The following is a 230,686-nucleotide window of genomic DNA, read 5'->3' on the forward strand; positions in this document are numbered from 1 at the left end:
ATGATTGCTTCTTGGACAAAGGGCAGTTCCGAGATCTGTGGATTAGCGGTGATCACGATGACTTTGGCTTTGGTTCGATCGAAGAAATCTTTCCGTGGTGTTCCATTTCGAATTTGCTGTTTCGTTAGGTAGTCACCGGAGTTGGTAAAAATGATAAACAGCGATTCTTCATCAGCGGTCTTGATGATTTCTTCCTGTACGAGATCGTCTTGGAAGGTCCGAATGAACTTGCCGTTGTATGCTAGTTTGATCTGGAAATCAATAGCAGCCGATTCTGAGAATAAAATTCCAAAAGCAAAGACATTTTTATGCGTCACAATGGCTTTTGCGACCCGTTCGATGGCTGGCAGATCAAGATGATGACGCAGATAATCGATGTCTTGTACAACTGCGTCAAAATAGGAGTCTACGCCCTCTTGCTCTAAGGCAGACAAAATATTCGAACGATAATTCAGGGGATTGTTGAAGCGGTTTTCGATAAAGGCAGCGTTGTCTTTTAGATCGCCATAATCATCAAAGCCCAAGGTGCGAGCGAATTTTGAAACGGTTGACTTTGACACATGGCAAAGAGCAGCGAATTCACCAATGCTTAGAGTTTGGATCTGATCATAATGGTTGATCATGGTCAAACCGATATAGTAGTTGGTGGAATCAGTGGGTGCATTATTTAAAAGATTCAATAAACGAATGATTAAGAGGCCCATTTTCTTTCCTTTCTTGTAAGCAGTTTCCAAATTGCGAACTTTCGCAGGTGAGAGAAAAAAATCTGCTATAGTAACGCCATAAAGCGCTTTATAAATCAAACACGGGAGTGAGTCATTTGGCAAAAGATTATTCAAAACTTGCTAGTGAAATTATAGCACAGGTCGGTGGGGAACAAAATATCGTTAGCCTGTATCATTGCATCACTAGATTGCGTTTTAAGTTGAAAGATGTCGAGTTGGCACGAAAAAATAAGGATAAGATTCAGCAGCTTGATGGGGTATTGTCTGTCATTGAAGGAAATGGCCAGTTTCAAGTCGTGATCGGTAATCATGTAGCGGATGTTTTTCAAACGATCATGAGTAAGTATTCGATCCAAAATGCTTTGGAAAGTGATGGGGATGCCGAAGAATCAACAGAAAAACAAGGCAATGTATTTATCCGATTCTTCAATGTATTGTCTGCGATCTTTAATCCAATCATTGTTGCTCTTGCAGGGGCAGGGATGTTAAAAGCTTTGCTAGTTGTTTTTACAACCTATCATTTGATGGATGCGGAAGGAAGCACCTATAAAATATTAGCTGCTGCTGGCAATAGTGTCTTTTATTTCTTGCCTTTATTTTTAGCGATCAGTGCAGCGCGGATTTTCAAAGTCAATATGTTTATTGCTTTAGCAATCGTTGGGGCGTTGCTGGAGCCGAATTTTACAGCAATGGTGACGGAAAATGGTGTGACGGTCGATTTCTTTGGCATCCCAGCTGTGTTGATGGGGTATTCGGGTACCGTGATTCCAGCGATCGTTTCGATCTATATCTACTCGCACTTGGAACGACTACTCAAACGGATCATTCCTAAGAGTATCGAGATTTTTGCTCTATCACTAGTAGCTCTTTTGATCATGGTGCCTTTGACCGTTTTGATCATTGGACCGGTCGGTGTAATGCTTGGGGACGGTTTAGGCAATGCCATGAACTTTATCAGCGACAAGAGCGGGCTGTTGGCTGGCTTGTTGATCGGTGGCGGTTGGACATTCTTAGTAATGATCGGGATCCATTGGGGAGTTGTACCGATTATGGTCAATAACCTAGCGGTATATGGCTATGATACGCTGCGCCCGATGATCGCAGCAGCAACATTTGCGAGTGCTGGGGTTGCTTTAGGTGTGTTTTTACGCTCTCGCAGAAAAGAAACCAAAGGCTTGGCGCTATCTTCTTTGCTTCCAGCATTGCTTGGAGGAATTACAGAGCCAATCGTCTATGGACTTTCGGTAAAATTTAAAAAGCCGTTGATTGCTCAAACCATCGTTGGTGCTCTTGCTGGTGCGTTTATGGGAATGATGCAAACCAAGGCCATCGTCTATGTTTTCCCAGCATTGACGACATTGCCAGCTTTCTTTGGGGACACCTTTGTGTACTATTTGATCGGCATTGCCTTTGCGTTCTTCGGTACTGCTATTTTGACCTATGTATTAGGATTTGAAGAAACGGTAGAACCTGTTTTAGAAGAAGGTGCAGGGCTGCAAGTGATGACACCAGTTGCTGGTGAAGCGATCACGCTTGATGATGTCAAAGATGAAGTATTTTCTTCTCGAGCAATGGGGGATGGATTAGCCGTTTATCCATCAGCCGGCGATATTTATGCGCCACTTACTGGTACGGTTGTGACAGTTTTTCCAACTGGACATGCTTTTGGGATCCAATCAGCTGCTGGGACGGAAGTGTTGGTTCATATCGGCTTAGAAACGGTTGATTTAGCAAAAGGCGTGTTTGAGATTTCGGTGAAACAAGGGGATCAAGTCGTGAAGGGGCAAAAAATTGGCACCTTTGACTTAGCAAAAATTATTGAAAAAGGATATGATCCGACAACCATGTTGGTCTTTACCAGTGTGATCAAAGAAGATGCATTGACAGTTGTGGATCAAGCGAAAAAAGACGTTACCGCTTTGGTAGCAAATGATTTATTAAAAGGAGCGATTTCATGAGTGTATTTCCAAAAAATTTCCTATGGGGCGGCGCGATCGCCGCAAATCAAGCCGAAGGAGCTTATTTGGAAGGAGGAAAAGGATTAAGTGTAGCAGATATTTTACCAGTTGGTGAAAAACGTATTGAGCAAGTTTCACTGCAGCTTGAAGAGGATAACTTTTATCCGAGCCATGAAGCCATCGACTTTTATCATCGGTACCCAGAAGACATTGAACTGTTTGCGGAAATGGGCTTGAAGTGTTTGCGTACCTCAATTGCTTGGAGTCGCATTTTTCCGAATGGGGATGAGACGGAACCCAATGAAGCAGGTTTACAATTTTATGATGATTTATTTGATGCCTTGAATGAAAAAGGGATCCAACCAGTTGTTACATTAGCTCATTTTGAGACGCCACTGCATTTGGTGACGAAATATGGTGGTTGGCAAAATCGTGCACTGATCGATTTTTTTGATCGGTATACAAAAGTGGTTTTTGCACGCTACAAAGGGAAAGTGAAATATTGGATGACTTTCAATGAAATCAACCATACCCATACGATCCCGTTACTCGCAGCAGGTATCGATGTGTTTTCTTTCGAGACTGAAGAAGAAAAATTACAGGCACTTTATCAAGCAAGTCATAATATGTTTGTTGCAAGTGCCAAAGCAGTTCTGAATGGGAAGGCAGTAGATGAAAACAATCAGATTGGCTGTATGCTGTCACTGAGTCCGATTTACCCTGCAACGTGCAACCCGCAAGATGTTTTTGAATCGTATCAACTGCGCCGTCGTTCCTTGTTCTATAGTGATGTGCAATTGCGAGGAGCATATCCGGAATACTTCGACCGCATCGTGAAGGATAATCATCTGTTGCTGGACATTACAGAAGAAGATCTAGCGATCATTAAAGCGGGGACCTGCGATTATTTAGGCTTTAGTTTTTACCGCAGCTCATTGCATGAAGCAGGCATGAAAATTTTAGGCAATACTGGCGGATTACTAGGGAAAAAGAATCCTTACCTAAAAGAAACTGCTTGGGGATGGCCGATCGATCCGCTGGCATTACGCTATGTTTGCAGCGAATTGACTGATCGCTATCAAAAACCATTATTTATCGTTGAAAATGGAATTGGTTTAAAGGATGTTGTCAATGAAGATGGATCGATCGTCGATGAAGAACGGATGGCCTATTTGAAAGACCATGTAGAAGCAATGGCGGAATCGATCAAAGATGGCGCAACGATTCTAGGCTATACATGGTGGGGACCGATCGATATCGTTTCTGCGGGGACAGGAGAGATGGAAAAACGATACGGCTTTATCTATGTCGATAAGCAAAATGATGGTAGCGGAGATCTTTCCCGCCAGAAAAAAGCTAGTTTTGCGTATTATAAGCAAGTGATCGCCACGAATGGGGAAGCGTTGGCGTACGAATCATTTTTGAAAGGCGGCAAGTAAAATGAAAAGTTATTTTCCAAAAGATTTCCTCTGGGGGGGAGCAACAGCTGCCAACCAAGTTGAAGGAGGTTCTGGAATCGATGGAAAAGGCTTGTCGGTTTCTGATGTCTATCTATTCGATTCCTCAATGCCGAAAGAACGATGGACGGACCAATGGCATATGATGACTCATCAGCAAGTTGCAGAAGCACAGGATCCAAACAGCACGAAATACTATCCGAAAAGACAGGGAATCGATTTTTATCATCACTTTAAAGAAGATATTCGTTTATTTGCTGAGATGGGTTTCAAAGCCTATCGGATGTCAATTGCCTGGACACGGATCTTTCCAAAGGGGGATGAGGTAGAGCCAAACGAAGCTGGATTGGCATTTTACGACGCAGTCTTTGATGAGTGTTTGAAGTATGGGATCGAACCAGTGGTATCACTATCCCATTATGAGATGCCTTTGTATTTAGTGACTGAGTATGGAGGATGGCCAAACCGGCAAGTGATCGACTTTTATGTCCGTTTTGCCAAGACGGTGATTGAGCGATACCAAAAGAAAGTCAAATACTGGGTAACTTTTAATGAAATCAACTGTGTTAAACACCATCCATATGTTAGTGTCGGGATCATTGAAGAAGGTCATCCTAATATTGAACAAGACAAGTACCAAGGGGCGCACCATCAATTTGTCGCCAGCGCAATCGTGACTGACTATTGCCATCGATTGATTCCCGATGCCAAGGTCGGCTGCATGATCAGCTATCAATTATTAACGCCGTACAGCTGTGATCCAGACGATGTCCAAAAAACAGTTGAAAGTCAACGAACCTCACTCTTTTTCAGTGATGTGCAGGCAAGAGGCTATTATCCAGCATATGCCAACCGCATGTTTGAAGAAAAAGGAGTGGAATTGGTGATCGAACCAGGAGACTTAGAAATCATCCGAGAAAATCCTGTTGATTTTGTTTCCTTTAGTTACTATATGTCCAGTGCAGTCAGCGCACATCCAGAACGCTTGGAAAGTGCTGTCGGGAATCTGATCACTGGTGGGATTAAAAATCCTTATTTGCCAAGCAGTAAATGGGGCTGGCAGATCGATCCCAAAGGGCTGCGAACAGCATTGAATCAACTCTATGACCGCTACCAAAAACCTTTGTTTATTGCCGAAAACGGTTTGGGAGCAGAAGATGTCGTAAACGAAGATGGTACCATCGATGATTTTTATCGAATCGACTATCTGCGTCAGCATATTGAACAAATCAATGAAGCGTTGCATGATGGCGTCGAGGTCTTTGGCTATACGGCATGGGGCTGTATCGATATCATTAGTGCCTCAACCTCACAAATGTCGAAACGTTATGGCTTTATCTATGTTGACCAAGACGATGAAGGCAATGGCACAAAGAAACGCATCAAGAAAGCGTCATTTGATTGGTACAAAAAAGTAATTGCTTCAAACGGCGCAATTCTTTGATTTTTGATTCTTCCGGATAAAGCAATTGCTAGGCTTAATCATAAGGTTTCTTAACAATTTACCTTTTTATCAAGAAAAAAAGCCAACTTTATTTGCTATTTTATTTTAACCATGCTATGATGAATAGGTAAAGTTCTGATATGTTAATACTTGTTTATCTTTTCTATTGATACACACTTCAATTACACATCATTTTCTATTACAAACAAATAAACACAGTCGATGTGTAATATGGAGGTATACGTTTATGAATAACGGTACAGTAAAATGGTTTAATGCAGATAAAGGTTTTGGATTTATTACAGGTGAAGACGGCAATGATGTATTTGCTCACTTCTCAGCTATCCAAGGCGACGGCTTCAAAACTTTAGAAGAAGGTCAAGCAGTGACTTTCGACGTTGAAGAAGGCCAACGTGGCTTACAAGCAACAAACATCGTTAAAGGTTAATTGACGTTAACAAGCGAGAATCCATTGGGTTCTCGCTTTTTTTGTTTTATTTTATATAAATATTGAAATGGATCGGGTGTTGATGATCTGCTACAAGAGAATAGTTGCAGGTTTTGAGGACCTGACATGGTAAATAGTACATCTTTGATTTCACTATTCAACTAGCCCTAAGCGTCGCGGTTTACTTACCCATGATTTCTCATTCGATGATAAGCGTATAAAAAGAGGAAAACAGAAAGAGGGGTTGTATACCTTATTCAATAAATTAATAAAGTGGTTGAATAGGCTTAGTAGCGTTGCTACCATTAAAAGCAATGATTACTAGTGATTCAAATGGCATGACTCACGTGAATGGAATAAAGAAACAGGTAAAGCGGAACATGCCACGATTCAGGTACCCCGTACATATACAAGAGTAATCGATGTGAAAGATCGATATTTCTTATTCGTTTCATCGATATTGTCTTGAATGAATTGTAAAAGTAGAATATATTGGTACAAATTAGCTACTTTTTTTATTGCGATTGGAACACAGATGATTACATTTCGAGGGGGATTTATATGAAGCCAAAAGAAATACTTTGCCAATGGGTTGATGCGTTTAATCAGGCAGATGTTGAAATTATTTCAGAATTATATGATGAGAATGCAATAAACCACCAGGTTGCCAATGAGCCAGTTGTTGGGAAACAAGCGATCAAGCAGATGTTTGAGCAAGATTTTTCTAACGCAAAAATGGTTTGTATCGTTGAGAACATTTTCGAAGATGGACAATGGGCAATTTTAGAGTGGCGTGACCCCTTAGGTTTGAGAGGTTGCGGTTTTTTTCAAATAGTAAATGATAAAATTTTATTTCAAAGAGGCTACTGGGATAAATTATCTTTCTTAAAACAGCACGACTTGCCTATTGAATAAAAGGAATTCCCTTATAGGAATGGTTAGCAGATATGCATGACAGGAAGGTTGATCGCTTCACGTAGAATTCTTAAAGGAGCAACACTGTTTGAAAACAATACCTTTTGTTTAAGTAATGATTAAGAATGAGTTAGTTTACTTCCGTCGGCGCCTAGTTGCGTGGTATAGTTATTGATAAGCGACAAATATTTTTGTACCACACGTTACTTGTTTTGAAGAAATTTATTCAAACCTGGCGTAACTTCAGAGTTACAAGGATACAATAGAGGTTAGGGATTGTATCGTTTAAATGAGAAATAAATAATAGTAGTAATAGTATGCTGCACTTTCAAAGAATAAATATTGACTCGTCAGATAGCCTTCTCGTTTACCCAAACGAGAGGGCTATCGTTCATTAGAAAAGAAAAAGTGTCTTTTTCCTAAAAGAAAGGAAGAAGACACTTTTTGGCTTTATTCTACTGTGAGGGGGATCGTCAGCTTGCGATCATCGGTTTGATCGTCCAGCATTGAATCGACATATTGCTTCAAAAAGTAAGAATAGGTCGCTAACCACTGATACTCCTCGGAGTCTTTGATAGCAGCTTTTTCTTCGGCTGAGTAAGTATCATTGCCAGTAAAAAGGGCAGTGTTCAGCCTCGTGACAAACGTGCAAAGTTTTGTCATCTGGGCATCTGACAGTTCAGACACTGCGGACAATTGGTCACGGACCAGTTGGTCGGTGTCTTTTTCAAAAATACTTTTCTGGTAGTTTTGATAGTTCAGCAACTGTTCATTAGTTTGCTTCGTTTCAGCCGCCCAAGCATCGAGATCAATCTGGCGAGCTTCATAGTTGATTTCCTTGTCAGAAAGAGAAAGGACGCCGTAGCCTAGTTCTGCTGTTGAATAAGACCCAGTGACTGCTTCATAAAGCGAATCATTCCCTTCGTTAATGTCTTGAATGTGGATATGACCAGAGAAAACGGCTGGCACGTTGAAGCGTTCCAACAAAGCGACAGTCTCAGAGGCGTTGTCGAGAACATAACCGTCTTGTAAGAGTTCATTATGACCAAACAAGTTATGGTGCAAAAAGACCAGTGGTACTTGCTCCGCTTCTTTCGTCAGGGTTAATTGCTCCTCCAACCAAGTTAGAGTAGCCGGTTTTAACTCACCATTCGTAGTAGGATCATCCCAATTAACCTCAGAATCGTAGATACATGAATCGAGCAAAAAGAGACGATACTTGTCGTTTAACTGAATGCTGTAGCTAAGGGAAGACTTGTCGATACTGTTGGCTTTTTCGTAACCTTCAGCAAAAATCGTTTGAAAATCCTCAGGACTGATTTGATCTGCGTAGTATTCCTTTTCACCTTTAAATGCTCGCGCCCAACCATTGTAAATCTCGTGGTTGCCAGGTAATGCTAAAACCATAATGTCAGCTTCTTGCAATGGTTCAAGCAATCTTGCCAACTCTTGAGCACTTGCTTTCTCGCCATTGAGCGTCATATCACCGGTCAAAATAATTCCCGTGGGTTTCTCTTTTAAGGCTTGAGCGGTGAAGGCCTCGATCGATTGTTCTTGATACGTCATCTCTTTGCCAGCAGCTCCCTTTGTGAAGGTCTGAAAGGCTGCGCCGTTATCATGGAGCGTGGAGGAAAGAAAATGAATATCACTTAAGAGCCAAAACTCACTGTTGCTCGCCTGTTGCAATGGAGTATCGGCTTCATGCACCTTACGAAATTGAAAGAATAACAGGAAACAGGTGACAAAAAGTGTAAGTAGTGCCAATGGCCAAAACCATTTTTTGTGTGTACGAATCGCGATTCCCTCCTCGCTTGTTTTATTTATTATAGAAAGGAATAGGGATCTTGTCACATAAATGGTCTTTTTTTGAATGATTTCTTGTTTTCATAGTTTTTCTTATTAAAAAAAGTGTGATCAAGCTTTAAACCCTGACGAATTAGCTTTACTTTCGATAAAGATAACATGAATTGATTTTAGTTTTGATGATGAAAATGAAAAGAAAACGCGGTAATTTATTCAGAAACGTTGATTTAACGGTCTTTAATTGTCCTGTTATTTATCGTTGAGATAAAGGGAGTGTTAGATTGAAACATTTTTGTAACATTTCCTTTATCTGTGTGTCATATCATTATGGTAGAATTCATTTGTCGTTAAATCGAACATTAAACTTTCTTAGACAAAATTAAGTTTTTATAAAGGCAGTTCATCTGTCAAATCAACCAGCTAGTCGGAGGAAAAACGAGTGAAGAATAGTTTGTTATCAGCATTAATGGTGTGTTCACTAACATTAACAGCAGTTGCAGCACCTGCATTAGCATTTGCAGATTCCATTGATGATCAAATCGAGCAGCAAGACCAAAAAATCAATTCTCTTAAAGGTCAGCAAGCTGACGCCCAATCACAAATCGATTCTCTAGAAGCAGAAATTGAAACAGTGAGTGCAAAAGTTGCTTCATTAGAAGCGAAACAAGTTGAGTTAGGTCAAGAAGCTGAGAAATTGCAAGACAAAATCGCAACATTGAAATTGCGTATTGCCAAACGTGAAGAAGCAATCCAAAAGCAAGCCCGTGATGTGCAAGTTAACGGTCAAAGCACCAATTTCATTGATGCTGTTTTAGAAGCAGATTCTTTAACGGATGTTATCGGTCGCGTACAAGCGATGACAACGATCGTCAATGCAAACAATGATTTAGTTGAACAACAAAAACAAGACAAACAAGATGTTGAAGACAAAGTCAAAGAAAACGAAAGCAAAATCCAAGAAGTTGCTGCGAACCAAGCAGAACTTAGCCAACAAAGAGATGCCATTGCAGCAAAACAAGCTGATTTAAATGTCTTGAAAGCAAACTTAGCAGCAGAACAAGCGACTGCTGAAAAAGACAAAGATGCATTGAATAAGAAAAAACAAGAAGCGGAAGCTGAAAAAGCCCGTATCTTGAAAGAACAACAAGAAGCTGCTGCTGCTCAAAAAGCAGAAGAAGAAAGACAAGCTGCTGCTTTGAAAGAAGCACAACAAGAAGCTGCTGCTCAATCAACTGAAAGCACGACAGAGAATACAACAGCTTCTACTGAAACAGCAACAAGTAGTTCTTCAAGCAACACAAGTTCAAGCAATACCAGCAGTTCTAACAGCTCAAGTTCATCGAACGCAGGCTCTTCAAACACTGGTTCAAGCAATTCAAGCTCAAGTAACTCAGACTCAAACTCTTCATCAAACAATAATTCTACCGGAAGTATTTCTACTGGCGGCGGAAAAGATCATTCAAGCTCAGGTAACATGTATGCTTGGGGTCAATGTACTTGGTATGTGAAAAGTGTTGCACCATGGGTAGGTACTTACTGGGGTAACGGAGCACAATGGGGTGCGTCAGCTGCAGCTGATGGGTACACTGTCAATGGTACACCAGCAGCCGGTGCCGTTGTAGTCTTTGCCGCTGGTCAATCAGTTGGTGGCGAATGGACTGCTGATCCAGTTTATGGACACGTTGCTTATGTTGAATCATACAACCCATCAAACAATACCATCACAATCTCTCAAGGCGGAATGGGCTTTGACAGTCCTGGTGGACCAAATAGAGCTACGATGAACGCATCTGGATATACTTACATCCATCGTTAATCAATTCAAAAGCAAAGCATCAACGCAATCGCGTTGATGCTTTTTTATTTGATCGATAGCTTTCTAAATCAGTCAGATAAGAGAACTACTCAGAGAGGCAAGACAGGGTTCTCTCAAATCTCATCAAGATTCTATAGAAAATAGGAGGTTTCTCGATCTACTAGCAAGGAGGGAGAAACGGCGAAAAGGTTCCTTTGGAAGTTACCACCAGTTCTTCCATTGCACGAGAAATCGCCGTGTAGAGAATCCGCCGGTCTTGATCGGTATGATAATTTTCTTCCGAGACATCATATAAGAGGACCTGCTTAAATTCCAATCCTTTGGCAAGATGAATCGGTAAAACCGTTCCATGAAATGACACGGCCTGTTTATCGAAGAACTGTTTGAGCTCCTCACTGGATCGACTATCTTTGGTGATGATCGTTACTGGTTGCTTAAGTTCCTTTACTATGTCTACTAACGCAACGTCAGGCAGATTGGCATAAAACTGTGGCAACTTTCCTTCTGGTCGAACGGCAGAGATGTTTAAATTGGTTTCTTTTGGTAGCATTTGGGCAAATAACCGCGTGATTGCACCGCTAGAACGATAACTCGTAGTCAGCTGATACGTTTCGAGGAATTTCGCCTGTTGTTGAAATAACGTTTGGATTTCTGATACGGTGATGGCACTTGTAAAGATCGCCTGTTGCTGATCCCCCACGAGGGTAAAAGCGGTCATAGGAAAAAGACATAATAGAAACTGAATTTGTGCTGGCGTATAATCTTGGACTTCATCGATAAACAGATAGCGTAACGCAGGGACAGGTTGTTTTTCGGCGAGCAAATGACGAATCAGCAATAGACAAACGGTATAATCCAAACTATCTGTTGTTTGCGTCAAAGTGATCTGTCCGTGAGTAAAATAGTCGGCACTGTCTGCTAACAATCGTTTCGTATCAAACCAAGTAAGGTCTTTGATTTGTTTGGAAACCGTTGCGTATTTTTTCTTCAGGAGGCGAATGGCTGCTTTCTGAATTGTTTTTTCTGAATCATCCTTTAAAACTGTCCCTAATAGGGAGCGCTGTTCGTCTTCAGTCAAAGAACGAACTTGGTCGTGAACATTTGTTGCTAAGGCATTTTTTTGCAGTCGATCCTCCCAAGCGTAAGCCAATTTCTTTTTGACTGCTTGGATGCGATCGCGCAAGGATGCCTGTTTCGGTGTCTCTTGGAAGAAAGTATCGATCGTTTCTTCAGAAAAAGGACGACGTTTTTTCTTTTGATTGCTTTAAACTGAAGCACAAGTTCTTCTGGCAGCTGTTTGCTCAAGGATTGAAGAAAGCGACTAAAGTCAGCACTGCGCAAAAGGTCGATTGCTTCACTGGGTGTTTGCTGGATGCGGTCAAAATACGCCTCTTCCGATTCTAAGTCAACACTAGGAAATGCTTGGCAAAACTGCCGCATGGTCAGCGTCAATGGATTTTTTTCACCGAGGGAAGGCAGCACTTGCGAAATATAATCAATAAACCGAGAGTTCGGGGAGAGGATCAAGACATTCTCAGCGGTCATCTCTTCACGAAAATGGTACAGCAAAAAGGCGATTCGCTGCATGACAGCAGACGTTTTTCCGCTTCCAGCAACACCGTTGACCAGTAGGTTTTTATGCGCTAAGTCACGGATGATGACGTTTTGTTCGTGTTGGATCGAAGCAGTGATATCTTGCATTTTTTGACTATTATTGGCTTCAAGGGCTGCCAGTAACACTTCATCTTGAATCGCGACTGAGGTATCAAAGGCTTGCTTCAAGTGATCTTTTTCGATAATAAATTGTCGGCGATGTTCAAGAGCGGCAGAAATCGTCTGATTGTTCACTTGATAAGAGACCGGGCCCAAGCGTTTTGCATAGAACAATTCGGCAATTGGGGAGCGCCAATCATAGATCAGCCCTTCCTTATTTTCATTAACAAAACCATTGATCCCAATGTAAAAATCTTCTATCATTTCCTCATCTTCAAACTGTAGGGAGATTTTACCAAAGTAGGTACTATCCAGTAGACGGTCGATGGCAGCTAATTCACGTTCAGCAGATTGAAGAGCGGCGTTCATTTGGTCGATCTCACGGTTCTTACTTTCGATGGCAGCAAAAGTATCTAAACGGTCAGCAAAATTATCAAAGTTTAAGCGAATCTCTTCGCCGATGCTTTGCATCGCAAGGCGATCTTTTTTTCTGCCTTCAGTCAATAAACTGTTCAGCACTGTCTTTCGCGTCAGCAATTGCTGGTACGTGTCTGCGAGATGCTTCTTTTCAGCCTTTAGGTCGTTCATTCAGACTCACATCCATTCTCCAAAGTATCTCAATTATACGAGCATCCACCAAAAATACTAGTCTATTTTTTTGACTCTGGATGCGGTATAATAATAGTGGAAAGAGGCAGCTGATTGTTCCAATGTCATGGGAGCAAGCAGAATGCGTCTATTTTTTTGTTTTAAAAATGAGAAAAAGGGTCATTGCTTGTGTTTTTGAAGGGGCTGTTTATACTGAATATAGAGAAAAATACAAAGCGAAGAATCGTTGAGGGAGTGTCAGCATGTCCAAATTATTGTCACCAGTGAAGCTAGCGAATTTAGCATTGGCCAACCGCGTCGTTATGTCGCCGATGTGTATGTATGAAGTAAAAAAAGAAGACGGTGTTGCGGAACCCTTTCATTTTGTTCACTACGGGGCACGAGCATTAAGCAAAGTCGGCTTGATCATTATTGAAGCGACTGCCGTTGAACCAGACGGACGAATCACAAACAATGATCTAGGGTTATGGAATGAAGAGCAGCAAACAGAGCTGACGAAATTGGTGGAACTGCTGCATGGGTTCGATGCGCAAGTAGGCATCCAACTAAGCCATGCAGGACGAAAAGCAGTTGATGCCACCAATCCTTTGGCACCAAGTACCGTTGCCTTTAACGAACGCTACCCGTTACCGTCAGAAATGACCCTGTCGGAAATCAAACGGGTGCAAGATAGTTTTGTTCAGGCTGCCCAACGAGCAGCCAAAGCGGGTGTCACGATGATCGAACTTCATGGGGCTCATGGCTACTTGATGGATCAATTTCTTTCGCCTCTCGTCAATCAACGAACCGACCTGTATGGTGGTTCCTTAGAGAATCGGTATCGCTTTGTAAAAGAAACGGTACAAGCAGTTCGAGCAGTCTTTTCTGGGTCCTTGTGGATGCGCTTGTCACTGACAGACTATGAAGAACCAGGACGCCAAAATTCGTTGGAAGATTGGCAGCAAGTGGCCCAATGGCTTCAAGCAGATGGCATTGATTGTCTTGACTGTTCCACAGGCGGTGTGGTGGATAAAAAGCCTAATATTCCGATCTATGATGGCTACCAAGTGCCCTTTGCTGCAGCTATCAAGCAAGTGGTCGATATTCCCGTAGCAGCAGTCGGTTTATTGGATAATCCTGATCTTTGCGAATATCTTTTGCAAACCAATCAAGTGGATTTGGTTTTACAAGGCCGCGCATTGATCAGAAATGTCAACTGGTTGGCAGATGCAGCGGCGAAACTTCACGATAAGTCCTTTCAAGCGTACAATGATTCCTATCAACGCGGGGTGAAGCGTTGATTCATGTTTTATTACATGAGCGTTGATTCGAAAGAATGACTTATAAGTGTAGATATCGGAAATGGAAGAAAAGTAGAGATTTACTTACGGTTCTTCTTTTAAAAAATTTTTTAGTATAGGTTAGGTATTAATCGAAATAAGAGAGCAATGGACGATGATTTGTCGTTCTTTGTTCTTTTTTTTGACTTTTATAGATCATTTTTATGAACTTATCCCACTTTTTTTCGTCTATTTGCATTAAATAGCTCATAGCATTGAACTGTTTAGTTCACGATGGTATAGTTTAGGCAAGTTTTCGAAAACGATTACAAAAAATGGAGGTGTTGAAATTGGATATCGGTCAACTGATTGATGAACGATTCATTTTATTTGATGAACAAATTCGGACAAAAGAAGAATTGTTTACTCAAGCATCTGTTTTATTCGAGTCCTCAGGAGTTATCAGTAATATAAAGAAGTACAAAAACGATTTATTTCGTCGCGAGAAACAAACCTCTACTGGGATTGAGGATCATTTTGGTATTCCTCATGCAAAAAGTAAGGCAGTGCTAAGACCCGCAATCGCCTTCGTAAAGTCGAGTCCAATTACTGATTATCAAGCAATTGACGGAACGGCAGTCACCTATTCTTTTGTCATCGCAGTACCTGAAAAGAGTACTGACGATCATTTAATCATCTTAAGCAATCTCGCACGATTGTTGATGCACGAAGGATTTCGAAATGCAGTAAAAAAGGCAGAAGACGCCTCAGATATTATTAACAATATTCAATCAAATCAATCAGAAAAGAGGGAACATGTATGAAAATTGTCGGTATTTCTGCTTGTCCGACTGGAATTGCGCATACGTATATGGCTGCTGAAAAACTGAAAAAAACGGCAAAATCATTGGGATATACAATCAAAATCGAGACACAAGGTGTAAAAGTCGAAAACATTTTGAGTACAGAAGAAATTCAACAGGCAGAGGTTGTCATTTTAGCGGTTGACAAAGAAGTACAGACCGACCGATTTGCTGGAAAAAAAGTTAAAAGAGTGTCAACCGCAAGAGCAATCAGAGAACCAGAAAAAGTAATTCAAGAGGCAATAGATGGGGTAGAAGTGACCACGATTGCCCAAGCCGAGCATGCTTCAAACGAATCTGGAAAGAAAGCTGGCATTTATAATCATTTCATGAATGGCGTTAATTACATGTTGCCTTTGGTTATTGCCGGTGGAATTTTAATTGCGTTTAGTTTTGCTTTTGGGATCAATGCAGCTGATCCTAGCGATCCTTCATACAATCAAATTGCCGAAGTTTTAAGCACGATTGGTGGGAATACGGCTTTTGCATTGATGGTTCCTGCACTTGCAGCAGGAATTGCCACTTCCGTTGCAGGTAGACCGGGCTTTGCCGCTGGTTTGGTTGCGGGAACGATGGCGGCAAGTGGAGGATCTGGTTTTTTAGGTGGGATGGTTGGTGGTTTACTCGCTGGGTATGCTACGGATTATTTAGCGAATAAAGTAACAGTAGCAAAATCATTTGCCGCACTCTATCAGTTGATTATTGTTCCTTTGATCTCAGTTGCTGTGACTGGCTTTGCCATGTTTTATTTCATTGATAAACCAATCTCTTATGTATTGGATGCTTTGACGAATTGGCTTAATGGACTTGGTTCTACGAGTGGTGTGGTATTTGGCTTAATGATAGGCATTATGATGGCAGCTGATATGGGCGGTCCCATCAATAAATCGATTTCAACCTTTAGTATTGGATTGATGTCGGCAGGAGTTAATGCACCAATTGCGGCTTGTATGGCTGCCGGGATGACACCGCCTCTAGGCATTGCCTTAGCTTCTATCTTGTTTAAGCAAAAATTTACTCAAGAAGAACGAACTTCCGCTCAGTCTTGCTGGGTTTTGGGATTATCTTATATTACTGAAGGAGCGATTCCATTCGCTGTCGCTGACCCATTACGAGTAATACCTAGTTTGATGGCAGGTTCAGCAACCGCTGCTGCAATATCAATGGGCGCCGGCGTAACTTCATTAGCTCCACATGGGGGTATCTGGATCTTACCGATTCCCAATGTATTGAACAATCCGTTGATGTATGTCGTGGCAATCGTTTCTGGAACGGTGGTTACAGCATTGATGTTAGGATTTCTGAAAAAATCTAGAACTGAAATGGAACGCCAACCAACCGATGAAGGAAAACTGATTTAGAAACTATTTAAAGGTTGAAGCGAAACGAATCAAAAGAAAAGAGGAATGTCACAATGTTAATGACAATGAAAGAATTACTTGCTGTAGCAAAAGAACATAAATTTGCTGTTCCAGCATTTAATATTTGCAGTTTTGATATGTTAAAAGCAATCATGGAAGAAGTTGAGGCACAGGATGCACCAGTCATTTTAGAAATTCATCCTGATGAGATCGAATACTTAGGAGATTTTTTCATAGCGACAGTGCGGGAGTACGCATTAAAAAGTAAGGTACCAGTCGTTATTCATTTGGATCACGGGGGATCAATCTACGATGTCATGCGTGCGATCCGTAATGGCTATACCTCGGTGATGATCGATGCATCATTAGCCGATTACGAAGAAAATAAAAAAATCACGAAAGAAGTTGTTGAACTGGCACATACGGTTGGTGTCAGCGTTGAAGCAGAAATTGGTACGATTGGGAACAACGGCTCCGCAGAAGGGGGAGCTGCAGAAATTATTTACACAGATGTCGACCAAGCCGAAGACTTTGTACGCGCTACCGGCATTGACACCCTTGCCATTGCGATCGGAACGGCTCATGGGTTGTATCCAAAAAATATCACCCCTAAACTGAACATCGATTTGTTGAAAAAGTTGAACGATCGTATTGCTTTACCATTTGTATTGCATGGTGGGTCAGGAAACCCAGATCATGAAGTGCGAGAGTCTGTAAAATATGGCGTATGCAAAGTAAATCTTAGTTCTGATTTGAAATCCGTATTTTTTGATTCAGTCAGAAAAGTATTGACGGAAACCCCTGCTATGTATGAACCAAATCAAGTATATGTACAACCAATAGAAGATGTGAAAACTGTTGTACGCCATAAATTGACACTGCTGAATACGGTTGACAAAGCAAGTTTTTATCAGAGATAATATAGGAAATGATTGATTGGCACAGGATTAAATTGGTGGGAATTTCTTTTTTAAAAGGAGTTTATGTATGGGGAAAGCAAAAGATGAGCGTAAGCAGAAAATCATGATGTATTTAAATGAAACGAAATTTGCTTCTCTGGGGGAATTAGTTGAATTCTTACATTATAGTGATGCTACGGTCAAACGCGATCTGATTGAACTGGAAAACGAAGAACAAATCAGACGTACCCGAGGTGGTGCTATGCTGATCGATTCAGAGAAGGTCGATGCGGCTTATCTGACAAAAGTGGGGAATTATGTCAATGATGAAGAAAAACGTAGAATTGCAGAACGTGCAGTGACGTATATTGAGGACGATATGACCATTTTCGTAGACAGTTCTAGCACAGCTTTGCACCTGATCCCTTACCTGAAAAAAATTCATGGGTTACGAGTGGTAACCAATAGTGTGCTAACTGCCGCACTACTATCGGAACATACTGCTGCTGAGGTGACAATCGTTGGCGGGACGGTAACGAACAAAAAGTTTACCGTTAATTCAGTTACAGCAGTCAACCAGCTCAGGACCTATCATTTTGATCTTGCGCTTCTCTCTTGTAGGGGATACGATGAAGAAAAAGGAGCCACTGAGAATACTGAAGGGGAAGCAGTATTTAAACAGGTATTGAAAGACTGCACCGAAAAAATTATTCTAATGGTTTTAGAATCAAAGCGGAATAAAGTATATTTTTACAAGAGCCTCTTACCCGAGGATATCGATATTGTCATCTAGAAAAAAAGCATCGAGTTTGTCAAAAACGGTCTTATTTAAAAGGCCGTTTTTATTTTCACTACTAGTATGCTTTACAAACTAGTGACAAACACGTATACTAGGTACAACACTAGTTTGTATAACAAACTAGATAAAGGGAACCAAAGGAGGGAAATCGTGAAAGAGACGCAATTGCTAAAAGGGGTTTTGGAAGGGTGTGTTTTGCAAGTGATTGCTCAAAAAGAGATTTATGGTTATGAACTGGTACAGGAACTGAAGCAAAGAGGCTTTGAAACGATCGTTGGCGGCACGATCTATCCTTTGCTGCAGAAGTTGGAAAAACAAGAACTTATTACCTCTGAGATGAAAAAATCACCTGAAGGACCTGATCGCAAGTATTTCTCGATCACCCCAAAAGGCATAGACTATTTGGCACAATTTAGAGAACAATGGACGAACCTAATGAAGAAAGTCGAAGGATTATTTAAGGAGTGAGGAAACATGGCAGATAAACAAGAGACGACCTATTGGCGAGAGCAAACCAATCTGATCGAGCAACAATTCAATGAGAAAAATCGCCAATTTTTTGATGATTTTCGAAGTTACCTCTTACTTTCCAGCCTTTTTTACGATGAGCATAAAGTAACAGAGCAGGTATACGCGATTGCAATGGATTTATTAGAAGCACAAACTCATGGAGAAGAGGCGCAACACTATTTTGGCAATGATCCGAAAGGGGTGGCAGATGAACTGTTGGCAAACACGCCAAAGAGCAATCTCAAAGAGCGTCTCAAATTGGCATATCTAGCGGTTGGTATCAGTTGGGGGATCAAGTTTATAGCTGATTTTACAAATCAAGGACCACTGGTTCTTAACCTGCTGGATTATCTTTTAACAGGATTGGTAACTGTGGTAGCGGTCATCGGGATTTTTGCGATCATCAGCAAAACCATCTATCAAAAGAAGGGCACAAGCAAGGTGATTCGTTTCGGCTCCCTTTGGCTCGTTGTGAGTGGCTGGATTGGTCTTTCACTGTTGATCAATCTGCTGACCCCAAACTGGTGGCTCCTGACGATCGCATTTCCTTTTGATGTAGTATTGGTTGGCAGTTTGCTGGTAGCGGCGATCGTTTTTGTTGTATCACGCAAAGAAAAAGCTTTTTATCCGATCGTTTTTCTACTGGGGGTATTTGTGTTGCTTGGTTGCCTGCAAAAAGCCATGGCATTTTATCACATTGGGGATCCATCGTGGATGACCGGCGGACTTTTGACACTGCTCGTTGTAGGGTTTCTTATTTTTCTCTGGTGGACCCGTCGAGTGATGAAAAAGCAATAAGCAAAGCCAGAAACAAGTGTGTTGCTTGTTTCTGGCTTTTTTACATGGACAAAAGCATTATCCTGAGGAATCTTTCTGCTTCATGCTACACTTAAAAAAGAAACGGAGGGAAATCAAGATGTTGACAACAGATCGGTTCTTTCACGGCCACAATAAGCAGACCGCTTTTTTTGAAGGCTGGTACCATAAGCACCAAATTGGTGAAGAAGTCTATGCTTTTATTCCTGGTCTTTCGATTCAAGAAGACGGTACCAAAGAAGTGTTCATTCAAGTGATCAATCATGAGGGCGCGCATTACTTCTCCTTTCCAGAAACTGATTTTCAGGTTTCAGAAGAGGAGCGAAAAGTAACGATTGGTGACAATATCTTTAGTGAAGCAGGCATTCAAGTCTCTTTAAAAAATAACGATCTCCAAGTACAAGGAGCAGTAAAATATAACGACCACAAACCGATTCAGCGGACACGTTATGCGCCGAGTATCATGGGGCCTTTTTCGTATCTGTCATTTATGGAGTGCTACCACGGTGTCTTGAGCATGAGTCATACCTTAGAAGGTACGCTGTACTGGAACGAAGAACCAATCGATTTTACGAACGGGATCGGTTATTTGGAAAAAGACTGGGGTACCTCCTTTCCAGCAGCTTATATTTGGGTTCAGTGCAATAGCTTTGATGCGCCAGATGTTCGGTTCTTTTTCTCCGCAGCCGACATTCCCTTTGCTGGTTTTGCTTTTTTGGGAACGATTTGTGTTCTGCAAGTCGGAAGCCAAGAATATCGTTTTGCTACTTATCATGGTGCAAAGATTCATGATGTCAAACGTACGGAAGACCGTTTAGTGATCCAGCTCAAACAAAAACAGTGGCTGCTGACGATCGAAGTGTTGACGAAAGAAGGCCATTCGTTGTTAGCACCTTCTATTGGGCAAATGAATCGGATCATTCGCGAAAGCGCCAGTACGGAAATTGCCTTGACCCTTTTAGAAAATGGGCAGGAGATCTTGCGGCAGACAGGGACGTCAGCTGGTTTTGAAGAAGTAGCGAATCTGCGAGGATTTCACTATTAAAAAAAGGCGGGAAAAAAGCAGAAAAATTCGTTTCTTTTGATATACTAGTAGATAGTTACTGCGAAAACACGTATCTTTGGAGGGAAACGGATGGAAAAAATAACGAATGAGACACTGTTTGAACTGAAAACGATTGCGCAGCCTGCAGTGGGGCAAAATCAGGTTTTTTACTTGGAAACGGCAGTCAACCAAGAGACTAATACGTATGATTCAGCGATTTATAGTATTGACTCAAAGACCAACGAACGGCGTGAGTGGGGCACCGAAGCGACGACCCACAACAACCTAAAGGTCTCGCCAGATGAGCAATGGCTCAGTTTTGTGACGACCGATCCAAAGAAAGGTGAAAGTACGTTATGGACGATGCCAGTGTCCGGAGGCAAGCTCCAAGCACTTGTCACTGAGAAGGGTCTGGGGGACTATTTTTGGAAGCAAGACGCAACGGCGGTCTATTATAAGCTGGCACAAGAAGAGCCGGTCTCAGAGAATCAAGACGACACAGAAAAGACGGACAAGCAAAAGGAATTTCCAGAAGTAAAAGCTACTACGAAAGTCAATTATTTGGCGGATGGCGTCGGATTTTTAAAAGAAAAAAAACATTCGATCGTCAAAAAAACGATCGCGACACAAGAAACGGAACTGATTTTTGAGAATGATTCTCCCTTTGTTTTTTCTGGCATCGCGGATGATCAGAAGACGTTGTTCCTCACCTTTGACAAAGAGGAAGAAGATGAATGGGACTATGGCTCGAAGGTTTGTCTCCTTGATAGCCAGACGAAAAAGACAGAAAGTTTAGAAAACATCCTGCCAGAAGGAACCTACACTTTTGCTGCTGCGCGCAATGATCAGCTGTTACTATTAGGCAATGATCTCTCTTACGGATTTGTGACCTTGGATGATTTGTTTTTGATCGACTTAAAAACGAAAGCAGTCAAAAATCTTTCCAAGGAGTTAGATGTTGCCTTTGGCAATGCGATCATCAGTGATTTTCAACAAAAAAATCGTGGCGTAGCTATCACCTGGTTGACGGATGACACATTCCTTGTACCCGTAACAGAACATGGCAAGCTACAATTGTACCGTGCCACGACCCAAGGAGAATGGACCAAACTACTTGATGAAAAAATGGATATCCTCGATGCGGCGATCTATTCAGAAGCCAAACTTGCTGTTGCTTATGCGACGCCAACGATCCCTAGTCGCTTAGCGTTGATTGACTTAACAAGTGGCGAAGTAACCGATCTCTATGATCCTAACCAAGCAGTTATGTCACAATTAACGATCAGTAAACCTGAAGCGTTTTGGTACGAAGGAGCAGATGGCTGGCAAATTCAAGGCTGGTATTTGCCTCCGACCGAAACAAAGGAGAATCATCCAGCGATTTTGTACATTCATGGCGGTCCGCAGGTCTGTTATGGGGAAACATTTTTCCATGAGATGCAAGTCCATGCCGCTAATGGCTATGGGGTCATCTTGTTGAACCCTCGTGGCGGGCAAGGATACGGTCAAACATTTGTCAAATCGATTTTAGGTGATTATGGCAATAAAGATTATCAAGACTTGCTGTTAGGGATGGATGCCGTGGTGGCAAACCATCCAGAAATCGATACGAACACCATCCATGTGGCTGGCGGCAGTTATGGTGGCTTTATGACCAACTGGATCGTTGGCCATACCGATCGTTTTTGTGCGGCCGTTACGCAACGCTCAATCTCAAATTGGATCAGCTTTTATGGGACGAGTGACATTGGACCTGCCTTTGTCAAATTCCAATTGTTGCGGGAACTTGATGAGACCGAAGGACTTTGGAAGATGTCGCCTTTGGCCTATGCCAGCCAAGTCAAGACACCCACGCTAGTCCTCCATGGGGAAAATGATTTGCGATGTCCGCAAGAACAAGGACAGCAGTTTTACATGGCATTGCAACGTCAAGGCGTCGATACGAAGCTGATGCTGTTTCCTCAATCCTCTCATGGTTTGTCGCGCAATGGCTTGCCGAACTTGCGGATAGAACGCTTGCAGGCGATTAGTGAATGGCTTGCGTCACATGAGAACCAATCAGTAAATTAACCGAATGAAATCACCTGACAAAGAATCACGACTTGGGCTGCTTGAAAAGCCCAACCAGTGATTTCTTAAAGATCAGGTGATTTTTTTGCGCGATCAAAAGCTATAGGTTCCTGATATCTTGCCGCCAATGACAGCGACGGTTGAAAACAAATTCATATGACGTTTTCTTCACGTGTTAAATAACAAAAAGAAGAAATAGTTTTGCTTGCTTCCTGTGTTTTAGTGTGATATGATACAAAACGTAATCGTTACACTTTGAGTGTTCTTTTGGTGTGACGCAAGAGAAAGGAGCTGGTTATTATGAGAAACAATATTATTTTGGCATGTGTGGAGACAGGGGAAAGACTTTATTTGACCAATAAGAACCAGCGCAATACGCCGGAACGTTTAGAATTAAAAAAATATTCACCAAAGTTGCGGCGCAGAGCGATTTTTCGTGAAATCAAGAAATAGGAAGGAAAATAACTGAATGGCAAAAAAATCAAAAATTGCAAAATACAACAAACAAGTACAACTGATCGAACAATACCGAGCAGTACGTCAAGAACTAAAAGCACAAGGAGATACCCAAGCATTGGCCAAACTACCGAAGGATTCGAATCCGACGCGTTTGAAGAAACGGGATATGATCGATGGTCGTCCACGCGGCTACATGAATAAATTCGGCATGTCACGGATCAATTTCCGTAAGCATGCACATCTCGGAGAAATTCCCGGCGTTACAAAAGCAAGCTGGTAACAGAAAGGAGTCAATATGGAAAAAACGGACTTGTCTAGTGCGTATCGACGTTTAAAGAGCCCGAACATCAAAACAAGGAAACGCGCATTAAAGATCATTCATGAATTTAAGCGAAATAAACGAAAAAATGCATTGCAGCTGCGTGCATAATGAGAAAGTGAAAGAAAGTTGGAAATGACATGGCAGTACCTGCAAGAAAAACATCCAAAGCAAAAAAGAATAAGCGCCGGACCCACTATGGCGTCAAAGCACCAGCGATTTCGTTTGATGGGACAACAGGAACCTTCAAGCGCAGCCACCATGTATCTTTAGCAGAATATAAAGCGCAGCACCCGATCGAAAAGAATTAACGGCGTCATATGACGCCGTCCAGAAAGCAGGGGGAAAATGGAGATCATCTATCCGTCATTGATTGAAGAAGCCTATCGTCACAGTAAAAAATTTCATCCAGAGATCACCAAAGAGGCAATCTATCGCCATTTTTACGAAGCGGGCTTGATCAAAGAAAACGGCGATCCGACGGAAAAAGCCTTGTCAGAAGGGGTCGTTAAAGATTATACTGAGGACTGGGATCTTACCTTTGAAGAATTTTTGATGATCTACCCCGTGTTTCGTTCCTTTGACTCAAAGCATTTCAAGAAGATCGAGCATTTTTGGGAAATGGATTTGACTTTGCAAGAACAAATCCTTGCCCAATGGGAGCAAGAAACCTTCACAGAGGAAGAGATCATCGACCTAACTGCTTTTTTTGAAGAGCGATTACCTTCTAAAAAGCAACAGTGAATGAACCGTGAAAGGCGTACATGTGATGAAAAAGACGATCCAGCCATTTTTAAAACTTTTAAAGCCCTATGATTATCTGCTGTTTGTTCTGTTAGTTGTCGGCTCTTTTTTACCGCTTTTTCTATTTGAAGCACAAGCTCAAAGTGATACCGGCGATCGGTATGCAATCGTGCGGATCAATGGAGAAGAGGTTGACCGTTTTAACTTAGAAGAAATCGATGCGATGGAAAAAACCTACTATCCAGCAGAAGGTCAGTACAATATCGTCGAGATCAAAGATGGCGCGATCCGAGTTCGTGAAGACAATAGTCCCGACCAGATTGCTGTCAAAACCAGCTGGATCTATCGCAATGGGCAGACGAGCATTTGCCTGCCTCATAAGCTGGTGATCGAGATCAAGCAAGCCGGTGCCTCTGACTATTTAATTTATTAACAGAAAAAGGAAGCCAGCTGAACAATTCCTGTTCAGCTGGCTTTTTTATGAGGATGAGCAGAAGAAGCTGTCAAAAACGCCAATCGACCAACGTGTAAGTCAGCCAGAAACAGCGTTTTTGATACAAGAAAAGCGCAGAATTCCAACCGTCAGAAGAAATGAGAACTATGGGTGGAAATAGCAATCTCTGTCCAATCGTTCACAAAAAATTCTGCCCAATCTTCTAAAATAGTTGGGGAACTGCGGCTCTATTTGGTATACTTAGGCAAGTCAGTTCCTTTGAAGCTTCTTTTTCTAAGGACTATGAACGAGCGATGATACGAATATGACCAATTTTCGGAAGTGATAACTTTACTAGATGGGGGCTTAACGAAGATGGGAAATGAAACAATTTGGGAAAACACAGACAATTTTTATCTGTTATGTCAACCAATCATGCAGGTAGAATCGCTAAGTCAGCAAGAGGTGAACGGCTATGAGGTCTTGCTGCGCAGCGAGAAAAACAACCGCTTTCCGCAACAAGAATTCAGCGCAATGATTCAATCTGAAAGTGGCAACCAGCAGTTGATGGAGTGGTATGCCCAGGAGCTGCGACGGTTGTGCCAAAAAAAGCCGAAAACCCGCTTTAGTGTCAATATTCATCCACAACAGCTGCTGTGGCAGTCAACGTGGACCTTTTTTGAGGGGATGACTGCCCACAAAGAGCAGTTGCAGATCGAATTAACAGAGCATCCTGTAAAAGGTCAGCATGATTCTTTTGATTTGTCTACTGCCCTTGCAAAAATCAAAGCCTATGGCTATGTGATCGCTGTCGATGACATCGGCTGTGGCCAAAATACCCTGTCATTGGTCTTTGCCAATCTTGAAAATGTGGATTGTTTGAAATTTTCACTACTGCCGTTTATTCAGCTCGATGAGGAGATCGGGTTTAGTTTCTTGACCTGTTGGTTGAAGGTCGCCAAAAAGTATCAGCTTGAGTTGATCGTTGAAGGCATCGAGACCCGCGATAAGATGACGCAGCTGCTTGAGATGGGGGTTCATTTACAACAAGGATATTTATGGTCTAAAGGAGAGCGATTGTGATGGAATGTTAGAACGAGGCGTGCTCTTGGCGTTTGGTTTGCCGCTGATGATTGCCAGTTTACTGGTGACCGCAGATGTTTTTGTACGAAGTGTGCAAAAAATATCGGTTTCTCGTCCATTTAAGTATTTTATTATTGGTATTCTGACGTTTACGCATTTGTATTTTATTCTTTCTTTCTCAATGAATTCAGTTGGGTTTATCTGTTATCAATACACAACTGCTTTTATTGCGAGTCATTTTTTCTATGGTGATCGTGGCAAGATCTTGATTTTGATAACGCCGTGTATGGTCGTGTTCTATTTACTGTTTGTCGGTTTTTCTGACATTGGCAAAGCCTTTTATTTACCACTATTAGGTGTCGGCGTCTTTGTCCTTGATTTTCTCTTATCAAAAATCAAGCCGCTGCGTCCGCAACAGCAATTTTATTTGATGTATTTTTTGACCTGTCTGCTCTCACCGCGTTTTTCGATGTTGGTCCATCATACGACGACCTATGACTGGGAAGCGATGTTGGCAGTACTTGTTGGTTCTTTTGTGCTGTTGGGCGGCTTTATGTGGCTGCATCGGTTGATTGAAGGCGAAGAGTACCAAGTACTGGCAGAGTTGGCGAATAGTAAGATCGATGCGTTGACCGGCTGCTTCAACTATGGGACCTATAACCACGATCTGCTTCAAGCCGTTTCACAGAAAAAGACTGTGACGATCGCCATGATCGATCTTGATCACTTCAAAAAGGTCAACGATCGTTATGGTCATATCGCTGGAAATGAGCTGTTGAGAACCTTTGCCACACGGACGACTACTTTTTTAGAGGCGCATTTTGCTGAGACCTTTTCCTTTTATCGTTATGGCGGCGAAGAGTTCTGTGTCGTGATCGAAGGGGATGTCAAAGAAAAGACCGTAGCTGCGATGACGACACTGTGTCAAACTATTTCCAGCAGTATGTTTCCTGTCGCCAATTTTGAAAAAGGGACGATGTCTTTGTCTTGCGGCGTTGAAGCGAGCACCGTTTGTCATGGCGATATCTTGGCAGCCGTCGAAAGAGCCAATCAAGCACTCTATCTCGCAAAACAAAGTGGTCGAAATCGGGTGTGCACCTTACCTGAGACGTAAAAAAATAATGAAAAAATGATTTGCACAAATTCACAAAGAATTAAATCTTTATGCACAAATTGTTAGTAATAATAAAGAAATAATGTTATTTATTTAAAAAATATACATTTTGCTTTTTTTATTTATCTTGAGAATCTTCGTATATCAACAAAAAGATTGAAACTATGTATAATTTCTGGTAAATTATTCTAAATCAAGAGTGATAAAAACTGTCAATAATAAATAGTGATTCTTACTTGATGCTTTGTCCGCTTTTCCAATGAAATGTTTCTGGAATTGTCCCGTCGAATCAGCAAGTAAGGGTTCTTTTTTTTAGAAAGGAAGCACAGGAAATGGCAAATACGCTGGTTGTCAATACACTCGCAAATTTAGGCGCAATTATCATCAATATTTATTTGTTATTCAAAATCAGTGACGGATTCGTTGGCCAAGGGACGTTCAAAGTGAAACAGATCGCAGCTGCGATTGCTTGTGAAACCGTGGTGGGGATGCTGATGATGAATTTCTCTTACGTCGTATACGAAACGCGATTTGACCTGCGCTTTTTGCTTTACGCTTTTTCCATGAAATATCTGGGGTGGAAGGTGACCGTACCGACGATGGTCAATCTAGCGTTAGGGCGTTTCTTGTTTGAAGTATCAAAATCGTCTTGGTTGAACTTATATCTTACGTTTTTTTTGATAGTGACACTGACATTTCTGCATGCTTGGGCCAAACGGCGATTTACTGACAAACAAGAGTTATTCCTATCAATTACCTACTTGATCGCTATCTCCTTTCTTTTTGGTTTTTATCTGACGGGTGATATTCAAAAAACGACCCTAATTTATATAGTTTATGGCATTCTCGCCTATACGTTGGCGTTTTTCCTTTACTCGATAGTAAATGATATGCAGCGCATTTTGGCATTGGTCAAAATCGATGATCTTACGCAGTTGAACAACTTCCGTAAATTTCAAGATGACCGCCAACGCCTAGACACGACCGAGGTGGACTTATCGATCGCTTTGATCGATATCGATCATTTCAAAAATTACAATGACCGTTACGGACACCGTGCTGGGGATGTGATTTTGCAAGAAATCGCTCGTATTTTTTCGACCTACTGTACGGCGAGCAACCCGGTCTATCGCATCGGTGGGGAAGAGTTTGCGATCTTGATCCAAGGAGACGCACAGGCTGCTGCTTATCTCCTCGAAAAAATCCAAAAGCGCATCCGTTACCAAGAGATCATCTTGGATGCAGGCGATTCGGTCAGCATCACGTTGTCGATTGGGATCGCACAACGGCAAAAGGGCGAGTTGCTACAGCAAACACAAGAACGAGCCGATCAAGCATTGTATCGAGCCAAGCGCAGCGGTCGCGACCAACTCTGTCTTTACTGACGGGGTTGGCTTCTTTTCTTTTTTATTTTCAAAAATACTACCTTAAATGAGGAGCGCATATGGAAAATAGTTTAATCATGATTCCTTCGCTAGAACCTGACCACAAACTGCTGGCTCTGGTGGAGAAAATTCGTTTGCATAACCAGCACCTGCCGATTTTGGTCGTGGATGATGGCAGTGGGGTAGCTTATCAGCCTGTCTTTTCGGCATTGGCACAGCAGTTTGGTTGTCAGGTTTTGACCCATCCAAAGAATCTTGGAAAAGGCGCAGCCATCAAAACCGCTCTCACTGAAGTGCTGACAAACCAGCCAGCTGTTGAATTTATGGTGACCATTGATTCGGATGGGCAGCATGAGTATACCGATATGATGGCTTGCTTAGCAAAGGCCCAAGCCCATCCCGACAGTATTATTTTAGGGACCCGATCCTTTGGCAAAGAAGTGCCCTTGCGGAGTAAGTTCGGCAACATTTTGACCCGAAATATCCTACGTTTAGCGACTGGTCTTGCCATCGAGGATTCGCAGACGGGCTTAAGGGTTTTCCCTCGGAAATTCATGACAGATTTGTTGGCGATCTCAGGTGAGCGCTTTGAATATGAAACGCGGATGCTGATCGAAGCCCAGAAACGGGGGTGGCCGATTCTCTCGCAACCGATCGCCACCATCTATATTGAAGAAAATGCCTCTTCCCATTTTCGGGTCTTGGCAGATTCCGTCGCTATCTATAGCGTCTTTTTGAAGTATTTGTTTTCATCTGTGGTCTCCTTTTTTGTCGATGTGATCGCCTATGCGTTATTGATCCATTTCTTGTCTGTCATCGATCTGTCCTCCATCGTGATCGCTTCGTTGGGTGCCCGCTTGATTTCGGCGATCGTCAATTACTACATCAATCGCGAGCTTGTTTTTGGTCAACGGACAAAGAACAGTATGCTGCAGTATTTTTTATTAGTGATCGTACAGATTTTGCTGTCCTCTTTCCTCGTCTACCTGATCTATTTGATCCTGCCGATCGGGGATTCTGTGTTGTTAAAAATAGGCGTCGATTGCCTGCTCTTTTTCTTTAGTTACCATGTGCAAAAAAATGTCATCTTTAAGGAGTGATTGAGGTGGAACAAAAACGTTTGCCTTGGGCGAAAAAAGTCGTTTACTTTCTGGCGTTTGTCTTTTCGCTGATCTATTTATCATGGCGGGGGCTGTATACATTGCCATGGCACGAGTCTTGGTTTGCCCTGCTGTTTGGTTTGCTGCTTTGGGGTAGTGAGATCGTATCGAACTTTACGGGCTTGCTGTTGATTTGGAACAAAAACAAAGCAAAGCCTTTTGAAAAACCGATCGTGCCAGAAGCCGACTATCCAGCGATCGATGTGTTGATTGCTACCCATAATGAAGAAGTGCCGCTTTTATTAAAAACAGTCAATGCGGCAGTTCATATGAAATACCCCGATCCCAAAAAAGTTCACATCTACTTGTCAGATGACACCAACCGTCCAGAGGTCAAAGCACTGGCAGATAAATTTGGCATCGGCTATATCGGATTGACAGGCAATCAGCATGCCAAGTCAGGCAATCTCAATCATGCATTGTCAAAAACCAATTCGCCGCTAGTGGCGACCTTTGATGCAGATATGATCCCTTACTCAGATTTTTTGCTGGAAACAGTACCATATTTTGTGGCAAATCAGCAGGAACGGCGCAAAGATCAGACCATCAAACCGTTGGGCTTTGTCCAAACACCGCAAAGCTTTTACAATGCGGATCTTTTTCAGTACAATCTTTTTTCAGAAGCGGCGATCCCTAACGAGCAGGACTTCTTTTCCAGAGAAGTCAATGTTTTGAACAACGCCCATGATACAGCTATTTATACAGGTTCCAATACGGTGATTGCACGAGAAGCGATCGAAGCCGCTGGCGGATTTCCGACAGACACGATCACGGAGGATTTTGAATTAGGCGCCTTGATCAATTGCCAAGGTTACCGCAGCTTATCAACACTGCAGCCCATGGCCAGCGGTCTGTCTCCCATTGATATCCCAAGTGCCTTAAAGCAGCGGATTCGCTGGGGAAGAGGAGTGGTCCAAAGTGTCCACAATCTCCATCTTTTTAAGAACAAGACGTTGTCTTTGGCGCAAAAAATGGTTTTCTTAAACAGTTATTTGTATTGGTGGTCGTTTTTACGTCGGTTGCTGTTTATTTTCGCGCCGATTTTGTACACCGTCTTTAATGTAAGGGTCGTAGAGACCAACTTTTGGGTCTTGCTGCTGTTTTGGCTACCAAGCTATACGTTCTTGCATTTGGCGATGCAGGATTTGAGCAGTGATATTCGAACGCAGCGCTGGGGCGAGATCCAGGAAACGATTTTTGCACCTTACCTAGTGATTCCTGTCTTTTTACAAGCCATTGGCATCAAAGAGACCCGTTTCAAAGTGACCAATAAAGCAGCAACTCAGTCTAAAAAAGACTTGTTGTTTGTGGTGCCGCATTTGTTGCTGTTGATTTTGACGATTATCGGCTTAGTGAAGTTTAATTACGGCAAATTCGGCTCAGAGATTTTCTATGGCAGCGTGTTGACTTTCTGGTTGCTGACCCATTTCTTTAACTTAACCTTTGCGGTCTTATTTTATCTCGGTCGCCCGATTTACCGAACGACGGAACGGTTCAGAGCCCATTATCCTGTTGAAGTTTCCGACCAAGACGCCAGCTATTCTTTGATGACAGAAAATATCTCAGAAAACGGCTTGTCCTTTGTTTCTGACGTTCCTCTTTATTTTCCGCCAGATGCGCAGCTGACGTTTAAAATCACCCGTAATGGCTACCAAGCAGAGATGACGGGAAACGTCGTCCGCGTTTATTCAGGCAAGGATCGCTGGGTCTATGGGGTTGCTTTACACCAATTATCAGAAAAAGACTACTTAGCTTATTTGCAGATCATTTATGATGGCTTCAATCAAAGCCTGCCAGTTCTGCGTGACCCGTGGATGACCTTCTTTGACAGTCTTTTTGAAAATCTCGGTAAGCATCTGCTGCAAGCCAAAGAAAAGCCATTGCCGCCTCAGCGAGTGCCTGTCCTGTCGGTTGATCAAGAATGGGTCTTTGAAGAAGGAGCCTATACGGTCACAACGTTTGGTTTTGACCAGCTCACGTTGGTAAAAACAGAAGAAGTCGAGATGCCTGCCCGTCTAACCTTGCCGATCAGTAATCTTGTGCTTCACGCTGAAAAAGCAACGCTTCAACCAACAGAAAATCAAGTGATTTATCAAGTAAGCAATCTTTCCGAGCTGCGTTTTACAGCAGCCTTTCAAGAATGGGTAGACAGCTTGCTGAGAAAGGAGGAAGATGATGATCGAGATCCTGCTGCGATTTAGTCTTTTTGGTTTATCATTAGCTGGCTATGCCTATCTTTTTGTACGAGTTTGCCATTTTCCCAAACACATCAGCTGGATCGCTGCTTGCTGTTTGCCGATCCTCGTTCTTTCCTTTGTCGCATATGGTCCAAAAGGATGGTTGATCCGGGGGGCATGGGTTTTATTTGGTCTTGGTTTACTATTATGCGTTTGGCGTTTTTGGCAGGAGCGCCATCAGGTACGTTGGGGCTTGCAAGAGCCCATCCTGCTGTGGTTTTACGGCTATTTTGCTTTGTTCGTTTTAACCTTGCTTCACAGTCATTTGACCCACTATGACAACTTCTCCCATTGGGCGACGATCGTTAAATTCCTTTATACGCAGGGACAATTGCCAACGGCAGCCGATGCCATCATCAGTTTTACTTCCTATCCTTTAGGCAGCTCGCTGTTTGTTACTTATACAGCGATCATTGTTGGCTATCATGAGAATGTCTTGCTGATTGGTCAATTGATTTTGATTTTCTGTAGTCTGTATAGTTTCTTTGCGATTATTCGTGATCCGAAAAGAAAGCTGGCTTTTGCCCTGATCTTCACCAGTATGGCGGTTTTCAATTATTTTAATATTGCGATTCGAATGAATAATTTGTTAGTGGACTTCATCCTGCCAGTGTTGACTTTAGCTGGCATCGCTGGCTTATTCGCTTTAAAAGGCAACTTACTACCGTCGATCAGTTTCTTTCTTTTGATTGGCGCCTCTCTTGATTTGGTCAAAAATAGCGCCGTCTTTTTTCTGCTGATTTTAGGCGGCTATTTACTAGTCTGCTTATGGCAGGCATCAGTTCGTTGGCGGCAACGGCTGGGCATGATGATTGTAGGATTAGCTGCCATTGGGCTATCTGTCCTGCCAGCGATTCTTTGGAACCTGCATGTCAAAGCGAATTTTCCTAAATCGAAGCATGAAGTCAGCGTGACCGCTTATAAACAGATTTTTGGCGAAAAGGATTCTCAGATACTGCAGCAGATTACGGATGTTTTTGTCAAAACCATCACGGATGTTGCGACGATCTCCACGCAAGGGATTCTCTTGATCCAGGTCATTCTTTTGGGCAGTTGGCTATTTGTCCGATTTATCATGAAAAAACGCAATCCATTTTTCAAAGAACTGCTGTTGATCGATGGTATCATTGGGGGGTATTATTTAGGAATCTATGCCATGTTCTTGTTCTCGATGCCCACTGATGAAGCATTGTCTTTGGCAGGGTTCGATCGCTATGCCTCAAGTATCGTGATTTTAGCACTTGGATTAATGACCTTTTTCATGGTCCGAGGCATTGATCATTTGTATCATGAACAAGCGATCGATCGGCGAAACTACCGTAGTTTTGCCAGCTTGACCACGAAAAAAATCTATCAATACAGTACCTTGATTCTGCTATTTTTTGCGACATTGCTGATCCTTTCAGAGAATAATGGCATGCGTTATACCAATCGTGAATATGCTGCTTCGATTCCAGCACAAGTTTCAGCCGTTACTGGCGATCACTTTGACCTAAACGAGAAAAAATATTTGGTGGTCAGTACTAACAAAGAAGCAGTAGATAGCTACTTAGTTGGCTATGTCGGAAAATATTACTTGTTTTCACCTAATGTCGATGGCCGAGAGAATTTCCTCTTATCCGATGCTGAATTTCGCACGCTATTAAAGCAATACGATGAAGTCGTCGTCTTAGAAGAGCACTATACCTTTAATGCCATGACGAAGAAGCTAACAGGCAAGACCTTTGCCCCAGGCGTTTATTCGGTGGCGGAGGTGTTGGGGCGTTAAATGAAGATTATACACAAAAAAGCCGATCCTACTCTAGAGAGGATCGGCTTTTGTGGTGTCTGAAGGTTGATTTATACGGAATGCACATCAATAAAAGGAACGGCTGACATACAAAACGTTTCTTATAGCGAACAATAAATCTCATAACTGAAGGCATCAGCATTAACGACTTCTGAAAAAAGTTCCGTTTGGAACAGGACGCGAGGTTTTGATGTACGCAAAAGGTCTGAAAAGACGGTACTTGCTTTTTGAATGTTTTGTTCCTTTGTTGTTAGGGTGACATAGGTCGCTGCTGGTAAATGAAGGATTTGTTCCATTTCTTCAAGCACACTTGATTTTGCTAATTCGATAAAGAGATAGGTCTCGAACTTATTCTGATCCACAAAGCTGATCAAGCCACACTCATAGGTAGGCGTTAGCTGATGTGAAACGATGGTATCATAAGCAGCTGCCATTTTTTTATGGTAAGCAATATCACCAATTTTTCCTTCATAAGGAACCAGCCAAAAATGAGCTTCAGGAATTTCCAATGTGTGGACAACTTCACGCTTTTTGATTTCTTCCGAACGTTGGATCTCCGTTTTTATTTCGGTTAATAAGGTAACTATTTCTTTCATTTCCGCTATTTTCTCTATTGCCGCTTTCGTGGCAAAATCGATCAAATTTGTTCGTTCGACTTGGACGCCGTCTCTAGAAACGAATTCTTTCAGTGTTTTTAATGGAAGCTGAAGATCTGTCTATAGTCGAATGACTTCAATTAGAAAAGCATTGTAACTGACGGATATCGTGCCTTAAGAAACCCTAAATTGAATCAGTCGGAGGATCTGGCGATCATTATTGAAACGAATCAATAAACATGCCAACTTTTCAAATAAGTAAAACAGCAAGTGCAGTCATTTTTGTTCATGGCTTCACCTGCTGTTTTTTTTAGTTATGAAAAAGCTTTGCCGGTTGTCTTTTCAATAAGCATTAGGAGAAATACTGCCTTTTCCTTGATAATACCCCAAAGTTCGCTCGACTTTCCTTAAAAAAACGTATCTGGAAAACTATGGCGCTGATTTCTTGCTAAAGCAGGTCCTGAATTTGTTGAAGAGGAACACGGGGTGAAAGTTTCTGTCCGTCTTGCTATTGAGCAGTGAAGAATGACAAAGCGAATTGATTCTTTGACTGGCTGATTGATCAAAGGCCGATCATAACGAGAAAAATGATACAGGGGAGAGAGGAGAGCAAATACCAGATTAAGTTTTACATGATAGGTATAAAGGATGCAAAAAGACGAATGTAGAAAATACAAGTAAAGACAAGAAAATGGTCAAACGGGAAAAATAGGCATTAACCTTCAACAAAATAAGATTCATACCTTCTTTATGATTATTTTAATCAAAAAATAAAATTATTTTTAGCTAATTTGCACAAACGTATAAAAATATTTGTGTTTCCTGTTAAATGTAAGGAAACGATTCGCACATTACAATATGAATAACGCATGAAAACGCTTTTATAGCGATCTTCTATACGGATTCGCTTGATTGATCATCTCTGAATCATTCGCGATAGCTATCAGCATTTTGTTTGTGAAAATGATCGATCGAGACAAATAAAGACAAGGAGGAGGAATAGTGGAAAATAAAGATTACCAAGTTTCAGAAGAGGAAGCCGCACGATACCGGGAAAGAGGGTACAACGAAGATATGCTTCCTAAAACACGTGAGAAAAGAAATATGGGAACAAAAAACTATTTTACACTTTGGATGGGATCGGTACATAACATCCCCAACTATACGGCTGTCGGCGGTTTCTTGTTCCTAGGTTTGTCTCCCATTAATGTGATGTTAGCCCTTATACTCAGCGCATTTGTCGTTGCGCTATTCATGACCATGAATGGGAGAGCTGGTTCGAAATATGGCATTCCCTTTGCTATCCATCTTCGGTCGGTCTATGGGGATGTCGGAGCAAAATTGCCAGGATTTTTACGAGGGTGTGTGGCTGCGATTGCTTGGTTTGGCTTGCAGAACTATACCGGATCTTTAGCACTTTTAGTATTGATCGGTAAAATTTGGCCCGAATTTTTGACGCTTGGCGGCTCTGCCGATTTTTTCGGTATCAGTATTCCTGGACTCATTGCATTTACACTTTTTTGGCTGATCAATATGCTGATTGGACTTGGTGGTGGAAACATTCTTAATAAATTTACAGCGATCTTAAGTCCGTTAATCTATCTGGTATTCGGAGGAATGGCGGTGTGGGCTATTCAAGCCGCTGGAGGGATAGGTGAAATCTTAGCTTTTGATACAAGCGGTGCAGCGCAAAGTGTCAACCCGATTTTTGCCTATTTTATGATTATTAATTCTGTCTTAGCAGTTTGGGCTGCGCCGGGAGCAAGTGTCTCTGACTTTACGCAAAATGCCAAGTCCACTAGAGACCAAACGATTGGACAGATGGCAAGTCTACTGGTTGCTTATATTATTTTTGCATTCTCCAGTGCAGCGATCTTAATCGGCGGGTCCATTCATTATGGCATTCAAGAGTGGAATGTGTTGAATATTGTGGAACGCTGGGATAGTTTTCCTGCAGTTGTGATTGCAATGACGGTTTTCTTACTTACCACAATCTCAACGAATGCTACCGGTAATATTATTCCTGCAGCGTATCAGTTGTCTGCGTTGTTTCCAACAAAGGTCAATTACAAGAAAGGGGTTATCATTGCAAGCTTGATAAGTTTCATGATTATGCCGTGGAAGTTAATGGAAAATGCGGACAGTATCTTTATTTTCTTGAATTCAATTGGCGCTGTATTGGGGCCGGTTGCCGGTGTGATGATTGCGCATTATTTTTTTATCGGGAAGCAAACCATTTGTTTAGACGATTTGTATATTGATCGCAAAAAGGACAATACCAAAAATAGCTATCGCGGGCTGAATCGACAAGCCTACACCGCAACCATCCTTGCGCTGCTGATTTCATTTAGCGGACAATTTATTCCAGTGTTGCAAGCGGTTTCTAATGTCTCATGGTTAGTTGGATTTTCCTGTGCATTCATTATCTACGTTGGTTTAAAGAAATTAGGCTCTGAAGATAATACTGAAGAAGCCGTTAATTAAAAAGGAGGAAGTAGAATGAGTCATGATTTGGTTATAAAGAATGGTTTAGTAATTTTGGAAAATGGAGAGGTAGAAACGGATGTTGCAGTCAAGGACGGGATAATATCGGCGATCGGAAAAGATCTGACTGGCGCTCAAACAATTGATGCCTCAGGACTGGTAGTAAGTCCCGGTATGCTAGATGCTCATGTTCATATTACTGATCCTGGCGGAGGTTATCGTGATCATTGGGAAGGATACGAAACTGGAACCGCATCGTGCGCCAAAGGCGGCGTTACTTCATTTATGGAAATGCCGTTAAACCAAGTTCCTGCAACAACCGATGCAGAGAGTTTGGCTATCAAGTACCAAGCAGGAAAAAATAAACTGCGGGTAGATGTTGCCTCATTCGGCGGGCTTACTCCGTTAAACTTAGACGGTGGTATTCAAGAACTGGATGAAGGCGGCGTCACTGCATATAAATGTTTTATGGGGACTTGCGGCGATCGGACAATTGACGGCGATTTCATGAATGTCGACGATTATTCATTATATGAAGGAATGAAGCAAATAGCTAAAACTGGAAAAGTGTTGGCGATTCATGCGGAAAACGCCCCTATCACTGATAAGTTAGGTGAAATTGCATATAAAAATGGAGAGACCACACTTGAAGCGTATGTCAACACGCGTCCTGTCTTTACGGAAGTGGAACCTATTCGCCGTGCCATTCTTCTTGCAAAAGAAACTGGCTGCCGCATCCATATTGTCCATGTTGCTTGTCCAGAAGGTGTAGATGAAATCACGAAAGCTCGCGCTGAAGGTGTGGATGTAACATGCGAAACGTGTACGCATTATTTATACTTTCATACAGCGGAGCTCGACTCGATTGGCCCTGTAGTGAAATGTTCACCGCCAATTCGTGATTTATCTGCTCGTGAAGCATTATGGGAAAAGGTTTTAGCCGGTGAAATCTCTTTTATAACCTCCGATCATTCTCCTTGTACGCCAGATTTGAAAGACAAAGAAAATGCTTTTGAAGCATGGGGAGGAATTTCTGGGGTTCAAAACAATGTCGACGTTCTCTTTGACGAAGGTGTCCAAAAGTGAGGGATGAGCTTGAAAATGTTTGCCGATATAATAGCAAAAAATCCTGCTGATCGTTATAATCTGCACTCAAAAGGACGCATCAGTATCGGAAAAGATGCCGACTTTGTTCTTATTAAACCGAACGCGCCTTATATACTAAAAGCAGAGGACTTAGAGTATCGCAACAAAATCAGCCCATATATTGGTCGTGAGATTGGCGCGCAAGTCGTACAAACGATTTTACGCGGAGAAACGATTTATAGTCAAGAAACTGGAGTAACAGAAGCATTCTCTGGGAAATTTTTCTAACTGAAACGATTCATTCGATGAACTGCGGATTTTTCCGCGGTTCATCGTAATTTTAAATTCAGGGAGGACGTGTGAAATGAGAGAAAAAACAGAACGTGAGCGAGCTCCCTACTGGAAGCAGATCGTTTTTGTCTTAACAGCCGGTTGGATTGTTATTTGGATCTATCGAACGATCTTAACACCCATTTATCCAATCATCAGCAGTTTTTTTGGCGGAGCAAGCGATGCAAGTCTGGGAAATATTTCCAGCTTTTATTTTTTAGGATATGTATGTATGCAGATTCCTTCTGGTATATTGGTTGATCGTCTTGGAAAAAAGAAAATTTTAATCCCTGGGTTTCTGCTATTAGGCATAGGTACTTTGGTAGTTGCGCTCTCTCAGAGAATTTCGACAGTTTTTATTGGAAGTATCCTTGCTGGAGTGGGTTGCGGAACCTACTATGGTGCAGCCTATTCATTAACGACTGAACATGTTCCGTTAAACAAAAAAAGTTTGGCAACTGCTATCGTAAATAGCGGAACTGCGGTTGGAAGCGGTCTTGGTCTGATTTCCTCTAGTTTTTTCGTTGGAGAAGGGATTTTACCCTGGCAGTCTTTACTATACATAACAGCTATTTTAGTTTTAATCATGATTGTCATTTTCCAGAAATTTATTCGCGAAGAACTGCCTGCATCGAAGAAAGAAAACGCGCCTGTTAAAAAAAGTAGAAGGTCTTTAAAAGGTTTATTTAAGCTTCCAATGATTTCAGCCTATATTCTCTATTTTTCAACATTGTATGCGTATTATTTAATTGACACATGGCTGCCAAACTTTTTAGAAACTGAAAGAGGTTTTCAAGGAACCGCAATCGGGGTGACTTCTTCTTTAGTTTTTTTCGCTGCAATCCCTGGTGCCTTGGTTTTTAGCCGAATTGCAGACAGAATTCCAAGTAAGAAAGTGACGATTATTATTTTTCTGGAAATCGCAGCTGCCTTTGTGCTGTTTATCACAGTCACGACATCAAATCCATCCTTGCTGATTTTTGGGATTATAGCGTATGGATTTTTAGGGAAATTAGCAGTTGAACCGATTATCATTTCTTGGCTAGGACAATATGCCCCCAGAAAAAGTATTGCAACTACTTATGGTGTCTTTAATTTCTTTGGAATGTCCGCCTCTGTGCTAGTTCCTTCAATAACAGGTATGATCTCAGATGCGACAGGAACAAAAGTTTATGCTTTTTATTTAGCAATTGGTATTCTTTGTGCGGGCACACTGCTGTTCTATTTAATTAACAGATTTTATGAGAAAAGTAAGAAAGAGTTTGAGGAAAAACACAGCAGTTGATACAGTGTTTCTGCAATTGTTTCAGCGGTTAGATTATCGAGACGCCAGCTGCTGACTGGCGATGCGAATTTTAAAAAGCATTTTATGAGATAGTATAGACATTCATTTCTCAAAAATGTCTTTATTTTTTTAGACGCAGCAATGAATAGTCACCAGAAAAGCTGCTCTTTTGTTATCGTTTCTAAACAGTCCTTGCCAGCAGTGCCTATCGAAAAGGTGCCGGCAAGGGCTGTTTTTTGTAAAGAAAAATAGTTACCGTCCATTCTCCGTCTGGCGATAATCACTAGGTGAAATGCCGACTTTTTTCTTGAATAAACGGCTGAAATAGGCGGTGTTTTCGATGCCGATCGCCAATGAGATCTCTTTGATGGAAAGCCGAGAATAGCGCAAAAGGTCTTTCGAATAAGAGATGCGTTTGCTAATCTGGTACTCGATGGGGGGCAAGCCCATATATTTGGAAAACTCCTTGACGATTTGATACTTATTGATATGATACCTTTCCTCCAAAGATTCCAAGGTGATCCCTTGACGGAAATCTTCTTCTAGCTGGTCACGAATCTGCAAAATATAAGGCGGGATTTCACTATCCGAAAAGTCGAGATGATATTTTTGCAGGAGCAGTTCATTGAGCAGCTGATGGATCAAAACAGAGCTTTGGAAGGCAGTTTTCGCATTTGGTTCTGGCTGTAACATCAATAAATCTTGTAAGACCAAATGGATCGGATTTTGACGACTGCTGGCAGGATTGGTGTGAAAAACTGGACTGCCATTTTTGAGGAATTCCTCATAAAACGCTGCGACGTTGGCGCCATATAGATGGATCCAGTCCATTTCCCAGGGCTCTTGACTAACGGTGCGGTAATACTGATAGTCTAGACAGTCGATAAAAAACACATCACCTGCTTTCAATTGATAGCTTTTTCCTTTGTAGCGCAATTCACCGCAGCCGGACAATGTATACTTGATCAAATAAGAAGGCAGGTTTTCTCGTTCTGTAAAGTAAGGTTTGCTGGCTTTGAAATAGCCGATTTCTTGAATGTAATAGAAAAGTTCACGCTGCTTTTGGGTTGAAGTATTGATGTAACGCAGTGAATCGGTTGACCATGAGTGGTTGGCTTTTTCCCAGTAATCCATCGGATCCTCCTTTTTACCAAGATTGTGCAAGTCTTTATCAAAATTGTGTGATGAAACTCGTTGATTGTCAAGCTAAAATTGAGTCAACAAGAATGAATCAGTGAATTGTAATCGGTTTATTTTTAAACAAGATAATGAAAGGTGGAGACCAGTGAACACATTTATCGCAATCGATATCGGTGCATCAAGCGGTCGTCTGATGCTGAGCCGTTGGGAAAATGAGCAGATCACTTTAGAAGAGATCCATCGCTTTAAAAACGGCTTTCGTCCTCATGAAGGCTTTGACCGTTGGGCGATCGATTATTTGATCCAAGAGATTTTAGTAGGACTGCAAAAAGTGAAACAAGCAGGTATCAATGACTGCTTCGTCGGAATCGACACCTGGGCAGTGGATTACTGTTTGATCGATCAAGCAGGCGAACGTTTAGGCGACCCAGTCGCTTATCGAGATAGTCGCACCAATGATGCGATCGCAGCTTTTGGTCAGCGCTATTCTTTGCAAAAACTGTATGAGAAAACAGGCATTCAGCTGCAGCCCTTCAACACGATTTTTCAGTTAGCCGCAGAAGAAGCGCAACTGCTGCAAAAAGCCGACAAGCTGCTGCTGATTCCAGACTACTTGGGCTACGTTTTTACTGGCAAGATGGTCACGGAAAAAACCAATGCTTCGACGATGCAGCTTCTAAATGCCAACACCCAAACATGGGATGCAGAATTGTTAGCTGAGATCGGCGTAACAGAAGGCCTATTCCCACCATTGGTTGATGCTGGAACGGTTTTAGGCGCACTGCAAACACAGAAGTTTCCAGCCTATGATTTGCCACAAGCGACCTTTGTCACTGTCGCTAGTCATGATACGGCATCAGCGATCATCGGTACACCTGGAGAGGGGGCAGATTGGGGCTACATCAGCAGCGGGACTTGGTCATTGCTGGGGATCGAAACCAAAGTACCCAATGTTTCCCTTGCCGCCTTTGATGAAAATTATACGAACGAATGGGGTGCCCACAACACGATTCGCTTTTTAAAAAACATCATGGGCATGTGGCTGATCCAAGAAGTGGCTCGGCAGCAAGACTATCAGTATTCCTATGCAGAATTGGCGGAATTGGCGCAAGCAACGCCTGCTTTTCAACAGTTTGTCGATGTCAATGATCCTCGTTTTTTGAATCCAGAAAACATGATTACTGAACTGCAAGCGTATTGTCGAGAAACCCAGCAGAAAGTTCCAGAAACCGCAGGGGAACTGGCTCGCTGTGTGTATGATAACTTAGCGCTTTGCTATGCCAGTGAATTACAAAAGCTGGAACAGCTGACAGGTACGACGAGCAAGCTGCAAAAACTGCATATCGTGGGGGGCGGTTCCAACAATCGCTTTTTAAATCAACTGACGGCTGATGCTGCGCAGCTGACGATCGAAGCTGGCCCAAGTGAAGCAACGGCGATCGGTAATCTTTTAATGCAGATGATGAGTGCTGGCATCTTCACGTCGCTGGCTGAAGCACGCCGCGCGGTCAAACACTCATTTCCTTGCAGTGTTCATGAACCACAGCCTTTTGATCACAAGATTTTAAGCAACTATCAACGTTTTATAGAAGGAGTAGGAAAAAAATGACAACGATTCAACAGCGTTATGAAGAAGCTAAGACAGCATATGCCAAATTAGGTGTCGACACGGATGCGGTTTTGAAAAAATTAGCCGATGTGAAAATCTCGATGCATGTTTGGCAAGGGGACGATGTCCAAGGATTTTTGAGTGATGAAGCATTATCTGGTGGGATCTCTGTAACGGGGAATTATCCTGGTGCTGCCCATACCCCAGAGGAGTTGCGCCAAGATTTAGAAAAAGCCTACTCTTTGATTCCTGGAAAACACAAATTGAACCTTCACGCCATCTATTTAGACACCGAGGAAGCAGTGGATCTAAATGAATTGGAGCCGAAGCATTTTGAAAAATGGGTCGCTTGGGCGAAAGAACAAGGCTTAGGTTTAGACTTCAATCCAACCTTTTTCTCACATCCCATGTTCAAAGATGGCTTTACCCTTGCTTCACCAGATGAAGAAGTTCGTCAGTTCTGGATCGAACACGGCAAACGTTCTCGTCAAATCGCTGCTTATATGGGGAAAGAAACTGGGCAAGTCTGTGTCAATAATTTCTGGGTGCCAGATGGCTACAAAGACAACCCGATCGATCGTTTTACACCACGGGAACGCTTGATGACAGCATTAGATGAGATTTTTGCTGAAGAATTGCCAGCGGAATACACGGTAGATGCCGTGGAAAGCAAGTTGTTTGGTCTTGGTGCCGAAGCCTACACCGTCGGCTCTCATGAATTTTATATGGGCTATGGCTTGACACGCGATAAATTGATTTGTTTGGATGCTGGACATTTCCATCCAACCGAAGTGATCTCCAATAAACTGTCTTCATTGGCACTATTTAGCAAAGGCATTTTGCTGCATGTCAGCCGTCCTGTACGCTGGGATAGTGATCATGTCGTGATCATGGACGATGAATTGCAAGAGATTGGTCGCGAATTGGTTCGCAATGACTTATTGCCAAAAACCAACATTGGGTTAGATTTCTTTGATGCGACGATCAATCGGGTCGCTGCGTGGGTGATCGGGACGCGCAATACTCAAAAAGCGTTGCTAAAAGCGATGCTAGAACCGATCGAAGAACTAAAAGCAATCGAATTGTCAGGTGATTTCACCACTCGTTTAGCCATGACGGAAGAATTAAAAGACTATCCGTATGCAGATGTTTGGAATTACTTCTGTGAAAGCCAAGGGGTACCAGCAGGTCTGGATTGGCTATCAGAAGTGAAAGCCTATGAAGAAACCGTCTTAAAAGCCAGAAAGTAGGAGAACGATGAAAAAGATTGATATTTTACAAGCGAATTTTGTACAAGAAATGATGGAAACGACAGCAAATCTTTACCGTTTAGGGTGGGATGAGCGCAACGGCGGCAATATTTCTTACTTATTAACAGAAGAAGAGATCTTGCCTTTCATCGATCCGCAAAGCGTCTTCCGGGAAATTCCCATGATTTTTGATGCCACGGCACTAGCTGGCAAGTACTTTATCGTGACAGGTTCAGGAAAATACTTTAAAAATGTAGCGGCACATCCAGCGGAAAACCTTGGTGTGATCCGAGTCAAAGAAGATGGGCAAACATTGGAATTGCTTTGGGGCTTGGAAAATGGTGCGGTGCCAACGAGTGAACTGCCAAGTCATTTCATGAGTCATATCGCACGCTTGTCGGTCGATCCAGAAAACCGAATCATCATGCATAACCACGCATCTCATCTTTTAGCCATGAGTTTTACCCATGAGTTGGATGAACGCAGTTTCACGCGGACCTTGTGGCAAATGTGTACGGAGTGCTTGGTGGTCTTCCCAGAAGGCGTCTCCATCATTCCTTGGATGGTCCCAGGAACGAATGAGATCGGCGAAGCAACGGCTGCTAAAATGAAAGAGACCCGTTTGGTTCTTTGGCCGCAACATGGGATCTACGGTGCTGGCAAAGATATGGACGAAGTCTTTGGCTTGATTGAAACGGCAGAGAAAGCTGCGGAAGTGTACACCTATGTCAAAGCACAAGGCCCAATTTTACAAACCATTACAGATGAAAATCTGAAAAAACTGGCTGACGCTTTCAAAGTTACTCCCCGAGCAGGCTATCTTGAGGTATAATCAATGGTAGAAGAATAGAAAAGGCTTTCAGTCTTTTCTATTTAAAATATATTGTGAATAAACAAACAAATGGAGGTAGGAAGAATGGCAAATAGAATGATTTTGAATGAAACATCGTATTTTGGAAAAGGAGCGATCGAGAACGTACCAACCGAATTCAAGGCACGAGGGTTTAAAAAAGCGGCAGTGATCACCGACAAAGATTTGGTGAAATTTGAAGTTGCGACCAAAGTGACGAAATTATTGGATGAAGCAGGTGTCGATTATGCGTTATATGATGGGATCGTGCCGAACCCAACAATCCAAAATGTCAAAGACGGCTTAGCGTTTGTCAAAGAAGCCCAAGCCGATTGTATCATTGCGATTGGCGGTGGTTCACCGATCGATACGGCAAAAGCGATCGCGATCATTGCTACGAATCCTGAATTTTCCGATGTGATTAGTTTGGAAGGCGTGGCAGACACGAAACATCCATGCTTGCCGATTTTAGCGGTACCGACAACTTCTGGGACTGCAGCCGAAGTAACGATCAACTATGTGATTACAGATGAAGACAATCATCGGAAATTTGTTTGTGTAGATCCTCACGATATTCCTCTGGTAGCCTTTGTGGACAGCGATATGATGATGGGGATGCCTAAGAGCTTGGCAGCCGCAACGGGAATGGATGCCATGACCCACGCCATCGAAGGCTTCATCACCAAAGGCGCTTGGGAAATGACTGATATGCTGCACATCAAAGCAATCGAGATCATCGGACGCTCATTGCGAGATTCCGTGAATGGCGATCAAGCAGGACGAGAAGCGATGGCGTTAGGACAATACATTGCCGGTATGGGCTTTTCAAACGTCGGCTTGGGCTTAGTCCACGGCATGGCCCATCCATTGTCCGCTTGGTACAACATTCCTCACGGAGTAGCGTGCGCGTCCTTGTTGCCAACCATCATGAAATACAACAAAGACTTTACGGGTGAAAAATACCGTGAGATCGCGATCGTTTTAGGCATTGAAGGGGCAGAAACGATGTCACTTGAAGACGTCCGCGATGCTGCTTGCCAAGCAATCGATCAGTTAAGCAAAGATGTGGGCATTCCAGCGACCATTTCTGAATTAGGCGTCAAAGAAGAAGATATCCCAGCCATCGCTAAAGATGCCTTGAACGATGTCTGCACACCAGGCAACCCGCGGGATACGACTTTAGAAGAAATTATTGAGCTTTATCGTTCGTTGATGTAAAAAGCTCAAATCATTCCTTTCAATGAGAGTGGTTATTTCGCTTGCTGCACAAGCCGTTTAAACCTAGATTGTTTTTTAACGGGGGTTGAAGGGTTTCGATAAACGGCGTTTTCCTTCTCGTTTTATTGGAACTAGCAGCTTTTCTTTTCTTATTCCAACAGTTGAATAAGGAACATTGATGATAACACAGATTTTGTTACAGCCATTTTGAAAAATGGCTGTTTTTTTTGTCCTTAACGTTGTATTGTAATTCTTATTATCGATCGTCTTTGTCCCTTGAAGGGGACAAAGAATGATAGAACGTTTACATTTCCTGGTGCTATGATAAGTGTGTAGAAAGGAGAACGGTTACATGACTGTTATGGAACAACGAAAGAGAAAAATCATCCATATTCTTTCCAATACGAGAGAATTTGTCACAGCCGATGAACTATCCGCAGCGCTTCGACTTTCTACAAAGTCGATTTATCGCATCGTAAAAGCGATCAATGAGGATGCCACGATTGACTATGTGATTCTCTCAGAAAAAGGGAAAGGCTACCGCTTAAGTTTCCATCATCAAGAAAAGCCCCAGAGTCAGAAAGCAGAAATGCCGAATGCACTGACACCAGTGGAACGCCGTAACAAGGTGATGGAGGAGCTATTGCTTATTTCCCCCAAAAGAAAGAATATTTTTTCCCTATATCAGCCTTTTTATGTGAGTGAAACGGTCATCAACAGTGATGAGAAATTAATTTCTGAAGCTTTGCAGCGTTTTGAGCTGACGGTTTCCCGCAAAAATAAAATGATCGGGGTGAACGGTGCAGAAAAAAATATCCGTCGTGCATTGCAGGAGTATATCCAGCAAACCCGCAATATCCGCTTGGATGATCTGCATGTGACGAATGAGGCGTTCAACCGTTATGATGCGGAGTTTGTTTTGCGACAGCTGAATTTGATTGAAAATCACCTAGGCTTAGTAATTCCTCACCCATACAACATCAATCTTTTTTCTCACCTGTATATCTTATTGCGGCGGTTTCGCAAAGTAGGGAATTCGTTTAACGAGGATATTTTAGATGAGAAAGAGAAACAGCAAATGCAAGAAAACCCAGAGTTAGCCACCATCGCCAAAGAGATCATTGGCAATAGCGAACAGTACTTGCATACGAAATTACCAGAAAACGAAAGCTATTATATGTATCAGTACCTCGTCTCCTCACGGATGCAAAAGGCCACGGATGAATTAGAGGATCTGTCAGAACAAGTAAAACTGATTTCCAATGCATTTATAGAAAAAATGAGCACCCAGCTGCAGCGCTCATTTGAAGACGAGGAGTTATTCGGTAAATTGGCTCGCCATATCAAACCAATGATCAATCGATTGCGACATGGGATTGAAGTCAAAAACAATCTTTTGGAGCAAATCAAATTAGAATACACAGATTTGTTTTTTGCTACCGAAGAGACTGCAAGAGAAATCTGTCAAGTGTACGATTTGCCAGCACTCACAGAAGATGAAATCGGCTTTGTCACCCTTTACTTTGCTCAAGCGATCGAAGAACATCCTCAACAACTCAAGGTTATGATCGTCTGTACTACGGGAATCGGGACCTCCGAATTATTAAAAGTAAAAGTGCATAAGAAATTTCGTGAGTTGGCAATCACCGCTGTCCTACCTTCTCGTGATGTGGAAGCGGCTTTAAAGCAACACCCGGATACGGAGATGATCATCTCAACCGTTCAATTAACGATCGATAGTCCGATTCCGGTCGTGATCGTGAGCGCCATGCTGACGATGGAAGACCAAAAACGCCTTGAAGCGATGATTGGGAGGGTGAGAAATGACTAAATTCCCTTTGTCCCTTACGTTAGTTTCAACAGAAGCAGGAGAGACGAAAGTCGATGTTTTAAGGAAGATTGCAGCTGTTAGTCAAACAATCGGGCTGACGGAGAGCAAAACCCTGCTATTTGAAGCACTGCAAGCCCGAGAAGCGAGCGGCAATACGATGATTGCTGAAGATTTTGCGCTACCACACATTGAAAGTGATGTGGTGAAAAAAAGCGGAATCGTTCTAGTCAGAGGTGAAAAAGTCCTTTGGCAGGGAACGCTGCAAGCAAAAACGATTTTTGCGATCCTGATGAAGACTGACGAAACAACCGCGGTGAAACAAGCAGTCATCCGCTTAATGAAATGTTTCGCCTATGAAGAAAATCTGCAATTCATTGCAGAAAAATCAAAAGAAGAAATCGAAGCCTTCCTTCTCAACCAATGCGGCTGATAGGAATGAATGATCAATTCAGTAAGGCAAGAGGTACTCAACTAGAGGAGGAAAACGAATGGATATTTCAACAGTAATTGATCCAAAAATAATCAAAACCAACATGGAGGCAGCTTCTAAAGAAGAAGCCCTGCAGCAATTGAGTCAGCTTTTATATACCAATGAGTACTTGACGGATCAGGCAGCATTTTTAAAAGATGTCTATGAGCGGGAAGCAGTTGGTCAAACAGGGATTGGTAATTACATTGCCATTCCTCATGGAAAAAGTGCTCATGTGAAGGAGATCGGCGTAGCAATCGGGGTTTTAAAAGAAGAGATCCCTTGGGAAACGTTGGATGGCAAGGGAGTGAAAGGAATTATCTTATTCGCCGTCGGTGATGACACGGAAGGGGCGCAAAAGCATTTGAAATTGCTCTCTTTGTTCGCTCGGAAATTAGGAAATGACGAGGTGACGGCTGCCTTGTTGAAAGCAAAAGAGCCGCAGCAAGTGATTGAAGCATTTCAAGGATAACAGAAAATTTAAGGAGGAATTAGTTATGAAAATCGTCGGCGTATGTGCATGTACAGTAGGGATCGCTCACACTTATATTGCTCAAGAAAAGTTAGAAAATGCGGCTAAAAAGGCAGGTTACGAGATCCATGTGGAAACACAAGGAACGATCGGTCGTGAAAATGAATTGTCACCTGAAGCGATTGCGGCTGCAGATGTCGTGATTTTAGCAGTTGACGTCAAAGTAGCAGGACGTGAACGATTTGAAGGGAAACGGATCATTCAAGTGCCGACCGAAGTTGCCATCAAGTCCCCAAGTAAATTGTTGGAAAAAGCCAAAGAGGTCGTCCAACAGCAGGCGGTCTAAGAAAACCGAAGGAGGAAGGAAACTATGGAAAAAATCAAAGCATTGAATTTAAAAGGACACTTGTTGACAGCCATCTCCTATTTGATTCCGATTGTCTGCGGTGCCGGATTCTTGATTGCCATTGGCATGGCTTTCGGCGGCACCAGCCAGGGACAACTAGTGCCAGGTGAATTTACGATTTGGGATGCTTTAGCTACGATGGGAGGCGCAGGACTCGGGTTGCTTCCAGTGGTCATTGCGACAGGAATTTCTTATGCGATTGCCGAAAAACCGGGGATCGCGCCAGGGTTTATTATTGGTTTGACAGCCAATGCCATTGGTGCAGGTTTTATTGGGGGAATTTTGGGCGGCTACTTAGCTGGATATCTAGTAATTGCTATTTTACGATTTATTAAAGTACCAAATTGGGCGAAAGGCTTGATGCCGACATTGATCATTCCCTTTTTGACCTCTTTGATCGGTGGTCTGATCATGGTCTATATTATCGGTACACCGATCACTGCCTTTACGAACTTACTGACGAACGCATTAAATAGCTTAGGCTCCTCTTCATTATTGGTTTTTGGTGCCGTCATCGGCTTGTTGAGCGGCGTTGATTATGGTGGACCAATCAATAAAACGGTCTTTGCTTTTGTTCTGACGATGCAAGCAGAAGGGATCAATGGACCGATCACTGCACTGCAATTAGTCAATACTGCAACACCGATCGGCTTTGGTTTAGCATTCTTTATTGCAAAACTGTTCGGCAAAAACATCTATACGCCTGTAGAAGTGGAAACGTTAAAATCTGCCGTACCAATGGGTGTGATCAATATCGTTGAAGGGGTGATCCCAATCGTTATGAACGATATCGTCCGAGGGCTGATCGCAACAGCTATTGGCGGCGCTGCAGGCGGGGCTGTTTCAATGGTCTTAGGGGCAGATGCAACTGTACCGTTTGGTGGTGTGCTGATGCTGCCGACCATGACTCGTCCGTGGGCTGGGGCAGTAGCTTTGCTGGTAAATATAGTAGTGACTGGGATCACCTTGGCTTTGATTAAGAAAAATGTCACTGAAGAACAAGTAGCCGCACAAGCAGAAGTGGAAGAAGAAGAAATCGATTTAGATGATATTCAAATTTTCTAAAAAAGCGATTCAATTGAAAGAAGAGTCGTTCCTCTCAGTACAAGACTGATTGAGGAGAAAGGATAAGTCTATGAACAAAGTTGAATTTTCACCGTCATTGATGACGATGGATCTAGATAAATTTAAAGAACAAATCACTTTTTTGAATGACCAAGTTGACTCCTATCATATTGATATTATGGATGGTCATTACGTACCCAATATTTCCCTATCCCCATGGTTTATTCAAGAGGTCCGCAAAATCAGTACTTTGCCTCTGTCCGCTCATTTGATGGTCACTGAACCTGCTTTTTGGGTGCAGCAGCTGATCGATATCAACTGTGAATGGATCTGTATGCACGCTGAGGTTTTAGATGGATTAGCATTTCGTCTGATCGATCAAATCCATGATGCTGGATTAAAAGCCGGGATCGTTTTAAATCCTGAAACGCCAGTATCGGTCATTTTGCCTTATATCGATCTTTTGGATAAAGTCACGATCATGACAGTTGATCCAGGGTTTGCTGGCCAACGCTTTATTGAAGGGGCGTTAGATAAAATTGTTGAACTACGGGAATTACGGGAAGAATACGACTATCACTATGTCATTGAAATGGACGGTTCCTCCAACCGGAAATCCTTCAAACGGATCGATGAAGCCAATCCAGACATCTATATTGTCGGACGCAGTGGATTGTTTGGTTTAGATGACGACATTGCCAAAGCATGGTCGATCATGGTCGCAGATTATCAAGAAATGACTGGAAAAGTTTTGAGCAGCTAAGCAAAGCCAAAAGCAAAAGAATCGGACGACCAAAGTTAGGACTGTTAAAAAGAGGAGCATTCGTTGCCTATTAGCCAGTAAACTTTGGACGTCCGGTTCTTTTCTATTGTGAAAAGGCAGTGAATAGAAACATGCTGGCTGAAGAAAGTGAAGGAGGCAATTTAATTGAAAAAACTATTTGATAAAATCGATCAATTAGGAGTGAATACCCTTCGTACATTAAGTATCGAAGCCGTACAAAAAGCCAATTCAGGACATCCAGGATTACCGATGGGGGCAGCACCCATGGCCTATGCCTTGTGGACGAAACACTTGAAAGTCAATCCAACGACTTCTCGCAACTGGGTGGATCGTGACCGTTTTGTTTTGTCTGCTGGACACGGTTCGGCGTTATTGTACAGCTTGTTGCACGTGTCTGGCTACGATGTGACCATTGAGGATCTAAAAAACTTCCGTCAATGGGATAGCCGCACGCCAGGGCATCCAGAAGTCGATCACACAGACGGCGTGGAAGCAACCACTGGACCTTTAGGACAAGGGATCGCCATGGCAGTCGGTATGGCGATGGCCGAAGCCCACTTGGCTGCAACCTACAATCGCGACAAGTATCAAGTCATTGATCACTATACCTACGCTTTATGTGGCGATGGCGACTTGATGGAAGGTGTTTCGCAAGAAGCTGCATCCATGGCTGGTCACATGAAATTAGACAAACTGATCGTCTTGTACGATTCAAATGACATCTCCCTAGATGGCCCAACTTCAAAAGCCTTTACAGAAAATGTCGGTGCGCGTTTTGAAGCGTATGGCTGGCAACACATTCTCGTTGAAGACGGCAATGATTTAGAAGCGATCTCGAAAGCGATCGACGAAGCAAAAGCTGAAAGCGACAAACCAACCTTGATCGAAATCAAGACTGTGATCGGATACGGTGCGCCAAATCAAGGCACCTCTGCCGTTCATGGTGCGCCGATCGGTGCCGAAGGCATTTCTGCAGCCAAAGCGATTTATGGTTGGGAATACCCAGAATTTACCGTACCTGAAGAAGTTGCCGCGCGCTTCAAAGAAACCATGATCGATGAAGGGCAAAAAGCTGAAGCAGCTTGGAACGAAACCTTCCGTGCCTATGAGGCAGCCTACCCAGAACTTGCTGTGCAATTCAAACAAGCCTTTGCGGGTGAATTGCCAGCAGATTGGGATGCAGCATTACCAAGCTACGAAGTTGGCAGCTCACAAGCTAGTCGAGTATCTAGCAAAGAGATGATCCAAGCCTTATCCAAAGCCGTCCCTAGTCTCTGGGGTGGATCGGCTGACCTTTCTGGATCCAACAACACGATGGTGGCAGCAGAAAAAGACTTTGAACCTGGCCAATACGAAGGCCGCAACATTTGGTTTGGCGTCCGAGAATTTGCGATGGCGGCAGCGATGAACGGCATCCAATTGCATGGCGGTACGCGAATCTATGGCGGAACCTTCTTCGTCTTCGTTGATTACTTGCGTCCAGCGGTGCGCTTGTCTGCGATCCAGCATGCACCTGTGATCTATGTCTTGACGCATGACTCCGTGGCGGTTGGAGAAGATGGACCGACGCATGAGCCAATCGAGCAATTAGCCAGCGTCCGTTGCATGCCGAATGTCCAAGTGATTCGTCCAGCAGACGGCAATGAAACCCGTGCTGCCTGGAAATTGGCCATGACGACAACGGATAAACCAACGGTCTTAGTCTTAAGCCGACAAAATCTACCAGTGATCGAAGGCACGCAAACCGGTGCGGATGAAAATGTCGCAAAAGGTGGCTACGTGATTTCAAAACAAGCTGGTGAAACACCAGCGGGGATTTTGATCGCCACAGGTTCTGAAGTGAATCTTGCGGTCCAAGCACAAGCTAAATTGGCAGAAGAAGGCATCGATGTATCGGTGGTCTCCTTACCAAGCTTTGATCTGTTTGAAGCACAAAGCTCAGAATACAAAGAAAGCGTCTTGCCAAAAGCAGTGAAGAAACGGGTAGCGATCGAAGCGGCTTCCCCATTTGGTTGGGAACGTTACACCGGTTGCCATGGAAAAGTGATCGCGATCGATCATTTCGGTGCATCCGCACCTGGTGACAAAGTCTTAGCGGAATTCGGCTTCAGTGTTGAGAATGTCGTGAATACTTTCAACTCACTATAATCAAAAAACAGGCGATCTTTAGAGGGAACACTCCTTTGAAGATCGCCTGTTTTTGTTTACTAAAGAAGCATGGCTAATTCTGCGCTTAATTTTTCTCTATTGTTAAAAGGAGCCATGAAATCATCTCTCGATAGCACTCATCAGCGCTCGCATTTGGTGTCCGATCAAAGTCATGCTGATCTAAGTCGAGCCAAAGTGTTTTGGCATGGGGGACTTGTGCAGCGAAAGCTTCGGATGCGCTGAAGGGAACATCTGGATCTTTTTTGCAATGAACGACAAAGCACGGAGGAAAGTCTTGGTAAGCGGCAGCAGGAATCGCCAAGGTTGCTAGCTGTTCCCGATTCCCTAAATAACGCTGCCAGTTGCCATATTGACGGGCGGAAAGGTACAAAGGGAATCGTTTTTCTAACGTGCCGTGGGTGATGGGTTGGCTTTCGATCATGGCTTCAGCGACGAATGGTGGGACTTTCGGAAATTGTGTGTAAAAGCGTGCCGGCTGCAAAAATTCTTTACAAAACAACTCTTGGTAACCGTAAAATCGGATCAAACCCTTTTGCTCCGAGTGCTTTGTGCGTGCGGTCAGTAAGGTCGCTAAAAAACCGCCGGCGGAGCGACCGAATAGAACATACTCATTTGTACCAACGCCGCTGAACTGCCAGCCTTCATCCAAAAACCACTCCACTGCCTTTTTTGCATGAAGGTAGATATCGTGTAGCGCTACTTCGGGAGCCAGTGGATAATCGAACAGGTAAAGGCTAACACCGGCAGCCAGCAATTGGTGGACATAATCCTGTGGAAGGTCTTCCCGCTGACCATAGAGGAAGCCACCACCATGAAAATACAAAAGGCTGATCCGAGGCTGCGCTGCTTTTAGGATCGTCACTTCTAACGGCAAAGTGCCGTAGGTGTCAAATTGGATTTTTTCTGTTTGCGCAAAGGCATTTTTAGGATAAACCATTGTTTTCTTCCTTTCTCTTCTTCGATAGTATAAGGAAGAGTATAGGAGAAGGAAGCGGTTTAAAAAACAGCGTTATGACTAAAAATAGAAACGGTTTTGTCGAAATTGAACAATGATGTCCTTCAGTAACACGCTTACAATAACCGTATAAATCAAAGGAGGCAGAACAATGGAGTTGAAAAAAGAAGTAGCGGCAATGATCGATGCACTATCTCAGATTGGGAGTGATCCCACTGGAGGAATGACTAGACTGCTTTATACCGATTCATGGAAAGAAGCGCAATCATTTGTAGAAAAACAATTAAAAGAAACTGGCTTAACGACGTCCTATGATGCAGTCGGCAATCTCTTCGGCAGAATGGAAGGCAGCCAGTATCCAGAAGAAACGATTCTTTCAGGGTCACATATCGATACCGTCGTTAACGGTGGCACATTAGACGGTCAATACGGGGTCGTTGCTGCTGCTTTAGCGATCAAGTATTTAAAAGAGACCTATGGGCAACCTTTACGCTCCTTGGAAGTCATCTCAATGGCAGAAGAAGAAGGCAGTCGTTTTCCAACCGTTTTTTGGGGAAGTAAAAACTTTGTCGGAGAGGCCAAAAAAGCCGATGTTGAAGCGATCGCAGATTTTGAAGGCAATCGCTTCGTGGCAGAGATGCAACGCCAAGGCTTTGATTTTCGCGACCCACAAGAACCGGTTCGATCAGACATCAAAGCCTTCGTGGAAATCCATATCGAACAAGGCAGTGTTTTAGAAAAAGAAAATTTGCAGATCGGTGTCGTCAATAGTATCGCTGGTCAAAAGCGCTACACCTTTGTTTTAAAAGGACAAGCCAATCATGCAGGAACCACACCGATGGGCTATCGCCAAGATGCTGTGTATGGGTTTGCCAAAATGTGTGCCGCAGTGATCGACCGTGGCTTAGAGCTTGGGGATCCATTAGTAGTGACATTCGGTAAAGTTGAGCCAAAACCGAATACGGTCAACGTGGTTCCTGGTGAAGTGTTGTTTACGATGGATTGTCGCCATACCGATGGGCAGCTATTGGATGCCTTTACTGCTGAAGCAGAACAGATCATTCAAGCGATCGCCAAAGAGCACGACCTGACAGTGGAGATGGATCTATGGATGGATGAACGCCCTGTGCCGATGGACGAGACGATCGTTGCCACGGTGGAACAAGCGGTGAAGCAAACCGGCAAACGTTACAAAGTCATGCATAGTGGGGCGGGGCATGATTCCCAAATCATTGCACCACATTTTCCAACTGCGATGCTGTTTGTACCAAGTATTGATGGGATTAGCCACAACCCAGCCGAAGCAACGACTATCGAAGATTTAGTAGCTGGGGTTGAAGTTTTAGCAGCTTCCCTTTACGAGCTAGCATACAAAGAATAGAAAGCAGGGACACACATGGGATATAAAAATAATAATACGGGCTATTTAGATGGATTGCTGCAATCACGAGCAGTCATTAGAAAAAATAATTTTGCGATCTTGCCGCATGATGGGCTAGTGAATAATGTCATTCCAGGCTTCGAAAACTGTGAATGTTCGATACTCGGCACACCAAAATTAGGGGCGTCTTTTGTCGATTACATCATTTCATTCAAAAAAGATGGCGCCAACCAATTGGGCTTCGGCGGTCCAGAGATCGAGAGTTTCTTGTATGTCATCTCGGGCAAACTGGAAGTAAGTGATGGCAAAGAAACCCATACATTGACGAACGGAGGCTATATCTATCTGCCTGCTGGAGAAAAACTGTATATGAAAAATCTCCAAGAAGAAGCGACAGAAGTGTTCTTGTATAAGAAACGTTACCAACCACTTGAAAATCACCAAGCCTACAAAGTAGTGGGGAATCTTTCAGAGTTGACGCCGATCCAATACGAAGGGATGGCAGACGTCCTACTTTGGGATTTCTTACCGAAAGAGTTGGGCTTTGACATGAATATCCATATCCTTTCCTTTGAACCAGGGGCAAGTCATGGCTACATTGAGACCCACTACCAAGAACATGGAGCGTACTTACTGTCAGGTAAAGGGATGTATAACTTAGATAATGAGTGGTTCCCAGTGGAAAAAGGCGACTACATTTTCATGAGTGCCTATGTTCAGCAAGCGGCCTATGGTGTTGGTCGTGACGAACCATTGACCTATATTTATTCCAAAGATTGCAACCGCGATCCGGAAATTTAAAGGAGTTTAGAAGATGGAAGAAACGGTTATTGTACAGTCACAAGAGTTACAGCAATTGATCCAAAACAAATTAGCGGCTGCTGGTTTGTCTGAAGAGCACGCAGCCATCGTTGCAGAGCATTTGGTCTTTGCCGATGCCAGCGGGATCCACTCTCACGGGGCTGTGCGGGTAGACTATTACGCAGAGCGGATCGCTAAAGGTGGGATGAATCGCACCCCGCAGATCACGTTTGAAGAGACTGGACCGAGCAGCGGGATCGTTCACGGTCAAAATGGCGCAGGGCAGGTCGTCGTATTAGAAGCGACAAAGCATGCCATTGAGATGGCCAAACGTTCTGGGATCGCGGCGGTTGGTGTGCGGAAAACGAGTCATAGTGGGGCACTATCCTATTATGTCAAAAAAGCCGCAGAAGCTGACTTGATTGCATTATCTATGTGCCAATCGGATTCAATGGTGGTTCCTTTTGGCGGCAAAGAAAATTATTTTGGTACCAATCCGATTGCCTTTGCGGCACCGCGAAAGCATGGTGCGCCGGTGGTCTTTGATATGGCAACGACAGTCCAAGCGTGGGGCAAAATTTTAGATGCTCGTTCCAAAGATAAAGAGATTCCAGCAACATGGGCCGTTGATGCCCATGGCAAGCCAACGACGAATCCTCATCATGTTCATGGGTTATTGCCAATCTCAGGACCAAAAGGCTTTGGGTTGATGATGATGGTGGATATCTTGTCTGGAATGCTCCTTGGGCTGCCTTTTGGCAAGCATGTTTCCTCTATGTACAACGATCTGACGAAAGGTCGCGACTTAGGGCAGTTTATTTTGCTGATCGATCCTCAACGCTTCACTGACTTAGACACATTTAAAGAGTCAGTCGAAACGATGATCGAAGAGCTACACGCCATACCGGCTGCTGAACAGTTCCAGCAAGTCTATTATCCAGGCGAGATCAATCAACTAACCTACGAAAAATATATGGCAGAAGGCATTCCTATCGAAAAGAACATTTATCGCTATCTCATTAGCGACACGGTTCATTTTGACCAGTATTCTGGGTCAGATGCCTTTGCACAGACAGGAACAGGAAAGTGAGGAGACCCATGTTACACACTATTATTCAAAAAAACAATTACCAAGATTCCATTGTTTTAATGCTTTTGACCAATCGTTTACTGACGATCGAAGGGATCAACAACGCTTCGGTCATGATGGGTACACCTGCCAATAAGGATATCTTCAAGACGGGTGGTCTTTATACCGAGGAGATGAGCAATGCGACATCCAACGATATGGTGCTCGTGTTAGACATTGAAGAGGAAGAAATCATCGAAACAGTCCTGTCAGAAATCGATGCCTTCTTATCGGACCAAAGCAATAGCGCAGGAGAAGAAACCCAAAGCGTCAAAACTTGGGAAAAAGCCTTAGATCTTGGAAAAGATGCGAAGGTCGCTGTCTTATCGATTCCTGGTACTATGGCAGCACCAGAAATTGAAACCGCATTAGCAGCAGGCAAACATGTTTTTTGTTTCAGTGATAATGTTTCGTTGGAAGAGGAAGTTCGACTAAAGAAAATGGCTCATGAACAAGGACTTCTTTTAATGGGACCAGATTGTGGCACAGGGATTCTCAATGGGATACCAGTAGCCTTCACGAATGCCGTTCGTAAAGGGAAAATCGGTGTTGTCGGCGCTTCGGGTACGGGCATCCAAGAAGTCACCACCATCATTCATAAATTGGGTGCCGGTGTGACACAAGCCATCGGAACCGGTGGACGAGATCTCAAAGAAGAAGTCGGTGGGATCACCATGAAAGACAGCATTCTTGCCTTGGAACACGATCCTGATACGGAGGTGATCGTGGTGATCTCCAAGCCACCTGCACCACGTGTCCGCGATGAAGTGTTGGCATTATTAAGAAGAGGAACAAAACCTGCAGTCACGATTTTTCTTGGGGAAGAACCAACGGATCACGAAGAAAATCTTTACCGAGCCTACACGCTGGAAGAAGCGGCACAATTAGCCGTGCAGCTGCTACGTCAAGAACAGATTGGATTAGAGCCAGTAAAAGAGGAAACGGCAGCTGCCGCTTTTGGACCTGAACAGCAAAAAATCAAAGCTTATTATTCTGGCGGAACATTGGCGTACGAAGCAGCGATGCTGGTCAAAGCAGGATTAAATCTAGAACAAGAAGATGCCCATCAAGAAGGGTACATCTTAAAAGCAGCTGGCCATGAGATCATCGATTTAGGTGATGACATCTATACGCAAGGCAAGCCCCATCCGATGATCGACCCAACAAAGCGGATCGAACTGTTGAAACAAGCGGGAGAAGATCCTGAGACGGCAGTGATTTTGTTAGATATCGTTTTAGGGTACGGCTCTCATCAAGATATGGCGAGTGAATTGGCACCGACCATCAAATCGTTGAAGGAAGCAGCGCAAGCAGCTGGCCGGGAGTTAGCGGTGATCGCTACGATCGTCGGAACTGATTTAGACCCCCAAGACAGCAACGAGCAAGCAGAGATTTTAACCGCAGCTGGCGTGATTTTGTGTCAAAGCAATGCCCAAGCAGTCAAACAAGCTTTAGCAATGCTAGGTCACCCGTTTTCCCCAATTAGTCGTAAGCTGTTGCCAAAAGCAGTGACAACTGCCGATGCGTTGCCAGAGTCATCTGAAAAGAGCCGCGAATTGTTGGCGAATGACGCGTTTATCAATGTAGGGTTGCGTAGCTTTGTGGAAGCGATCCAGGAACATCACGGTCAAGTCGTTCAATATGACTGGCAGCCAATTGCTGGTGGAAACGTAACGTTACAAAAAGCCTTACGTTTCTTAGCACAAGTGTCACTATCAGAGTAGGAGGAAGTTATCGTGTACAAAACTATTGAAGAAGCAAACCAAGCCGTTATTGCCAAAATCGTTGCGGGTTCGCCTTTTTTGCTGGATGTCGTTCCAGCAGTCAGTGTCATTCCAGAATTAGGTGAAGGAAAAGTCCTATTGCATGCAGGACCACCGATCCGCTACGATCAGATGATCGATCCGATTCAAGGTGCTTGTGTTGGTGCGGGGCTTTTTGAAGGCTGGGGCGAAACGGAAGAAGTGGTACGTCATTTATTAGCATCTGGGGAAGTTCAACTGATTCCTTGTCACCACGTGCAAGCGGTTGGCCCAATGGGGGGCATCACCTCTGCCAATATGCCAGTGCTCGTAGTGGAAAACAAAACCGATGGCAACCGAGCGTATTGTACGATGAACGAAGGGATCGGGGCAGTTTTACGTTTTGGCGCCTATTCTCAAGAAGTCATTGATCGCTTGCATTGGATGAAAAATACGTTAGCACCAGTTTTAAGTGCTGCACTACAAACAAAACCCGATGGCTTGAACATCAATGTCTTAGTCGCAAAAGCTATCGCCATGGGGGATGAGTTCCATCAACGGAATATCGCTGCTTCGTTGGCGTTCTTAAAAGAAGTAGCACCAGCGATCGTTACCCTGGAAGGATTTGAAAAAGAAAAACCAGAAGTCATTCAGTTTCTTGCAGACACGGATCAGTTCTTCTTGAATATCATGATGGCTTCTTCCAAAGCGGTGCTTGATGGCGCCCGGACGATTGAAGAAGGCACGGTTGTGACCGCAATGTGTCGCAACGGGCATGAATTCGGTATCCGTATTTCTGGCATGGGAGACGAGTGGTTTACTGGTCCTGTCAATACACCAAAAGGGCTGTATTTCTCAGGATTCAGTGAAGAAGATGCCTCTCCAGATATGGGCGACAGTGCCATTACGGAAACCTTTGGTGTTGGGGGAATGGCAATGATTGCTGCCCCAGCTGTGACACGCTTCGTTGGTTCTGGTGGATTTCACGATGCGTTGAAAACCAGCAATGAGATGTTAGAGATCTCCATTGATACCAATCCGAATTTTCCCGTTCCTACATGGGACTTCAAAGGGATCTGTTTAGGGATCGATGCTCGTAAAGTCGTGGAAACAGGGATCTTACCGGTGATCAATACAGGGATCGCCAACAAACAAGCTGGACGAGGACAAATTGGTGCCGGGACAGTGACACCACCAATGGATTGCTTTGAAAAAGCTGTCTTGGCTTATGCAAAAAAATTAGGATTTGAAGAATAAATCAGGGACTGAAAACGTGAAAAAGGAGCAACCTAACGATGATACAGGCAAAATGGATCGACCAAGCTTTATTTGAACCCGCATTTATCAATGGCAACTGGCTCGTTCACAGTGTGTTTCAGCATAGTTTCAATCTGCAAGATCCTCGTCAGGATCAGCTGATCTGTGTCTCCAAACAAGCGGCTCGCGTGCCCAAAGGGATGATTTTAGCTGCCGACGATTATGCAGCGTTGGCGACAGGCTTAGTTGCTGGTACCACTCTTTTGGTTCAGCAACGGGTGATCCATTTTCCGCATCATCGTCTGTCTTTTCAAAAGGCAGCCAAATTTACAACGACCGTTCCAACTGGCACAGTCCCATTCGATCGAGAACTGTTTTGGTCAACCCTTCAAAACGTCACGGAAAAGACGGGGATTCAAGAAGCTGTTTCAGAAACCATCCGCAGCAATTATCCGTTTTATGACGCAATCGATCAGCTATGCACGCCTTCATTTAAGGAACAACGGCAAGCAGTCGCTTATTTAGTCGGACGGGGTGTCGGATTAACCCCCACAGGCGATGATATGCTAGTTGGTCATTTACTGGCTCGCCGAGTGATGGGGCAAGAAGATACCCGCTTGGTGGCTTATCTACAAAGAAGGCTGTTGACAGTCAATGATTTAACGACTGACGTCAGTAAACACTATCTTCTGCATGCGTTGACAGGCGCATTCAATCAATCGGCATTATCCTTGACCAGGTGTACCGATTCAGCGGCTTTTTCCCAAGTAATCAAAGAGATACTAGCGATCGGTCATACCTCGGGGGCCGACTTTTTGGCAGGGTTTGCTCGCAGTATCGATCAATTTCAAAACAATAGAAATGAGGAATTCATATGGCAAAACGAGTGGTCATCGCTCTAGGGGGCAATGCAATTTTAAAACCGAATCAACCAGCGACCGTTGAGACACAGCTTGCAAATATCCAGTTAAGTGCAGAACAGATCGCTAAAATCGAGAAGCTTGACCATCAAATCGTCGTGACGCACGGCAATGGTCCGCAAGTCGGCAATATTTTACGACAAAATGAAGAAGCCAAAGAAGTCGTGCCGCCTTTTCCACTGGATGTCTGCAATGCAGAGTCACAAGGCTTTATCGGTTATTTAATGGAGCAAAGCATCAAAAATAAAATCGAGCAAGAAGAACTGACCAGCAATGTCGTGACCTTATTGACCCAAGTGGAAGTGGCAGCGGATGATCCCGCGTTTGAAAAGCCAACGAAGCCAATCGGCTTGTTCTACTCAGAAGAAGAAGCAAAAACAATGGCTGAAGAAAAACATTGGGTGATGGAAGAAGATGCTGGACGTGGGTACCGTCGCGTCGTGCCATCTCCACAACCTGTGACGATCCACGGCGTGGAATCAATGGTTCATTTATTGAATCAAAATACCATCGTGATCGCTGGTGGCGGCGGTGGGATTCCAGTCGTAAAACAAGCGGAAGGCTTGAAAGGGATCGAAGCAGTCATCGATAAAGATCGAACTGGGAAAAAACTGGCAGAACAAGTGGATGCCGATGTATTTATGATGCTGACCGACGTCAACAACGTTTATATCAATTATGGAACACCGAAACAAGAAAAATTAACGGGCTTATCCGTAAGTGAAGCGCAAGCATATTTTGATGCGGGGCATTTTGCAGAAGGTAGTATGGGACCGAAAATGGAAGCGGCGATTGCGTTTGCCAAACAAGGAAAGACAGCAATCATCTGCTCATTGGAAGAAGCGGACTTAGCATTGTTAGGTGAAGCAGGCACAAGGATCGCTGGGTAACACCAGCGATCCAACTGCTTGATTCGCCTATTAGTCGCCTTCTTCCGACAGCTCAAGGGCTAAACGCAGATCCAGGCTGATGCTAGGATCATGCACGTTTTTTCCTAGCAGCTTTTGACACTGTTCGATGCGGTATTTGATCGTGTTGCGATGAACGAACAAGGCTTTGGCGGTGCGGGTGATCTCACATTGATAATCCAAGTAAGCCCGCAAGGTTTTGCGCAATTCGATGGTGGCATCTTCTTGCGGAAACGCCAATTCTTTAAGAATCGTACGGCAGAAATAATGGATATCTTCAGGACTCATTTTTTCAAATAGACTCCGCATTCCCCGTTGATGGTAGAAAGAGACGATGGACGAATCATGTTGGCCTCTTCGTTCTTCATAAGCAGTCTTTGCTTCGATGTAGGAGCTGGCTAAATCATTGATACTTTCACAGACACTCCCTACCCCAAAGGCCATTCGAAATGGCAACCGATTGGTCAAAGCATTGGCGGTCTCGATCAAATGGTCTTCTAAGACATCACACTTGTGCTGCACGAAAATCGCAAAGTGATTGCTGCCCTTTAAGCGAAAGAGACAAACATCTTTGATGCGATAAGGCAGTTGTTCACTAAACCACTGATAGACCAGGTCACTTTCTTCTTTTAGGTATTTGTCTTTGCCTTTGGTTTCTTTGGTTGGTTCACAGGCACCATAGATGACACGATAATGGCGGGCTTTGACCAAACCGTAAGTCTTTCCGAGATCTAACCAATCCTTTTGTTCTTGCTTGGTGGATTGCTGGTATTCGATCATCCGTGTTAAAAAGTCACTTTTTAAATCTTCAAAAGATTCTTGCACTTTTTGGTTCTTGAAGAGCATAAACGACAAGACCAAGGCTGCTTGTTCCAGCGCAAAATCCGAGACAGGATAAGGAATCGCCTCAGGATTCAAAATGACTAAATAATGGGGGAAATAAGTGGAGGTTTCAATGGCATAATAAGAAATTTGTGACGTTTTTTCATGAAGATCTTTGATAGGGATCGCCCCGCTTTTTTCACCAGTAAAAACCCCTTTCGTTTGTCCTAATTGATGGATGTAATACTCCGCGGGTTTTGACATGCGGGTGAAATGCTTGGAGTGGGCAATCACTTGTTTAAAAGGATTCAACAAAATGATCGGTGTATTGACCATTTGGCCAAAATCAGCGATAAAGCGAGCGATGCTGACATCCTTCATCAAGGAAGCAGAGAACCGTTTTTGAATGTCTAAGGCATAGCTCAGCTGCTCGGTTTTGGTGTTCCACAATAAATTCAAAAGCTGGTGCATCAAACGACCCAGCGGCATCGTGGCAGGTACTTCTACGATGGGGAAACCCAAGCTATCGGCGTAGGTGATCACTTCAGGATCGATGACATCTAAAAAACGACCGATCTTGATGCCTAATCCAGCGGCATTTTTGGCTACGAGAGAATCGATCAGCTCCAGAAGCGCTCCTTGATTATCTTTATAAACCATCGCCGTGCTTAAGATAAAGGTATGCTCAGGAATATAGTGGGCGATATCGGGGGTCTCGGTGATTTCGATACTGTCGACGGGAATTTCCGCAGTCAGGGGATCTGTCAATAAACGCAAATTGGAAAAGCGTGGTATAGCAAGCAATTCAGCAACTAACTTCATAGAGAAACTCCTTTTGGAATTGAACAAAATAAACAAAAACATGTCCTTTTTTAGCTTTATTGTACAACAAACTTGGAAACGTTGACAAGGCGTTGGACAGTGAAATCAAAAAGAGAAATGAGGGAAAAAGATGTATAAAGAGTTAACGATCGCACAACGTACGATCATGACACCTGGGCCTGTAGAAGCCCATCCTGCTGTTCTACAAGCAATGACCAATCGCATTTTGGGGCAGTTTGATCCGAATTTTTTGGCGATCATGGATGAGGTCAAAGAAATGATCAAACAACCGTTTGGAACCAAAAACAAAGAGGCATTTGCCATTGACGGGACTTCCCGAGCTGGTTTAGAAGCGGCGCTGATCGCTTTGATCGAACCAGGGGACAAAGTCTTGATCCCAGCCTATGGGCGCTTTGCTTTCTTACTGGGAGAAATCTGTGAACGTGCTCAAGCACAAGTCAAATATGTAGAAAAAGAGTGGACGGCTCCTTTTGCACCCGTAGAGGTCATCAAAGAAATCGACGCATTTCAACCCAAGATCGTGGCGATGGTCCACGGGGAAACCGCCAACGGGCAAATGCAGCCGTTAGCAGAAATCGGGCAGTATTGTCGCGCAAAAGATATTTTCTTTGTCGTTGACATGGTGGCGACTTATGGTGGCGTGGCCCTGTCAGTCGATGATTGGTGTGTCGATTTAGCGATTGCCGGTACACAGAAGTGTTTAAGTGTGCCGTCTGGTCTTTCATTAGTGACCTACAACGATCGCGTCGAAGCCGTCCTTAATGCCCGTTACCAAAAAGAATTAGGCTTGAGTAAAACGGATCGAAACAAGCGGCACATTATGAGCAATTACCTGGATTTGAGTCAACTGCAACGCTACTGGAACACTGAACGAATCAACCATCACACAGAAGCGACGAGTATGATCTATGCGCTTCATGAAGGATTACGGATGCTGCTAAACGAAGGCCTTGATGCAGCCTATCAACGTCATTTGACGAATGAAGGCGCGTTGGTCGCTGGACTGGAGGCAATGGGGCTGTCGATTTATGGCGAAAAAGCAACCAAAATGCCGACAGTTACCCCCATCTTTATTCCAGAAGGGGTTGATGGCGAAGCTGTCCGAGAAGAGATGCTTCACTCCTTTGGTGTAGAGATCGCTAGTTCATTTGGTGATCTAAAAGGAAAAATCTGGCGGATTGGAAATATGGGCTACAGCAGCCGCAAAGAAAATATTTTACATGTCCTAGCCGCGTTAGAAGGGGCACTATTGTACCAGCAAGCACCAATTTCTGCTGGCAAAGCGCTCATCGCTGCGTTAAATTACTACCAAAAAACGACTTAAATTTTTAGCACAAATGCACAGCAACTGAAAGCGCTTTGTGAAAAATGACAAATGCAATCGTCGGCAAAAAAACGTACACTAAGACTATCTTAAAGCGCTTTCGTTGGCGTGCTTCACAAACTTTACTTGTGTAACTGATGGAGGGAAAAAAATGGAAATCAATAAAGAACGTGGTGGGCTTGCCTACTGGAAACAAATTATTATCTTAATGTGTTCAGGCTGGGTCACTATCTGGATTTATCGCGCTGCATTATCGCCAGTCTATCCGCAAATCAATGAGTCACTTGGCGGCAATATTTCTGATACAGCATTAGGATCGATTGCCAGCTTTTACTTTTTCGGCTATGTAATCATGCAGATTCCTGCCGGCTTTTTGGTGGATAAGATTGGGAAGAAAACAGTTCTGCTTCCAGGATTCGTGGTATTTGCACTGGCAGCTTTACTGATTTCACAAGCCTCTTCAATCTCCATGATCTATACCGGTAGCTTTTTAGCAGGGATCGGCTGTGGGTCATTTTACGGCTCAGCGTATTCTTTGACCTCACAGAACATTCCGAAAGAAAAGAAGAGCTTCTCAACAGCGATCGTCAATAGTGGTTCTGCCGTTGGTTCAGGGTTTGGGATGATCTTATCAAGCTTTATCGTTATTCAGATGAACATGCCTTGGCAAACAATGATGTATTTATCCGCTTTCTTGATCGTTTGTATGACGATCGCTTTTGCATTGGTGATCCGCAGCAACAAAGAAGACGTGGCTTTCTTGGAGAGCCAAGCAGCAGCTGAAGAAGAAACAACGGATCAGCCGAAAGAAAAAGTTTCCCTTTCGACCTTGTTCTCACTGCGGATGCTCTTTACTTATGTGTTATATTTTGCGACGTGTTATGCCTACTATATGACGGTTACTTGGCTACCAAACTTCTTAGGAACAGAACGAGGCTTCCAAGGAGTCGCGATCGGTTTCTCTTCTTCATTGGTAGCATTTGCTTCCATTCCTGGGGCATTGTTCTTTAGCCGCTTGGCAGACAAATATATGCACAAAAAAGTAACTTTTATCGTTATTTTAGAAGTGTTGGCGGCGTTGATGTTATTAGTAACGGTGCAAGCGACAAATTCGACCTTCTTAATGATCGCGTTGATCTTGTACGGGTTCCTTGGGAAATTAGCGGTTGAACCAATCATCATTTCTTGGCTAGGGGAAAATGCACCCAAAGTTGGGGTCGGTACGACATTAGGGGTCTTCAACTTTTTCGGCATGATGTCTTCCGTTATCGCACCAACATTGACCGGATCGATCTCGGATGCAACAGGGTCAAAAGTAATGGGCTTTTATATCGCAATTATTTTGTTGATCGGTGGTACATTCTTATTCTTGACTGTAAACTCTAAGAAAACAGCCAAGTAGAAAAGTGAGGCACAACAGATGAAAAAACGATCCTTAAAAATCAGTTTGACCAACCAAATCATGATTGCAACGGTATTGGGGATTTTTTGGGGCGTTTCCTTTCCCGGGTTAGGTGATCAAATGCAGCTAGTCGGGGACTTCTTCTTGCGACTGATTCAAATGTCTGTGGTCGTGCTGGTCATGGGCTCGGTGATTGAAGCGGTGGGGGGACTTGATCCAAAAGAATTAGGTGGGATCGGCGGGAAAGTCTTCCTTTGGTTTACTGGATCGACCCTCGTCGCCGCTATTTTCGGTCTCTTGTTCGCCTTGATCCTCAAGCCTGGCGCCGGCCTTGATCAGTCCCTGCTGCAAAGTACAGAAACCGCATTAAGTACCAGCAGCATGGAAGAAGTCATCTTAAACTTTGTTCCACTGAACATTATTCAAGCCATGGTGGAGCAGAATATGATCCAAGTGATTATTTTTTCGCTCTTCTTTGGCCTTGCCTTGAGCTTGATCAAGCATGAAAAAAAGAATCAGCTGTTTCTAGATATGATCAGCAGTTTTAATAATATTTTGATAAAAATGGTCAGCATGATCATGAAGTTGGCGCCGATCGGGATTTTCGGCCTTGTTGCTTCCTTAGTAGAAGATACCGGTATTCGTGTGTTGGGAATGTTAGCCAGTTTTTTATTGACGTTAGCAGCAGCATCTTTGCTCTTTTTGTTTCTTTGGTTTCTCTTGACGTCGCTCTATTGCAAAGTTTCCTTGTTTCGTTTGATAAAGAACATGTGGCGCCTCTCGGTGGTTTCCTTTACGACCACCTCCTCTGCTGTTTCATTGCCGTTTCAAATCGAAGATGGCAAAGAGCGATTTGGGATCAGTGATCGAATCAATAAGCTCGTGATGCCTCTGGGCATGACCTTAAATAGCAATGGGCTCTCCTTATTTTTAGCCCTGGCAATCGTAACCGTTGCTCAGGCGTACCAGATCCAATTGAGCTGGGGGGATCTTTTGCAAGTGGTCTTGTTGTCCTCGTTGGCATGCTTGGGAACGATCGTCGTTCCAGGCGGCGGATTAGTCACACTGGCTACGGTTTTACCTATGTTAGGACTGCCTAATGAAAGCATCGCCTTACTGGCTGGGATCGATTGGTTTTCTGGGATGTTTCGGACCCTCTTGAATGTTGACCCTGACGTCACAGTGGCGTTGATCGTTGCTCATGATGAAGGAGAACTGGATCATGCAGTCTTCAATGGTGAAAAAGCCTCGGTCAAATTAGCAGAAAAAATCACCGATGGCGTATAAGACCAATCATTCTTGTGATGAAACTTTACTCTTTTTTGAAAACGTGCTACGATTGATTCGTTGATAGACGAAAGAAGCTTCCTGAAATACCGTGAACGGTAACCAGTAGCGGCTGATTTTCCGCTCGTCATTCAACAGACAACTACGACAAAAAGAGGAGGAAAAAACATGACAGCATCGATGAAATTGTGGATTGACCTTTTGAATAGCTAATTTAAATCTATTTCAAAAGTCTAGGCAATCGTGATTTCAAGGGATGAGTGTCCTCTTTTTTCCAATTTCTTATTAAAATCAGGGTATAGCGGTAGGCTATGCCCTTTTTTTGTGCTTGCGTTTTCCTAGACGGGAAGGACAGACTGATGGAACAATTAAGTGTAAAAATAAACAATCTAATCAAAAATTATGGGTCCAAAGAAGTACTGAACATTGAAGAACTGAGCACCTATCAAACGGATCGTATCGGGATCGTGGGCGCAAACGGGCAAGGCAAGTCTACCTTGCTGAAATTGATTGCGGGAGTCGTCGATCCTGATTCAGGAACGATCCAAAAAGAAAATTCGTTTCACTATTTCCCGCAAATCGCTGAGGTGACTGAAAAGACGGATGCCCTTGACTGGGCGCTGTTCGGTCGTTTTTCGATCCCAACAAATGAATTGGCGACACTAAGCGGCGGGGAGGAGACCAAATACCGGTTGGCACAAACGTTATCTTCCTATCAGTTAGGACTTTTGCTCGATGAGCCAACAACCCATTTGGACCAGCAAGGAATTCAAGTCTTGATTGAGGAATTGCAGTATTATTATGGCACCCTGATCGTGGTCAGTCATGATCGGTATCTATTGAATCAGCTGGCAACGAAAATCTGGGAAGTCGATCAAGGAAAAGTCACCGAGTATGCTGGCAATTATGACAGTTACCGACAGCAAAAAGAGCAAGCGGCACAGCGTATTGCCTGGGAGGCTGCGCAGTATCAGCAACAAAAACAGCAGTTGACCCAAGCAATCCAAAAGAAAAAAGAACAAGCGATCAAGAGTAGTCGCATTTCTGAAAAAAAGCGACAGCAGAACATCCGACCAGACCGTTTGTCGTCATCAAAACAAAAAGACACGGTGCAAAAGTCATTGCAAAAAACAGTCAAAGCCATGGAAAGCCGCTTGGATCAGTTGGAAGAAGTGAAGGGCGTCGCCCGGCAGCAGGTGATTCGTTTTCCAGTAGTCCCTGCAGTGGAGCTGCATAATAAACGACCGATTCGTGGGGAGCAAGTAACCATTCAAAGAGGGGCGAAACGTTTGCTAGACAGCAGCAGTTTCCAGTTTGCTGCCGGGAAGAAAATCGCTATCGTGGGTCCGAACGGTTCGGGAAAGTCGACTTTACTAAAAGAAATCATCGCAGGCGGAGAGGGAATCTATGTATCACCGAAAATCGTCTTTGCGGTCTACGAGCAAATGGGCTATCGAAAAAACAGCACCACACCGCTTTTGACGGAATTGATGGCTCAAACAGACTATCAGGAACCACTGGTCCGCAGTATTTTACACAATCTGGGATTTAGCCAGATTGACGTGATGAAGCCAGTCAATGTGCTAAGCGGCGGAGAAGCGACACGGGTCGAGCTCGCACGCATCTTTACTCAACCTGCCAATGTTTTGATACTTGATGAACCGACGAACTTTATTGATCTGCCGACAATCACCGTCTTGGAACAATTGATTCGCAGCTATCGAGGCATGGTTTTGTTCACATCTCACGATCAAGCGTTTATCGATGCCGTCGCGGATGATGTGTATCAAATCGATCATGGAAAATTAACATTGGTTTCCAGTAACTAGCAGCATTGTCGCTTTTATAACTGTATAAAGAAAAACAGCGCGGGAAAGGAAGCGACCGCCCAACGTTCGATCAACAATCGGCCGTTGAGCGGTCACTACAAAACCCGTGCTGTTTTTTTCGCAATCATCGGTATCGCCTAGCTGTTGCTACACGCTTAATAAATCTTTTTCGTAAAGTATTTTAAGATCAGGGGAGAGATCAAGGTACTCAACAAGACAACGATCACCAAAGGGGAATACAATGCGGACGAAATCAATTGGTTTTGTTGACCAATCTGCAAAATGATCAATGCCATTTCACCTCGGGAAATCATTCCAGCTCCCACCATCCAAGCACTGTTGTTCGAGAATTTCGCGATTTTCGCCCCGACATAGCCGCCGACCAGTTTGGTCAAGATCGCGACCACGGTAAAGGCAAGAATAAAGAATAATTGCTCATTTAAGCGGGAAAAATCAACTTCTAAGCCAACGCTGACAAAGAACACCGGAATGAAGACGGCGTAACCTAATGCTTCGACACTGTGTTCCACTTCCTCACGAACCTTCGTTTGACTGACAGCGATCCCTGCGAAGAAGGCACCAATGACCGAGCTTAACCCAACGAGGTCAGCAAGATACGCCATTCCTAAGCAGATGATCAGTGACATGATGATCACCGCGGAATTTGCAAATAGCTTTTCTGCAAGTGCCATTAAGAACGGAGCGATCCATTTCACCAATAGAAAAATCAACACAAAATAAATCAATTCTACCAATAAGGTGACCGGCAGTGGTGTTGCTTGGCTGCTTTCGCCGCCTAAAAAGGAAAGGCTAAGACTCAAAACCAACACGACCAAAATATCATCCACGACGGAAGCACCAAGAATCGTCGATCCTTCTTTCGTATTCACCACATTCAACTCTTTCAATACTTCGACAGAAATACTGACTGAGGTGGCAGCTAATACGATCCCGAAAAAGAACGCTTCTGTGGGACTGCTTTGAAAACCGACCCCTGTGGCATACCCGAAGAGCATTGGGAACACGATCCCCAAAAGGGCAACGAGCATCCCAGGACGAAAATAGCGTTTCAATAAAGAAATATCACTTTCCAGTCCCGCTAAAAACATCAGCAAAATAACACCAATCTCTGAAAAATCATGAACCAGAATATCTGGATGGACCCAATTGAGTCCTGCGCCTCCTAATAAAACCCCTGCTAACAACTGCCCGATAACAGCAGGAACGCCCATCCGTCTCGCCAGATGCGAGAAGAGGGTCGTCGTGATTAGGATCAAACACAAAATCCCGACAAAATGCATAAAACCTCATCCTTCTTTCCTATAACATACTCCCCTTTAGTATAGCATTCTCTCTTGAATTGAGCCTGTATCAAGCCTTTTTTATTAAAAGAGTTTCATTAAACCGCACGTTTTTTGAGATAAGGAGGAAGCGAAGGCAATCAGAGTTTTTCTGTGCACTCGTCGAAATAAAAAAACATTATTTTCACTTTACTTGTATCAAATTATTGTTTGAGCCAACGGGCGAGCTGCTGAAACACCATTTGGACTTGCGGCTCCTCGACGTTTTTCAAAAAGTCGTGGGGCAAATCATAGACAGGGACAAATTTGCTTTTAGGCACTTTCTTCAAACCTTTGCTGTAGCGAAAAGGAACTTCCTCATCGGTACTGCTGGCACTGCTGAAAATTGGAGGAAATTGAGCAAGCAGCTCAGGATCAATGGCATAGTCAGAAAGAGCTTCAGCTGTTAGACCATAGATCGTGGTGAGTTCTTGCTGTTGAACCCAATAAACATAAGGCAAATAGCGCTGAAACTGCGGATCATCCCAAACGATCTCGGTTTGATCCAAAGAAGGGACTTGCTCTTTGCTTAAGAGCGGCTGCTGCAAGACTCGTTTGTTTTCAATAAAAGAAAGATCGGTATACCCATAAAAGTTGACCAGTTTTTCAGGCAATCTCTGTTGTTCCTTCAGTAATTGCTGGGTCAGCGCCAGCATCAAATAACCGCCAGCTGAGCGTCCGCAGAAACAAAACGGGTTATCTTTAAGCACAGTTGCTTGTAATTCTTGAAAATTTTGCCAGTTCAGCGCCAAAATCTCCGCTAACGAGGAATTGGGCGCCAGTAAATAATCGACTGTGAGGACGCTGTATTGCTGCTCTTGAAATAGTGCGATCAGTGATGCGGGAATGTCTTGACGGGTTCCATAAACAAAACCGCCGCCGTGAAAGTAAATCACGTATTTCTCCGAAGCAGGATAAAGGGACACCGAAGCACCGGTGGTCAATTGCCATTCTTTTTTCATTTTGCTTGACTCCTTTTCTGAAGCTCTAATAAATAGGTGCCGATCTCGTAATTGACTAATTGGATCGGACTTGTCAGATCGATCTCTAGTAGCTGTTCGATTTTGCTTAGCCGATAACGAATCGTTTTGGCATGAAGAAACAAGGTTTCAGCCGTATTTTTGTAATTGCGATTCGTGATAAAAAAGGTATACAGCGTTTTGAATAGCTCTTCATTTTCTTCCGAGAGTTGATACAGCTTCGGGGGAATGCTTTGCTGCAGCTTTTCCAGTTGGTTCTCCTTGATAAAGGAACTAAAGATACCTAAGTCGCTATAGGCAATGATCGGCGCCAAATAAAACTGCCGATTGAAGCGGATCGCATCCAAACACTCTGGCAGGATCTCTTTGATCTGTTCCTTGCGCAAGACTTCGCTGACCACCAAGCAGCCATGTTCATCGGCTAACAGGGCATCATCAAAATGTGTCTGCAGCATCTGTTTCGTCACCTGATGGGCGATCGATTGGAAATTATAGAGGATCACCAAATAATTGTGGTGTTCAAAAAAGACATGAGGTGTTTTCAACGCCCGCAGCTTGTGCAAAACGACGGACTTACGCTCCTTATCTTTAAAGCTGTTGGAAGCAAAGGCGATGCCTTGGTAGAAATCGTAGCGATCCAGTTGCGCTTCTTCTAACAAAAGATCCAGCTCAGCCAAATTACTAGGAGTGTTTTGTAAGATCGCATCGGCCAGATTGTTCATGCGATTGTAGCGTTCTTTCTTCAACAAATACTCCATTTGGAGGCGTTCATAAATGACGTCGATCACATTTTCAATGATCATGACTTTTGCCTCAGGAATCTGCGAATCTTTCTGATAAACGATCAAGGTACACAGATCATTGTAAGGATTGATGATCTCTACTTTTATGGCGGTCACATATTGATTGTTCTCATGAGAAAATAATTCCAAATATTCGTAGTGGTTCTTGGTAAACTCGATGGTTTTCATGGGTTCTTGTTTGGTCACCACGAAATTCTTAAAGGATTGACCGACGGACACATGCACATCTAAATGAGGAATGCGCAACGAACAAGGCTTTTCGATCAATTGATAGAACTCCTGCATGATCTGATCGAAAGAAGAGTGGTTGCGCTCAACTTTCATGAAGCGCTGGCGAACTTCGTAATAGGTACGCAGCAGCTGGGTTTGGTGATTTAGCAATGGTTCGTAAACCGCTAGCATGATGGCTTCATAGCTGACTTCTTGCTGCACTTTGATCAAAGGGATCTGATAAGCAAAGCTAAGTTCGATCACCCAATCTGGGATCATAGGGATCAAGCGATCCACTTTGATCACTAAACCGCTGACACCGATTTGCTGCATTTTTTCAAAAAAAACACGCAGTTCCTCAGGGGATTGGTCTTTGAAGGCATAAAAAGAAGTCAAAATTAATTGATGGGCTTTGCTCCACTTCTCAATGTCCATCGCTTCCAGCACCATGACGGAACCAACGGAATTTGTTAAACCAATGGAGCCAGTCAGGACTTTACTTTTTTCAAAAAGCGGCAGTTCAACCAATTCTTTTAATTTCATAAAACGCTCCTTTTTTCTCTTTTGGATAAAAAGTATAGCATTTTTTTAGAACTTTATCCAATGAAAACGCAAACAAGGCTCGTTAGAATGAGAGTATAAGAAAAGGAGGAGAACAAATGCTGCACACAGTAATCTTAAAGAATAACTACCAAGATTCCATTAACTTAATGCTGCTGACGAATACGATCAATGATCTAGGCGATGTCGAAATGAGTCAAATCATGATGGGGACGGATGCAAACAAAGACATATTAAATAACACTGGCTTGCTTTCTGAAGAGGCTGAAGGTGCTTCACCCAACGATATGATGATCGTAGTCGATAGCCAAAACGAACAGATCATGGATCAAGTAATGCCAGCGATCGATTCATTTTTAGCTGATCTTTCAGCAAAAGATCAAGGCAAAGAAACGCCAGCGGCGGCTTCATGGCAAGAAGCCTTGAGCGCAATGCCAGATGCCAATGTTGCACTATTTAGTATTCCTGGGGAATATGGCGCAGCCGAGATGGAAAAAGCCTTGAAAAATGACTTGCATGTTTTCTCGTTTACGGACAATGTCGCTATCGAAGATGAAGTGCGTTTGAAAAAGCTGGCTCATGAAAAAGGCTTATTGATGATGGGGCCAGACTGTGGGACCGGTATTATTTCCAGCATTCCGATTGCCTTCACGAATGTCGTGGCACCAGGAAACATCGGCGTCGTTGGTGCCTCTGGTACGGGGATTCAAGAAGTGACGACGATCATTGACCGATTAGGCGGTGGTGTCGTTCATGCCATTGGGACCGGCGGACGTGACTTAAGCGACAAAGTTGGGGCGATCACTGTCAAAGATGCCATCGTTGCTTTAGAAAATCATGAACCGACAGATGTGATTTGCGTGATCTCGAAACCACCTGCAAAAGAAGTGCGGGATGAAGTCGTTCAATTGCTGCAAAGTATCAGCAAACCAGTGGTAGCGATTTTCTTAGGAGAAAAACCAGAAGCCCATGAAGGAAAAGTCTATTTGGCACATACTCTGGAAGAAACAGCGCGCATCGCTGTTGATCTTGCCAATGAAGAACCCGTCAAAGCGAACTATTTTGAACGCGTGGCAACCCCAGATGTGCCCAAACTCGCTGAAGACAAAGTGGTCAAAGGTCTTTATTCTGGCGGTACATTAGCTGCCGAAGCAGGAATGCTGATCTCCGAAGCCTTGAATCTAGAAGGCCTTGTAAAACAAGAAGGCTATATCTTGCATTCCCACGGCTATGATGTGATCGACCTTGGTGATGATATCTATACCCAAGGCAAACCGCACCCAATGATCGATCCTGAAGTGCGCATTAAAAAAATCGAAGACTATGCGCAAGATGAGCAAACCGGGGTCATTTTATTTGATGTGGTGTTAGGTTACGGCGCACATGCAGATATGGTAGGTGCACTGTTACCAGCCATCGAAGCTGCACAGCAAACAGCCCAAGCAGCTGATCGCGCGCTGTACTTTGTTGCTACCGTCTGCGGAACTGAAAAAGATCCGCAAAACTATCAAGAAGCAGTCAACCGTTTGAAAGCAGCTGGCGTCTATGTGGCACCAAGCAATGCTCAAGCAGTGCAATTAGCCCTCGCCTTAAAAGGGGCGACTCTTTCTGAAGCAGACAAAGCGGTCAATGACTATACTGGTAGCAAAGTTGAGGTGCCGACAGTTAGCGAGAAAGTGATGGAGCTGTTGACCACCAAACCACGGATCATCAATGTTGGCTTGCAAAGCTTCAATGAATCGATCCTGCAATATGGCGGGAAAACAGAACAATTTAACTGGCGTCCTCGTGCCAACGGCAACAAGAAAATGATCCGCATTTTAGACGCGTTAGAAGAATTTGACGAAAAAATCACAGCTGAAAACCAAGCAGTGACGGATAAAATCAAAAATGCCCAACCATTCTTGATTGATGTCGTTCCAGCTAAATCAGTGATCGCTGAATTAAACGAAAGCCAGAAAACCTTGCTGCATGCAGGACCGCCGATCCAATGGTCGGAAATGACGGGACCGATGCAAGGGTCTTGTATCGGCGCTGCCTTGTTTGAACGCTGGGCGAAGGATGAAGACGAAGCCCGCCGCTTACTCGAAAGTGGGGAAGTCCGCTTTATGCCATGTCACCATGTCCAGGCAGTTGGACCAATGGGGGGAATCACTTCTGGGAATATGCCTGTCTTTGTGGTTGAAAACCGCCTTGTCGGCAACAAAGCCTACTGTATTTTGAACGAAGGGATCGGTAAAGTCTTACGATTTGGTGCCTATTCACAAGAAGTCATCGATCGTTTGGATTGGATCAAAGACGTCTTAGGACCAACCATTGCCAGGGCATTGCAATTAACAGAAGAAGGCATCAACTTGAATGTATTGATTGCCCGGTCGATCACAATGGGGGATGAATTCCATCAACGAAATATTGCAGCATCATTGAACTTTTTGAAAGAAATCGCGCCGTTGATCATCCAAACAGAGATCGATGAAAAGCAAAAATATGAAGTGATCAAGTTCTTAGCAGATACCGATCAGTTCTTCTTGAATATCATGATGGCAACCGGGAAAGCCATCGTTGACGGTGCCCGTGTCGATGCCAAAGGAACGATCGTGACCACCATGACGAGAAACGGTGTTAACTTTGGGGTTCGTGTCGCCCAAACAGAAGACCAATGGCATACTGCACCAGTTAATACGCCGAAAGGTTTGTACTTTACTGGGTTTACCGAAGCAGATGGCAATCCTGATATTGGGGACAGTGCCATTACTGAAACCGTCGGCGTCGGAGCAATGGCGATGGTAGCCGCACCAGGGGTAACACGCTTTGTCGGCGCTGGGGGCTTTGAGGATGCGCTGGAAACTTCCAACGAAATGGCAAAAATCTGTTTCGGTCATAATCCGACCTTCTCGATCCCAACATGGGACTTCCAAGGGACTTGTTTGGGGATCGACATCCGTAAAGTCGTTGAAACAGGCATCACCCCAATCATCAATACTGGGATTGCCCATAAAGAAGCAGGTGTCGGTCAAGTTGGCGCAGGCACGGTGCGTGCACCGTTAGGCTGTTTTGAAAATGCCTTGACGGCTTATGCGAAGGATCTGGGGATCGATGTTGACTGAGAAAATCAAAATCAGTGATTATCTAGACCCATTGCAACGATTTGGTCGTATCGGTCGGGTGCATAGCGTGTTTGATCGTTCATTCAATGTGATGATCGGGCAGCAGCTGGTCAATATCAACAACTATCGCAACTATTTGACTGGCTTCGGGGTCTTTTTACCCGATGCATTGTTTGAACAAGTCTTGCCTTTGATCGAAGTCGGCAATCGCGTGCAAGTCCGAGAGCATGGTCTGACCTTTTACAGCACAAAAGGAACATTTTCTCTTTCATTAGAGGAGAAAGAATTGGTTTCGCTGCAGGTGAAGGAGTTATCCTTCACCTCAGCGGAATTGCAGCTTTTGAAAGAAATACTGCTTCAACAAGAACTAGAAACCAAGATTGGGTTGCCAGAAGATGAGAAAACCCAAGCAGTGTTTGCGGCATTGCGGCAGTCTGTCTCAGATTGGGAACCAATCATTGACCACCTGATTGGTCGCGGCAAAGGATTGACACCTAGCGGCGATGATCTTCTCGTTGCCTATCAAGCGATGCTCTATGCCTTGCAGCAGCCAGAAGCCGAAACGTTAGCGCAAGCATTGGCAAAACCGCTGTCTACGACGGATGTCAGCCTTGCATATATTCAAAGTGCCAGTCAAGGGTATGTCAATTCGGTAATGCTGCAATTATTTAAAGACTTAAAAAAGCAAAACCCACAGGTTATTGAAAAAGATGTGCAGCAGTTGATGTCCGTTGGTCATTCGTCAGGCAAAGATCTTAGCTTTGGGTTGTTGTTAGCGTTGGAGTCATTGTCACTTGAGGAGAAAGAATAGAAAAGGGGAGAAATCATGGAAATCAGTAACCAGAAAGATGCGGTCAAAGTAAGCAATTCTTACTGGAAAAAAGTCGTTGCTATTTTCTTTGTCGGCTGGATTTTAATGTACGCCACACGGACGATCTTCAATCCAATCATGGGTGTGATCGGTGAAGAATTCAATTTAAGTAACACACAACTAGGACTTGCCAATAGTATTTTCTTTTTGACTTATGCCGTTGCGCAAATTCCTTTTGGGATCATCGGCGACAAAATCGGTCGCAAATTAGTGATCGCTCTAGGCTTTGTTTTATTGGCGGTGACTACGTACTTCAGTGGGCTAGCCACAAGCTTTGTTTTGTTTTTATTGATTCGTGCCATTGCAGGGATTGGTCAAGGTGCCTATTACGGTCCGCAATACGCATTGTCTACCGAAGCGATTCCCGACAACAAACGAACCGTCGGAAATGCCATTATCAACAGTGGGATGGCGTTTGGAACGTCTGGCGGGTACTTGCTTTCTAGTAAATTGGTCTTGGATAACGGGGGCCATTGGAGCCAACCCTTCTTCCTAATGGCAATTCCGACCTTGATCGTCGGTGTCTTGTTCTATTTTGTTTTGAAAGAAAAAGTGATTCGTCCAGAAGATGAAGGACAAGAAATAAAAGAAGAAGGGCCGAAAGAAAAGATTTCCTTGAAGCAGATTTTTTCAAACCGCAATCTCGTGGCAGCCTTTGTTCTATGCTTTACCAGCATTTATGCAAACTTTGTGATCATTACTTGGCTGCCGCAATTCTTGATTGCCGAGCGTGGTTTTGAAGGGGCGAGTGTCGGCTTTATTGCTTCCTTAGTCCCATGGGCATCAATTCCAGGTGCGTTGATTTTTGCTCGATTGAATGATAAAACGGGCGCAACGAAAAAATTAGTCTATTTATTGGTCCCATTGGCGACCCTTTCCGTATTTGCCATTGCCTTTGTAACGGATCGTACCTTATTGATCACTGTCTTGATTTTGTATGGATTGACTGGCAAGCTGGCGCTTGATCCAATCGTCGTGACCTTTGTGACGAAAAACGCACCAAAAGGCGCCTTAGGAACGACTTTGAGTGCTTATAATTTTATCGGGATGTCGGGGTCGATCTTAGCACCTTATGTTACTGGCTTTTTAGCCGATTCTTTAGGATCGATGCAAGTCGGGTTTTACCTGTCTTGTCTATTACTGCTGATCGGATTAGGTGTTTTTGCCGTATTAGCAAAGGAAAATCAGAAGGAGAGCATAAAATGAGTTTGAATGTGATCGCGTTAGGCGGCAATGCTATTTTAGATAAAGACCCTAGTGATGAAGGACAAAAAGCAGTTGTTGCGCAAGCAGCACGTTATATTGCCGATTTTGTCGAAAAAGGGGAAAAAGTCATTGTTTGTCACGGCAATGGACCACAAGTCGGCAACTTACTGTTGCAGCAAAAAGCAGGGGAAAGTGAAAAAAATCCCCAATTGAAATTAGACAGCTGCGTGGCTATGACCCAAGGAAGTATCGGTTATTGGCTGCAAAATGCCTTGATCAATGAGTTCGCCACACGTCAAGCACATCCTTCGGTGATCTCATTAGTCACCCAAGTTCGTGTCGATCCAGCAGATCCATCCTTTGAGAAACCTTCCAAACCAGTCGGACCTTTTTATAGTGAAGAGGAAGCCAATGCTGCGATGGCAGCCAATGGCGGGGTATATCAAGAAGATGCTGGGCGTGGTTACCGGAAAGTGGTTCCATCCCCGAAACCGCAAGAAATCGTTGAAAAAGAAGCCATCAAAACATTGGTCGATGCTGGTGTGATCACGATTTGCGCCGGTGGTGGTGGCGTACCTGTCGTTCGCAACGACAATGGGTTTACTGGCGTGGAAGCCGTCAACGACAAGGACTTTACCGCTAGTGTCTTAGCAAAAGACGTGCAGGCCGATCGCCTAATCATTTTGACTGGTGTCGACAATATCTACATCAATTACAACCAGCCGAATCAGCAAGCCTTAGGGGAAATCAGTGTGGCACAAGCCAAGGGCTACATCGAGGAAGGCCATTTTGCAGCGGGCAGTATGTTGCCAAAAATAGAAGCTGCGATTGATTTTGTTGAAGAAGATGCAGCCAGAACCGCGATTATTACCTCAATCGAAAAGTTAGCTGAACTGGATCAGCATACAGGAACCATACTTCGAAAATAAAGAGGGGATCAAAGTGAAAGCAAAAAAACTACCGATGGTGACGCAGATCGTTATTGCCGTTCTACTAGGGATTCTTTGCGGTTTGTTCTTTGGGCCAGCCGCTTCGTTCCTAAAAATTTTGGGCGATCTTTTCTTGCGTCTGATGCAAATGGCGATCCCATTATTGATCGTTGGCCAAATCATTCAAGCAGTTGGGGGGATTGCCCCGAAAGAACTCACTCGTTTGGGTGGAAAAACGATCGCTGTCTTTGGGATTTCCTCCTTATTCGCTGCTGCATGGGGCGTGCTGATGGCGCTCTTCTTTGCTCCAGGCAAAGGGATCGACTTTTCACAAGCTGCCGGCGAACCTCTGCAAGCACAAGAAATTTCTATATCAGAGACAGTGATCAACTTTATTCCCACGAATATTTTCGATGCGTTGAGTAAAGGGTCAATTATTCAAATCATCGTTTTTGGGTTATTTTTTGGTGTTGCCCTCAATCGCTTTATACAAAAGAAACCTGAGTCAGCTCTTTATGGGCTGATCGTGGATCTGAATGAGGTCGTCATTGCCATCATTCGTTACGTGATGATCGTGGCACCAATCGGTATTTTTGCTTTGATCGCTTCAACGATCAGCTCCCTGGGCTTGCAGATCATTTTGCCATTAGGCAGCTATTTGCTTGTCTACGGTCTAGCCACCGTCACGTTCCTTGGGCTGTGGCTAGTCTTGTTGACCGTGTATTGTCGGATCAATCCGTTACGATTGATCAAAAATATGAAAAATATGTCGGTCATGGCATTGGCGACAACCTCCTCTGCCATCACGCTGCCGATCGCTATGGAAGAATCCCAGAATAAATTAGGACTCAGTAGCCGCATCACCAATTTGGTATTGCCGTTAGGGATGTCTTTGAACAGCAATGGGTCAGCGATGCATATGGCGATTACAGTCATGACGATCGCCCAAATGTATCAAATCAACTTTGACGGGATCCAAATGGTGACGGTGGCTGTAACTGCGACTTTCGTTTCTTTAGCCAATGCAGTTGTTCCCGGAGCGGGGTTAGTTTCCTTGGCAATCATTGTTCCCCAGCTCGGTTTACCAATCGAAAGCATTGCGCTATTTGCTGGTGTCGAATGGTTTGTTGGCATGCTGCGGACGATCTTGAACGTGAACTCAGACGTCTATTCAGCGCTTTTGATCGCTAAGTCAGCCGATGAACTCGATCATCGCGTGTTTAATCAATAAGAGAAGCCGTTGCCAAGCGTGCTTCTCTTTTTCTAAGGAGGAGAAAAGATGGAAGAAATGAGCAGACGTTCTCTGCTGGAATTAGAAGCATTGATGAAAAAGAAACTCTTGGCTGCTGGTTTGCCAGAAGCCGCTGCCAGTGAAACAGCGGCGCATTTGACCTTTGCGGATGCTTGCGGGATCCATTCTCATGGTGCCGTGCGGATGGACTACTATGCCGAGCGCTTAGTAAAAGGCGGCATCACGCTAGAACCAAACATGTCTTTTGAAAAAACAGGCGCCGCTACTGGAATTTTTCACGGAGATAACGGCATGGGGCATTATGTGTGCAATGAAGCGATCGCGATCGCCATTCATCTGGCGAAAGAAGCAGGAATCGCTGCAGTAGGAATCGAGCAGACCAGCCATAGCGGGACGATGGCGTATTACGTCAAACAGGCTGCTGAAGCCGACTTAGTGGCGATCGCCATGTGTCAATCGGATCCGATGGCGGTGCCTTTTGGTGGGACCGAAAACTATTTTGGCACCAATCCAATCGCGTTTGCAGCACCACGAGCCAATCATCCGCCGGTGGTTTTTGATATGGCGACAACGGTTCAAGCGTGGGGCAAAATTTTGGACGCTCGCTCGAAGAAACAGCAGATCCCCGATACTTGGGCCGTAGACGAGCAAGGCTTGCCTACCACCGATCCCTATGCAGTCCAAGGATTATTGCCTATCGCTGGTGCCAAAGGGTATGGCTTAATGATGATGGTGGATATTTTAGCCGGCTCGATGTTGGGCTTGGCTTTTGGTAAACAGGTCACCTCCATGTATGCGGACTTGACGGAAAAACGCCGCTTAGGACAATTCCTTTTGGTGATCGATCCGTCTCGTTTTACGGACACCGAAACCTTCAAGCAAAGCATCGATCAGATGGTGACTGAGCTGCATGCAATCCCGCAAGTAAAAGGGCAATCACAAGTCTACTATCCTGGAGAGATCAGTCAAATACACTTTGAAAAAGCTCAGCAAGAAGGGGTCCTGATCCCCAAAGCGATCATCGATTATCTCGAAAGCGAAACCCTCCATTTTGATCGCTATGGGAGTCAAGATTCCTTTGCTAAATAAAGATCTGCAGAAGACGGTTGGTTCATAGGGGATTGAACCAACTTTTTTTTGCTGTGTGGAGCAAAGAGGATTTTTCCGTCAAAAAATCGCAGCTTTTTGACAGGAGCAGACGAATTCTTTGAGTTGGTTCATTTTTTTCAAAGCATTTCTTAAGCCATTTAACCTTTGATTGCTTGTTTTTTGGAATATGGTAGAATAGGTCGCATAAGTTTAGATCACTCAAGAAATGAGAGAAAAGCGAGGATGCAGCGTGGCAATGAATAAAGTGGTTCTTACTGGGAAAATCGCAGCGATGCCTAGTAAAGAAGCGTTTGATGCGGCGGACGATCAGGGCGTACGTTTTGATCTTGTCATTGTATCTCAATGGCAAAACAGTGAAGAAGTGCATCATGAATGGTTTGCTTGTGTCGTTCATGGGAAACAGGCAGAGACCTTTTTACGGTATACTCAAAAAGGAGCAAGTATCAAAATCAACGGACACTTGCAAGGCTGTCCGTATGAAACAGCAGAAGGGCAAAGATTTTGTGCGGCAGAAGTCGTGGTGGATACCTTTCAAATTTTAGAGTTAGCAGAAGAACCAGCGGCGCCTTTTCCTAAAAAGCGACCATCGACACTTGATGAACCGACGCAAACAAAGTCGATCCGTAATGAAAAAGATCCCCTAAAAACACAGATGCTGGAGTTTTTAAAAGACAATCGATTATTTTAATGACGAAACATGCGGAAAGCCACGGCTTCTCGCATGTTTTTTTACGTAGAAAAAGCATTGGCAAAATTCAACTATATCGGACTAGCGGTGTTCTTTATTGCGAATCAAAGAGGCGGTTGAATAGAATGGTGATTGTAATAAATGATCGCGAAAGTGAAAATAGTGTTTCACAAAAAGTGCCGATTGGTTTAGAATAGTTGAAACATATCTTGAGGGAAAAAGCGGCGCTTGCCTTGTTCAACTGCTAGATGCCGCTTTTTTCTGAAAAAATCGTTAATCAGGGAGGGATGTCGATGGGCAAACCAATTATAGGGATCGCTGCGAATGAAGTGCAAGATGCTGGCGATGTGCTGCATCATTTGCCGATCGCCTACACACCATTAGGGTATGTGCGAGCGATCCAGCAAGCGGGCGGACTGCCATTGCTCTTGCCAATCAGTGAGCCAGCTATAGCCAAGGACTATGTTTCACAGATCGATAAACTGGTGTTAGCTGGTGGACAAGATGTTTCACCCAAGTTTTATGGGCAGGAGGCCCATCAGGCAACTGGAAGCGGCTTTTTGGCACGGGATGAGTTTGAACTGGCGCTGATCGATGAAGCGCTGCTGCAAAAGAAACCAATTTTTGCGGTTTGTCGGGGGATGCAGCTGGTCAACGTGGCCTTTGGGGGCACGCTGCAGCAAGACATCAGTACCTTCAGTGAGATCATTCATATGCAGGCGCCGATTCCGAAAGAAGTGCCGACCCATGCCATCGCGACGGCTGAAAAAAGCATGTTGGCTCGTGTATACGGTCAAAAAACAAAGGTCAATTCCTTTCATCATCAAGCGGTGGATCGATTGGCTCGTCCATTGCAAAAGACAGCTTGGAGTCCTGATGGCATCATTGAAGGCATTGAACACGTGGGTCAGCGCTTGTTGGCGGTTCAGTGGCATCCTGACTTTGCCTATGATGCGCTTTTACAAGAACAAGCGGTTTTCAAGTATGTCGTTGATGTGTTGTAAGAAAGAGGGTCACGCAAGGAGGAGAAAAATGAAAAAGAAAATGATGGGTATCACTGCTTTCACAGTATTGGTTTTAAGTGCCTGCAGTACCACGAGTCCCACGACGGATTCTGGACAGCAAGAGGAGCAAGGCGCTGTTGCGCAAGAGATTCAAGTGTCAACCGCGGGCGCCTTATCGACCCTTGATAGCGGGCAATACACGGATGTCAACAGTTCCGATATGATCGGACAAGTGGCAGAAGGGTTATACCGTCTGGATCAAGAGGGGGATCCTGAGCTTGCGATGGCCGCTGAAGAGCCTACGGTATCAGAAGATGGACTGGTTTATACCTTCACCATTCGTGATGCAACATGGAGCAATGGCGATCCTGTTACAGCAGATGATTTTGTCTACGCCTTTCAATATGTTGCCAATCCAGAGAACGGTTCTAGCAGCAGCAATCAAATGGATGTGTTGAAAAATGGCAGTCAAGTACGTCAAGGAGATGCTGAGGTCAGTGAGTTAGGTGCCAAAGCATTGGACCAGCAGACGTTAGAGCTGACATTGGCAAGTCCGATCTCGTATTTGGATCAGATTCTGGTCGGGACACCTTTTATGCCAAAAAATCAGGCATTTGCTGAAGAAAAAGGCGCCGATTATGGGTTGTCAGCGGAAAATTTTGTCGGCAATGGCCCATTCTTGATCGAAGGGTGGAACGGGACAAACGAATCATGGACGTTAACGAAAAATCCTGATTATTGGGATGCTGAGAATGTCCAATTGACCAAGATCGACGTGCAAGTAGTGAAGGAAACGGCAACTGGTGTCAGCCTTTTTGAAACAGGAGAACTGGACTACACCACCTTAACGGATACGTACGCGCAGCAATACCAAAACTCAGCTCAAGCCAACTATGTGCCAAAGGCGCTGGTGGGGTATTTAAGTGCCAACCAAAAACGAGAAGTCACAGGCAATGTCAAGGTACGTCAGGCGATTTTACAAGCCATCGACAAAGAGGCATTTGCCGAAAATATCTTAGGTGACGGGTCCACTGCATTGAACGGCTTTGTGCCAAGCAACTTTGCCAAAGATCCTGAAACAGACCAAGATTTTCGTGAAGAAAATGGCGATTTACTGCCGTATGATCTAACAGCCGCACAAGCGCTTTGGGCACAAGCCAAAGAAGAGTTGGGACAAGACGAGATCACTTTGGAACTGTTGTCAGCAGATACAGCAGCAGCCAAGAAAACCATCGAATTTGTCCAAGGACAGTTAGAAACTAATTTGCCTGGATTAACCATCGATGCCAAGTCGATTCCTTTACAAAACCGCTTGGACTTGCAATCCCAAGGTGAATTTGATCTCGTCTTCGGGACTTGGACACCAGATTATGCGGATCCAATCAACTTCTTAGAATTTTATGATTCGACAGGTGGCTTGAATACCTCTGGGTATGCTAGTGAAAGGTACGACCAAGGGTTACAAGAAGCACGGACGACTTTAGCAAACGACCCAGCTGCCCGTTGGGACTTATTGAAAGAACTCGAGAAACAATTGATCGTTGAAGATACAGCCGTCTTGCCGTTATATCAAGGAGCGGTAGCGTATTTGAAAACAGATCGTTTGCAAGGGGTGCAAGTGTTTCCTTTTGGACGAACAGTATCCTATCGCCTAGCATCTGTCTCAGAATAAACAAGAAGTAAGAAAACAGAGGAACTTTTTTTCAACCAAGTGTGCTGACCAAACAACGCTTGTTGAAGAGAGGGGCATCTGTTTTTTTATTTTGCCAAATTCCTTGCAGCGCTTAGGATAAATCGAGAATTCGTTTTCAAAAAATAGTTGTTAAAAAGCGAGAAATTGAGAAACGCCTTTTTAGAAAAGTCAATCTTTTTGAAAAAAAATTAATAAAAGTTGTTGCATTCTCAGAAACTTATCTGTAAAGTGTTAGGTGTAGTCAGCAAAAATAAAAAGAGAAGGAGGGATTACGATGCAAAAAGTATTTGATAAAAAAACAACCAAATTGAATAAAGTGAATCCCTCATTCGGTAACCATTAGTGTACAGATAATGTCTATAATAACGACGTTTATGCTCTGTCCTTTTTCCGAAGGGACAGAGCTTTTTTTGTGTACTTTTTTAGAATGTGAGGGATAAAACATGAAGTATGTATTAAAACAATTAACAACGTATTTTAAAGAACATAAGGTGCGCTATACCTTTGTATTCGTCTTTATGGTGATCGCTAGTGCGATGTATGTCGCACCGATCTATATTCTGCGCTTGTTCATCGATGCGTTGATTCAAGATAATTTTGATTACTCCGTACTGATCCAATATGTGAGCCTCTTCGCGGGAGCTATCTTGTTAGGATATTTGGCGGAATTTGTTTGGACGTTTAATTTATTTATTGGTTCCTACGATCTGCAAAAACAATTACGGGAACAATTGATGAGCCACTTTCTCAAAATGGGGGCGCCGTTTTACCACCGTTTCCGAACAGGTGATTTAATGACTCGTTCCAGTGACGATGTCCAAGTGATGGGGATGACCATTGGGTATGGACTGATGGTTTTCTTAAATACTAGTTTGTATCTAAGCTTTATCGTAGCGATGATGGCTGGGACGGTTTCTTGGCTACTGACCTTGATTGCCTTGATTCCAATGCCGCTTTTAGCCTATTACATTTTCAAATGGGGCTCGCAAGTCGATAAGGCGTTTACGGAGGCGCAGAATTCTGTTTCTGAGATGAACAGTGAAGTGCTGGAGATCATTGATGGCATTCGGGTCGTCCGAGCTTATGGACTAGAAGGAGCCACCACGGAACAGTTTCAAAAGAAAACACTGGAAACACGAGCGAAAAACAATATCGTTTCTGAGATCGATTCCCGTTTTGGGCCGCTGATTACCATCATCTTAGCGATCAGTTTCGTGATGAGCTTTGGTGTGGGGGCGTTTCTTGTTGCCAACCAAACGATCACCATCGGTGCGATGGTCTCTTTCCAAGTGTACTTGACAATGGTCGTTTGGCCGATGATCTCAGCAGGAGATCTTGTGAATGTGATGCAGCAAGGTGCCGCATCCTGGCGTCGGATCAATGAAGTGCTGCAGACGGGAGATGAATTAGAAACGCCAGGTGAAGCCGACCTGCAAGCCATCAATACGATCCGTTTTGAAGCATACCATTTCCAATACCCGCAAGCAGCTCGTTATGTGTTAGAAGGTCTGGATTTGACGATTACTCGTGGAGAAGTCTTAGGGATCGTTGGGAAGACCGGCAGCGGAAAAACGACGCTGCTAAGACAATTCGGTCACCGCTATCCATACTCTGATCAAGTCCCCTTGATCAACGAGCAGCCGTTGACGGCCTATCAAACAACAGCAGTGCGCAACCACTTTGCAGAAGTACCGCAAGAACATACCTTGTTTTCACGAACGATTCGCGAGAACTTGTTATTCGGACAGCCAGACGCTTCCGAAGAAGTATTGTGGGAAGCACTGGAAGCTGCTTGCTTTAGCGAAGACATCAAGCGGATGCCAGAAGGGCTCGAAACGGTCGTCGGTGAGAAAGGCGTTTCCCTTTCTGGTGGACAAAAACAACGCTTGTCCTTAGCACGGGCGTTTTTACGAAACAGTGAAGTCCTCTTACTGGATGATGCCCTTTCGGCAGTTGATGCCAAAACGGAACAAGCCATCATCACGAATTTGAAAACGATGAAGCAGGCACCGACCTCCATCATCGTGACCCATCGATTGTCCGCCATCACCGAAGCGGATCAAATCATCGTCTTAGAAGACGGACGGATCACACAGCGTGGTACCCATCAGGAGTTGATCGAAACGCCAGGCTGGTACCAAGAGCAGTATTATCATCAACAGTTAAAGGAGGACGATACGAGTGTTCTCAACGATTAAACGTTTGCTCACGTACTTGAGCTATTATAAAAAACAATTTACCGTGGGTGCGATCTTGCTGTTGCTGGCTGCAGCGCTCGAACTGACTTCACCACTGATTGCCAAGCAGCTAATCGACCGAGTGATGACACCAGCGGTTAACAGTAGCAATTTAGACACGATGCTTTTGATCCAATTGCTCGCTGGGTATTTGCTGGTCAATTTGATTGGTTCCCTCTTTCGTTATATCAGCTTGCTGCAATTGCGAAAAATGTCCAACAGTATCGTCAAAAAAATGCGGGATCAGCTTTTTGACCATATGCACAAATTACCGGTTTCTTACTTTGACCAAATCCCAGCAGGTAAAGTCGTTGCACGAATCACGAATGACACCGAAGTCTTGCGGTCGAATTTCTACGTGATCGTGATCAGTAATTTGTTAAGCAACATCATCCAAATCATTGGTGCGTTTATTGCATTGTTTCTTTTGAACCGCACCTTAGGAGCAGCGATGCTGATTTTGATCCCGATTTTAGGAATCTGGCAGCATTTTTATACCAAATATGCTTCTCGTTACAATTTAGCAATGCGGGAATACATCTCACAAATCAGTGGGCAGTTGAATGAATTTGTCCAAGGAATGGCGATCATCCAAGCCTTCCAACGAGAAAATCAGTTGCAGAAAGAATTTAATGAAACAGTAGAGAAATGGTTCAAAACTGGACGTAAATACCTCTTGCTCGATTCAAGTATCGCTTGGGGATTAGGCAACTTGTTGCGAAATTCAACGATCTTGATTTTGATCACGACCTTGGCCGCCTTTTTCCTTGATGGCCGCTTGGCGATCTCAGCAGGCTTGCTGTATGCCTTTATTGATTACATCAACCGCCTGTATGATCCCATCGAAGGGCTTGTCCAAACCATCACCAATGTGCAGCAATCATTAGCTGCTGGACAGCGGGTCTTTGAGTTTGCTGATCAGCCGGTTGAAAAACAACAAAGTGAGCAGCTGACTGTCACGAATGGCGATGTTTCTTTCCAACAAGTGACCTTTGGCTACGACCCTGAGCAAGCGATCTTGCACGATATCAACTTTGACGTTGCCGCAGGAGAAACCATTGCTTTAGTTGGTCATACTGGTTCTGGAAAATCGAGTATTTTGAACCTGTTGTTCCGTTTTTATGATCCGCAGCAGGGAAAAATCGTTGTGGATGGACAAGTGATCGCTGATTATGATCGTCATAGTTTAAGAGATTCAATGGCGATCGTCATGCAAGATCCCTATCTATTTACTGGAACGATCGCCAGCAACATCGGGATGAACGATCCAACGATCACCGAAGCGATGATTATCGATGCCTTGAAACAAGTCGGCGCTGACTACCTTTTGAGCCGCTACGAAAAAGGCATCCATCATCCGGTCGTTGAAAAAGGCAATGAGTTTTCTAGTGGGGAACGCCAGCTGATCAGTTTCGCCCGTGCGCTGGTGTTTGATCCAAAAATCTTGATTCTGGATGAAGCGACGAGCCATGTGGACACTGAAACAGAGTCCATCATTCAAAAGGCGATGACCGTCTTGCAAAAAGGACGGACGACCTTTATGATCGCTCACCGTTTGTCAACGATCAAACAAGCCGATCAAATCTTGGTCCTAGACCAAGGGAAGATCGTGGAACGGGGAACCCATGCGAGTCTTGTCCAAGGGCAGGGAATCTATCAGCAAATGTATCAAATGCAGGCAGAGCAGCTGTAATCAGCGGTGATTGCCGACAACAGTAACCGTAAAAGAAAATCCTTGAGCCTCCTGCATGGGAAGTGGCTCAAGGATTTTTTATATAATGCGAAGGTGCAGCCAATCATCTATGGGGAGTAGGAAGAGGAGGCCTTCGCTTATATATCAGTAGGAAACGCGGCAAGGTGTTGTCGTAATTTTGTTAAGAAACGCTCGCCGATCACTGATAATGGGCGATCGTTCTTTTTAATGAGGATGATCTCACCCTCGGACGCGTCGATCAAAGGAAGAAAAGCCAAGCCTTGGCGTTCTGGTTGGGCAACGATCCCCGAGCCGGTTCCATAAAGATCCGTCTGCTGTAATAGCTGGACCATTGTGCCTCGATCGCTGACATGCACCACTTGAGGGCTTTGAGCAAAGTCGATCAAATCCTCGGAAAAGAACGAATAGCGTTCATCTTCTTGCAAAAAGCGTACTTGCGGATAAGGGGCGAGATCCTTTAAGGAAAGTTGCTTTTTTTCTGTCAAGGGATGAGTCGCTCGTAAAAAGACATGGGGGCGAAACCGTCCCAACGCCTCGAAGGACAATTGGGCGCCTTGTAACAGTCGTTCCAATCCTGCTTGGTTTTGCTCATTCAAATAAAGAACCCCAAATTCACTTCGATATTGCTGCACGTCCGTGATTACCTTTAAGGTCGTGGTTTCTAATAGGCGAAACTGGCGGCATTTGGGAAATTCCTTTAGCAGTTCACTGAAAATTCCAGCCGTGAAATCATAGTGCTGGCTTGCGATGGCGAAGGTTTGACTCGCTGCTTGCTTGCTGGAAAAACGCGTTTGCAGCTGCGCCACTTGACTCAAGATCGGCTGGGCATGGTCTAGAAATTCCGAGCCTTCGGCAGTCAAGCGGGCACCTTGATTCGTACGCTCGAAAAGCTGGACCTCCAATTCTGTTTCCAACTCTTTCACGGCTTGGGAAAGACTTGGCTGTGAGAGATACAGCCGTTTGGCTGCTTCACGAAAACTTCCATGGTCAGCGATCGCTTGCACGATCCGCATTTGTTGAATATTCAATTTTTGACCTCCTTTACAAAGATTCAGACGGAAAAAGGGTCCACCAATCAATAGTAGTCAGTTCTTTTCCTTCTATAATAGAAGCTTCTTAAAAAATAAGACGACAGTTGCTGCTTATTGCTACTTGTGAAGCGGTTATTGCAATTCTTCAGGAATAAACCAATAGCCCGTTTGATTCTCTTCTGCCAGCAGTTCTTTAAAGGCTTCAGAACGATATGCTGCCACCACTGCCTGTGCCCAATCACTGTCTTGGTTGGCTTCTTTGATCGTTGCCACCAGTTCATACTCTTGCAAAATGTCTTCACTTAATAAGCTTTCCTCTGCAGCAATTCCAGCACTATAAACGATGCTGCCGGGAATCACCGCATAGTCTAAGTCTGCTAAGCTGCGGGGGATTTGCGCAGAATCCATCTCGACGATATCCAGGTTATAAGGATTGTCAGTAATGGTTCTTAACGTCGCGTCAATGGGCGCCACTTCGGGGTCAAGTTCGATCCAGCCAGCTTTTTGCAGCAGCAACAGGGCACGGGCGCTATTTGACGGATCATTGGGAATCCCGATGGTATCGTTTGCTTCAATCGCTGCTAAATTGTCCTTTCTGCCAGGATACAAGCCAGCTGGAACGGTAGGGATCGGTGTGATACCCACCAAATCGGCACCCGTGTTTTCATTAAAGTTCTCTAAATAGGCGGTATGCTGATCGACGTTTAAGTCGATTTCGCCATCGTTCAGTGCAATGTCTGCTTCCAACACCCCAGTAAAGCCAATATCGGTCACGGTATAGCCAGCTTCTTCTAAAATCGGTTTGATTCCCTGAAGAAACAGCTCGCTGTAAGGTCCTGGTGTCGTACCAACTCTGATTTCTGTCTGCTGTTCTTCGGCATTTCCGGTCACTTCTTCTTGGTTGCCGCAGCCAGTAAATAAGACCAAGGACAACAGACCAATGCCCATACCTAATCGAATCCTTCGTTTCATACTTCTTCCTCCTTTTTTATAAAAAAAACCTTCCCAAAGACAATTCTTTGGGAAGGACGATCATTTCGCGGTACCACCTTCATTTGTTTTTTGCTGAAACAAAAAACCTCAGTCAGTTCATCAAATAAACTGCATTGCGCTATCGGGCTTTCTCCGTCGGGGATTGTTCGTCCACGAATGCTCAAAGGTCATCTTCGGATCGTCTTCCTTACTCGTTTCCACCAGTTCCGAGCTCTCTTGAAAGAAAGGGGGGATCGTACTCTTCTTCTCACTGCATGTGTATGAAATTAGTAGTATCTTAGAACAAGATGAGAAAGTTGTCAATTGCTTTCGTGATAGGTGATTCCAATCACTACGCAGGTAGTAGGGGAACAAATGGGGAAGGGTAAGAATAGATCAATAAGGCAGGAAAAGCAGATGAATGGTCGAAATCGCTTGGCTGGGTTAGAATCGAAGCACAAAACAAAAAAAGAGGCGAGCAAATGAAATTACTTTTGATTGGACATACCGGCACACTTGGGCAGCTTTTAGTTGAAGGCTTTCAGCAGCTACCAGAGGTGGAGCTGATCACGGCTAGCCGTAGCAGCGGCGATCATCAAGTCGAAATTGCGGATGCAGACAGTGTCAGCCAGCTATTTGCAGCTACTGGGAAAGTGGATGCCATTGTTTCCGCTGCGGGAAGCACAGTGTTTAAACCCTTTGAGGAATTGACGTCAGCAGATATTCAACAGTCGGTGGCTTCGAAGCTGCAAGGACAAGTCAACCTTGCGTTGATTGGCCAGCATTTTCTCAATGAAGGCGGCAGTATCACACTGACTTCTGGAATTATCAAAGATGAATTTATCCCAATGGGCACGCCTTCAGCACTGGTCAACGGCGGTTTAGAAGCCTTCGTGGCATCGGCAGCTTTTGAGATCGGTCATGGGGTACGAATCAATGCAGTCAGTCCCAATGCACTTGTGGGCTCTTGGGAAACCTTCGCAGATTCTTTCAAAGGCTTTATTCCCGTTGGTGACGCACCCGTTTTTGCAGCGTATCAAAAAGCAGTCTTTGGGATCATGACTGGCAAAACCTTCACCGTTTATTAAGAAAAAGCAGACGTAGGAAAAACCGCCAAATCAAAGCTGACTTGGCGGTTTTTGTTCTGCTGAAAAAGAAGTAGCAAGCAGTTAAGAAGAGAGCAATTGAGTTTTCAGCTTGGGCATTTCTGCTTTGAGTTGTTGGCGAGCAAAAGCCAAGTCATTGATCCAAGAAGCAATCGCTTCTTTTTCTAAGAACAGAGGCATTCGATCATGGACTGGTTCAACAGAATCGTTCGCGGCAGTCGTTAGAATGATTGATTCGGTTTCGATTTGATCCTCTTTTTGAAGGATGCGATAAAAACCAGCGGCATAAATCACGTGATCTTGCGAAAAGAGAAACTTTTCCTTTTCATGATTCCATTCATAGAAACCAGACATCGGAAAGACACAGCGATGCTCTTGGAAAGGTTTGCGAAAAGTCGGTTTTTCTTCAACGGTCTCAGAACGGGCATTGATCATCAAATGCCCTTTTTTAAAGCCGGTAAAGCCCCATCTTGTCACACCAGCTACAACTTGTTGTTGTTGATTTGCACCGATGGTTACGACATGATTGGAAGGGAAAACATCATTGACAGCGACAGTCTGTTGGCGCTTGTGGGCTTTCGCCGCGGCTTCTTGATAATATTCTGACAATTCGCCAGTTGTTGGGTCAAATAAGTATCGGCCGCACATGGACGGGTCACTCCTTTTTTTGGATTGGCTGGTGCCTTTGTTTCAGTATAAAGACTCAAGGCGTCAAAACCAACTAACTTGCTTCACTTCTCGATTCAACAAGAAAAGGAGCTTAAACATATGTAAAAAATCAGGAGTATCGCTTGATTTGCTGGAAATCAGATAACAAAAAAAGGCAGTCACCTACTGAGGTTGACAGCCTTTTTTATTCTAGTTGGTTAGCCAATTTTTTTAACTCTCCCGCCGATTTTATTTGCGAAACGTTCAGCATCTTCTCTGCAAGTATAGGTCAATGCAATTGTTTTGTCCCGTGTTCTTTTTCCTTCGGCGGTTAGATAACCATGAAAGATTTTAATCGCATACAATAGATAAACACCTCCTTATCCTTGGTAATAATAACAAATTTACCGCTTACATTCAAGGGATATAGTAAAAGTTTATTTTTTGTTAGTTATTTTATTAAGAATTTATTCAAAGGTTTAAGAAACGATTGAAGGAGAAAGGGAGGGGTGATGGAATAGACCAATGATTGCTGTTAAAAGGAAAAAACTCCAAGGAAAAAGAGGCATGTTTCTGAATTTCCATCAAATAAAGAAACTGACAACTGCTTGAATTATTCTTTTGCTGCGCCAATCGAATAGACCAATTCACGGGAATCAAAATGGCCGAAAGAAAACCTATGATAAAGCATAGCTGCCAAGCAGGGAATCCATCGTAAGGGATAGGGGCAAGTACGAAAAGGGAAGGGTGGTCCAAATTAAGCACCTGTTTCTGTATTTTTTGATCAAAGAAAAACACCAGACCTTGTACTTTCACAAGATCTGGTGGTTCATGTCAATTACGCCGATAAACAAATCGCCCATCAAATACGGTCGCTTCAACGGTCGTTTGAAGCAATTCTTCGGCAGTCAAAGGCAAGATGTTTTGGGACAAAATACAAAGATCGGCTAAACAGCCAACTTCTAATCGCCCGATATCTTGCCGACTCAAGGCTTTGGCGGCGCCTGCGGTGTGGGCATAGAGGGCATCGGCGATGGAGATTTTTTCTTGTGGCATCAATCCGCCTGCTGGCTGGCCGTTTTTTTCCTGCCGAGCAACCGCATAATACAGCGAGTCTAAAGGAGTCACGTCGATCACGACTGGCGTATCAGTCCCAAAAGCCAAGGTTGCGCCTTGCTCTAGAAAGGACTGAAAAGGAAACATTTGACTGGCACGCTGAGGGCCTACTTCTTCATCGAGGGTCTCATAACCGACTAATAAATGGCTAGGCTGTACGGAGAGTACCAGTTGTTCTTGGCGAACTAGTGGCAGATCAGCGGCATCCATCACTTCCAAGTGTTCCAAGGTATTGGCTTTGCCTTTAGAAAGCGGGTGAGCAGCAGCACTTTCTTGATAAAAGAGGAGTGCTTGTCGAATCGCTTCATCACCGATGGTATGGATGCGCATCGGCCAGTCTTGCTGGTTGGCTTGTAAAATAAAGCGGCGCATCCGTTGAACATCGATCAACGGCATCCCGACATCACCAGCAAAATACGGTGTTTCATATTCCTCTTTTAAAAAAGCCGTGTGCGTACTCGTCACGCCATCAAAAAATTGTTTGACGCCGCCCATTTGTACTTTTTCGGAGCGATAAGTACGGTAAGTTTCTTTCAGTTGCGTGATGTCTTCTCGCATGGCTGGATAAAAGACAGCGCGCAAGGTCGCTTCTGCTTCTGTTTGCCGATAAAGAGTGGGGTAGACCAAATCGTCCCAGCTTTCTCCTGTCAAGGCCACATCACCGATCGTCGTAATGCCGTATTGATTGAGCTGCTTCATATAGGTCAGAAAGGCAGCAGGGCTTTGTGCCTGAAATGACTGTAAGACCTTTGCTAAATAATGAATGGCGATCGCTTCTAAAAAGCAGCCGCTTAATTGTCCGCTGTTTTCGTCAAGCAGTGCCTCCCCGCTGATCCCTGCTGGTAAATTCTCAGGTGTGATCCCTAAAGCAGTGATCCCTTGGCTATTCAACCAAATACTGTGGGCATCACCTGAAATCAGCATGACAGGCGTGTCGGCACAATAGTTGTCGATCGAATCTTTCGTCGGGTAGACTTGCTGACCGAAATCACTGCTGAACCAGCCGATGCCGATTTTCCATCCATGGGTGATGGGCAAGGCGGGCACTTGCTGGGCAACGGCTTCTTCTGTCACTCCCGTAAGATGGGTCAGTGCCCCTTGATGGAGTAATGCGGAAAGATAAAAATGAACATGAGCATCAATAAAGCCTGGGATGATCATTTGTTCTTTGAGATCAATGACCTGGGTGTCTTCAGTAAGTGTTGGCAGCGCTGAAAGAGGACCCACAGCCGTGATTTTCTGGTCTTCTATCAGGAGAAAGCCCGCAAAAGTCGTTTTTGTTTTGGTATCAAAGATGTGTTCAGATTTTAGTAAGAGTGACAATTATAATCCCAACTTCCATTCAAGGAAAAGATCGTTGTAAAGCTCAACTGTTTCTTTTCCTAAGTATTCATAATGTTCCATTTGTTCCATCGCACTTGGCTCAGGGTAGAAAGCCTTGTCAGCAGTCAGTTCTACTGGCAGCATAGCTTTGGCCGTTTCACTCGGCGTGGCGTAGCCCACGTATTCGGCATTTTGTGCGGCATTTTCTGGTCGCAGCATAAAATTGATGAAGGCGTAGGCTCCCTCAAGATTGCCAACGGTTTTCGGGATCGCAAAATTGTCTGTCCAAATCGCACCGCCGTCATTGGGAACGATATAGGTGACGGCAGGATTTTCCGCCATCACATAAGCGGCATCGCCCGAATATCCGATTCCTAAAGGGGCATCGTTGTTGATCATCAAGGTTTTGATCTCGTCGGTCAAAACTGCTTTGACATTGGGACGGATACTTTCCAGCTTCTTCAAGGCTTTGGTGACCTTGGTCGGGTCTTTTTCATTTTGGGAAAGACCGAGCGTCTGTAACGCGATTCCTAAGGTTTCGCGAGCACCATCCACCATCAATACATCATTTTTAAATGCAGGGTCCCATAAATCACTCCAGCCATGGATCGAAGAAACATCAACTTCTTCAGTATTTGCCATGATTCCGATCGTGCCCCAAAAATAGGGGATCGAGTAGGTATTGTCAGGATCAAAGGCTTGATCCATCAAAAAAGGCGACAGATCTTCCGTTCCGGTCAATTTCTGATGGTCTAAAGGCACTAACAATCCTTCTTCGATCATTTTCGGAATGATCGATTCGCTAGGGAAAACCAAATCATAGCGCGAGCCGCCTTGTTTGATTTTGGTTTCCATCGCTTCGTTGGAGTCAAATGTATTATAAATCACTGAGTAACCAGTCTCAGTTTCGAATGTTTTGATCAATTCGGGGTCAATATATTCGCCCCAATTGTAAATAATCACTGTATTTTTGTCGGACGACGTTGCTGCCCCCGATTCTTTCGTTAACACCGAAGCACCTAAAAACAGCAACGCGGTGATGCCGATCACACCGCCAAAAAATACCCACAACCTTTTCAATTCATCAATTCCTTCTTTCTCTACAATTTCGTATTTCTTGAGTAGCGTAATTGATTTTTAAAGAAAAGGCAATAAAAAAATGAAGAAAAAATAAACCCGTTTCTTTCAAGGCTTTGAAGAAGGAACGGCCAGGTGGCTGGGGCAGTTTCCAAACATATCATTTGTCAAATTCCCTCCTTTTGCCTAAGCTAGGGAAGTGAGAAATCAAGGGATGGAAAAACAGGAACCTCTCTTTGATGAAGAATGAATGTAAGGAGTGAAGCATCAATGGAAACACGTGCTGTCGTTATTGAAGCCTATGGTGGAAAAGACCAATTAAAAGAAGCAACGGTCCAATTACCAGAATTAAAAGCAAATCAATTATTAGTCAAAGTTGCCGCAACATCCATCAACCCGATCGATTGGAAATTAAGAGAAGGCTATTTAAAACAAATGTTTCCGTGGGACTTCCCAATTATTTTAGGCTGGGATGTCGCAGGGGATATCGTAGAAATAGGTGCTGACGTGACAGAATTCAAAGTTGGTGATGCGATCTATGCCCGCCCTGAAACGACTCGTTTTGGGACGTATGCTGATTACGCCATCGTGGATGCTGAGTTAGCAGCGATCAAACCAGAAAACCAAAACTACGCAGAAGCAGCTGCAGTGCCATTAGCTGGTTTGACTGCTTACCAAGCGTTGTTTGAACACGGTCGTTTAAAAGAAGGGGAAAAAGTCTTGATCCATGCCGGAGCAGGCGGAGTTGGTACCTATGCGATCCAACTAGCAAAAGCAGCTGGCGCTTACGTCATCACGACGGCTAGTCCTCGTAACCATGAGTTATTGCAAAAACTTGGTGCCGATGAGATCATCGATTACCATACGACAGATTTTGAAGAAGTCTTGCAAGACATCGATTTGGTCTTTGATACGATGGGGGGCGACACCCAGAAGAAAAGTTTCACTGTCTTAAAACCTAAGGGCCGTCTGATCTCGATTTTGAGTATTGAAGACGAAGACTTGGCAAAAGAAAAAGACATCTTCGCCAAAGCAATTTGGTTACGAACCAACGGCAAACAATTGGCAGAATTGACAGAGCTGATCGAAGCAGAAAAAGTCAACAGTATCATCGGTGCAACCTTCCCATTGACAGCACAAGGAATTTACGATGCCCACGCATTGAGTGAGACACACCATGCAGTCGGCAAGATCGTTATTGAAAACCAAGACAATTTCATCAGCCAAGACGCAGAATAAAGGAGGCTGAACCGATGCGCTTATGGCATGAAGCGCTGATACCTGCTTTGCCTCGGCAGCAGCTGTTAGGCCAGCATCGTGAAGCAGCAGCCTTGCGGGGGCTAGGCTGGGGTAAAAAGCACGCAACCGTCGATTACGTTTTTACCCATCCGCCCTATAAATTGTTTCAATACCATCAGTTAGTGCTGGATGAAATGACCTATCGAGACTATCGGCCAGCACCTGAATGGTACGATCCAGCGTATCGTGGCAAAAATCTGCCGCTGGAACCCTCCGTTCAAGCTGTTCCTTTGACTACGCCGATCTATCCAGAACATGATGAAGCATACTTGGAAGAATGCTTAGTGAATCTCCATAGTAAAGGGATCTATCTTTAAAGACCAAACACTTTCCTGAATTTTTGTTCGGGAAAGTGTTTTTTTGCTTTAAAATCGATAACTTACAAAAAGTAAGCATATTGTTCGCAACTTTTTTTGTTCCTTGTTATAGTGAGAATAGAGAATCAGTAATGAGAAATGAGGAAAAGAAAATGACCATCAATCACAGAAATCTTGAATTTGGGTTAGATACGTTTGGCGATCTAGCCTTTGATGATACAACGAAAGAACGGATCAGTTACAGCGAATCGTTGCGCAATATCGTGGCAGAAGGAAAATTAGCCGATGAAGTCGGCATCGATGTCATTGCCTTAGGGGAGCACCATCGGGAAGAATATTCGATCTCAAGTCCTGATACGGTACTAGCGGCTTTAGCGATGGTTACCAAAACCATCAAATTAGGTACCGGTGTAACTGTCTTGAGTTCGGATGATCCCGTGCGGGTCTACGAACGGTTTGCGACCGTTGACGCGTTGTCGAACGGTCGTGCACAAATCATGCTGGGACGAGGATCTTTTACTGAATCATTCCCTCTATTCGGCTATGACTTGCAAGATTATGAAGAACTATTTGAAGAAAAAACAGCGATGTTCAGTGAATTGAGAAAAGGCAAACCATTAACTTGGGAAGGCAAGTTCACGCAATCCTTAAAAAATGCCGACGTTTTTCCAAAAATCGAGGGACACCAATTAGATACCTATGTGGGTGTCGGTGGAACCCCTGAATCGATCATTCGTGCCGTCCGTTATGGGTTTCCCGTTATGTTAGCGATCATCGGTGGCGAACCTGCTCGTTTTGCGCCCTATGTTGATCTGTATAAGAAGGCAGCGCAGCAATTGGGGCAACCGATTCTGCCAATCGGCATGCACTCCCATGGTGTGATCGCCGACACCGACGAAGAAGCCTATGAAATCGGCTGGAACTACATCAAAAAGAGCATGGACAAAATCGGTCTTGATCGCGGCTGGCCAGCCATGAGCAAAGAGCGCTTTGACTTTGAAGTCGAACATGGATCTTACTATGTAGGCAGTCCAGAAACCGTGGCGCAAAAAATCGCCCGTATGATGCCGCAAGTCGGTGTAGAACGCTTTGATCTGGTTTACGGTACTGGCGGACAGCTGCAAAAAGACCGTTTCAAAACGATTGAATTGTATGGAACCAAAGTGATTCCACGGGTGAAAGAATTGTTGGCAGCAGGTGATAGCAATGCCTAAAACCATCGGTATTTTAGGCGCAGGCAAGTTAGGCTTAGCGCTCGCAAATCTTGGTGTCCAGGCGGGCTATCGGGTCTTGATCGCCAGTACGAAGCCAGCAGAAAAAATTGCCTTGTCCGTTTCTGTGTTGGCTCCGGGAGCGATCGCAAAAAATGCCGCTGAAGTGATGACAGAAGCCCAAACGATCATTTTGGCAATCCCATTGAGTAAGTACCAACAGCTGCCAGCAGAAGCTTTGGCTGGCAAGCTAATAATCGATGCCATGAATTATTGGTGGGAAGTCGATGGCAAAGAAACAGAATACTCATCCATCGAGCAGACTTCTTCGGAACGTGTGCAACGCTATTTTTCCCAAAGTAAAGTAGTCAAAGGATTCAATCATATGGGGTACCACGACATCCAAGAGGAATCCTTGCTGACGAGAACGGCTGCTCAAGGGACTACCAAAAAAGCCATCGCCATTGCTGGTGATGACCAAACCGCCCTCGATCAGACAGCAGAAATCGTTGCTGCCTTCGGCTTTGATCTCTTTCCTATCGGTGCTTTAGCTAATGGCATCATGTTAGAACCCGGCAGTCCTTACTTTGGTGCCAATCAAACCAAAGAGGGATTGACGGCATTGATGAAGGCGTTTTGGAGCAGTGAGAAAGGGCAAGCGTTTCTGGCGCGTCCTTCTGCTGTGAGTAACAAGCAGCAGGTTCCTCATTAAAAGAGCCGGCTCCACGTACGGCTGGATACGATAAAAACAACCCTCTTCTCAAAAAAAGAAGAGGGTTTTTCCCATCCAGTCAAATCAGCACGTGGTCGCTAAAAAATGCAATGTGATTGTTACGATTGTGATTCGTAAGCAGTGGTTGTTACGTTTACGTCTCTGCCAGACGATCCATAGTGTACATATCAGCCTGTACCTGCTTTGTGCTCGCCTTTGACACCCACCCATGTTTGTTAAAGATCGACTAGCCAGTTGGTTTGTTGGATCTTTCCATCTAATTCTCGCAGCTGTTTGGCGGTCGCATTCAATTGCTCCGTTAGCGTTTTTGTATCGATCGTACGCACCAGTCGAATTTCGTTGCGACCCATTCGGGGAGCTGCTTTGGTTTCATCCAGTGCTTGCGTAAGCAGTGCATGCTTGCGGCGCAGCTGTTCTCGCTGTTCTAGTGCTTCCATCAACAATAACGCACTATCTGCTAAAGAGGCAGTCGCATTTTTCCGATTGATGGCTACGACTAATTCTGAATACTGTTGATTGATCTCATCGTATTCCTTGAACAATTCTGTGATACTGCGATCCAAGGTATCGCCTTCTTGGACTAACACACTGCTAGAGATTTCGTTGCGCAATTGAAACAGACGATTGTTCAAATCTCGTCTTAAAAGTAACGCTTCTGCTAATTTCATTTTGGCACACTCCTTTTTTACAAATCAGAAGGCTTATCTAGTTCTTATCCTAGAGAAGAACGTGACGAAAGGCAAGCAAGACGCAAAACAAGCTCTGATAGAAAAATCATAAAAAACTGAATATTCGCAATTCTTGTTGACTTCCAAAAACACCAATAGTATACTTTAAAACAATCATGAAATAGACAAAAAAACGTCATTTACCTGTTTTTTAGATAAAAAGAAAGACGATGAAGAGAAGAGTAGCTTTGGAATCTGTTAGAAGAGAACCCGGATGGTGAGAAAGGGCAGCAGAAAAAAAGTGAAGATGAGCTCTGAGTGATCTGATTTGTTCACGCAAATCAGACGGAAAGCAGCCGTTACCGTGCCAAGTATCTTAGCGTACTGTTGAGGTGCCATTTGTGAGAGTGGTGCGAAAAAGGGTGGTAACACGAAAATCTCGTCCCTTTGTTTGTCAAAGTTGATAAGCAAAGGGATGAGGTTTTTTCTTTTTATCGTTGAATGCGTTTTTTGCTGTCATGAAAAACACTTGCGTTGGTTGCGCAATCACATAGGAGGAAGAATGAAAATGATCTGGAAGAAGCGTTTATTGGTTGCAGCAGGAGTGATTGGGTTGACCCTTTCTGGCTGCACGACAACAGGAAATACTGAGGGATCAGAGGCTGAAACTAACGGAGCGCCGAATCAAGCGATCGCGGTGAGTCTACCAGCTGAGCTGACGACTCTCGATACGACCCAAACGACGGATAAAGCAACGTTTACCATCGTACAACATTTATTCGAAGGGCTTTATCGTTTCGATGAAAACAGTGAACCAGTTCCAGGCTTGGCAGAAGGAGTCGAAATCAGTGAAGATGGCAAAACCTATACCTTTACTTTGCGAGACGATGCGAAGTGGAGCAATGGCGAAGCGATCACTTCGGCTGACTTTGCTTATGCGTGGAAAAAGTTAGTTGATCCAGCAACGATGGGACCAAACGCCTATTTGTTGGATAATGTAGTCAATAGTAAAGACATTCGTGAAGGCAATGCAGACGTAGAAACGATTGGTTTGGAAACCCCAGATGACTCGACCTTTATCGTGCAGTTGGAGCAGCCGCAGCCTTCGTTTTTATCCTTGATTTCCATCGGCTGGTTGGCACCGCAAAATCAAGCCTTTGTTGAAGAAAAAGGCGAGACCTATGCCCGGACAAGTGAAGATTTGTTGTATTCTGGTCCCTTTACTTTAACCGATTGGCAACAGACTGGAGACGAGTGGACGCTAGTGAAAAACGACCAATACTACGATGCTGATGTCGTTCAATTGGAGGAGATCAAAGGCTCCACCATCAAAGAAGAAAATACGGGGATCCAATTGTTTGAAAGCGGCGACCTTGATTTGCAAAAAATCAGCGGGATCTACGTCCAACAATACGGGGACAATGAAGAACTAGTTACGCAAAACGATGTGGCGAACTTTTTCTTAGACTTCAATAAAACCGCCAACGATGCCTTAGCAAATGTTCATGTGCGTAAAGCAATCGCGTTGGCGATCGACAAAGAAAGTCTCGTGGATAATGTGTTGAACGATGGAGCGAAAGTTTTAAATGGATTGATCCCTACTGGATTAGCAGCGAATCCAAATACTGGCGAAGATTTTCGAGCATATAGCGGTGATTATAATCTGTATGATTTAGAGGCTGCCAAGGAAGAGTGGGAAAAAGCCCAAGCGGAAATTGGTGAAAGTACGACGCTGCGTTTATTAGTGACAGATGATGACAATGGTCAAAAAATCGGGGAGTATTTGCAAAGCCAACTGCAAGAAAACTTGCCAGGCTTGTCGATCTCCATCAACAAACAGCCACGTGCCAGCTTGAATCAATCAAGAGCAAATAGTGATTATGAGCTTTCCGTTTCTGGCTGGATCGCTGGAAGCAGTGACATGGATATGTTCTTTATCTTATACAAAAACGGCGCTTCCTTTAACTACGGCGGCTATGTCAATGAAGAATATACGGCGTTGACGGAAGATGCGCGCACCGTTCATGCCAATGACCCCGATCAATATTTTGAAGATTACAAAGCGGCAGAAGAAATTTTGTTGGAACAAGATGCTGCGCAAGTCCCTCTTTACCAAAGTGCTTCAAATTATCTGATCAAATCAAATGTTAAAGACATCCAATTCCCAGCTTATGGCGCGCATTTCTTTTTCCGCACCGCCTATGTTAGTGAATAAGGGGAAAAATAGTTGAATGAAACGCGCATGTTTATTCGATGAACATGCGCGTTTTGCAACAAAAAAAGCAGTTCAGAAAGCTGAACTGCTAAATGCGGAAGATGGGAGTTGAACCCACACGAGATAAACTCACACGCGCCTGAAGCGTGCGCGTCTGCCATTCCGCCACTTCCGCATAAGATAAAGATAATCCTTTCTAGGAAGAAAATCAAGTCCAATCTCACAAAAAGGAGCCCGCCAGCGGGGACTGGCGGGATAGGAGTAAAAATGAAAAAGTGTTAGGGTTGTTTGTTGGTATACATTTATAATAGCGGGAAAATGTGAAAAAAAATTGACGAATCAAACAGAATTCTGAGAAGAAATCGCCAAGAAAAAGTGAAACCATCTAAAACAGTCAGAAGACAAAAAGGAGCCCGCCAGCGGGGACTGGCGGGAAGGAGTAAAAATGAAAAAGTGTTAGGGTTGTTTGTTGGTATGCATTTATAATAGCGGGAAAATGTGAAAAAAAATTGACGAATCAAACAGAATTCTGAGAAGAAATCGCCAAGAAAAAGTGAAACCAGATAAAACAGTCAGAAGACAAAAAGGAGCCCGCCAGTGGGGACTGGCGGGAAGGAGTAAAAATGAAAAAGTGTTAGGGTTGTTTGTTGGTATACAAGTATCATACCGAGAAAATATGAAGAATTTTCGCGTGAAATTTAGAAATTGCGTGAATCTTTTGACAAATTATGGCTTCTGTTTGAATTTTTTCTTAAAAGAGAATTGACAAAAGGCACAAGCTTTGATAATTTTAATGAAACAAAATGCAAACGCGATGAAAAAGAAAGTAGAATCACGGGCGTTGTCTAGCAGAGAGTTCCAGCAGGTGAGAAGGAACGACAACAAATGATTTGAAAATGACTTTGGAGCGGATTTTCTGACTAATTAGGAAAATACGGTTGCCCCGTTAACAAGCGACAGTCTCCGAGTGTTTTCGGGTACTGAATGAGGTGAGGCCTGTGAAGGTTTTACAGATTAAGGTGGTACCGCAGGTGATGCCCTTAGCTTTGGCTAAGGGCTTTTTTTGTGTCTGTAGGGTCAGCTGTTTCATGCGAAGGTTTTGTTGATAAGGAGAAAGGTTGTTGGGAGGAGAGAAAATGCACAAATTAGTGGTTCAAACCGATTTTGGTTTGCAAGATGGAGCGGTCAATGCGATGTACGGGGTAGCCTATCAAGTGGCACCAGAGCTGGTCATTGCGGATTTGACTCATGAGATCGAGCCATACAACATTCATGACGCCAGCTATCGCCTGCTGCAAAGCGTCACCTATTGGCCAGCAGGAACAGTCTTTGTTTCAGTGGTCGATCCTGGCGTAGGGTCTGATCGACGAAGTGTGGTTGCCAAGCTGGCGACCGGGCAGTTGGTTTTGACACCAGATAACGGTACCCTGACCTATTTAGCGACTTATATCGGAATCGCTGAACTTCGGGTGATCAATGAGGCAACTGAGCGCTTGGCAGGATCAGCCGAAAGCCATACGTTTCATGGTCGGGATGTTTATATGTATAATGCCGCTCGGCTCGCCAGCGGTGCCATCAGCTTTGAAGAGCTAGGAACACCTGAACCTAAAGAAGCGATCCAAGTTTTTGCCATTGAAAAGCCAAGCCAAACAGCTGAAACGATCACAGGGACGATCGATATTCTCGATATCCGCTTTGGTTCGTTGTGGACGAATATTCCCCACACGTTCTTTAAGCAATGGCAGGTCCAATACAATGAGTCGCTGCTCGTCAGTATCTACTACCAAGATACCCTGCGTTATCAAGAAGAAGTGCGTTTCGGACGCTCCTTTGCGCAAGTGGCAGAACAAGAACCCGTCTTATATGTCAATTCCTTGCTGAATATCGGTTTAGGGCTCAACTTGGCTTCATTTGCTGAAACCTATAAAATCGGCACTGGCACGAATTGGAAAATTACCCTCAAAAAAAGGAGAAATGAAAAATGAATCAATCAAAATTTACAGTAAAACACATTGTTGCAATCGGTATCGGTGCTGCGGTCTTTTTCGTCTTAAAACGTTTCGTCACGATTCCGACGGGTTTCCCAAATACAGATATCGCCACAGCCTATCCTTTCTTGGCGCTATTAGGCGTTGTCTACGGTCCGATCGTGGCTGGTTTAGCAGGTTTTATCGGGCATGCCCTAGGAGATTTAACGACTTATGGTCCATGGTGGTCTTGGATCGCCGCCTCTGGGATCTTAGGGGTGTTCTTTGGACTTTTGACTCGTTGGATTCCAATCCAGCAAGGAACCTTTGGCGCTAAAGAAATTCGGACCTTCTTGATCGGTGAAACGATCGCAAATTTGGTCGTCTGGGTGATCATTGCCCCGATCGGGGATATTTTGATCTATGGCGAACCAGCGAACAAAGTCTTTACGCAAGGAGTCATTGCGGGATTGACCAATGCAGTCGTAACTGGGATAATCGGAGTGATCCTGCTAAAAGCCTATGCCCAAACCAAAACCAAAAAAGGCAGCTTGAGCAAGGAATCCTAACCAAAGAAATGTGTGAAGGCTAAAAAATGAAACAAAAAATTATTCAATTTACGAATTTTTCTTTCCAATATGATGCACAAGCGGAACCGACCTTGAAAAACATCGATCTAACGATCTATGAAGGAGAAAAAGTCCTGATCGTCGGTGCCAGCGGTTCTGGCAAAAGTACATTAGGAAAATGTTTGAACGGTTTGATCCCGCAAAACGACAAAGGCAGTAGTACTGGAGAATTGACGATCGGTACCAATGCCTTTGGGCAAGCTTCCATCTACGAGCTGTCTTTGACCGTCGGCACGGTGCTGCAAGACACCGATAGCCAATTTGTAGGCTTGACCGTAGCAGAAGATATCGTATTTTCATTGGAAAACGATCAGCGCAGTCAAGCAGTGATGCAAGAGGCGCTGCGTTTTTGGGCAGAAAAGACTGACTTAATGGATCATTTGGCGAAAAAACCGCAGGAATTATCGGGTGGCCAAAAGCAACGTGTTTCAATGGCAGGTGTTTTGATCGATGAAACACCGATTCTACTGTTTGATGAGCCGCTAGCCAACTTGGATCCGCAAACAGGTGTGGAAGCCATCAAAATGATCGACCAGCTGTATCAAGAGAAGCGTTTTACCACCATCATCATTGAACATCGCTTAGAAGAAGTGTTAGCCGCAGCTGTCGATCGCATCATCGTGATGGAAGAAGGCCGCATCCTTGCCGACAGTACACCGAATGAACTATTAAAAACGGATATGCTGCAGCAAGTCGGCATTCGTGAACCGCTGTATTTAGCTGCTTTAAAAAAAGCGGGGGTTCCCGTGACCGACGCTGCTGATTTGGTCGCGGTAGAAGCATTTGCATCACCTGAGATTGTCGAAAAACTGACTCAGTTTCAAGAAAAATTTCCGAAACCGGCGCTTCCTAGCCACCAGCCACCGTTGTTGGAAGCAAAAAATCTATCGTTTTCCTACCAAGTGGGCAAACCCATTTTGCAAGCACTGGATTTTACCATCCATCAAGGAGAAATGATTAGTTTGGTCGGGCATAATGGCGCAGGAAAATCGACCTTGTCCCATTTGATTACCGGCTTTTTGACTCCGACTTCTGGCAAGTTGCTTTGGCAAGGAACGGACATGGGCAATGATTCCATCAAAGAACGAGCGCAAAAAATCGGGTATGTGTTGCAAAACAGCAATCAAATGCTGTCAAAAAACTTCCTGTTTGACGAAGTTGCCTTAGGCTTGCGCAACCGAAACGTTCCAGAGGCTGAAATTACAGAAAAAGTTCATCAGACCTTGAAAATTTGTGGTCTTTATCCGTTTCGCTCATGGCCATTGTCGGCACTAAGTCATGGGCAAAAACGCCGAGCCGCCATTGCAGCGATCCTCGTCTTAGATCCTGAACTCATTTTATTGGATGAGCCGACAGCGGGACAAGACTATCGCCATTACACCGAAATGATGCAATTTTTACAGGAGTTGAACCAGCGGGGATTAACGATCGTTATGATCACCCACGATATGCATTTGATGTTGGAGTATACACAGCGGACGATCGTTTTGACACAAGGAACGATTTTGCTGGACGCACCGCCAGAAGTTGTCTTAGCAGACAAACAAGTGGTGAGTGCCGCAAACCTCAAAGAAACCAGCTTGTATACACTGGCGACCCTTAACCAGCTGACAGATCCCGCCGCTTTTACTGCCGCCTTCATTGCCAGCGAGAAGGAGGGATACGATGGAGAGTAATCTAATCGGCTATCTTGACCGCAAAACGTGGATTCACCAATTAAGCGGTGCCGCAAAACTGATTTGTTTTTTGCTGCTATCCGTCATCGGGATGATCTCTTATGATACGCGTTTTCTCATTGGACTGGCATTGTTTTCGGTCTTTCTATTTGCCAGTGCTGGAATTCGCTACCGAGATATCGCTTTTGTATTGAAATTTATCATCTTCTTTTCGCTTTTGAATTTGGTGGCGGTCTATCTTTTCGCACCAGAATATGGGGTGGAGATCTACGGTACGCGCCACGTGATTTTCGAAGGGATCGGTCGGTATACATTGACCCAAGAGCAAGTGTTTTATGAGCTGAATCTGTTGATCAAATATTTTGTCACGATTCCCCCAGGGTTGATTTTCCTGTTTACCACCAATCCAAGCGAGTTGGCGTCCAGCATCAACCGCATCGGGATTTCCTACAAGATCGCCTATGCAGTCGCACTGGCTTTGCGTTACATTCCCGATATTCAAGATGATTTTCGGACCATTGCCAAAGCGCAGCAAGCACGGGGCGTGGAGCTTTCTAAAAAAGCACCTTTGCGCAAGCGAGTGGCAGGCAATGTCGCGATCGCGATTCCTTTGATTTTTTCCAGCTTGGAACGGATCGACCATATTTCTGCTGCCATGGAGCTAAGAAGGTTTGGCAAGCATAAGCAGCGTACCTGGCTGAAAGCTAAGCCGATCCAAGGCAAAGATCTCTTGGCGATTGCTGTCGTTTGCTTGATCGTGGCGCTTGGATTGTCCTTGATGGTCCTTAATGGCGGACGTTTCTACAATCCATTTCGTTAACAAATCACCCCATGAAAACTTAAAAAACGGACGCATTGTCAATAATGAAAGTGGGACGGATGAGTCAACTCTGATTTATCCGTCCCAGAAATGATCGAGCAAAAAAACGCAGACCTAGCAGCAACTGACTTTAGCAAATGTAGCACGCGCTAAAGTTAATTGACTGACTATGCTGCGTTTTTTTGCCGATAAAAAAAGGAGCCCGCCAGCGGGGACTGGCGGGATAGGAGTAAAAATGAAAAAGTGTTAGGGTTGTTTGTTGGTATGTATTGATAATAGCGGGAAAATGTGAAAAAAATAGGAAGAGAAAGCAATAGAAGTGTGTCAATCTGTTGATGATTTTCGTAAAACATTCCAGCGGAAGCCTTTTAGATGTTTGATTGACGGAAACATGAAATAAGGCTACACTGATGGCATCAAAGCAGTACAAGGAGGGGACAGGATGGATGCCATTACGATCAACGGACTAAGTAAACAATACAACAAGAAGTACGCCATCGAGAACGTATCATTGCAAGTGGCAGAAGGAGAGATTTTTGGCTTTATCGGACCAAATGGTGCGGGAAAATCAACGACCATCAAAGTATTGTTGAATTTTATCAAACCAGATGCAGGACAGGCGGCGATTTTTGGACGAGATTGCCAACAAGCAGCCAAAGAGATCAAAACGTTTACTGGGTATGTTTCCAGTGATGTACGGTTTTATTCAAAAATGACGACAGCAGAACTACTGGCATTTACGGCGGATTTTCATCAAGTCAAGCAGCCAAAAAAAGAGATTCAGGAGTTGATGGAGCTTTTTCAAATTGATCCAAACAAATCGATCGCAGAACTTTCTTTAGGGAACAAGAAAAAAGTCGGGCTTGCGAGCGCCTTGATTGCACAACCGAGAATGTTGATTTTAGATGAGCCGACCAATGGCTTAGATCCTTTGATCCAAAAACGGCTGTTTGAAGAGCTTCTCAGAAGAAACAAACAGGGGATGACGATTTTTCTATCCAGTCATGATCTGCATGAAATTCAGACCTATGCCCATCGGACCGCCTTTATTCGTGAAGGACAGATCATCACCGTAAAAGAATTGAGTGAGGAAGAAAATTTCGGCAAAGTTGTAACGCTCACGAATGAGAACAGCCTCTCATTAGCCGGCTTGGAAAATGTACAGGTTCTTGCTCAGGAATCACACAGCTTGCGTTTTTTCTATCAAGGGGACATGAATCAGCTGGCACATTTTTTAACCAATCCTGCCATTAAAGAGTTCACGATCGAACACCCAACCCTTGAACAGCAATTCATGCTGCTCTATGAAGGAGGTTCTCAAAAATGACTTTAATGAAAATCGACCTTAAAAATACCTTCAAAGGCTGGCTGGTCTGGACGATCCTTTTTGCAGCAATCATTTTTGGATTTACGGCTATCTATCCTCAAATGATCACGCCAGAAATGAAAACGTCATTAGACCAGATGTTGGGCTCTTTCAGCCCAGAATTACTAGGCATCTTTAACATCCAACTGACAGATCCTTCAAGCTTGGTTTCACCGACAGGCTTTTTCGGGTACTACTTTCAATACTTATTTATCGCCGCGTGTATTTATGGGATGCTTTTAGGCTTGAACAGCCTGATCACTGAAGAATCAGAAGGAACGATCGAGTACTTGTATGCTCAGCCTATTAGCCGTAGAGAAATCGTTGGGTGGAAGTTCCTCGCTCGATTGTTGTTGCTGACTGGCTTTTGGCTGATTGCTTATGGCAGTAGTCTGGCATCATTTGCTTTGTTCAAACTGCCAGAAGACGACCTGTCCGCTTTTATAGAAGAAATCAGCAAAATCTTCGTTGCCGAGTATGGTGTCTTAGTCTTTTTCCTCTGTCTAGGTTTCTTTTTATCCACGATCTTGCGTTCCAGCAAACAAACCGCCAGCGTCGGCTTAGGCTGCGTGTTCGGTCTGTATTTGCTCGGCATCGTGGGGGAACTCTACGATAAATTGGAATGGCTGGCAGGACTTTCACCCGTCCGCATAGCATTACCCGTCCAACTCATGGATAACGGCGCCACATCAGTCCTATGGGTACTGCTGATCGGTATCATCTGTTTCTTTGGCACCTTTTCCCGTTATGAGCGCAAAGACTTGCAAGTCTGAGTATATCAATCAAAAGACAAAAAAGAGCCTGTCAGCGGGGACTGACAGGCAAAGGAGTAAAAATGAAAAAGTGTTAGGGTTGTTTGTTGGTATGCTTATATAATAGTCTCGAAATGTGAAAAAAGTATGACGAAGCAGGCACGTTTTTGCGAAAAAATCATTGCGAAAGTTAAGAAAGCGTAAAGCGTCCCTTCACCAACAGGCTTGAAGGGGCAATAAGAACCTAAAATCACTCCGAAGCAGCAGGCGGTTCATGCTGTTTCGGAGTGATTTTTTAGTTGAAGCTACTTGCTCAAGTCAAGGCTATCGACGTTAAAGGTGTCGCCATGTGCTAAGTCACCATAACGATAGCCACGGTTAAACCAGTCCACGCGTTGCTGCGATGTGCCGTGCGTAAAACTATCTGGAACAACATAGCCTTGGTATTCTTTTTGCAGCGTATCATCCCCGATGGCATTGGCAGCTGTGATTGCTTCTTGAATGTCGCCAGCTTCTAAGATCGGTTGTCCTTGATAGGTTTCGCCTTGCAAGTATTTCGCAAAAGTACCAGCTAAGTAGTCAGCTTGCAGTTCCAAACGAACGCTGTACTGATTGTATTCCTTTTCTGAAACTTGTTGGCGGATTTTGTCCAATTGTTGGGTGATTCCCAGCTCATTTTGCACATGATGACCGACTTCATGGGCGATGACATAGGCCATTGCGAAGTCGCCGCTTGCGCCATATTTATCGGAAAGCTCATTGGCAAAGCTAAGATCAAGGTACACATTCTCATCTGCTGGGCAATAAAACGGACCAACCTGTGACGTGGCATAGCCGCATGCCGACTGGACACTTCCCGTAAATAATACGAGTGTCGGGTCTTGATAGGTTTCTTGCCGCTCTTGAAAAACGTCTTGCCAATAATCTTCTAAATAGCCGAACACGACTGCGGAAAATTCTTTTTCCTCCGTGTACTCACTGGTGCCCACATTTTCTGTCTGGTAATTGGCTGCTTGACCGCTGCCACCCAAGACATCCGGCAGCGAATTTAAATCACCACCGCTAAACAGGAAAAATAAAACAGCGATGATCACCGTACCGATCCCGCCACCAGCAGCCAGCATCCCGCCTGAGCCAGATGATCGCCCCGTTCGATCATCGACATTTCTGCTTTGTCTACCCCCACGCCATTTCATGTTATCTCCTCCTATATAAATCCTAGCTTAATTATAAGAGAAAGGCGGCAGATTGTGAAAAAAAGCGCCTTGAAATTGTTATAAAATGCCTGCAGGAGCCTTGAAAATCAAAGTGTACACTCCTTTTAATCATTCTTTAATCTAACAATTAGCCTTCTAATTTGGTACAGTAGCAATAAAATAGAGGTAGAGGGTGAGCGTATGAAAATGAATTATTCGGGGACATCGGAACGAAGGATTTTGATTTTTAAACGGTTGATTGCTGGCGAGCACCTCAGCTATCAGCAGTTATCAGAGGATTATTTCGTTTCCCGTAGCAGTATTGCAAAAGATATTTCTTATTTAAAAGAACTGTTTCAAAAAGAAAGCTTACGTCTGAGATTTGATAATTCAGGTACATTTTTTGAAGGAAGTGAATCCCAGATCCATCGGGTGCTGAAACGCTTTTGCTTAATGATGCTGGATCAACCAGCGGCGTTTTCCTTGTTGGTGGAACCTGAGAAATACCAGGAAGTAAATCAGGCGTTTCGTCGAGCGTTAGTGGAAAAACAAGTGGAAATGCCCGACAGCTATATCCAAAGTATCGTCCTTTCCATCGTGCTGCTGATCGAACGGGCGAGTCATGCGGAAAACTTAGTGATTGAAGAAAATCGCCAAGTGGGGAAACTGTTTTTGGAGTTCGACAAATATCCGTTAGTCTATGAGCTACTGAAAGAAATCGAAGAACAGCACATTTATCAATTTTCACCAAAAGAAGTGCAATATCTAACCTACCTGATTGTCGGTAGCGGCTTGAAATTTTTTATGAAAAGTGAAAAAGTTCCTTTCGTCTTTCGGGGAAAAGTGCGCAACTTGATTCAAAAAATCAGCGAAGGCTTAGGCACCGACTTGACCCAAGACAATCGATTGGAAGAAGATGTGACGATCCATCTGTATCAACTGCTGTTGCGGATCGAAGCGCAAACCACAGTCATCAACCCTTTGTTAGAGGAAATCAAACAAAACTATCCTGCCTTGTATGGCGTGGTCTGGTTCTCGCTCCATGATTTCTTGAAAGCGTATCAAGTGGGGATCTCTGATGATGAGATCGGATTTGTCACGATCCATTTTCAAGCAGCGATCGAGCGAATGCGCCGCATGAACAAAATCATTTTTGTCTGTCCCAATGGCGTCGGCACTAGCTCGTTTGTCTCTGCGAAAATTCGTCGCATTCTGCCAGAGATCGACAGTATCGAAACCGTTTCAGTAGAAAAATTAAAGCAGATGGACATCTCGGCGATCGATTTTATTATTTCAACCATCGATCTCGTCGAGATTCAAAAACCTGTGGTGCGGATCTCGCCTATGGTGACCAATCGCGACATGAAGCGGATCATGAATCACTACATCGATTTAGTCATCGATAATGAGGCGGCGGTCGATCAAAATGGTTTACTTCTTCAAGCCCAATCGATGATCCAGCCAACCGTCTTTTTCGAGCGATTTGCCAGCAAAACAGAAGCCATCAATTTTTTGATCGAACAAACCCCTTTTAGTGATGAAAAACGAAAAGCGCAGTTTCAGCAATCCGTCATTGAAAGAGAGCAGCTACAATCAACCTATTTAGATAATGGCTTTGCCATCCCTCATGGCAATCCGAATTATGTCGAAAAAACAGCCATCTCGATTTTGCTTTTGGATCAGCCAGTAGAATGGGGCAACCAAAAAGCCGACATCATTATTTTATTGATGATCCGAGAGGATGAGACGCAAAAGGTGGAACCAATGATGAAATTGATCATGCAAGGAATCGAAAACAAAGAATGGTTCCTATCAAAAATGTTGGAGGTTAAATCAGAATGAAAGTGAAGGATTCTTTGCCTGAAAAGCATATACAAACGGATGAGACAGTGACAGATTGGCGCTCAGCCGTAAAATTAGCCAGCCAGCCCTTGCTGGATAAAGCGCTGATTACGTCAGAATACATCGAAGCGATGATTCAAAGCGTGGAAGAAAATGGTCCTTACATGGTGTTGGCGGATTACTTTGCGCTGATGCATGCCCGTCCTGGAGAAGGGGTTTTGGAACAAAGTATGAGCCTTTTAGTAACGAAACAGCCTATCGATCTTGAGGGCAAACCGGTGCGGATATTTCTTGTCTTAGCCGCCGCAGATAGTCAAAGCCATCTAGAAAGCTTGAAAGAGATCATGGCGATCTTTATGGATGAAGAAAAATACAACGTGATATTAAATGGCGATCGGGAACAAATTTGTCAATTATTCCAATAGGAGGAAAAGGATATGAAAATTTTAGCAGTATGTGGATTTGGTGTAGGAAGCTCAATGGTATTGAAGATGACGATCGACAAGGTGATCAAAGAGTTAGGGTTGACGGCAACTGCCGAGAATACTGATTTATCGACGGCAAAAGCGACACCAGCAGATGTTTATTTTACGAGTAATGAATTATTGAATGAGTTAAAAGCATCCGTGAAAGCACCCGTTTATCCAATCAAAAAGTATATGGATAAAGAAGAAGTCAAACAGCAAATGGAAAAATTTTTAGCTGAAAGAGAGGGATAATCATGAATTTTGTCACGGATTATATTTTAAAAAATCCGCCAGTCCTACTGGGGATTATTGCCATGATTGGGTTATTGGTACAAAGAAAACCTTTTGCAGAAGTCGTCAAAGGAACCTTAACAGCTTCCTTCGGGATGGTGGCATTGACGGCTGGGGTAAATATGTTGGTGGGAACGATCGCACCGATCAATGCAGCGGTTCAAACCCAATTAGGCGTTGCTGTGTCAGATGGGCTCTCTGACATCACCTTTACGGCAGAATACGGCGGAACAGTTGGTTTAGCGATGTTTTTCGGACTTGTCATTCATTTATTGATTGCTCGCTTTACACCTGTGAAGACGATTTTCCTCACCGGTCACATGTTGTGGTGGTTCCCGTTCGTCATCGTCGCTGGGGGCGTTGAAGGCGGACTTACCGGAATCCCACTGTTGATCTTAGGGGCGGTTCTATCTGCTTGTTACTGGTCCTTCATGCCATGGATCATGCGTAAATATGTATGGGATGCCACAGGCGATGATTCATTCTTGATCGGTCATCCAACGGGGATCTTGTCATTGGTTTCAGGCTTTGTTGCAAAACGGGTCGGAAACAAAGAAAAATCGACGGAAGATTTGAAAGTGCCTGAAAATCTATCGTTTTTCCGTGAAATATCGATTACTGGCGCGTTAGTGATGTTTTTGATGAATGTCGTCATCGGTTTGATTGCGCCCGTATTAGTTCCTGAAGGGGGCAACTTGGTGATGTTTGCGGTTGATGCTGGCTTGAACTTCGGTGCAGGACTATTGATCATGTTGTATGGGGTACGTCTATTGATCAATCAAATCATTCCCGCCTTTCAAGGGATCGCAGAAAAAGTCGTTCCTGGAGCAAAACCAGCTTTTGATGTACCAATCTTGTTCAACTATCGTCCAAATGCTGTAATCATCGGCTTTATCGTGGCGATGATCACCTCAACGATTTTAGTGATCATTGCCAATACGACCAACGTCTTTGGCATTTTGATCGTTCCTTTAGTCATCACCAGCTTTTTTGAATGTGGCGGTGCTGCGGTGATCGGCGAAGGACAAGGGGGCTTGCGAGGTGCCATTATTGGTACGATCACAGCTTCTGTCGTTATGGTAGCACTCGTTGGGATCTCTGCAGCGATGTTCTCAACGACGATTCAAAACTGGATCTTGATTTTCGGTGGGAACGATTTATCTCTATGGGGCATCCTTGGTGAATTGATCGGCAAGCTGTTTGGAGGGTTTTAAATGTTTCAATACTTTGAAAAAGCAAAAGAACTATTGTCTATTGTAGAAGAAAAAGAAGCACCAGTGATTGAGCAAGCCATTGAATTACTGACGCAAGCCAACTTGACCAAAAAAGCCATCTACATTTTTGGCGCAAGTCACGCTGGGATCTTAGCTGAAGAGATGTATTATCGAGCAGGCGGCATGATGACCATCAATGCGATCTTTGGAAGAGAACTGATGCTTGATCGCAGCCCAATCACCTTCACTAGTAAAATGGAGCGCTTAGAAGGCTACGGTAGTGCCTTGGCGGCGACCCAACCCTTTACAGCAGGTGATGTGCTGATCTTGCATTCGGTGTCTGGGCGAAACCCAGTTATCATCGATATGGCGCTTCATGCCAAAGAAAAGGGGGTCAAGATCATCGCATTAACGAATCTTACCTATTCGAAAACAGTCACCAGCCGCCATACTTCAGGCTTGCGTTTGTTTGAAACGGCGGATATCGTCATCGACAATCATGGGGAGATTGGCGATGCTGCGTGTACGATTCCTGACGTCGAACAAAAAGTCGGCCCCACATCCACCGTAGTCGGTGCAACGATCTTAAATGCGATCATCGTTGAAGTTTGCCAAAAACTAAAAGAAGCCGGTGTCGACTATCCGCCGATTTTTTACTCAGCGAACCTGGACGGCGGGGATGAATTGAACCAGTCCCTGTTTGAAAAGTACCAAGAAGCGATCCATTATCAGCTGTAAGTCAAGAGTTAGTCGTTCCTTAGCGAACTAAGATGGTCAAAGAAACCATTCAAGACATTTTCTCCTTGCGAGAGAATGTCTTTTTTTGCTTACTTGTTAGAAAAGGGCCGGAGCATAGGGATGAAAAAGCGATTCAAGCAAAGAAGGCTTAAACTGGAATTATGTATTTTTACTTAATAATGGTCTTTAAAAATAAAAATATATAAAATAATAGCTAAAATATGAATAAAATACTGCAAAAACGATTGTTGTTTAACTTCTCGCTCGGTATAATTAGCTTGGGAGCTACAGCAAGACAACAAATAATGAATAAAAAATCTACAAACCGTTGATTAGAAAGGAGCAGCTTATGGAGTAGGTAGTGGGTATCGATTTTTCGATAAGAAGGAGAGGAAGAATATGAAAAAAGAAAAGAGAATGTTAGGTGATAAAAGTTATTGTGAAGAAACAGACAAGCGAAGGAGTCGGAAACTACATAAGTATCTGCTTGTCGGACTGATCGTTGTCCTTGTACTTAATCTATTTCCATTTGGTCGTTATGCTGACAATGTGGTAGAAGCCGTTACTTCTACAGAACAAAAGCAAAATAGTGAAGATGGTATCGAATATACAGAGATTCATTCAGCAGAAGAATTAGATACCTTAATACGTAAGGAACTAAACGGTAATTTTAAGCTAGTTAAGGACATTGATCTATCCGACTATCGTTCTAATACAAATACTGCGAATCAAGGATGGCTACCGATCCCAAACTTTACGGGTGTGTTCAATGGTAATGGCCATACGATCAGTGGGTTGCGGATAAATCGAACAGGTAGTAGTTTTTTAGGTTTATTTGGTTCAGTCAATGGAGCGACAATCAAAAATGTGACCGTTGCACTTGGTGGGGATATCCTAGGATCTTCCGCTGTTGGTGTCATTGCAGGGCGAACGACGCATGTAACAAACAATGGTGCCGTTTTAGAAAACAATCAGGTGATTGGCAACGGGCATACAGTTAGAGCCACGGCGCTGCTTGGGTATGCCGGCGGGCTGATTGGTTATTCTGGAGATAATACACGACTGGAAAACAATCAGGTTGACCATATCAATGTCCTGACAAATGGCGTTAGCAATTACGCCGGAGGACTTGTCGGTGCTGCTCGTAACTCTTCATTATTCGATAATGCAATCAATCGTGCCAAGGTAGAGGCGTATTCCTATGCTGGAGGGATAGCTGGGGTTACTTATGGATACTCTGCTCAGGCGCACAGCAATGGCACATTAGTAACGAAAAACATTGTCGATACTGAAAGCAGTGTACAGGGAAGAGGCTCCTATGCCGGAGGGGCATTTGGGGCAATTTATGAAGGCAGTGAAGTGCGGCAAACACTGACGCATGCGAAAGTAGTCGGCAAAGGGTCCTACAATGGCGGTTTTGCTGGAGTTATTTACGATCGTTCAACGGTTGACCAGTCTGCGGCTTATGGTTCTGTCGAGGCTGTGCGCTATACAGGTGGCTTTGTCGGAGCGTTGTATAACTCGGCCTCTGTAAGTAATTCTTACGCACGAGGAGCAGTGACTGGAACAACCGAACTAGGTGGCTTTGTTGGTACATTCTATGATTCAGGGATCATTGAAAACAGCTATGCAGCGAATACGATCCATACGGATGAAAGAAATCAAGAGCGTGCAGGTGCTTTTGCCGGTCAACATCTTGGCACACGGCAACAATATGCAGGGACGAATTATTTTGATCAGCAAATAGCTGGTATCACACAAAATTTAAGTAATGCAGGCGGCGAGCAAACGAGTGGTGCTAGACCTCAAGGAAGAGATACGCAAGAATTTTCACAGTCAGGGACATTCGATGGGTGGGACTTTGAAGATACTTGGATCATTGATAAGGGCTATCCAGTATTTCAATTTTCCTATAAAGAACCTGACATTCCAAAGGAGATCGAAGAACCCATGATCATTGTTCATACAGCGTTTCCAGAAGGAGAAGTCACTGTCCCATTCATTGACATTGAGTATACAGCAACCCCAACAATAGGCAATGAGATTATAGAAGTCTATGTGAAGATCAACGGTAATTTTGATAGTTATTTGTATCTGAAAGGCGGGAATGGTATTACGCCCAAGGGTGAGTTGGGCACAGGGAGAGTCTTTTTCCGACCGATACAAGGAGAAAATCATATTGAGGTCGTTGCTTTTGATAGTAGTGGTGTGACAGGAAGTTATAAAGTTGATCAGCCTGTGAAAGTGGTGGAACATCCTGTTCCAGATTCACCAAAACCAGAAGAAATTAGTACGGAGTTCTTTTGGGAAGATGAACGCACCTTTGTGAATAATCGCTTCCAGTTATGGCTTACAGGAGCTACCGTTGAGGAAAGAAAAAATGTGACGCCAGAGATGATTGAAGAAGCACTTGCTTCCATTGATGCCACTTTATTGATCGAACCTGATTGGCTCGGTCAGCTTACTGTTCAAGTGAAAGAAAGTACAGCAGAAGAGCTGATTGAAATGATTGAAGATGTGATAGAAAATTTCCCAGAAGTCTTTGAAGATGGCAATCTTGATACATTAGATGATGCATCAACCAACGAAGTCACCCCTGTGGAAACAATGAGCAATAAGGAATATTTTCCTGACGATCCTTGGTGGAATAACGGTGAATGGGGGCTACGTGCGATTAATTTACCCGAAGCATGGGCGTTATTTGGCACACATGAAAGGGAGAATGTCAAAGTAGGGATTATCGATGATGGTGTATGGGGGGAGCACGAGGACCTACAAATACCAGCTGGAAATATTGAAAATGATCCAAACGCTAAATTAAAGACGGAACTATCTACAAATGATCATGGGACGCATGTTATGGGAACGATCGGAGCCATTCAAGATAATCAACTAGGAGTTAGTGGAGTAATTAATATTTCACGACAGAATCTTCTTAGTTATAATTCGTTTGATGGAATAGCTACAAATAGAAACACGGGTAAAAAATTTTTATCAACCAGTGCTAATGCTCAATTAAGTGGTTTAAAATGGAATGTCGAAAATGGGGTCCAAGTTGTAAATGTGAGTATTGGTGGGAGAGGATTTCGCTTTCCACAATGGGGACGTTTTAATATTTTCACTAGGAAAACTCAACGATTAGTTGATGAGAACTATGAGTTTGTCATTGTTCATGCTGCAGGAAACAATGCGATTGATGCTAGATATGGGCAATCCTTTTCTAATATTGGAGAAAATCATGCATTAAGAGAACGAATTATAACAGTCGGAGCAACAATGAATGTGAACAATCAAGTTGAAATGTGGAGCGATACAAATTATGGAACGATTATAGATGTTGTTGCTCCAGGGCATGATATAAAAAGTGCTTCATCGGTTAGCAAGGACTTATATGTTAATAAGAACGGTACTTCCATGGCAGCACCTCATGTTGCTGGTCTTGCCGCTCTTGTATGGTCGGAAAACCCAGGTCTTTCTGGTGCTCAAGTTAAGGGGGTTATTACCCAGTCTGCGATACGCTCTGGTTTAAAAGTCACAGAAACCAGACCAAATACTCCTGAAATGACTTACTATCAGGTGAATGCTTTTGAGGCCTTAAAGCAAGCTCGTGGTGTAGATCCGGACAGGGATACGGTTCTGATTCGAGGGAAAGTCAGACAAGAATCTACCGGTTACTTATTAGAAAATGCTCGCGTTCATTTGTATCAGAATAATAAACTATTAGAACAAACATGGACGAATTCATTGGGTGAATTTCGTTTCTTCAATCAACCATCCGGTCATGATTATCGAATCACAGTTCATTACCCATGGCATATTGCTGCAAGAATCAATAATTTTTCTGTTCCAGAGGGTATCAAAGAAAGAGATGTTGGGACAGTTGTTCTACATGATTCCTCTTATTTAGGAATTGACACTGTCTTTTTATTAGATGATTCTGGCAGTATCAGCGCGAATAATTTTAGGCAGATGACTAATGAAGTACAGGCATTATTTTTAAATAAAGATGCTTTTACGAGTGACGATCGGATTAGCTTGTTTACCTTTAATTCGAGAGTAAATCGACATTTCTCATTTTTAAATCCTTTACTTGCAGCTGAAAGGCTTCCTAGGCAAGTTGGCGGTAGTACTGCTTTAAACCAAGCAATCGCGCAAGGTAACCACGAATTTGAACAGTATGGACGAAAAAACGCCAAGAAAGTAATGGTTGTTCTTACAGATGGGCACAATAATGTTTCAGGTCCACCAGAGGTACAATTGATCCAACAGGCTAAAGAAAACGATGTAACAATCTTTTCTATAGGGGTGGGGAATAATCTAAATCAACGCTTTCTCGAAAATATTGCAAAAGAAACAGATGGTGAATTCTTCCATATCTCTAACTTCCAACAATTAGCAGAAATTTTTGAAAAAATTCGTTACGAACTATTTGACGAAGATATCCAAAAGCTGCAAATCGAACTTTCAGAAACTAGTGCTCAAAATCTTCAGACGACCAATGTGGAGTCTGAACGTTTAGCAGCATAAGGTTCTTTTTAAGGAATATGAATTTGTTGTTCATCAAATGGTTGTCAATTAGTTGATTTTAACTAATGAAGAAATAATCATTTGATGGACATTTTTCATAAACTTCGAAAACCTTAGATGTAAGGAGTGAATTGAATGCAATCAGATAAACGCATAACCGCAATGAATAAGAAAGAGGCTGATAGAGCAGAACCCTTATGTATCATTCTTTGTATTTTATTTATCTATTTCACCATCTGTCACTTTTTAGTTTTACCTGTAAAAGCAGCCGAAGTTTCAGATACTGATTCAATTCAGATAGAAGGCACCTTAGCCGCCATCCTTAACAGCGAAAGGAATACTAAAGAACCCACTGAGCCGCTCACTGAACCATTGCTGGAAATCGTCACGGAACTTCCCGATTCAGAATTAATGATTCCCTTTTTTGAATTGATTTATGCAGTGACACCAAGTGCGGGGCAAACGCTGAAAGAAGTCTATGTCAATGTGAACGGTGAATATGATCGGCATTTGTATCAAAGAGCGATAGGAGAAACCAAGGTCATGGAGCGAACATTTGGTGAGGCGAGGCTTTTTCTTTCTGCTGATCAACAGGAAAGCCGATTTGAATTGGTCGCCGTCGATAGTAGTGGTGCTGTCGGCAGTTATCACCTCCAACAGTCATTTTGGTTGTCAGAAAACCCCGAACCACCATCGCTGACTATCGCTGATGTAACGACAGAAAATTATTATTGGGAAGAAGTCACCTTTATTAGTAATCGACTTCATCTCCAATTGCACGGTGAGAGGTTTACCCAAGAAAATGAGGGAGGATTCGAAACGATGCTTGACCTTGTTCTTGATGAATTTTCCTACTACGATATGGAACTGATTGCTGGACCAGACAGAAATGATCGAATAGTGGTTCAGTTGAAGCAAACTTCGAACGATGAACTGGGCAGACTTATTTTTGATTTGAGACTTTCCACAGGTGGTGTGATTGCCAGTGGGAAGAGAGGGGCGATCGATTTAGCAACGGCTGAACATCTCCCAAAAACAGGGGAACCTGTCAATCGTTCTGTAGAATTCAAACCAGAGATGCTAAAAATCGGCTGGGTACCAGGCTTGTTTTTCCGAAGGTATCAGGACAATGTGATAGTGTTTAAATACCACCATGAATTCGCTTTCTTAAATCCGGAGTCGTTTCCTGAAACTTATCTCAGTAAAGCACTGATAGAAGAAAAAATTGATGAAGCTGTTGCAGCGATTGACGGCATTCGTTTAGAAGAGAATCGACTTTCTTATCCTTATGTGAAAGTAGGCGTTGCAGGAAATACGCCAAGGAATTTAGTAAAAAAAGGACAACAACTAGTTACAGATTATCCAGAAGTCTTTTCAGAAGCATATATAGTAATCAGAGAAAGTCAGAAACTTCATGATGTGTCAACTGTCTATTTACGACGATGGCGTGTTTTAAGTATCTTTGAAGAACGAATCTACTCTGTTTTGGGGATCATCAACCCGAATGGTACAGTTTCTTCATTAACGAGTATGGGCTGGGATGGTGTGACTGTTAGCATGGCAATAGTGATAGGATTTGGTTCTATCGGCTTTATTGTGTTTATATTTGAACTTTTTGCTTGCCAAAGGGCAGAAAAACGGAAGAGGAATAGGCAATCAGGTGAAAACTGATTCTCGTTGGCCATTCTTAAATTCTAATAGAATTCTGTTACCTCCAAAGAAGAAAGGAGCAAAGTGAATGCAAGTCGCTGCGCAAATAAATTCAACCGACGAAAAAGGCATTAAAAACCTCTTTCGCAACCATAAAATCTTTTGTTTGTGTTTCTTTGCTCTTGCCATCTATCATATGACCAGTTGGCAAGTATCAGCAGCCGAAGGACCAACCGACCAGTCCCAAGGCGTCTTAGCTGACATCCTCAACAGCGAAAGGAATACCCCAGAACCCACAGAGCCACTCACTGAACCATTGCTGGAAATCGTCACAGAGCTACCCGATTCAGAACTAATGATTCCCTTCTTTGAATTGATTTATGCGGTAACACCAAGCGAGGGGGAAATGCTGAAAGAAGTCTATGTCAATGTGAACGGCGAATACGATCGGCATCTGTATCAAAGAGCGATAGGGGAACCCAAGGTGACGGAGCGAACATTCGGTGAGGCACGACTCTTTCTCTCTAGCGACCAAAAGGAAAGTTACTTTGAATTGGTCGCCGTCGATAGTGGTGGTGCTGTCAGTAGCTATTTTATTGAGCAGTCATTTTGGTTGTCCGAAAATCCTAAACCGCCGTTACCGACTATCGCTGATGTAACGACGGAAGATTATTATGGGGAAGAAGTGACCTTTATTAATAATCGGCTCCATCTCCAATTGAACGGTGAGAGTTTTACGCGAGAAAATGAGGGAGGGTTCGAAACGATGCTTGACCTTGTTCTTGATGAATTTTCCTACTACGATATGGAGCTGATTGCTGGGCCTGATAGAAATGATCGAGTAGTGGTCCAGTTGAAGCAAACCTCGTACAAGGAACTGGGTAGACTTATTTCTGATTTGAATCTTTTCACGCGTGATGTGATTGCCAATGGGAGGAGAGAGGAAATCGATTTAGCAGCGGCTGAACGTCTCCCAAAAACAGAGGAACCTGTCAATCGTTCTGTAGAATTCACACCAGAGATGCTAAAAATCGGCTGGGTACCAGGTTTGTTTTTCCGAAGATATCAGGACAACGTGGTAGGTTTCAAGCTGCATGAAGAAACCACATTTTTAAATCCAGAGTCATTTCCTGAAACTTATCTCAGTAAGGCGCTGCTAAAAGAAAAAATCGATGAAGCTGTTGCAACGATTGGCGGCGTTCGTTTAGAAGAAAATCGACCTTCCTATCCTTATGTGGAAGTAGGTGTAGGAGAAAATACACCAAGGAATTTAGTGAAAAAAGGGCAACAACTACTAACTGATTATCCCGAAGTCTTTTCAAAAGGGTATGTAATAATCAGAGAAAGTCAAAAACTTCATAGTGTGCCAGATGTCTATCTACGACGATGGCGTGTTATGAGCACCTTTGAAGAACGGAACTATCCTATCTGGGCGACCATCAATAGGAATGGCACAGTATCATCCATATACAAAATGGGCTTGAGAGGGTTGCCGACTATCGTGAAACTACTAGGAGGCGCCGGTCTATTTTGTGGCATTCTGAGTTTCGGCATCTTCATTTACCGAAAAAGACCTCCTCGCAAGAAACATGAGTTTTGGGGTTGAAATTCATTGAAGAACAAATGAATCTCCTTTCATTACGAAGGCAGGCTTCAAAGGCAATGATTTATTTCTATAAGGTAGAGAATGTTTTTGTGTAAACCTTTTGGTTCCAAATGTGTAACAAATTAGAATCTGATACAGCATACGATGTGGTGCGTATCTCAAATCAATAAAAGAAGGGAGTTAAATAGATGCAATTCATTGATTATGCGGAATCAATCGTCGAGAGAGTCTTTAGGGAACTCTTTCGCCACTTGAAAATCTGCTACCTGCTCTTCTTTACTCTTGCCACTTATCACTTTACAAGCATACAAGCACCAGCAGACGAAGTACCAACCGACCAGTCCCAAGGCATCTTAGCCGACATCCTCAACAGCGAAAGGAATAGCCCCGAGCCCACAGAGCCGCTCACTGAACCATTGCTGGAAATCGTCACAGAGCTACCCGATTCAGAATTAATGATTCCCTTTTTTGAATTGATTTATGCAGTGACACCAAGTGAAGGGGAAATGCTGAAAGAAGTCTATGTCAATGTGAACGGTGAATATGATCGGCATTTGTATCAGAGAGCGATAGGGGAGCCGAAGGTCATGGAGCGAACATTCGGTGAAGCTCGTCTCTTTCTTTCTGCCGATGAACAGGAGAGCCGATTTGAATTAGTCGCTGTCGATAGCAGTAACAAAAGGACTTATTATCCCATAGAGCAGTCATTTTGGTTATCGGAAAATCCCGAACCGCCGTTGCCGACTATTGCCGACATATCAATACTTGATCGTTATGAAGGAAAGATAGCTTTTGTACATAATCGTCTCCATCTCCAATATAATGACGAGATACTTACAGGAATAAACGAGCAAAACGGCGAAACGAGTTTAGATCAGCTGTTGGATGAACTTTCTTACTATGACATGGCGTTGATTGCTGGACCAGACAAGAATGAGAGAGTAACGATTCAGTTAAAGCAAACTCCTTATAGAGAGCTTAATAGATTCTTTCGTGATTTAGAAACATTTACTTCTGGTATTGTTACCGATGGAGAAATTGAAGAGATGACTTTAGCTGAGGTGGACCAGTTACCCAAAACAGCAGCACCCGTCGATCGCTCGGTTGAGTTTAAACGGCATATGTTAAAAATCGGCTGGGTACCGGGCTTGTTTTTCCGAAGGTATCAGGACAACGTGGTAGGTTTTAAGTTACATGAAGAAACCATTTTTTTAAATCCCGAGTCGTTTCCTGAAACTTATCTCAGTAAGAAACTGATAAATGAAAAAATCGACGAAGCTGTTGCAGCGATTGATGGCATTCGTTTAGAAGAAAATCGACTTTCTTATCCTTATGTGCAAATAGCTGTAGGAGGAAATACACCAAGGAATTTAGTGAAGAAAGGGCAGCAACTACTGACGAATTATCCCGAAGTCTTTTCAAAAGGGTATGTAATAATCAGAGGAAGGCAAATTATTTATGGCTATACTACCACAGCCGAATACAAACGACGATGGCGTGTTATGAGCACCTTTGAAGAACGGAACTATCCTATCTGGGCAATCATCAACCCGAATGGCACAGTTTCGTCGTTAACGAGTATGGGTTGGCACGGCGTGACTGTCAGCATGGCGTTAGTGATAGGATTTGGTTCTATCGGCTTTATTGTGTTTATATTTGAACTTTTTGCTTGCCAAAGGGCAGAAAAACGGAAGAGGAATAGGCAATCAGGTAGAAACTGATCCTCATAGGTCATTCTCAGATGGCAATGAATGTTATTAAACAGATCATTTAAAGTGTTTAGACCTTCATAAGTGAAAGGAGTGAAGCAAATGAAATCCGCTGACTGCGCGGCATCTATCGACGAGAAAATTTATGAAAACTTCTTTGGGAATCATAAAATATTCAGCCTGTTTTTCTTTGCTCTTGCCATCTATCATATGACCAGTTGGCAAGTATTAGCAGCCGAAGGACCAACCGACCAGTCCCAAGGCACCTTAGCCGCCATCCTCAACAGCGAAAGGAATACCCCGGAACCCACAGAGCCGCTCACTGAACCATTGTTGGAAATCGTCACGGAACTTCCGAATTCAGAATTGATGGTTCCTTTTTTAGAATTGATTTATGCGGTCACACCAAGCGAAGGGCAAACGTTAGAAGAAGTCTATGTCAATGTGAACGGCGAATACGATCAGCACTTGTATAAAAAAAAAGCGGGAGAACCTGAAGTTACAGAGCGAACATTCGGTGAAGCTCGTCTCTTTCTTTCTACCGATGAACAGGAGAGCCGATTTGAATTAGTCGCCGTCGATAGCAGTAACAGAAGGACTTATTATCCCATAGAGCAGTCATTTTGGTTATCGGAAAATCCCGAGCTGCCGTTGCCGACTATCGCTGATGTAGCGACGGAAGATTATTATGGGGAAGAAGTGACCTATATAAATAATCGGCTTCATTTCCAATTGTATAATGAGAAGTTCGTGCAAGAAAATGAAGTGAATGCCAAAAAATTTTTAGATGATTTGCTTGATGAACTTGCATATTACGACATGGTATTGATTGCTGGTCCAGACAAGAATGCCCGAGTAACGATTCAGTTAAAACAAACTCCTTATAGAGAGCTTAAAAGATTTATTCGTGATTTAAAAACATTTACTGAGGATATTGTTACCGACGGAGAAATTGAAGAAATGACTTTAGCAGCGGCAGAACGATTACCGAGGACAGAGGAACCTGTCAATCGTTCTGTAGAATTCAAACCAGAGATGCTAAAAATCGGCTGGGTACCTGGTTTGTTTTTCCGAAGATATCAGGACAATGTGATAATGTTCAAATTTCATGAGGAATCCGCTTTTTTAAATCCAGAGTCGTTTCCTGAAACTTATCTTAGCAAGGCACTGATAAAAGAAAAAATTGATGAAGCTGTTATAGCGATTGACGGCGTTCGTTTAGAAGAAAATCGCCCTTCCTATCCTTATGTGGAAATAGGTGTAGGAGAAAATACACCAAGAAATTTAGTGAAGAAAGGGCAGCAACTACTGACGGATTATCCCGAAGTCTTTTCAAAAGGGTATGTAATAATCAGAGGAAGGCAAAATAATTATGGCTATACTACCACAGCCGAATACAAACGACGATGGCGTGTTATGAGCACCTTTGAAGAACGGAACTATCCTATCTGGGCGACCATCAATAGGAATGGCACAGTATCATCCATATACAAAATGGGCTTGAGAGGGCTGCCGACTATCGTGAAACTACTAGGAGGTGCCGGTCTATTTTGTGGCATTCTGAGTTTCGCCATCTTCATTTACCGAAAAAGACCTCCTCGCAAGAAACACGAATTTTGGGGATAATGTTCACTGATGGGCGTGTGGAAATTCCTTTCAAGCTGAAGGAGAACGGGGGAAACGCTGTTGTCTTTAAGTGTCGAAACAGTGAAGCACAACCTTCTTTCGAGAAACCGACATTCGATTAAAAGCTGTGATGAACGCCTAGCTGAGGCTTGTCACCTTTAAGAAAATCGAACTGCTAGCAAGGGAATTTCTGCCAAAAAGAATATTTTATCGTACGACTTTGATCCAGGCAAAGCTAACCACTGGAGCCTTGGTTACATAAAAAACCTCTCAAAAGCAGCTGGTCGCTGATTTTTGAGAGGTTTTGTCTACCAAGAGATAGCTATGGTGTTTTTTTCAGTTGAAATTGTTTATTCAAATTCTTCATACTCATTTGGGTCTTGACCATCGATGCGGCCGTCTGCTTTGTTTAACTGATTGATTTGATTGATTTCATCTTCAGTCAGTTCAAAGTCGAAGATCGCAAGATTTTCTCGTTGATGGGCGAGGTTTCTTGATTTTGGAAGGGGCAAAATGCCACGATCCACATGCCAGCGCAAGATGATTTGACCAGCTGATTTTTGGTATTTCTCAGCTAATTCAGTGATCAGTGGTTCTTTCAGGGCATCGCTGCCACGACCTAATGGGCTCCAGGCTTCCGTTACGATGCCGCGCTTTTTGTTTTCTGCGACCATTCGTTCTTGGACCCAGTAAGGATGGATCTCAATTTGATTTAGTGCAGGGGTCACACCAGTTGCTTCAATGATGGCATCCAAATGTTCTGGTTCAAAATTGGAAACGCCGATGGAACGGATCAAGCCTAATTTTTGGGCGGTCACTAAGGCTTGCCAAGCTTCGACATATTTGCCGCGTTTTGGTAATGGCCAGTGGATCAAAAAGGCATCGAAGTAGTCGAGCCCCATGCGAGCAAGGGATTCTTGAATGCTGGTTAAGGCATCATCATAGCCATGGTATTTTCCTGGTAATTTTGAGGTGATATAAAATTCTGAACGTGGGATACCAGAGCGACGGATCGCTTTGCCGACAATGCCTTCATTGTCATAATTGGTTGAAGAATCGATCAAGCGATACCCGTCGGCGATCGCTGCTTGCAGCTGGCTCAATCCTTCGCCACCACGGATCTGATAGGTACCGATGCCCACTGCGGGGCGTAAATTGCCGTCGTTTAATGTCAGTAAAGGTGCTTTCATAAAATGATTCCTCCTTTTCTTCTCTACATTCTACTCTAACGCTTTTTTGACAGGAACGTAACCAACTTGCTCAAACAGACAAAGAAAAAAGAGCAACGGTTTCTGTTTCAGAAACAATTGCTCTTTTTGATCAAATTATTTTTCAGGCGGTGTGCCATACATTTTTGGTGTGACTTGATCGAGTTTTGGCGCTTTTCCTTCGACTTTTGGTTCGTCTAGCCATTGGTATTCGCCTTCACCATCAAGGGCTTTGCCTTTCGCCCAAGAGCCTTCTTTACTTTGGTCGCCTTCTGAGAAGTTATAGAAATCATAAGCGATATCTAAGCGTTCGTTTTTGCGGTCAAAGGTAGTCGGCACTAAAATCGAGCCTTCGTTTTCTTCCAATTCTTTCACGGCAGCTGCCCAAAGATTTTGGTGGTAGCTATCACGCGCTAATAAGACCGAAAGTAAGTCTTTGACCCCACGGTCATCGATCATTTCATAGATGCGTGCTACTTGCAGACGACCTTGTGATTCCGCATTTAAGTTGGCACGGAAATCAGCAAGTAAGTTGCCACTAGCAATGATATACGCACCTGACCATGGATTGCCGACGCTGTCAGCAGGACGTGGTCCTAAGCCGGCAACGATGGCATGTTGCGGATTCATGCCAGAAATGATCGCACCGATCGTTGGGTCTTTTTTCATAGCCGCTTCTTGATCTTCCACAGGTGCACCTTCCAGTAGACGTGCAACCATCGTTGCTAACATTTCAACGTGTCCAAGCTCTTCAGTAGCGATATCCATCAACATGTCTTTGTATTTTTCTTCCCCACGGCAACTCCATCCTTGGAATAAGTACTGCATGGCAACACTCATCTCTCCATATTGTCCACCGATTAATTCTTGAAGGTATTTCGCAACTAACGGATTTGGTTTTTCTGGTTTAGCTTCAAACTGTAATTCTTTCTGATGACGAAACATACGATTCCTCCTAAAATTTTTTATTGGGCCCATAAAAAGTTTCTCATGAATTGAAAGGTTCGTCTAATAAAACGCACTTTGCCAAAATGAAAAAAGCATCGAAAAGAAAAGCCATTTATTTTGACAAAAAGCCTGAAGCGTTAGATAGTTAGATTAAGAGAGAATTAGAAAAGGAGCGAGTCACCATGTTTCAGTATTACAAAATGGAAGACCGAAAAATAAGTAAATCTTCGGAGGAGGATTACAATTGGCTAGTGGTTTCTGGCACAGATCCAGAGGAACAACGACACTTGTTAGATAAGTATCAACTGCCTGAAGATATTTTTATTGGCGCCAATGAACCGGAAGAAGTGTCACGGTTGGAATACTTGCGCAACACCAAGTTAAATCATCCGATTCTCTATACCTTGATCGATTTGTCGGAAGTGACTGAGGATCGAATCGAAGACCGTCTTGAGCCTGTGACTTTTATCTACACCAAAGATCTATTGATCACGTATGTCTCTCATCAATCCAATCTGATCAAACGATTGATCGAAAAGCATGAGCAAGATATCCAGCGGTATGAAGATATCGTTGCCTATTCGACGTTGATGATCTACACCCATTACATCAAAGGTCTGCAGGAGATGAAGAAGCAAATCGATGATTTGGATCAAGCAGCCCGTAAAACGACAGAAAACAAGGAATTGTTTAACTTAGCCGATACCGAGCGAGACATGGTCTATCTTGATCACACCTTGCGGGACCAAAACCATACCGTCGATCGTTTGATGGATCGCAAAGAATTTTTGGATCGTTTGGATAATGAAGCCCTTGTTTATGACATCAAGCTGCGGCAAAAATTTGCCATGAAAATGGTCACTATCTATCGCGACTTGTTAGAAACCATCGGTGGCTTGTTCTCCGATATGATGGACAACAATCTAAACCATCTGATGAAATACTTGGATTCTGCGGCATTAGTGGTGGCTGTGCCGTCCTTGATCGCGGGGCTATGGGGGATCAACACCGGAGGACTGCCAGGAAAAGACAATGCGATCGGTACGATTGTCGTCTTTGGCTTGGCTATTTTAGTCGGCATTTTAACTGCCGTCTACTTGTCACGAAAAGACTTTTCAAAATAAAAAGTGCCGCTGCTCTGTTGCACCATTCATCCATAAAAGGAGAAAGGTGTGACGAAGCAGTCGGCACTTTTTTTATTTTAGTCCGCTGTCTAAATTGCTATCGAGAATCCAGCGCTGAAAGGCGAGGAAGACCAGCAGCAAAGGCAAAATGGAAATTACCGAGGCAGCGATCAAAATCGTCCAATTGATATTTTCCGCGCCCACCAAGCTGCGGATCGCCACTTGCAAGGTGTATTTTTTCGGATCATTCAAGACGATCAAGGGCCAGATATAATCATTCCACCGCCACTGAAAGGAAAAGATCCCCAGTGTCATAATGATTGGTCGGGCAATCGGCAGCATGATTTTCAAAAAGATCATCCCATCCGAAGCGCCATCGATGCGGGCTGATTCAATCAGATCGTCAGGAACGGAGACGAAAAAGGTTCGGAACATAAAGATACCGGTTGCTGTATTGATGGAAGGGATGATGATCCCCAATAAGTTATCATATAAGCCTAGTGAACGAATGACAGAAAACGTTGGGTTCATGATAACTTCCGTCGGCAGCATGGTGGTGGCGATGATACAGATGAAGAAAAAACGCAGCCATTTCGCATCATATTTTGCAAAGGCATAGCCACAAGCGGCGCTGACTAGGATCGTCAATAAAGTGGTGACCACCGCTGAAATTAACGTATTATTGAAGTAACGAAAGAAATCCAATGTTGTCCAAGCATCAATAAAGTTTTGAATGGTTGGATTTTCAGGAATGATTTTCAAGGGATAAGCAAATAGTTCAGTCCCTGGTTTAAAGGCACTTAATAAGAACCAAAGTAGTGGGAAAAGGTACAGCAGGGAAGTGATGATCAGTGCCAGCGTTAAAAAAAACATCGCTGACTTTCTTGTGACAGGTCGTTTGGTTTTGATGGTCTTAGATGTCATTCTTGCCGCCTCCAATCTTCATTTGTGCTAAGCCTAACAGTAAAAGAATCACGAAAAGTACCATGGAGGCAGCACTGGCATAGCCGACCCGCATTTTGTCAAACCCAGTCGTATAGATATATTGCACGATCAACATGTTGTCGGTTCCTGGACCACCATTGGTCAGCGATTGCACGAGGGCGAACTCTTTCATAGCGCCGATCGAAGCCAATAAGATGACCATAAAGGAAGTCGGCCGCAGCATAGGCAAGGTGATGTAGCGTAATTTATGCCCAAAGCTGGCGCCGTCGATCTCGGCAGCTTCATACAACGAGCGGGGGATATTTTTCAAAGCTGCAGTAAATTGCAGCATGTTAAAGGCAGTCCCGCCCCAGATGGCAGCCAAAATAATGACAGAAAAGGCAGCATTCGAGTCGGTAAACCACGGGACAGTTGGTTGTCCCGCTTGTTCTAGAATAAAGTTGATAAAGCCAAAGTTTTCACCAAACAGCCATTTCCAGATAACCCCAGCGATGATCCCAGAGATGGTCCATGGTAAGAAAAAAATGATCTTTGCGAAAAATTTGCCTTTCGCCAGCTGACTATTCAACATCAAAGCGACGGCGAGAGAAACGACATAGATACTTGGGACCAGAATGATCACATAACGAAATGTACGAAATAGTGCTTTATAGAAGCTGGCGTCTTGAAACAATTCTTGATAATTCGCCAAGCCGATAAAATTGGCTGTCGCAAAGCCTTTATAGTCCGTCAACGAGTAATAAAGTCCTAAGAGTGCTGGAATCAAAAAGAAGATAATGAACAAAATGATGCTTGCACCAGTGAATAGCAACGGCCATTTGTTTTTTTGTAAAGTGCTCACAGAAAATTCCTCCTCCGACGATCGTATCAGCAACAAAGAACCCGCAGTCTGCAAAAAGTCAGACTATGGGTTCTTTGTGGTTGAACGTCTGTTTATTTCTTCAAAAACCCATCATTGTAATCCTTGATCGTCTTGTCGATTGCCTCATCTAATGTAATTTCATCATTTAATACTTGCACGATGGCATCACGGTAAGCCCCTGTCAATCCAGTGTAGCCTTTCATACTCATCGTCACTTGATCGGTGGTTTGCTTGCTGCTGATTGGTTGAGCAGCGGCTGCGATCTCTTGGTTGTAGATTTCATAAGCATCCTGGCCTTGTTCATAGTCGACCGTCAAATCTTCCACCGCAGGTAAGTAGCCAGCATAGGTACAAAGCTGTTTGTAATTTTCTTCTTCGTACAACCATTTGATGAATTTTTCGCCTTCTTCACTGTTTTTACTATTGTTGAAGCCAGTGATGAAGTTGCCGCCCATATTGACCGCGCGGGTCTCTTCATAAGGAGAATAGGTGGATTGCCAGTTAAAGTTGCTGATGTTGGTAGAAAAATCAACGATCTGCCAGCTGCCAGAAAAGTAAGCTGGAACACGGCCGCTCTTGAACATAGCAGAAGCATCTTCTCCAGAGGTCCAAACCGATTTTGGCATCACTTCGTCATTGTTCAAATCAACAAATTTTTGCAAAGCCGTTTTCGTAGCATCATCGGTCGTGTAAGAATCACCGCTGTCATCTAAAAAGAAATCTTGTCCCCCGTATTGATAGGTGAAAGCCCGTAAACGGTGATCCGACGCGTCCATGACCATGCCGTATTTGGCATCGGTTTTTTCAACGACTTCATTGATCGCAGTTAAAAATTCATCCCAAGTCCAAATGTCCTCTTCCGAAGTGGGGTAGGTCACACCAGCTTCGTCAAACAAATCCGTATTGATAAACAACCCAGTGGCAGTGACATCAGAAGGAAGTGCTTTGACGACATCTGCTTCATCTTTGATCGTCATCGATTCCAATGTGTTTGCCTCACTGGCGATGTCCGATAGATCCATCAGATAGTCATTCCAGTCAGGTTGAACGGTAGAAACCCGCACGACTTCTGGCGCATCATCCGCTTGAACAGCTTTGGTGATCTTTGTTAGCAAGTCCGCATAAGGCACGTCGGTGACTTCGACAGTCACACCAGTTTCTTCCTTGTATTTTTCCGCCATTTTCGAATAAGCGCCGCCTTCACTGGTATCTCCAGAAACGAACATACGAATCTGCTTGTTCTCGCTGGCACTGTCACCACTGCCGCAGCCAGCGACCCCTAACATCACTGCCGCCAAAGACAAAATTGAATATCCTATTTTTTTGTTCATTTTGTTCCTCTCCTTTATTGAATGATTTTTGTTCAAAAAAACGTTTCCAATCGAAAACGATCGAAACGTCCCCCAATGAAAAATAGCTGATGTACTGAAAAGATAGCAGTTCTAGGACTGATCGAGGAGTGAAAAGTGCCAATTATCTGACAAAATAAGAGTGGTTCTCCCTCAGTTTAGCGGATAAGATGCAAAATACAAAATAAAACGATTTCAAAAAATGCACCAATACTAAAAAAAACGAATTAAAGCTCTTACAACGATAATTAAGAAGTACTGATAAACGTTAATATAACAAGGTTTGAAAATTATTTTTGCAAATTGAGTGCAAATCTTTTGTCTAAAACGGGGATTAAGCGTAACATAATATGTGTAATAACTACTTAAAAGAAAGAAGGAGAAAAATATGCATTGGTTATGGGTATTAATCGTAGGAGCTATTATCGGTTTGATCGCCGGAGCTATCACAAATAAAGGTGGATCAATGGGTTGGATCGCCAACATCGTTGCAGGTTTAGTAGGTTCAGCTATTGGACAAGCGATCTTAGGTTCTTGGGGTCCATCACTTGCTGGAATGGCAATCGTCCCATCAATTATTGGTGCGGTTATTGTAGTTGCTGTTGTTTCATTCTTCTTAGGACGTTCAAACGGCTAGTCCATTCAGCAATTGTTTTCATTCATTTATTTCGGGTAGGAACTACCTTGAATAGACAGGCAAATCCAGAGCTTCTGGGTTTGCCTTTTTTGTTTTTTAAAAGGATGCATAAGCAATCCCTTTGTCAGATTAGAAAATTGTCGTTACACTTGAAGTAGGTCAAAAAAAGAAAGGAAGAGGTTCAATGAAAAAGCAATATGAAACAGCGATGATCAATCGAGGCGGACGTGTCGGAGAGGTCGAAGCACCAAACGGTAGTTTTCACCTGAAAATCGACAAGCCAGGTCTTCATAGTGAAGGGACCAATCCAGAGCAATTATTTGCCGCAGGCTATGCTTCATGCTTCAACGGTGCCGTACAGCATATGCTGAAAGAGCATAACATCGAATCCGAATCCGAAGTTAAAGCAAGAGTGTCTTTGTATCAGCATGAGGACGGTAGTTACCAAATCGGCGTGATTTTAGAAGTATCGTTACCAGGCGTTGAAAAAGCCGAGGCAGAAAAAATCGCAGAAGAAGCCCACGATTTTTGTCCGTATTCTCGGGCCACTCGCGGCAACATTGATGTCGAAGTTCAAGTAGTCTAAGCATTATTGCGAATAGACAAACAATAAGCGGTTGGGAAATCAGCCGACAAGAGGGAATTCATCAAGGAGGCCAATCAATGAGACAAACAGAGAGCTTGCTGCTTTTGGGCGTGTTTGTGGTTGGCCTTTTTGTGGTGTACTGGCTAAAAAAGCACCGACAGGCGCGCCACAACCAAGCAATGGCAGCTCAACTGAAGCGTTATCCCAGCGTGCGGCAAGCGTGGCTGGCAGCCGGGGCGAAAAGGGAAGCAGTTCTTTTGGTTCCTGGTTTAAAAGAAGCCACTGCCGCAGTGGCAACGACGACAACGGCGAAAGCAGAAACGAGGCTGCACAAGCATGCAGATCAATGTCAAGCAATGACCCCACAAGGGTTGGCCGTTTCAGAGGACTATTTGTTCATCTCAGCGTATTGTTCGCAGCAGGAACATCACTCACAGCTTTATATAATAGAAAGAACGAGCGGGCGGCATCTGAAAACGGTGGTTCTGCCAAAACGCCCTCATGTCGGTGGGCTAGTCTTTGATCGAGCAACGCAAATGCTGTGGCTAACCATTACAGGGAAAGGAATGGGGCGCGTGGCGTGTGTTTCTCTACAAGCACTGCTGGAAGATGATTCCTTGGCAACCAATCAGCCTATCGCTTATCAGCAAGTCATCGAATTGGCAGGCATCACTCACAGCTCCTATTTGGCAGCCGATGGCGAGGAACTTGTCTCGGGGACTTTTGCCTTGAAACAAGGAGGCGTGGTGGCGAATTATCCGCTGCCTGTTCTTTCAGCCAGCGGTCGCAAAGCGCCTCATCGCATCAAGCCTAGTAAGAGAAGGGTCACCACCACGAAAGTCCAAAGTATCGCCTTTACCACTGAATACATGTTGCTGGCACGTTCTTTTGGACCAGGGTCGGCGGAGTTATGGGTCTTTTCAAAGGATGCAACGGTGCTGACCCGCAAACATGCGTTGCGGCGCATCAAGTTTCCCCATTACCTTGAACAGATCGTGGTAGAAAAAGGACAGCTGTACTGCTTGTTTGAAAGTGGGGCATGGGCGTATCGGCAAAAAGGCGGCAGCATCGATGAAGTCGTAGTATTGGATCTTGCGACCTTGCTCCAGTAAAAGCACTGCTTAAAAAGAAAAAAGACCAGCCTCTTAAGAAGCTGGTCGTAAGTGCAGTGATTAGTCCACGATTGCTCGTTGGATATCTAAGACGGTGCCTGTATGAGCATCTGCCAAAAATTCATAGGTGACAAGCTGCCCGTCTTCGGTGCGGGTGATGCCGCCAGTATATCCTTGGGAAGTGATCGCAAATTTGCGCAAAGGTTGTTTTTCGAAATTGATCCAAGAACCTTCGATCGGTCCTTCTTTGATAAATGCTGCTTTTATATTGTCTAAGACATCATCGGCATTCATGGCTTGCCTTTTCTTCAACCAGATCGTTGAAAAAATCCCTCCTGCAAAGCCAAGACCTAAACCGATGGTCAGTCCATTTTTAAAATAATGCAATGGATGCTCATTCTCCATCTAATGTCCCTCCTAAAGTAAGTTTTCCCGAATGTTTTGATCTCGGTGAAAGCACAGGTTCTCTTAACAATAGTTTACCATAGTTTAGAAATATTCTATAAGAAAAATAACCAACAATAGAAATTTGCGCTATAATAAAGAATATCAGTAGGAATAAGGAGGAAGAGAGCACATCCGTTGTTTCACCCAAAAATTGCTGGAAAACACAGCAACAGCAAGCGTTGCTTTTTCAAAAAAAGCAGCTTTGTTTCTTTAGGGCAGCAAACAACCGATACGTGTTTCTCGAATGATCATGGAAGAAAAAACATTTCAACGCATCAAAGAACTAACGGAGTTACAAGGAACCAGTGGGTTTGAACACGACGTGCGGGCGTATATGCGTGAAGCGATGACCCCCTTGGTGGACGAGATCCAACAAGACGGCTTAGGCGGCATCTTCGGTTTGCGTCACCACCAAGAAGCAGATGCACCACGAGTGATGGTAGCTGCTCACATGGATGAAGTTGGTTTCTTATTGACGACGATCACCGATCGTGGCTTATTCAAAGTCACTCCTTTAGGCGGATGGAACCCTTATGTGGTTTCTGCCCAACGCTTTACATTGAAAACCGCGAAAGGCGATTATCCATGTGTTTCTTCTTCAGTACCGCCACATTTGTTGCGAGGAAGCAGCGGTCAAAAAAATGTCGAAGTCACAGATATTTTGTTTGATGCTGGGTTTGAATCAAAAGAAGAAGCAGAAAGCTTTGGTGTACGTCCTGGCGATACGATCGTCCCACAAGTGGAAACCATCAAAACTGCCAATGGGAAAAACATCATCTCGAAGGCTTGGGACAACCGTTACGGCTGTGCAGTCGTATTAGAAGCACTTGAAGCCTTGAAAGAGGAAACGTTAGGCCATACGCTGATTGCTGGTGCCAACGTTCAAGAAGAAGTCGGCTTACGGGGTTCTCGTCCGTCTGTGACGAAATTCAAACCAGACTTGTTCTTTGCGGTCGATTGCTCGCCAGCAGATGACACAGTCACCAAAAATGGCACCTTTGGTCATCTAGGGGCAGGGACTTTGATGCGAATCTATGATCCAGGCATGATCATGTTGCCACGGATGAAAGAATTCTTGTTGGATACAGCAGAAACCAACAACATTCCGTACCAATACTTTGTTTCAAAAGGCGGTACCGATGCTGGTGCGGCACACATGGCAAATGAAGGAATCCCAAGTTCAGTTATCGGTGTTCCTGGACGATACATCCATACCCACCAAACCCTATTCAGTATCGCTGATTATGAAGCGGCACGGGAAATGGTGATTCAAGTCTTGAAAGGTTTGGATCGTTCAACCGTTGATACGATTTTGGCAGGACAATAAGCGAGAACGAACGAAAGCAAAGAGACAGCAACCCGTTGTCTCTTTTTTTCTGCAGTGCTTTGCAAGATCAGCATGTCAGTTGGTAGTCCCTGAAAGAAAGGTGTATACTGAAAGAAAAGAAAGTGGTGAGCATTTGATTATTCCAAAAGATTTAGCAGAGTTAGCAACATATGTGGAGAAAGGCAAAAATGTCTTCTTTTTCACCGCCGATTGGTGTGGCGATTGTCGATACATCAAACCGCAATTGCCTGAGATCGAAGCGGACTTTCCAGAGCTTCAATTTATCGAAGTCGACCGTGATGAATACATGGATGTAGCGGTTGAATGGAACATTTTTGGTATTCCTAGCCTCGTCGTTATCGAAGACGGCAAGGAGCTGGGACGGTTAGTCAACAAGGATCGCAAAACCAAAGAAGAGATCGAAGCCTTTTTAACCAGCGTACAATCAGCATAGGAGGGGAAAAAGATGGAAGCACAAAGATATCAAAACATTTTAGTAGGGATCGACGGTTCAGATCAAGCGATGTCTGCCTTCAAAAAAGCAGTGGAAGTCGCTCGTCGAAACCAAGGGAAGGTCTATGCCGCAACGATCATCGACCAGCAAGTGCCGACCATGATGGGCTATGCACCTTTGGATAGTTCGATCTTGGAACAAGAAAAAGATACGGCGAAAAATCTGATCGACGACTGCAAAGCTTATGCAAAATCAGTGGATTTTGATCTAGTTGAAGGCATCGTCGCTTACGGCTCCATCAAAGACGCCCTTGCCACTCAATTACCAGATCAATACGACATCGATTTGATCATGGTGGGGCAATCTGGGCTGAACGCAGTGGAACGCTTCATGATGGGGAGTGTTGCCAGCTTCGTTATCCGTGAAGCCCGGTGCGACGTGCTGATCGTATCACCTGAAGAAACCAAAGCGTAAGGTCATTTTTTGAAAAATAAGCTTGTCGTTGCCGAGTTCTTTTTCTTAGAGAAGATGGCAGCAAAAGAAGACAAGGGTTAAAAGAAAGTTCCTGAGAACCAGCGATGTTTCACTTGTTAGCAAAGCATTGGCTTTCGCTGATGAGCTGCAGCTGGTTCTTAGGTTTTTTTGTGCTCGTTTTGAGGGAAGATATCTGTCGCTGTTGTCTTGTTTCGTAGGTAATAGTGCCAAACAGAAGTTTTTTAGAACTAGCGTTTACCGGCTCGTTAGCAAAGCAGCGTCTTAGCTAATAAGCCGCAGCTGGTTCTTAGTTTTTTCCTGTATCCGTTTTTTGGAAAACTTATTGTTGTCTTCTTTCGTAGAAAGTAGTTCTACCAGCAAGTTCTTGAGAAGCCGCGGGTTCTGCTCCTTCGTCAATTTTCAACCTAAGCCAGCAGAAGTTGGTTCTCAGGCGTTTTTTGTCTTTGAAAATAAGTAGAATTTCAAGGAAAACAAAGAAATTCCATGACGGATGCCGAAAAATTTGTTAAGATTATGGGCGGAATGTGTAAGTACCTAAGGAGGAAAAAACGTGATTTTTGCTTATAACAAAGAATATGTCAGTGATACACTGCTTGCCATCATAGCAGATGATAAAGGATTAGAACAAACCGTCGAACGCAAAGGCAACGTTGCCCAAATCAAAAATGAAGAAGGCACGATCGTCGGCTGGAACTTTTTTGCGATCTCAGAAGTGATGACGATCGAAGGCCGTGGCCAAGTGACGTTGACGAAAGAACAAATCCTACAATTGAACACCATGATCAAAGAAGCAGGATTCAGCGAAGAACTGCCAGCAGATACAGAACCAAAAATCGTCGTTGGCTATGTGAAGTCTTGTGTGGAACATCCAGACAGCGACCATCTGTCTATCACGGAAACAGAAGTTGGAGATGGGGAAGTCTTGCAAATCGTCTGTGGTGCTGCCAATATCCGTAAAGGCTTGAAAGTCGTTGTCGCAAAACCTGGGGCAATGATGCCAGATGGCTTGATGATTTGGCCGGGGACGCTTCGTGGCGTAGAAAGCTTCGGAATGATCTGCTCTGCTAAAGAACTACATTTAGAAGGTGCACCAATGAAAAAAGGCATCCTTGAGCTGCCTCAAGATGCCGTTGTAGGTGAAGCTTTTCCAGTCGGTAAAGCCTAAAAAAATGAACTGCCGCTTCCTGTTTTTGCGGCAGTTCATTTTTTGATTGTTTCGATTGGTTTTGGTGATTAGTTGCTGCTGTCTGTTGATTGTTCGTTGATCGACGTATCAACGGAAAGTTTTACTTCTGCCGTTTTTTCTTCATCGCCACGATAGAAGGTTACAGTGATCGTGTCACCGACTTTGTGTTTGTACAACGCAGATTGCAGATCCGTTGTTGTGCTGACTTCTGTGTCATCGATCTTCGTGATAACGTCATATTGTTGCAATCCTGCTTGTTCTGCTGGTGTTGCATTGTTGACTGAGTAGATCACAACGCCTGAAGTTACGGATGAAGGAACTTTCAAGATTTGTTCTTGTTGTTGTGATGTGATGGAACCTAAATCGATCGTTTGGATACCTAGTGCAGGGCGAACCACTTTGCCGTCTGCTTCTAGTTGATTGATGATTTCAACGACATCGTTACTTGGGATTGCAAAGCCCATCCCTTCGACACTAACACCTGAAGCAGAGCCAGAGGTGCTGGCGATTTTACTTGAGTTGATCCCAATCACTTGGCCATCAACGTTGATCAGTGGACCACCTGAGTTCCCTGGGTTGATCGCAGCATCCGTTTGGATCGCATTGATGCTGATCGTACCACCAGATTCGTTTTGGCTTGTTACTTGACGATTCAAGGAAGAAACGATCCCTTGTGTCACAGAGTTTGCGTAGTCAGAGCCGAGAGGTGAACCGATCGCGATGGCTGGTTCGCCGACTTTCAAGGCACTTGAATCACCAAATGTTGCGGCAGTCGTCACATGCTCTGAAGAGATTTTCAATACAGCTAAGTCTGTGTAAGCGTCAGTACCGACCAATTCAGCTTTGACTTTCGTACCGTCAGCTAAGACAACTTCCAAACCGTCTTGACCTTCTACGACGTGGTTGTTGGTTACGACATAGGCATCGTCGCCATCGATTTTGTAGATGACCCCACTACCTTCAGAAGAAGCTTCTAAAGCACTGTCGTCGTCGCTTTGGCTATCGCCTTCACTTTGTCCACCTTGCTGACCAAAGAGGCTGTTCCAGTCGTTGCTTTGACTTTGTTGTAGATTAATGATGGAAACGACAGAATCTTGTACTTTTTCAACTGCCTCAGTGACATCGCTAGTCACATCAAGTTTTACATTGGATACTTGGGTTTGTCCGTTAGAATCTTGGACCCCGCTGTTGGTCGTGGTTTCTGGTGTTGAAGTCAAAGAGGAACCCATTGCCAGATACAGACCGCCGAAGGTCAATAAACCGCCGACCATACCGCCTAAAATCCCAATACCTAATCGTTTTAATAAACCAGGAGAAGTTTTCTTGCCTGGTGTGACATATTTTCTTGCCATTACTATTTCCCCCTTAATGAATAATTCGTTATAATCAGTATATTCCTTCTATCTGAGATTAGTCTACTAAGAGATTTTGAAAAAAATATGAAGAAGTTGCGTAAGAATCTGTTTCAAACGATGAAATTTTCTTCGCAAAACCCGTTCATTTTTGAATAAAAATAGCAGGCAAAACTGGGGAGAAGCGAAGGTCTGTTTATCCACAGTGTATGGACAAACTTGAAATCTTTGATTGGGTGGATGAAGAAACCCTTGAAGTGTCGCGGTTTTATAGATGGGATAGGAGAATTTCAAAGAAAGTCAAAGTGTGTAAAAGGTTGTGGATAGCACTGTCCACATTTTCATAAAATAAGGGGATAACGAGGAGGAACCTATGAAAATCAAAATCGTCACAGTAGGAAAACTAAAAGAAAAGTACCTCGTTCAAGGAATCAACGAGTACGCCAAACGATTGGGGGCATACGCAAAGCTTGAGTTTGTCGAAGTACCAGATGAAAAAGCACCAGAAACCTTGAGTGAAGCCCAAATGCTGCAAATCAAAGAAAAAGAAGGGCAGCGCATTTTAGCCAAAATCAAAGACACCGAATATGTCTTTGCCTTAGCGATCGAAGGCACCAATCCCACCAGCGAAGCCTTCGCCAAACAAATCGATCAACTCGGCATCCAAGGAAAAAGCCAACTGACCTTCGTCATCGGCGGCTCCCTAGGATTGAGTCAAGAAGTCATGACCCGCAGTGATGCCAAGATCTCTTTTGGCAAAATGACCTATCCGCACCAACTCATGAAACTGATCTTATTGGAGCAAATCTATCGCGCGTATCGAATCAATACGGGGGCGCCGTATCATAAGTAAATACCTCAAGCAATAGAATAGAAAAAAACTATCCACCGATAGTATCGGTAAAAAGGAGCAACAACCATGCGAAATATCAAATTAACGATTGAATATGACGGCAAGCGCTACTTAGGGTGGCAACGACTAGGAGATTCTGAAAAAACGATCCAAGAAAAAGTTGAAGGGGTCATCAAATTATTGACGGGAGAAGAAATTGAGATCGTCGGTTCTGGCAGAACCGATGCGGGCACGCATGCTCGAGGACAAGTGGCGAATTTCAAGACGACCCATCAAATGAGTTTGCCAGAGATGCAGCAGTTCTTTAACCGCTATTTGCCGCAAGACATCGTCGTCAACAAGATTGAAGAGGTGCCTGAGCGCTTCCATGCACGCTATCACGCCAAAGGCAAGCAATACAGCTATTATGTTTGGAACAACGCGATCCCATCAGTCTTTGCTCGCAATACTAGTTTTCATTGCCCGCAGCCCCTTGATTTGGAAAAAATGCAGCAAGCGGCTGAGAAGTTGATCGGCACCCATGATTTTATCGGCTTTTCTGCATTGAAAAAATCAAAAAAATCAACGGTGCGCACGATCGATGAAATCACCATCACACCAGAAGGCGACCTATTGCGGTTTACCTTCAAAGGCAACGGCTTTTTGCATAAAATGGTCCGAATCTTGACAGGCACACTGATTGCCATTGGCGATGGCACACTGCCACCAGAAGTGATCGATCAAGTGTTAGCCGATAAAGTACGACAAGCAGCTGGTGAAACAGTGCCTTCTCATGGCTTATTTCTAGATGAGGTGTATTATTAAAAGAAACATGGTAATGGCTATTTAAGGAAAGGAGATCATCTATTGATCACATTAAAATCCCCACGAGAGATCGAACAAATGAAAACTTCTGGTCGTATCTTGGCAAGTATTCACGAGCAGCTACGGGAAAAAATCGTTCCCGGTATCACCACGAACCAAATCAACGCCTTTGTCCATCAACAGATAGAAGCTGCAGGGGCAACAGCCGCGCAAATCGGGTTTGAAGGCTATGAATTTGCGACGTGTATCAGTGTCAATGAAGAGATTTGTCATGGTTTCCCTTCAGAATATGTTTTAAAATCAGGCGATGTCGTCAAAGTCGATTTTTGTGTCGATTACAAAGGGGCAATCTCTGACAGCTGTTGGACGTATGCGGTAGGAGAGATTTCACCAGAACATCAAGCACTGATGGAAGTCACGAAAGAAGCCTTGATGAGAGGCATCGAGCAAGCACAGGTTGGCAACCGAGTTGGCGATATTGGTTATGCGATCCAAAGCTTCGCTGAAGAAAAAGGGTATGGTGTCGTGCGGGACTTTATTGCTCACGGCATTGGCCCAACCATTCATGAAGAACCATTCTTTCCTCATTTCGGGTTACCTGGCAAAGGAATTCGGTTGAAAGAAGGCATGACAATCACTATCGAGCCGATGATCACGACCGGCACTTGGCGCATGAAGATGGACCCGAACGGCTGGACAGCACGCACCATTGACGGCAGTTATTGTGCCCAATATGAACATTCGATCGCCATCACCAAAGAAGGTCCAGTTATCATGACATTGCAAAAGGAAGAAACGTGAACATCACTTAATGTCGTTGAAAAATAACTGTGTGTAATTTCCGTAACATGTATACTTTCCACATCTCTTAAAAGGGCGTACCTAACTGATGGTACGCCCTTTCGAACTGTGCTTTTTTCATAAAGACTCACAAAAGAACTCAGAAATCAACAAGTGCTTGTTTATTCATATCGGTATTTTTGATGGAGTCATTCAAATAGCATATCGTGTGCTCAGTTGTTTTGGAGTGATTTAATCAAACTAAAGAACGATCTTTTTTCTACCTAAAATGAAAATAGGATTGAAGAGTCAATTCTGATTTATCAGCCCGATAAAATAAAGAGCGAAACTAATTAAACCAATGAATTTCAAATCATTCATACAATGGACTAGAAGCTTAAAAGTGTTTGAGATTTTTTCCCTTCATTCTTTCTATAGAAGACTATTTTATAGTGTGAGGACAGAGTTGACGTTAGATATTTAAGACCAGCTACTACATAAAAAATAGGTAATTTATTCAATTAATAGATTACACTTTTATTTTTGAAAACTGTCTAAATGATGCTGAAGATTTGATATAATAAAAAAGGCAACTTGCCCCCTGGGGGGGTGTTTGTAGTGTATATGAGTTTTCTATCGTTGGTTGTCGCACCAATTATTGTTGGTATAGTCATCGAACTATTTTCTCACTGGTTGGATGAGAAAGACAAAGACGACAACTAAGCAAGTTGCTATCCAACTCACATGCTAGCAGTCGCAACTAGCATAAAAAAAGGCGCTCCCTTTCGTCGCGGTTAGGGAGCGCCTTTGTGCTGTAGTGCTATAAATTTTCTATCGTTTCGCAAGGTTATTATATCACAGAAAAAAATAAAAAACTACCCGTGATATCCACTTGAATAGATAAAGCAAACTAAATAAACAAGTAGAAACTATCCGTTATATGTAAGTATTGATCCAGACTATGGAATGAAGACAACAGGAAAAGTATTGTTGGATCAATTAACGACAATTGATTATGAAGCCAGCGCATGTGTTTTTTTGGAAAAAGCGCATGAGCACTTGGTTGATGAGTTATTGATGAAAGTTAGAACAGTATTTCAAAAAGTAAGTAAATAAAAACAGCATGCTCATCTTATCGATGTTGACCATGCTGTTTTCTTTTATTCTATAAACGCTTTATCTCGTAACATTATACGCCGTACAATCTTTGAGATACTAGCTCTATTCCCGTGATCCTGAACGATATTTTTATAAACAAGGCAACGGGGGGCGCTTTTGTGTTTACACTAGCAGTCTTAATACTTTATGCTTGGCGATGTTTGAATTCGGCACGCTGCTGCTGGGCATCATTGCGAAAATTTCGACGATCAAGACTTTGATGAATATATCAAGGAATCTAATGGATGTAGGACTAGCCCACAGCGGCTAACATCAATCATCCCCATGATTGAGTTTGTCAGCCACAAAGGTTTCTACACTATACCTGCCCCAGTTTGAGAGACTCTCTATAAATAAAGGGAAGGTTACATCTGTAAAATGACTGACCAAGAGATAACAAGCTTGACCCGAAACTTTATGAAAGACCTCAATTTCTTTGTATTGATTCACGAAGGCTTCAAAAGCTGTATAGCGATTTGAATCCATAAAAAACCGGATGTATTGCGTACTTGGGTAGTTTACTACAATACTAAATCGCTGAATGATTCCCTCATCTTGCAATTTCAAGATCCGATTGCCCACGGCTTGTCCCGTCAGGTGGACCATTTCGCCGATTTCTTTGTTCGATAATTTGCTGTCGTGTTTCAGGATAGCTAGGATTTGTTCATCGATGATGTCCATAAGGGTTCCTCCTTTCATAATGAAAGTAAATTGACTTTATCTTTTTCAAGAGACGCTTTGTTGTAGGGTCATATGTATTTATACTGGATTATAACAAATAAGAAAAGAAATGGTGATTCTATGAAAAAAGCTTTAGTAATTATTGATGTCCAAAATGACTATTTTAAAGAAGGAAGAATGGCCCTTCATTCCCCTGAACAGGCGCTTGCAAACATAAATAAACTAGAAGCGTCTTTTATCGAAAAGCAACTCCCGATCGTCTATATCCAGCACATCAACGATCAAGAAGCAGCTGATTTTTTTGAACGAGGGACCAAAGGTGTACTGCTGCATGAACAGTTAAAAACAACGTATTCTTCTATTATTATCGAAAAGCACTTTCCTAACTCGTTCATTGAAACAAATTTAAAAGAGACGTTAGACTCTTTAGGTGTTCAACAAGTTATCATCACTGGGATGATGACGCATATGTGCATCGATTCAACCACAAGAGCTAGTAAAGAACTCGGTTATCAGCCCATACTGATTTCTGATGCCACGGCAACGAAAGCATTAATATTTGAAGCACACGAAATTCCTGCGGAAGCTGTTCAACGAGCGTTTTTATCGGCGTTGGAAACCTTCTCTACGGTGATGAAAACCGATGACTATTTAAACGGATTGTAGAAAAATTGCGTATTTACCAACAAAGGCAACGTTCATTTGCATTGAGTGGTTCTTGATCACTCTTTGAAATTGGCGATCCTATCTCATTCCGCTTCAATGTTTCTAAAAAAAATGAATGCCCAGTTGCGTACCCAACAATGATACTGAGCTGATTCCTCAGAGGATGAATAAGAACTAACCCATACAAAAGCCAAAAACGTTCGAGGATTTCTCTCGAACGTTTTTTGGGCATCAAATTGGGCGAATCGGCGAAACTATGGTACAGTGCAACCAAACAAGGAGCGAGAGTCGCTCCTTCATGAGGCAAAGGGGCAATGATGATGAAGCAAAAACCGATGGCGTGGCTGTCAGAAATCTATAATTTGATCTTGCATCCTGGCACGAGACAGTGGGAACGAGAACAACTGGTGCAAGCAAAAAATACACTGGAAACTCAGCTGGCGACCAAACAAAAAGCAGGCAAACACGAAAAAGAATCGTCAAATAGCCTTGAAGACCAACAGACCAGACGGGTTTTGGAAAAACTAGAAGCGTCGTTGCGTCCTTTGGCAATGAGAAACAATCTGACCCCGAATGTCGCAGAGTTTTATCAAACAATCAGCCAGTCAGCACCGAAAAAGGCAAAGAATGAAGAAACAAGCAAAGTCCAACCAGCAGAAGTTTCCGTGGAGCCGAACGAAACAGGTGGAAAAGCACAAGAAGTGGCTATTTTTGCTGGCGGCTGCTTTTGGTGTATGGTAGAGCCTTTTGAAGACCAGCCGGGCATTCTTTCCGTCTTGTCGGGGTATACCGGGGGAACAGTCCCGAATCCGACGTATGATCCAGTACTAAGCGGAACAACAGGGCATGTCGAAGCGGTAGAGATCGTTTTTGATCCCGAAATCATCACCTATCAGGACTTGTTGCAGTTGTATTGGCAAGTGACAGACCCGACAGATGCTTTCGGACAATTTCAAGATCGCGGCAATTTTTATCGCCCAATCATTTTCTATACGACTGCTGAACAGGAAGTGCTTGCGCAAGCAGCCAAAAAGGAACTAGCCCAATCTGGTTATTATCAGCAACCCATCGTGACCGAGATCCGCAAGGCCACGCAGTTTTGGCCAGCGGAAAACTACCATCAAGCATTTTACAAGAAACAGCCAAAGCGCTACCAGCGGATCAAGCGAGCGCGCAAACAACTGATGCTTTTTTATCGGTTGAAACGCTGGACAAACCGAGGAAAAAAACGATCATAAACAGAAGATCACTAAAAAAAGCGGGGCTCCAAGAAAAGGGGAAAAGAATCAAATGAAGGCTCTTTTCTCCACAAGCCGCGCTTTTTTCTGCGCTTTTAGCCAATTGGATAAAAAACGTAGATTTATTTTAGAATAATGTCCAAAGAAAGCGTTAACAACAAGAATTATAATAGAGAAAGAAAAAGTGGCGAAAAAGGTCGAAAAAGCAGGTGTCTTTTGCTTGATTCCTTTCTTCGAGGAAAGAAGGTGGGAAACACCAGAGAAAAATCAGCGGAAAAATCAATCAGCAACACCCCATAGCAACACAACATTTATTATATGAAGGTTCATATAAGTTAGGAGAAATGTGATGAAAAAAAAGGGAACGTTCGTCTCACTGTTTATGGCTCTCATTCTTTTTATCTTTTCAGAAAGAACAGTGTTTGCGGCAGAAGCGATCAATGAGATCGTCGCACCAACAGGAGTCAAAGCATTTCTAGTACTGATTCCATTAGTGTTAGTGCTGGTTTTGCTCTTTAAAAAAGTAGATATGATCATTGCTGGCTTGATTGCTGGGATCTTGGCGATGATTATTGGCGGGATCAGTTTAGCTGAAGCCAATTCGCAACTGTTGGAAGCTATTCCGACGATGTTGAGTATTACGGTGCCAATCATCAATTCCGCTGTAGCGATGGCGGTCTTCAAAGCGGGTAGTTATACGGCGGCCTTAACCTTAGCCAAAAGAGGGACCAAAGGAAAAGTGGAATATGTGGCTGGTTTTATTGTCATCTTATTGGCAGCAGCGACTTATATGTCTGGGATCGGCGGCGGGAGTGCGATGGTGATCGCACCGTTAGCATTTGCGGCAGTTGGGGTGGTACCCGAATTGATCGCAGCGATGTCGTTAGCGGCAGCGGTCTCCTTTACGACGTCTCCTGCCTCTTTGGAATCTAGTATCGTGTCTGAACTAGGCGGTTTTAGTGTCGCTTCTTATGTCGATCAAATGCGCCCATTTTGGTTGCTATTCGTTGGTCTGGCGATTTTATTGGCATTCTTCGGAACCAAGCGTCGTCATTTGGGCTTCAAAGAATCTGCCAACCAAGAGTATGAAAACAAAAGCAATGGTGAATTGTTCAAAACGACACTGCCTGCGATCTTCTTGCTTTTTGCGGTCATCTTTGGCCCGTTGATCAATGACCTGATCGGCTTTGTCCTCTTTACGCCGCTAGTTTATATGGTGGTCACGTTGGCGTTGATTTTTGTTTGTACCGACTTTTCGATGAATCAATCGGTGGAGGCGATGGTGGACGGATCCACGTATATTTTGACCCGCTTGTTCCAAGTGGGGATCTTTTTAGCCTTCATCAACGTGATCGCTGAAACGGGGACGTTTGCTGTAATTGCCGGTGCGGCTCAAAATGCCCCCGCAGCGATCGTCGTTCCCGTGGCGATCTTGACGGGTGTCTTGATTGGGATTCCCGCAGGTGCCTATGTCGGCTCCGTTTTAACACTCGTGCTACCAGTTGCCGTTTCATTAGGCTTCCCAGTCTTAGCTCTTGGCTTTGTAACGATGGGGGTTGGCCTCGGCAGTCAAATGAGTTTTGTCAACATTACGATGCAAGCTTTATCTTCTGGTTTCCAAATTCCGATTCTGGATGTAGTCAAAGGAAACGTGAAGTGGTTGAGTTTAGCAGCCGTATTATTATTAGTCATCGGCTTAGTGTTTGGCTGATGGATAGGAGGAAAACATGGATTTATTGATCAAGCAAGCACGTCTTGAAGACGATGCAGAATTAGTAGACATTGCAATTTCAGAAGGAAAAATCACCGCAGTTGCACCCAACATTGAAGAATCAGCAGCAACAACGATTGAGGCGAAAGGCAAAGTGGTGATCCCTGGATTGATCGAAAGCCATATCCACTTAGACAAAGCCTTGATCGCCGATCGTGAGCCCAATAATTCAGGTACGTTGCAAGAAGCGATCCAAGTTACGGCAAAGCTGAAACCGACCTTTACCGAAGAAGACATTTATGATCGGGCGAAACGCGCATTAGAAATGCTGATCCTGCACGGCACGACTGCTGTGCGCACCCATGCCGAATTTGATCCAGCACAAGGCTTCACTGGATTTGACACCATCATGCGCTTAAAAGAAGAATACCGCGACTTGATCGATATTCAGGTCGTTGCCTTTCCCCAAGAAGGGATTTTTAAAGCTCCAGGGACGGATAAAATGATGATCGAAGCGATGGAAAAAGGCGCCGATGTCGTTGGTGGCATTCCTTACAATGATGCGCCAGCCAATGAACACATCGACTTGATCTTTGAAATCGCCAAACGATTTGACAAAGACATTGACTTGCATCAAGATTTTGCTGACGAAGCAGACGATACATCGATCGTCTACCTGTGTGAAAAAACCATCGCAGAAGGCTACCAAGGCCGGGTATCAGTAGGACACTTGACTGCGCTGCACGCCATGGAACCAAATCAGCTGGCAGAAGTCATCGATTTGATGGTCAAAGCCCAAATCAATGTGATGCCGTTGCCTGCGACCGACTTGCACTTAGGTGCTAGAAACGATGCCTACAACGTTCGCCGTGCCGTGACGCCGATTCGCAAACTACGTGATGCTGGTGTGAATATCTGCTTAGGCAGCAACAATATCCGAAACGCCTTTACGCCCTATGGCAATGGGGATTTGATCCAAATCGCTATGTTGGCTGTGCCAGTGGCACACTTAGGTGGCGCCGATGACCTGCCGACGGTCTTGCCAATGATTACGACCAATACCGCCAAAGCATTAAATATTAAAGACTATGGGATCGCTGTTGGCAACCGCGCAGATTTGATTCTTTTAGATACCCAGAAAAAAGCCGATGTGCTGATCGATATTCCTGAACGTTTGATGGTCATCAAAAATGGCCGCATCACCGTGGAAGTCAAAAAAGAAGTGACGATCCACCGCTAAGCGATTTTTCGCCCCCTATGGTGGTTGTCACAAAAAAAAGTGAATCAAGGTAAGAACACGTCCGTCAAAGGCAGTCTGACTGCTTTTGACGGATGTTTTTTTGTATAGGAGCAACGAGGTCGAAGGGTATGTGCTTTGATTTTCTGAAACCGACAGTGGGACGTTTTCGCTTCAATGAACCCTCCTGATCTAGAAGGAGGGAATGCCGCCCATGCAAGGATTTCCTTGACTGATGAATATCCTGATTTTTGCTCTGCGGAGCTGTCCCTTATACTTAAAGAGACAATCGTGGATTATGACTTGTTTTCAGCAATTATAAATAAGAAAGCGCTGATTTTTTCTTTTAAAACCAAATGTTCGAAGCGCCGCCAATGCGTAGTTTCTTTGACGCTTTACCTAAGAAACGCACTGTTTTGCTTTAAGGGAAGCAAGACAGAAAAGACTTGCTGCTTTATGCGCTTCGTTGGTGTGTTGTCTTGTTAGTTTGAACGAATCTCTGGCGCACCAGCCAAACACAACAAACAGAATCAAAGGCGTAAGCCATTAAACCATAGAAAATGAAAGAAAGGAGGGGAGCAGCGTAATGAAAAAGAAGCCGCTAAAATTGCTGCTCCTGGTGATCGGGCTAGTGAGTATTCCGTTGTGTTTTCCCTTCTTGCGAGATGCTTTTATTGCGCCCTTGTATGCGCTGCAAGCAGAAGACGAGCACTCATTAACGGAAGAAATGGCTGATTTTCAATTTTTAACAAGCAGCAAGCAAGGCTATTTAGGGGAGGAAATCCCTATCGAAATCGTGGCGCAGCAGCCAGTAACTGAAGCGGCTGTGGGTTTGCCGCCAGAAGCAGCGATCGAGCCCTCCTTGTTTCCCGAAGGAATGACGGTTGAACAGGTGGAAGCTGACCAGTGGCGTCTGCTTAGCGAACCCCCTCAAAGCAATTGGCTCTTGCCGGTAACTTTTACAGAAGGAAGCCACGAAGTCATGGTAGGAGAAGAACGGCTGGCACTAGAGAGCCAAGGTTCCCCAGAGGAAAGTGGGGAAGAAACCGAAGAAAGCAAGGGAGAGGGAGTAAAACCCGAGAATGAAGAGCAAAAAGGAAAAAACGCGCATCAAACAGAGCCAGGAGGAGCATTTCCCTATGATGCCGATGATCCAGGCAATCTCTACCTGATAGAAGTCACGGAGGAGTCAAGCCGAGAGGTCACTAATTGGCAAGAGCTTCTCTTAGCTATCCAAACCCGAACAGTTAATTATATCGCTTTGACCGAGAGCTTTGACTCTCCTGATCGCCCTGCAGAAGGATTGAGTAACGTTGAAATGATTGATTGGTTTGGGGATCAAAACCCCAATGGAGAAGCTTCTTACCTTTATCTCAATTCAGCCGAGATTTCGCGCCCTTTAATTATCGACGGACGAGGACATACAATCGATTTTCGGTCAGTATCGGTTGGTTTTAATGACATGACAGTCAATCCAGATACCCCTTGGGACATTACCCTCCAGAATATTGAGCTGTATAGTGGAAATGACTTTGGGCCTATACAATATAACGACTTAGAAACGGACAATCAGGCGGCGGCAACGATACGGTACCATAATGTCAATCATGTCGGCAATCAATTGTTTCATGGGTTTCAATCGACAGCTATTTTATCAGGAAGTGTTTCGTCTATTCAAAAGGATTCTTATGATGCAGCTCTTGGGCGTGGTGAATGGCGCATTAATGCTACCGATCAAGCGAATTTTGAAGTCGGTTATTTGGACGTTCTTGACGGCGCTAAAGTTCACCTTTCAACAATCGATTCAGGAAATATATGGTTTCCTCATAGTTCAAATCCAACATTTACGATTGGAGACGATGCGGAGGTTACGATCATTGCAAATGGTACAGGACAAGGTGAAGCGTGGGGAGCAAATATATTCTTTAGATATAGTCCTGTCTTAACCGTAGGTAAAGGTGCGACCCTTGATTTGGCACCTAAAAGAAATTCTCCTGCTATTTCAACTAGTGGTTTGCTGCCAGCTCAGACTACTCAGATCAATCTATTGGAGGAAAGCACATTAAAAATCTTCAATTCTGGACGTACTAGTCATAGTAACAATGATTGGACCAATATTATTTCTATGCCACCTGGTCCTGACAGTAGTATTCATCTCAGAAAAGGGAGTACGCTTGCTATCGAAGCAGTCAATCAACTTCATTCTGCTAGCCATATTATTTATTTTCCTGTATCTGGACATATTACTATTGATGAAGATGCTACCGTTGATATTCGTTCCACTAGCAGGACAACTACGCATAGTTTGATCTCGTTTGAGCACTTTAATTCAACTATCACTATTAATGATGCTGCAAGAGTGAATTTAGAGAAAATTGGTCCTGATACAGGGAATTCTTCCTTGATCCGTACTGCAAGAATAACTGTAAACAATCAGTCGATTAAGCGGTGGAATCTTAGAACCCGAATAGAAGAACCTGATTTTGAATGGGATAATATTGTGCGGTTGTTTGCTCGTGTTAATGATGCAGGAGTACTGAATAGAAGCGATGTCTCGGTTAGCGCATTAGATCCCACTATAGCAGCAGAGGCCTCAGATAGATTTTCGGCAAGAGTGCAACGGCTCTTATTCGAAAAGATTTCTCCTATCGAAGTAACGCTGGATCCTCTGTCTAATAATCGCTCTCAACGAAATTCCTATACGATCACAGGAGAAACTGATCCCGGAGCTTACGTACGTTTTAGCAGAGACTTCAGCATGCCAGAACCAGTGATCGGCCCCATTGAAACGGGAGGCGGCGATACAGAATGGTTCCATGTCAATGCCAGAGAAGATGGCACGTTTGAATTTGATCTCTCTCAATTTGACGACTTCGACTATTTCCGTGGGCAAGAAGTTGTAACGGCAAAGGTATTTTTAAATGGCCGACGCGATGAGACCTCCATTATCGTTGAAGGCATCAATCCTCGAGATCCTCTGAATCCTGATGTAGATGTTGATCCAGAAAATCGCCCGACGCTTCCTGAAAACCAAGGGTTGATCAGTATCGACTTTATCTCGCAATTTGATTTCGGGCACGTGCCGATTCGTTCGAGTCAAGCCTATTATCCAGCACTGCCACAAAAGCTGCGGGACGCAGAGGATGATTCGGCTGGTGGAGAACGCCCAAATTATGTTCAAATTTCTGATCGGCGGGAGGAGCCCACCGGCTGGACACTGAGCGCGCGGATGGATGAAGCAGGGTTTGTCAGTGAGGAAGGCCATCAGCTGCGGGGAGTACAGCTCCTACTCAATAATATTCGTATGGCAACGACAGGTTCGAATACCTCCACTGCCCCAACCTACTGGGAAAGCCGTGAATTAAATACGGGCAGACAAATCTTGGCAAAAGCAGATGAGGGGCAAGGCAGCGGAACATGGGTCCAACGCTTTGGTGACGGAGAAACGATGGATCAAAGCGTGATGCTGGAAGTTCCTGTCAACGCTACGCCGCAAGCCACAAGCTATACGGGCATCATTCATTGGGAATTAAGCTTTGTCCCAGAGCTGGACTGAGTATTCTAAAGAAGGAAACCCTATATTGGCTTCGAGTATTGAGCAGGCTGTGCGTTCTAGTTGCTTTGCAGGCATACTTGATTGCTGTACAAGCCAAACGCAATTAATAGAATCAAAGGCATAAGCCATGAATCCATAGAAAATGGAAGAAAGGAGGAGATCAACAAAATGAAAAAGAAGCCGCTAAAATTGCTGCTCCTAGTGATTGGGCTAGTGAGTATTCCGTTGAGTTTTCCCTTCTTACGAGATACTTTTATTGCGCCATTGTATGCGCTGCAGGAGCAAGAACGAGAAGAGGATGAGCTTTCTTCAGCGGAAGAAAGGGCTGATTTAACAGACGTTGATTTTCAATTTTTAACAAGCAACAAGCAAGGCTATTTAGGGGAGAAAATCCCCATCGAAATCGTGGCACATCAGCCAGTAACCGAAGTAGCGGTGGTTCTGCCGCCAGAGGCAGTGATCGAGCCCTCCTTGTTTCCCGAAGGAATGACGATTGAACAGGTGGAAGCCGACCAGTGGCAGCTGCTTAGCGAAACACCGCAGAGCAATTGGCTTTTGCCCCTAACCTTTGAAGAAGAAGGAACCTACGAAGTACTGGTAGGTGAAGAACGGTTGGCAGTAGAAATCCAAGGTTCGCCAGAAGAAGATGAGGAAGGTCAGGAAGAAGCGCAAGAAAGTGATCGAGAGGAAGCAGAACTCGAGAGCGAAGAGCAGAAAGATACAACCGATCCTGACCAAGCAGAGCCAAAAGAGGGAGCACTTCCCAATGATGACGATGATTTGGAGGATCCTAAGCGATATGTCGCTAATTGGCAAGAGTTTATCTTAGCAATCCAAACCCGAACGGTTAATTATATAACTTTGACCGAGAACTTTGACTCTCCTGATCGCCCTGCAGAAGGATTGAGTAACGTTACAATGACTGACTGGTTTGGAAATCAAAATCCCTCTGGAATAGCTACCTACCTCTATCTCAATTCACCAAGGATTTCTCGAACACTAACCATCGAAGGACAAGGACACACAATCGATTTTCGGTCAGTGTCGGTTTGTTTTAATAATATTACAGCACATCCAGAGACGCCTTGGGACATTACCCTCCAGAATATTGAGATGTATAGTGGAAATTACTATGGACCTATACAATATAACGACTTACTAGAAGGTAATCAAAGAGCAGCGACGATACGGTACCATAATGTCAATCATGTCGGCAATCAATTATTCCATGGGTTTCAATCCACAGCTGTTTTATCAGGGAATGTTTCTTCAGTGCAAAGGAATCCTTATGATGCAGGATTAGGACGTGATAATTGGAATATTAATGCTACCAACCAAGTGAATTTTGAAGTCGGTTATTTGGAAGTTTTAGAGGGGGCTAAAGTTCACCTTTCGACAATCAATTCAGGAAATGTTTGGTTTCCTCATAGTCCCAATCCAACGTTTACGATCGGAGACGATGCGGAGGTTACGATCATTGCAAATGGTACAGGACAAGGTGAAGCATGGGGAGCAAATATATTCTTTAGATTTAGTCCTGTCTTAACCGTAGGTAAAGGTGCGACCCTTGATTTGACGTCTAAAAGCAATTTTCCTGCTATTTCAACTAATGGTTGGCTTCCAGCTCAGACTACTCATATCAATCTATTGGAGGAAAGCACATTAAAAATCTCCAATTCTGGACGTAATACGGGTCTTAATAATGATACGACCAATATCATTTCTATGCCACCTGGTCATGGTAGTAGTATTAATCTCAGAAAAGGGAGTACGCTTGATATCGAAGCAGTCAATCAAAATAACTCTGCTAGTCATCCTATTTTTTTTCACGCATCTGGACAAATTAATATTGATGAAGATGCTACCTTAGATATTAAGTCAGACAGTCTCTCAGCAAGTCAAAGCTTAATTATGTTTTCGACCAATAATAATACGAATAACTCAACGATCAATATAGATGATGCTGCAAGGGTAAATTTACAAAAGTCTAGATCAATCACCTCAAGTACGGCACACGTGATTCGAAATGCAAGACTAAATATAAGTAATCAGTCGATTAAGCAATGGATCCCTGGAAATACAAACGAGAATCCTAATTTTGATTGGGAGAATATATTGAGGTTAAACGCTAATATTAATGCAACAGGAATACCGACTAATACGGTTAGCGCATTAGATCCCAATATAGCAGAACATGCTAGAGCGAACTTTACGCCAAGAGCACAACGACTCTTGTTTGAGAGTATTCCTCCTGTCGAGATCGCGCTTGATCCTTTGACCAATGATCGCTCTCGACGAAATTCCTATACGATCACGGGAGAAACCAGTCCCGGCGCTTACGTTCGTTTCAGTAGGGATCTGAGTTTACCAGAACCAGAGATTGGACCCATTGAAACGGGGGAAGAGGAAACGGAATGGTTCCATGTCATTGCCGAAGAAGATGGTTCCTTTGAATTTGATCTCTCCCAATTTGACGACTTTGACTATTTCCGCGGGCAAGAAGTTGTAACTGCGACGGCATTTTTAAATGGACGACGCAATGAGACCTCCGTCATCGTAGACGGTGTCGATCCTCGGGATCCTCTGAATCCTGATGTAGATGTTGATCCAGATAATCGTCCGACTCTTCCTGAAAACCAAGGGTTGATCAGTATCGACTTTATCTCGCAATTTGATTTCGGGCACGTGCCGATTCGTTCGAGTCAAGCCTATTATCCAGCACTGCCGCAAAAGTTGCGGAATGCAGAGGATGATCCTGCTGGTGGAGAACGCCCAAATTATGTTCAAATCTCGGATCGGCGTGAGGAGTCCACCGGCTGGACACTGAGCGCGCGGATGGATGAAGCAGGGTTTGTCAGTGAGGAAGGCCATCAGCTGCGGGGAGTCCAGCTCCTACTCAACAACATCCGCATGGCAACGACAGGTTCGAATACCTCCACTGCCCCAACCTACTGGGAAAGCCGTGAATTAAATACAGGCAGACAAATCTTGGCAAAAGCAGAAGAGGGACAAGGCAGCGGGACATGGATCCAACGCTTTGGTGATGGAGAAACAATGGATCAAAGTGTAATGCTAGAAGTTCCTGTCAACGCTGCACCGCAAGCAACAAGCTATACGGGCATCATTCATTGGGAATTAAGCTTTGTTCCAGAGATGGACTGAGAGCCGCCCCAATGTTTCTCAGTAATCGGAGAAGGAAGAAAATAGAGACAGCAGCTGCAGAGAAAATCTGCAGCTGTTTTTTTATCTGCAAGCAGCCATCGATGATGAAATCACTGATAGCGCCCTTTGTGCTTTGGCGGATCTTCTTTGCTTAGAGAAATGAGGGGATCATTCATTTCGTTTACTAGAGCAGATGCTGCTTTTTCCTCCTTCACGTTGAAGGGCAAGAAACAGTTTGGAAAAATTCTGTCACAAAAGACGTAGTCGTTCGCCAAATGTTTCCTTAAAAATAAGAAGATCATTTTCTAGTCATTTATTCTTTTTTCATCTATGATAGAAAGAAAACCGCTATCACGGAGATTTCGTTAAAGAAAATCCTGTCAAAACTGTTTGACAATGCCGTAATATCAATGGATTTGAACAGAAATCACAGCAGGTCTGCGTTAAGGTAGAAGAAGGAGGGCAAGATGACGATTGGGGAAGCACTAAAGAACCATCGAGTCACACAGCAAATGAGCCAAGAAGAAGTAGCAACAAAAATTTTAGTGACCCGCACATCGATCTCAAATTGGGAAACCGGCAAGACGGTACCAGACAGTTTGAATTTATTAAAACTGAGTACCCTTTATGGGTGCAGTGTCAATGAGCTATTAAAAAAGGAGCGAGCAGGAATGAAAAAGAACTTTCGTACGATGACCTATGGTGCTGGATTGAAAGATGGAACGATGCGTTTGAAAATCGAGACCGATGCCAGCAAGTTTTTCCCAAAAGGGGTTGAAGTCAAAGCATCCGTCGATTTAGAAACAGGAGAAGTGACCTTTTTTGTCGAGCAAGAAGATTTGAAAAAACTGAAAGCAGCCACTGACGAAAAATAAATTTTTTATGCAGTATTTTGCTTGGACAAGAGAAAAAAGTGATGGATAAAAAAACACGAGCCCAGCTGCGTCGTGTTTTTTTATGTGGGATGAAAGAGGGCTGAAACAATCGATGAAAGCTGATTCTACTTTTTCTTTTCTGCTATTTTCAAGGTTTGTAACGTTTAAGGAAAAGTGAAAAGATGTTAATGGCTATATACAATATATAGTGAATAGAACGGTTTTTATCTAAACGAAGCACAATATATAGTATTTACTTTTTTGAGAGATTGTGTAAAATAGCAGGTGTAGTGAAGAAGGAGCTGTTGTTTTTGAGAGTAACTGTATGTTGCGGCACCCGTTTAGAAAATGAGGAAAAGTTGGCAAAGACCGCTCGTGCCATCGGCAATGCCTTGGCAAAAAATCACATCGAGTTGGTTTATTGCGGCCCTTTGGCTGGCTCGATGAGGGAGATCGTGAAAGGGGTCTTTGAGAAAGAAGGCGCAGTGACAGGGATCTATCCATCAGGTTCTTTTGCAGAAGAATTGCCACCAATCGTCGCTGGATCAAGCACCTATACCGAGTTCTATACGGATACGAGGGAGGAACAAACACAACAATTGCTGGAAATGAGCGATGCCTACCTTGTATTACCTGGTGGATTTGGTACACTAGAGGAGTTGTCATCAGTATGCTCTTTTACGACTCTTGGGCCATTGTCAGGCAAGCCGATCGGTGTGTTGATGACCGAAAGCTTAAATGATGGACTGAAGCCGCTGCTAAAAATGTTTGAAGATTCCAGCTTTGCTTGGGCTGAACGATCTGAAACGCTCTTTTTCCTATCTGACGTTGAGTCGTTGATCCAACGATTGGCTGCGATGGGAACAGGAAAGGAGTGCTTGGCAGGATGAAGCATGTCTATTTAGCGGGACCGTTTTTTTCAAACGAACAAGTCGCCCGACTCAAACAGGTAGAACGCAGTTTAGCTGAAAACCCGCAGCCCTTGGCGATCTATTCGCCGCGCTTGTACCAAGAAGGTTCATCTGAACCCAATACACCAGAATAGGCGAGAGAATTTTTGAAAAAGACATGCTGGAATTGACACGAGCCGACGTCGTCGTTGCCGTTTTGGATGACCATGAAGGGATCACCGATCCGGGAACAGCCTTTGAAATCAGCGCAGCACACGTACCAAATAAACCAGTGATCGCTTTTCAGGAAAAAGCCGCGGCGGTCAATCTGATGTTGACGGAGTCCGTGCAAGCGTATTTGACTGATCTGGCGGCACGAACAGCGTATGATTTTGAAGCGATGGCGCACCGAGCATTTGTCGGTGACTATATTTAATAAAGGATGATGAATGTGTTATTAATCGCAGGAACGATCGGGGCAGGAAAAAGCAGTTTGACTGATTTTTTATCGAAGGAAATGGCGTCGAAGCCTTTCTATGAAAACGTGGAGGACAACGATGTTCTGCCATTGTTTTATTCCAATCCAGAACGATACGCCTTTTTATTGCAGATTTTTTTCTTAAACAAAAGCTTTTTAGGGATGCGGGAAGCTTTGTCCAATGATGACAATGTCATTGACCGCTCCATCTATGAGGATAGCTTGATGTTTCATCTAAATGCGGATCTAGGCCGCATCGCACCGATGGAAGTCGAACAATACGATAACCTGTTGAACACGATGTTGCGGGAATTGGAAGAATCAGCGCCATTGAAACATCCAGATCTAATGGTTCATATCAAGGTTTCCTTGGATACAATGATTGAACGGATCAACAAGCGTGGTCGTTCCTATGAACAAATTGCCAACGATCCGACATTGTACGACTATTACAAAGAGTTGAATCAGCGGTACGATGAATGGTATGAAAACTTTGACGTTTGTCCGAAAATGCAAATTGATGGGGATCAATTGGACTTTGTTGCCAATGAAGACAACCTCATGGTGATCCTCGAGATGATCCAAGAAAAATTGGCGGAAGTCCGTCAGACCCATGGCAAAGGCCACTATTGTACGGACAAAGCCATCGCAAAAGGTGATTTTTCTAAGAAAAACGCAGCATCTGTGACAAGCTGACCCAGCAGTTGAGGACAGCTTACTGAAAAAAACAAGTGTCTTATCGACAATGGGAGGGAGCAAGGCGATGAATATTGAACGATTTATTGAGGCGAGGAAACAGGCGGGCTTCTCGCAGCAAGAACTTTCGGAAGGAATCTGTACGCAAGCCACTTTGAGTAAATTTGAAAACAACGGGCAGGCACCGTCCCTCAAAATTTTGATCAAATTGTGTAATCGGATCGGCTTGCCATTGGTCGACTTGTTTTCTTCCATGAATGTCGCAACGACCAAAATCAAAGAAGAATTAGCAAAAGCCGAATTCTACCTGATCACAAGCGAGTACGAACAGTTGGCTGCATTGTTAAGTCAAATTGAAGTGAAGCTGATCGATGAACCAGCATTAAAAGCGCAATATGATTATTTAAAAGGCTTTGAAATGATTTTTAATGAAGCTGCGATTACCGATGTCCTGTTTCAATTCGATCAGTTATTGATGAATGAAACGGCGGAGGAATTGTTTGATCTCTTAGCGTATACTGGGATCGGTTTGGTGTATGCCAGAGAAGAAGAATGGGCAAAGGCTGAGTTTTATGTGACGAAGGTCTTTGAGAAAATTTATACCTATCCGATCAAAACGATCGAAGACACGTGGCGGGTGTTGAACATCGTCTTCCATTGCGGCGTCTTTTATGCGAAAGTCGATGATTTGGAAACTAGTGATACCCTGTTGAATTATGTGTTGGCGATTTGTTCCGACAATCATTTGACCTACTACTTGGCTCGCGCGGCAGCCCAATTGACCGAAAACGCCATTCGCGAACAACAGCCGAAAGAAACAATTTTGGAAATGTTACACGATGCACGAGCATATGCCAAAATCAATAAAAACGTAAAATTACTGGCGCATTTAAAAGCGATCGAGGAAACGATCAATTAAAAATATATTTTCGACAAAAAAGTTTTGTTGCGCAAATGCTTGATAACTAGCAGTCCTTTCGACGAAGGGACTGCTTTTTTTGATTTTCTTTATATAAAAAAATATATAATCGTGTTGACAAAAAAATATATCGGGAGTATTCTTTAATTGTGAAAAAACTAACATAATTTGAGGTATATCGTTTTTAGGAGAAGGGATTTTATGAAGGCAGCAGTGAGAGAAGCCGCTCGCACGATTCAGCGGATGGGCACGTCCATTGAGTTAAAAGTCGCTCATACAAAACCAGAAAGTGTACTGGACGAGCTGGAGACCCAGCTGAAAGGATACGACCATCGCTTTAGTGCCAATGATCCGCGATCGGAATTGAATCAGCTGAATCAGTTGGCAGGACAAAAGGGGCTTGTGCTTGATCCAGAATTGTACCAGCTGATCGAAATCGGCAAACATCATAGCTGTGCTCCCCACAGTCAGCTGAATATTGCCATCGGTCCACTGGTCCAAGCATGGCGCATCGGGTTTGAAGATGCTCGCATCGTATCAAAGACGCAGGTCAAAGAATTGCTTGCGCTAACAGACCCGCAACAGATCCAATTGGCAGCAGGCAAGGTTTTTTTGAAAAAAGCTGGAATGAGGATCGACCTCGGAGCATTAGCAAAAGGCTACATCGCTGATAAGTTACGCACCCATTGCCAAGCCCGTGGAGCAGCGTATGGATTGATCAACTTAGGCGGAAATATTGTCTGTTTCGGCGCTGCACCAAATCATTCGGACGAGCATTGGCGGATCGGGATCCGAGATCCCAAAGGCGGTCGGGCAGACACCTTGGGCATTCTGCCAATCAAGGACCAAACCGTCGTCACTTCGGGGATCTATGAGCGGGTCTTGACCACCGCTGAAGGAACGTATCATCATTTGATTGATCCTCAGAGTGGCTTTCCCATCGAATGTGGGTATTTGAGCATCACGATCGTTGCAGCGACATCGTTACTGGGGGAAATCTGGACTTCGCGCTTGTTTGGCAAGCCCATTCCAGTTGTTTTACAAGAGATTCAGCAGCAGCCAGAAATCGAAGGGATCATCGTAACCAAAGAAAATGAAGTCATCGCCTCTAAAGGCATTCAGGCAAGACTTTTAAGATAGCCCAACCAGAAAGGAAGAGACAGGATGAAATTTATCGGATTCGTGGGAACCAATGCCACTCGTTCCACCAATCGCACGTTGTTGCAGTTTATGAAAAAAATGTTTGCCAATGAGGCAGAGATCGAACTAGTCGAGATCAAAGATCTTCCAATGTTCAACAAACCAGAATCAAAGGAGTTGCCCGTACAAGTAACCCAGCTTGCCGAAAAAATCGCGGCAGCAGACGGTGTGATCATCAGTACACCAGAATACGATCATGCCGTACCCGCAACGTTGATCAATGCCCTGAACTGGTTGTCCTATGGAATTTTCCCGTTTGTTGACAAGCCAGTGATGATCACTGGTGCTTCTTATGGGACGTTAGGTTCTTCTCGTGCCCAAGCCCATCTAAGACAGATTCTGGACTCTCCAGAGTTAAAAGCACGGATCATGCCTAGCTCTGAATTTCTCTTAGGTCATTCGCTGCAAGCGTTTGACGAGCAAGGCAACTTGATCGATGAAGAGCAGACCCAAAAACTGCAAGGACTGTTCAACGATTTTCTATTATTTGTAAAAATTACCAGCCAGTTGCAGCACGCCCATGCCGCCAATCAAAAAGAAGCTGCTGAATTTTCATGGGAAACCATCTAATCGCAAAAGATAGGAGCGTAAAGACAATGAAATTGATCGGAATCGTCGGATCAGCCGCTGAAGTCTCCACCAATCGTCAGCTGCTGAACTTTATCAAAAAGCAATACAAAAAGGAATTCACGTTAGAACTTGTAGAGATCAAAGACTTTCCTCTCTTTAATCAAGAGGAAGATCAAACCCAAAGCCCAGCCATCCAGCGTTTGAATCGGCAATTATTGATGGCAGACGGTGTGATCATTGCTACACCAGAGCACAACCATACCGTGACGGCAGGACTGAAAAGCTTGCTAGAATGGCTTTCATTCAAGATCCATCCTCTGGAAAACAAACCAGTAATGATCGTGGGTGCCTCTTACTACGATCAAGGAACTTCAAGGGCCCAGCTGCATCTGCGCCAGATTTTGGACGCACCGGGAGTCAATGCTTTAGTGATGCCAGGGAATGAGTTTTTGTTGGGCAAAGCCAAAGAAGCTTTCGATGAAGCGGGTGATTTGATCGATGCCCGAACGGTTGCTTTTTTAGATGCGACGATCAACAGCTTCTTGCAATTTATCAAAGTCGTTTCTGCCTTAGCGGGTCCTAAACAATTGCCGCCCGAAGACCTCTACGCCACAGGGAAAATCGCAACAACCGTGGAAGGGGTGGATATGTATGATGATCAATGGCTGGAAAAAGCCGCTGAAGCAGTCGGTGCCGTTTCTGGCAATACCTACGTCAAACTAAATCGAGGCTTGCTGACAGTCGATCAGATCAATTACTTCTTAGATTCGATGCCGATGGAATTGACATTTGCCGATAGCAACAACCAATTCTTGTATTACAATCTGCGGGAAGAAGCCCAAAATATGCTGGCAGCACGTGTGCCAGGACAAGTCGGCAATCCATTAGCAAAATGCCATCCTGAAAAATCCTTCAAAAATGTTGAGTGGGTGATCCAACAGCTGCGCAGTGGAGCGACCGACGCGGTTCGGGTCCATGTGCCGAAACAGGTGCCAGAAAAATACATCGTCCACAATTATCAAGCGATGCACGATGAAAACGGCGAATATGCGGGGATCAACGAATACATCCTTGATTTCAAGCCAATCATCGAATGGTATTTGCAACAAACCGGACAAAAACTTGTCGGCAATGAAGATGCCATTTCCAGTGCTTCTGTGCACCAAGAACCGACCGATGCGGTCACTAGTGCCAGTACTCATGACGCACCTGCAGCAGATGCGGTCACCAGTGCTTCAGTGAAATAAGGGTTGTCTAAAGGGAGAAAAGGAATCGCTAGAAGCATTCGCTTGCAATCAGTTGCCAAGCGAATGCTTCTCTTTTTGCTGCTTTTTCATGAATGAACGGTTTTCTATGAGCGATTGAATTGATCAAGGACATCGTTGCGAGGATTTCACAAAGTTTCTGAAAAAAATTTGCATATTCATCTTTTGCTTCGTATACTAGTTTAGGACGTTGCTTATAAAACGGCTGTATCATCGTACATATTTTTTGATAGGAGGAATTGCATGAAAGACAAACGAAAAGTCTTGCGTCCGTTAGGATCAGGGTTTGCGATGGCGGTTCCTTTGTTTATAGGGATCCTCGTTCAGGACCCTTTGATAAGTTCTGTGGGGGCGATGGGGGCTTTTTCCTACTTGGCTTTTCAACATCGGACCCTTTTTTATAATCTGCGCGCCATTTTGACCCACGGCGCTGCGCTGCTGCTGGCATTTATTTTAGGCGCTGGGACAGCACTGATTCCTTGGAGCGCACCTTTTATCATCGGTGCGTTATCGTTTTCTGCGTTTTTGTTGTCAAAAGTGATGCGGATCCCCAAGCCCGATTATTTCTTCGTGTTGATGCTTTATGCCACCGGCTTTAATTTTCACGCAGCGCACCTTGGAGAGATCTTGCACCACAGTTCCTATTTGCTTTATGGCATCGCAGGCTCGCTGCTTGCTGGACTGGTGATTTCGTTGGCTGAACAGCTGCCGTTGAAAGAAGAAAAAACGGCCTTTCAACAACTGAGCTTGCACGAGAAATATTCGCTAGCATTATCTCAGCAACCAGAAATGGTCATCAAGGCGCTGCACTTTTCTTTGATATTGTTTATTGCGACCTACATTGCCTACCTGCTGCGAGACAGCAACGGCTATTGGATCTTGATTTCTGCTGCTGCCGTCTTGGCAGGAGAACATATGGAAAAAATCAAAAATCGCACGATCGGCAGGGTACTGGGAGGAATCGTGGGGCTGCTGCTGGGTTTCTTATTGATGTCCTTGCATATGCCCCTTGAAGCGATCGCAGTGGTATTGATCATTCTAAACATATTGACGGAGTTTTTTATGCCAGTCAATTATACCGTTGCTAATTTTTTTACCAACCCGCAAGTCCTGCTGTTAATGACCATCGGTACTAGTTTTACGCCGCTGAAATTGATCCCATTGCGTTTTTCAGGGGCATTGATCGGCAGCGTGCTGGCAATGCTGTTGATCTTTCTAATGGATTGGGCAGTAAAGCAAATGGAGCAAGCACTGGGAAATAAACCAGAAGACACGACGGATCAAACACAATAGAATGCACCATCATCGATAAGCAAGAGCTGTAGCTCTTGCTTTTTTTTGCCTTTGATCCTCTATCTAAACGTTTTCTCCATCGGATAGGAAAAATAAGGGAAATATGAAATAATCGAGCAAAGGTTCCTATTTTGAAATAGAAGCGTTTACATTTTTGCGAACTAAAGTGGCAGAAACATCTACTTTTTTTGTTGTAAGCGAAATCATATACTCAAATCAGAGAAGGAGAGAAAGTTGTGAAAAAACGAATCGTAGATGTTTTGCATCGCCTGTTAGTGACTGATTATCCACTATCCATCGAGCAACTGGCAGAAGAGACCGCAGCCAGTGGGCGGACGATCCGCAATGATTTGAATGAGATCAACACGTTTCTTGCTGACTTACACATCGGACCGATCCAAACCCTTCGAGGAAAGGGCATCCTTTTGAAACTGACCTCGAAACAGCAAGCCATCGTTTGGCAGGCATTACACGCACAACAGTCGGAATATATGACCCGTGAAGAGCGGAGTTTTGATCTGCTGCTGCATCTGACATTTTCAAAAGAGATCCTGGTGTTGAATAAAAAAGAAGAAGCGTACCAGATATCAAAAAGTAGCATGGATGAAGACATGCGCCGTTTGCGGGCGGACATCAATAAATATGGCATTGAGATCATCAGCCTAGGAAAAAAAGGACTGCGGTTGAATGGATCGGAACGAGCGATTCGGACGATGATTTTTGACATCATCAATCAGCGGATCGGTAGGTTGCCACTTGATAAACAGACCCCAGATTTAGTCTTTACGAAATTGCTTTATCGCTATTTGCCGCAAAAAGAAATCAAACAGATCCAACTAGTGATGCAAGCAGTGTTGCCGCCAAATCAAAATGAGTTGTATAGCAGCCAAATCTTATTGTTTACCGCCATTTGGCTGATGCGTATCAGAATGAAGGAATTTATCACTCGCATGAACTGGTCTATTTCCAGCAATCAGCTCCAAGGGTCAGCCTATATCCAGGCGATCGCTGAAACCTTTTCGATCCAGCCACCGGAAATCGAAGTCAACTATCTTTCTTTCATCATCGAGTCACTGAACTTTAAAGATTTGTCCAATTCCATCGAATGGGCGCATGCGCAACTTTTGTCGCTGCAGCTGATTCAATTTGTCGAATGCCAAACCAAGATCCCTTTTAGTAAAAAGGAAGAAGAGCTGTTAGAGGGATTGTATAAACATATGGCCGCGCTGATCGTTCGAGCCAAAAGCGGCATTCAAGTACCCAATCCGATCAAAGAGACCGTTCGCAAAAATTATGGACAAATCTACCAAGCCGTCAAGGGCTTCGCCCCCACGATCGAAGAGATCGTAGGTCAACCACTATCAGAAGATGAACTGACATTTCTCGTGATCCATTTTTCTACAGCCCTAAGTTCATTGAACCACGAAATCATTACGAGCTATAAGGCGGTCGTCGTCTGTAACCATGGAATGGCAACCGGCAATCTGCTGGCAGCCAGCCTCAAGGAGAAGTTTCCAGAAGTAGAAGTTGCGGCAGTCTTGAATTCACAAGAAGTCAATTTGATTACGAAATTCGATGTGGATCTGGTTTTTTCAACCTATGAGATCGATTATCGAGAAAAGCCGGTATTATTGATCCCACCGATCATCAATGAAGAAAATCACCAAGTGATCCGCCGTTTCTTAAACAACAATGAACAATTCAAGCGGATCGCCTTTGACCAAAAAAATGCCACGCTGTTCTTCAATCAGTTGCTTACAGTGATTGAAGAAAGCGGCGGGACAGTCGATGCTGCCGCCTATCGCAAATTGACACACTTGTTTGAACAAAATCAATTAGCCATTAATGCAAGGGAGATTCAGCCAATGTTAAAAGATGTTTTATCCGCTAATCATATTCAATTAAACGTTCTTGTTCAAAATTGGGAAGAAGCCATTGAACGCTCTGCGCAGCCGCTAGTAAAAGAACAGATCATCGAAAAACGCTATATCGAGGCAATGGTTGCGGCGGTGGAGGAATACGGGCCTTATATCGTCATTGGCAAACATTTGGCGCTGGCGCATGCACGACCAGAAGATGGCGCCCAGCAGTTGGGTGTGAGTGTCCTCACCTTGGCGCCGCCAGTCGCATTCGGGAACCCAGAAATGGACCCCGTCAAAATCATTTTTTGCTTGGCTGCGGTGGACTCCTACTCTCATCTAGCCATCATGAAGGAATTGATCGAACTGATCAATGATGAAGAAAAAGTCACGCAGTTGCTGGCTTGCTCTACGATTGAAGCTTTTCAATCATTGCTATTTTCATAAAAAACAAGAAAAGGGGAAAAAATCATGAACAAATTATCGATCTTATTCGTATGCGGTGCAGGTCTTGGCAGCAGCTTTGCGGCTCAGATGTCAACAGAAGATGTCTTAACGAAATTAGGAGTGGAGGCGAAATTGGATCATGTCGATATCTCATCAGCGGTATCAATGAAACCAGACATCATCATTACGGCAGAGAATTTCCGAACGCAATTTGAAAAGTTTGCCTTGGACCCGACAACCGCAATCATTTATTTACGCAACATCGTTTCCAAACCAGAAATCGAAGAAAAAATCACTCCAGTATTAAAGGAAAAAGGCGCACTGTAAGGAAGAGGCATGACGAAGGGAGTTTGAAAAAATGGGCATCATCAATTTTATCATTGATAATATTTTAACGCAGGCATCGATCACGATCGCTTTGATCGCGATGTTAGGGCTGCTGCTTCAGAAAAAGTCAGCAGGTCAAGTCATTTCAGGAAGTTTGAAGACGCTATTGGGCTTCCAGGTTTTAAGCGCTGGTTCTAGCATCATCGTCGGTAGTTTGACCTATTTCGGCGAGATTTTCATAGAAGGATTCGACATGCAAGGCATAATTCCTTCCATCGAAGCCATCAACGGGCAAGCGATGAATGAGTTGGGCTTGGGTCGGGACATAGCGCTGACATTTTTAGCCATCTTTGTTTTTAATATTTTATTGGCACGCTTTACAAAATGGAAATATATCTTCTTAACGGGTCAAGCCATTTTATGGATGGCGACCATGACGACGGTCTTTGGCTATTTCGCTGGTTTACGGGGCGTTGTCTTGATTCTTGTCGGTGGGTTGATTGGGGCGATCTTTGCCGTAGCGATGCCAGCGATGGCTCAGCCCATCATCCGCAAAGTCACTGGGTCAGACGACATTGCTCTCGGACATTTCTGTACGATCGGCTACCTCTTTGAAGCAGGCGTTGCCTATCTGTTTGGAGAAAGAGGCGAGAAGAAAAAATCGATCGAAGACATTAAACTGCCACGTTCTTTTGAATTTTTACAAGATACCTATCTTTCTGTCATGGTCGTGATGGTTCCACTGTATATCGTGACGGTCTTGTTTGCTGGAGAAACCTTTGCTTCTACGCTCTCTGGTGATCAAAATTACATCATGTATGCCTTCTTGCAAGCCATTCAATTCGTGGTTGGGGTCTATGTTTTGCTAGCTGGCGTTCGGTTGCTCTTAGGCGAGATCGTCCCTGCGTTTCGTGGGATCGCCATGAAATTGGTGCCTGATGCAAAACCAGCACTCGATTGCCCAGTATTCTTCCCATATAGCCCAAATGCAGTTATTTTAGGCTTCATTACTACAACGATTGGGACAGTCATCGCCATGTTCGTTTTACCAGTCTTTGGCTTGGCGATGATCTTGCCAGGGATGCTGACGAACTTCTTTGCAGGCGGTACCGCTGGGATCTTCGGCAATGCGGTCGGTGGACGTCGAGGGGCGATCATCGGAGGGATCTTTCACGGCTTCTTCATTACGTTACTGCCAGCCCTACTTGTAACGATCTTCAATCAAATGGGCTTTGTTAACGCTACGGCAACTGATGTGGATACCGTTACGGCAGCCTTGCTATATGCTTGGATCATCAGTCCCTTATTGAAAAACTTTTAATCGCTAGGAGGAAGACGCATGTTCTCTTTTTTCAAAAAAGAAAAAAAGCCCACAGAAACACCAGCGGTTCCTTTGACCGCTGAAGAAAGCCAAGAGGCAGAAGCGCTTATTGCAAATCTAGAAAGTCAGTTGCAAGCAGAAACCGACATCGACGAACAAGCAAAATTGTATGAAGCGTTAGGCTTAGCGCAGGCAAAACTTTCCCGCACAGAAGAAGCGATCAACGCATTGGAAAAAAGCTTGCAGGCGAAAAAATCGATCGGGGACGGCTACAAAAAACTGATGTCCCTTTACAATGCTCAGCGTGCCGCCGCCGCACGAAACGGCGACGATGCAAAGATCGACTATTACATGGACAAAATGGAAGAAATGCGGCAAATCGCCAAACAACTTACGATCAGCGGCAATTAAACTAGACGAGGTGGAATCAAGGATGTATACAACATTAAAAGAAGTAACGAAAACAGCAGAAGCATTGAATTTTACAGTGGGGGCTTTTAATACCCATAATTTAGAAATGCTGCCAAGTATGCTGCGGGCAGCCAAAGAGATGGGGGCACCCATCATCATTCAAACAAGTATCGATACGGCGAAATACATCGGCTATGATGTCTTGGTCAATGTCGTCAAAACAATTGCCGATCACGAGCTAGTAGATGCTGTCTTGCATTTGGATCATGCCAGAGATTTCGATGAGATCAAAGCGGCGATTGATAGCGGCTATAGCTCGGTGATGTATGATGGCTCGCATTTGCCCTTCAAAGAAAACATTTTGAAAACGCGCGCAGTCGTCGAATACGCTCATGCTAATGGGGTGTCCGTCGAAGGAGAACTAGGAACGATCGGCGGCACAGAAGAAGGCATTCATGTGGAAGAAGACGATAAAGTCTTCACACGCCCAGAAGATGCGGTAGAATTTGTTGCTGCTACTGGCGTCGATGCGCTAGCCATCGCTATCGGAACCAATCACGGTCAATTCCGCTCAAAAACCGAAGTGAATGTTGAGTTATTGAAGGAGATCCATGCAGTCGTCGACGTGCCGCTAGTCATTCATGGAGGAACTGGCGTCAAAGAAGAAGATTATCCCGAATTGATCAATAACGGCATTCGCAAGTTTAATGTAGGTACTGAATTGTTGGTCAATTGGACGAAGATTGCGAAAGAAAATTTTGGGGCAACGGAAGTCAACAAATCTTTGCGCCACAACGTGATCCCATCCAATGAAGCCATCAAAGAAATCGTCAAGCACAAGATCGGCCTTTTCATGAATACGAAAGCGCCGACTGCGATCGGCAAATAGATGGTACGCAAAAAGATGCTTGTTTTATTGGCAGGCAGCCCTGGAACTGGAAAAAGTTATTTACTGAATCTGTTGAAGAAACGTTTTCCTGATCTTTTCGCTCTTACGCCAGATGAAATCAAAGAGTGCTATGCCGAATCCCTCGGCTTTGATTCATTGGCAGAAAAAGCCCAGATCGAAAAGCAGTATGTTTGGCCTTTTTACTATCAGGCATTGGGCTTGTACATGTCTTTAGGAAAACGCTTGGTGGTCTCGGAATACCCTTTTAGTGAAAAACAGAAGCCATTGCTAACTTTTCTCGCCCAAAGCTATGGTTATGAGTGCTTGACCATTCGCTTGACTGCTTCTTTTGAAACCTTATGGGAAAGACGTTACTTACGTGATCGAGCGGATGACCGCCATCTGAGTTTTATTATGGAACGGTACCATTACGGGGATGTACTGGAAGATAGACAAGCTGCAACCAACCATATAACCAAAGAAGCGTTTCGGCAAATCATCACTGATCGCCGTTACGATGACTTTCAGTTAGGAGTGCTTATCGAAGTCAATGTGGAAGATTACGAGCAAGTGGATTATCGCCCGTTGATCGAGAGAATCGCTGAACAACTCAATGACTTAAATTGAAGAAAAACAGGCGCTACACCTGAAAAGGGCAGCGCCTGTTTTTTTAGTCTAAGCCCAAAAATTTCGAAGTTCCTTGGTTTTGGACTTGGAGGATTTCGGCTAATACTTTGGCATCAAATTGCCCCTCTTTATTGGCGGAATAGACATTGACCTTGAGCTGGTAGTCGGGCAAAGCATAGTTTTCAAGACTTGCTTCAAGCTGCGCGACCGCTTGTTTCGAGAGTGGTTCACCGACGAGTTTTAATTCAAGGGATTGTTTCTGCTCATTAAGTGTTTGCTCCAGCAAATAATGTTCCCCCAGTTTGGCTTCTACAAAACGCTTGGCATGGTATTCCACGATGGTCGTTTGGATCGTCGTATAAACGAAGAAACTCCCAATGACCGTGATCGGTAAGGCAACCACGGCAAACTTCCACCATTTTTGATGACGAAAATCCCCATACTGCAACAGCCAGATGGTAATGAACAAGGAAAAACAAATCAAAAAGGAATTGGTGAAGAAGAGTTGAGCAGACTCCCATGAAATCGAATAGTCTTTGATCGACAGCCCATAACCCGTCACACAAAGCGGCAAAATCAGGGACGTCCCGATGGAGACACCGATAATGACATCGTTGTCGCGGCCTCTGACTTTGGCAAAAGCCAGTGCGGAACCACCGATCAATGCGACGCAAATATCCCAAATCGTCGCAGATGTTTGGGTGATGATCTCAGGGGTTGTGTCTTTGACTGGCGTGAGTAAGAAAAAGGCAAATGAGATGATAAGTACGATGATGACTTGGATGCTAAAGACCAGCAGCCCTTTTTTGACTAAGCGCAAGTGGGAAAGACCTAAACCAAAGCCGATCCCGTTGATCCCATTTAAAAGTGGCGAAATTAACATCGCCCCGATAATCGTTGTCGTAGAGTTGTAGTTCAAACCAATCGAAGCAATCAGTGTTGCACAAACTAAAAGTGCATAGACGAGCATCGTTTGGTCCATATCTTTTTGAATTTTTCCAATCAATTGTTCTTTGGAAACTAAATCAGGCGTTAAGTTCACCTTCATCATCCTTTCTGAGAAAAATCGTTCTGCTCTTTTCATTGTCCCTTAAATCGGCTGATTTTACAAAAATCTGCGTTTATTAGGCGATGGCAGCAACGAGAATTCAATGATTGGGTTGCCAATCTTTTGCAAAACCGCCGATTTCCTCTAGAATAAGAAGCATATCAGAGAAATGGAAAAGGTGGGGAATGGATGAAAGATTATTTTGCGCAATACAAACGCCTGTTATCGATCGCTGAAGCAGGTTTGTACTATGGCAAAGATGTGTACGATAAGGAACGTTACCAAGAGATCAAAGAGTTGGCATTGCATTTGATGAGTACCGTCGTGGATCAAGACGCAGCTGCGTTGACCCTTTTAACAGAAAAAAATGAGGGCTATCCTACGCCAAAAGTCGATGTACGAGCATTGATCCAAAAAGGCGAAAAAATCTTGCTGGTGGAAGACAGCCTGACGAAAGAATGGTCACTGCCAGGAGGCTATGCAGAAATTGGCTTGACGCCACGGGAAAACATCAAAAAAGAAGTGCTGGAAGAAACTGGCTTGCTCGTTGAGGTCAAGGAGCTGCGAGCAATTTTTGATACGAATCTAAGACCAGACATTCCGCAAGTGTTCCAATACTATAAGCTGGTCTTTGCCTGTGATGTTTTGGCAGGGGACTTCATCAAAAACAGTGAAACCTCCAACAGCGATTACTTTTCGTTGAAGGAGCTGCCGAAGCTTTCCATCAAGCGCACCACCAAGGAACAACTGGAGCAATTGGTGAATGAGAAGTCGTTACACGTTGATTAGAAACAGCTAAGGGTAAGATGTTGGAAAAAGCGTTTTATTGGTTTTTTTAACTGGATAATATTTACTTGCAGATAAAGTTGGTTTATGATTGATTTCGTCGTTTTCATTATAAAAAATCAAGCAATGACGACACCTTTGCTTGATTGCTGGAGGAGTAAAAATGAAGAATCAAATCAATTCCTTTTTTGGGCTGGATGCCTTACAAACAACGGTCAAACGAGAAATCTTAGCTGGTTTTACCACCTTTATCTCGATGGCCTATATTTTATTCGTCAATCCAACGGTCCTTGGGGCATCTGGGATGGACGAAGGTGCCGTCTTTACGGCAACGGCGTTAGCCAGCGCATTGGGCTGTATCTTGATGGGGGTTTTAGCAAAATACCCGATCGCTACGGCACCCGCATTAGGGATCAACGCCTTCTTTTCTTATTCAGTCTGTATTGGAATGGGGGTTCCATGGCAAACAGCATTAGCGGGTGTGTTTGTGGCATCACTGATTTTCATCGTGATCACGATCTTCAAATTACGGGAGCTGATCATTGATGCGATTCCTGCTGATTTAAAATACGCCATCTCTGGGGGGATCGGTCTGTTCATCGCCTTTTTGGGATTGAGCGAAGGCGGGATCATCGTTTCCGACGATTCGACCCTTGTGGCACTAGGTTCATTGAGTGTCGGTACAACGTGGCTGACGATTTTTGGTTTAGTGATCACTGCCGTCTTGATGGTTCGCAGAGTTCCTGGTGGAATTTTTATCGGGATGGCCGCAACAACTGTTTTAGGTCTTTTGACTGGCTTGATCCAAGCACCATCCAGTATCGTTTCTGCTGCACCGAGTATTTCTTCCACATTCTTAGTGGCGCTAAACCATGTAGGAGACATCAACTCCCTGCAAATGTGGGTCGTAGTACTGACTTTCTTACTCGTCACTTTCTTTGATACGGCAGGCACCTTGGTGGGACTTGCCAATCAAGCGGGCTTTATGAAAGACAACAAAATGCCGCGGGTCGGCAAAGCACTTGCTTCTGACTCCACCGCCATGCTCGCTGGTTCTTTATTAGGGACCTCACCAGTAGGCGCATATGTCGAATCCTCCGCTGGGATCGCCGTGGGCGGTCGCTCTGGCTTGACTGCCGTGACGACTGGAGTTTTGTTCTTGTTCGGCTTGTTCTTTTCACCATTGCTATCCGTAGTCACTTCCCAAGTGACCGCACCAGCACTGATCGTTGTAGGTGTGCTAATGGCACAATCGCTGCGAGAAATCAAATGGCACGAAATGGAAATCGCAATCCCAGCCTTCTTGATTCTACTAGGCATGCCGTTGACCTACAGCATCTCCGATGGGATCGCCTTGGGCTTCATCTTTTACCCAATCACCATGTTAGCAGCCAAACGTGGCAAAGAAGTCTCACCAATCATGTACGGCTTGTTCTTTGTCTTTCTTGGGTTTATGTGGATTTTGAATGTGTGAGAGAGACGTTTATCAATTATAAAAGAAAGAACAGTTAAGCTTGTGGCTTAGCTGTTTTTTTTGTATTGAGAATAAGAGTTGATAAATACAAACTGAAAAAGTAAAACAGTGTTTATTAAAGCGATGGATGCTGAATAGTAGTTTTTTTCATTTTTTACAAATACGAGGAGTGGTTAAGGCAATCTATTTTTACCTAACATTCATATGGTTTTATTCTGATTTAAAAAAACGAATCATTGATTCTAACTTATAATTTTCTTCAATCAAATGATAGCACATGCAAAAGGAAAAGGTTTGGCGTAGCTGATTTTGTATAGGTTTTCTTACTTCATTTGTTCTTTGCTTAGATTAGATAAATAACGCCTTCTTTTCAGCAGTAATCGTTTCGAGATTTTTTAACTAGAGTCTTTGATCAATAGCAAAAAAATATTCATTTACAAGTGACGTTCACATCATTGAGAAAATGTAGTAAGTTAGAAAAGGAATGAAAAAATGATTATGGGTTAAAAATACATGGTATGATTTTCTATAAAGTTGGGAGGTGTTAGGATGAAAGATCTGCAGTTAAAGTTTATTGTTGATCCAACAACTATTCGCTGGTTTCGTATATTGAATCTTTTTGAGCGGACACAAAAAGCGACTAAGGGTCAATTAGCTAAACTAAATGAGGTTTCAGAACGGACGATTTTAACTGATATAAATAAGCTAAAGGAGTATTTTTCTGATAGTGCGCATATTGTTTCAACGAACAATGGGTACCTTTTCGAAAAAAAGAACTTCCTTCGATTTATTGAACAAAAAGAAAAACTATTGCAAAATGAAATTTTGTTTGAATTATTGGGAAACGTTTTCTATGGAGAGCTAGAGGACGTAGCGGAATTAATTGACCGATTTCACATATCAGAAACGTCATTTCGACGCTATTTGAGACAAATTGAGCCGGTTCTTAAAGAATACGGATTAAAACTATCACTCACTCCCATTGATTTAAAAGGCGATGAAGCAACCATCCGAAAGTTTTTCAAAGATTTTTACTATGAAGGGGAAATGACCCCTCATACGTTGGTTCCTCCAAAAGAGATTCATGAATTGATCTATCAAACTTTTTTATCTAAAATCAAGGAAATTACGATTGGTACAGGTACTTCTCCAAATGAATTTTACTATAATTTATATATTGCTATCGAGCGAGTACGTCAGGGAAAGAGGATCAATGTACCAACAAATCTTTACAAGAGTGTTAGGAATAACAAGGATTTTCTTAATTTATTCTTGATTCAGCAAAGAATTCAAAAGATCTATCAAGTGGAATTATGTGCAGATGAGCTCTGTTGGCTATTTTTAGTAACGATTGCCAAACGGCCTTTTGATCAAATAGACCAAGATAAGGTATTCTGTAAGCAATTGCAGCGCATTGATTCTTTTGCTCATTTAACTGAAAACTATCTCAAGAATTGCTCGCCTGAGTTGTATACATCAGAAATTTTATGGATCTATCGTGCGTTCTTCCTTTCTAGGTACGTGAATCATCTAATTTCACCAGTTCAAAATAGAATAATGTCAGAAATCATAGAGAAAACAAAACATGAATGCAAAGAATCATACATCAACAATCATCACTTTCTGCGCTCCTTTTTCGGTGAATCAGGAATAACAGAAGACTTTTTGGAAGATATTACGACGAGCTTAACTTTGCTGGGAGAAAGATTGAAAGAACAGTATTTGTACAAAAGCAAGAGAATTGTTTTTTATTAGAAGGCGATCTGTATGTCTGTCAATTGATAAGATCGCGAGTATATCAATACTTTGGTGATCGTCATCAAATCTTTTTTATTACGATTCCAGCTTTGACGGAAGAATTCTTAAACCAAGAAGATATTGATTTAATTGTGACAAACTACAGTGAATACTTGTCAGAGTATAAGGTGAGCACCAACTGCCTATTATTGAAAACAATTCCAGATAAACAAGATTGGGAACTCTTATTCAAAACGATCGAACCAAAAATGTTCGAACTTATAAAATAATTAAAATAATAACCCTATTTTTTACCTATTCAGAAGGAAAGAAAGCCTTTTGCATAGGTTTTTTTATACTTAATTTCCCCCTAGGGTGAAAAACATGATTTTTTTATTAAAAAACATCCTTATATACTTTTGTTTAGAACTTCCAAGCTCGTGATAGATTATTCTACCAATTCGGCAGTGTCTGCATGAATAATTATTTTTCATGTTTCAAGAAGTTTACGTTAAAAAGAAAAGGAGTGTTAGGGAAGTGATACGCAAGTTAGGTTACATAATGTTGGTCATTGCAATGACTCTAGGACAACCGCTCACTGTATTTGCTAATACAGTAAAGGATGGCTCTCAAAACGACAGCTTAGAAAATAATTTGAAAATGACGGATGTTTCTGTTGCTGAAGGGTTTCTAAGTGAATTGGCGGATGGAAATGCAGATCGTTATGAAGAAAGGCAATTGATAGAAGACGATCAACCGTCGACAGCAACTGAAGAAAACATAAGTACCAATGGATCTGGGGAACATACCGAAACAGACAGTGGTATAGAGGCAGATTCATCTGAAAGATCTTCATCTGAAAGCTCCACTGAAGCTACATTAGATAGTAGTACAGAAGACAGTCATGAAGAATCAGTAGATAGTAGTGCAGAAGACAGTAGTAAGGAAGACAGTCATGAAGAGTCAGATGAAAATGTGGAAGGCGTATGGGGAACTGTTCCGTGGACGTGGGATGAAGAAACGAAAACAATTGTGTTAGAAGAAGGAAATGCGGGTACCGTTGCAACTGCGCCTTGGAAAACCTACACGTCTGTGACACAAATCGTTGTTAAGGCACCAGTATTGTTGCCAGTAAATTCTGCGGTTTTATTCAGTGATTTAAGTGAGCTTATGATTATAGAAAATGGGAATAATTTTAATACTTCCCAAGTGACGACAATGGCAAGCATGTTTGCTAGATTACCAAAATTAAAAAAAGTGGACGTTTCGAACTGGGACACTTCTAAAGTTACTAACATGTTCGCCATGTTTAGATATGCTTATGGTTTGGAAGAGTTAGATGTGTCTAACTGGGACACTTCAAATGTTACAAACATGGCAGAAATGTTCAGAGAATTAGATAATCCTGCTAGCCCAGTAACACCGTTAACTGTTTTGGATGTATCTAAATGGAAGACAGGAAATGTAACAGATATGAGGTATATGTTTGGGGGAAAGAAGAATTTGACCTCTTTGGATGTATCCAACTGGAATGTCTCTAAAGTAGAACGGATGGATGGCATGTTTGCTGGAGGATTCAATAGAGGAAATAGTTCACTGAGTCAATTAGATGTTTCAAACTGGAATGTATCTAATGTAACAAATATGAATTGGATGTTTGAGAACTTACCTCATTTAGAAGTTCTGGACGTATCTAATTGGAATACAGAGAATGTGACGAGCATGTTAAGCATGTTTAGAAATGCTTCAAGATTGACATCACTTGATACAAGCAATTGGAAAACAAACAAAGTAACAAATATGGCGTATATGTTCAGCGGAGTACGGGTACCAACTGAATTTAGTGTTAGCAATTGGGATACATCTAGCGTAACTGATATGAGAAACATGTTTGCCTCCACTCATTCTTTAACTTCTCTCGATGTATCCAACTGGAATACTGAAAATGTCACTGATATTAGAGAAATGTTCCAGTATACAAGAGCATTGAAAAACTTAGATCTGTCAAATTGGAATACCGCGAAAGTAACCAATATGTGGTGGATGTTTCGCGAATCAGCCATAGAAAAGCTTGATGTATCAAATTTCGACACATCGATAGTGGAAAGTATGGCTCAGATGTTTTTAGACGCGAAACAATTGAACGAACTAGTAGTAGGCGAGCATTCGATCTTTTCTACGTCTACTCGTTTACCAGAGATTCTTATTGAGAACGGATATACTGGCAGGTGGATACAAAAAGAAGATGCTTATGGGAATGAGCCAAGTGTACCAATGGTTTATGAATCCTCGTTTGATTTTATGGACTTATATGACGGAACCATTCCAGGAACCTATATTTGGGAAAAAATAGAACATAAAGATGCGGCACCAGTGACAGTCAAGTATGAGGATACTGAAGGAAAACAACTTTCGGAGCCAACGATATTAAGAGGGAAAGTTGGGTTGCCATACGAGAGCGAACCAAAAGAAATTCCGGGGTGGTATGTGCCAGAGACACCAAGCAATGCTCATGGAACGTTTACTGAAGAAGCGCAAGAAGTAATCTATATCTATGACCGTTTGGATGCAGCCCCCGTAACAGTCAAATATAAAGACACCGAAGGAAATCAACTATCAGAACCAACGATTTTAAGCGGAAAAGTTGGTCTGCCATACGAGAGCGAACCCAAAGAAATCCATGGGTGGTATGTTCCAGAAATGCCAAGCAATGCTCGTGGAATTTTTAGCGAAGACCCACAGGAAGTGATCTATGTTTACGACCGCTCGGATGCGGCACCTATAACCGTCAAATATGAAGATGGCGAAGGAAACCAACTTTCGGAACCTACGATTTTAAGCGGAAAAGTTGGCTTACCATACGAAAGCGAACCAAAAGAAATTCCAGGGTGGTATGTGCCAGAAACACCAAGCAATGCTCATGGAACGTTTACTGAAGAAGCGCAAGAAGTAATCTATATCTATGACCGTTCGGATGCAGCCCCCGTAACAGTCAAATATGAAGACACCGAAGGAAATCAACTATCAGAACCAACGATTTTAAGCGGAAAAGTTGGTCTGCCGTACGAGAGCGAACCAAAAGAAATTCCAGGCTGGTATGTGCCAGAAATGCCAAGCAATGTGTCTGGAACGTTTACTGAAGAAGCGCAAGAAGTAATCTATATCTATGACCGTTCGGATGCAGCCCCCGTAACAGTCAAATATGAAGACACCGAAGGAAATCAACTATCAGAACCTACGATTTTAAGCGGAAAAGTTGGTCTGCCATACGAAAGCGAACCAAAAGAAATTCCAGGGTGGTATGTGCCAGAAATGCCAAGCAATACTCGTGGAATTTTTAGCGAAGACCCACAGGAAGTGATCTATGTTTACGACCGCTCGGATGCGGCACCTGTAACAGTTAAGCATGAGGATATCGAAGGGAATCAATTGTCAGAACCAACGATTCTAAGCGGAAAAGTTGGTCTGCCATATGAAAGCGAACCGGAAGAAATTCCAGGGTGGTATGTGCCAGAGACACCAAGCAATGCTCGTGGAATTTTCGGAAAAGAAGCGCAAGAAGTGGTCTATGTCTATGACCGCTCCGATGCGGAACCAGTGACAGTCAAGTATGAAGATGGCGAAGGAAACCAACTTTCGGAACCTACGATTTTAAGCGGAAAAGTTGGCTTACCATACGAAAGCGAACCAAAAGAAATTCTAGGGTGGTATGTGCCAGAAACACCAAGCAATGCTCATGGAATTTTCGGAAAAGAAGCGCAAGAAGTAATCTATATCTATGATCGTTCGGATGCGGCACCAGTGACAGTCAAGTATGAAGACACCGAAGGAAATCAACTGTCGGAACCTACGATTTTAAGCGGAAAAGTCGGCTTACCATACGAAAGCGAACCAAAAGAAATTCCAGGGTGGTATGTGCCAGAAACACCAAGCAATGCTCATGGAATTTTCGGAAAAGAAGCGCAAGAAGTAATCTATATCTATGATCGTTCGGATGCGGCACCAGTGACGGTCAAGTATGAAGATGACAAAGGAAATCAATTGTCAGAACCTACGATTCTAAGCGGAAAAATTGGTCTGCCATATGAAAGTGAACCAAAAGAAATCCATGGGTGGTATGTTCCAGAAACGCCAAGCAATGCTCGTGGAATTTTTAGCGAAGATCCACAGGAAGTGATCTATGTTTACGACCGCTCGAATGCAGCACCCGTAACAGTTAAGTATGAGGATACCGAAGGGAATCAGCTGTCGGAACCAACGATTCTAAGCGGAAAAGTTGGTCTGCCATACGAAAGCGAACCAAAAGAAATTCCAGGGTGGTATGTGCCAGAAACACCAAGCAATGCTCATGGAACGTTTACTGAAGAAGCGCAAGAAGTGGTCTATGTCTATGACCGTTCAGATGCAGCACCTGTAACAGTCAAATATGAAGATGACAAAGGAAATCAATTGTCAGAACCAACGATTCTAAGCGGAAAAATTGGTCTGCCATATGAAAGTGAACCAAAAGAAATCCATGGGTGGTATGTTCCAGAAATGCCAAGCAATACTCGTGGAATTTTTAGCGAAGACCCACAGGAAGTGATCTATGTTTACGACCGCTCGGATGCGGCACCTATAACCGTCAAATATGAAGATGGCGAAGGAAACCAACTTTCGGAACCTACGATTTTAAGCGGAAAAGTTGGCTTACCATACGAAAGCGAACCAAAAGAAATTCCAGGGTGGTATGTGCCAGAAACACCAAGCAATGCTCATGGAATTTTTAGCGGAGACCCACAGGAAGTAATCTATGTTTACAATCGCTCCGATGCGGCACCAGTGACGGTCAAGTATGAAGATACCGAAGGAAATCAACTGTCGGAACCAACGATCTTAAGCGGGAAAGTTGGCTTACCATACGAGAGCGAACCAAAAGAAATTCCAGGCTGGTATGTACCAGAAACACCAAGCAATGCCCGTGGAATTTTCGGAAAAGAAGCGCAAGAAGTAATCTATATCTATGATCGTTCGGATGCGGCACCAGTGACGGTCAAGTATGAAGACACCGAAGGAAACCAACTGTCGGAACCTACGATTTTAAGCGGAAAAGTTGGTCTACCATACGAGAGCGAACCCAAAGAAATTCCAGGTTGGTATGTGCCAGAAATGCCAAGCAATGCTCATGGAATTTTTAGCGAAGAGCCACAGGAAGTGCTCTATGTTTACGATCGCTCAGATGCGGCACCAGTGACAGTCAAGTATGAGGACACTGAAGGAAAACAACTTTCGGAGCCAACGATATTAAGAGGGAAAGTCGGGTTGCCATACGAGAGCGAACCAAAAGAAATTCCAGGGTGGTATGTGCCAGAAATGCCAAGCAATGCTCATGGAACGTTTACTGAAGAAGCGCAAGAAGTGGTCTATGTCTATGACCGTTCGGATGCAGCACCCGTGACAGTCAAATATGAGGATGCCGAAGGAAATCAATTGTCAGAACCAACGATTCTAAGCGGAAAAGTTGGGTTGCCATACGAGAGCGAACCAAAAGAAATTCCAGGGTGGTATGTGCCAGAAATGCCAAGCAATGCTCATGGAACGTTTACTGAAGAAGCGCAAGAAGTGGTCTATGTCTATGACCGTTCAGATGCAGCACCTGTAACAGTCAAATATGAAGATGACAAAGGAAATCAATTGTCAGAACCAACGATTCTAAGCGGAAAAATTGGTCTGCCATATGAAAGTGAACCAAAAGAAATCCATGGGTGGTATGTGCCAGAAACGCCAAGCAATGCTCATGGAATTTTCGGAAAAGAAGCGCAAGAAGTAATCTATATCTATGATCGTTCGGATGCGGCACCAGTGACGGTCAAGTATGAAGATGGCGAAGGAAATCAACTGTCGGAACCAACGATTCTAAGCGGGAAAGTTGGTCTGCCATACGAAAGCGAACCGAAAGAAATTCCAGGCTGGTATGTTCCAGAGACACCAAGCAATGCTCATGGAATTTTCGGAAAAGAAGCGCAAGAAGTGGTCTATGTCTATGACCGTTCGGATGCGGCACCTGTAACAGTCAAATATGAAGACACCGAAGGGAATCAACTGTCGGAACCAACGATTCTAAGTGGAAAAGTCGGTCTATCATACGAGAGTAAGCCAAAAGAAATTTCTGGTTGGACCGTGAAGGAAATACCAGATAACGCATCTGGAACGTTTACAAATGACGTGCAAGAAGTGATTTATGTCTATCATAAAGAAGAAAATAACGGTGGGCAAAATACACCTGAAAAAGAGAATCCAGAAAATGAGAAGGAAGATTCTAACGATCCAAAACTTCCCAATACTGGGGAAGCGATGGTTGGACAACGAATCATGATCATTGTTGGATCACTACTACTGTTATTTGCCATTTTCATTATCTTTGACAAGAAGAAAAAAACAAGATAATTAGTTTTTAGAATAGTCAATATAAAAAGAAAGCAGCAAAGCCCGTGAAGGTTTTGCTGCTTTCTCAAATCTAAAAAACTTCAGAAAAATCATTCACTAAATGAAGAGGATCACGGTTTACTTTTATTTTAGGTGGTAATAATCAGTAAAAAGCGGAAAGGAGTTCAATTGAATTGATGTTTTCGACGAAAAAAGAATATAACGAATATTTTCTAGAAGAGATTAGATCTCTGCCAAGAGAGAAAGACATGCTGGAAGACTACTTAGAAAAACAACTGGAACGGTTAAATCAATTGATAGATGAAATTTCGAAGGAAACGTTTTGGAAGGTTTTTCCTAAAATTCTTGGGATTGATGCGAAACTGAGTCTATTAGCTGATTTATCAAAGTATGAGGATTTTTCAGAAGCCGACATTATAAGAATTATTGAAAGTGATTATCAAAATTATTTTAAAGAATTGTGTGGGTACGATCTTAGTATGCAAACGAAGTACTCAATAGTATTTAATGTCTGCTGAAAAATAGCAACTTATCGAAAAAGCATCGGGGTTAAGATGGACCGTGGGTAGAGGTGATTTAAAGTAAAGTTAAAGTACGATTTCTACTAATGAAAAAACCAGTTAAGCGCAGCTTAGCTGGTTTTTTTATTATATGCTGCTTGCTATAAAAATGATCAGAATCGAATAACGGTTAAATATCTAAGCCAGGACGTCTTTTTTTTGAATTTCCTTTCCAGCCGAAGGGGCAAAGTCGATCCAAGCGATAGTCGCTTTTTGGAAATGTATGTTTGAACATTAGTTACTAAAAAATCATTTTCCCTTCAGATGAAAGGTCTTCCCACGCATCTTTTTCATAAAACTCTGATTCCACTCCACCATTAAAAGGATCTTCAATTTTAGGAACAAGAATGATCGTCCCATCCTCTGCGTAGACAACAATATATTCTTGGTTTTCAGGAGGATTTTTTCCGTTATCAGAAGGAAGCGTAACGACGATGGAATTGCCTTGTAGACTTGATTTAGTAATAAGCATAGTATCACCTCTTAGAGATAGTATACCTTGCAATACTATGGAAGGAGAAGACAACAGTGAGATTTAATGTATTTTGAACACATCAAAAGTTGAAAGCATATTTTACATAAGATAGATAAGAAACCGCAATGAAATATTGTTTGAAAAGATGGATGAACATCTCAGAAAAATAGATGTTAGATTTTAAGCAGAATTACGAAGTTTTTTAGATGGATCATTTATGGCATACCAAGGACCAGGGTATTAAAGCAACGAAAAAGTGAAACTTCATTCCAAAACCGCCCAACCCAACAATTTTCACGCAAAACCTGCGCTTTTCTTTCTGTTATTGTTATAATAAAAGAAAACGCAAAGGTGGGAAATCATGACAACGATCAAGGACATTGCTGAAAAGGCGGGAGTAGCGAAAAGTACGGTTTCCCGCTATCTGAACAATGGCTATATCAGTGAAGAAAAGCGCAAAAAAATTGATCAGATCATTGCTGAAACTGGCTATCGCCCCAATACATTTGCTCGTTCGCTGAAAGCCCAAGACACGAAATTGCTGGGCGTGATCATTCCTCGACTGAATTCACCGTCGACAAATGATGTGTTGAAAGGGATCGATACGACGGCACGGGAAAACGGCTATCAAATGCTGATCACCAACTCTGATCAAAGCGATGAACGGGAATTAGAAAATATCGAAATGCTGGTCAAACAAAAAGTAGCAGGGATGATCCTGTTTGCGCGCAAAATCACGCCGCAGCTGCAAGCGGTGCTGGCAGAGGTTCCTATGCCTGTTTTATTATTAGGTCAACAGTTAGCAGGCATTCATTCCATCGTCCATGAAGATTATCAAGCTGGCAAAACCATGGCAGAATATGCAGTCAGCGCTGGCCACCGACGTTATTTATTTGTTGGTGTCAGCGAAAATGATTATGCGGTAGGTGTCTTGCGGAAAAAAGGATTTCTTGATGTCTTGGCACAAACGCCCAACGTCAAAGTCGACTTTATCGAAACGTCCTTTTCAAGAAGAGAAACGTACCAAAAAGCCCTTGTGTTCTTGAAAGATCAATCGGCAACGTACATCGCCTGTGCTACCGACAATATTGCTGTTGCTGTATTGAAAGCCGCCCATGAACTAGGGTATCAAGTGCCGCAAGACTTTTCCTTGAACGGATTTGGAGGCTATGATTCGACGGATTATGTCTATCCGACCATCACAACGACCCAATATCCCTATGTCCAATTAGGCATCGATGCCGTCTTAACGATCCAAAAACTGACGCAAGGGGAAGAGGTTCCTGAGGTGATCGAATTACCGAATCGATTAGTGGTCAAACAGTCGACTGCCAAGCGTGAAAAGCAGGAGAAATAAAGCAAATATTTTTAGAGAAAACAGGACGTCCAGTTGCGGCGTTCTGTTTTTTTATTTTCTTTGCTTGCAATTGCAAACGGTTTCTGTTAATCTACAAATGTAGAACCGGTTCCACAAATGGACCGACGATCAAAGGAGTGGGAAAAATGAAGGAACAAAAAACGATCGACCAAGTGTTAGAAGCTGTTGGCGGCAAAGAAAATGTCAAAAACTTTGAACACTGTGCTACACGTTTGCGCTTGATTTTGAAAGACGATCAGTTAGTAGATAAAGACAAAGCGGAAGCAGTTGAGGGCAGCAAGGGCTATTTTTTCAACACGGGACAGCATCAGTTCATTTTTGGAACAGGAAAAGTCAATGAAGTTTATCAAGCCTTCGCAGCAGAAATGGGCAATGACGCCTCCGCTGATAAAGCTGGCTTCAAAGATGATGTGTATTCGAATCTGTCACCCGTCCAAAAAGTTGTCCGCACGTTGTCAGATGTCTTGGTGCCATTGATTCCAGCTTTGGTAACGACGGGGCTTTTGATGGGGATTCGGGGATTATTGACCGAGTTGGGGGTCACTTATAGTGCTGACTGGTTAGCTATGTTTGAAATGTTAACGGATACAGCGTTTGCCTTTTTACCTGTTTTGATCGCCTATAGTGCGACGAAAAAATTCGGCGGTAATCCGATCATTGGGATCGTGGTAGGATTGATGATGGTGGCACCGCAATTGCCGAACGCTTGGGCAGTTGCCAGCGGGGATGCAGAGCCATTGCACTTATTCGGTTTATCGATCTCTGGGTATCAAGGGTCGATTTTTCCAGCAATTATTGTCGGGATCTTAGTTTCTAAGCTAGAAAAATGGTTCCGTAAATTTGTTCCGCAAATGATGGACTTGATCGTGACACCATTCTTAACGATTGTCATTACTTTAGGTTTGATTTTGTTTGCGTTAGGACCAATCTTGCAAGTAGCTGAAAGAGCAGTCATCAACAGTATCGTCTACTTGGTGCAAGCACCATTGGGCATCGGTTATATCATTTACGGAGGGGTTCAGCAAGTGATCGTAATCACTGGATTGCACCATTCGTTAAGTATTATTGAGTTAGGGTTATTGAATACGACAGGCGAAAACGTCCTACAAGTCTTAGGTACAGCAAGTATGGCGGGACAATTTGGGGCTGCGATTGCTGCGGCATTTATTTATAAAAACAAAGTCAAACGCTCAAATGCCATCAGTGCGGCGGTTCCAACCTTATTTGGGATCACTGAACCTTTACTATTTGGGGTCAACTTACGCTCGATGCGGATTTTTGGCGCAGGCATGCTGGGAGGCGCAGTCGGTGGGTTTGCGACGTATGTCTTCCAATTAGCTGCCACTGGGATGGGCATCACTTTTATTCCAGGACTGTTGTTGTATACTGGAGATTTCGGTGCCATGCTGAAATACGTTGTCGTGATTTTGATTGCCTTTGGTGTCGGTTTTGCTGGTGTCCAATTGCAGCGCAAGCCGCTAGCCAAAGAGTTGAACCAATAAATAATCCCTTGTTGTTCATCGGCAAGAGAAAAGAGGTACCACATTGTTAACGAAGGAATACTGGGCACAACTTGCCCAAACCCAAAACGATTTAGCAGAAAAAATCAGTGCTGATGCGTGGCGCTTGAACTACCATTTGATGCCAGAAACAGGATGGATGAACGACCCGAATGGTCTTTGCCAATTCAAAGGCGTGGTTCATTTTTACCATCAATATGTACCGCAAACGCCCCATGGCGGGGAACCACCTCACTGGGGACACAAAACGTCGACGGATTATGTCACGTTTCAAGAAGAAGCGCTGTTTCTTTCTCCCGAACACGACTATGACAAAGACGGGGTCTACTCGGGCTCTGCCTTTATCGAGAATGACGCGATCCATTTCTTCTATACTGGGAATGTCAAACATCCAGGTGATCATGACTATACCTTTAGTGGACGAGAACAAAACACGGTCCATGTAATCAGCAAAGACGGCTATACCGTCGAAAAGCAAGAAGTCGTGATTCCTCATGAGGACTACCCTGAAGGATTTACCGATCATATTCGTGACCCAAAGGTTTTTGCCCACGAAGACACCTACTATATGCTGCTAGGCGCGCGTACGTTGGAAAACGAAGGCAAAATTTTGATTTATGAATCGACGGATTTAAATGAATGGACCTATCGAGGAATCTTTTTCGGTGAGGACTATGCTCTAGGCTACATGTGGGAATGCCCAGACTACTTCCATTTAGATGGCAAAGATGTGTTGGTCTTCTCACCGCAAGGCTTGGCAGCCAAAGAACATGCCTACCAAAATATTCATCAATCAGGGTATCTGATCGGTGAGGTGGATTGGGAAACCCTGACGTTTAAAGAAACTTCTGCGTTTCGTGAACTTGATTATGGGTTTGACTTCTATGCCCCGCAAACCTTTGAAGATGAGCAGAAACGTCGGATCTTGTGGGGCTGGATGGGGCTAGGGGATACCAGTCCTGAATACAGCAATCCTACGATCCCTCGCGGCTGGCAGCATGCCGCAACGCTGCCAAGACAGCTTTCGGTCAAAAATGACCAGTTGTATCAACAACCTTTGCCAGAATTTAAAAAATTGCGAGACAAGCAAGTCAGCCAAAAAATTGTGCTTTCAGAGAAACCGCAGCACTTGTCTTTCGGTGAATTGGCATATGAGTTGCAAGTTACGGCGGAAGCCCCATTGCAGCAGTTCCAGCTTGGACTTTTGCAAGATACGACTTTGGCTTATGAAGCTGGTGTCTTCACGATCCATCATGGCGTTTCTGGCTACGGTCGTAAACAGCGCAGTGTCAAGGTCGATGAACTGACGCAGCTGCAGATTTTTGTCGATACGTCTTCGATTGAGATCTTCCTAAATGGCGGGCAATATTGTTTGACCTCTCGCGTGTATCCCAAACGGACCGAGGCGATCGCTCTCAGCGGAACCGGCACGGTTTGTGTCAATGCTTGGGCATTGGCGAAAAATTAAAGCAACGATCCGAAAACGACAGCAAACAGTTGGTTTTTCTTGTTGCACCCCCAAGAGTCAGCTTTTTCTCTGGCTTTTAGGGGGGCATCATACCAACTATTTTGCTGTCGTTATTTGCTTGTTACTGCTTTTGTTGGTTTTGGATAAAGGTCTGCAGCGCAGGCGCATCGATCCGATAGCCGTCTGCAGTTTTTGTGACTAGTTTTTGCGTTTTGAAATCTTTTAAGGTATACGTCAAATGGCGATAGCTCACGCCTAAGTATTCTGCGGTCTCCGTTAATTTTTCTTGAAAAAGATCATCGATCGAAGCTTCCAACAGTAGATGGGCAAGGCGCCAAGCTAAGGGGTAGGTTTGATTGACGGAAAAATGATCCATACGCAGCAGCAATTTTTCACCGATAGTTTTGCCTAGTGTTTGTACAAAAGCCAGGTCTAGCATGAGCCCGTGGGCTGCTGCTTGCATCGGAATGCCCAGACATGTTGTTTCACCGATCGCGACCACGGTTTTCGGTACTGTTTCGGCGCCAATCAACGTGAGATCGCCAATGCAATCACCAGGATGGAGAAACTGCAGCAAGGCACGTTTGCCGTTTTCTTGCGTTTGAATGATCTTGGCTTTGCCAGTCAATAGGACGAAAAAGACCGACATCGGCACCGTTTCTTTTTGGATCGCTTCTCGATGATCAAAGGTCCAGAGGGCACTTTGTTGTAAAATCTCCTCAGGAATCGGCAAGGGGCAGCTTTCTTTGATTGGTACCTGCTTTATTGCCAAGGCATAAGCGGTTTTTTTCACTTTTTTCCTCCGAACTAGGAGAAATCTCCTGTTTGTTTTTAGTCAGTATAGCACATACTTAGAAAAGCAAAAAAGAAAGTGTGGGAGAAAAAATGAATAAAAAGCAATGGATAGGATCAGGGATTTTTTATGGGTTGAGTGCATTCGGGATCAGCTTGACCATTAAAGCAAGCGTTGGGGTCAGTAGTTTTAATGCCTTGAATGTTACGCTGGCAACGATGTCAGGAATCAAAGTCGGCACCATCACAACAGCCATCAATTTGAGCTTTTTAGCTGCCTGTTGGCTATTGGATCGGCGGCAGACGTCCCTCAAACAAAAAGGCAGTGAGTACTTGATTATGTTTTTTGCTTTGCTGGCATTCGGCTATTTGATCAATGGCTTTGTTTACTACTTCTTGGCATCACTGCACTTGACGAATTATTGGAGCCAACTAGCTGCTTTGATCGGTGGGATCTTGATTTCTGGAACGGCGACGGGGCAAGTCCTACGGTTGCAGGTCTTGAAATTTCCAATCGAGCACTGGTGTCATTTGCTGGGGCAACGCAGTCGTTGGACATTTAAGCAGTACCGTTATGGCGTTGATGCAGTCTGTATTTCGGGGGCACTCTTGCTAGCGATCAGTTTGGGCTTAACGCTAGCGGTGAGGGAAGGGACGGTCATTAGTTTCTTTTTGCTGTCAGGTGCCATCGCTTGGTCGAAGGAACGTGATTTGGCAGCGGCTTTACCCATTTGGCAAAGAAACAGTTAGCCAGTAGTATTCTTGGAATTGGGAAGGCGTCGAGTGTTCTAAAAATGCAGAAAGCGTTTTTTATGCTACTCTTATTAAAAAAGCGAGATATTTAGTAGGAGGAGACAGGATGAATCGGTTGATTGAAGGGTTTCAGGAAAATTTTGCACCAAAATTGGTTAGGATCAGTGAAAATCGGTTTTTAGTTGCCGTGCGCAACGGAGTCGCCGTCACGATGCCGCTGACGATAATCGGCAGTCTCTTTTTGATTTTAGCCAATCTGCCTTTTCCTGGCTGGACCGAGTTTGTCGGGGAATTTGGCGTCAAACTAGGCGCCGCCAGCAATTTTACATTTGGAATTTTGGGACTGGCCGCTTGTATCGGGATCGCCTACTATTTGGCGGCCTCGTATGAGATCGATCGGATCGGTTCTGTCGTGTTGGCAGTCTGCGCGTTTTTGCTGCTGCAGGCGGGGGAAGAATGGACGATCGATCCAGCTTCTTTGGGGGCGTCTGGTCTGTTTACAGGAATCGTCACGGCGATTGCGACAGTAGTGATCCATCGCTTTTTTCTCAAGCACCGCTTAGTGATTCGGATGCCAGCAGAAGTGCCGCCCGCAGTTGCCAAGAGTTTTTCGGTCTTGCTTCCTGGAGCTGCCATCATCACTGGTGCCTGGGTGATTCGGGTCTTGTTGGAATTTAATGTCAATCAATTCGTGCAAGCCATCTTTTCACCGCTGGCAGTTGGTCTAAACACATTGCCTGGGATGCTGTTGTATACCTTTTTGATTTTGTTGCTTTGGTGTTTAGGGATTCATGGCAGCAATGTGATGGGGAGTATCGGCGATCCGATTTTTCTAGCTTTATTAGCAGCCAATACCGAAGCCTACACTGCAGGCGAACCGTTACCGAACATTTTTGCAGGCGGGTTTTATATCATGTTTTTGTGCTATGGAGGCACTGGTTCAACACTGGGGCTGATCATCAACATGTTAGTTTCAAAGAAAAAAGCCTATCGTTCCCTAGGGAAGATGGCTTTGCCCTCTGCTATTTTTTGTATCAATGAGCCAATCATTTTTGGGTTTCCGATCGTGATGAACCCTATTATGATGATTCCTTTCATCCTGACACCCCTTGTATTATGTGTCGGAACGTATTTCTTGTCGGTCACCAATGTCATTGGGCGAATCATGTTCAATCCACCGTGGACCACACCGCCCTTTATCAATACTTACCTTGCAACCGGCGGCAATATCCCTGCTGTTCTTTGGAGTATCGCTTCCTTATTGATTAGTGTGGCGATCTACTATCCATTCTTTAAAATCAGCGAACGAAGTTTAACGGAAGAAGAAAAAGGCGTTACCGACGCAGTTGCCGCGAAGGGGGAGAACTAAACGCTTATGATTGGCTCGTGGTGCGTTGTTTTGTCTGGCAAAGAAAACAGTGGCTGCTACTCATCAAATTGCACAGTGATCCCAGATTTCGTCAATTGTTCCCATTCACGGATCGTTGGCAAGCGGCCTTGGCAAAATAGCTGATCGTCGACATACACGAGTGGCAGACAGCTGCGGCCATTGCTTGCTAATTGCTGCCTGACGGCTTGATTCGTATGAAAAGGGGCAGGATCTTCTGCAAAAAAATATTCGTCGATCGTTAAAGGTTCGTTATGAAATGTTTGATGAGCCTGGGTCCTTTCTTCATTTATTTTTAACTGGTGAGTCAAGTGTGCTTCCCAAGTATCTTCTTTCTGGTCGGTATAAACAGCAATCGTTGGCATTGCATCAAATCCTTTCATGGCAGCTGATTTGTCAAAAGTATACCTGAATTTCTTGCCACGAGCAAAAAAGAGTATCAAAAAGAAGTGAAACAACAAAAAAAGACGCAAATGCGTCTTTTTTGTTGTTTCTTATTCGTCAGCGGGTAAAAAATCGAAATTGGTCAACTCGTTGTAAGAATACGCTTGGTCGATTTGACCCTTGTCTTTCGTCCAAGCAATGATTGCGTCGAATTGCTCTTGCGGCACTGCCTGGGCATACGGATAGTCTTCCTGGCTGTCTAAGTAGGTACTCATAGCATCGGGAAATTGATAGTCTGCCAAGATGTCGGCATAGTCTTTTGCTGAATGAGCATTCATGTAATCGATGGCTTCGTTGTAAGCAGTGTAGAATGCTTTTAGGTCTTGCGGGCGATTTTGGATAACTTCGTCCATAAATTGCAGTGTGCCGCCTTTGATGCCAGCATCTTTAGAGCTGCCTAAAACAATCGCCCCTTGGGCAGCCAACATGCTGGCTTGCGGTTCCGTATAAACAGCGCCATCGACTTGGTCATTGAGCAATGCTTCGGAACGGGCAGAAAAAGAAGCGATATCCACGATGTCATAGGTAAAATCATTTTCCTGTGCAAATTGGTCCATGATGTATTCTAAAATGAAATTCGGTACAAGGGTGATTTTTTTATCCGCTAACCCTTTCATCTCAGTGATCCCTGAATTCGGTGAAGCGAGAATCTTGAAGTTTTCCAAAATATCAGAAGTGATCGTCATATCAATGCCGTTTTGCTTAAAGGTCGCTTCTGTCATGACATCGCTGATCGTACCATCCAGCTCGCCTGCCTGCACCGCCACATTGCGGTCATTCGGGGAAGTGAAGGATTTGAGTTCCACAGTCAATCCTTGCTTTTCGAAAAAGCCTTCTTCTTTTGCTAGAATGATCGGAATCGCTGATTCTGCTGGTAACACCCCGATCGTCAATGTTTGATCTGTGACCGCAGCTTCTGTACTGCTAGTGCTGGAATTGCTGGTACTTGCTGTTTCGCCAGTGTTACCGCATGCGGCAGCGCCAACAGCGAATAGTGCTAGGATACTTGCTAAAATCGTTTTTTTCATTGGTTCATTTCCTCGTTTCTAAATCGTTGTTCAAAAGCAGCCATTGGTAGTGAGAACGGGATGACTGCCCGATGGAGTTCCATTGGCTTGGTTTGTGCCGTGTTGATACCTGGTTTGGTGGTAAATGCTAGAACAAAGCCTTCCTTTTCCAAGGTAGCGATCGTCTGCGGATCATAAAAACCAAAGGGATAGGCAAAAACATCCTTGATGGCCACGTGCTGATTGCAGCTTCGTAAGTCTTGCGCAAAGGCTGCTGGTGTTTCCCACATTGAACGCCCTTGCTGGTCCTTGCGTTCGTGAAAATGATCGGTATGGTTGGCATATTCGAAGACATCGCTCATTTCGGCTAATTCGGCGCTGCTCAATGTCCGCGAAACTTCTGGCTCGTAAGGCTGAGGGGCATCAAAAAGCCAGCCAGTCACGACAAAGGCTGTTGCCTTGAAACCAGCTTCTTTCAACAGTGGGTAGGCATATTCTTTCATCGATTGATAGCAGTCGTCAAAGGTCAGCAACACGGATTTTTCTGGTAGCGGCTGCTGCTGGAAATAAAAATCTTTGACTTCTGCAAGGGTCAACGTATGGTAATTTTCTGCTTTCAAAAAGTCGATTTGTTGTTTAAAATGAGAAGTGCTATTGAATAAGGGCAGAGGCAAGGCATCTTGATACCCGTCTGCGACTTTGATCGGGCGGACCTGATCATAAAGTTCTGCTTCGGGACGTATTTCATGAAATACGAGGGTCTGAAACATCATAAACCATCCTTTCTTGTCAATCACGCAAAAAATAGTATAGCACAAAATGTGAAAACCAACACAAATAATTTGAAGAAAGAAGTTTATTCTCTGATGAGTATTTTATTCGATTCCGTTTCCTTTACCTATGGAGATACCGCCATTTTTAAAAACCTTTCGTTTTGTTTTGAACAAAGCGCGACCTATGTGCTGCTGGGAGAATCGGGCATTGGCAAAAGCACGCTTTTATCCTTGATCAAAGGGTTGCAGCGACCGCAATCGGGCACGATCACTTACAAAGGCTGTTCCCCTGACAACATCGAGGTCGTTTTCCAAGAACTGCATTTGTTTCCTTGGCAAACAGTCTACCAAGCACTGGAAATGCCGCTGATTATCAACCAAACCCCTAGTGAGCGCCGTAAAAAACGGGTCGCCAGCTGTTTGGCTGAGTTGGGATTGACGCAGGTGCAGGACCGCTATCCGCATCAGCTTAGCGGCGGTCAAAAACAGCGGACCGCCATGGGGCGGGGACTGATCACACAGCCCGATGTTTTATTATTGGATGAGCCGACTGCTTCACTGGACCAAGAAACCAAAGCAAACGCACAAGCCATGATCGCTGCTCAACAGCAGCGCAGACAAAACAGCTTGATCGTGGTGACCCACGATCCAGAAGAGGCAGTGTTTTTGGGGCAGACGATTTTGTTGCTAAAAGATCAGGGCGTTACGCCGATCAGTAATCCATTTTACGGCAGACAGCAGGAACGAGACTCGTTGGCTTTTTATGAAGTCGTCTTGCAGTTGAAAGAACAAATGAGGGAGGCGAGGCAATGAAACCCATCAAATCTTTTGCTTGGGGCTTCTGTTCGTTTGTCGTGGTTTGGTGGGGCGTAAGCTGGGTGACCAACAATCGCTCACTGCCTAATCCTTTAGAAACGGCCGAACGTTTTTGGGCACTGCGAGAAGTCTTACTGATCCACGCAGGTGCCAGTTTGCTGCGGGTATTTGCGGCGTTGAGTGGGGCGTTGCTAGTCGGGGTGCCGTTAGGAATCTTGATTGGGCGATCCCAAAGAGTGGATCGGCTGCTTGGTCCACTGCTTTACTTTTTATATCCGATTCCTAAAGTTGCGTTTTTACCCGTCTTTATGATTTTCTTTGGCTTAGGCAATCTCTCAAAAATTCTCTTGATTTTTGCGGTGATCGTCATTCAAGTGATCGTCTCGATTCGTGATGCAGTCACGAAGATCCCACCAGCGTATTTTCAGGTCATGAAAAATTATACCAATCAATGGCGCCATGTCTTGCGCTTCGTTATTTTGCCCGCGCTCATGCCCGCGCTTTTTGCCAGTGTGCGGGTCAGTATCGGGATCGCGTTGGCTTCCCTCTTTTTTGCCGAAAACTATAACACGACGTATGGTGTCGGCTATCTGATCTTAAGTGCGTGGTCAAAAATGGACTACCCACAAATGCTTTCGGGTATCCTCCTGATTGCTTTGATGGGCTATCTGCTTTTTGCCAGTATCGATTGGTTGGAAAAAGTGGTGTGCCGTTACTGACAATCTTAAAAAAAAATGATCGATTGATAAATGTTTGCGGCAGTTCGTGTATTTTTGAACAAAATGATTTATACTAAGGATATCTTATTGAGAATCATTCTCACTGAAAGGAAGACCTTACTATGAAAGAAATCGATCTGTCAAAAACGCTCTATGAACTTGTGGCACAATATCCTGAAATACAAGAAATCATGAGTCAACTAGGGTTTGCGGCGATCAATCAACCAGGGATGCTGCAAACTGCTGGACGTTATATGACGATACCCAAAGGTGCTCAGATGAAGAAGATCCCCTTGGAAATGGTTTGTCTCGCTTTCGAAAAACAAGGGTTTCTTGTGAAAGGAGCGACGAAATGAAAACCAACAGTCAAAGACAAGAACGGATCGTCGAAATACTGAGTTTGCTTCACCAAGGCGGTTCCTTTGAAGAAGCTAAACGCTTGTTTAACGAAGAATTTGATGGTGTGGATGTGACGGAGATCACTGCTGCTGAAAAAGCTTTGATCCAAACGGGGTTGGACCCTTCTGAGATTCAGCGTTTGTGCAATATTCATGCTGCTGTTTTTAAAGGATCGATCAATGAGATCCATCACTCCAATGAAGAATATGGGCAACCAGGCCATCCTGTGCATACCCTGAGATTGGAGAACCAAGTCCTACATTCCCTGTTGACCGATGAGATCGACAGCCTCTTAGCCAAAATCAAAACCGGTGATTGGACGCCTAAAAAGCGTCTACAAGCTGCCTGCAATGATTTAATGCAGATCGACAAACACTATGCGCGAAAAGAAACGTTGATTTTTTCTTACATGGAGAAGTACGGCATCACTGCGCCGCCAAAAGTGATGTGGGGTGTTGATGATGATATTCGGGTTATGATCAAAGCGCTCAATGAGCTTTTGGCATCCGAAAAAGCTGCCTATAATCCAATCGCTGTCCAATGGGAAGCAGTCAAAAACGAGATCGAAGAGATGATTTTCAAAGAAGAAGAAATCATGGTGCCAATGACGCTGGATGTCTTCAGTCTTAAAGATTGGGAACAAATTGCGGCTGACAGCTTTGACATCGGCTTTGCCTTTATCCCAGAACCGCTTCCTTGGAAACCGAGCCAAGAAGCCCTTGAAAAGGAACAGGCGGCAGAACCCGCACGGCAAGCGGCGATCAAACAAGCCCAAGAAACAACCGCTGGCATCGCAGCCGGTTTAGGATTCAATGACTTTCAAGTCACAGAATCGGAAGATTCGCCGCAAATTGCTGAACAGCCGACCGTTTCATTGCCTACTGGTAATCTGCAATTTGAGCAATTGGTGGCCATTTTTCAAACGCTGCCAGTGGACTTGACCTTTGTAGATAGTGAAGAGCGGGTGCGCTTTTATTCAGAAGGCAAGAGTCGCGTCTTTCCACGAACGAATTCGGTTTTAGGTCGTGAAGTCGTTAACTGCCATCCACCGAAAAGCATGCATCTCGTGCAACAGATTTTGGATGATTTTCGAGCGGGTACAAGGGAGACAGCTGAATTTTGGATCGATATGCGGGGCCGTAAAATCTATATTCGCTACTTTGCATTAAAAAATGAAGCAGGCATCTATTTAGGTTGTCTAGAAGTCACGCAAGACATTACGGAGATCCAAAAAATCGAAGGGCAAAGCCGTTTGCTGGACCAGTGAGCAGTTTGGAGAAAGGCTGATCCGTGTCTATTTGAAACGAAGCAAAAAAAGAAAAATCAATAAAACGCTTGCAACGTTTCTAGAAAAATAGTATAGTAAAGGCAATCAAATGGGTAGTTACTGATAATGCAGGCTATACCTTTTTACGTGTGTATGGATCCTACACATGTATTAAGGTATCGCCTTTTTTCATTTTAAGGAGGTGAGAAGCGTCTTGAAGATCAAAAAAATCCTAAACAACAATGCAGTTTTGGTCGGACAAGATGGCAAAGATTTTATCTGGATCGGTACCGGCCTTGGCTTCAAAATGAAACCAGGACAAACCGCCGATGAATCAAAAATTGAAAAAGTGTTTGTGCTTCATAAGAACAAAGTTTCCGAGCGGTTTTTAAGTTTATTGTCATCCATACCAACAAACTATGTGTCTTTAGCGGATGATATTATCTCACTTGCAAAAGCGGAAATAAAACAGGAGTTAAGCGAGACGCTGTATGTATCACTTACCGATCATCTGTATAACCTGTTCAAACTGCATGAACAAGGAATCACAGTTACGAACCGATTATCATGGGAAATAAAAAAGTTTTATCCGCAGGAATTTGAAGTTGGTAAAAAAGCATTGGAAATGATCGGACAAGAAACAGGGGTCGTCTTTGAGGAAGAAGAAGCAGGAAATATAGCAATGCATTTGATCAATGCACAAGTAACAGATGAGGTTGATCAGCCAAAAGATGTCCAATCGATTGCAAAAAAAATTCGCGATATTATTTCACTTATACGATTTTCAAACAAGATACAAATTGATGAAAACTCTTTAGCATTCGATCGATTTATCACCCATTTGCGCTTTTTTTTCCAACGATTGAAGGCTCGACCAGATGTGGTAAAAGCAAATCCACTATTGGGACACGTGAGTGGACAGTATGCAGACGCTTATAAGACGATGCTTTTGATTGAAAAGTATTTAGATGTTCCCTTGAACGATGATGAAAAGCTGTACTTAACATTACACATTCAAAAGTTAATAGAGAACGAATAAAGGTTGTTACTGATAATGCAGGCAAGACTGATAATTATTCCATCAAGGAATAGTTATTTGTCTTGCTTTTTATTTTTACATTGAAAGGATGAGAACGATGGCATATCAAGAATTGGTCGATGAAATTTTAAAAGGAGTCGGCGGAAAAGAAAATATCAATGGGGTGACCCACTGCATCACAAGACTGCGTTTTGATTTAAAACATGAGGAGCAAGCAGACACCGAAACACTGAAAAAGACGAAAGGGATCGTGACAGTCGTTCAAAGCGGCGGTCAATACCAAGTCGTGATCGGCAATCATGTGCCAGAGGTGTACCAAGAATTTGTTCAACATGCAGGATTGGCAGGAAATGATGCGGCACCTTCGGGAGAAAAGAAAGGACCGCTGGATGCTTTTATCGATGTGATCTCCAGTATCTTTACACCTGTATTGGGTCTTCTAGCTGCCACAGGAATGATCAAAGGATTAAATGCGCTATTTGTTTCTTTGGGATGGATTGAGAATACGTCAGGAACCTATGCAATTTTGCAAGCAGCAGGTGATTGTTTCTTCTACTTCTTTCCAATCTTTTTAGGATATACCGCAGCGAAAAAATTTGGTTTAAAGCAATTTGTCGGTATGGCGATCGGTGCTGCCCTTGTTTATCCAGCCTTGTCTGGCTTGACGGCAAATGCCGAACCGTTGTATACCTTGTTTGCAGGAACTGTTTTTGAATCGCCTGTTTATGTCACTTTTTTAGGAATACCAGTCATTTTAATGAGTTATAGTTCCAGTGTTATTCCAATCGTCATTGCTACCTATTTTGGTGCCAAATTAGAAAAAGGCATTACAAAAATCATTCCTAGTATTGTACGGAGTTTCTTAGTTCCTTTTCTAACCGTCTTGATCATGGTTCCGCTGACTTTCATTGTCATTGGTCCGATCGCGACGTGGATCGGCAATTTGTTGGGTGCGGCTGTGTTGGCGATCTATAACTTCAGCCCAATTATTGCAGGGATTGCAGTTGGTGCTGTTTGGCAAGTGTTGGTCATGTTTGGTCTTCACTGGGGAATCATTCCGATCGCAATCAACAATATTGGTGTTCTTGGTTACGACCCAGTGATGGTCTTAGGACAAGCGACTCCATTTGCGACCGCAGGAGCTGTGCTGGCAGTTATTATTAAGTCTAGAAATAATTCTATTCGGGCAATCGGGATTCCCGCATTTATTTCCAGTCTGTTTGGGGTATCGGAGCCATCCTTGTACGGTATCACGTTGCCTAGAAAAAAACCATTTATTGCGACCTTGATTTCAGCCTCGATCGGCGGATTGATCATGGGTGCCATGGGAACAAAATCTTTTATTATAGGTGGGATGGGTATCTTTAGTTTACCCAACTACATTGATCCGACAGAAGGCATCGGAAGCGGCTTTTATGGGTATGTATTAGCGATCACTGTAGCATTCGTCTTATCATTTATTTTAACGATTACCTTCTTGTATGATCCGCAAGAGGATCGGCAAGAAGCAACAGCTAGTGATAATGAAGCCTCACCTTTGATCCCATCAGAAAGAGCAGCGAAAGAAATCACTTTTTCGCTACCATTAACAGGCATCGTTTTGCCTTTGTCGGCAGTAGAAGATCAAGCATTTGCAAATGGACTATTAGGAAAAGGCTTAGCAGTTTCACCAGATGAAGGACTGGTTCGAGCACCTTTTGACGGAGTAGTTGAAACACTGTTTCCAACGAAGCATGCGATTGGCTTGAAGTCGGACGATGGCGTAGAAGTGTTGATTCACATCGGCATGGATACAGTGAACTTAGATGGTCGTTTTTTCGAAACAAAAGTCAAGCAAGGGGATCAGGTCAAGCAAGGAGAGGTATTGCTTACATTTGATAAAGAAGAAATTGAAGAGGCAGGATACTCGTTAGTGACGCCGATCGTCGTTACCAATACTTCCACATACTTAGATGTGATCGCTGATGATAATCGAGGGGCGATAACGATCGTCAAGTAGTCGCAATGACCAAGAAAAGGAAAGAAAAGAAAGAAGGAAAGAATGCTATGCGAGCAATTATGCTGATGTTTGATACTCTGGCTAGAGATTTTTTATCAAACTACGGAAACGATTGGATCAACACGCCAAACTTTGAACGGCTAAGAGAAAAAACGGTTACGTTTGACAACTTTTATGGTGGCAGCATGCCTTGTATGCCAGCGAGAAGAGAACTTCATACAGGTCGTTACAATTTTATGCATCGCTCGTGGGGTCAATTAGAACCGTTTGATTCGTCAATTTTTGATACGCTGCAGCAAAATGGTGTCTATTGTCATTTGGTAACCGACCATTCCCATTACTTTGAAGATGGCGGTGCCACTTATCATAATCGTTATTCCACATGGGAAGGATTTAGAGGACAAGAAGGTGACCGATGGGTTCCAAGAAAACAGGCAGAGAATCATCCACCGCTGAATCCGTTAAATAAGAGTGGTATTTCTGTGGAACAGCATTTTGCGAATCGAACACGGCAAGCAGTAGAAGAAGACCTGTCCACGGTTCAAACGATCCAAGCCGGCTTGGATTTTTTGGAACAGTACAAAAATGAAGATCAATGGTTTTTGCAAGTCGAATGTTTTGACCCCCATGAACCATTTTATGTGCCAGAAACCTATCGCAAATTGTACCAGGAGACACCAAATGAATCACCTTACTTTTGGCCAAAATATGGTCGTGTAACAGAAGACGTTGGCGAGCAGGATTTGATTGAGCTGCAAAAAGAATACGCAGCGTTGATCAGTATGTGTGACCATCACTTAGGACGAGTGCTGGACTTTATAGAAAAAAATAATATGTGGGAGGATACCTTGATCATTGTGAATACCGACCATGGCTTTTTGTTAGGGGAACATGACTGGTTAGGAAAAAATGTCGCACCGATGTATGAAGAAATCATCCATCTGCCCTTTTTCATCAGTTACCCACAGGCTGAATCGGGAACCCATACTCAGGTATTGAGTCAAACCATTGACATTCCAGCAACTTTATTGGATTATTTTGAAATTGAGAACACCTTAGATATGGATGGCAAATCTTTGCTGCCTGTGTTGAAAAAACAGCATTCGCAACCGCTCCATCAAGAAATTATTTTTGGTACAAACGGCGGTCATGTCAATATCTACGATGGTCGTTATGTGTATATGCGTGCATCGGTTCACCCTTCGAATGGACCAATCACCATGCAGACGCTTAGTTATGCTTCATTGCGTGGTTTTTTGAATAAAGAGGTCTTAGACAGCATGGTCTTGAAAGAGGGCAATCGATTTACAAATCATTTTCCTTACACAGAAGTCGAAGTTTCCACCTATATCGATTCTTATTCAGTAGGCCACTTGCTGTTTGATCTAAAGAATGATCCAAAGCAGTTAACACCGCTTCATGACCCACTGATTGAACAAGAAATGATTCAGAAATTGATTAAAGTAATGGATCAGATTGAAGCCCCTGAAAGCGAGTATCAGCGCTTAGGTTTAAGCAATAGTCAGAGGCAGACAATTGCACAAAAGAAATAAAAAAGCGAGGAACAACACATGAAACACATCTCCGTATTGATCAAGCCAGCATCCTCTCTTTGCAATCTGCGCTGCACCTATTGCTTTTATGCTAACGTCAGTTCCTTGCGCGAAGTGCGTTCCTTTGGCAAAATGAAAGAGGATGTAATGGAAAAGATGATTGCAAACATTTATGCAGACTTAGAAGCTGGCGATCATTTGACGTTGGCATTTCAAGGCGGAGAGCCGACGATGGCGGGACTGAGTTATTTTAGAAAACTAACGGCTTATGTTGCGGCGCAAAAAAAGCAAGTGACAGTACACTATGCGATCCAGACCAACGGTATGGTGATCAATGACAAGTGGTGTCGTTTTTTGAAAGAGCATCGCTTTTTAGTCGGGCTGTCGATCGATGGGCATCCGCTTGCGCACGATCGGCATCGATTAGACGCCAAAGGGCGGGGAACCTTTGCGCGGGTTATACAGACCAAGCGGTTATTGGATGCCTATCAGATCGAGTACAATGTCTTGTGCGTGTTGACAAATCCGTTAGCAAAGGAAGCCCAGCGTGTGTTTGACTTTCTCAAGGAAGAGCAGATTGCATTTGTGCAATTCATTCCTTGCTTGGCTGATTTGGATGCCACATCAACCAACGACTATGCCTTGACACCAAGAAGCTTTGCTGGCTTTTATCAGCAGCTGTTGGCGTTTTGGCTGCAGGAATTGACGCAAGGGCGCTACCTAAGTATCAAGCTGTTCGATGATTTACTGAATCTATTGGTGCGGCAGCAAGTAACTGCCTGCGGGATTCTAGGCAATTGCCAAGTGCAGTATGTGATCGAAGCCGACGGCAGTGTCTATCCTTGTGACTTCTATGTATTAGATGAGTTTCGCATGGGCTATATCCAAGAGCAAACGTTGCGGGAATTGTTTTCTCAAGACTGTTCGCAGCAGTTTTTGTGCCAGAAAAAAGACATGCCTTCGAAGTGTACGCAATGTCCTTTCCAAAAAATGTGCCGAGGAGGCTGTAAACGAATGAAAGATGCAATGTACGTGGATAGTGAGGGTTTTTGCGGCTATCAGGAGCTGTTAAAAGACTTCACACCTAGAATCAATGAGATACTGGGGCTTTTGCAAGGGGTGAGACAATGATCGGACTGATTTATTTTCTCGTGATCGTCTTAGCAAATGCCGTAGGGGCAGTTTCGGGCATGGGGGGCGGCGTGCTGATCAAACCGATTTTCGATTTTATCGGCGCCCATTCTGTTGCTGCGATCTCTTTTTACTCGGCGACAGCGGTCTTCACGATGTCCATCGTTTCGACAGCTAGACAATTAGCCAGTGGACGGAAAATCAATTGGTCGATTGCCTTGTGGGTTTCTGGCGGCGCTTTGTTAGGCGGTGTTTTAGGCAATGTTGCCTTTGAACAGCTATTGCTGGTCTTTCGAGACGACAAGATGGTTCAGCTGATCCAAATCCTTGTGACCGTGCTAACACTATTGTTTGCTTTTTTGTATACAAAATATAACTGGCGTGGGTTTGCGCTGGAAAAAGTCGGCTGGTATGCAGCTTGTGGCTTGATTCTCGGCTTTCTAGCCAGTTTGCTGGGGATCGGCGGCGGACCCATCAATGTTTCTTTATTGATGCTGCTGTTTGCCATGCCGATCAAAGAGGCGACGATTTATTCAATTTGTACGATTTTTTTCTCACAGCTGGCAAAAATTTTGACGATCGCTTTTACGACAGGTTTTGGTGCGTATGATCTGCAAATTTTGTGGTTTGTTATTCCAGCCGCGATCGTGGGAGGACTGTTAGGCGCCAAGGCCAGCAACGTCCTGTCACCGCAGCGAGTGACACTGGTATTTCAAACTGTGATCGTGCTGGTGTTACTGATCAATCTGTACAATGGCTATCAATTATTGTAAAAAGGAGGCAAACAGATGCCCACGATTCCAGCAGGAACTTATCGAATCGGCACGAATACGATGGACGGCTTTGCCGAGGATCTTGAGGGACCGCAAATCAGCCTCGACAGCCCAGCATTTGCCATTGATGCCACGACGGTGACGAACCAAGCTTTCCAAGTTTTTGTGGAAGCAACAGGATATGTCACAGAAGCCGAGCGCTTTGGCTGGTCGTTCGTTTTTCACTATTTTTTAAGTGAGCAAACGAAACACCGCAGTCAAAAGGTACCGAATATGGCTTGGTGGTACGCGGTTAGTGGCGCAGATTGGCGTCATCCTGAAGGACCTGATTCAACGATTGCCCAGCGGATGGATCACCCAGTGGTTCAGGTGTCTCGCAACGATGCGATCGCCTATTGCCAATGGGCAAAAAAACGCCTCCCAACAGAAGCAGAGTGGGAGATCGCTGCAAAAGGCGGGACAAGTTTTGAAAAATATCCTTGGGGAAGGGAATTTTTGGCAGAAAATACCTATCATTGCAATATTTGGCAAGGAGAGTTTCCAAAAAGCAACACGCGAGCAGATGGCTTTGCCAATACAGCGCCAGCGAAATGGTATGAGCCCAACGGTTTTGGTCTGTATCAAATGATCGGCAACGTCTGGGAATGGTGCGTCAATCCTGCCCGCATCCCGCTGACACAGTTTCAACAACAGACGGGACAAACCTTTTGGGCAAGGAATCAAACACAAGATGATCAACTGTATGCGACTCGCGGCGGTTCGTTTTTGTGCCACGAATCCTATTGCAAACGATACCGAATTGCCGCTAGAAATGGTAATTCTGGGATGTCGGCAGCCAATAATTTAGGGTTTCGGTGTGTCAAAGACTTGGATCAGTAAACCGATAAAAGCAAAAGCGGCACCTATTCACGTGGATAGGTGCCGCTTGTTTTATTGCCATTCGGATTGATAATTTCCTTTGAGATCATAAACATAATTGATCTCGGTGCGATTACGAATCCCATTTAAACCAACGGTCCAAGTCCATTCGCCTTGGAAGCCGTTTAAAATGACGATGCTGACGCCAGGAACATAGTGATCCAGCTGAGCTGCTCGTGCCTCAGAATCCTTGATGATCTTGGGAATGACGCCCCAATCGATGGCATCAAAGGCAATGGTATCTTCCATCGAAAGCTCGATCGTATCGTCGTCTTTTTTCCATTTGGTCAACAGATTTTCTGGGTAATACCAATACTCGTCTTGCAGGCCTGTGTTTGGATTGATCACTCGCGCAACTGCATAAATGCCGCTTTTTAGCGGGACATTGCGGATGTGAAAACTATAGCTGACCAGTTGCAGCTCTTTGTCCTTGAGTGAGGATTGATTCGGCAGCGCAGCCATAATTTCTTTGGCACTGGCTTCTTCTCGAAAGAGTTGGCGGTCTACAGGTAAAAAGGTGGAAACTACGCCAATACAAAAGAGAATCACTGGCAGCAAGAGCAATGAGAATAACCAATAGAATGGCGATTTTTTGCGTTTCTTGATGCCGATGATCAGACCGATCAAAAAGACCAGCAGGATCCCTGCTACCCAAAAATAGGGGAACAAACGAATGATCTGATGCCTGGTTTCAACGACTTGGTATTCATTCAGACCAAACCAATTTTCCGCGATGGTGAGGTTATTTAAAACAATGATTCCGCCAATAATACTTAAAATAAATAAGAAAATCAATAGCAAAAGTATCCAGCCGAGTATCCGACGTATCAGTGAGGGTCTAGTAGGTGGGGTCATGAGTCACGTCCTTTTTGTTTTTTCGAAAATAGTAGGTTAAATACAAGAGTAGTACAACTGGTGTTTTTTTTCAATGATTGTAGACAAAAAAACCGCATCCACAGATGCGACCTCAAAACGTTAGACCAAAAATCTAACTTTTTTGGGGTCAGGACACCGCAGATGCAGGTTTTATTTTCAATTAGTCGAGGGTTTGTTGGCGGGCGATAGCTGGAAAGAATTTCAGGCTATACAATGCACTGATCCCAACTAGAATATAAATGACGCGGGCAATGATCGACGTGCTGCCGCCGGTGATCGCTGCGACAAGGTCAAACTCGAAGGCGCCGACCAACAGCCAATTGATACCGCCGATGATCAATAAGGTCAGTGCGATCCCATCAAATGTTTTTAACATAGGAAACTCCTCTCTAGTTGTCGCCCCATCAACGTTCATCGTCGGTGATGGTGACATCTTTTTCTTTCTCGCCTTCTTGATTGCGCTCATTATAGATATAGACATGGCGAACGATTTTAATCAGCGGGCGAATGGTCAAAAAGACACCGCCGATCAAATAGGCGATCGTTCCGTAAATCGCAGGCAAGCTAGTTAATGAAACGATACTTCCGAAAATATAAAACAAGCCCGTCAAAATATCATTCGTAAGTGAGATCAACATGTAGCGATTTTGAAAATAGATGCGAAAGCGGCTTGCCTTGATGATCACATCTTCTTCTTTTCCCGGATCGAATTGATGTTCACTCCGTTTGATTTTTGGCATAGGTGCCATCACTGCTCCTTTATTTGTGCTAAGGTTTCAAGACAACTTTGATGTTCTTGTCTTCTTTTTTGTCAAAAATCTCATACGCTTTGGCAGCATCTGCTAAAGGCATCGTGTGGGTGATGATCTGTGACGGGTCAAACAAACCGTCAGCAATCATGTCATAAATTTTTGGCATCAAATGGATCACAGGTGCTTGCCCGTGTTTGACATCGATGTTGCGCATAAAGAATTCTTGCAATGGATAAGAAGAAGCTGGTGTCATGTAAACGCCAGTGATTTGGACGGTACCAAATTTTTTGACTGCTTTGGCGGCCATCTGGATCGGTGAGATCGTTCCACTTTGCAAGCTGACAAGGTTTTTGGCTTTTTCTTTGACGGGTTCTAAACCATCCATCCCAACACAGTCGATGATCACATCAGCGCCACCTTTGGTCAGCTCATACAGTTCATCAGCACTAGTAGCCAAATCATCCAATTGGAATGTTTCGACTTGATTGTAGCTGCTGGCTTTTTCTAAGCGATGAGCAACAGGATCCACGGCAATCACCCGCTTAGCGCCTGCCATCACGGCAAATTTTTGGGCAAACAACCCAACTGGGCCTGAGCCTAAGACGATCACGGTATCATCCTTTTTGACGCCAGCGTTTTGGACGCTCCAGTACGCTGTAGGTAAGATGTCAGATAAAAACAATACTTTTTCATCAGGGATCGTTGATTCAGGTACGATAAACGAGGTGAAATCTGCGAAAGGTACGCGCAAGAATTCGGCTTGACCGCCCCAGTGGTTACCGTTCATTTTTCCGAAACCGAATAAGCCGCCATACAATGTATCTTCTGAAGAATTGTCGCATTGACTTTCCATTTCATTTTGACAAAAGTGGCAATGGCCGCACCCGATATTGAAAGGGATGACGACACGGTCGCCTTTTTTTAGTTTCTGTACTTGACTGCCAACTTCTTCAACAATACCCATTGGTTCGTGACCAACGACATAGCCTTCTTCCAAGACCGAGCCGCCATGGTGGTAAAGGTGGAGATCAGAGCCGCAGATTGCGGTTGCGGTGATTCGGATGATCGCATCCGTCGGTTCTAAAATCGTTGGATCTTCTACACGACGAACGTCCATTTTTTGATTTCCTTGCCAGGTTACTGCTTGCATCATTTTTCCTCCTTGTTTGTTCAGATAAGTTCGGACAATCACTAATTTTTTCAACAACACGTTTTTACTTTTTAGTAACAGATAATTTAATTCTGCAAGGATTTTAAGGATTTGACAACGAAAACGCTCAAAACGGTTGATTTGTTTTTTCTTCATCAATGGTTTAAAAAAAGAAAAACAGATGATTTGCTAAAAAAGTGAAAGCGTGACACTATTAAAGTGAAGCATGCATGCGTTACGAGTATCTAACGGAACCTGCATCAACCAGTGACAAGAAATGAGGAGGGATGATCATGGATCTAACGATTCGAGGAAAGGCTTCCTGCACCAATTGCAATGAAAACTTTGATGGGAAGCTGGTCGTTCATTTACAAGAAGACAGCGAGGGGCAATTAACCATGGTACCACCGTTGGAAACGAATGAATTGGCAGAAGATGAAATCGCTATTCATTATGCTTACGGGGAAGTGAAGGAAGCCATCGAAGGAACCTTCGTATGTCCAAACTGTCAGACTGAAAATGAGGTTCGGATTGAAATTCCGACCGAGCTATTAGATGGCTCAATGAATTAAATGAATAGTCAAATTGAAAAAGCTCTCTGTTCCTTGAACAGGGAGCTTTCGTTACCTATTGGTCATTGGTTTGTTTTGTGCCATCAATGATTTGGACATTGAAGTCTCGTAAGATGTCGAGTCCTTGTGACTCGTGGTTTTTACCAGCGACTAATGTTTTATTGATAGTAAAATCAGCGTCAGGAAAGGCGCTTTGGATCTCGATGGTATTGGAAAGGACACAGATGTTGGTTTCAACACCAGTGATTTCGATTTTCTTTTCTTCTTCAGGTTCAAATAGATTTTTCTTTATATCGATCAAGACTTCGGGTGGAATACTGTAATAGTATTTTTTAACGACTTTTTTATTTTCGAGAGGCTTAAGTTCTGGGATCAGCTGCAGGGCATCGGCTTCTTCATCAGGCGTTCCTTTGACTTCGATTGGAATGTCGCGGGTGTGTAAAATGTACTCCCCATTCACCCGCGCTTGTTCTAGGCGCTTGGCGATTCGTTTGACGAGAGCGGCGCCATCTGGCACATACGCTTCGTTCTCTTCATCGAGAATTTGGTTTTGCATATCGACAATGACTAGCATGTAGTTACTCCCTTTCTATAAACATCGTTTTTCAAATGGTCTGACGTGAAGTTGAAAAATAGGTGCTATTTCTATGATGCCCCACTTTTTTTATATTTTCAAAGAAAACGCTCTTCTTGTCGAGAAACGGTAAAAACGTTATTTTTTTATTCGAATCACGATGCTTTTTATTTGCTGAAAAGAAGAAGTAGTGATAGCTTTTAAATAGTACATTAAAAATAAATGAAAGTAGGTTAGGTTAAATGAGAAAGTTATTTTATATGGGGACTTTGCTTTTTTCAGTTGGTGTACTAGCGGCAGGATGCGGCAACAGTGAAACCGCTGATTCCTCGGGGAATGAGTCAGCAGATGGCAAAACGACGTTGGACTTTTGGTCCTTCTGGGGGTCTGGTGCAAGACAAGAAGTAATTGAAGAAATTATTGATGATTTTAATGCGTCACAAGATAAAATCGAGGTCAAATACAGCTACCAGCCTTGGGGCGATATTTGGACAAAATCACTGTCGTCGATCACTGCTGGCAATCCGCCTGATGTTATTGTACAAGATATCAATTCTGTTGCTCAGCGGGCAGAAGCGCAGCAAGCAACGAATTTAAGCGAGTATATCGAAGAGGGCTTTTCTGATGAATTTTATCCGCAATTATGGGATACAGTGGAATACGAAGGGGATGCCTATGCCGTTCCTTTCAATACAGATACGCAAGTGATTTTCTACAATAAGACACTCTTTAAAGAGGCTGGTATCAGTGAAGAGCAACTGCCACAAACGTGGGAGGAGTTAGAAACAGTTGCTCGTAAATTAGATGTCAAAAACGGTGATGACTTTGAGCGGATCGGCTTTTACCCATTGTGGAATTTAGGCGCTGACGTGTGGGCGTTGAATGCCGACGATGGCGTCAGCTGGTTTGACAAGGATGAGAACGTCAAAATCGATACAGACAACAAAGTGGAAGCGTTGGAATGGATCTTAGACTGGCAAGAGTATTATGGTCAAGATACCATCAATCGCTTAGAAGCTGAATTTGGTTCAGGGGTTGCCGATCCATTCATTTCTGGATTAGTGGCGATGCGTGCGCAAAACATCAACTACTACTCAAGTTTAGCGGAAAATGCACCAGATGACTTTGAATTTGGGGTCATTCAAATTCCTGAAAAAGAAAGTGGCTCTGGTCACTGGTCATGGGGCGGCGGGTTCGTCCTAGAAGTGCCATACGGTGCCAAAGATCCTGAAGCGTCCTATGAGTTTATCAAATACTTGTCGACACCAGAAGTTCAAGAGAAATTTGGTGAGAAGAGCTTTGATATCATGGCGAATCGGACAGCCAACGAAAACTTGGTCAACAACGACAATCTAGATGAAAACGGCCAAATGATCTACCAAATGGCGGATGAAAACTTTGCCAATACGGTGATCACGCCTGTGCCGTTGACAGCGCCTGACTTCAGCAGTCTTGTCAATGAACAGATCGACCAAATCATGCTCGGCAGCAAAACACCGGCTGAAGGGTTGGCAGATGCGCAAAAAGCGGTGGAAGATCTTGTTGAGCAAAACAAATAAACCTTAAAACGAGCGTTTTTAAAAAAGAAGGAAAGTCCAGTCGGTTAGCGGACTGGGCTTTGCTTTCTGCTTTGCGAAGCGGACATGTTTTCTTGAACAAACAATGAGTAAAAATAGAATGGAGTGGAAGGAATGCCAAAGAAGCGTTCAAAAAGTAAACGGCAAGAAGCTCTTTGGGGCTACTTCTTCGTAGCACCATTTTTGCTTGGGTTCGTGGTGTTTATGTTAGGGCCCATGCTGTTTTCCTTCGTAGGAAGCTTTACCGATTACAATCTGACGTCGAAAATGAATTTTATCGGCTTTAAGAACTTTACCCGCATGTTTACGCAAGATACCCTGTTTTGGAAATCTCTCTATAACACGGCGTATTTTGTACTCTTCAATGTTCCCTTGACCACGTTGTTCAGTGTCTTTCTAGCCACTTTATTGAATCAAAAAATCCGCGGAATCAGTTTTTTCCGAACCACCTTTTACTTGCCAGCGATCCTTTCAGGGGTTGCCGTCTACGTCTTATGGATGCAATTATTATCTCCTTCCGCAGGATTGATCAATACCTTCTTGAGCTGGTTCAATATCAAAGGTCCAGCATGGCTGTTTGATCCCGAATGGACGAAACCAGCGTTGATTTTGATGAAGATTTGGAGTTCGGGGGGCGCGATGCTCTTGTATCTAGCTACCTTGCAAAATATTTCACCGACGCTGTATGAATCGGCTGAGATCGATGGGGCGGGAGTTTGGGCGAAATTCAAAAATATTACGATCCCTTTGATCACGCCAATCATCTTCTATGATGTGATTACTTCAACGATCGGTTCTTTTCAAATTTTCCAAGAAGCATACGTGATGACCAAAAATGGTACCGGCGGTCCTGCAAATTCGCTGCTCTTCTATAATTTGCATATGTGGAACAAAGCCTTTGTCGCCTTTGATATGGGCTATGCGATGGCCATGTCGATGATCTTGTTCTTGATCGTCTTAGTCTTGACCTTTATCAATCTCAAGCTGGCACCACGCTGGGTTCACTATACCGGAGGTGGCAGCTAATGGAAATGACGACAAAAACACGAAGCAAATCAAGCCAACAGCGAGTCAAAAAAATCATCAGCTATGTGGTGATGTCGATCATCGGGATCGTGCTGCTGATTCCGTTGCTGTGGATGGTCTTTACGTCATTGAAACCGATGGAGGAGATCGTGCGCTACCCGCCGACCTTTTTCCCAGAAGAAATCAATCTTGGCAATTATTTGGAGACTATCAACGCCTTTCCATTTTGGCAGTATGCAAAAAATACGTTATTCATTACCGTCTTAGTGGTCTTCGGGAATGTCTTATCAAATTCCTTCATTGCTTATGGGTTTGCAAAATTGGCCTTTCCAGGAAAAAATCTGATCTTTGCCCTCGTCTTGTCTACGATGATGATTCCTGGCTTTGTGACGATGATCCCGCAATATGTTTTGTTTTCCAAAATCGGCTGGGTCGGCACCTATCTGCCGCTGATCGTTCCAGCGTTTTTCGGCAACGCCTTTAACATTTTCTTGATGCGGCAGTTTTACTTGTCCGTCAACAATGAATTGATCGAAGCCGCTAAGATCGATGGCGCCAATCATCTTTATATTTGGAGCCATCTAATGATCCCATTGACGAAACCCGCGCTGATCACGATTGCCATCAACTCCTTCAATGGGGCATGGAATGATTTCTTAGGACCATTACTGTATATTCAAAACCAAGAAAAGTACACGCTGCAGATTGGCTTGCAAGTCTTCCAAAACCAATCAACGACCCAGTGGAACTACTTGATGGCAGGAGCAACGCTTGTGCTATTGCCGACGATCTTGCTATTCTTCCTCGCACAACGCTACTTTATTGAGGGAATGGATCTGACGGGAGGTTCCAAAGGATGAGAACAAAAGTTACCCCGCAACGCTTGAACCACGCGCTGTTGACTGGCATCAACTGGCTTCCGCATTTACTGGTTTTACAAGGCATGTGGCTGTTGTATTCCTTGCCTTTGATCACCAGTACCACCGCTAGTCGAGCATTGATCGAGACGTTGACGGAACTGCGGAACGATGGCTTGGAGGCAAGCAGCAAAGCTCGTTTTCAGCAGGTATTTCATCAACAGTGGGCAACAAGAAAAGGGCAAGACCGTTTGCTCAGTCTATTCTTCCTGCTGCTTTTAGCGGACAGCTTTATCTTTAGCCGTTTGCAGCACCCGCTGTTTCAGATCGCTAGTTACGCGTTAGCGTTCACCTTTGGCTTGTTTTGCCTGGTCTTACTTTATCAAACGAGGCTGCTTCACACCTATCCGCAGCAGCCCAGCTCATTGTTTTATAGTTTTTATCAGTTTGCTCGTTCACCCAAACGAGTACTGGCGCATCTTTTAGCAACAGTGACGCTTGTCTTGTCCTTTTTTCTGTTTGGCCCAGTCTACTTATTGGTCTTAGGAATCAGCACCTTGTATTTAGTCAATGTCTTGCTCTGTGACCAAGCGCTCAAATAGAAAACAAACGGGTATCCCGAAACTTCCTTAGTGAAAAGCTAAGGAGTTTCGGTTTTTTTGTGAAAAGAAGGTTGACAGGGTCAAAAATTATGCCTATGCTGAATGTAAATTTAGTAAACAGTAAACAGATGAGGTGCAGCTATGGCAAGTATGAGAGATATCGCGAAATTAGCCGGGGTGTCGGTAGCAAGTGTTTCTAGAATCCTTAACAATGATGAAACCTTCAGTATCAATGAACACACGCGTCAACGAGTCATTGAGATCGCCAACCAAATGAATTATTCAAAAGAAAAAAATCAACCCCATTCCCGTGAAGTCGGTGACCAAAACACGATTGCCATCATTACCCGCCACGATCGAGAGTCGGAAAGAAACGATCCGTATTTTATGATGATCCGCAATGGGATCGAAAAGGAAGCGGCGAAGTGGCGCTTAAAAACGATTCGGGCCTTTTCCATGCGGGAGCCTCAAAAAGATTTGGCACAATTGGCGAAGTATGGCGCAGTCATTATTATTGGGGAGATGACCAGCGATGCTTTGGCAGAGATCAGTCAGCAAAATGCCAATATTATCCTGGTGGATAATTATAGTGAAGCACCCAGCTACGATTGCATCCAAACCGATTTTGCCCAAAAGACTCACCAGATCCTCACGTTGTTAAAAGAGAAGGGCCATGAGAATATTGCCTTTGTGGGCGGTGTTGCCAGCCGAGTGACGATTTCTGGCGAAGTCGTTTACGATGAACAAGAGATTCGAGCAGAAAATTATCGCCAATGGATGCTGCTCAATAAATTGGAAAAGTTCACAACCGTGCTGCAGGGGAAATGGTCACCAGAGACTGGTTTGCATTTTGGTCAGCAGATCGCGCAAATGAATCCTCGCCCCACAGCGATCGTCGTTGCCAGCGATCCTATGGCTGTCGGGGTTTACAAGGCACTCGCTGAAGCGGGGCTATCGATTCCTAAAGATGTGTCAGTCGTTAGTTTTGATGATATCGAAATGGCGCAATTTATGACGCCCGCACTGTCCTCCGTTAAGATGAAAGCTGAAGAGATGGGGCAGATGAGTGTCGAATTAGCGAAAAATAAAATCCTTGGGGTGCGGACGATGCCTGTTCGCGTCGTTTGTGGCAGTGAATTGATCATTAGAGAATCGATTGCCGAAAAAGATCAGTGACGTCTGATCTTTTTTTATTTTAGGGGTTGTGTAAACATTAACTAAACAACTATACTGATTGTAGTAAACGTTTACAGTTAAAAATAAAGGAGAAAACGAAATGAAGTTTATTGATAAATTAGCCGAAAAGATGGTGCCTTTTGCTCAGATCATTGCCAACAACAAATACTTGTTAAGTCTTCGTGATGGGTTTATGGTCGCTTTTCCTGCAACAATGTTTGCGTCAATTATGATTATTATTCAAAATCTGCCTGCTACTTTCGGACTCTCGGAAAAACTTCCAGAGGGATTCATCACGTTTCTAAACGACTTTTTTGGTCCTATCGGAAATGCGACCATGAGTATCACCGCTATTTTCGTTGTTTTTGGGATCGGCTATCAGTTGGCTGGCAAGTATGGACAAGCCAAATTATTTGCAGGTGCCATCTCACTGTCTTCGTTTTTGATGCTGCTGCCTTTTGGCTCATCCGAAGAGTTAGGTACAGTGATCCCCTTGTCGAAATTAGGGGCTGAGGGAATGTTTGTCGGAATCATCACGGCCATTATCGCTACGCAGATCTATTGCAAAATCAGTGCGGCTGGGCTGACGATCAAAATGCCAGATTCGGTTCCGCCAATGATCGCAGAATCCTTTGTCGCCATCATTCCTGGGGCGGCACCGTTGTTCCTTTTCAATTTGATCCGCTACTTGTTCACCTTTACTTCATGGGGCAATGCCGTTGATTTCGTTTATGAGATTTTGCAAAAACCATTGATGGGCTTAGGCGGTACGTTGCCAGCAGTACTGATCGCCGTCTTGTTCACCCAATTCTTCTGGTGGTTTGGGATTCACGGAACACTAGTGGTCAATGCGGTGATCGATCCAATCATGAATGCGTTAGCGATCGAAAACTATGAAGCTTACAAAGCAGGGGCGGAACAACTGCCCCATATCATTAACACTACGTTTATGGGCGTGTTCGTCAATCAAGGAATGCAGCTGGGGATCTCGATTACGATGGCCTTCTTTATCGCTCGTTCGATTCGGATGAAAAAATTAATGAAGACGGTGATCGCTCCATCTGTTTTCAACGTATCTGAACCGATGACCTTTGGTTTGCCGATCGTCTTGAACCCGATCGCTTTTGTCCCATGGATCTTAGCGCCATTAGCCAGTACGACGATTTCTTACTTTGCGATCGCCGCAGGCTTGGTGCCACGACCAATTGGAGCAACGGTGGTTTGGACGACCCCTGTTTTCTTATCTGGTTGGTTAGGCACGGGTTCTGTTGCCGGCGCAATCTTACAGTTAGTGACGGTTGCCGTAATGACCTTGATTTGGGTGCCATTCTTGATCGTAATGGATCGCGGGTACTTGAAAGAAGAAAAAGCGGAAGCGGCATTAAATGAACAAGCGACATCTGAAACGATCAATCAAAGGGTAGAAGAAAGATAAGCCCAGAAACGGAAAGGAATGCAATAGCGCACCCTTTAGAAAGGAATTTGTGATGAGAACCGATACATTGTCTTGCAGTTATCAAATGAATACCACACCTACGGACTTTTCCCGTGTGTTATTGGCGGAACAAGAGAAATTCTTTCTAGCCAAACAAGCCCAAGAACCGTTCGGGGAAGGCTGCCGTATTGAAACGATGATCCAAACCAAAACCGCCCCGCGGTTGGTACCTGCCGTCATGACGGTCAAAAAAATTGCCGCGGATGAGCTGTGGCTTCGTACGACCCATGAAGAAGGAGTGATCGATCAACGGTACAGTTTTGCACCAGGACGAAAAGGGAAGCTGCAAGTCACGTATTCGGAACAAAGCCGTTTTGCGCAGCAGAAAACAACCTACAGTTTTATGCTGGCGGCGCTGTTTTACAAATTCTTTTTCAATCGCGGCGTCAAAAAACGCTTGCGTTATCTTGAAGCAGCTTGTCAACGAGCAGGCACAAATGAAAAAAATGGGGAAAATTGAGGATAGCAATGATAGAAATTAGGAATGAACAACTCTTTCACTTATACAATGAAAAAATCAGTTATATCATAAATGTGTTACCAAATCAGCAACTGGGTCATGTCTATTTTGGGCCATCTCTAGGCACACTGGCGCCGTTTGATCAAGCGTACCTTGAGAAAAAAGAGAATAAATCGGCAGGAACCGTCAAATTTTTTGAAGCAGACAATCTTTTTACCTTGGCGGACCGTTTTCAAGAATTGCCAACGTATGGGACTTCTGATTTTCGAGAAGGGGCAGTGTCGGTTTTTGAGGAAGAAACCCCTCTTTATGTGGATTTTAAACTTGTGGCTTTTCACTGTTTTGAGGGCAAAGAACGAAAGTTGGCGCAACCAGCCAGCTTTGCTTCTGCCGATGAAAGCCAAAGCATCGTCTTTGAATTAGTAGATCAAGAGCGGCAGCTGGAAATGGCGATCACCTATACGATCTTCAAAGGATCAGGAACCATCACGCGGCAGCAAACACTGACCAATACGGGGAGCAAGCCGAGAACCATCCAGCGCTTTTTGAGTGGTGTCTTGGAACTGAAAAATCGCGATTTTGAACTGCTGCATCTTTCAGGCGCATGGCTGAAAGAACGGCACATCAAGACGGTCCCTTTGACCCAAGGGACGATCAGTGTCGGCTCGTTAAAAGGAGCGTCTGGTCATCAGCACAATCCTTTTGTCGCCTTAAAAGAACAGCAAGCCACCAATGACACTGGTCACGTCTATGGTGCCAACCTGATTTATTCGGGCAACTTTTTGGCGCAAGCGGAAATGGATGAATGGGACAACGTTCGATTGATGTTGGGGATACATCCTGAGTATTTCAGCTGGCAGCTTTCACAAGGAGAAACTTTTGAAGCCCCAGAATGCCTCTTCACCTTCACCGCTGCTGGTCTGAATGGCTTGAGTCAAGAATCCGCCCAATTTATCGAAAAGTATGTGATTGACCCTTATTGGCAAAAGCGGCAGCGGCCGATCGTCTTTAATAATTGGGAAGCGACTTATTTTGATTTTAATGAAGAAAAGCTGTTGACCTTAGCCCAAGAAAGCAAGGCGTTAGGGATGGAGTGCTTTGTGCTTGACGATGGTTGGTTTGGAAAACGCAACGACGACCGCAGTTCATTGGGCGATTGGGTGGCGGACCCTGCCAAATTTCCAAAAGGAATCGGGTCTTTTGCTGAGAAAATTCATGCCATGCAGCTGCAACTGGGGATTTGGTTTGAACCAGAAATGGTTTCGCCAGATAGTCAGTTGTACCAAGAGCATCCTGAGTGGGTAGTCAAGCATCCTTATGAGCGGATCTCTGTGGGGCGCGGACAATACGTGTTGGATTTTGCCAATCCAGCAGTGGTCGAGGCGATTTTCGAAGCGATGCAAAAAGTGATCCTTGAAACCAAGCTAGATTACATCAAATGGGATATGAACCGCAATATCACTGAAGCTTACTCTCCCTATTTAGCGGAACAGGGAATTTCTCAGACGGAGTTTTATCATCGCTACATTTTAGGTCTTTATCGCTTATATGAAAAAATCTTAGCTGCGTTTCCGACCCTTTTGATCGAAGGCTGTGCTGGCGGCGGGGGCAGATACGATTTAGGGATCTTATTTTACAGTCCGCAGATTTGGCCTAGTGATGATAGTGATGCAGTGGAACGTTTAGCCATCCAAAGCGGAACGTTGTTAGGGTATCCTTTGTCCTCCTTCAGCAATCACGTGTCGGCGGCACCAAACCACCAAGTCGGCCGGGCAACGTCTTTAGCCTTTCGGCAAACCGTCGCAATGTTTGGGCCTTTGGGGTATGAACTCGATCTCTTTCACTTGTCTGAAACCGAAAAGCAGGCGATCAAATCCCAAATCGTCTTTTATAAAAACCAGCGGCAATTGCTGACCTTTGGCACTTTTTACCAGCTGCAGCAGTTGGACCATGCCAATGAAACGACTTGGGCAGTGTATGACCCACAAAACGAAGAAGCATTGATTGCTTTCTTTCGCGTGCTGGCACAAGCCAATCCGACGGCGGAAGACTTTTTGCCCGCAGCCTTTCTTAATGCCCAACAGGTGTATCAGGTCAATGGCGAAACTGTCTCTGGTCAGCTGTTAAGGCAATTAGGGTTCCGTAAACCCTATCAGTTTAATGCCGTCAACCATGGAACAGCGCAAGTCACTGGCGATTTTCAATCATTTGTCTACCAGTTACAAGCCAAAAAAGGAGTAGAATGATGAGCAATCAATTGTTTGATCAGCAGTTTATGCATGGCGGGGATTACAACCCCGATCAATGGCTGGCTTATCCAGAAATCTTGCAAAAGGATCTTGCCTACATGCAGCAAGCCCATGTCAACACCGTCACATTAGGGGTGTTTGCTTGGAGTGCCTTAGAGCCGCAAGAAGGCGTTTATCAGTTTGACTGGTTGGATCGAGTGTTTGATCAGATCCATGGCATCGGCGGCAAAGTCATTTTGGCCACTCCTAGCGGTGGGCGGCCTCAATGGCTAAGTCAAAAGTATCCTGAAGTCAATCGGACCAACGCCCAAGGGCAAAAACATACCCATGGGTTTCGCCACAATCACTGTTACTCTTCACCGATCTATCGGGAAAAGGTGACGCAAATCAATCAGCAGTTGGCAAAACGTTACGGCAAGCATCCGGCATTAGCCATGTGGCATATCTCCAATGAGTACTCTGGGGAATGCTTTTGCTCCTATTGTCAGGAAAACTGGCGCAGCTGGCTGCAAAAAAAATATGGTGATTTAGCCACGTTGAATCATGCCTGGTGGACTTCTTTTTGGGGCGGTACTTACTCCGATTGGTCGCAGGTTTTACCACCTTCACCTTTAGGGGAACACAAAGTGCATGGCATGGATCTTGATTGGAAACGATTTGTCACAGATAGGACGATCGATTTTTATTTGCATGAATGTGCGCCGATCCGTCAGCTGACACCGGACATTCCTGTGACGACGAATTTTATGGCGGAAGGACATGCTACCCAAGATTTTATTCCTTTAGAAGGCATTGACTACAGCAAGTTCGCTCGTCATGTGGACATCGTTAGCTGGGATAGTTACCCTGATTGGAACAACAACTTTGAATCCTTGGCAGCGACAGCGATGAAATCCGCCTATGTACATGATCAATACTGGTCATTGAAGAAACAGCCCTTTTTAGTGATGGAATGCACGCCGAGTTTTGTTAACTGGCATTCCTTTAATAAAGCGAAAAAGCCTGGTGTCCATCAGTTGAGTGCCATGCAGCAGATCGCTCACGGCTCAGATAGTACCTTGTATTTTCAATGGCGCCAATCCCGCGGCAATTCAGAAAAATTCCATGGGGCAGTCGTGGGACATGATGATTCCACGGAGAATCGGGTCTTCAAAGAAGTTGCGGCTTACGGCAAGCGCTTGGAAAAAATCAAAGAGATTCAAGGAACCACAAGAAAAAAAGCAGTGGCGATCCTTTTTGATTGGGAAAGCAACTGGGCATTGAAGCGAGGCGGCGGGTTTGGTCGACCAACCAGACGGTATCCGCAAACGTTGCAGGAGCATTATCGTTATTTCTGGGAACAAGACATCGCTGTCGATATTTTGACGCCAGAGCAAGATTTTTCTGACTATCAGTTGGTGATCGCTCCAATGCTTTACTTGATGACATCAGAGACGATGGCAAAACTTTGCCAGTATACACAAGCCGGTGGTACCTTGATTTCCAGTTACTTTAGCGGCATGGTCAATGAAACCGACTTGTTGTATCTGGGGGGCTTGCCACAGCCGTTGCGAGCATTATTAGGCATCAACGTGCTGGAGCTGGAAACTCTTTTTGACACTGAACACAATCAGTTGGTTTTTCAAGGACAGCCCTTTGAAACACGGGACTATTCTGCAATCATCGAAGCCGAAACAGCGGAGGTACTAGGGGAGTATCAAGCGGATTTTTACCAAGGAACACCTGCGATCACCAAACATACCTTTGGTGCCGGCACCGCCTACTATCTGGCGGCTCGCACCAACTATGACTTTTTCGAACAGTTTTATGCCTCTTTGGTCCGTGAGCTGTCCTTGGCAGAGGAAAGGATCGCGCATGCCAATCCTGCAGTTTCGATCCAAGGCAGGATCAGTCCAGAACGAACGTACTTTTTCATCATGAATTTTTCTGAGAAAGAGCAGACACTACACTTGATCAAAGAAGTCGTTGATTTAGAGACCAATCAAGCAGTCCCTCAAACAGCAACCTTGGCGCCGTATGAAGTGCGAGTGGTTTATTTTAACAATTAGCTGACCATTGGAAAAAACGTCCCTTTCGACAAATGCAGAAAGGGACGTTTTTTTGATGAATGGTTTATCAGAAATCATTCTGGATCGGATGCTTGGTGCTTTTTCATCCATTGAGGCAATGCGGCACTGATTTGTGTCGGCAAAACGACATAGTGCTCTTTTGCCAATGCTTCGCCAATCAGGCTATGGAGATAGACAGCCGCTTGGATCGTTTCCTCTGTTTTTTCAAACTGTGCCAAAAAGCTGGTGATCATGCCTGCCAGTGTATCACCCATCCCACCAGTCGCCATTGCGGGTGTTCCGAGGGGATTTTGGGCGATGCTGCTGCCGTAAATTTGTGTGCGATGGCTTTTTAAGACTACCAGACTTCCGAGTTTTTGTTGGGCTTGCTGGTTGTTTTCTTCTGTCTGGTCGGCAATTGCCAGTCCGCTGAGCCGTTGCCATTCCATCTGATGCGGCGTGAAGACGACTTGTTCAGGAAAGGGGATGATCAGCGGATATTTGGCAGCCAAATTGATCGCCGAACCATCGATCACCAACCATTGGTGTTCTTTTTGGGCAGAAACGATCCGCTGCAGCAGATCAAAATTGCTTTTTCCTTCGCCTAATCCAGGACCAATCAGTAGGACGTCCGCCGATTCGGTGACCGTATCGATCAGTTCTGTTTGCTGCCAATCGACAAACATCGCTTCAGGCAAGCGGGCGTGCAGGGCGGTTCGGTTGACGCCATCGGAGATCACGGTGGTCAAACCAGTTCCCCCATACACACAGGCTTGCGCAGCCATTAAGATCGCCCCACCGAATTGGCGGTTGCCCCCTACTAAAACGGCTCGGCCAAAAGTGCCTTTGTGGCTTTTTCTCGGGCGCTGTTGGATCACTTTGGATAAAATTGCAGAATCAAGTTGCTCCATGCAATGACTCCTTTCGTTAATCAAAATCGAGTTATATTTATTATACCTGTTTCCTAGAAATTTCATAGAAAAGACCCATGGAAAAAGGCGCAATTTTTTTTCCTTTTTTGGTTTAAGAGTGTTATCATAAATAGCGAGAACAGAAATGGAGGGAACACTATGACAATCGATTGGAAAAAAGAGGTCGAAGCCCGCAAAGACGATTTGCTGAACGACTTGATTGATCTATTGAAAGTGAAAAGTGAAAGAGAAGATGATAAAGCGACTGCGGATGCGCCATTTGGTCCTGGACCTCGTGATGCGTTGCTACACATGCTAGCTTATGGCGAACGTGATGGCTTCACAGTCAAAAACGTCGATAACTACGCTGGTCACATCGAATTTGGTGAAGGAGACGAAACATTAGGGATCTTCGGCCACATGGATGTTGTTCCTGCAGGTGACGGCTGGTCAACCGATCCTTATGATCCAGTCATCAATGACAACAAAATCTATGCTCGTGGTTCTTCTGATGATAAAGGTCCTTCAATGGCTGCCTATTATGGGATGAAGATCATCAAAGAATTGGGCTTGCCATTATCGAAAAAAATCCGTTTTGTCGTTGGTTCTGATGAAGAAAGCGGCTGGGCAGATATGGATTACTACTTTGAGCATGAAGAAAAGCCTGATTTTGGCTTCTCACCAGATGCCAATTTCCCAATCATTAATGGAGAAAAAGGGAATGTGACGTTAGGTATCCATTTCCAAGGCAACAATGAAGGAGACTTCACGCTGCAAAGCTTTACTGCTGGCTTGCGAGAAAATATGGTACCAGGAACGGCAACAGCAAGCTTCATTGCTCCATCAACAGAAGAAGCATTAGCGATCGAAAAAGCCTTTTTCGATTACGTTGAAGCCAATCCAGTGACGGGGACGATTGAAACAGAAAATGAACAAGTGACGATCGAATTAGTCGGTAAAGGTGCTCATGGTGCCAGCCCACAATCAGGAATCAATGCGGGGACTTTCTTAGCAGTCTTCTTAGATAACTATGCCTTTGGCGGCGGCGCAAAACAATTCATCCATGCAGCAGCAGCCTATGTCCATGAAAATTTCTACGGTGAAAAATTAGGTGTGGCGTACGAAGATGAAAAAATGGGTAAATTGACTATGAATGCTGGTTTATTTGCTTTTAAAGCGAACCAAGCAGGAACGCAAGCAGACAACTTTATCGCATTGAACTTCCGTTATCCTAAAGGCGTAACTGCGGAAGGACTTGAAATCGGTGTGGAACGCACCGTCGGTATGGAAGGGGCAACCGTTACCCGCAATGACCGCAACATGGAACCTCACTACGTGCCAGCAGATGATCCATTGGTAGAAACTTTATTGGCGGTTTATGAAGAACATACTGGCGAAAAAGGCTTCGAACAAATCATCGGCGGCGGCACATACGGCCGTCTATTGAAACGCGGCGTTGCTTATGGCGCAATGTTCCCTGGCTATGTCGACACCATGCACCAAGCCAATGAATTCATGAGCTTGGATGACCTATTCAACGCAGCGGTGATCTATGCAGATGCTATCTACCGTTTGGCGAAATAAAGAGAGATTGATACCGTCTATTCTTTTTTAGCGGAGTCGATTTATTGATACTTAGATGAATAGAGGCAATAAAGAAATAGCAGTATGACTGATTGTTTTAATCATTGTCGTACTGCTATTTTATTACTTTAGAAAATAAATATTTTATTTTCGTTGGGTTATTTTGTTATTGACATCAAATCATCCGAATGATTTACTTTTTGTAAGGAGTTGAAAAGTGATGCCTGATTTAGTGAAATTCATTTTGGTTATTCTGGCGATTTGGGTGGTTTATCAAGTATTTACGACGATTTTATTTACCCTTTCCCAAAAAGCAGTTGCCAAACGAATCAAAAGCGGGAAGATGTCTGATCAGCAGTTGGCGAATTTGTACCACGCTGTAGCACGAGCAAATCAAGGAAGCAATTTCCAAGCGATTTTCTCTTATGGGCTCTTTTACCGCAGCCATGCAAAGCAAAGTGATGCGGTCTATGAACTGTATCGCGCAGAAATGGCGAAAAGAAATCTGCTGTAACCAACTGTGAAGCAGCTGCTTTCGAGAATATTGCTCGAAGTAAAAAAGCCTAGGTCCTGCACAACAAGTGCAGAACCTAGGCTTTTTTGGTATTTACTGGGCAGCAAGCTGTAACAGATAAACACAGCTCCTTGCTGCAGCTATTTCTTGTCTTTGCTGCTTTTTTGATCCATGCCTGCACCGATCGCTACCCCTAGTGCGATGCCTAAACCCATGCCTAATGCTAGATTGTCAAAAAACAGCATCCCAAACGCAGCACCTAATGCCATTCCGACACCGATCCCCAGTCCCATATTGTTAGAAGCGGCTTCCTTTTCTTCAGACGTTTGCGGCGGTTTTTTCGTCATTGTGAAAAACCCCTTTCTTTTTAGTATAGAGGGGTTTCGTTTGGATGACAAATATTCGAACTGCTGCTCAGTGATATGCATCAGGAGAGTGCAACCGCTAAGTATGGCAAACGGGTTGAACCATTGGTCTATCTTCCGCCGGGCAAATAGTTACGCTTGGGGTTGTAGCGGCGAATGATCTTATTTTCAGCGAGTACGTGCTCATAATAATAAACAGGCGCATCCTTAGTCTCTAGTCGAAAAACAAAGACGAGCGGAACCTTTAAGACGGAATAGCGCGCGGGGATCGCAATATACGATTTTTGATTGCGCTCCATCGTCAGTGCGAATTCATCAAACAAAAGCGCCACTGGTGTGGGAAAGTTTACCAATTCATAATAGTGTTTTTCAAATGCATAGGTTTCTTGTTTTGCATAAGCGATTTTTGCAGCTGGCATACACATTCACCTCACTTGAATTATACGAACATTTGTTCTGCTTGTAAAGTGAAAAATCACCGAGCGAGGAAAAAGGAGGCGTTCTCTATGAAAAAGATGTTTTGCTAACAAGAAATTTGCTACACTAGAGAAAAGAAGGAATCAAAAGGAGCAGATACCATGGATTACGAACGTTTCGCACGATTACAGGCACGCTTTGCCGATGAAAAACTGCTGACCAAAGAAGGGGTCTATCGGTTGCGTTTGTCAGGGAAGGCGCAGTTCGAACTAGCCTTTATCAAAACCGGACCCTGTGGCGAGTCTGTCTACCAGCCGCTGATCAAGGGCACTTTTGCTGAAAAAGAAGCAATCCCTACCTATTTGCTGGATCTTGCGGCGCAGCCTATGACGCAAATCAGTCAGCGAACCTCCGAAAATGAAGCAGTGTTAGATAAAGCGTTAGTAGCATTAATGGAAAAATGTGAGCAGGCAGTTGCCGTCAACGAAGCCGCACAAGAAGCCGCACGTTGATTAGCATGACAAAGATACAAGAGCCGCCTGAACCTGATTTTTTACACTAAGCAAAAAACGATCCTAACAAGATTCCTTGCCAAAGATCGTTTTTTATTTTCCCGTGGTAATTAGTGTCCTCATTCGCCGAAGTGGTCTGAGAAGCCTTGTTGTTTCATAAAGGCCGCGACATCTGGACGTCGCGGTTCACGGAAAAATTCCGTCATTTTCGTTTGCCAATTGGTTTGCTGTTGATTGCTGCTGCGCTGTGCATAATAGGCTTCTGTCGTTTGGTTGTACTGGGCTGTTTGCTCCTGCGTCAGCGGTTGATACTGATCGACACTTACGATCGCTTCTTGGGGCAAGCGGACTTTCGGTTCATTTCTGTGTTGCGGATAGCCGATCGTTAAACCGAATAACGGAAACGTCAATTTTGGTAAGCCGACAAGTTCTGCGATACGAGGCAAATCATTGCGGATGCCGCCGATGTAACAAATTCCTAAGTCTTGCGCTTCAGCGTAAGCTACCATGTTTTGGGCAGCGATGGTCGTATCAACGACAGACACAATAAATGGTTCCATCGTGGTTAAGTGGGTATCAGGCACCCCTGCTTGGATCAGCAGCTGCTGATGCTTATGTAAGTCGGCGACAAAAAGATAGAAGACGCCCGTTCGAGTGATGTAATTTGGGGCACCGGCAATTTCTTCGATGGCAGCCAGTTTTTCAGGATCACTGACCTCAATGATCGAATAGGCTTGAACAAAGTTCGAACTGGAACCGCTCTGGGCAACCGTTACTAATTTTTGCTTGAGTTCCTTTGATAGTGGCCGGGGTTGAAAATCTCGGACAGAGCTATGGCGGGTAAAAGTATCAAAAAGATCCATCGTTTTTCCTCCTGTAACGTACAAATTTCTTTCTTCCTTAGTGTAACAGAAAAAAAGGAATGGGAACAAAAAGAATGTTTTCAAAAAATTTTCAAATTGATGTTTTATAGTTGCCAAGCACAAAAGTTTCCGTTATGATAATGATACATTCTTATTATTATTCCTTAGGGGAGTAACCGGTGGCGCAAGCTGCGATAATATCAACAGTAAGTAAGCTGGCGACAGCTTTCTGGTATTATTTGAAATGGTGAGACCTAAGACAAGCGTATACTTGTCTTAGGTCTCTTTTTTTCTAGCAGAGTGCCTAAGGAAAATAAAATTAAAAGGGGCAAAAAAATTGGCGAAAGAAATGTATCAAAAAGAAATCTCGGAAATTATGGCAGAGGTCCAGAGCAGTCCAGAGGGGTTGACGCAGCAAGAGGCAGCCAAGCGGTTAGAAAATGGCTTGAACCAGCTGAAGGAAGCACCTAAGAAATCTAGCTTTGCCTTATTCTTAGATACCTTCAAAGATGCGATGGTGATCGTCTTGCTGATCGTGGCAATCATCCAAATGGTTATGGGTGCCCACGTTGAGTCGATCGTTATCTTCGCAGTACTCTTGTTGAATTCCGTCGTCAGTGTGATTCAAACGAAAAAAGCCGAAGGGTCGTTAGACGCTTTGAAAAGCCTGTCGGCACCAGATGCTAACGTCATTCGGGATGGCAAAGAACAAAGTGTGCTGGCGAAAGAATTGGTTGTCGGCGATATCGTTATTTTAGAAGCTGGGGACTATGTACCAGCAGATGGTCGATTGATCGAAGAGGGTTCTTTGAAGGTCGATGAAGGAATGCTGACTGGGGAATCAACGCCAGCGGAAAAAGAATTAGGTGTGATCGATCGTACCGCACCGATCGGCGACCGTGACAACATGGTCTTCAGTGGAACGATCGTCACTTATGGGCGTGGCCGGTTTATCGTAACCGCGACTGGTAATGTGACGGAAATCGGTCAAGTGGCTGGCTTATTGGAAAGTACAGTTGAACACAAAACACCATTGCAAAGAGGATTAGACAGCTTCAGTAAAAAACTGAGCTTGGCGATCTTAGTCCTTTCATTGATTATTTTAGGGGTTCAAGTCGCACGGTTGTTCTTAGGTGACGGAACAGGTGATATGACACAAGACTTAGTCAACGCCTTTATGTTTGCGGTAGCCGTAGCCGTTGCAGCGATTCCAGAAGCCTTGCAATCGATCGTGACGATCGTTCTTTCGATCGGAACAAAACAAATGGCGAAGCGTCATGCCATCATTCGAAAACTACCAGCGGTTGAGACATTGGGTTCAACGAGTATCGTTTGTACCGATAAGACCGGGACTTTGACCCAAAACAAAATGACCGTTGTTGACTACTATTTACCAAATGGGCAAACGGGCACGTTCTCCGATGAGCCAACTACCTGGACATTGCCTGAAAAACGCTTAGTAGAGATCAGTGTCTTGGCCAATGATGCTGCCATCAGTGAAGATGGGGCGAAGCTAGGAGACCCTACTGAAATTGCTTTTCTGGATTACAGTGAGAAACTAAATCAGCCTTATCGGGCGATTCGTCAACAGTTTCCTCGTTTGCAAGAATTGCCTTTCGATTCTGATCGTAAATTGATGTCTACCTTACATGAGATCGATGGCGAACATTTATTGTTGACCAAAGGTGGGCCAGACATCGTCTTTGGGCGCAGTACCAAAGTCTTGATCGATGATCAAGTCGTGCCTTTAACAGATGAAATCAAGCAGAAATTACAACATCAAAACGAAGAATTCTCAAAACGGGCATTACGGGTCTTGGCGTTTGCTTACCGTCCATTGACCGATGCCCAATCACGAGAATTGACACTTGAAGATGAAAACGAGCTGATTTTGGTTGGTTTGATGGCGATGATCGATCCTCCTCGTAAAGAAGTCAAACAAGCCGTAGCGGATGCTAAATCTGCTGGTATCAAAACAGTAATGATCACAGGGGACCACAAAACGACAGCCGTGGCGATTGCACAAGAGATCGGTATTTCAGCCGAGGGCGACTTAGCCTTGACCGGTACGGAATTGGATGCTCTTTCTGAAACCGAACTAGCGGATCAATTAGACAAAATCACAGTCTATGCTCGTGTTTCGCCAGAAAACAAAATCCGTATCGTGCGGGCTTGGCAAGACAAAGGCAAGATCTCTGCCATGACCGGGGATGGGGTCAATGATGCACCCGCCTTGAAACAAGCGGATATCGGGATCGCAATGGGAACCGGAACGGACGTTGCCAAAGACGCAGCGGCGATGGTCTTGACGGATGACAACTTTGCCTCGATCATTCGTGCCGTAGAAGTTGGCCGAAACGTCTTTGACAACATCAAAAAAGCTATTTCGTATTTGTTTGCTGGAAACTTAGGTGCGATCATTGCGATCGTCTTTGCCTTAGTGATGGGTTGGGACAATCCATTTACTGCCTTGCAGCTGCTCTTTATCAACCTAGTCAACGACTCATTACCAGCGATTGCTCTAGGAATGGAAAAAGCCGAACCAACGATCATGCAGCGCCAGCCAAGAGATCCAAATGCTGGTATCTTCACTGGAAAAACATTGATCTCAGTAACGTATCGCGGTATTTTGATTGCCGCTGTCGTGATTTTGGCACAATGGTTAGGAATGAACCAATCACCTGAATTAGGTGTAGCGATGGCCTTCTCAACACTTATCTGGAGCCGAACATTGCAAACATTACCAGCACGCTCAAACACTGAGACTGCTTGGCAAGCTGGCCTTTTTGCCAATAAAATGGTATGGCTGGCGATCGTCGTTTGTGGTGGACTATACAGCATTACCTTGATTCCTGGCATCCGTGAAGTCTTTGCGATTCCAGCAACCTTCACTTTAGGACATGTCGGTTTATGTATCGCAATGGCTGCTGTGGCAGTTGTTTTGATGGAAATCACGAAGCTGATTATTATTGCCGTTCAAAAACGTCAAGGAAACGCCTAAAGCAAAAAACGTATCGATCGTTTGATCGATACGTTTTTTTGTCGTTTATCCTCACTGCTTAGTTGATTTTTTTCAGCTGACTGATTTGGGCAGCGACTTGCTTCAAGAAGGCTTCTTGACCAGCCGGCTGTTCTTGGCTGTAAAGGTAGGCTTCGTATTGCTGCGTCAAGCGGATAAAATCACCATGGAACAGTGGATAGAATGCTTCAAGTCGTTGGGCATAATCGATCAACGGCTCCGCCTCGTTACGGTACAGAACTTTCGTCGTTTGCCGTAAAAACAAAGGATAGGCAGCAACTAGCGGCTGTTTGGTAAAGCGGCAGATCAACCATAAATGAATACGGAAAAACGAATGGCGGAAATAGAAAAGTAGGCCAAGTCCTAGGATAGCTAAGCCTCCAAAGAAGCCATTGCGCAGCGTTTGTTTCAACTCCTCAGTCAACCAAACGTCATCGGTAACCGCGGCTGTTGCAGAACTACTGGTCGTGGTTTCGCTGCTTTCTGTTTCCCTGCTGCTCGATGGTGTTGTTTCGCTGCTAGCGGTCGGTGTTTCTTCGGAGCTAGTAGATTCTTGAGTCAACACGGGACGATCTGGATTTTGGAAACTAGGGGTCGGTTCAAAAGGTACCCAACCGTAGCCGTCAAAGTAGACTTCCACCCATGAGTGGGCATTCAAGTTGCGAACGGTATAGGTAGTAATGCCGTTTTCTGTTGCAGGAGATCCAGGAGAAAAGCCTTTTGCCCAGCGAGCAGGGATCTCTAAACTCCGTAGTAGCACGACCATTGCCGTGGAAAAATTGTCGCAGTAGCCGACTTGTGATTCAAATAAAAATTGATCAACATAATCTTGCTCTTCTGCAGGCACGACGGCATCGGTTTTGGAATAGCGGAATACGAGCGGATCTTTCAAATAGCTTTCAACCGCCGTGACTTGATCAAACAGACTGTTGCTGTCAGCGGTGATCTCAGCTGCGAGATCTCGTACCCGCTGCGGCAAAGAATCGGGTAACTGGATATAATCGATCGGAGAATCCGGATAGATCAAAGGCAGATTTTGGAGATTTTCTGCGGCAAAATCTGGATGGTCCCAATCGAGGGTCAAGGTGGTGTCTGGGAGTGGATCAATGAGATCGACCCGCTGGATGGCGTCGCTGATCTGAAAACCGCGAGCACCGTTTTCAAGGGACAACGTGCTGCGTCCATAGGGCAATGGGACATAGTCTCCATGGTTTTGAAATTGGACCCGAACAGACTCGTTCTCAAGATAGGCTTGCTGATAGCTTTGATCCGCGATCGTGACGGCCTCTGCTTCTAAGCGAGCCTCTTCGCGGCTCGTACTGATCCAGCCCTTACCAGAATAAAAATCTTTGCTTTCCACCCGCCAGTAATGCGGGGTTTCTTGTTGCGCTTCAAATAAAATCGTCGCATCATCCAGTAGTGGTCCGCCTAATTGACGGTCGTTTTCACTGAATCCAGTGCGAGAGCCGCTGGGCGTGCCATGTTCTTCAATAAATTGATAAAAACCCAGCTGATTCAGATTTGTCCGTACAGGCGTGGAACGGGCTGCCAACTGTTCCCGCAGGCTCGTTTGCGGCAAGTAGACAGCAGTGACGGCTAATCCACCAATCAATAGCATCACAGCGAACCAGGGAGCGATCGTTTGACTGGATCGAAAGACGCTGCGCTGGATCAGTGAAGAAGCCAAGGCACAAAGAAAAATACCCATCAAATGCCACGTCAGATCAAATTGATTAAAAATCACGACTGTTAGCAAGTAGCCGATCATGGTAGCGTAAATCAAGAAAAAGCGTTGATAAGCGATCGGTAAGATCGCTAAAAACAAAACCCAACTAACGATCAATGTCACCGCCGCCAGTTCGGTGATATAGCCGACTTCACCGCTGAGGATTTCTTGAAAGGCACGGTGCAGGTCTAGCCAAAAACGCAGCAGCCAATCAAAAGAAAAGGCAGTCCCATAAGGAAAGATCCGATACAAGACGATCAGCCAAGCGGCTGCCAGCAAAGGCAAACTGTAACGGACTTTCGGCACCACGGTCAAAATCAAACAGACACTAAAGGCATAAGTTAAAAGGGTGAACTGATTGCCAAGGTCATAAACTGCGATAAACGGCAAGATCACCAGTGATAGACTGAGAAAGGTCAGAAGACCAATCAGCGCTTTCTTAATAAATCTCATCCTACCGCCTCCTCAAGTTTATTCAACTGCCTCATTAAATCAGCGTAGGTAAACACTTGGCAGCTGTTTTTTGCTTCCAACTGACTGAGGTAGTCTTCCAGTTGTGGGGTAAAAACCGGGGTAATGAAGACAAGATGGCTGCCAGTCAAAAGCGGTACCCCTTCAGGAACTTTCTCGAAGGGAAGGATCTGGGCATAGGCAGCGGCATCCGTTTGGTAAGGAGAAGTCAATCCGTCACCAATCAAGAGCGGCTGAAAAAGTCGTTGATTTTGCGAGAAATGGTGGATCGAATAAAACAGTGTCAAAGTCTCTTCAAAAGCAGGATGATCTTCTCCCCAAAAGAGCAGAACGATGTCTTGTTCTTCTTCATGTTCTCGTTCGCGATAGATCAATTCCTGTTGTTTGCTGGATAATTTCCAATCGATATTTTTTAAGGAATCCCCTAACTGGTATTGACGGAACTGTCGAATAGAAAAATTGGGTTCTCCGTGGGTTTGGCTGCGGACTTGCTGTTTAAAAAATGGCAGCAGGGTAACGGCTTCTGGCGCCAATTTAGGCAGGATCAAAATCGATTGTTTCGCAACTGCAGCGTAGCTTTTTTCAAAAAAGCCAAAGAGATCATGGCTGTACAATTGAACGGGCAATTCTTCATAGATGCCTCGCTCCTTTGGGGTCCAAGGCAGCTGCAGCCGAATCAGATTGCCTCGATAAAAGGCGCTGTGATGACTTTCCTTGAAACGATCGTCAAATTGTAAGGTGAAATCGACCAGCGGCAGCAGCGTCGGGCGATACTTGAAGACTTGCAGCGGTAAGGTGATCGCTGTGTGTGTTTCAGCTTGGATCGATTCTTCTAAAATGATTTGAACCTTCTTGAGGGAGGGGAGCAAGAATACTGCATCAAGCAACAATAACAAAGTCAGTAAAAACCAAAGGCTCCAGCCAGCATTATTATTGAAGATCACACAATAAGCCAGCAGCAGAAAATAGGCAGCGCTAAACAACAGGAGGCGCAGCAGGCGTTCAAGCTTCTTTTTCTTCATCGCTATCTCCTCGTTGGGACAGGCACTCGTTGGATCATCTGTTTCATCAAGTCTGAAAGGGTCTCCGTGCTGGCATGTACGCCACCTTTCAGTAATAAACGATGACCGAAGACTGCTGGTAAAATTCGCTGCAAGTCTTGCGGCGTGACAAAGGTCCGACCTTCCGTCAATGCTAACGCTTTGGCCCCTTTTAAGAAGGCGATCCCACCACGAGGGCTGATACCAAGGTCAATGGCATTATGCTGACGGCTCGCTTGAACCAGCTGCAATGCGTAACGGGCGACCCGCTCATCGACATACACGTCATCGACCATCGCTTTTAAAGCGGTCACTTCATCAGCATGTAAAATGGTTTGGATCTGATCCAAGCTTTGCTGTCGTTTTCCAGTCAAGAGGGCGAGCTCATCTTGAAAATCTGGGTAACCGATATGCAGGCGGAACAAAAAACGATCCAATTGGGCTTCAGGCAAAGGATACGTTCCTTCATACTCGATTGGATTTTGCGTGGCTAAAACAAAAAAGTGGGGACTCAATGGGTACGTTTGATTGTCGATGGTGACATGATTTTCTGACATGGCTTCTAAGAGTGAGGCTTGCGTCCTTGGTGTGGTTCGGTTGATCTCATCTGCCAAGAGGACGGAGGTGAAGATCGGGCCAGGACGAAACTCGAACTGGTGGCTTTGGGAATTAAAAATCGACACACCTAACACATCATTAGGTAAAAGGTCTGGGGTAAACTGTACCCGTTTGTAGTCACTTTGAATGGCTTTGGCTAACGATTTGACCAACATCGTTTTCCCAACACCAGGGATATCTTCGAATAAAACGTGTCCGCCAGCAAGCAGCGCAGCCACGGTAAATTGGATCACATCTCGTTTGCCTAAAATCACTTTTTCCACTTCTGCGA

195 protein-coding genes, 1 tRNA gene, 3 pseudogenes and 2 other annotated features (2 of these 201 only partly in view) are annotated in these 230,686 nt (G+C 44.0%); of the genes and pseudogenes, 154 read left to right on the forward strand and 45 right to left on the reverse strand.

The features are described 5' to 3' along the window. On the reverse strand, nt 1-704 hold the 5' portion of the coding sequence (locus IGI73_RS03690; protein ID WP_015509153.1) for a MurR/RpiR family transcriptional regulator. 106 nt of this gene lie to the left of the window's left edge; 704 of the gene's 810 nt are visible here — the first part of the coding sequence; the start codon lies at nt 702-704; the stop codon falls past the left edge of the window. Nucleotides 705-811: 107 nt separating this feature from the next. Between IGI73_RS03690 and IGI73_RS03695 the strand changes: the two genes are divergently transcribed. The 5 genes from IGI73_RS03695 (at nt 812) to IGI73_RS03715 (ending at nt 6,947) form a co-directional block, all read left to right on the forward strand. Beyond that, nucleotides 812-2,683: a beta-glucoside-specific PTS transporter subunit IIABC gene (locus IGI73_RS03695; RefSeq protein WP_413157142.1), complete on the forward strand. Its 1,872-nt coding sequence runs from the start codon at nt 812-814 to the stop codon at nt 2,681-2,683. Next, nucleotides 2,680-4,122: a glycoside hydrolase family 1 protein gene (locus IGI73_RS03700; protein WP_167827142.1), complete on the forward strand. Its 1,443-nt coding sequence runs from the start codon at nt 2,680-2,682 to the stop codon at nt 4,120-4,122. Before IGI73_RS03695 ends, IGI73_RS03700 begins: the two co-directional genes overlap by 4 nt. A 1-nt stretch (nt 4,123) precedes the next feature. Then, nucleotides 4,124-5,584 (forward strand): glycoside hydrolase family 1 protein, encoded by a 1,461-nt coding sequence (locus IGI73_RS03705; protein WP_428207289.1) that lies wholly within the window; start codon nt 4,124-4,126, stop codon nt 5,582-5,584. A 247-nt stretch (nt 5,585-5,831) separates the two neighbouring features. Next, the gene (locus tag IGI73_RS03710; RefSeq protein WP_005225331.1) at nt 5,832-6,032 is read left to right on the forward strand and encodes a cold-shock protein; all 201 of its coding nucleotides are present in this window, start codon (nt 5,832-5,834) and stop codon (nt 6,030-6,032) included. Between the two features lie 561 nt (nt 6,033-6,593). Further along, nucleotides 6,594-6,947, forward strand: coding sequence for a nuclear transport factor 2 family protein (locus IGI73_RS03715; protein WP_087664402.1), 354 nt, complete (start codon nt 6,594-6,596; stop codon nt 6,945-6,947). A 450-nt stretch (nt 6,948-7,397) separates the two neighbouring features. Here the strand turns inward: IGI73_RS03715 and IGI73_RS03720 are convergent, their stop codons facing one another. Then, nucleotides 7,398-8,798: a metallophosphoesterase gene (locus IGI73_RS03720; RefSeq protein WP_395997044.1), complete on the reverse strand. Its 1,401-nt coding sequence runs from the start codon at nt 8,796-8,798 to the stop codon at nt 7,398-7,400. Between the two features lie 391 nt (nt 8,799-9,189). On the opposite strand from IGI73_RS03720, the gene IGI73_RS03725 reads away from it, so the two are divergent. After that, nucleotides 9,190-10,566 (forward strand): CHAP domain-containing protein, encoded by a 1,377-nt coding sequence (locus IGI73_RS03725; RefSeq protein ID WP_034858235.1) that lies wholly within the window; start codon nt 9,190-9,192, stop codon nt 10,564-10,566. A gap of 160 nt (nt 10,567-10,726) precedes the next feature. Here IGI73_RS03725 and IGI73_RS03730 read toward each other — a convergent pair. After that, nucleotides 10,727-12,867 (reverse strand): annotated as a pseudogene (locus IGI73_RS03730) (HelD family protein). Nucleotides 12,868-13,130: 263 nt separating this feature from the next. Here IGI73_RS03730 and IGI73_RS03735 point away from each other — a divergent pair. The 21 genes from IGI73_RS03735 (at nt 13,131) to IGI73_RS03835 (ending at nt 33,212) form a co-directional block, all read left to right on the forward strand. Then, entirely contained in the window at nt 13,131-14,168 is a 1,038-nt protein-coding gene (locus IGI73_RS03735) for an NADH:flavin oxidoreductase/NADH oxidase (protein WP_015509162.1), read from the forward strand. 320 nt (nt 14,169-14,488) lie between these two features. Continuing rightward, nucleotides 14,489-14,971 (forward strand): PTS sugar transporter subunit IIA, encoded by a 483-nt coding sequence (locus tag IGI73_RS03740; RefSeq protein ID WP_428207298.1) that lies wholly within the window; start codon nt 14,489-14,491, stop codon nt 14,969-14,971. Continuing rightward, a complete protein-coding gene (locus IGI73_RS03745) occupies nt 14,968-16,371 on the forward strand; it encodes a PTS fructose transporter subunit IIC (RefSeq protein WP_438759102.1) in 1,404 nt (467 codons plus the stop codon). The genes IGI73_RS03740 and IGI73_RS03745 overlap by 4 nt, the downstream gene beginning before the upstream one ends. A 53-nt stretch (nt 16,372-16,424) precedes the next feature. Further along, entirely contained in the window at nt 16,425-17,291 is an 867-nt protein-coding gene (locus tag IGI73_RS03750) for a ketose-bisphosphate aldolase (protein WP_332283301.1), read from the forward strand. A 67-nt stretch (nt 17,292-17,358) separates the two neighbouring features. Beyond that, nucleotides 17,359-18,063 carry a DeoR/GlpR family DNA-binding transcription regulator gene (locus IGI73_RS03755; protein ID WP_016610590.1) on the forward strand — a complete coding sequence of 235 codons (705 nt, stop codon included), beginning with the start codon at nt 17,359-17,361 and terminating at the stop codon, nt 18,061-18,063. A gap of 156 nt (nt 18,064-18,219) precedes the next feature. Further along, complete coding sequence (locus IGI73_RS03760) at nt 18,220-18,537, forward strand: PadR family transcriptional regulator (RefSeq protein ID WP_008377296.1); 318 nt, start codon at nt 18,220-18,222, stop codon at nt 18,535-18,537. A 6-nt stretch (nt 18,538-18,543) separates the two neighbouring features. Further along, the gene (locus IGI73_RS03765; protein WP_194193191.1) at nt 18,544-19,377 is read left to right on the forward strand and encodes a hypothetical protein; all 834 of its coding nucleotides are present in this window, start codon (nt 18,544-18,546) and stop codon (nt 19,375-19,377) included. Nucleotides 19,378-19,495: 118 nt separating this feature from the next. Continuing rightward, nucleotides 19,496-20,440 (forward strand): tocopherol cyclase family protein, encoded by a 945-nt coding sequence (locus IGI73_RS03770; protein ID WP_142967805.1) that lies wholly within the window; start codon nt 19,496-19,498, stop codon nt 20,438-20,440. 90 nt (nt 20,441-20,530) lie between these two features. Beyond that, entirely contained in the window at nt 20,531-22,510 is a 1,980-nt protein-coding gene (locus IGI73_RS03775) for an alpha/beta hydrolase family protein (protein WP_428207285.1), read from the forward strand. Between the two features lie 300 nt (nt 22,511-22,810). Continuing rightward, complete coding sequence (gene rpmG / locus IGI73_RS03780) at nt 22,811-22,963, forward strand: 50S ribosomal protein L33 (RefSeq protein ID WP_005225339.1); 153 nt, start codon at nt 22,811-22,813, stop codon at nt 22,961-22,963. A 16-nt stretch (nt 22,964-22,979) separates the two neighbouring features. Further along, on the forward strand, nt 22,980-23,249 hold the full coding sequence (gene rpsN, locus IGI73_RS03785) for a 30S ribosomal protein S14 (protein WP_005225340.1): 270 nt from the start codon (nt 22,980-22,982) through the stop codon (nt 23,247-23,249). 15 nt (nt 23,250-23,264) lie between these two features. Beyond that, nucleotides 23,265-23,399 carry a putative metal homeostasis protein gene (locus IGI73_RS03790; protein WP_005237325.1) on the forward strand — a complete coding sequence of 45 codons (135 nt, stop codon included), beginning with the start codon at nt 23,265-23,267 and terminating at the stop codon, nt 23,397-23,399. 29 nt (nt 23,400-23,428) lie between these two features. Further along, a complete protein-coding gene (gene rpmF, locus IGI73_RS03795) occupies nt 23,429-23,599 on the forward strand; it encodes a 50S ribosomal protein L32 (protein ID WP_005225341.1) in 171 nt (56 codons plus the stop codon). 37 nt (nt 23,600-23,636) lie between these two features. Continuing rightward, on the forward strand, nt 23,637-24,032 hold the full coding sequence (locus tag IGI73_RS03800; RefSeq protein ID WP_142964261.1) for a hypothetical protein: 396 nt from the start codon (nt 23,637-23,639) through the stop codon (nt 24,030-24,032). 25 nt (nt 24,033-24,057) lie between these two features. Next, the gene (locus IGI73_RS03805) at nt 24,058-24,465 is read left to right on the forward strand and encodes a NusG domain II-containing protein (protein WP_005237322.1); all 408 of its coding nucleotides are present in this window, start codon (nt 24,058-24,060) and stop codon (nt 24,463-24,465) included. Between the two features lie 375 nt (nt 24,466-24,840). After that, entirely contained in the window at nt 24,841-25,548 is a 708-nt protein-coding gene (locus IGI73_RS03810; protein ID WP_311952372.1) for an EAL domain-containing protein, read from the forward strand. Nucleotides 25,549-25,552: 4 nt separating this feature from the next. Further along, nucleotides 25,553-26,662: a GGDEF domain-containing protein gene (locus IGI73_RS03815; protein ID WP_428207284.1), complete on the forward strand. Its 1,110-nt coding sequence runs from the start codon at nt 25,553-25,555 to the stop codon at nt 26,660-26,662. A 332-nt stretch (nt 26,663-26,994) separates the two neighbouring features. Then, nucleotides 26,995-28,047: a GGDEF domain-containing protein gene (locus IGI73_RS03820; RefSeq protein ID WP_428207283.1), complete on the forward strand. Its 1,053-nt coding sequence runs from the start codon at nt 26,995-26,997 to the stop codon at nt 28,045-28,047. 59 nt (nt 28,048-28,106) lie between these two features. Continuing rightward, nucleotides 28,107-29,147, forward strand: coding sequence for a bifunctional glycosyltransferase family 2/GtrA family protein (locus IGI73_RS03825; RefSeq protein ID WP_074932399.1), 1,041 nt, complete (start codon nt 28,107-28,109; stop codon nt 29,145-29,147). After that, on the forward strand, nt 29,144-31,408 hold the full coding sequence (locus IGI73_RS03830) for a glycosyltransferase family 2 protein (protein WP_428207282.1): 2,265 nt from the start codon (nt 29,144-29,146) through the stop codon (nt 31,406-31,408). Before IGI73_RS03825 ends, IGI73_RS03830 begins: the two co-directional genes overlap by 4 nt. Beyond that, the gene (locus IGI73_RS03835) at nt 31,383-33,212 is read left to right on the forward strand and encodes a lantibiotic ABC transporter permease (RefSeq protein ID WP_428207281.1); all 1,830 of its coding nucleotides are present in this window, start codon (nt 31,383-31,385) and stop codon (nt 33,210-33,212) included. Before IGI73_RS03830 ends, IGI73_RS03835 begins: the two co-directional genes overlap by 26 nt. A 122-nt stretch (nt 33,213-33,334) precedes the next feature. On the opposite strand, the gene IGI73_RS03840 is transcribed toward IGI73_RS03835, so the two are convergent. Next, the gene (locus IGI73_RS03840; protein WP_428207280.1) at nt 33,335-33,829 is read right to left on the reverse strand and encodes a hypothetical protein; all 495 of its coding nucleotides are present in this window, start codon (nt 33,827-33,829) and stop codon (nt 33,335-33,337) included. 1,002 nt (nt 33,830-34,831) lie between these two features. Between IGI73_RS03840 and allW the strand changes: the two genes are divergently transcribed. From allW to IGI73_RS03855, 3 genes and pseudogenes are all read left to right on the forward strand, one after another. Continuing rightward, nucleotides 34,832-36,313 (forward strand): allantoin permease, encoded by a 1,482-nt coding sequence (gene allW, locus IGI73_RS03845; RefSeq protein ID WP_213356948.1) that lies wholly within the window; start codon nt 34,832-34,834, stop codon nt 36,311-36,313. A 15-nt stretch (nt 36,314-36,328) separates the two neighbouring features. Further along, nucleotides 36,329-37,687 (forward strand): annotated as a pseudogene (gene allB / locus IGI73_RS03850) (allantoinase AllB). A 76-nt stretch (nt 37,688-37,763) separates the two neighbouring features. Further along, nucleotides 37,764-39,014 carry an MFS transporter gene (locus tag IGI73_RS03855; RefSeq protein ID WP_428207279.1) on the forward strand — a complete coding sequence of 417 codons (1,251 nt, stop codon included), beginning with the start codon at nt 37,764-37,766 and terminating at the stop codon, nt 39,012-39,014. A 252-nt stretch (nt 39,015-39,266) separates the two neighbouring features. Here IGI73_RS03855 and IGI73_RS03860 read toward each other — a convergent pair whose 3' ends face one another. Continuing rightward, on the reverse strand, nt 39,267-40,148 hold the full coding sequence (locus tag IGI73_RS03860) for an AraC family transcriptional regulator (protein ID WP_005225353.1): 882 nt from the start codon (nt 40,146-40,148) through the stop codon (nt 39,267-39,269). Between the two features lie 199 nt (nt 40,149-40,347). Between IGI73_RS03860 and rhaB the strand changes: the two genes are divergently transcribed. From rhaB to tkt, 11 genes are all read left to right on the forward strand, one after another. Next, entirely contained in the window at nt 40,348-41,763 is a 1,416-nt protein-coding gene (rhaB, locus tag IGI73_RS03865; RefSeq protein ID WP_264319100.1) for a rhamnulokinase, read from the forward strand. Continuing rightward, complete coding sequence (gene rhaA, locus IGI73_RS03870) at nt 41,760-43,013, forward strand: L-rhamnose isomerase (RefSeq protein WP_016612607.1); 1,254 nt, start codon at nt 41,760-41,762, stop codon at nt 43,011-43,013. Before rhaB ends, rhaA begins: the two co-directional genes overlap by 4 nt. Nucleotides 43,014-43,020: 7 nt before the next feature. After that, on the forward strand, nt 43,021-43,845 hold the full coding sequence (rhaD, locus tag IGI73_RS03875; protein ID WP_428207278.1) for a rhamnulose-1-phosphate aldolase: 825 nt from the start codon (nt 43,021-43,023) through the stop codon (nt 43,843-43,845). An 84-nt stretch (nt 43,846-43,929) separates the two neighbouring features. Then, nucleotides 43,930-45,081, forward strand: a complete 1,152-nt coding sequence (gene fucO, locus IGI73_RS03880) for a lactaldehyde reductase (protein ID WP_159161253.1) — start codon at nt 43,930-43,932, stop codon at nt 45,079-45,081. A 352-nt stretch (nt 45,082-45,433) separates the two neighbouring features. After that, the gene (locus IGI73_RS03885) at nt 45,434-46,912 is read left to right on the forward strand and encodes a BglG family transcription antiterminator (RefSeq protein WP_218212879.1); all 1,479 of its coding nucleotides are present in this window, start codon (nt 45,434-45,436) and stop codon (nt 46,910-46,912) included. After that, a complete protein-coding gene (locus IGI73_RS03890) occupies nt 46,905-47,342 on the forward strand; it encodes a PTS sugar transporter subunit IIA (protein WP_428207277.1) in 438 nt (145 codons plus the stop codon). Before IGI73_RS03885 ends, IGI73_RS03890 begins: the two co-directional genes overlap by 8 nt. Before the next feature lie 58 nt (nt 47,343-47,400). Beyond that, nucleotides 47,401-47,853 (forward strand): PTS sugar transporter subunit IIA, encoded by a 453-nt coding sequence (locus IGI73_RS03895; protein ID WP_074536500.1) that lies wholly within the window; start codon nt 47,401-47,403, stop codon nt 47,851-47,853. 25 nt (nt 47,854-47,878) lie between these two features. Continuing rightward, on the forward strand, nt 47,879-48,199 hold the full coding sequence (locus tag IGI73_RS03900; RefSeq protein ID WP_008380953.1) for a PTS fructose transporter subunit IIB: 321 nt from the start codon (nt 47,879-47,881) through the stop codon (nt 48,197-48,199). A gap of 24 nt (nt 48,200-48,223) precedes the next feature. Then, a complete protein-coding gene (locus IGI73_RS03905; protein WP_005234436.1) occupies nt 48,224-49,324 on the forward strand; it encodes a PTS fructose transporter subunit IIC in 1,101 nt (366 codons plus the stop codon). 70 nt (nt 49,325-49,394) lie between these two features. Continuing rightward, the gene (gene alsE / locus IGI73_RS03910; RefSeq protein WP_086294769.1) at nt 49,395-50,087 is read left to right on the forward strand and encodes a D-allulose 6-phosphate 3-epimerase; all 693 of its coding nucleotides are present in this window, start codon (nt 49,395-49,397) and stop codon (nt 50,085-50,087) included. A gap of 165 nt (nt 50,088-50,252) precedes the next feature. Continuing rightward, complete coding sequence (gene tkt, locus IGI73_RS03915; RefSeq protein ID WP_438759105.1) at nt 50,253-52,256, forward strand: transketolase; 2,004 nt, start codon at nt 50,253-50,255, stop codon at nt 52,254-52,256. A gap of 85 nt (nt 52,257-52,341) precedes the next feature. Here tkt and IGI73_RS03920 read toward each other — a convergent pair whose 3' ends face one another. Then, complete coding sequence (locus IGI73_RS03920) at nt 52,342-53,214, reverse strand: alpha/beta hydrolase (RefSeq protein WP_428206539.1); 873 nt, start codon at nt 53,212-53,214, stop codon at nt 52,342-52,344. 169 nt (nt 53,215-53,383) lie between these two features. Here IGI73_RS03920 and allC point away from each other — a divergent pair, with 169 nt between their 5' ends. Genes allC through arcC (IGI73_RS03955) form a run of 7 tightly spaced genes read left to right on the forward strand, consistent with a single transcriptional unit; the run spans nt 53,384 to nt 61,352 of the window. Then, nucleotides 53,384-54,613 carry an allantoate deiminase gene (allC, locus tag IGI73_RS03925; protein WP_005225359.1) on the forward strand — a complete coding sequence of 410 codons (1,230 nt, stop codon included), beginning with the start codon at nt 53,384-53,386 and terminating at the stop codon, nt 54,611-54,613. Between the two features lie 15 nt (nt 54,614-54,628). After that, nucleotides 54,629-55,414, forward strand: coding sequence for a (S)-ureidoglycine aminohydrolase (allE, locus tag IGI73_RS03930; RefSeq protein ID WP_428206538.1), 786 nt, complete (start codon nt 54,629-54,631; stop codon nt 55,412-55,414). Between the two features lie 13 nt (nt 55,415-55,427). After that, entirely contained in the window at nt 55,428-56,504 is a 1,077-nt protein-coding gene (gene allD / locus IGI73_RS03935; RefSeq protein WP_015509185.1) for an ureidoglycolate dehydrogenase, read from the forward strand. Nucleotides 56,505-56,512: 8 nt separating this feature from the next. Next, complete coding sequence (fdrA, locus tag IGI73_RS03940; protein WP_428206537.1) at nt 56,513-58,267, forward strand: acyl-CoA synthetase FdrA; 1,755 nt, start codon at nt 56,513-56,515, stop codon at nt 58,265-58,267. A 12-nt stretch (nt 58,268-58,279) separates the two neighbouring features. Further along, nucleotides 58,280-59,542: a DUF1116 domain-containing protein gene (locus tag IGI73_RS03945; protein ID WP_428206536.1), complete on the forward strand. Its 1,263-nt coding sequence runs from the start codon at nt 58,280-58,282 to the stop codon at nt 59,540-59,542. Between the two features lie 38 nt (nt 59,543-59,580). Beyond that, entirely contained in the window at nt 59,581-60,444 is an 864-nt protein-coding gene (locus tag IGI73_RS03950) for a DUF2877 domain-containing protein (RefSeq protein WP_428206535.1), read from the forward strand. Then, a complete protein-coding gene (gene arcC, locus IGI73_RS03955) occupies nt 60,417-61,352 on the forward strand; it encodes a carbamate kinase (RefSeq protein WP_194194823.1) in 936 nt (311 codons plus the stop codon). Before IGI73_RS03950 ends, arcC (IGI73_RS03955) begins: the two co-directional genes overlap by 28 nt. 30 nt (nt 61,353-61,382) lie before the next feature. On the opposite strand, the gene IGI73_RS03960 is transcribed toward arcC (IGI73_RS03955), so the two are convergent. Next, nucleotides 61,383-63,014 (reverse strand): PucR family transcriptional regulator, encoded by a 1,632-nt coding sequence (locus IGI73_RS03960; protein ID WP_428206534.1) that lies wholly within the window; start codon nt 63,012-63,014, stop codon nt 61,383-61,385. Nucleotides 63,015-63,144: 130 nt separating this feature from the next. Between IGI73_RS03960 and IGI73_RS03965 the strand changes: the two genes are divergently transcribed. The 4 genes from IGI73_RS03965 (at nt 63,145) to abc-f (ending at nt 68,877) form a co-directional block, all read left to right on the forward strand. Beyond that, nucleotides 63,145-64,359 carry a pyridoxal-phosphate-dependent aminotransferase family protein gene (locus IGI73_RS03965; protein WP_060791738.1) on the forward strand — a complete coding sequence of 405 codons (1,215 nt, stop codon included), beginning with the start codon at nt 63,145-63,147 and terminating at the stop codon, nt 64,357-64,359. Nucleotides 64,360-64,510: 151 nt separating this feature from the next. After that, on the forward strand, nt 64,511-65,761 hold the full coding sequence (locus IGI73_RS03970; RefSeq protein WP_005225368.1) for an MFS transporter: 1,251 nt from the start codon (nt 64,511-64,513) through the stop codon (nt 65,759-65,761). An 18-nt stretch (nt 65,762-65,779) separates the two neighbouring features. Next, nucleotides 65,780-67,048, forward strand: coding sequence for a dicarboxylate/amino acid:cation symporter (locus IGI73_RS03975; RefSeq protein WP_142967050.1), 1,269 nt, complete (start codon nt 65,780-65,782; stop codon nt 67,046-67,048). A gap of 359 nt (nt 67,049-67,407) precedes the next feature. Further along, the gene (gene abc-f / locus IGI73_RS03980) at nt 67,408-68,877 is read left to right on the forward strand and encodes a ribosomal protection-like ABC-F family protein (protein ID WP_428206533.1); all 1,470 of its coding nucleotides are present in this window, start codon (nt 67,408-67,410) and stop codon (nt 68,875-68,877) included. Nucleotides 68,878-69,032: 155 nt separating this feature from the next. Here the strand turns inward: abc-f and IGI73_RS03985 are convergent, their stop codons facing one another. The 3 genes from IGI73_RS03985 to IGI73_RS03995 all read right to left on the reverse strand — a co-directional run bounded on the left by IGI73_RS03985 (nt 69,033) and on the right by IGI73_RS03995 (nt 72,753). Next, entirely contained in the window at nt 69,033-70,178 is a 1,146-nt protein-coding gene (locus tag IGI73_RS03985) for a cation:proton antiporter (protein WP_005225371.1), read from the reverse strand. A gap of 203 nt (nt 70,179-70,381) precedes the next feature. Beyond that, nucleotides 70,382-71,179, reverse strand: a complete 798-nt coding sequence (locus tag IGI73_RS03990; protein WP_008379212.1) for an alpha/beta hydrolase — start codon at nt 71,177-71,179, stop codon at nt 70,382-70,384. Then, the gene (locus IGI73_RS03995; RefSeq protein WP_005225373.1) at nt 71,176-72,753 is read right to left on the reverse strand and encodes a PucR family transcriptional regulator; all 1,578 of its coding nucleotides are present in this window, start codon (nt 72,751-72,753) and stop codon (nt 71,176-71,178) included. Before IGI73_RS03995 ends, IGI73_RS03990 begins: the two co-directional genes overlap by 4 nt. Before the next feature lie 116 nt (nt 72,754-72,869). Between IGI73_RS03995 and fdrA (IGI73_RS04000) the strand changes: the two genes are divergently transcribed. The 11 genes from fdrA (IGI73_RS04000) to IGI73_RS04050 all read left to right on the forward strand — a co-directional run bounded on the left by fdrA (IGI73_RS04000) (nt 72,870) and on the right by IGI73_RS04050 (nt 88,561). Beyond that, nucleotides 72,870-75,878, forward strand: a complete 3,009-nt coding sequence (fdrA, locus tag IGI73_RS04000) for an acyl-CoA synthetase FdrA (RefSeq protein ID WP_428206532.1) — start codon at nt 72,870-72,872, stop codon at nt 75,876-75,878. Beyond that, complete coding sequence (locus IGI73_RS04005) at nt 75,868-76,689, forward strand: DUF2877 domain-containing protein (RefSeq protein WP_428206531.1); 822 nt, start codon at nt 75,868-75,870, stop codon at nt 76,687-76,689. The genes fdrA (IGI73_RS04000) and IGI73_RS04005 overlap by 11 nt, the downstream gene beginning before the upstream one ends. Before the next feature lie 15 nt (nt 76,690-76,704). Continuing rightward, the gene (locus IGI73_RS04010; protein WP_428206530.1) at nt 76,705-77,955 is read left to right on the forward strand and encodes an MFS transporter; all 1,251 of its coding nucleotides are present in this window, start codon (nt 76,705-76,707) and stop codon (nt 77,953-77,955) included. Beyond that, nucleotides 77,952-78,884, forward strand: coding sequence for a carbamate kinase (gene arcC / locus IGI73_RS04015; RefSeq protein WP_008379201.1), 933 nt, complete (start codon nt 77,952-77,954; stop codon nt 78,882-78,884). Before IGI73_RS04010 ends, arcC (IGI73_RS04015) begins: the two co-directional genes overlap by 4 nt. Nucleotides 78,885-78,897: 13 nt before the next feature. Beyond that, entirely contained in the window at nt 78,898-80,115 is a 1,218-nt protein-coding gene (locus tag IGI73_RS04020; protein ID WP_428206529.1) for a dicarboxylate/amino acid:cation symporter, read from the forward strand. 48 nt (nt 80,116-80,163) lie between these two features. Further along, nucleotides 80,164-81,225, forward strand: coding sequence for an ureidoglycolate dehydrogenase (gene allD, locus IGI73_RS04025; RefSeq protein WP_428206528.1), 1,062 nt, complete (start codon nt 80,164-80,166; stop codon nt 81,223-81,225). Between the two features lie 226 nt (nt 81,226-81,451). Further along, the gene (gene ssb / locus IGI73_RS04030; RefSeq protein WP_016610622.1) at nt 81,452-81,934 is read left to right on the forward strand and encodes a single-stranded DNA-binding protein; all 483 of its coding nucleotides are present in this window, start codon (nt 81,452-81,454) and stop codon (nt 81,932-81,934) included. Between the two features lie 293 nt (nt 81,935-82,227). Next, a complete protein-coding gene (locus tag IGI73_RS04035; RefSeq protein ID WP_060791746.1) occupies nt 82,228-82,938 on the forward strand; it encodes a gamma-glutamyl-gamma-aminobutyrate hydrolase family protein in 711 nt (236 codons plus the stop codon). A 28-nt stretch (nt 82,939-82,966) separates the two neighbouring features. Further along, complete coding sequence (locus tag IGI73_RS04040) at nt 82,967-84,610, forward strand: peptide ABC transporter substrate-binding protein (RefSeq protein WP_311956673.1); 1,644 nt, start codon at nt 82,967-82,969, stop codon at nt 84,608-84,610. A 464-nt stretch (nt 84,611-85,074) separates the two neighbouring features. Continuing rightward, the gene (locus IGI73_RS04045; RefSeq protein ID WP_010747689.1) at nt 85,075-86,829 is read left to right on the forward strand and encodes an ABC transporter ATP-binding protein; all 1,755 of its coding nucleotides are present in this window, start codon (nt 85,075-85,077) and stop codon (nt 86,827-86,829) included. Beyond that, nucleotides 86,813-88,561: an ABC transporter ATP-binding protein gene (locus tag IGI73_RS04050; RefSeq protein ID WP_005225384.1), complete on the forward strand. Its 1,749-nt coding sequence runs from the start codon at nt 86,813-86,815 to the stop codon at nt 88,559-88,561. The genes IGI73_RS04045 and IGI73_RS04050 overlap by 17 nt, the downstream gene beginning before the upstream one ends. Nucleotides 88,562-88,698: 137 nt before the next feature. Here the strand turns inward: IGI73_RS04050 and IGI73_RS04055 are convergent, their stop codons facing one another. After that, complete coding sequence (locus IGI73_RS04055) at nt 88,699-89,610, reverse strand: LysR family transcriptional regulator (RefSeq protein ID WP_428206527.1); 912 nt, start codon at nt 89,608-89,610, stop codon at nt 88,699-88,701. A 135-nt stretch (nt 89,611-89,745) separates the two neighbouring features. Beyond that, the gene (locus tag IGI73_RS04060) at nt 89,746-90,585 is read right to left on the reverse strand and encodes a MetQ/NlpA family ABC transporter substrate-binding protein (protein ID WP_428206526.1); all 840 of its coding nucleotides are present in this window, start codon (nt 90,583-90,585) and stop codon (nt 89,746-89,748) included. Nucleotides 90,586-90,634: 49 nt separating this feature from the next. After that, nucleotides 90,635-90,866 (reverse strand) — a binding site (T-box leader). Nucleotides 90,867-91,067: 201 nt separating this feature from the next. Between IGI73_RS04060 and IGI73_RS04065 the strand changes: the two genes are divergently transcribed. Beyond that, nucleotides 91,068-91,673 (forward strand): short chain dehydrogenase, encoded by a 606-nt coding sequence (locus IGI73_RS04065; protein WP_428206525.1) that lies wholly within the window; start codon nt 91,068-91,070, stop codon nt 91,671-91,673. An 81-nt stretch (nt 91,674-91,754) separates the two neighbouring features. Here IGI73_RS04065 and IGI73_RS04070 read toward each other — a convergent pair whose 3' ends face one another. The 4 genes from IGI73_RS04070 to IGI73_RS04085 all read right to left on the reverse strand — a co-directional run bounded on the left by IGI73_RS04070 (nt 91,755) and on the right by IGI73_RS04085 (nt 95,858). Continuing rightward, complete coding sequence (locus IGI73_RS04070; RefSeq protein WP_271810770.1) at nt 91,755-92,339, reverse strand: SOS response-associated peptidase; 585 nt, start codon at nt 92,337-92,339, stop codon at nt 91,755-91,757. Between the two features lie 218 nt (nt 92,340-92,557). Next, complete coding sequence (locus IGI73_RS04075) at nt 92,558-92,704, reverse strand: hypothetical protein (RefSeq protein WP_005234527.1); 147 nt, start codon at nt 92,702-92,704, stop codon at nt 92,558-92,560. Nucleotides 92,705-93,173: 469 nt separating this feature from the next. Beyond that, the gene (locus tag IGI73_RS04080) at nt 93,174-94,778 is read right to left on the reverse strand and encodes an amidohydrolase (RefSeq protein ID WP_438759110.1); all 1,605 of its coding nucleotides are present in this window, start codon (nt 94,776-94,778) and stop codon (nt 93,174-93,176) included. Continuing rightward, the gene (locus IGI73_RS04085) at nt 94,779-95,858 is read right to left on the reverse strand and encodes an ABC transporter substrate-binding protein (protein WP_159160243.1); all 1,080 of its coding nucleotides are present in this window, start codon (nt 95,856-95,858) and stop codon (nt 94,779-94,781) included. A 267-nt stretch (nt 95,859-96,125) separates the two neighbouring features. On the opposite strand from IGI73_RS04085, the gene IGI73_RS04090 reads away from it, so the two are divergent. From IGI73_RS04090 to IGI73_RS04105, 4 genes are all read left to right on the forward strand, one after another. After that, the gene (locus tag IGI73_RS04090; RefSeq protein WP_015509211.1) at nt 96,126-97,094 is read left to right on the forward strand and encodes an NADP-dependent oxidoreductase; all 969 of its coding nucleotides are present in this window, start codon (nt 96,126-96,128) and stop codon (nt 97,092-97,094) included. A gap of 14 nt (nt 97,095-97,108) precedes the next feature. Next, nucleotides 97,109-97,471, forward strand: coding sequence for a TIGR02328 family protein (locus tag IGI73_RS04095; RefSeq protein ID WP_428206523.1), 363 nt, complete (start codon nt 97,109-97,111; stop codon nt 97,469-97,471). 152 nt (nt 97,472-97,623) lie between these two features. Further along, nucleotides 97,624-98,685 carry an LLM class flavin-dependent oxidoreductase gene (locus IGI73_RS04100; protein ID WP_087627089.1) on the forward strand — a complete coding sequence of 354 codons (1,062 nt, stop codon included), beginning with the start codon at nt 97,624-97,626 and terminating at the stop codon, nt 98,683-98,685. Then, the gene (locus IGI73_RS04105) at nt 98,678-99,394 is read left to right on the forward strand and encodes an NADPH-dependent F420 reductase (protein WP_428206522.1); all 717 of its coding nucleotides are present in this window, start codon (nt 98,678-98,680) and stop codon (nt 99,392-99,394) included. The genes IGI73_RS04100 and IGI73_RS04105 overlap by 8 nt, the downstream gene beginning before the upstream one ends. Before the next feature lie 236 nt (nt 99,395-99,630). Here the strand turns inward: IGI73_RS04105 and IGI73_RS04110 are convergent, their stop codons facing one another. Then, nucleotides 99,631-100,083 (reverse strand): DIP1984 family protein, encoded by a 453-nt coding sequence (locus tag IGI73_RS04110; RefSeq protein ID WP_005225396.1) that lies wholly within the window; start codon nt 100,081-100,083, stop codon nt 99,631-99,633. Nucleotides 100,084-100,645: 562 nt separating this feature from the next. Between IGI73_RS04110 and IGI73_RS04115 the strand changes: the two genes are divergently transcribed. Next, nucleotides 100,646-102,298 carry a peptide ABC transporter substrate-binding protein gene (locus IGI73_RS04115; protein WP_428206521.1) on the forward strand — a complete coding sequence of 551 codons (1,653 nt, stop codon included), beginning with the start codon at nt 100,646-100,648 and terminating at the stop codon, nt 102,296-102,298. Nucleotides 102,299-102,391: 93 nt separating this feature from the next. Here the strand turns inward: IGI73_RS04115 and IGI73_RS04120 are convergent. After that, a tRNA-Leu gene (locus tag IGI73_RS04120) sits at nt 102,392-102,473 on the reverse strand. A 630-nt stretch (nt 102,474-103,103) separates the two neighbouring features. Then, nucleotides 103,104-103,343 (forward strand) — a binding site (T-box leader). Between the two features lie 91 nt (nt 103,344-103,434). Between IGI73_RS04120 and IGI73_RS04125 the strand changes: the two genes are divergently transcribed. The 6 genes from IGI73_RS04125 to IGI73_RS04150 all read left to right on the forward strand — a co-directional run bounded on the left by IGI73_RS04125 (nt 103,435) and on the right by IGI73_RS04150 (nt 109,529). After that, nucleotides 103,435-104,283: an SAM hydrolase/SAM-dependent halogenase family protein gene (locus tag IGI73_RS04125; RefSeq protein ID WP_005225399.1), complete on the forward strand. Its 849-nt coding sequence runs from the start codon at nt 103,435-103,437 to the stop codon at nt 104,281-104,283. Then, nucleotides 104,280-104,834, forward strand: a complete 555-nt coding sequence (locus tag IGI73_RS04130; RefSeq protein WP_005225401.1) for an ECF-type riboflavin transporter substrate-binding protein — start codon at nt 104,280-104,282, stop codon at nt 104,832-104,834. Before IGI73_RS04125 ends, IGI73_RS04130 begins: the two co-directional genes overlap by 4 nt. 26 nt (nt 104,835-104,860) lie before the next feature. Continuing rightward, entirely contained in the window at nt 104,861-106,570 is a 1,710-nt protein-coding gene (locus IGI73_RS04135) for an ABC transporter ATP-binding protein (RefSeq protein ID WP_428206520.1), read from the forward strand. After that, a complete protein-coding gene (locus IGI73_RS04140) occupies nt 106,560-107,390 on the forward strand; it encodes an energy-coupling factor transporter transmembrane component T family protein (RefSeq protein ID WP_005225404.1) in 831 nt (276 codons plus the stop codon). The genes IGI73_RS04135 and IGI73_RS04140 overlap by 11 nt, the downstream gene beginning before the upstream one ends. Nucleotides 107,391-107,832: 442 nt before the next feature. Next, nucleotides 107,833-108,717: an ABC transporter ATP-binding protein gene (locus IGI73_RS04145; protein ID WP_428206519.1), complete on the forward strand. Its 885-nt coding sequence runs from the start codon at nt 107,833-107,835 to the stop codon at nt 108,715-108,717. Next, nucleotides 108,714-109,529 (forward strand): ABC transporter permease subunit, encoded by an 816-nt coding sequence (locus IGI73_RS04150; protein WP_428206518.1) that lies wholly within the window; start codon nt 108,714-108,716, stop codon nt 109,527-109,529. Before IGI73_RS04145 ends, IGI73_RS04150 begins: the two co-directional genes overlap by 4 nt. A 284-nt stretch (nt 109,530-109,813) precedes the next feature. Here the strand turns inward: IGI73_RS04150 and ypfJ are convergent, their stop codons facing one another. Further along, the gene (gene ypfJ, locus IGI73_RS04155) at nt 109,814-110,704 is read right to left on the reverse strand and encodes a KPN_02809 family neutral zinc metallopeptidase (RefSeq protein WP_010747705.1); all 891 of its coding nucleotides are present in this window, start codon (nt 110,702-110,704) and stop codon (nt 109,814-109,816) included. 201 nt (nt 110,705-110,905) lie between these two features. Here ypfJ and IGI73_RS04160 point away from each other — a divergent pair, with 201 nt between their 5' ends. The 10 genes from IGI73_RS04160 (at nt 110,906) to IGI73_RS04205 (ending at nt 126,374) form a co-directional block, all read left to right on the forward strand. Then, nucleotides 110,906-112,546, forward strand: coding sequence for a BglG family transcription antiterminator (locus IGI73_RS04160; RefSeq protein WP_438759111.1), 1,641 nt, complete (start codon nt 110,906-110,908; stop codon nt 112,544-112,546). After that, nucleotides 112,543-112,971 carry a PTS sugar transporter subunit IIA gene (locus IGI73_RS04165; RefSeq protein ID WP_428206515.1) on the forward strand — a complete coding sequence of 143 codons (429 nt, stop codon included), beginning with the start codon at nt 112,543-112,545 and terminating at the stop codon, nt 112,969-112,971. Before IGI73_RS04160 ends, IGI73_RS04165 begins: the two co-directional genes overlap by 4 nt. 12 nt (nt 112,972-112,983) lie before the next feature. Further along, the gene (locus IGI73_RS04170; protein WP_005225413.1) at nt 112,984-113,265 is read left to right on the forward strand and encodes a PTS sugar transporter subunit IIB; all 282 of its coding nucleotides are present in this window, start codon (nt 112,984-112,986) and stop codon (nt 113,263-113,265) included. Nucleotides 113,266-113,267: 2 nt separating this feature from the next. Then, the gene (locus IGI73_RS04175) at nt 113,268-114,518 is read left to right on the forward strand and encodes a PTS ascorbate transporter subunit IIC (protein ID WP_428206514.1); all 1,251 of its coding nucleotides are present in this window, start codon (nt 113,268-113,270) and stop codon (nt 114,516-114,518) included. Then, complete coding sequence (locus IGI73_RS04180; protein WP_015509222.1) at nt 114,519-115,256, forward strand: SIS domain-containing protein; 738 nt, start codon at nt 114,519-114,521, stop codon at nt 115,254-115,256. A gap of 399 nt (nt 115,257-115,655) precedes the next feature. After that, a complete protein-coding gene (locus IGI73_RS04185; RefSeq protein WP_428206513.1) occupies nt 115,656-119,783 on the forward strand; it encodes a S8 family serine peptidase in 4,128 nt (1,375 codons plus the stop codon). A gap of 135 nt (nt 119,784-119,918) precedes the next feature. Further along, on the forward strand, nt 119,919-121,454 hold the full coding sequence (locus IGI73_RS04190) for a hypothetical protein (RefSeq protein ID WP_428206512.1): 1,536 nt from the start codon (nt 119,919-119,921) through the stop codon (nt 121,452-121,454). 67 nt (nt 121,455-121,521) lie between these two features. Further along, complete coding sequence (locus IGI73_RS04195; protein ID WP_428206511.1) at nt 121,522-123,039, forward strand: hypothetical protein; 1,518 nt, start codon at nt 121,522-121,524, stop codon at nt 123,037-123,039. A 188-nt stretch (nt 123,040-123,227) separates the two neighbouring features. Beyond that, nucleotides 123,228-124,760 carry a hypothetical protein gene (locus IGI73_RS04200; protein WP_428206510.1) on the forward strand — a complete coding sequence of 511 codons (1,533 nt, stop codon included), beginning with the start codon at nt 123,228-123,230 and terminating at the stop codon, nt 124,758-124,760. 90 nt (nt 124,761-124,850) lie between these two features. Further along, nucleotides 124,851-126,374 carry a hypothetical protein gene (locus IGI73_RS04205; protein ID WP_428206509.1) on the forward strand — a complete coding sequence of 508 codons (1,524 nt, stop codon included), beginning with the start codon at nt 124,851-124,853 and terminating at the stop codon, nt 126,372-126,374. A 350-nt stretch (nt 126,375-126,724) separates the two neighbouring features. Here the strand turns inward: IGI73_RS04205 and IGI73_RS04210 are convergent, their stop codons facing one another. Next, nucleotides 126,725-127,564 carry an aldo/keto reductase gene (locus IGI73_RS04210; RefSeq protein ID WP_016610001.1) on the reverse strand — a complete coding sequence of 280 codons (840 nt, stop codon included), beginning with the start codon at nt 127,562-127,564 and terminating at the stop codon, nt 126,725-126,727. Nucleotides 127,565-127,699: 135 nt separating this feature from the next. After that, nucleotides 127,700-128,527 carry a manganese catalase family protein gene (locus tag IGI73_RS04215; RefSeq protein WP_005225417.1) on the reverse strand — a complete coding sequence of 276 codons (828 nt, stop codon included), beginning with the start codon at nt 128,525-128,527 and terminating at the stop codon, nt 127,700-127,702. 185 nt (nt 128,528-128,712) lie between these two features. Here IGI73_RS04215 and IGI73_RS04220 point away from each other — a divergent pair, with 185 nt between their 5' ends. Continuing rightward, nucleotides 128,713-129,654, forward strand: a complete 942-nt coding sequence (locus IGI73_RS04220) for a magnesium transporter CorA family protein (RefSeq protein ID WP_010747710.1) — start codon at nt 128,713-128,715, stop codon at nt 129,652-129,654. A gap of 72 nt (nt 129,655-129,726) precedes the next feature. Here IGI73_RS04220 and IGI73_RS04225 read toward each other — a convergent pair whose 3' ends face one another. The 3 genes from IGI73_RS04225 to IGI73_RS04235 form a co-directional block, all read right to left on the reverse strand. After that, nucleotides 129,727-130,578: a carbohydrate ABC transporter permease gene (locus IGI73_RS04225; RefSeq protein WP_010747711.1), complete on the reverse strand. Its 852-nt coding sequence runs from the start codon at nt 130,576-130,578 to the stop codon at nt 129,727-129,729. Then, the gene (locus IGI73_RS04230; RefSeq protein ID WP_016610005.1) at nt 130,568-131,440 is read right to left on the reverse strand and encodes a carbohydrate ABC transporter permease; all 873 of its coding nucleotides are present in this window, start codon (nt 131,438-131,440) and stop codon (nt 130,568-130,570) included. Before IGI73_RS04230 ends, IGI73_RS04225 begins: the two co-directional genes overlap by 11 nt. 92 nt (nt 131,441-131,532) lie before the next feature. Then, nucleotides 131,533-132,792 carry an ABC transporter substrate-binding protein gene (locus tag IGI73_RS04235; protein WP_428206508.1) on the reverse strand — a complete coding sequence of 420 codons (1,260 nt, stop codon included), beginning with the start codon at nt 132,790-132,792 and terminating at the stop codon, nt 131,533-131,535. A 406-nt stretch (nt 132,793-133,198) separates the two neighbouring features. On the opposite strand from IGI73_RS04235, the gene IGI73_RS04240 reads away from it, so the two are divergent. The 3 genes from IGI73_RS04240 (at nt 133,199) to IGI73_RS04250 (ending at nt 135,145) form a co-directional block, all read left to right on the forward strand. Then, a complete protein-coding gene (locus IGI73_RS04240; protein ID WP_005225422.1) occupies nt 133,199-133,447 on the forward strand; it encodes a GlsB/YeaQ/YmgE family stress response membrane protein in 249 nt (82 codons plus the stop codon). Between the two features lie 184 nt (nt 133,448-133,631). Then, nucleotides 133,632-134,033, forward strand: a complete 402-nt coding sequence (locus IGI73_RS04245) for an Ohr family peroxiredoxin (protein WP_005225423.1) — start codon at nt 133,632-133,634, stop codon at nt 134,031-134,033. A gap of 77 nt (nt 134,034-134,110) precedes the next feature. Further along, nucleotides 134,111-135,145, forward strand: a complete 1,035-nt coding sequence (locus IGI73_RS04250) for a YncE family protein (RefSeq protein ID WP_428206507.1) — start codon at nt 134,111-134,113, stop codon at nt 135,143-135,145. 60 nt (nt 135,146-135,205) lie between these two features. Here IGI73_RS04250 and IGI73_RS04255 read toward each other — a convergent pair whose 3' ends face one another. Continuing rightward, the gene (locus IGI73_RS04255; protein WP_005225425.1) at nt 135,206-135,550 is read right to left on the reverse strand and encodes a peptidase; all 345 of its coding nucleotides are present in this window, start codon (nt 135,548-135,550) and stop codon (nt 135,206-135,208) included. Nucleotides 135,551-135,842: 292 nt separating this feature from the next. Between IGI73_RS04255 and pepA the strand changes: the two genes are divergently transcribed. From pepA to ytpR, 4 genes are all read left to right on the forward strand, one after another. Continuing rightward, entirely contained in the window at nt 135,843-136,919 is a 1,077-nt protein-coding gene (pepA, locus tag IGI73_RS04260) for a glutamyl aminopeptidase (protein WP_034870266.1), read from the forward strand. Nucleotides 136,920-137,052: 133 nt separating this feature from the next. Beyond that, complete coding sequence (locus IGI73_RS04265) at nt 137,053-137,373, forward strand: thioredoxin family protein (RefSeq protein ID WP_034857755.1); 321 nt, start codon at nt 137,053-137,055, stop codon at nt 137,371-137,373. Nucleotides 137,374-137,385: 12 nt separating this feature from the next. After that, a complete protein-coding gene (locus IGI73_RS04270; protein ID WP_005225429.1) occupies nt 137,386-137,847 on the forward strand; it encodes a universal stress protein in 462 nt (153 codons plus the stop codon). A 571-nt stretch (nt 137,848-138,418) separates the two neighbouring features. Next, complete coding sequence (gene ytpR / locus IGI73_RS04275) at nt 138,419-139,033, forward strand: YtpR family tRNA-binding protein (protein ID WP_428206506.1); 615 nt, start codon at nt 138,419-138,421, stop codon at nt 139,031-139,033. Nucleotides 139,034-139,101: 68 nt separating this feature from the next. On the opposite strand, the gene IGI73_RS04280 is transcribed toward ytpR, so the two are convergent. Next, entirely contained in the window at nt 139,102-140,406 is a 1,305-nt protein-coding gene (locus IGI73_RS04280; RefSeq protein ID WP_010747716.1) for a S1C family serine protease, read from the reverse strand. Nucleotides 140,407-140,779: 373 nt separating this feature from the next. On the opposite strand from IGI73_RS04280, the gene rlmH reads away from it, so the two are divergent. The 5 genes and pseudogenes from rlmH to IGI73_RS04305 form a co-directional block, all read left to right on the forward strand. Continuing rightward, the gene (gene rlmH, locus IGI73_RS04285) at nt 140,780-141,259 is read left to right on the forward strand and encodes a 23S rRNA (pseudouridine(1915)-N(3))-methyltransferase RlmH (protein ID WP_008379108.1); all 480 of its coding nucleotides are present in this window, start codon (nt 140,780-140,782) and stop codon (nt 141,257-141,259) included. 66 nt (nt 141,260-141,325) lie between these two features. Further along, a complete protein-coding gene (gene truA / locus IGI73_RS04290) occupies nt 141,326-142,063 on the forward strand; it encodes a tRNA pseudouridine(38-40) synthase TruA (protein WP_005225435.1) in 738 nt (245 codons plus the stop codon). Nucleotides 142,064-142,105: 42 nt separating this feature from the next. Continuing rightward, nucleotides 142,106-142,864, forward strand: a complete 759-nt coding sequence (map, locus tag IGI73_RS04295; RefSeq protein ID WP_005234612.1) for a type I methionyl aminopeptidase — start codon at nt 142,106-142,108, stop codon at nt 142,862-142,864. A 603-nt stretch (nt 142,865-143,467) separates the two neighbouring features. Next, complete coding sequence (locus IGI73_RS04300) at nt 143,468-143,566, forward strand: type I toxin-antitoxin system Fst family toxin (protein WP_115233064.1); 99 nt, start codon at nt 143,468-143,470, stop codon at nt 143,564-143,566. 195 nt (nt 143,567-143,761) lie between these two features. Continuing rightward, nucleotides 143,762-143,959 (forward strand): annotated as a pseudogene (locus IGI73_RS04305) (type II toxin-antitoxin system PemK/MazF family toxin); the annotation flags it as partial. A gap of 315 nt (nt 143,960-144,274) precedes the next feature. Here IGI73_RS04305 and IGI73_RS04310 read toward each other — a convergent pair. Then, nucleotides 144,275-144,682 carry an Lrp/AsnC family transcriptional regulator gene (locus IGI73_RS04310; protein ID WP_428206505.1) on the reverse strand — a complete coding sequence of 136 codons (408 nt, stop codon included), beginning with the start codon at nt 144,680-144,682 and terminating at the stop codon, nt 144,275-144,277. 120 nt (nt 144,683-144,802) lie between these two features. Here IGI73_RS04310 and IGI73_RS04315 point away from each other — a divergent pair, with 120 nt between their 5' ends. From IGI73_RS04315 to IGI73_RS04420, 22 genes are all read left to right on the forward strand, one after another. Continuing rightward, nucleotides 144,803-145,348 (forward strand): cysteine hydrolase family protein, encoded by a 546-nt coding sequence (locus IGI73_RS04315; RefSeq protein ID WP_428206504.1) that lies wholly within the window; start codon nt 144,803-144,805, stop codon nt 145,346-145,348. 314 nt (nt 145,349-145,662) lie between these two features. Continuing rightward, a complete protein-coding gene (msrA, locus tag IGI73_RS04320) occupies nt 145,663-146,586 on the forward strand; it encodes a peptide-methionine (S)-S-oxide reductase MsrA (RefSeq protein ID WP_428206503.1) in 924 nt (307 codons plus the stop codon). A 349-nt stretch (nt 146,587-146,935) separates the two neighbouring features. Further along, nucleotides 146,936-148,297: a hypothetical protein gene (locus IGI73_RS04325; RefSeq protein WP_005225442.1), complete on the forward strand. Its 1,362-nt coding sequence runs from the start codon at nt 146,936-146,938 to the stop codon at nt 148,295-148,297. Between the two features lie 16 nt (nt 148,298-148,313). Further along, complete coding sequence (locus tag IGI73_RS04330; RefSeq protein WP_115232063.1) at nt 148,314-149,537, forward strand: amidohydrolase family protein; 1,224 nt, start codon at nt 148,314-148,316, stop codon at nt 149,535-149,537. A 583-nt stretch (nt 149,538-150,120) separates the two neighbouring features. Next, nucleotides 150,121-153,090, forward strand: coding sequence for a WxL domain-containing protein (locus IGI73_RS04335; protein ID WP_428206502.1), 2,970 nt, complete (start codon nt 150,121-150,123; stop codon nt 153,088-153,090). A 168-nt stretch (nt 153,091-153,258) separates the two neighbouring features. Beyond that, entirely contained in the window at nt 153,259-156,252 is a 2,994-nt protein-coding gene (locus tag IGI73_RS04340) for a WxL domain-containing protein (RefSeq protein ID WP_438759113.1), read from the forward strand. Between the two features lie 467 nt (nt 156,253-156,719). Continuing rightward, on the forward strand, nt 156,720-157,127 hold the full coding sequence (locus tag IGI73_RS04345) for a helix-turn-helix domain-containing protein (RefSeq protein WP_428206500.1): 408 nt from the start codon (nt 156,720-156,722) through the stop codon (nt 157,125-157,127). 311 nt (nt 157,128-157,438) lie between these two features. Further along, nucleotides 157,439-158,017 carry an LOG family protein gene (locus IGI73_RS04350; protein ID WP_428206499.1) on the forward strand — a complete coding sequence of 193 codons (579 nt, stop codon included), beginning with the start codon at nt 157,439-157,441 and terminating at the stop codon, nt 158,015-158,017. Further along, nucleotides 158,014-158,172 (forward strand): hypothetical protein, encoded by a 159-nt coding sequence (locus IGI73_RS04355; protein WP_223597404.1) that lies wholly within the window; start codon nt 158,014-158,016, stop codon nt 158,170-158,172. The genes IGI73_RS04350 and IGI73_RS04355 overlap by 4 nt, the downstream gene beginning before the upstream one ends. Nucleotides 158,173-158,195: 23 nt before the next feature. Next, nucleotides 158,196-158,453: a nucleoside 2-deoxyribosyltransferase gene (locus IGI73_RS04360; protein WP_428206498.1), complete on the forward strand. Its 258-nt coding sequence runs from the start codon at nt 158,196-158,198 to the stop codon at nt 158,451-158,453. Between the two features lie 15 nt (nt 158,454-158,468). Next, the gene (locus tag IGI73_RS04365) at nt 158,469-159,191 is read left to right on the forward strand and encodes a deoxynucleoside kinase (RefSeq protein ID WP_005225447.1); all 723 of its coding nucleotides are present in this window, start codon (nt 158,469-158,471) and stop codon (nt 159,189-159,191) included. Nucleotides 159,192-159,258: 67 nt separating this feature from the next. Continuing rightward, nucleotides 159,259-160,110 (forward strand): helix-turn-helix domain-containing protein, encoded by an 852-nt coding sequence (locus tag IGI73_RS04370; protein ID WP_428206497.1) that lies wholly within the window; start codon nt 159,259-159,261, stop codon nt 160,108-160,110. Nucleotides 160,111-160,311: 201 nt separating this feature from the next. Continuing rightward, nucleotides 160,312-161,250 (forward strand): FAD:protein FMN transferase, encoded by a 939-nt coding sequence (locus IGI73_RS04375; RefSeq protein WP_428206496.1) that lies wholly within the window; start codon nt 160,312-160,314, stop codon nt 161,248-161,250. A gap of 24 nt (nt 161,251-161,274) precedes the next feature. After that, nucleotides 161,275-161,880: an NADPH-dependent FMN reductase gene (locus tag IGI73_RS04380; protein WP_428206495.1), complete on the forward strand. Its 606-nt coding sequence runs from the start codon at nt 161,275-161,277 to the stop codon at nt 161,878-161,880. A 26-nt stretch (nt 161,881-161,906) separates the two neighbouring features. Beyond that, nucleotides 161,907-163,127: an NAD(P)H-dependent oxidoreductase gene (locus IGI73_RS04385; RefSeq protein WP_042890446.1), complete on the forward strand. Its 1,221-nt coding sequence runs from the start codon at nt 161,907-161,909 to the stop codon at nt 163,125-163,127. A gap of 261 nt (nt 163,128-163,388) precedes the next feature. Then, nucleotides 163,389-164,438, forward strand: a complete 1,050-nt coding sequence (locus IGI73_RS04390) for an FUSC family protein (RefSeq protein WP_074534970.1) — start codon at nt 163,389-163,391, stop codon at nt 164,436-164,438. A 236-nt stretch (nt 164,439-164,674) separates the two neighbouring features. Then, entirely contained in the window at nt 164,675-166,744 is a 2,070-nt protein-coding gene (locus tag IGI73_RS04395; protein WP_428206494.1) for a BglG family transcription antiterminator, read from the forward strand. 24 nt (nt 166,745-166,768) lie between these two features. Continuing rightward, nucleotides 166,769-167,071 (forward strand): PTS sugar transporter subunit IIB, encoded by a 303-nt coding sequence (locus IGI73_RS04400; protein ID WP_074932245.1) that lies wholly within the window; start codon nt 166,769-166,771, stop codon nt 167,069-167,071. Nucleotides 167,072-167,102: 31 nt separating this feature from the next. Then, the gene (locus IGI73_RS04405; RefSeq protein WP_428206493.1) at nt 167,103-168,392 is read left to right on the forward strand and encodes a PTS sugar transporter subunit IIC; all 1,290 of its coding nucleotides are present in this window, start codon (nt 167,103-167,105) and stop codon (nt 168,390-168,392) included. Nucleotides 168,393-168,410: 18 nt separating this feature from the next. Beyond that, nucleotides 168,411-168,803, forward strand: coding sequence for a tetratricopeptide repeat protein (locus IGI73_RS04410; RefSeq protein WP_270787735.1), 393 nt, complete (start codon nt 168,411-168,413; stop codon nt 168,801-168,803). A 22-nt stretch (nt 168,804-168,825) separates the two neighbouring features. Beyond that, a complete protein-coding gene (locus IGI73_RS04415; protein WP_428206492.1) occupies nt 168,826-169,692 on the forward strand; it encodes a class II fructose-bisphosphate aldolase in 867 nt (288 codons plus the stop codon). After that, nucleotides 169,693-170,319 (forward strand): kinase, encoded by a 627-nt coding sequence (locus IGI73_RS04420; RefSeq protein ID WP_428206491.1) that lies wholly within the window; start codon nt 169,693-169,695, stop codon nt 170,317-170,319. It abuts the gene before it with no gap. A 43-nt stretch (nt 170,320-170,362) separates the two neighbouring features. Here the strand turns inward: IGI73_RS04420 and IGI73_RS04425 are convergent, their stop codons facing one another. Continuing rightward, nucleotides 170,363-171,367: a DUF389 domain-containing protein gene (locus tag IGI73_RS04425; protein WP_228095031.1), complete on the reverse strand. Its 1,005-nt coding sequence runs from the start codon at nt 171,365-171,367 to the stop codon at nt 170,363-170,365. A 189-nt stretch (nt 171,368-171,556) separates the two neighbouring features. Here IGI73_RS04425 and IGI73_RS04430 point away from each other — a divergent pair, with 189 nt between their 5' ends. From IGI73_RS04430 to IGI73_RS04450, 5 genes are all read left to right on the forward strand, one after another. Next, nucleotides 171,557-172,156 (forward strand): NUDIX hydrolase N-terminal domain-containing protein, encoded by a 600-nt coding sequence (locus tag IGI73_RS04430; protein ID WP_115232071.1) that lies wholly within the window; start codon nt 171,557-171,559, stop codon nt 172,154-172,156. 160 nt (nt 172,157-172,316) lie between these two features. Beyond that, a complete protein-coding gene (locus IGI73_RS04435) occupies nt 172,317-173,627 on the forward strand; it encodes an NCS2 family permease (RefSeq protein WP_421758374.1) in 1,311 nt (436 codons plus the stop codon). A gap of 549 nt (nt 173,628-174,176) precedes the next feature. Further along, nucleotides 174,177-175,382, forward strand: a complete 1,206-nt coding sequence (locus tag IGI73_RS04440; protein WP_428206490.1) for a helix-turn-helix domain-containing protein — start codon at nt 174,177-174,179, stop codon at nt 175,380-175,382. A gap of 519 nt (nt 175,383-175,901) precedes the next feature. Next, the gene (locus tag IGI73_RS04445; RefSeq protein WP_438759114.1) at nt 175,902-181,790 is read left to right on the forward strand and encodes a MucBP domain-containing protein; all 5,889 of its coding nucleotides are present in this window, start codon (nt 175,902-175,904) and stop codon (nt 181,788-181,790) included. A gap of 176 nt (nt 181,791-181,966) precedes the next feature. Beyond that, nucleotides 181,967-182,308, forward strand: coding sequence for a DUF7006 family protein (locus IGI73_RS04450; RefSeq protein WP_081343842.1), 342 nt, complete (start codon nt 181,967-181,969; stop codon nt 182,306-182,308). Between the two features lie 283 nt (nt 182,309-182,591). Here the strand turns inward: IGI73_RS04450 and mazE are convergent, their stop codons facing one another. After that, nucleotides 182,592-182,822 carry a type II toxin-antitoxin system PemI/MazE family antitoxin gene (gene mazE / locus IGI73_RS04455; protein WP_074534981.1) on the reverse strand — a complete coding sequence of 77 codons (231 nt, stop codon included), beginning with the start codon at nt 182,820-182,822 and terminating at the stop codon, nt 182,592-182,594. Between the two features lie 364 nt (nt 182,823-183,186). Here mazE and IGI73_RS04460 point away from each other — a divergent pair, with 364 nt between their 5' ends. From IGI73_RS04460 to IGI73_RS04470, 3 genes are all read left to right on the forward strand, one after another. Next, nucleotides 183,187-184,182, forward strand: a complete 996-nt coding sequence (locus tag IGI73_RS04460; protein ID WP_086338510.1) for a LacI family DNA-binding transcriptional regulator — start codon at nt 183,187-183,189, stop codon at nt 184,180-184,182. Nucleotides 184,183-184,328: 146 nt separating this feature from the next. Continuing rightward, nucleotides 184,329-185,705: a PTS transporter subunit EIIC gene (locus tag IGI73_RS04465; protein ID WP_015509272.1), complete on the forward strand. Its 1,377-nt coding sequence runs from the start codon at nt 184,329-184,331 to the stop codon at nt 185,703-185,705. A 43-nt stretch (nt 185,706-185,748) separates the two neighbouring features. After that, nucleotides 185,749-187,191, forward strand: a complete 1,443-nt coding sequence (locus tag IGI73_RS04470) for a glycoside hydrolase family 32 protein (protein WP_428206488.1) — start codon at nt 185,749-185,751, stop codon at nt 187,189-187,191. 121 nt (nt 187,192-187,312) lie between these two features. Here IGI73_RS04470 and IGI73_RS04475 read toward each other — a convergent pair whose 3' ends face one another. Then, nucleotides 187,313-187,984 carry a cyclic nucleotide-binding domain-containing protein gene (locus IGI73_RS04475; protein WP_428206487.1) on the reverse strand — a complete coding sequence of 224 codons (672 nt, stop codon included), beginning with the start codon at nt 187,982-187,984 and terminating at the stop codon, nt 187,313-187,315. A gap of 92 nt (nt 187,985-188,076) precedes the next feature. On the opposite strand from IGI73_RS04475, the gene IGI73_RS04480 reads away from it, so the two are divergent. Both IGI73_RS04480 and IGI73_RS04485 read left to right on the forward strand, forming a co-directional pair. After that, the gene (locus IGI73_RS04480) at nt 188,077-188,733 is read left to right on the forward strand and encodes a YczE/YyaS/YitT family protein (RefSeq protein WP_428206486.1); all 657 of its coding nucleotides are present in this window, start codon (nt 188,077-188,079) and stop codon (nt 188,731-188,733) included. Nucleotides 188,734-188,842: 109 nt separating this feature from the next. Further along, a complete protein-coding gene (locus IGI73_RS04485; RefSeq protein WP_010747740.1) occupies nt 188,843-190,105 on the forward strand; it encodes a PTS sugar transporter subunit IIC in 1,263 nt (420 codons plus the stop codon). A gap of 56 nt (nt 190,106-190,161) precedes the next feature. Here IGI73_RS04485 and IGI73_RS04490 read toward each other — a convergent pair whose 3' ends face one another. Genes IGI73_RS04490 through IGI73_RS04500 form a run of 3 tightly spaced genes read right to left on the reverse strand, consistent with a single transcriptional unit; the run spans nt 190,162 to nt 192,344 of the window. Continuing rightward, on the reverse strand, nt 190,162-190,566 hold the full coding sequence (locus IGI73_RS04490) for an arsenic metallochaperone ArsD family protein (protein WP_142967096.1): 405 nt from the start codon (nt 190,564-190,566) through the stop codon (nt 190,162-190,164). Nucleotides 190,567-190,617: 51 nt separating this feature from the next. Beyond that, the gene (locus IGI73_RS04495) at nt 190,618-191,595 is read right to left on the reverse strand and encodes an ABC transporter substrate-binding protein (protein ID WP_005225471.1); all 978 of its coding nucleotides are present in this window, start codon (nt 191,593-191,595) and stop codon (nt 190,618-190,620) included. Continuing rightward, nucleotides 191,592-192,344, reverse strand: a complete 753-nt coding sequence (locus tag IGI73_RS04500) for a polysaccharide deacetylase family protein (RefSeq protein WP_179190629.1) — start codon at nt 192,342-192,344, stop codon at nt 191,592-191,594. Before IGI73_RS04500 ends, IGI73_RS04495 begins: the two co-directional genes overlap by 4 nt. Before the next feature lie 96 nt (nt 192,345-192,440). Here IGI73_RS04500 and IGI73_RS04505 point away from each other — a divergent pair, with 96 nt between their 5' ends. The 10 genes from IGI73_RS04505 (at nt 192,441) to IGI73_RS04550 (ending at nt 202,922) form a co-directional block, all read left to right on the forward strand. After that, entirely contained in the window at nt 192,441-193,160 is a 720-nt protein-coding gene (locus IGI73_RS04505; protein ID WP_428206485.1) for an ABC transporter ATP-binding protein, read from the forward strand. Continuing rightward, nucleotides 193,157-193,882, forward strand: a complete 726-nt coding sequence (locus IGI73_RS04510) for an ABC transporter permease (protein ID WP_428206484.1) — start codon at nt 193,157-193,159, stop codon at nt 193,880-193,882. The genes IGI73_RS04505 and IGI73_RS04510 overlap by 4 nt, the downstream gene beginning before the upstream one ends. Before the next feature lie 122 nt (nt 193,883-194,004). Then, nucleotides 194,005-194,238 carry a DUF1858 domain-containing protein gene (locus tag IGI73_RS04515; RefSeq protein ID WP_428206483.1) on the forward strand — a complete coding sequence of 78 codons (234 nt, stop codon included), beginning with the start codon at nt 194,005-194,007 and terminating at the stop codon, nt 194,236-194,238. After that, on the forward strand, nt 194,235-195,548 hold the full coding sequence (locus tag IGI73_RS04520; RefSeq protein WP_218212817.1) for a DUF438 domain-containing protein: 1,314 nt from the start codon (nt 194,235-194,237) through the stop codon (nt 195,546-195,548). The genes IGI73_RS04515 and IGI73_RS04520 overlap by 4 nt, the downstream gene beginning before the upstream one ends. A 214-nt stretch (nt 195,549-195,762) precedes the next feature. Continuing rightward, nucleotides 195,763-196,587 (forward strand): PRD domain-containing protein, encoded by an 825-nt coding sequence (locus tag IGI73_RS04525; RefSeq protein ID WP_205820711.1) that lies wholly within the window; start codon nt 195,763-195,765, stop codon nt 196,585-196,587. Between the two features lie 97 nt (nt 196,588-196,684). Continuing rightward, the gene (locus IGI73_RS04530; protein WP_428206482.1) at nt 196,685-198,586 is read left to right on the forward strand and encodes a beta-glucoside-specific PTS transporter subunit IIABC; all 1,902 of its coding nucleotides are present in this window, start codon (nt 196,685-196,687) and stop codon (nt 198,584-198,586) included. A 47-nt stretch (nt 198,587-198,633) separates the two neighbouring features. Beyond that, nucleotides 198,634-200,139, forward strand: coding sequence for a sulfatase-like hydrolase/transferase (locus IGI73_RS04535; RefSeq protein WP_413128601.1), 1,506 nt, complete (start codon nt 198,634-198,636; stop codon nt 200,137-200,139). 18 nt (nt 200,140-200,157) lie between these two features. Then, complete coding sequence (locus IGI73_RS04540) at nt 200,158-201,270, forward strand: SPASM domain-containing protein (protein WP_413128603.1); 1,113 nt, start codon at nt 200,158-200,160, stop codon at nt 201,268-201,270. Continuing rightward, the gene (locus IGI73_RS04545; RefSeq protein WP_428206481.1) at nt 201,267-202,043 is read left to right on the forward strand and encodes a sulfite exporter TauE/SafE family protein; all 777 of its coding nucleotides are present in this window, start codon (nt 201,267-201,269) and stop codon (nt 202,041-202,043) included. Before IGI73_RS04540 ends, IGI73_RS04545 begins: the two co-directional genes overlap by 4 nt. A gap of 15 nt (nt 202,044-202,058) precedes the next feature. Continuing rightward, nucleotides 202,059-202,922, forward strand: a complete 864-nt coding sequence (locus IGI73_RS04550) for a formylglycine-generating enzyme family protein (RefSeq protein ID WP_010747753.1) — start codon at nt 202,059-202,061, stop codon at nt 202,920-202,922. 51 nt (nt 202,923-202,973) lie between these two features. Here the strand turns inward: IGI73_RS04550 and IGI73_RS04555 are convergent, their stop codons facing one another. The 4 genes from IGI73_RS04555 to IGI73_RS04570 form a co-directional block, all read right to left on the reverse strand. After that, nucleotides 202,974-203,816 (reverse strand): hypothetical protein, encoded by an 843-nt coding sequence (locus IGI73_RS04555; RefSeq protein ID WP_142967105.1) that lies wholly within the window; start codon nt 203,814-203,816, stop codon nt 202,974-202,976. 181 nt (nt 203,817-203,997) lie between these two features. Next, nucleotides 203,998-204,213 carry a DUF378 domain-containing protein gene (locus IGI73_RS04560; protein WP_008379021.1) on the reverse strand — a complete coding sequence of 72 codons (216 nt, stop codon included), beginning with the start codon at nt 204,211-204,213 and terminating at the stop codon, nt 203,998-204,000. 28 nt (nt 204,214-204,241) lie between these two features. Then, on the reverse strand, nt 204,242-204,586 hold the full coding sequence (locus tag IGI73_RS04565; RefSeq protein WP_015509287.1) for a YrhK family protein: 345 nt from the start codon (nt 204,584-204,586) through the stop codon (nt 204,242-204,244). A gap of 19 nt (nt 204,587-204,605) precedes the next feature. Next, nucleotides 204,606-205,739 carry an alcohol dehydrogenase catalytic domain-containing protein gene (locus tag IGI73_RS04570; RefSeq protein WP_074534994.1) on the reverse strand — a complete coding sequence of 378 codons (1,134 nt, stop codon included), beginning with the start codon at nt 205,737-205,739 and terminating at the stop codon, nt 204,606-204,608. Nucleotides 205,740-206,026: 287 nt separating this feature from the next. Between IGI73_RS04570 and IGI73_RS04575 the strand changes: the two genes are divergently transcribed. Then, entirely contained in the window at nt 206,027-206,311 is a 285-nt protein-coding gene (locus IGI73_RS04575; RefSeq protein ID WP_026008050.1) for a hypothetical protein, read from the forward strand. Between the two features lie 55 nt (nt 206,312-206,366). Here the strand turns inward: IGI73_RS04575 and IGI73_RS04580 are convergent, their stop codons facing one another. Further along, nucleotides 206,367-206,885, reverse strand: a complete 519-nt coding sequence (locus tag IGI73_RS04580; RefSeq protein ID WP_428206480.1) for an isochorismatase family protein — start codon at nt 206,883-206,885, stop codon at nt 206,367-206,369. Between the two features lie 242 nt (nt 206,886-207,127). On the opposite strand from IGI73_RS04580, the gene IGI73_RS04585 reads away from it, so the two are divergent. The 9 genes from IGI73_RS04585 (at nt 207,128) to IGI73_RS04625 (ending at nt 218,375) form a co-directional block, all read left to right on the forward strand. Next, entirely contained in the window at nt 207,128-208,444 is a 1,317-nt protein-coding gene (locus IGI73_RS04585) for an ABC transporter substrate-binding protein (RefSeq protein WP_008379010.1), read from the forward strand. 132 nt (nt 208,445-208,576) lie between these two features. Next, on the forward strand, nt 208,577-209,488 hold the full coding sequence (locus IGI73_RS04590; RefSeq protein ID WP_005234717.1) for a carbohydrate ABC transporter permease: 912 nt from the start codon (nt 208,577-208,579) through the stop codon (nt 209,486-209,488). Then, nucleotides 209,488-210,348, forward strand: a complete 861-nt coding sequence (locus tag IGI73_RS04595) for a carbohydrate ABC transporter permease (RefSeq protein ID WP_005225484.1) — start codon at nt 209,488-209,490, stop codon at nt 210,346-210,348. The genes IGI73_RS04590 and IGI73_RS04595 overlap by 1 nt, the downstream gene beginning before the upstream one ends. After that, nucleotides 210,345-210,947, forward strand: a complete 603-nt coding sequence (locus IGI73_RS04600; RefSeq protein WP_428206479.1) for a hypothetical protein — start codon at nt 210,345-210,347, stop codon at nt 210,945-210,947. The genes IGI73_RS04595 and IGI73_RS04600 overlap by 4 nt, the downstream gene beginning before the upstream one ends. 141 nt (nt 210,948-211,088) lie before the next feature. After that, nucleotides 211,089-212,123, forward strand: coding sequence for a LacI family DNA-binding transcriptional regulator (locus tag IGI73_RS04605; protein WP_016621049.1), 1,035 nt, complete (start codon nt 211,089-211,091; stop codon nt 212,121-212,123). A 100-nt stretch (nt 212,124-212,223) separates the two neighbouring features. Further along, nucleotides 212,224-213,558 carry a PTS sugar transporter subunit IIC gene (locus IGI73_RS04610; protein WP_015509292.1) on the forward strand — a complete coding sequence of 445 codons (1,335 nt, stop codon included), beginning with the start codon at nt 212,224-212,226 and terminating at the stop codon, nt 213,556-213,558. A gap of 52 nt (nt 213,559-213,610) precedes the next feature. Then, nucleotides 213,611-214,078 (forward strand): hypothetical protein, encoded by a 468-nt coding sequence (locus IGI73_RS04615; RefSeq protein WP_015509293.1) that lies wholly within the window; start codon nt 213,611-213,613, stop codon nt 214,076-214,078. Between the two features lie 8 nt (nt 214,079-214,086). Beyond that, nucleotides 214,087-216,324 carry an alpha-galactosidase gene (locus tag IGI73_RS04620; RefSeq protein WP_428206478.1) on the forward strand — a complete coding sequence of 746 codons (2,238 nt, stop codon included), beginning with the start codon at nt 214,087-214,089 and terminating at the stop codon, nt 216,322-216,324. Then, the gene (locus IGI73_RS04625) at nt 216,321-218,375 is read left to right on the forward strand and encodes a beta-galactosidase (protein ID WP_225000974.1); all 2,055 of its coding nucleotides are present in this window, start codon (nt 216,321-216,323) and stop codon (nt 218,373-218,375) included. The genes IGI73_RS04620 and IGI73_RS04625 overlap by 4 nt, the downstream gene beginning before the upstream one ends. Nucleotides 218,376-218,449: 74 nt before the next feature. On the opposite strand, the gene IGI73_RS04630 is transcribed toward IGI73_RS04625, so the two are convergent. Next, nucleotides 218,450-219,286: an NAD(P)H-hydrate dehydratase gene (locus IGI73_RS04630; RefSeq protein WP_428206477.1), complete on the reverse strand. Its 837-nt coding sequence runs from the start codon at nt 219,284-219,286 to the stop codon at nt 218,450-218,452. 159 nt (nt 219,287-219,445) lie between these two features. On the opposite strand from IGI73_RS04630, the gene pepV reads away from it, so the two are divergent. Then, entirely contained in the window at nt 219,446-220,870 is a 1,425-nt protein-coding gene (gene pepV / locus IGI73_RS04635) for a dipeptidase PepV (RefSeq protein ID WP_428206476.1), read from the forward strand. A 220-nt stretch (nt 220,871-221,090) separates the two neighbouring features. Next, nucleotides 221,091-221,384, forward strand: coding sequence for a hypothetical protein (locus IGI73_RS04640; RefSeq protein ID WP_005234725.1), 294 nt, complete (start codon nt 221,091-221,093; stop codon nt 221,382-221,384). 140 nt (nt 221,385-221,524) lie between these two features. Here the strand turns inward: IGI73_RS04640 and IGI73_RS04645 are convergent, their stop codons facing one another. Both IGI73_RS04645 and IGI73_RS04650 read right to left on the reverse strand, forming a co-directional pair. Continuing rightward, complete coding sequence (locus IGI73_RS04645; RefSeq protein ID WP_015509297.1) at nt 221,525-221,731, reverse strand: hypothetical protein; 207 nt, start codon at nt 221,729-221,731, stop codon at nt 221,525-221,527. 128 nt (nt 221,732-221,859) lie between these two features. Beyond that, nucleotides 221,860-222,168, reverse strand: coding sequence for a DUF5960 family protein (locus IGI73_RS04650; protein WP_271292517.1), 309 nt, complete (start codon nt 222,166-222,168; stop codon nt 221,860-221,862). 159 nt (nt 222,169-222,327) lie between these two features. On the opposite strand from IGI73_RS04650, the gene IGI73_RS04655 reads away from it, so the two are divergent. Continuing rightward, nucleotides 222,328-222,678 (forward strand): hypothetical protein, encoded by a 351-nt coding sequence (locus tag IGI73_RS04655; RefSeq protein ID WP_005225497.1) that lies wholly within the window; start codon nt 222,328-222,330, stop codon nt 222,676-222,678. A gap of 119 nt (nt 222,679-222,797) precedes the next feature. Here the strand turns inward: IGI73_RS04655 and IGI73_RS04660 are convergent, their stop codons facing one another. Next, nucleotides 222,798-223,541, reverse strand: coding sequence for an NADPH-dependent oxidoreductase (locus tag IGI73_RS04660; RefSeq protein ID WP_428206475.1), 744 nt, complete (start codon nt 223,539-223,541; stop codon nt 222,798-222,800). Nucleotides 223,542-223,890: 349 nt separating this feature from the next. Here IGI73_RS04660 and IGI73_RS04665 point away from each other — a divergent pair, with 349 nt between their 5' ends. Continuing rightward, nucleotides 223,891-226,542 (forward strand): cation-translocating P-type ATPase, encoded by a 2,652-nt coding sequence (locus tag IGI73_RS04665; protein WP_016608271.1) that lies wholly within the window; start codon nt 223,891-223,893, stop codon nt 226,540-226,542. Nucleotides 226,543-226,600: 58 nt separating this feature from the next. On the opposite strand, the gene IGI73_RS04670 is transcribed toward IGI73_RS04665, so the two are convergent. The 3 genes in view from IGI73_RS04670 to IGI73_RS04680 are tightly spaced (at most 2 nt apart) and all read right to left on the reverse strand, a layout consistent with a single transcriptional unit that may run on beyond the window. After that, entirely contained in the window at nt 226,601-228,739 is a 2,139-nt protein-coding gene (locus tag IGI73_RS04670) for a transglutaminase-like domain-containing protein (RefSeq protein ID WP_428206474.1), read from the reverse strand. Further along, a complete protein-coding gene (locus IGI73_RS04675) occupies nt 228,736-229,779 on the reverse strand; it encodes a DUF58 domain-containing protein (protein ID WP_167822982.1) in 1,044 nt (347 codons plus the stop codon). Before IGI73_RS04675 ends, IGI73_RS04670 begins: the two co-directional genes overlap by 4 nt. Before the next feature lie 2 nt (nt 229,780-229,781). After that, nucleotides 229,782-230,686, reverse strand: partial view of an AAA family ATPase gene (locus IGI73_RS04680; protein WP_005225502.1) — the 3' portion only. 34 nt of this gene lie beyond the right edge of the window; the window shows 905 of its 939 coding nt (coding positions 35-939); its start codon lies off the right edge, out of view — the gene reads right to left on this strand; its stop codon occupies nt 229,782-229,784.

The organism is Enterococcus sp. DIV0755f (genome assembly GCF_051713725.1).
GTDB classification, from domain to species: Bacteria; Bacillota; Bacilli; order Lactobacillales; family Enterococcaceae; genus Enterococcus_D; species Enterococcus_D casseliflavus.

Coding starts and splice junctions, on each gene's coding strand:
- IGI73_RS03700 (WP_167827142.1), top strand. CDS start 2,680: ATGAGTGTATTTCCAAAAAATTTCCTATGGGGCGGCGCGATCGCCGCA.
- IGI73_RS03705 (WP_428207289.1), top strand. CDS start 4,124: ATGAAAAGTTATTTTCCAAAAGATTTCCTCTGGGGGGGAGCAACAGCT.
- IGI73_RS03710 (WP_005225331.1), top strand. CDS start 5,832: ATGAATAACGGTACAGTAAAATGGTTTAATGCAGATAAAGGTTTTGGA.
- IGI73_RS03715 (WP_087664402.1), top strand. CDS start 6,594: ATGAAGCCAAAAGAAATACTTTGCCAATGGGTTGATGCGTTTAATCAG.
- IGI73_RS03735 (WP_015509162.1), top strand. CDS start 13,131: ATGTCCAAATTATTGTCACCAGTGAAGCTAGCGAATTTAGCATTGGCC.
- IGI73_RS03745 (WP_438759102.1), top strand. CDS start 14,968: ATGAAAATTGTCGGTATTTCTGCTTGTCCGACTGGAATTGCGCATACG.
- IGI73_RS03750 (WP_332283301.1), top strand. CDS start 16,425: ATGTTAATGACAATGAAAGAATTACTTGCTGTAGCAAAAGAACATAAA.
- IGI73_RS03755 (WP_016610590.1), top strand. CDS start 17,359: ATGGGGAAAGCAAAAGATGAGCGTAAGCAGAAAATCATGATGTATTTA.
- IGI73_RS03765 (WP_194193191.1), top strand. CDS start 18,544: ATGGCAGATAAACAAGAGACGACCTATTGGCGAGAGCAAACCAATCTG.
- IGI73_RS03770 (WP_142967805.1), top strand. CDS start 19,496: ATGTTGACAACAGATCGGTTCTTTCACGGCCACAATAAGCAGACCGCT.
- IGI73_RS03775 (WP_428207285.1), top strand. CDS start 20,531: ATGGAAAAAATAACGAATGAGACACTGTTTGAACTGAAAACGATTGCG.
- rpmG (WP_005225339.1), top strand. CDS start 22,811: ATGAGAAACAATATTATTTTGGCATGTGTGGAGACAGGGGAAAGACTT.
- rpsN (WP_005225340.1), top strand. CDS start 22,980: ATGGCAAAAAAATCAAAAATTGCAAAATACAACAAACAAGTACAACTG.
- IGI73_RS03790 (WP_005237325.1), top strand. CDS start 23,265: ATGGAAAAAACGGACTTGTCTAGTGCGTATCGACGTTTAAAGAGCCCG.
- rpmF (WP_005225341.1), top strand. CDS start 23,429: ATGGCAGTACCTGCAAGAAAAACATCCAAAGCAAAAAAGAATAAGCGC.
- IGI73_RS03800 (WP_142964261.1), top strand. CDS start 23,637: ATGGAGATCATCTATCCGTCATTGATTGAAGAAGCCTATCGTCACAGT.
- IGI73_RS03805 (WP_005237322.1), top strand. CDS start 24,058: ATGAAAAAGACGATCCAGCCATTTTTAAAACTTTTAAAGCCCTATGAT.
- IGI73_RS03810 (WP_311952372.1), top strand. CDS start 24,841: ATGGGAAATGAAACAATTTGGGAAAACACAGACAATTTTTATCTGTTA.
- IGI73_RS03815 (WP_428207284.1), top strand. CDS start 25,553: ATGTTAGAACGAGGCGTGCTCTTGGCGTTTGGTTTGCCGCTGATGATT.
- IGI73_RS03820 (WP_428207283.1), top strand. CDS start 26,995: ATGGCAAATACGCTGGTTGTCAATACACTCGCAAATTTAGGCGCAATT.
- IGI73_RS03825 (WP_074932399.1), top strand. CDS start 28,107: ATGGAAAATAGTTTAATCATGATTCCTTCGCTAGAACCTGACCACAAA.
- IGI73_RS03835 (WP_428207281.1), top strand. CDS start 31,383: ATGATCGAGATCCTGCTGCGATTTAGTCTTTTTGGTTTATCATTAGCT.
- IGI73_RS03840 (WP_428207280.1), bottom strand. CDS start 33,829: ATGAAAGAAATAGTTACCTTATTAACCGAAATAAAAACGGAGATCCAA.
- IGI73_RS03855 (WP_428207279.1), top strand. CDS start 37,764: ATGAGAGAAAAAACAGAACGTGAGCGAGCTCCCTACTGGAAGCAGATC.
- IGI73_RS03860 (WP_005225353.1), bottom strand. CDS start 40,148: ATGGATTACTGGGAAAAAGCCAACCACTCATGGTCAACCGATTCACTG.
- rhaB (WP_264319100.1), top strand. CDS start 40,348: ATGCTGAGCCGTTGGGAAAATGAGCAGATCACTTTAGAAGAGATCCAT.
- rhaA (WP_016612607.1), top strand. CDS start 41,760: ATGACAACGATTCAACAGCGTTATGAAGAAGCTAAGACAGCATATGCC.
- rhaD (WP_428207278.1), top strand. CDS start 43,021: ATGAAAAAGATTGATATTTTACAAGCGAATTTTGTACAAGAAATGATG.
- fucO (WP_159161253.1), top strand. CDS start 43,930: ATGGCAAATAGAATGATTTTGAATGAAACATCGTATTTTGGAAAAGGA.
- IGI73_RS03885 (WP_218212879.1), top strand. CDS start 45,434: ATGACTGTTATGGAACAACGAAAGAGAAAAATCATCCATATTCTTTCC.
- IGI73_RS03890 (WP_428207277.1), top strand. CDS start 46,905: ATGACTAAATTCCCTTTGTCCCTTACGTTAGTTTCAACAGAAGCAGGA.
- IGI73_RS03895 (WP_074536500.1), top strand. CDS start 47,401: ATGGATATTTCAACAGTAATTGATCCAAAAATAATCAAAACCAACATG.
- IGI73_RS03900 (WP_008380953.1), top strand. CDS start 47,879: ATGAAAATCGTCGGCGTATGTGCATGTACAGTAGGGATCGCTCACACT.
- IGI73_RS03905 (WP_005234436.1), top strand. CDS start 48,224: ATGGAAAAAATCAAAGCATTGAATTTAAAAGGACACTTGTTGACAGCC.
- alsE (WP_086294769.1), top strand. CDS start 49,395: ATGAACAAAGTTGAATTTTCACCGTCATTGATGACGATGGATCTAGAT.
- IGI73_RS03920 (WP_428206539.1), bottom strand. CDS start 53,214: ATGGTTTATCCTAAAAATGCCTTTGCGCAAACAGAAAAAATCCAATTT.
- allC (WP_005225359.1), top strand. CDS start 53,384: ATGGAGTTGAAAAAAGAAGTAGCGGCAATGATCGATGCACTATCTCAG.
- allE (WP_428206538.1), top strand. CDS start 54,629: ATGGGATATAAAAATAATAATACGGGCTATTTAGATGGATTGCTGCAA.
- allD (WP_015509185.1), top strand. CDS start 55,428: ATGGAAGAAACGGTTATTGTACAGTCACAAGAGTTACAGCAATTGATC.
- fdrA (WP_428206537.1), top strand. CDS start 56,513: ATGTTACACACTATTATTCAAAAAAACAATTACCAAGATTCCATTGTT.
- IGI73_RS03950 (WP_428206535.1), top strand. CDS start 59,581: ATGATACAGGCAAAATGGATCGACCAAGCTTTATTTGAACCCGCATTT.
- arcC (WP_194194823.1), top strand. CDS start 60,417: ATGGCAAAACGAGTGGTCATCGCTCTAGGGGGCAATGCAATTTTAAAA.
- IGI73_RS03960 (WP_428206534.1), bottom strand. CDS start 63,014: ATGAAGTTAGTTGCTGAATTGCTTGCTATACCACGCTTTTCCAATTTG.
- IGI73_RS03965 (WP_060791738.1), top strand. CDS start 63,145: ATGTATAAAGAGTTAACGATCGCACAACGTACGATCATGACACCTGGG.
- IGI73_RS03970 (WP_005225368.1), top strand. CDS start 64,511: ATGGAAATCAATAAAGAACGTGGTGGGCTTGCCTACTGGAAACAAATT.
- IGI73_RS03975 (WP_142967050.1), top strand. CDS start 65,780: ATGAAAAAACGATCCTTAAAAATCAGTTTGACCAACCAAATCATGATT.
- abc-f (WP_428206533.1), top strand. CDS start 67,408: ATGGAACAATTAAGTGTAAAAATAAACAATCTAATCAAAAATTATGGG.
- IGI73_RS03985 (WP_005225371.1), bottom strand. CDS start 70,178: ATGCATTTTGTCGGGATTTTGTGTTTGATCCTAATCACGACGACCCTC.
- IGI73_RS03990 (WP_008379212.1), bottom strand. CDS start 71,179: ATGAAAAAAGAATGGCAATTGACCACCGGTGCTTCGGTGTCCCTTTAT.
- IGI73_RS03995 (WP_005225373.1), bottom strand. CDS start 72,753: ATGAAATTAAAAGAATTGGTTGAACTGCCGCTTTTTGAAAAAAGTAAA.
- fdrA (WP_428206532.1), top strand. CDS start 72,870: ATGCTGCACACAGTAATCTTAAAGAATAACTACCAAGATTCCATTAAC.
- IGI73_RS04005 (WP_428206531.1), top strand. CDS start 75,868: ATGTTGACTGAGAAAATCAAAATCAGTGATTATCTAGACCCATTGCAA.
- IGI73_RS04010 (WP_428206530.1), top strand. CDS start 76,705: ATGGAAATCAGTAACCAGAAAGATGCGGTCAAAGTAAGCAATTCTTAC.
- arcC (WP_008379201.1), top strand. CDS start 77,952: ATGAGTTTGAATGTGATCGCGTTAGGCGGCAATGCTATTTTAGATAAA.
- allD (WP_428206528.1), top strand. CDS start 80,164: ATGGAAGAAATGAGCAGACGTTCTCTGCTGGAATTAGAAGCATTGATG.
- ssb (WP_016610622.1), top strand. CDS start 81,452: ATGAGAGAAAAGCGAGGATGCAGCGTGGCAATGAATAAAGTGGTTCTT.
- IGI73_RS04035 (WP_060791746.1), top strand. CDS start 82,228: ATGGGCAAACCAATTATAGGGATCGCTGCGAATGAAGTGCAAGATGCT.
- IGI73_RS04040 (WP_311956673.1), top strand. CDS start 82,967: ATGAAAAAGAAAATGATGGGTATCACTGCTTTCACAGTATTGGTTTTA.
- IGI73_RS04045 (WP_010747689.1), top strand. CDS start 85,075: ATGAAGTATGTATTAAAACAATTAACAACGTATTTTAAAGAACATAAG.
- IGI73_RS04060 (WP_428206526.1), bottom strand. CDS start 90,585: ATGAAACGAAGGATTCGATTAGGTATGGGCATTGGTCTGTTGTCCTTG.
- IGI73_RS04065 (WP_428206525.1), top strand. CDS start 91,068: ATGAAATTACTTTTGATTGGACATACCGGCACACTTGGGCAGCTTTTA.
- IGI73_RS04070 (WP_271810770.1), bottom strand. CDS start 92,339: ATGTGCGGCCGATACTTATTTGACCCAACAACTGGCGAATTGTCAGAA.
- IGI73_RS04090 (WP_015509211.1), top strand. CDS start 96,126: ATGGAAACACGTGCTGTCGTTATTGAAGCCTATGGTGGAAAAGACCAA.
- IGI73_RS04095 (WP_428206523.1), top strand. CDS start 97,109: ATGCGCTTATGGCATGAAGCGCTGATACCTGCTTTGCCTCGGCAGCAG.
- IGI73_RS04100 (WP_087627089.1), top strand. CDS start 97,624: ATGACCATCAATCACAGAAATCTTGAATTTGGGTTAGATACGTTTGGC.
- IGI73_RS04105 (WP_428206522.1), top strand. CDS start 98,678: ATGCCTAAAACCATCGGTATTTTAGGCGCAGGCAAGTTAGGCTTAGCG.
- IGI73_RS04110 (WP_005225396.1), bottom strand. CDS start 100,083: ATGAAATTAGCAGAAGCGTTACTTTTAAGACGAGATTTGAACAATCGT.
- IGI73_RS04115 (WP_428206521.1), top strand. CDS start 100,646: ATGAAAATGATCTGGAAGAAGCGTTTATTGGTTGCAGCAGGAGTGATT.
- IGI73_RS04125 (WP_005225399.1), top strand. CDS start 103,435: ATGCACAAATTAGTGGTTCAAACCGATTTTGGTTTGCAAGATGGAGCG.
- IGI73_RS04130 (WP_005225401.1), top strand. CDS start 104,280: ATGAATCAATCAAAATTTACAGTAAAACACATTGTTGCAATCGGTATC.
- IGI73_RS04135 (WP_428206520.1), top strand. CDS start 104,861: ATGAAACAAAAAATTATTCAATTTACGAATTTTTCTTTCCAATATGAT.
- IGI73_RS04140 (WP_005225404.1), top strand. CDS start 106,560: ATGGAGAGTAATCTAATCGGCTATCTTGACCGCAAAACGTGGATTCAC.
- IGI73_RS04145 (WP_428206519.1), top strand. CDS start 107,833: ATGGATGCCATTACGATCAACGGACTAAGTAAACAATACAACAAGAAG.
- IGI73_RS04150 (WP_428206518.1), top strand. CDS start 108,714: ATGACTTTAATGAAAATCGACCTTAAAAATACCTTCAAAGGCTGGCTG.
- ypfJ (WP_010747705.1), bottom strand. CDS start 110,704: ATGAAATGGCGTGGGGGTAGACAAAGCAGAAATGTCGATGATCGAACG.
- IGI73_RS04160 (WP_438759111.1), top strand. CDS start 110,906: ATGAAAATGAATTATTCGGGGACATCGGAACGAAGGATTTTGATTTTT.
- IGI73_RS04165 (WP_428206515.1), top strand. CDS start 112,543: ATGAAAGTGAAGGATTCTTTGCCTGAAAAGCATATACAAACGGATGAG.
- IGI73_RS04170 (WP_005225413.1), top strand. CDS start 112,984: ATGAAAATTTTAGCAGTATGTGGATTTGGTGTAGGAAGCTCAATGGTA.
- IGI73_RS04175 (WP_428206514.1), top strand. CDS start 113,268: ATGAATTTTGTCACGGATTATATTTTAAAAAATCCGCCAGTCCTACTG.
- IGI73_RS04180 (WP_015509222.1), top strand. CDS start 114,519: ATGTTTCAATACTTTGAAAAAGCAAAAGAACTATTGTCTATTGTAGAA.
- IGI73_RS04185 (WP_428206513.1), top strand. CDS start 115,656: ATGAAAAAAGAAAAGAGAATGTTAGGTGATAAAAGTTATTGTGAAGAA.
- IGI73_RS04190 (WP_428206512.1), top strand. CDS start 119,919: ATGCAATCAGATAAACGCATAACCGCAATGAATAAGAAAGAGGCTGAT.
- IGI73_RS04195 (WP_428206511.1), top strand. CDS start 121,522: ATGCAAGTCGCTGCGCAAATAAATTCAACCGACGAAAAAGGCATTAAA.
- IGI73_RS04200 (WP_428206510.1), top strand. CDS start 123,228: ATGCAATTCATTGATTATGCGGAATCAATCGTCGAGAGAGTCTTTAGG.
- IGI73_RS04205 (WP_428206509.1), top strand. CDS start 124,851: ATGAAATCCGCTGACTGCGCGGCATCTATCGACGAGAAAATTTATGAA.
- IGI73_RS04210 (WP_016610001.1), bottom strand. CDS start 127,564: ATGAAAGCACCTTTACTGACATTAAACGACGGCAATTTACGCCCCGCA.
- IGI73_RS04215 (WP_005225417.1), bottom strand. CDS start 128,527: ATGTTTCGTCATCAGAAAGAATTACAGTTTGAAGCTAAACCAGAAAAA.
- IGI73_RS04220 (WP_010747710.1), top strand. CDS start 128,713: ATGTTTCAGTATTACAAAATGGAAGACCGAAAAATAAGTAAATCTTCG.
- IGI73_RS04225 (WP_010747711.1), bottom strand. CDS start 130,578: ATGACATCTAAGACCATCAAAACCAAACGACCTGTCACAAGAAAGTCA.
- IGI73_RS04235 (WP_428206508.1), bottom strand. CDS start 132,792: ATGAACAAAAAAATAGGATATTCAATTTTGTCTTTGGCGGCAGTGATG.
- IGI73_RS04240 (WP_005225422.1), top strand. CDS start 133,199: ATGCATTGGTTATGGGTATTAATCGTAGGAGCTATTATCGGTTTGATC.
- IGI73_RS04245 (WP_005225423.1), top strand. CDS start 133,632: ATGAAAAAGCAATATGAAACAGCGATGATCAATCGAGGCGGACGTGTC.
- IGI73_RS04250 (WP_428206507.1), top strand. CDS start 134,111: ATGAGACAAACAGAGAGCTTGCTGCTTTTGGGCGTGTTTGTGGTTGGC.
- IGI73_RS04255 (WP_005225425.1), bottom strand. CDS start 135,550: ATGGAGAATGAGCATCCATTGCATTATTTTAAAAATGGACTGACCATC.
- pepA (WP_034870266.1), top strand. CDS start 135,843: ATGGAAGAAAAAACATTTCAACGCATCAAAGAACTAACGGAGTTACAA.
- IGI73_RS04270 (WP_005225429.1), top strand. CDS start 137,386: ATGGAAGCACAAAGATATCAAAACATTTTAGTAGGGATCGACGGTTCA.
- IGI73_RS04280 (WP_010747716.1), bottom strand. CDS start 140,406: ATGGCAAGAAAATATGTCACACCAGGCAAGAAAACTTCTCCTGGTTTA.
- rlmH (WP_008379108.1), top strand. CDS start 140,780: ATGAAAATCAAAATCGTCACAGTAGGAAAACTAAAAGAAAAGTACCTC.
- truA (WP_005225435.1), top strand. CDS start 141,326: ATGCGAAATATCAAATTAACGATTGAATATGACGGCAAGCGCTACTTA.
- IGI73_RS04300 (WP_115233064.1), top strand. CDS start 143,468: ATGAGTTTTCTATCGTTGGTTGTCGCACCAATTATTGTTGGTATAGTC.
- IGI73_RS04310 (WP_428206505.1), bottom strand. CDS start 144,682: ATGGACATCATCGATGAACAAATCCTAGCTATCCTGAAACACGACAGC.
- IGI73_RS04315 (WP_428206504.1), top strand. CDS start 144,803: ATGAAAAAAGCTTTAGTAATTATTGATGTCCAAAATGACTATTTTAAA.
- msrA (WP_428206503.1), top strand. CDS start 145,663: ATGATGATGAAGCAAAAACCGATGGCGTGGCTGTCAGAAATCTATAAT.
- IGI73_RS04325 (WP_005225442.1), top strand. CDS start 146,936: ATGAAAAAAAAGGGAACGTTCGTCTCACTGTTTATGGCTCTCATTCTT.
- IGI73_RS04330 (WP_115232063.1), top strand. CDS start 148,314: ATGGATTTATTGATCAAGCAAGCACGTCTTGAAGACGATGCAGAATTA.
- IGI73_RS04335 (WP_428206502.1), top strand. CDS start 150,121: ATGAAAAAGAAGCCGCTAAAATTGCTGCTCCTGGTGATCGGGCTAGTG.
- IGI73_RS04340 (WP_438759113.1), top strand. CDS start 153,259: ATGAAAAAGAAGCCGCTAAAATTGCTGCTCCTAGTGATTGGGCTAGTG.
- IGI73_RS04345 (WP_428206500.1), top strand. CDS start 156,720: ATGACGATTGGGGAAGCACTAAAGAACCATCGAGTCACACAGCAAATG.
- IGI73_RS04355 (WP_223597404.1), top strand. CDS start 158,014: ATGAAGCATGTCTATTTAGCGGGACCGTTTTTTTCAAACGAACAAGTC.
- IGI73_RS04360 (WP_428206498.1), top strand. CDS start 158,196: ATGCTGGAATTGACACGAGCCGACGTCGTCGTTGCCGTTTTGGATGAC.
- IGI73_RS04370 (WP_428206497.1), top strand. CDS start 159,259: ATGAATATTGAACGATTTATTGAGGCGAGGAAACAGGCGGGCTTCTCG.
- IGI73_RS04375 (WP_428206496.1), top strand. CDS start 160,312: ATGAAGGCAGCAGTGAGAGAAGCCGCTCGCACGATTCAGCGGATGGGC.
- IGI73_RS04380 (WP_428206495.1), top strand. CDS start 161,275: ATGAAATTTATCGGATTCGTGGGAACCAATGCCACTCGTTCCACCAAT.
- IGI73_RS04385 (WP_042890446.1), top strand. CDS start 161,907: ATGAAATTGATCGGAATCGTCGGATCAGCCGCTGAAGTCTCCACCAAT.
- IGI73_RS04390 (WP_074534970.1), top strand. CDS start 163,389: ATGAAAGACAAACGAAAAGTCTTGCGTCCGTTAGGATCAGGGTTTGCG.
- IGI73_RS04400 (WP_074932245.1), top strand. CDS start 166,769: ATGAACAAATTATCGATCTTATTCGTATGCGGTGCAGGTCTTGGCAGC.
- IGI73_RS04405 (WP_428206493.1), top strand. CDS start 167,103: ATGGGCATCATCAATTTTATCATTGATAATATTTTAACGCAGGCATCG.
- IGI73_RS04410 (WP_270787735.1), top strand. CDS start 168,411: ATGTTCTCTTTTTTCAAAAAAGAAAAAAAGCCCACAGAAACACCAGCG.
- IGI73_RS04415 (WP_428206492.1), top strand. CDS start 168,826: ATGTATACAACATTAAAAGAAGTAACGAAAACAGCAGAAGCATTGAAT.
- IGI73_RS04420 (WP_428206491.1), top strand. CDS start 169,693: ATGGTACGCAAAAAGATGCTTGTTTTATTGGCAGGCAGCCCTGGAACT.
- IGI73_RS04425 (WP_228095031.1), bottom strand. CDS start 171,367: ATGAAGGTGAACTTAACGCCTGATTTAGTTTCCAAAGAACAATTGATT.
- IGI73_RS04430 (WP_115232071.1), top strand. CDS start 171,557: ATGAAAGATTATTTTGCGCAATACAAACGCCTGTTATCGATCGCTGAA.
- IGI73_RS04435 (WP_421758374.1), top strand. CDS start 172,317: ATGAAGAATCAAATCAATTCCTTTTTTGGGCTGGATGCCTTACAAACA.
- IGI73_RS04440 (WP_428206490.1), top strand. CDS start 174,177: ATGAAAGATCTGCAGTTAAAGTTTATTGTTGATCCAACAACTATTCGC.
- IGI73_RS04450 (WP_081343842.1), top strand. CDS start 181,967: ATGTTTTCGACGAAAAAAGAATATAACGAATATTTTCTAGAAGAGATT.
- mazE (WP_074534981.1), bottom strand. CDS start 182,822: ATGCTTATTACTAAATCAAGTCTACAAGGCAATTCCATCGTCGTTACG.
- IGI73_RS04460 (WP_086338510.1), top strand. CDS start 183,187: ATGACAACGATCAAGGACATTGCTGAAAAGGCGGGAGTAGCGAAAAGT.
- IGI73_RS04465 (WP_015509272.1), top strand. CDS start 184,329: ATGAAGGAACAAAAAACGATCGACCAAGTGTTAGAAGCTGTTGGCGGC.
- IGI73_RS04480 (WP_428206486.1), top strand. CDS start 188,077: ATGAATAAAAAGCAATGGATAGGATCAGGGATTTTTTATGGGTTGAGT.
- IGI73_RS04485 (WP_010747740.1), top strand. CDS start 188,843: ATGAATCGGTTGATTGAAGGGTTTCAGGAAAATTTTGCACCAAAATTG.
- IGI73_RS04495 (WP_005225471.1), bottom strand. CDS start 191,595: ATGAAAAAAACGATTTTAGCAAGTATCCTAGCACTATTCGCTGTTGGC.
- IGI73_RS04500 (WP_179190629.1), bottom strand. CDS start 192,344: ATGTTTCAGACCCTCGTATTTCATGAAATACGTCCCGAAGCAGAACTT.
- IGI73_RS04505 (WP_428206485.1), top strand. CDS start 192,441: ATGAGTATTTTATTCGATTCCGTTTCCTTTACCTATGGAGATACCGCC.
- IGI73_RS04510 (WP_428206484.1), top strand. CDS start 193,157: ATGAAACCCATCAAATCTTTTGCTTGGGGCTTCTGTTCGTTTGTCGTG.
- IGI73_RS04515 (WP_428206483.1), top strand. CDS start 194,005: ATGAAAGAAATCGATCTGTCAAAAACGCTCTATGAACTTGTGGCACAA.
- IGI73_RS04520 (WP_218212817.1), top strand. CDS start 194,235: ATGAAAACCAACAGTCAAAGACAAGAACGGATCGTCGAAATACTGAGT.
- IGI73_RS04530 (WP_428206482.1), top strand. CDS start 196,685: ATGGCATATCAAGAATTGGTCGATGAAATTTTAAAAGGAGTCGGCGGA.
- IGI73_RS04535 (WP_413128601.1), top strand. CDS start 198,634: ATGCGAGCAATTATGCTGATGTTTGATACTCTGGCTAGAGATTTTTTA.
- IGI73_RS04540 (WP_413128603.1), top strand. CDS start 200,158: ATGAAACACATCTCCGTATTGATCAAGCCAGCATCCTCTCTTTGCAAT.
- IGI73_RS04545 (WP_428206481.1), top strand. CDS start 201,267: ATGATCGGACTGATTTATTTTCTCGTGATCGTCTTAGCAAATGCCGTA.
- IGI73_RS04550 (WP_010747753.1), top strand. CDS start 202,059: ATGCCCACGATTCCAGCAGGAACTTATCGAATCGGCACGAATACGATG.
- IGI73_RS04555 (WP_142967105.1), bottom strand. CDS start 203,816: ATGACCCCACCTACTAGACCCTCACTGATACGTCGGATACTCGGCTGG.
- IGI73_RS04560 (WP_008379021.1), bottom strand. CDS start 204,213: ATGTTAAAAACATTTGATGGGATCGCACTGACCTTATTGATCATCGGC.
- IGI73_RS04565 (WP_015509287.1), bottom strand. CDS start 204,586: ATGGCACCTATGCCAAAAATCAAACGGAGTGAACATCAATTCGATCCG.
- IGI73_RS04570 (WP_074534994.1), bottom strand. CDS start 205,739: ATGCAAGCAGTAACCTGGCAAGGAAATCAAAAAATGGACGTTCGTCGT.
- IGI73_RS04575 (WP_026008050.1), top strand. CDS start 206,027: ATGATCATGGATCTAACGATTCGAGGAAAGGCTTCCTGCACCAATTGC.
- IGI73_RS04580 (WP_428206480.1), bottom strand. CDS start 206,885: ATGCTAGTCATTGTCGATATGCAAAACCAAATTCTCGATGAAGAGAAC.
- IGI73_RS04585 (WP_008379010.1), top strand. CDS start 207,128: ATGAGAAAGTTATTTTATATGGGGACTTTGCTTTTTTCAGTTGGTGTA.
- IGI73_RS04590 (WP_005234717.1), top strand. CDS start 208,577: ATGCCAAAGAAGCGTTCAAAAAGTAAACGGCAAGAAGCTCTTTGGGGC.
- IGI73_RS04595 (WP_005225484.1), top strand. CDS start 209,488: ATGGAAATGACGACAAAAACACGAAGCAAATCAAGCCAACAGCGAGTC.
- IGI73_RS04600 (WP_428206479.1), top strand. CDS start 210,345: ATGAGAACAAAAGTTACCCCGCAACGCTTGAACCACGCGCTGTTGACT.
- IGI73_RS04605 (WP_016621049.1), top strand. CDS start 211,089: ATGGCAAGTATGAGAGATATCGCGAAATTAGCCGGGGTGTCGGTAGCA.
- IGI73_RS04610 (WP_015509292.1), top strand. CDS start 212,224: ATGAAGTTTATTGATAAATTAGCCGAAAAGATGGTGCCTTTTGCTCAG.
- IGI73_RS04615 (WP_015509293.1), top strand. CDS start 213,611: ATGAGAACCGATACATTGTCTTGCAGTTATCAAATGAATACCACACCT.
- IGI73_RS04620 (WP_428206478.1), top strand. CDS start 214,087: ATGATAGAAATTAGGAATGAACAACTCTTTCACTTATACAATGAAAAA.
- IGI73_RS04625 (WP_225000974.1), top strand. CDS start 216,321: ATGATGAGCAATCAATTGTTTGATCAGCAGTTTATGCATGGCGGGGAT.
- IGI73_RS04630 (WP_428206477.1), bottom strand. CDS start 219,286: ATGGAGCAACTTGATTCTGCAATTTTATCCAAAGTGATCCAACAGCGC.
- pepV (WP_428206476.1), top strand. CDS start 219,446: ATGACAATCGATTGGAAAAAAGAGGTCGAAGCCCGCAAAGACGATTTG.
- IGI73_RS04640 (WP_005234725.1), top strand. CDS start 221,091: ATGCCTGATTTAGTGAAATTCATTTTGGTTATTCTGGCGATTTGGGTG.
- IGI73_RS04645 (WP_015509297.1), bottom strand. CDS start 221,731: ATGACGAAAAAACCGCCGCAAACGTCTGAAGAAAAGGAAGCCGCTTCT.
- IGI73_RS04650 (WP_271292517.1), bottom strand. CDS start 222,168: ATGCCAGCTGCAAAAATCGCTTATGCAAAACAAGAAACCTATGCATTT.
- IGI73_RS04655 (WP_005225497.1), top strand. CDS start 222,328: ATGGATTACGAACGTTTCGCACGATTACAGGCACGCTTTGCCGATGAA.
- IGI73_RS04660 (WP_428206475.1), bottom strand. CDS start 223,541: ATGGATCTTTTTGATACTTTTACCCGCCATAGCTCTGTCCGAGATTTT.
- IGI73_RS04665 (WP_016608271.1), top strand. CDS start 223,891: ATGTATCAAAAAGAAATCTCGGAAATTATGGCAGAGGTCCAGAGCAGT.
- IGI73_RS04670 (WP_428206474.1), bottom strand. CDS start 228,739: ATGAGATTTATTAAGAAAGCGCTGATTGGTCTTCTGACCTTTCTCAGT.
- IGI73_RS04675 (WP_167822982.1), bottom strand. CDS start 229,779: ATGAAGAAAAAGAAGCTTGAACGCCTGCTGCGCCTCCTGTTGTTTAGC.